Here is a 179,001-nt window from a genome sequence, read left to right as displayed (position 1 = left end):
CCTTTGAAATAACCTCATACTGCTGTTCGTCCGAATTCGAGAAAATAATAAGATCAGGCTGCAGTGTTAATGATTTCTCGACGCTTAGCGGAAAACCTACGTCCTCGACACCAGTGAGCTGCTGCTCAAATACCGTCCCTTTAATCATATCCTGTATGACGCCGATCGGCTTAACGCCTAGCGCAAGTAAATCACCTGTAGTTTCACCATGAAAGATAACACGCTGCGGAGTAACAGGCACTTCTACCTCATGCTTCGACCAATCGGTGAAGGAGCGGGTGGTATCGGCTGCTTGTTCCGTTGCTGCAGGTGCTTTTGTTGCTTCAGCAGCGGGACTCGCTGTATTGCCCGAATTTGCTGAATTGCTGCCACAGGCTAGCAATAGGGTTCCCATTAGTGCGAATGTAGCCAAAAGTGCGGCTGATTTTGTTCCTTGATACATTTTAATTCTCCCCCAATAGATGTTATGAGATAATGATAATCATTATCGATATACATTATCGTAATAGATACACGAGCTGTACTCAATGGACAAAGCAAAGAAGTGTTTTTTAGTTTGTCCAAACATGAAGAAAAGTTAAAAGCCGAACACCACTGTAGGTATTCGGCTTTCATTATATAGAGCTCTTTTTTTATAAAATTTTGGACAATTTCCGATATTCTCGCGGAGATATTCCTTCATGACGGCGGAATATCCGGCTGAAGTAGTGGATATCGGAATAGCCGACGATGCTGCCGACGTTTTCGATTGAAAGCTCGGATTCCCGAAGAAGCCTTCTAGCTTCACGGTGACGTATCGATTGAACATATTCGCTAGGAGGCATACCGGCGATTTGCTTAAACAGCTTCGCGGTATGGTCGATGCTCAAATTCAGCTTTGCGGCGATCGTTGTGTTTGTCCAATTTGCAGCAGGTGATGCCTCTATTTCCTCCATTAACTCGGCAATCCTGCCGCCATGAAGAGAGGTTTGTCCAGCGGATCGAGATGAGGGCAATCGCAGCAAATGGGCCAATATATGTAGCATTAGACCTTTGCAAACCAGCTCATACCCAATAGGACGCATTGTGAATTCATGAACAAGCTGCTCCATTAATTGTACACATACGAGAGGCGGCTTATAGACTGGATGGTCAGATAAGGGAGCCAACCCTTCCACATAAGGCTCATAAATGAATTTATGCGGCAAAACAGCAGCTTCGTTCACAACCATGTCAGCCTCTGTCTGAATATCGAGCTCGTCAAAAAAATCAAAATGAATGCCTAAAAATCGAGCGTTTGGGCTGGAAACGACTTCATTTTGGTGATAAACGCCAGAGGGCAAAAAGATAAGCTGACCAGCTTCAATCTTATAGCGCTGCCCATGCATGGTCGTCGCTGCTTCGCCATGGTACACGTACAGGAGCTCGTAATCATACAATCTACGTCTTGGCAGAGCACCCGTTGGCAAGCGCTGGAACTGCGCATAATGGACGCTGGGCGACCACTCGCGAAATGGAGTTGAACGAATGCGTAGAAAGGGAGATTCAGTCTTTTCCAAGCGGTAGGCTCCTTTCATTAAGAAAATAAAAAAGAGAACGGAATTGTCCAAAAAATCGCTATTCTAGCTAAATAAATTTCAAGAATAATCGTTTATTATAAACGTATTATCACATGTTGTTGCAGCAAATTCAATATAACGTAATTATCTAAAAAGGAGTTTGAACAAATGGAGGTTCCTGCGTTTCAAGAGAGTAAAACCTATCTTTGCAGGCAAGTGCCGATCAGCATCGAAGACGCCGGTTTTGGCGCTATCCATTGGGATAGCTTCGATGCGATTGAACTGGTTGATACGGTCACTGCCATGCAGCCTAAGGAGCGTACGGAAGTAAGAGCATGCTGGAGCCAGAACTATTTGCATATTCGTTATTTATGCAAGGATTCACATGTTGTATCTGATTTTACCATACGCGATGAGCCGCTTTATGAGCAGGATGTCGTTGAGCTGTTTATCGATGAGGATGGAACTGGGCATCGTTATCTAGAGCTAGAAGTTAGTCCGAACAATGTTGTTTTTGATGCTCTGATTGCGAATGATGGTGAAGCTGAGATCACTTCGACGGACTTAGCATGGAGGTTTGAGGGTATCCAGACGACTGTTGAAACGAGTGGCGATGCTGAACGGATTTATTTTGTGCATATTCCGGTTGAGAATTTCAAGAAGCCTCTCGAGCAAGGATTAAGCTGGAGAGTGAATTTTTACCGAATTGATGAGGATAAACACGGCAACCGTGAATTCCAGGCTTGGCAGGCTACCAAAGCGATAAACTTTCATCTTCCCCGTAAATTTGGCAGGCTGTTATTTATTTAAAACATAAATGTAGGAGGGCTTAACATGAAAAAAGGGATTAATATTTGGTCTTTCAAAGGTGATTCAACCATTGCAGAAAACATTCGTACAGCAAAAAAAGCAGGTTTTGACGGAATCGAGCTGTCATTGAACGAGACGGGTGAGCTTAGCCTAGCAGCATCCGACAAAGAGATTCAAGAAATCAAAAACGAACTGCAGCAAAATGAACTGGAAATTGCAGGTTTAGCAACAGGCTTGTACTGGTCCTATCCAATGACGAGTGAAAACGTGGCTACACGCGAGAAAGCAATCGATGTGTGCAAGAAACAGCTGGAGCTTGCTGCGGCACTAGGCGTCGATACCATTTTGGTCATTCCAGGCGCTGTAGGCGTTGACTTTATACCAGGCAGTGAAGTTGCTGACTACGAATATGCATATGACCGGGCGCTGGAAGCGATCGGGAAGCTTGTTCCGTTTGCTGAGAGCGCGGGGGTCTCGATTGGTATTGAGAATGTTTGGAACAAGTTCTTATTATCGCCGCTTGAGATGCGTTCCTTCATTGATGCGCATAACTCGAGTTTTGTAGGCTCGTATTTCGACGTCGGCAATGCGCTTCATAATGGTTATCCTGAGCAATGGATTCGTATTTTGGGTCATCGCATCAAGAAGGTGCACTTCAAGGATTACCGCCGTCAAGCAGGCGGATTGCATGGCTTTGTTGATCTGTTAGCAGGTGATGTTGATTACCCAGCTGTCATGCAGGCGCTTCATGCGATTGGTTATGACAATTATGTAACTGGAGAAATGATTCCGCCATACAATCATCATTCCGAACAAATCATTTTCAACACTTCAAAAGCGATGGATGCCATATTAGGACGTTAGAATTCATCTACTCAAAAACTATTAGGAGGTTTTTAATATGTTAAAGGTTGGTTTAATCGGTTTTGGATTTATGGGTCGGATGCACTTTGACAATTATGTCCGTCTTGCTAAGGAAGGCGCTCCTGTGCAGCTTGTAGCGATTTGCGATTTGCTGATCGAGGAGTTGAAGGAAGGAAAAGCGTCAGGCAACATCGCGACAGAGCAGGACGTCTATGATCTTGCGCCTTACCGTTTGTACGATAATATTGCTGCAATGCTAGAGAACGAGGAACTAGATATCGTCGATATTACGCTGCCTACTAATCTGCATGCTGATTTAACCTGCTCGATGCTTGAGAGAGGGTTGCATGTATTATGCGAGAAACCTGTGGCAGGAAGCTCAGAGGATGGCTGGCGCATGGCACATGCAGCAGAGCGCACAGGAAAAACGTTGATGATCGGCCAATGCCTGCGCTTCTGGCCAGCTTATGAATACTTGAAGGCTTGCGTAGAGGATGGCCGTTATGGAGCTGTTACGGGCGGTTATTTCTTCAGAGGCTCTGCCGCGCCAAAGGGTTGGTTTCTGGATGGCAGCAAAAGCGGAGGCTGTTTACTGGACATGCACATTCATGATGCAGACATGGTTCACTGGTTATTCGGCAAGCCGGAGAAGGTATCAACGATTGCGCGCAATGTCATTCCAGGCAGCGGCTATGATGTCGTGTCTACTCATTATATTTATCCAGATGGCAAGGTGCTGAATGCTCAGGCAGATTGGACGCTGGAAGGCGACTTTGGCTTCGCCATGACGTATCGCGTTAATTTTGAAGGCGGAAATCTCATTTTTGAAAATGGGCAAGTGAAAGTTAATCCAAATGATGCGCCGGGCTTTATTGCTGAATTGTCGGAGGATATGGGTTATTATCGTGAAATCAAATATTTTATTGAATCCATTCATGCGGGGCAGCCAGTTTCGATTTGTGCACCTGAGAGCGCGGTAGGCACGCTTGAAATTATTGAAGCAGAGCTGCGCTCTGCAAATGAAGGCGGGACGCTAGTATCCTTGTAAAAGGTCTAGCATTCACTTAGCAGCCGGATAAGCTCGTTAAAATGAACAGACAAAACAAAAGCAAGACAGCAGCCGCCTTGTTTAGAGGAGGAATTGCTGTCTTGCTTGTTTGTTAAGAAGGAATTTATTGGGCAAGCCGTTCATCGCTTCGTTCCGCTGCAGGGAGCGGAGTACGCTTGACTTTGACTTCCTGAAACATAATTTTGTTAGATAGAATGTATTCCGGCGTTTTCCGGTGGGAATGAGATTCACGGAACGCCTCGCTTTTTGTCCAGTTGTTAAAGTCATCTCTGGATTGCCACCTTGTAACGATGGAAACCTCGTCATAGTCCTTTAGGTTTTGCGTGAGAAGCACCTCAAGCCCAAGAAACCCTTCCATTTCCTCGACTTTGCCTACCCGATCAAAACGTTCAACAAGCTTTTCTCCTTCACCCTTCGTAATTTGCGATACATTCGTCACAATGATCATCGTTTCTTCCTCCTCATCGGTTTTGGGTATAGGAATGATAATGGGATAACGTTCAGCAAAGCTGATTCTCGCATCCAAATCAAATACGGAGCGCATGAAACGAGGCGTAATGATGGTTCGTGGTTCTCCAGCGTCAGCAAGCTCCCCTTCTTTCATGGCAATCATATAATGGCAATAAGCGGCTGCCTGCTGCAGATCGTGCAGAACCATAACGATCGTCGTTCCATATTCCCGATTTATTTTGGCGAGTGTCTCCAGCACCTCGAGCTGATGACACATGTCCAGATAGGTAGTTGGCTCATCTAGTAAAAGAATTTCGGTCTGCTGCGCTAATGCCATGGCGATTCGCGCCTTCTGCTGCTCGCCTCCGGAGAGGGTGTGAAACATTCGGTCTTCGTGCCGCCGAATGCGCAATGCCCGCAATGCCCAATCAATGATACGTCCATCCTCCGTAGTTAGCCGCTGACGGAAGCTTTTTTGGTAAGGAGCACGCCCATAAGCGACCAGTTCGCGAACGGTCAGCGAAGGAAGCATATCTTTGGCTTGCGTCAGCATGGAAAGACTTTTGGCATATTCGGATCTTTTATAATCGCTCGTACTCTTCTCATTAATGAGAATGCTGCCGCTATCTGGAGTCAGCAGACCCGAGATTAATCTAAGCATCGTTGATTTGCCTGAGCCGTTTGGCCCGACTATCGCAGTTATTTTACCTTTAGGGATTTCCATATTAACATCTGACAACTTGAACATGCCTGCTTCAAGCGTTAACGAATGGGTTTGAATCGCCTTCATCGCCAGTTACTCCTCCTCAGCAAATACAAAAAGAACGGTGCGCCGATGCAAGCTAATAATATGCCAACCGGCAGCTCAACAGGGTCAAATAAAGAACGAGCCGCAGCATCGGCAATGACGACTAGAGCAGCACCGGTTATTATCGATACTGGCAGCAAATAACGGTAATCGTCGCCAATTAGAAGGCGGACCATATGGGGCACAACCAGCCCAACGAAGCCAACAAGACCTGCGGCGCTTACTGCAATTCCTGCAAGCAGAGCAGATAAGAGAATAAGCAGAAGCCGCTGCAACTCCACTTTTTGTCCCAGCAAGCGAGCAGAATCATCGCTGAGCAGCAGCAGATTGGCTGATTTGATCGCTGGTATCGTAAGAAGTAGGCCGACGAGCGCGTAAGGCAGCATAAAGCTGAAATGATGCCAGCTTCGTCCATTTAATCCGCCGGAAAGCCAAGGAAGCACAGCTTGAACCCGGTCGCTGTAAACGACCATCACGCCATTCATAACGGCCCCCACGAGCGCGTTTACTGCAACACCGGCTAATACAATCTTAATAGGCGAAGCACCTTTATCCCATGAAAGAAAATAAATAATTAGACTTGCAGAGAGGGCGCCAACAAAAGCAGCAGCTGGCAATAAAAAGCTGAATTGCGGCAGCATCACCATCGTGATGACAGCAGCGAGACCGCCACCTGCCGAAACGCCAATAATACCGGGATCGGCAAGTGGATTGCGCATGACACTTTGCAGAATTGCTCCGGATGCAGCAAGGCATGCGCCTGTCAATAAACCAATTAATACTCTAGGGAGCCTAAGATCAAGCAATATCACGGAGTGAGCTGATGAATCGCCTGTGATAAGAATGCTCCATATCTCGTGCAGTGGAATCGTGATTGATCCAGATATTAACCCGATAAGAACGCTTAAAAGCAGAAATATGGGTGAGATGATGAAGGCCAGCTTACGTCTTTTTGTACGTGTTTCTTTATTCATAATCCTTATTTAGCATCCTTTCAGTTAGGCACTTCTTTCAGCAAGCGGTCCATAAGCTCAAGTGCTTCGATTACACGAGTTCCAGGGTTAGTACCGAACAGGTCCTGCGGCAGCACTTCAATACGCTGCTGCTTGACGGCGGATATGCTGCTCCATGCAGAATTAGTCTCCATTTCACGAATGAAGCTGTTCTTGATTTCCTCGGGATTGCCATGCGTCATGAAAAAAATGATGTCGGGGTCTGCTTCAACAACACGTTCTGCGTTTAGCTGCGCGTATTGCGGGAAGCTCTGCAGCCTCGGATAATCCGAAGCGATATTTACTCCGCCAGCGGTTTCGAGAATGTTGCCGCTCAAGGAATTAGGAAGTGCTGCCATGAATGTACCTGGAGCTCCATATACAAGCAGCGCTCGCGGCTTGTTGGCTTCATCGGTATGTTTATAAACAGCAATCTTATCAACAATGTTGGCGATAATTGCTTGTGCCTGCTCTTCTTTGCGAAGAAGTTGGCCTATCAGCTCAATCTGGCGGTTAATGTCGTCGATGGAGTTGGCACCCGTCAACAGGAGCTGTACACCGATTCCTTGAAGAACGGGAATATCCTTCTCATTCATTGGATAATTGCCAAGCACGACATCAGGGCGAAGCAATGCTATTTTTTCCAAATCAACCTCGTGAGCATTTCCGATTTGTTCAGCTTTGAGGACTGCCCGATTAACGGGCTGAGCGGATGTTGTAGGCCGGCCGACTAGATTTCCTCCTAAAGCTGCCACAATATCAGCTTCGCCGCTGCCCAGTGCAACAATTTTGGCGGGAGGTTCCTTAAAGGCAATTTGGCGTCCTGCAAAGTCTTTTACTATCAGACTTCCATCGCTCATTTCTGAAGAGCTGCCTTTGCCGATACTGCATCCTGTAAAAACGAGTAACAGAAGCACAGCAAATAGGGGGAGACAAGTTCTCATAACAATTGCAGTACCTCCAAGCTAAATGCTATTGATAATCAGTCTCAATGATCTCTTCGAGAGTATAATGCTTAAAAACAGAGGACGTCAATACCTAAAAAGGAATTATATAGAAAATAACTAATTTTCTTTTTTTGTGTTGACAAAATGTGGGCATGCATGATAGTTTCATTCCTGAGAATGGCGTTTCCAGAAATGGGGATGCATTCTGCAGCAGATTGCTTTTTTTTTAATTGTACAATGATAATGATTATCATAATCAAAATAACTTTTTATTGATAATGATTATCATATTCATGATGTGAGAGAGAGCCATTCGGATAATCTGCTGCGAGCTTGGATGTCAGGAGTAAAGGAGGAGAAGAGAATTATTCGCAAGTTTGGAGTGCTGGCTTTCTTCATCATGATTACTTTACTCGTTGTTCCGTTTGCACCTGAAGCACATGCGGCTGAACTGGCTGATGGTACGTACTCGATAGACTATGTTGTCAAGAAAGCCGAAGATGAATCGGTATCGATGGCAAATGACTATTGGGAAAAACCAGCCAAGCTGATTGTGACCAAAGGAGCTTTGCAGGTACAACTGCAAATAAACCATAGCTCATGGGTAACGGAATATAAAGTTCCGAGTGACGGCGGGTACATAGATACGGCTATTGTATCTAGCAACGAAGCTGACAATACGAGAATTGTTAAGTTCGGAATTGCTGATCTTACAACGCCGTTAGAGTCCAAGATCCACGTAACGGTAGAGGATATTGATTACGATCACAGCTACACGATTCGTCTAGTTTTCGATTCTAGCAGTCTGAAGCAGATCAGCAAAGCGGAGGCCCCTGTCAAAGAAGAAAAGAAACCAGCAACAACCACGAAAGAACCAAAAAAAGAGACCGATGCAAAGACAGGTACAACAGCTCCTCAAACCACAAATAAGGTGACAGAAAAACCAAAGGTTGAGGTAGATAAGCCGAGCTCTGAAACGGTCGATTCTAAAAAAGAAGATTCTAAGAAAGAGATACAGGTCGAAGCTTCGCCTGCTCCAACCGTTAGTCCGATAGCGGCTGAAGCTGAAGGGCAATCATTGCCTAAGGAGACTTTAACCCCATCTACACAAGAGTCAAGCTCTTCAGAGGATACCCTAGCAGTGGACTCTGCGGAGACAGCTGTTCACGAAGAGCCGAAGGCCGATGTTCAGCTTATTGGGGCTGATATGGATACACCTGCACCAGGTGAAGCTGCGCAGCAGTTGTCAGATGCGGCTTCTTCTAAGCGCGTGTTGTCACCGCTTGTTATTTCCCTAATCATTATTGTTGTCGGAGTAGCCTTTATCTTATTGCGCAAAACCAAATTCGCTAAAAAATAAGGAGTGTTCTAAATGGTAAAATCGATGAAAAAAACAAGTTTCGTTATGTTAATGCTCGTAATGGCTTTAGCTCTAGTTGTTCCATCTGCTTTCGCAAGTACTGGTGTAAGCTATGTCGTTCGCAACGCGGGAGATACAGCCAATTCTTATGCTGATGCCTATAAAGTAGGCGATGCAGTTGTAGCAAGCAATGGCACAACGACAACGGTTACATTCTCTGGTTCAAGCTTCATTCAATACTTGCAAGTGCAAGACCCTGCTACTGGAACATACAGCTATGCAGCTGCTAATTATACAGGCGGCAACGTTGAATTTACATTTGAAGTGGCTGATTTCACACCGAACCAAGTTGCCAAAATCCACGTTGTCGTTCCGCCATCACCAGGATTTGAAGGCTACAATACGGTTCATACAATCCAATTCAATTGGAGCGTTTAAGCATCAGCGAGCTCTACGGTTAGAATAGCGCTTTAAAAATAACAGGAGAGCAATGCTGCGGCATGTTTCGCTCTCCTGTTCAAAATGCAAGGGTACATAAGCGATAGCAGTTAAATGACGAAGGAGTGTTTTTTGAAATGCAAATGAAATTTCGCCGATTGACGGCGCTGCTCATGGCGCTCGTATTGTTGCTGTCGGCCTTTCCTGTGAGTGCAGCGGCGGGAGTAACGCCAAATGGGGAGTATAGTGTTCCTTATCTTTATGTGAAGGATGGGAGCAATGAACGATCAATCATTAACGATTATCTAAATCCAAGCACAGGCAAATTGATTATTACTAATGGCAGTGCAAAGTTTCAGCATGAGGTTACGCAGTATACTTCCTTTCATCATTTTTCTGCTAAGTTACCAGGTAAAGACAAAGCAGTAATCAATGGGAACACAATCAACGGCATAGAAGGGTATCAAGTCGTTGCTGCTCAGCCAGCAGGGGACGGCTTAGATCCGGATCACGTCGTTGTTAGCTATGATATTGAGAACATGCAAGAGAAACAAGAAATTTTGATTCATATCGTCATTCCTTCAGTAAATTATGACAATTGGTATAATGTTCAGCTTCAGCTGGATATCTCAGGTCTACCCGTTGATGGAGGCGGCAATGGGGGCGGAGGCGAGACGGGTGCTGTAACATTAGAGCAGCTTGAAGCTTTATTTACAACCTCGAATGAGCTGCTGAATACAACGACGGAGGGAACTGGCGATGGCTTCTATTTGCTAGGCTCCAAGGCTACTTTTCAAAATACGATCACTCAGGCAAGAAGCATTGCCGATAGCGCTGGCGTTTCCAATCAAGAGCTGATCAAGGCTGCTTACCTTGTTCTGCAAGAGGGAAAAAAGAAGTACGAGGCTGCTCGGCTTGTCGTGAATAAAGCGAATTTAGTACGTGCGTTAGAAGAGATTTCAGCTTTTGCGACAACGGTAAAAAATATAGGGACAGCAAATGGAGCTTCAGTCGCTCATGGGGTATTAACGGATGGTGAGTATTCGGTTGGAGCGAGCGTAAGGCTTGGGCAATGGATTGTGGACGCTCAGACTGTTGCTGCTGATCCGCAAGCATCTCAAACAGCCGTCAATAATGCTTTAAATGTTTTGACTGCGAATGTGGAGGATTTGAAAAAGCAGCAGTACAAGAAGGAGATATTACCGCTGCTTGTGCTGGACCCTGAAACAGGAGAAATATCCAAACACAATAAAGATTTCAAAACAGAAGTAAGTATGTTTACTCAATCGGCAGCGCCTTATTTTCAAGCGTATGCTCACGTTGTTTTTGCAGAGCCGATGGAAATTGCACCTGAATTAACGTTATATGGACAAAGCGCAAACGGCGAGATTTCCTCTAGTACGCTGACAGGTTATAAAACGCTTATTCAAAAGGGCTATGAAGGACTGATACAGGCCTATCAGTTTGCCGCAAGACATCAAAAGGCAGACGATTCTATTTATCAAGGCTTATCAAAACTAGAGTACACAATTGGAACAGAGAAGAGAACAGTACTATTCAGCTATAATGCCAATCATCTTAATGCCTTAAACGCTTCGATCACTACAGCGCGTCAACTACATGATTCCGCTGTTGTTGGAACGGCTTCTGGGCAATATGAGGAGGCGGCAAAAGAATCATTGCTTTCTGCTATTCAATTAGCTGAACAAACAGGGAAGAAACTCAATTCTACACGTCCAGAAATTGCTAATGCGGCAAAGATTTTAGAGAAATCTGTTCAAGTTTTCAAAGGAAGCCAGATTCGCAATATTTCTTTCGCAGCCCTGCATGCAACAAATGCAGCGTTATCGAGCATGGACAGTTACTTCCTCAAGCCGGCTTCTGTTACGTCCAATAACGGTGAGACTTATGTATCTTTTTCAATAAAGGACAGCAGCGTCGTTACAGAGTTTAAAGTTGCTCAGAACAGCATACTCACAGATGTGACCGTTGTCAGTGAAAACAAGACAGAAAATACGAGGGTTATCAAATTTAAAGTGGATGATTTAACGGCAATTGTGCCAGGGCAAGTTCGAATCATTATGCCAAACGTAATTGACCCGCGTACAGGCAAACCTTATGATGCGACTCATAACATTCGTCTGTTGTTTGACAATGGCGATCCTGCAGTATTGAAGGCAGCTATTGCGGCAGCGAAGGCGGCTCATGATGGAGCAGCCGCAGGTACAGGTGTTGGGCAATATCCGCAATCAGCGAAAGACGCACTGCTTAGTGCAATTACAGCAGCGAACGCTGTCGCAAACAGCATATTGTCTACAAAGCAGCAGCTCATTGATGCAGAAGGCACGCTGGATCAAGCGCTTCGTGCTTTCCAAGCGACAAAAATTGTCGTTGTTGATCCGGTCAAACCGACAGAACCGGGAGCACTTGCGGACGGCAAGTATTTGATTGATATTCAGTTTTTAAAACAAGGTACTACACAAACATCGGTGATGGATGAATATGTAGCACATCCTGCTCGTTTGCTCGTGCAAAATGGTGTGAAGCTTGTACAAGTGAATCTAAAGCAAAGCAAGGAAATTACCGGATTTACGATTGGCGGCTCTACGCCAACAACGATCGAATCCGATGCTTCCGCTAACACAAGACGAGTACAATTTACAGTAGCCGATCTACCGGCTAAGCTGGATGGCTGGGTGAAAATAGATTGGCCAGAAGTGAAGTACCATCATGAATACAGCATTCAAATTCAGCTTTGGGCAATAACGCCAGTAGCAAGCTGGGACTCTGATTCATTTGGCTCTGTGGTGCCAAGAGAGACGCCAGAAGAAATTGAGAAAAAGAAAAAGGAACAAGAGGAAAAAGATAAGCTGGCTGGCAAAGATGCAACGGCTGCATTTAAAGATTTAGCAAACAACTGGGCGAAAGATGCCATTAATCGCGCATTGAAGCTAAACATCGTTCAGGGTTATCCGGATGGAAGCTTTAAACCGAATGCAACGGTCAATCGTGCAGAGTGGACGGTTATTCTCGGCAGAGCTCTGAAGCTGGAAGGCAAGAACGCTTCAACAGCTTTTGCAGATATGAAAAACATTCCTACTTGGGCACAGTCCTTTATCGAGCAAGCGGTAGCAGCAGGCATTATTAATGGCTATGAGGATCAGACATTCCGTCCAACGCAAAATGTAAACCGTACGGAAATTGCAGTCATGATCGTAAGAGCACTTCATTTGCCGCTGGAAGCAGCGGATTCGCTTAATTTTGCGGATGCAGCGGAAATCCCTTCCTACGCTAAGGCTTACATTGCTACGGCAGTGAAGTACGGATTAATTAAGGGACTGGACCAAAATCAGTTCGGCGGAACGAAGTCCGCAACAAGAGCTGAGGCGATTACTCTCGTTTTGCGCGCTGTCGATTATTTGGAAGCGAAAGCAGCAGAACAAGAAAAGGCGAAAACGGCATAAGCAGCAGCAAGGGCGGTAGGTTCCAGCTGTTGCAGAGCTTGAAGCGGGTGATTTAAACAGATGGCATAGGAGGACCCTGATTAGCGGGTGTCCTCTGTGCTGTTTTTAAGGAGGTAAGAAGGAAATGCGCTATCGATTTATGAAGGGGTTATCCCTGCTGTTACTTGCTGCGATGATGGCAGGCTGCGGAACGCTTGGAGCGGGAAGCGGCTCGACAGCAGCGCCAACTGCTGCGCCGTCTGCAAACTCTTCGGCAAAAGTAGCGGCTTCGGGCTCTGTATCCGAGGAGTCTAGCCAACGCATCGTGTCAACAACCGTAGCGATTACACAAATTATGGATGCGCTTGAGCTTGATTTAGTTGGCATACCGAAAAGCGTGAAAACGCTGCCGGAGCGTTACAGCACCGTTACTAAAGTCGGAAATCCAATGAGTCCTGATATGGAGATGGTTAAATCCTTGAAGCCGACGGAGGTGCTGTCTGTCTCGACGCTGCAATATGAGCTGGAGCCTGTATTTGAGAGTGCAGGGTTAAAGGCTGATTTTCTAAATTTAACGAGTATCTCGTGCATGCAAACTGAAATTACAGCGCTCGGAGAACGGTATGGGCGGGAAACTCAGGCTGCTGCAATCGTAAATGAACAGAAGGAAATGCTGGCTGCCATCACTCGGAATACAAAAGGTAAAGAAAAACCGACGGTGCTGATCCTGCTTGGTGTGCCTGGCAGTTATTTGGTGGCGACGGAGCATTCTTACATCGGAGATCTTGTTCGTTTGCTTGGAGGAGTAAATATCGTGCAGGGCGAGCAGGTTGAATTTTTGGCTTCCAACACGGAATATTTGCAGAAGGCGAATCCGGATGTCATTTTGCGAGCAGCGCATGGCATGCCGGCTGAGGTTGTGAAAATGTTTGATGAAGAATTCAAAAAAAATGATATCTGGAAGCATTTTGAAGCGGTAAAGACGGGGCGTGTATATGATTTGGAGGAAACATTATTTGGCACGACGGGTAATTTGGCTGTTGTCCAAGCACTCACCGCGCTCGCTCCAATGCTTTATCAGGATTATAAATAAGGATGTTTTTTCATGCCAAAAACAATATTCAGCTTCATCGCAATTACGCTGCTCCTTCTGGCAACCATCGTATACTCCATGACGACTGGAAGCATCAGCGTAGGATTTGTTGAACTCATGAAAGGGTTGCTTGGCTCGCCAAGTGAACAGGTAGAGGTTGTTCGCGACCTGCGGCTGCCACGTATAATCGTTGCTTTACTGACAGGGGCTGCTCTAGCTGTGTCTGGTGTACTGCTGCAAGCCGTAATGCGCAATCCGCTGGCGGATGCAGGCGTTATCGGCATTTCATCAGGGGCAGGCTTGGTTTCTTTGCTGCTCGTAACGATATTCCCGACATTGTTTTTTTGGATGCCGCTGTTTTCATTTGTTGGAGGAGCAATAGCTTGCCTATTGGTCTATTCGCTTTCGTGGCGCTCTGGACTCAGTCCACTTCGGCTTATTCTGGTCGGTGTGGCGGTTAATGCTACATTTACAGGTCTTGGGCAGTCTTTTAATTATCGCGGCAGCTATGCGGTAACTAGTGTGAATCAAGCGATTTCCTCTATTTTTACAATGAAAACCTGGGATGATGTACATATGTTGGCGCTGTATGGCGGTGTAGGCTTGTTACTCTCGATGCTGCTTGGCTCATGGTGCAATACGCTTGTTTTGCAAGATCGAACCGCTCAAAATCTTGGTTTGTCTGTTATGAAAGTAAGGCTGCTCGTTTCGGTTGTTGCCGTGCTTTTGGCTTCTGTTGCAACAGCTATTGGCGGGTTAATCGTGTTTGTCGGCTTGCTCGTCCCACATATCGCGAGGCTGCTCATTGGCTCAGACCATAAAGTGCTGCTGCCTTTCTCTGCGATTGGCGGAGCATGGCTCATTTTGACTGCGGATACGCTTGGCCGTACTCTTTTAGCTCCGACAGAAATTCCAGCTTCGATTGTCATGACAGTTATCGGCGGTCCTTTTCTCATCTTTTTGCTGCGAAGGAGCGAACGCGTCCATGGACATTAATGAAATAAGGTTTTCATATGACAAAAAAACTTTCCATTTGAACGGAATAACCTGCCATATTGCGGAAGGCCAGATTACGACGATCATTGGTCCAAATGGCTGCGGCAAGTCAACTCTGCTTGGTGTAATGGCGAAAAATCTTCGGCCAAGCGAAGGTGAGGTGCTGTTGAATGGGAAGAAGCTCGCACAATTTAAGCCGAAGGAGCTTGGCAAGAAGCTGGCCGTGGTGCATCAGCAGCAGGAAGCACCTGCAGATTTGACTGTAGAGAAATTGGTTCGCTTTGGTAGATTGCCGCATCGGGGGCGGTGGGGACAAGAGAGCGAATTAGATGATGAAGCCGTGGATTGGGCGCTCAACTGCACGAATCTGCTGAACAAGCGAAAGCAAAGTTTAGCGCATTTATCTGGCGGCGAACGCCAGAGAGCTTGGATCGCAATGGCGCTGGCACAGCAAACCTCGCTGTTATTTTTGGATGAGCCAACGACGTATTTGGATATCTATCATCAAATCGAAATATTAGAGTTAGTAAAGACGCTGAACCGCAAGCATGGAATTACGATAGTAATGGTTCTGCATGATATGAATCAGGCCATTCGATACAGCGACCATATTATTGTGATGAAATTAGGATGCATCGTAGGAGAAGGTGCGCCTGAGACAGTCGTGACAGCGGAAACGATTAAGCAAACGTATGGCGTTGATGTTGTGATGAAAAAAGACGGGAATACCGGACTGTATATGGTTCCATTAGGAATTTAAGCGTGTGTATAGTACTTCTTATTTTCATGAAAGAGAGCATTAAGTGCATATATGTTCTTACAGCGCAAAAAGTAACAATCTTAAGTGTCTGTAAGAACCTATAGGTTCTTACAGAGCATGAGTGCAGCCGGGTTACTCACAAAAGAGTGCATTAAGCGCATATGTGTTCTTACAGAGCAAAAAGTAACATTCATAAGTGTCTGTAAGAACCAATAGGTTCTTACAGAGCCCAATTGAAGGGTGGTTACTCGCGAAAGAGAGCATTAAGCGCATATGTGTTCTTACAGAGCAAAAAGTAACATTCAAAAGTGTCTGTAAGAACCAATAGGTTCTTACAGAGCCCAATTGAAGGGTGGTTACTCGCGAAAGAGAGCATTAAGCGCATATGTGTTCTTATAGGGCAAAAAGAAACAATTTTAAGTGTCTGTAAGAACCAATAGGTTCTTACAGAGCTTGAGTGCAGTCGGGTTACTCACAAAATAGTGCATTAAGCGCATATATGTTCTTACAGAGCAAAGAGTAACATTCATATGTGTCTTTAAGAACCAATTGGTTCTTAAAGAGCCCAAGTGAAGGGTGGTTGCCCGCGAAAGAGAGCATTAAGCGCATATATGTTCTTACAGAGCAAAAAGTAACATTCATAAGTGTCTGTAAGAACCAATAGGTTCTTACAGAGCTAGAGTGCAGCTGGGTTACCCGCGAAAGAGTGCATTAAGCGCATATGTGTTCTTACAGAGCAAAAAGTAACATTCATAAGTGTCTGTAAGAACCAATAGGTTCTTACAGAGCATGAGTGCAGCCGGGTTACTCATAAAAGAGTGCATTAAGCGCATATGTGTTCTTATAGAGCAAAAAGTAACATTCATAAGTGTCTGTAAGAACCAATAGGTTCTTACAGAGCTCGAGTGCAGCCGGGTTACTCACAAAAGAGAGCATTAAGCGCATATATGTTCTTACAGAGCAAAAAGTAACATTCATAAGTGTCTGTAAGAACCAATAGGTTCTTACAGAGCATGAGTGCAGCCGGGTTACTCACAAAAGAGTGCATTAAGCGCATATGTGTTCTTACAGAGCAAAAAGTAACATTCGTATTACACCCCGTAAAGCTGACGATATACCGTAGGTGTCATCCCCTCATGGGCCATAAATCTTTTGTTGAAGTAGCTGACGCTAGGATAGCCGGCATCACTAGCAATTTGTCCGATATTAACATCCTTGCGCTCCAGAAGCCATTGCTTCGCCATTTGAAGCCGGCAGCGTGTAATAAAGTCCATCGGTGTCATCTCCATCACATTTCGGAACAATTTGCAAAAATAGTAGGGGCTAACTCCTGCTTTTTCAGCCCATTGCTCGAGTATGAACGGCTCAGCCGCTTCCTGCTGCATTAAAGGGAGCAGCTTTAAGATGCGGTTGCCGGACGTACTAGCTTTGCTGCCGGATATCGGCACAGCTTGCTCGATGAACACGGCGAGTATGGCATACATGAGAGCAGAAAGCTTGGTCGGATGCAGCATGCGAGACTTTTCTGCCTCGAACAGCAAATCCTCATGCACCTGTTCCCAAGCGGTTGGCTGACGGATTGTCCAGAGCTGGCTTTTGTGAAAACCTCGTTCGATCATATAGTCCTGAAGCCCACTCCCATAAAAATGAACCCATCTTATATCCCACGGATCATCCTTGCTGCTATAGTAATGCTGTCTCTGCAAAGGAAAATACAGAACAGCTTCACCAGCCTCAAGGGTGTGCACCTCGCCATCCCATTCCACATAACCTTTCCCAGAAACGACGTAATGAATATTAAAGTTATTGAGCGCTCCCGCCATACGAAGCGTGTAATGATCAGGCTCATTCCAGTAATTCCCGACAGATTCAGGTAAGCAGAAAAAAGGATTATTTGGCAGCGTAAGCAGATGTATTTGTCTTTGTATGTTGCTCACCTCAATGACAATATTGTTTTAACTTATAACAAAATAATATCATTTTATTTTTTGGTTATCTACTTTAAACTAGAGGCAAGCACAATGAAATCGTTTGATACTAATTTGTACCTCACGATTTAGGTGCAGCGCTCTGAACTGATGGTGTAGCTAGTTTCAGCTTGTAATCGCAATATAATAATAAAATAATGGTTGAGGTGACGATGGAGTGACGACGAAGAAACTAAAATGGGGCATCATGGGCTGCGCTGGAATTGCGAAAGGCGCAGTAATACCTGGCCTTCATCTTTCGGAATTAAATGAGGTAGCGGCTATTGCTAGCCGTGACGTGGACAAGGCAAAGAAGACGGCAGAAGAGCTGAATATCCCGACTGCTTACGGCAGTTATGAAGAATTGCTTGCGGATGCTTCTATTGACGTTATATACATTCCACTCCCAAATCATTTGCATAGAGAGTGGACGATCCGGGCTGCTGAAGCAGGAAAACATATTTTGTGCGAGAAGCCGCTTGCTTTGACTGCACAAGAAGCGGCTGAAATGTCTGAAGCTGCTGCGAAAGCAGGCGTGTTATTGTCCGAAGCTTTTATGTATCGCTATCACCCTCGATACGACATGATCAAGAAAGTGATCGCAGATGGAGAAATTGGCGACATTCGCGGCATTCGCAGCGCGTTTACCTTCAACAATGCAGGACATAAAGAAAACGTGAGATACCGCAAGGAGTGGGGAGGCGGCTCGATTTACGATGTAGGCTGTTATCCAATTAATGCTGCTCGCTTGCTGCTTGGCAAAGAACCTGAAGCCGTTACCGTTCAGGCTTTGTTCTCACCAGAGCATGATCATGTCGATATGATGGCCTCTGGATTAATCGAGTTTGAAGGTGCGGTTTCACTGACGTTTGATTGCGGCATGTGGGCAGCATTCCGCAACCCGCTTGAGGTGCTAGGTACAGAGGGTATTATCGAAGTGCCTTCCGCATTTGTGACTGGCGCGCCGGGCAGCGGTAATTTCTTCGTCGATGCAAAAGGAGAGCGCCGTGAAGTTGAGGTGCCGCATGTAAACGCCTACACTTTGCAGGCCGATCATATGGCAAATGCCATTAACGGTGTATCAGAGCTACAGTTCGGCAGCGCTGATGGGGTTAACAACATGAAAGTAATCGATGCTTGCCTGCTTTCTGCTCATGAGCATACACGAATTAAAATATAACGAACCCATAATTAAGGAGGCAAAACAACGATGGAATATATTCAAATTGAAGGTTCACCCAAGCAGGTATCTCGCTTAATGAAGGGGTCGGATTATTTCTATAACGATTCCTACGAGAAAGCAGCAACTAATCTAGATGCTTTTCTAGCAATTGGAGGCAATTCAATTGACACAGCCCATATTTATTGCGGCGGGGAAAGCGAGGAAGTGATTGGCCGCTACATGCAGGAACGCGGCAATCGGGAGCAATTGGTTATTTTGACCAAGGGCGCACATCATGATCATACGGGTTCGCGTGTGAGCAAAGAGGCCATTGCTCATGATTTGGAGATTAGCTTGAAGCGTCTTCAAACCGACTATATCGACCTTTATGCACTGCATCGGGATGATCCGGCAGTACCAGCAGCAGAGGTTATTGATATTCTTAATGAGCATGTGAAAGCAGGAACTGTTCGAGCGATTGGCGTATCAAACTGGACATGGCAGCGTATTAAGGAAGCGAATGAATACGCAGCTGCAAATGGACTTGTCGGTTTTTCATTCAGCAGTCCGAACCTTAGCCTTGCGAAAGCGAATGAACCGTTCTGGCATGGCTGCGTCTCTGCTGATGAGGAAACCTGCGCATGGCATGAGGAAGAGCAATTCCCGCTGCTTTCGTGGTCATCGCAGGCAAGAGGATTTTTCACAGGTAGATTTACTCCCGAAGTAAGAGATAATGAGGATCTTGTACGTGTGTTCTATAGCGATGAGAATTGGGAGCGTCTGGCACGTGCAAAGCAGCTGGCAGCTGAGAAAAACGTTACTGCTATCCAGATCGCGCTAGCATACGTGCTAAACCAACCGTTTCCGACTTGTGCCTTGATTGGCGCGCAATCAGCGGAAGAGCTTCATTCCTGTGATGCAGGGTCGCTCATTTCGCTCACCAAGGAAGAGATGGATTGGCTTGATTTAGCCGTACAAAAGGTTTAATGATTACTTCCTAATTAAATAGATGGAACCCTAAGGACAAAGCTACTCGTTATGAGCGGTTTTGTCCTTTTTGTATGTTCGTGGGCTTACGCCATAACTTTTGCGAAACAATGCAGCAAAATGATTGTAATTGTTAAAGCCGACATCAAGCGCTGCTTCGGTTGCCGAACGGCCCATATGCTCCATGAGAAGAGCCGCTTGCTGAAGCCGCAGATGATTCAGATGCTCGACCACGCTCGTTCCAGTCTCCTGCTTGAATAGATGGGATAGCCGCGAGAGAGATAAACCAACCGACCGAGCCAACTCTTCAATGCGTATCGGCTGCTCCATATGCTGTGATAAATACTGCAGGGCAAGCTCGATGCGAGGATCCAGTCGTTTATCTAACTGCTGCGCTGTGAGCAATATCACTTGGCGCAGTGCATTCTCGCATAACATTTGCCAGAAGCTTGCCCGCTCTCTCGAATCACTCAATATATGATCGAAGGTGAGTTGTACTCTACTTCTCATATTGCCGTCTGGAATCGTGATGACGATGCTTTCATCCTTTGGCAAATAGTCGATTTCAGGTAGTTTCTGAAAATGTGCCCAATAAAAGTGCCAGCTGCTTCCCGCAATCGTCCCATACTCGTGGGGAATGCCAGCGCGCAGCAGCCCGATTTGTCCCTTGCGGCAGCGCCTCTCACCAGCGGGTGTGCGTAAATAGCCTTCACCCTCTAAGGTATAAAAGATAAGCCAATCACTTATTCCGTTTGGCCTGCGATAACGATAGGAGTCGGATTCATCAAATAGACCACTTAGAAACACACCGCCATGTGCTTCTGTTTCAGCTTCTTTTCTATGATTTGGAAGCATGCCAAACTCCTCCTTCATTTTCAAAATAGCATAATACAAGTAGTTTTCAGCAGTAATCATTCTTCCTTAAAAATAGCGAAACCACTATGATTATGTCAAGAACAATGATTAATTCAGTGAAGGAGCGTTATGCGATGACAGAAGCATTGATTGCACTAACAGAAGAGCAGGTTAATCAATTTCGTACTGAGGGCTACATTGTGATAAAAGGTCTTTTCTCTCAGGAAGACATTCGCATGATAGAGGATACTTTCGAGGAAATGAGTCATAAAGCAGTGCCGGGTTATTTTGAGCCAGATCTGACAGGAGAGACAGATGATCCGTTAAAGCGTTATCCGCGGGTCATGCATCCGCATCGCTTTAATGAGACGTCCAAAAAATATTTGCTCCATAAGCCGGTCATGGACGTATTAGCCGATCTTTATGGAGAAGAAGCGCTAGCAGCCCAAAGCATGTTTTATTACAAGCCGCCGGGCTCACGCGGTCAAGCGCTGCATCAGGATAATTTTTATTTGCAGGTGGAGCCAGGCAATTGTATCGCAGCTTGGACGGCGATCGATGCTGCAAATGAGGAGAACGGCAGCTTGCTTGTCGTTCCGAAGACGAGCGAGCATGAAATTAGCTGTCCTGAAATTGCGGATTCAACGGAATCGTTCACTTCCCATTTCGTTAAGCCGCCTAAGGATCACAAGGCGATGCCGGTAATTATGGATAAAGGCGACGTGCTATTTTTCAACGGGAACTTGATTCATGGATCATATAGAAACAAAACAAAGGATCAATTCCGCAGAGCCTTCATCTGCCATTATGCGAATGCATCAGCAACTCATATTAGCGATCATTATCGCCCTTTGTTTAGACAGGATGGAACTGCCGTTGATTTGGAAATTAATCCGGACGGAGGACCATGCGGAGTTGAATTTGATATGGCCTATCCGCATTAATTAATGATGAAAACAGAAAAAAAATTGTTGGTTGAGATGTCCTGGTGGGGTATGAGTGGATTGCAAGGAACAGCGGGGCATGCGCAAGATATGGAAGGGAAATTCAAGCTAATAGCAGAGAATGGTTTCGACGGCATTAACGCCTTTGTGCCGGCACCTGAGGAAAGCAGCTTATGGAAGGAGATGCTCCATAAATACAACATGTCATTTAGTGTAAATGCATATCCTTCTTCACTAAACGAGATGTCTCAGTTTTTGGAAAAAGCAGCAGCATTCGAAAACATCGGCTATATCAACGCACAGGTGATGACGCCTTTCCTCATTGGCGATTCCGCCATTGAACTGCTATCTGGAATTGATGCACTGTCGAGGCAGGCGGGCATCCCGGTTTATGTAGAGACGCACCGAGGTACGATCACACAGGATCTTATCCGAACACGGCAATATTTGCAGTCGCTGCCGGAACTGAGGCTTACGATTGACTATTCACATTATGTCGTAGCTGGTGAGCTTCATACGATTTCGGATGAGGCGGAGCAGATGCTGCAAAGCTTGCTGCCAAACACGCACAGTATTCATACCCGTATATCAAATGGCGAGCAAATACAGATCGACCCGGGGGAAGCTGGCAATCATCCGATGGTACACCATTTCTCCAGATGGTGGGGCAGTGCAATGAGACACTGGCTTACTGGACAAAGAAAAGAGAATGATTCATTCCCTGTCGTCGTTGAGCTGGGTCCTCCATCGTATGCGATTACGTCAGATGAGGCTGGTTCTCGGCAAACGGAGATTAGTGACCGCTGGTCGCAGTCCCTTTATTTGAAGCAACTTGTGAGGCAGCTTTGGCAAAAGGAGATCCAATAATTGAAACCCCGATTTGAACCATTATGGTTCAAATCGGGGTTTATTTGTTTCTTTGTTTCACTCGTCATCCCCAATCACAGCAACGACTAATGAATTGGATAGAGCCTCGCCAGTGTAGCTTTGCCCGCTTACCTCATAGGAAAATTTCGCTTTGACATAACCTATAATTTCATCAGAAACGATTGCGTCAGTAACGATAGCAGAATAATTGATTTCAAGTGTTGCTCCGGGTAGTACATTCCCAAGCTGCCAAGTTTGATTGCCGTCATAATCAATGGGGTTTAGTCGAGTTCCACCTACACGGAACGTTTTTGGCAATAAATCCACGCCAAATGGAAACTCGCTTGTAAATGAAACGAAAGCTGGCAAGTTTCCATTATTCATAAGCGTTGAAACGATGGTTATTGTATCGCCATACTCCACAATAGGTGGAGTGATCTTTGCTGTAAGCTGAATGATAGGAGCAGCCACTTCTGTTATTGCAGCATTTGAGCTCGCGGAATTGCTAACTACTCTTCCGTCTGAGAGCCGAAAAGTGTAGACAACCGATGCAGTGTTCGTTAATGGTGCAACAGTGGCAAGGTGTAAAGGGATTTGGGCATCAAAGGTTATCATGTTTTGTGATTGCCCGAGCAGCGTACCGAGATTAATGCCATCTTCAATAAACACGCCTGGCATCGAATGGTTATTCAACTTCAGGCTATTTGGTATAAAGACAGCACCAGCAGACAAAACGTCATCCATCACGGCATCAACGGCTACATTACTGGCATTCTCAATGTAGATCGTGTAATGCAAGACATCACCTGGGGCAGCAACAAGCTGATCTACTTGCTTATTAACGCTGATCTCGGGCTGGATAAGGATAACGGCGACCTTATTTGAATGCGTATAATCCGGCGTGCTGGAAACTTGATAACGAACGTTTGCTTTGCTGATAGATATAGAGGCTGCATCCTCCGTCGTTTGCGCGCGATAGGTGATAACGATGGTTGATTGTGGTCTAATAGTGCCGAGCGGGATACCTGCATTCGGATCAGCGCTTGGTGAAATAACAGCATTGATTGTCACGCTGCCGGGCACAAAAAGGATGCCGAGAGGCAGATCGAAGGAAGCGACTGCCTCTCGGAGACTAAGATTGCCGTCATTAACAATCGAAAGTTCATAGGTCACATGTTCTGAGACAAAGGTTTGTTCGGTGCTTGCGCTAAGTCGAGCAGATAGCGATACCTCATTAACAGGTGTAACGAGCGTGTTCGAGTAGGTAATACTCGTGACAATTCGCCCTTCTGCTGTTCGAAATTCGGCATCTGCCTGCGCTTGGTTAACTATCTGAAGGCTGCTTGGAATGGAAACGACAATGAGTTGAAATATGATTTGAGCTTGCGTTTGCGGCATCATATTTCCAATTGTAATACCGTTGTTTGGGTTAGCGCCAGGCATGGGTGTACCATTCAATATTACGCTGTTCGCGACAAATGAAGTTCCTTCCGGCAGCTTGTCGGTAAGTGTGACGCTGCCGGTTGTGTTTCCCGTGTTCGTTGCCGTGATATTGTAGGTTATCGTACTGCCAAGAGTAACCTCGCTTTCATAGGCTTTTTTCTCGAGTAAGATACGAGTCCCTATTAATGCGGTATTGACCGTGTTGGAGTAGGTCACCAGCTCTGCGCTTCCTGAGGCAAACTGAACAAGCGATTGATTTTGAACCATTGGATTACCGCCAGGAAGCGGGCTCATAGTGTAACAACCAGCACTTTGAATGTAACGGTTGAGCTGCCTCCAGCAGCAATGGTGCCAATGGTAATGCCATTATTAGGATTAGCTGTTGGCCGCGGTGAACCATCTACAGTGACACTGCCCGTCGTAAACGTTGTTCCTGCTGGGGTAGGGTCGATGAGTATGACGTTATTGACGGATTCAATGCCATTGTTGGACACCGTTATGGTATAGGTAATGGTATCGCCTACAACAGCATCAATGGATGATGCGCTCTTCACGACAGACACATTTGGAGAAGACACAGGAATGGACAATACATTCGATAAAATAGTTCCGGTCAGCACACGGCCATCCGGCGGTACGTAGGAGAAGTTAGCTGTTGCTTGGTTCACGAGCAGCTGCGGTGAAGGAAGTGCATCTACCGTTACCTGCAGTGAAATCAGGATGCTAATGGATGCGCCAGGCGAAACGGTGCCAACGGGAACACCAGTCGCCGGATTAGCGCCAGGCTGCGGAACACCATTGATTAACACACTATTAGGTACAAAGGCGGCGCCAATTGGAATCGTATCAAATACGGAAGCCTGCACGGCAATATTGCCCGTATTCGTGATGGTTAGTGAATAAGTTACTGTGTCTCCGACAGTCGCATTGGCGGTATCGGCAGATTTGCCAAGTGCAAGAATAGGCTGATAAATCGGTGTAACGAGCGTATTGGAAAATGTATTTCCTGAAAAAGCACCCGAAGTAAAGCTTACGGTAGCTCTATTGCTGAGCGTGCCGGAATCTGAAAGTGACGTTATTAGTACGCTGAAATCAACTAACACGGTTACGCTAGGCGCGATCAACCCGACTAAGATGCCAAGGGACGGGTTAGCTGCTGGTCTAGGAACGCCATCAATTAAGACGCTTCCAGCCTGAAAGGATGATCCAGGGGACAAGGGATCGACCACCAGCACATTATTAATATTCTCAATGCCGTTGTTCGTAACTGCAATTCGATAGGTTATCGTGTCGCCTACGACCGCATCGGTAACAGTGGTGCTCTTCACAACGGCAACATTAGGTGCAGATACAGGAATAGACAATGCGTTTGTACTAAATGAGCCGCCTAAGGTGCGGCCATCAGGCAGCAAGAAGCTGTAGGTAGCGGACGCTTGGTTCACAAGCTGCTGATTTTGCGGAAGCGCATTGATGACTACCGAAAAAGTGACACTTGCCGTAGTTGTGACACTGCCAAGCGATATGCCTGCTGCCGGATCTGCACCTGGCACGAGCTGGCCGTTAACGATGACGCTGTTCTGGACAAGACTTGTGCCAGCTGGAATCGTATCCGTTAAGGTAACGTCACCGGGATAATTGCCGGTATTTTGAATTGCAATCGTATAGACAACGGTGTCGCCAATCGTCGCATTGCTGGTGTTTCCACTTTTGGTTCCCGTTAGTATCGGCTGATAGACAGGAATGATCACTGTGTTCGAGAAAGTGACGCCCGAGAATACACCTGATGTAAAGCTGACAGATGAACGATTGCTAAGCTGTCCAGAAGCAGGTAAAGAAATGACGGATACGTTGAAGGATACTACAACGGTATTGCCTTGCACGATCGTCCCTATAGCTACACCGGTTGCGGGGTTGGCCGTTGGTCTTGGAACTCCGTCTACCAATACGCTGCCTGAAACTAAAGCACTTCCGACCGGCAATGGGTCTGTAAAAATAATATTATTTACCGCTGCGATGCCGCTATTGAGAATGTTTATAGAATAGGTGACGATATCGCCAATTGCTACGGCTGTTGAAGTTGTGCTTTTGACAACACTGACATTAGGTGCAGATACAGAAATTAGGACGGTGTTGGAGCTTGCGCTGCCGCTAAGCGGGCGGCCGCTTGGCAGAACAAATGCAAAGTTCGCAAGAGCTTGGTTTGATAGCTGCTGCGGATTCGGCAGGGAATCAATGATGACAGAGAAGGTAACGGACACTGTTGCATTAGGAGCAACAGCACCAATGTTGATGCCTGTTACAGGGTCAGCACCTGGCTGAGGCTGCCCTCCCACTAGGACACTGTTGGGCTCGAAGATTGCACCGAGCGGGATATTGTCAGTCAATGTTACATTCCCAGCATAATTTCCTGTATTGCTGACGTCGATTCGATAGCTAACGGTGTCCCCAAGTGTGGCGTTAATAGAATTTGCACTTTTAACGAGTGAGATTACGGGCTGATAGACAGGGGTATTAACGACGTTGGACATCGTCATGCCCGAGAATACACCGGATGTAAAGGTAATATTTGCTTGGTTTCCGATTTGACCGGAGACTGGAATAGAAGTAACGCTCAACTTGAACGACACGGTTACCGTATTGGAAGAAGGAATTAATCCAAGGGCAATTCCCGATGCAGGCACACCAGGTGCAGGATTGCCATTTATCGTCAAGCTGCCAGCAACGAATGTTGCTCCGTCCGGCACAGGATCCGTAAGTACAACATTATTGATCGATTCAATGCCGCTGTTTGTTACGGCTACTGAATAAGTAATGATGTCTCCAAGCGCGGCATCGACCGTCGTTGTGCTTTTGACGACCGCAACGTTAGGAGCAGAAACGGGAACAGATAATACGTTTGATTGTGTGGAGCCATTCAGAAGCCTGCCATCTGGCGGTGTAAATGTATAAGCTCCTATGGCTTGATTCACAAGTACCTGCGGGTTTGGAAGTGTTGTAATTACTGTCGAATAGGTAACGGTTATCGGCACACCAGGCAAAACGCTTCCCACACTAATGCCGGTTACAGGCGATTCTCCAGGATGAGGAACTCCGCCAACGACGACGCTGTTTGGCGCAAACGTTGTTCCAGTCGGAAGTGCATCAGTTAACGTGAGTATTCCCTCAAGATTCCCAGTATTGCTTACAAGTACAGTATAAGTAACGGTGTCTCCGAGCGTAGCATTGCTTGTATTCGCGCTTAATTGCAAAGAAATTTGCGGCTGAGTTACAGGTGTTGTTGTCGTATTAGACGAGGATGAAGCTGAGAATGCACCTGATGTAAAACTAACAGTTGATTGATTCGTTATTTGCGTTGGGACTGCCATCGTTACTCTCACCTCAAAAGTTACGGTAGCCGAACCGCCAGGGGCGAGGGTACCGATTGGGATACCGGTGGATGGAGCTGAATCCGCCCGGGGAGTGCCGTTAATGAACACGCTATTGCTAATAAAGGCATTATTATCGGCTAAAGGATCGTTAACTACGACATGGTTAACAGGAGCAATACCGTTGTTGGTTACAATGGAGGTATAGGTAAAGGTATCGCCCACAACGACGGAAGTTGGTGCTGCAGATTTCACTAAAGTTACGTTTGGCAGTGACACAGGTATTGATACGGTATTAGAAGCCGATGCACCATTTAATTGACGGCCGTCCGGCAGTGAGTAATTGTAGGGTGCACTTGCTTGGTTGACGAGAAATTGAGGTGAAGGCAGTGTTGCAACCGTCACGACAAAGCTGATTTCTGTCATGCTCCCGGGCAGTACATTTCCGATGGGTATCCCGGTTACAGGATTTAATCCGGGAAAGGGTACTGAATTTATGAGCACGCTGTTTGTATCGAAAACAGCGCCGGCTGGGATATTATCCGTTACGTTTACTGTAGCGCCAATATTGCCGCTGTTTTGGACTCTTAATGTATAAGTATAAGTGTCGCCTATCGTTGCATTTTGAGTGCTTGCAAACTTAACAATAGAAATGATGGGCTGGTACACCGGAATTTGAATCGTTTCGGATAACGATGATCCTGTAAATGAACCTGATGTATAGCTGATGGCCGCGCGATTAGATATGACAGCGGGATCGGGCAGCGATGTTACCTGTGCCTGAAATACGATAGTAACGCTGGCAGATGGATTAATGGTACCGATAGAAATGCCGACATTCGGGTTTGCAGCTGTTGCGGCCCCGTTAATTGTTGCGCTTCCAGCAATGAAAGCTGCGCTGCTGGTCAACGTGTCGGAGATGTTGACATTTGTAACAGGTACGACACTGTTATTCACAGCGATAATGGTAAACGTCAAAATGTCACCTATAGCAGCTGCGGTAGCGTTGACAGCTTTGGTAATTGTGACATTCGGTGCTTGGGCAGTGAGCGTGATCGTATTGGAGCTGCTGCTTCCACTTAAGTTTCTACCGCTAGGCAACTGATAGGTATATAAGCCTGAGGCTTGATTGACCAAAGTTGGCGGCGACGGAAGCGAGCTTAACAAGATCTGAAATGAAACGCTGGATACGCCGGAAGCAGGCAAAGCGCCAAGTGAAATGCCTGTAACGGGACTGCTGCCGGGAAGTGCTGTTCCATTAACGATGACACTGTTTGGCACAAAGGATGAGCCGGTTGGGATATTATCCGTTAAGGTCACTTGGGCAGCAATATTCCCACTGTTTTTTACGCTGAATGAATAGGTTATTCTTCCTCCAACAGTAGCGTTCGTAGGCGTACCGTTTTTTGTAATGCTGATGATGGGTTGATATACAGGCGTTGTCACACTGCCAGACAGTGAGAGACCTGTGAAAACGCCAGAGCTGTAGGATACCGAAGCCTGATTAACAAATGTACCTGAGCTTGGAATAGCAGTCGCGCGAATTGCAAAAGTAACGGTGACAGAGCTGCTTGGCGCAATGGTTCCTAAACTGATGCCGCTCGCTGGATTTGCTGTTGGTTTGGATACGCCAGCTACAATTACGCTTCCAGAGGTGAATTCCGCTCCAACAGGAATGGTGTCTCCCAATGTGACATTGGTGACGGATTCGATGCCGCTGTTCGTGACGACTAAGGAATAGGTTAATGTTTCACCTACAGCGATGTCGGTTAAGTTAGCGCTCTTCGTGACCACAACATTTGGAAGTCTTACAGGAACTGTAACCGTATTTGAAGCTAATGAGCCGGGAAAGATTCTTCCATCAGGTATTTGATACGTATAGGTGGCTGATGCCTGATTCACAAGCTGAGGTGGAGATGGCAAAACATTTACTTGCACTTGAAACGTGATCGTTGACGATCCCCCAGCTGCAATTGTTCCTATGGCTACTCCCGCTGATGGATTCGCACCTGCTACAACGACTCCATTGACACGGAAGCTATTCGGTATAAAAGATGTTCCCGCAGGTATATTGTCCGTCAGGTTGACAATGGCTGCTGAACTGCCGGTATTCGCAACGAGCAGTGTGTAGACTACTTGATTACCAACCGTTGCGTTCTGTGTGTTCGCACTTTTTACAATAGATAAATTAGGGGCATAAACAGGGATAGTGACAGTATTGGATGGAATAACGCCTGTAATAATGGGACCGCCTGCTATGCTTTGAAACGTAAAGGCCGCATTGGCGGTGCTTGAAAGCTGAGCGGTGCTTGGCAAGGAGGTTACAGTAGCTTGATAGGTAACGGTGATGGAGGTTGCCAGGTTTAATGAGCCTAGCGGAGCTCCGGTTCTTATGTCGAATGTCGGTTTCGAGACGCCGCCTACAACGACGCTGCCTGGTACGAACGTAACGCCAGCAGGCAATGTATCGGTTAAGACGATACTGGCTGCGTTTGCTGTCCCTGAGTTGCTGACCGTGACCGTAAAGGTGATGATGTCGCCGATGGTAGGCCCTGTTGCATTCTCGCTTAGCGTTACATTGATAACGGGCGCATTAATATTGACTTGGATGGCATTTGCGTTTAATACATAAGCATCCCCGGAGGTTGTAAGCGACAAAACGGCTGAGCTCTGGTTGTTCGTCAGCCTAGCGGAAATATCAACATTCGTAATATCCCAGCCCTGTCGACCGCCAATGATGTTCGTGCCGGGTGTGCCATTTATTTGATTGCGGTCCCCGAAAGTTCCGGTTGTGTTTAATGCACCGGAATCATTGTTAATTTGTGAAGCGAAAAAATTGTTAGCGAAATTGTTCGTGCCAGATAGAGCTACTAAGCTAGCTGTCGTCGGGCCGAACAACGCCTGATCACCTGTTCGGTTTGCATCACCTTCCTGAGCGCTAAACAACGCCCTGCCGCCTAAGGCTCCTGAGATCGGCGTGGCAAATCCGGTTATTGTCGTATTGACCGCTGCCGAAGTGCTTTGAACCAAAATAGCCCCAACCCGCAGCGACATGTTGCGAAACGGAAGTGAAGGGTTCTGATAAATGACGGCGAGGGTCCAGCCAGCATGGTTAGCAGTTGAATCGCCGGGAATAACAATCGTTCCGACTACGCCGCCTGTTATATAGGTACCCGCACCTGCCGCCAGCACAAGCGAGGTGACATTGGCTGAACGAGTATAGCCAAGTGCGCCTCCTCCCAAATCGAACGTATTGCTTGTTGCTGCATCAGGAGTGATGCTTGAGGTTCCGAGCGGTGTAATGAACGTAACGGGATTGTTAATGGCTGCGGTTAGATTAACGGTTCCATTGACATAAGTGCCGCCCCAAATAAGCTCTGCATAAAGAACAGTGCTTCCAGTGGGGAGAACGAGAGCGGCGGCAGAACTATTTTCCAAATAGTTGCTCGTCGTTCCAAGCGGGTACGTGCCGTACCGAGCTGCTGTATTCGTTGTGCTGAAAGCGCCTATACTATCGGAAGTACCAGGGGTTCCAGCTACTTCTGAGCGGCTGAGACCCAGCGTATTCCCCGTAAATGTAATGGCGCCGGTTGCGTTTAATGTTGATCGGACGACCAGAGGTATCGTATTCACCCCCTTCAAAAGCTAATTTTCTTGTAAATATGAATGTATTGCTTAGTTTATGAGACTTTAGCCACTATTTTGTTTGTCTTCTTAAAATATAGTTTTTGCGCTTTGTTGCGTTGGTTTAATATCGTCCAAGAATAGAGTCTAATTTCGTCCAATTAAACGCTTTCATTTACAAGATATAATGATAAAAACGCTTTCAAAAAGTGAGGTTTGCGGTGATGAGAGAGAAACAGATACAATGGTTTGCAAGCACGGAAACCAAGCGATGGTTCAATAAAACGATAGAGGAAGCCGGTAATGGAAACACTAATCTGACATTCTCAGGTGAGAGCTTTCAACGGTTAGAAGGGTTTGGAGGCTGCTTTAACGAGCTTGGTTATGCTGCTCTGCAGCATCTGCCGGAGGAAGAACGCAGTCAAGTGATGCATGCGCTCTTTCATCCCGAAGGCGAGCATAAATTCAGTATTTGCAGGCTTCCGATTGGCGCTAGCGATTATGCACTGGAATGGTATAGCTTAAACGAAACAGACGGAGACTTAAGTATGGAGCATTTCTCCATTGCCCGTGATCAACAACATTTGATTCCTTATATTAAGGAAGCGCTAAAACTCAATCCTGAATTGGAACTGTTTGCCTCTCCGTGGAGCCCTCCGACCTGGATGAAATTTCCGAAGGCGTACAATTACGGCACACTGCGCTGGGAGAAAGAAATTTTAGAAGCGTATGCGCTCTATTTCGTAAAATTTGTTGAGGCATACAAGGCAGAAGGCATTACGATTCACCAGGTTCATGTTCAAAATGAGGTGGTTGCGGATCAGAAGTTTCCTTCCTGCGTATGGACGGGCGAGCAGCTTCGTGAATTTATACGTGATTATTTGGGACCTGCCTTCGAGAGGCACGGACTCGATACAGAAATATGGCTGGGCACAATTAATGCGCCGGAGGCATGGGATGAATGGCTGAAGAAGAAGGCAACTGATTTTGATGCGTATGCCAATACGGTGCTAAGCGACCCTGAAGCTTATAAATATGTGAAGGGCGTAGGCTATCAATGGGCAGGCAAGCATGCTTTGCAGCGTACCGTTCAAAGCTATCCTGAGCTTCGTTATATGCAAACGGAAAATGAATGCGGTGACGGTGAAAACAGTTGGTTCTATGCAAGATATGTGTTTAATCTCTATCATCATTATTTTACGAATGGCGTGAACGCTTATATTTACTGGAACATGATGCTGGAACCAAAAGGCCGCAGCACATGGGGCTGGGAGCAAAATGCGATGCTGACCGTAGACAAGGAAAAGCAGCTTGCCATTCGTAATCCCGAGTATTATGTGATGAAGCATTTTGCCCACTTCACTTCGCCTGATGATCGAAGAATAGGGCTGAAAGGTCCATGGTCAGGCAATGCAATTGCTTTCGAGAAGCCGGACGGCACACGCATCATCGTCTTAACGAATCCATTCAATGAAAAAAGGGAGCTGCGTTTGTCCATCGGCTCCAAACACCAGCTGCTTGAGCTGGAACCCGAATCCTTTCATACAATTGTCATTCCATGTGGATGATGAAAGCATATAAACTAACGCCAGCAATCGAGGGGGCGTTAGTTTTTTGCACACAATAGCTAGAAGAGAAGCGGGAGGCGAGAGAGCAAATGTTGGCCAAGCTAATCCGTTTACTGACAGAACCCTTCCGTCGTAGTATTCGGAATAAATTGATTTTTACGATGATTTTTTTATCCGTCATTCCGATTATAGCGGTTACTGCCTTAGCAGCCGAAAACAACCGAAAGTCGATGGAAGCGGAAGTAATCGGAACGAATTTATCCAATATGAAGTGGACTGGCGTCTACTTGGGCGAGCAGTTCTCGCAATTGAACAATCTCGTATATTCCGTACTCATCAGCCCTCATCTTAGTGATTATTTGGCAAGCACAGAGGGTTCACTGCTCATTAACCAATTTGCCGCTCAAAAAAATATTATGGATACACTGAGCAATTTGTTTTATTCCGCAGGAAATCATGTCATCGGCGTCGAGCTGTTTTTGAAAGAGCCGCGAAAATTGTTTACCATAAGCGGAAATCAATATGATTTGGAAACTTCGCCTGCTATCCCTTCTCCTTATAAGCAGCTATTTGAGGAAAATAAAGATTTTCTTATTCAATCCAATAATGGGGATGAAGGTCACTTTCAATTGATTCGGAGCATTAACCGTTTTGAGAATCGGGAGAAGCTAGGCGGTATCTCGCTTAAAATTCGCTGGTCGATGCTTGATCAGACGCTTGATTTGATAGGCCGCGGCAAGGATCATCAGGTTCTGATCGCGAGCGAAGACGGAAATGTGCTTTATCAACGTTTCGGAGAACGCCCCTCGGATAACATTATGCTGCGGATCAAGGAAACAACAGCGGATCAAGGTTAATTCCGCATGTCGAAGGCGTACGTCTTCTATAACACGATTGATCCCGTAGGCTTGAAGCTGATTACGATTATCCCGACCAGCTTTATTAATAAGAGCGCGCAATCGACGATGCGATTTGGCCTTATCGTAGGCGCAATTTCTATCGTGCTGTCGATTGTGATTGCTATTTTGTTAGCTTGGCGAACGGCTACGCCAATTGTTACGCTCGCAAGATCGATGCAGGGCCTTGGCATCATCAAGGAAACGGAGCTGCCTCAAAGCAACCGCGTAGATGAGATCGGCTTGCTTGAAACGAAGCTTTACAACATGTCATACCGCATTAGAGAGCATATTAAAACGGAATACAGCATCAATCTGGAGAAAAAAACCGCGGAGCTTAAAGCGCTCCAAGCGCAAATCAATCCGCATTTTTTGCAAAATACACTTCAAATGATCGGCAGTATGCTCTTTACGAAAAAACCTGCGGAGAGCTACGAAATCATTCGATCGCTTAGCGATATGTTTCGATATGTCATTCGCGATCCGAACGATCTCGCCTACTTAAAAGCAGAAATCGATCATCTAAACAATTATATGCTTATCCAGAAGCAGCGTTTTTACTCCAAGCTTACCTATCACACGGAAATGGACGAGTCTATGATGCTTTCTCCCATTCCGAAGCTGACGCTTCAGCCGATTGTTGAAAATGCTTTTTTCCATGGACTAGAAAATAAATCAGGTCATTGGGAGCTTAGCGTGAGCGTTGTGCGTGAGCATGATAAAGTTCGAATTCGAATCCGTGACAATGGCGTCGGCATACGCGAGGATAAGCTTGCCGACCTGCAAAAGCGGCTTCACCAACATAGCGGACAGGTTTGGACGCACGGCAATCGTATCGGCATTCAAAATGTAGCGTCCCGCATACAAATGCATTTTGGCCCAGACTATGGGATTACGATTGAAAGCGAGTTAGGAGCGGGAACGATGGTCACCGTCTCTATTCCAATAGCAGGGGGAGATCAGCATGCTTAAAGTATTCATTGTGGATGATGAGAGCTGGGCAAGAGACATCATAAAAGCGTTCGGAGAATGGGAAAGCCTCGGCATGGAAATTGTAGGAGAAGCAGAGGACGGTACGGAAGCGCTTCGAATGATGGAGGTTTTGCAGCCTCATATTGTCATTACTGACATGCGGATGCCCGGAACAGATGGCGCTGCGCTGCTGCAGCAGCTTAATGATCAATTTCCAGCAATCAAGACAATTGTCGTCAGTGGGTATGATGATTTTCAATATGCCAAACATGCGCTTCGCTTCAAGGCGATGGATTATCTGCTTAAGCCAGTTGATCCGAAAGAGCTTAATACGGCGCTGCAAAATTGCAAAAGCGGGCTTGAAGCTGCTCAAATGGAGCGTGGAACATTATCACTTGATCTTGATATTTCGTATACATTGGCATCGTATAAGAAGCTTTTAAAGCTGCGTTTCAATGAGCTGAATACAGATGGCGTTAAGACAACACTAGATCAAATGATGAAGGAGCTTGAACAGAGCGGTATTACGAAAGCGGTCATGCTGGAGCAGGTCGTACAAGAGCTGCTACTGCTGCTTAAGGAATTAATGAATGCTAATTCACAAGACAGCGACTCGCTGCATGCGCCGTATGGGCATGAGATCACCCAGTCAGGCGAGAATACAGCTGCTTTTCTTACCCATCATTATGTGACTACACTGGAGCAGCTTATTCAGCAGCGGAAGTTCAAAAACAAATTGAATCTGGATGAAGTCAGGCTGTATATGGAGAAACATTATACGGAGCCGGTTACACTGGAGCAGCTCGCTAGAGCTTTTTTTGTGAGCAAGGAATATTTGAGCAAAGTGTTCAAGCAGGAATATGGACGCAATGTCACGGATTATATGCTGCACCTGCGCATGGTGAAGGCGAAAGAGTGGCTGATGGATGAGAGCATTCCCATTAAAGCGATTGCGGAAATGGCGGGCTACGAGGATATCACCTATTTTTATCGTGTGTTCAAGAAGCATTTTGGCATCGCGCCAGGTGAGATGAGGAAGAGCAGCGAGGTTTAAAAATGTCCAATGAAAGAGTCTAATTCTGTCCAATTAAACGCTTTCATTTTTTAGATACAATGAAAGCGTAAACAAAACAAGCTTCTGGGAGGTCAAATGAGATGAAAAAAATAGTTAAAGGCTTACTCGTTACGATGCTCGCGACAACACTGTTGGCTGGCTGCGGCAGCAATACAAATAATGCTGGCAGCACAGATGGGGGAACAAGCGGAGGCGGTGAAGCTAAGAGCGTAAAGTTGAAAATGTTCATTGCTCAGCCTCGTTTTAAAGAGCATTACGATAAATATATTGCTGACTTCGTAGCCAAGGAAAAAGCAGAGAAAAACATCGACGTGTCGGTACAGCTCGAAATGCCGACAGCCGATAATGCGGCGCAAATTTTGAAGACGCGCCTCGCCTCCAATGATGCACCTGATATTTTCGCGCTTCATGCCATTAACGAAATTCCTTCTTACTACAAAGCAGGTTACTTAGAGGATTTATCCGATCAGCCTTTTGTCGGCAAGCTGCTGGAGAGCGTTAAACCTTCGGTTACAACGACAGATGGTAAAGTCGTAGCCGTTCCGCTGGAAACATTGTCATGGGGCTACTTGTACAACAAAAAGATCTTTACGGATCTCGGCATTACGCCTCCAAAAACGTTGACAGAAATGAAAGCGGTTGTCGAGAAGCTTAAAGCGAATAAGGTAACGCCTTTTGTGCTTTCATATAAGGAAGCTTGGATTCCACAGCTCGTGCTGCCGCTTGCTGCAGGCGCACTTATCAATACGGAGGACGCTGACTTCATCGAACGGATGAATAAGGATGAAGGCTCCTTCACAGAGCTAAAAGCAATGTTCGACATCTTTGATCTTATCAATGCGAACGGAACGGAAAAAGCGACAGAAGTGGGCGGCGATGATGGCGCAGCAGCGTTTGCGGCAGGCAAAGGCGCAATGTGGCTGCAAGGGCCGTGGTATGCAGAAACGATTCTTAAATCCAATCCGGATCTTGATTTTGGTGTAGCACCGCTGCCAATCAATGACAATCCAGATGCGACTCTTATTAACCTAAGCGCTTCGACTTCTCTAGCTGTTTCTAAGAGCACAAAAAACAAGGAAGTCGCGCTGGATTTCATTAACTACATTCTGGATGATACTGCTTCAAATGCTTTCTTCCAAGCGCTTAAATTCAACCCAATCTCCACCGTGCATACGTATGAGAGCTATCCATGGGTAAATGATGCAACAGCTTATGTGAAAGAAGGCAAATCTTATCAAGACCCAGCTATTCCTCAATCCGTGAAGGATGAAGTGGGCAAAGGGCTGCAAGCGTATTATGCCGGTCAATTATCGCAGGATGATGTACTCAAAGCACTTGATAAAGCTTGGAAATCGTACAACAAGGTAAATAAATAAACCACACATGCTCGGGATGAAGGGGAGACAAGGAGATTCTGCTTCGCTTCATCCCGATTTTAAAAAATAAGAAAGTATATCTTTTTCTCATACTTATCTTATATTTCACCGTCAAAGCTACTCAGCGTCTAAAGGACGCCGAAGACATCTTTGCTCAGTAAAGACACATAGGAGAGGGGCGGATACTGTGCCGATCAAGAGCTACAAAAAATACATCTCGTTATTTACGTTTGTCGCGCCCGCTTTTATTTTGTACGCGATCTTCCTGCTGATTCCAACGCTCGGCGGAATGTTTTACAGCTTCACGGATTGGAATGGCTTGAATCGTGACTATGACTTTATTGGAATGGGCAACTTTATTGAAGCGCTCAGAGACGATCCCGATTTTGTCGGTTCGTTATTGTTCACCTTGAAGTATGTGCTGTTCATGGTTGTGCTGCAAAATGTATTTGCGCTGCTGCTGGCTGTATTTATTGAATCACGCCGCAAAAGCAAAGGTTTCTTCCGTACCATTTTCTTCATGCCCAACATGATAAGCACGATTATCAGCGCATTTATGTGGACATTTGTATTCGCGCAGGTGCTTCCTCAGCTGGCAGAAAAGACAGCGCTTACGTTTCTGGACCAAGCTTGGATCGGTGATCCAAAAGTAAGCTTCTTCTCGATTCTGACCGTTTCCCTCTGGAACGGCGTCGGCTATATGATGATCATTTATTTGGCAGGACTGCAAGGTGTGCCTCAAAGCTTGAAGGAAGCAGCTGTTATCGATGGCGCTACCGCTTTCCAAACGTTTCGCAATGTGACGCTGCCGATGATTTCACATGCGATTACAATCTGTTTCTTCCTTACGCTAAACGGCGCGTTTAAAGTGTTCGAGGTTGTATATGGCTTAACAGGCGGAGGACCAGGACGAAGCACACAGGTTATTACGATGAACATTTACGAGGAAGCCTTCTCAAACAACTTCCGATATGGTTATGCCAGCGCAAAATCGGTCATTCTATTCGTGATTATTCTCATCTTCACATTTATCCAAATTCGTGTCATGAAAAAAAGAGAGGTGGAAGCATGAGACAGAATAAATCAACCTCCCTCCTTATTACTATTTTCCTATCGATCGGGGCTGCGATCTCTTTTTTCCCGATTTATTTGGCGGTTATTAACTCGTTTAAGACACAAGGTGAGATGTTCAAGTCTTTCGTCTCGCTGCCATCGAAGATTCAATTCGATAATTATGTAAATGCTTTTCATCAAATCAATCTGCTGGGCAGCACACTCAACTCGATCATTATTTCGGTGCTCGGCATCGGCGGCATCGTCTTTTGCGCTTCGCTTGCGGGCTATAAGCTGTCACGTACGAGCGGAAAGATAAGCAATTTGATTTTTTTTCTGTTTATCGCTTCCATGCTTGTACCGTTTCATTCGATTATGATTCCATTGACTAGAATGGCCAAAGCCTTGTCTGTTCAAGGCAGTACGTATGGGCTTGCAATCATATATATTGGACTCGGCGTCAATATGGCGATCTTTCTGTATCATGGCTTCGTGAAGTCTATACCTAAGGAGCTGGAGGAGGCGGCGCAAATTGATGGCTGCAATGAATATCAAACGTTCTTTAAAATTATTTTCCCGCTGCTTGTGCCGATTACGGTGACGATAGCGATTTTAGATTTCCTCTGGATCTGGAATGATTTCCTGCTGCCGCTGCTCATGCTGACGGACGTAAGCAATTACACGCTTATCTTATCGACAAACACGCTCTTTGGTGAGTATAACAAAGAATGGTCGCTTATTTTGGCGGCGCTCGTACTGACCGCGATTCCAGTCATTATTATTTACTCGTTCTTCCAAAAGTTTATTATGCATGGGATTGCCGAGGGGGCTGTTAAAGGATGAATAAGCTGTTATATGGCGTCGCTTATTATGACGAATATATGCCTTATGAGCGATTAGATGAGGATATTCGGATGATGAAGGAAGCAGGCATTAACGTGGTTCGTATCGCGGAATCGACATGGAGCACACATGAGCCGCAAAACGGTGTATTCGACTTCACTTCCGTAGACAGAGTGCTGGATGCGATGCATAAAGCCGGTATCGCCGTCATTGTTGGCACACCAACCTATGCTGTGCCTGCTTGGATGGTCAAGGAACATCCGGATGTACTTGCCGTAACCCCTCGCGGACCAGGTAAATACGGCGCTCGCCAAATTATGGATATTACAAATGCTGCTTATCGTTTCTATTCAGAGCGAATCATCCGCAAGCTCATTAGCCGCGTAAGCAAACATCCAGCCGTGATTGGCTATCAGACGGATAATGAAACGAAACATTATGACACGGCGGGGCCAAATGTTCAGCTGCAGTTCGTCAAATATATGAGGGATACTTATGAAACGCTTGACATCGTTAATGAGCTGTTTGGGCTTGATTATTGGAGCAATCGCATCAACAGCTGGGAGGAGTTCCCTTCCGTTGTCGGCACAATCAATGGTAGCTTAGGCGCGGAGTTCGCGAAATTCCAGCGGAAGCTGGTAAATGAGTTTTTGGCATGGCAGGTCGCTATCGTGAACGAATATAAGCTGCCGGGACAATTTGTAACTCAAAACTTTGATTTTGAATGGAGAGGCTACTCATTTGGTGTTCAGCCTTCCGTTGATCACTTCGCTGCTTCGGAGCCTTTTGATATTGCGGGCGTCGATATTTATCATCCTTCGCAGGATGATTTAACCGGCATCGAAATCTCGTTTGGCGGGGACATGACACGATCGCTCAAAAACGATAATTACTTAGTGCTCGAAACGCAGGCACAAGCCTTCCCGCATTGGACGCCGTATCCCGGGCAATTGCGCTTGCAGGCGTTTAGCCACCTTGCTTCCGGTGCGAACATGGTAGCGTATTGGCACTGGCATTCGATTCACAATTCGTTCGAAACGTATTGGAAGGGGCTGCTCAGTCATGATTTTCAGCCTAATCCTGTTTATAACGAAGCCAAAACGATCGGTGCGGATTTTGCTAGGCTGAGCGAGGAGCTTGCCAGCCTCCGCAAAAACAATCAAGTGGCTGTAATGGTCAGCAACGAGGCTTTATCTGCAATGGAATGGTTTAAGCTTCCAGATGGAAAAACCTACAATGATGTTGTTCGCGCACTTTATGACGAATTGTACAAGCTTAACGTCGAGGTCGATTTTATTCAGCCAACCTGCACCCATTTGGATAAATACAAGATGATTGTCGTACCAGCGCTTTACGCTGCCCCTTCAGAGACTTTGGAGCGATTAAATGAATTCGTACGAAGCGGGGGACATGTGGTTTATACGTTCAAAAGCGGATTCGCCGACGAGGTCGTTAAGGTACGTACTTCACAGCAGCCCGGTATCATACAAGCAGCTTGCGGCATATCCTATAGCATGTTCGTAACGCCAAATCATGTCGGGTTAAAAGGGGCACTGATCGATCAGAGTAACGAGACGAAAGTGGTTGAAGCGTGGATGGAGCTTATCACGCCAACAACCGCTGAAGTGCTGGCTTATTATGATCATGCGCAGTGGGGTGAATATGCAGCGATTACAAGAAATAACTATGGAAAAGGAACGGCTACCTATATAGGATGCTTGCCTAGCCCTGCTGTTGTAAGACGTGTGCTATGCGGGGCATTGCAGAATGCAGGTCTTTGGGGCGCAGAGCAAGAGCTTGTTTTTCCAATCATCGTGAAATCGGGCTTGAATACTAGCGGAAAGCATATACGATATTATTTCAACTACTCAAATGATGCCGTTACATTTGACTACAAGCATCAGGACGGTACTGAGCTGTTGAATGGTAGTAAAGTTACAAGTGGACAACAGCTGGAGCTCGCACCATGGGGCTTTCTCATCATATCAGCCTAAATAGTAGGAACCTTCCGATCACTTTTACTGTGATTTTGAAGGTTCTTTTGTACTTTGTAAGAGATTTAGGTGGGTCTCATGCTCTTGATCTTGACGCAACTTAATAACTTATGTATCATTACTTACGTAAAGTAACTAGGTCGGCGAACAAAATATGTACTCTTGCCTTGGATATAAATATAGGAAAGCGGTGTTTGACATCAACGAGAAAATACAACAAGTTGCTCAGCCTTCAAAGGAACGGGCAGATGTGTTCGAGTTTGGCATTTACACATTAGGTGATATAAGTACTGATCCTATCAGTAGAGTATCGCCGAATGCGAGAGAGCGTTTGAAGGAAATCGTCGCAGCTGCCAAGCTTGCAGATGAGGCGGGCATTGATGTATTTGGAGTGGGTGAGCATCATCGCTTGGACTTCGCTGTTACATCTCCACCTGTTCTGCTTGCTGCAATCGCGCAAGCGACGAAGCGGATTCGGTTAACGAGCGCAACGACGGTGCTTGGAACCTCAGATCCAGTTCGAGTATTCGAGGATTTCGCCACACTTGATTTGCTCTCGGATGGACGCGCGGAAATTATTGCGGGACGAGGAGCGTATATAGAGTCATTTCCATTGTTTGGGTATGAGCTTGAGAGCTATAAGGAGCTCTTTCAGGAGAAGCTTAATCTGCTGCTTGCATTAAATGAAACCGAGCATATCACTTGGAATGGAAAATATAGAACGCCGCTGCTGAATGCTGAGATTGCACCTCGTCCAGATCAGGCGAAGCTGCCTGTATGGGTCGGTGTCGGCGGTACACCTCAGAGTGCGGAGCTCGCAGGAAGTCATGGCCTAGGAATGGCCCTTGCCATCCTTAGCGGAGATCCAGCTCGTTTTAAACCGCTTGTAGACGTATATCGTGCTGCTGGTGTTCGCGCAGGCTATAAACAAGAAGAGCTAAAAGTAGCGATCACAAGCCATGGTTATATTGCCAACTCGACTGAGCAAGCGAAGGACGAATATTATCCTTATTATGCTCATTATGTAAGCCAGTTCATGGGAGGCAAGCAGAGGGGCGAGTCGATGGCACGCGAGCAATTCGAACAATTGGCAAGTCCAATCAATGCGCTGGCTGTTGGCAGCCCGGAAATGCTTGTTGAGAAAATATTAGCGCAGCATGAGCTCTTTGGTCATCAGCGCTTCATGGCTCAGTTTGATATTGGCGGCATTCCGTTCTCAAAGGTAGCGGCTTCCATTGAGCTGCTGGCGACGAAGGTTGCGCCAGTTGTGCGCAGAGAACTAAGCAAATAAAAGATTGCTAAGTCAGTTTAATAGTGAATATGAAGACTGTTCAATGCCATGAAGTGGCGGCGGCAGTCTTTTTTTATGTTATTGGATGTCCCATTTGGTTCATTATTTTTTCGTGGTACGACTCATTTCGTTATTCAAATTGCTGGCAGCGAATACTATACTCGGTTTTATAGAACGATGTTCAAATACGGGAGGCGCTCACGATGGAGTTTTTAGATCTATTAACCAATCCGGACAATGTTGAAATGGAGTGGGAAGAGGGATGGGTTCGCGCGTCATTCCGTTCACGAGAATGGCATGCAGGCGAAACCGTCATTTCATTTGAAACGATGGCTAATCGTATGGCCGTTCGATTAAGTGCAGGCCAGACGCCAGTTAGGCGGCTTCATCTGAGATGGCAGCGAGAACTGGATAGTGGGGGCATTCGTGTTCTGGGTGACCAATGGGAACGAGGTTACGGTGATTTGGAATGGCGGGGGTTAGTTGCTGAGCGTGAAATGCCTTGGTATTTCCTGTTGTCAAAAGGGGGACGTACGCATGGTTATGGCGTAGAGACCGGTACAAGCTCCTTTTGTTATTGGCAAGCGGATGCAGGCGGAATTAGCCTGACACTTGATGTTCGCTGCGGTGAAGCGGGAGTGCTGCTTGGTGATCGAACGCTCGAGGCTGCGGTCATTGTAACGAGAGAAGGTGCGGAAGGCGAATCGGCATTCGGTGCGGCAACGGCTTTTTGCAGAATGATGTGCAAGCAGCCGATTCTGCCTTCACAGCCTGTGTATGGGGGAAACAACTGGTATTATGCCTATGGGAATAGCTCGACAGCTGAGATAATCGCAGATTCAGAGCGCGTGTCAGATTGGTCTTCTTCGGTCGATAACCGTCCGTTTATGGTCATTGATGACGGTTGGCAGCTCTGCAGCGGCGGGGGCAGCTGCAATGGTGGGCCTTGGGAACCCAATTATCAGTTTTCTGATATGCAGAAGCTGGCCAGCGATATGAAAGGAATCGGGGTTCGTCCTGGCATATGGTGCAGACCGCTATTAGTCGCAAACAGTGTGCCAAATCATTGGAGAAGATATGGTGGCCACAATGTGGGCAGCATCTATTTGGACCCAAGCGTTCCTGATGTGCTTGACTATGTAGGCAATGAAATTCGCAAGCTGCATGATTGGGGTTACGAACTGATTAAGCATGATTTTTCCACTTTCGATATTTTTGCCAAATGGGGCTTTGAAATGGGCGCATCAATGAGTAATCATGGTTTAGCTTTTGCTGATCGCACGAAGACGACGGCGGAAATTATTGTCGCTTTGTATAAGAAGATTGCAGAAGCTTCAGCGGACAGTTTAATTATTGGCTGTAATACAGTAGGGCACTTAGCAGCGGGCTTGGTTGAAATTCAGCGGACAGGTGACGATACGAGCGGTAAGGAATGGGAGCGTACACGTAAAATGGGTGTCAACACGCTTGCTTTCCGCATGCCGCAGCATGACACTTTCTTTGCGGCTGATGCGGATTGTGTTGGCTTGACCGACGATGTCCCTTGGCATTTGAACAAGCAGTGGCTGGAGCTATTGTCCGAAAGCGGAACACCGCTGTTCATTTCCGCAGATCCAAAGGCGGTTGGCGCGGAACAGGAAGCAGCGATTCGCAAAGCGTTCGAACGAGCGTCTAAACCGCTGCCGCCGGCTGAACCGCTGGACTGGCTTGATGATCGCTGTCCGTCCCGTTGGCAGATAGCCGGAGAGGAGCGGCATTTCAATTGGTATGCTGAACGCGGCGTACAATTGAATGAGCGTCCTGAAGTTATTCTGAGGTAGCAGAGGGAACGGAGCTGGATAAATGACCAGCATGAGGCTCCACCTCAAGCGGCGTTAAATAGCTTATCGTTGATTTATGCTGTCTCCGATAGGCGCCAGGGGTTAATCCTGTCCATTTGGCGAACTGCCTAATAAAGCTTTGCACATTCTCGAATCCGATTCGGAATGCGATTTCTTCAAGAGGTATGTTTCGCATGACAAGCATATGCATGGCCTCCTGCTGTCTAATGATCGATAAATATTGACGAGGCGACATGCCGTACGCTTGTTGAAACAAACGGCCGGCATGTCTGCGGCTAATGCCTGTCTTGGCTGCGATGGTTTCAAGCCAGTTGCTCGTTGAGGAATCTGTACCGAGCTCATTGAAGGTGCTGATGAGCGCCTCAATTTCCCTCGCGATCCGATCAGCAAGCGGCTGCTCATTTGGTTCATTGATGGAGAGTAAGGCTTCGCTCTGCACGAACTCCTCCAAATGCACCAGCATTTCATTACAAAGCATAAAGACGCGGTGAGCAGAAGGATTCTGCTGCAAGCAGGAAATAAGTGCTTTTAGCAGCGGATTAAGACGTTCATTGAGCGGATGATCTCTCGCAAATAAATACTCTCCGCAAGCTCGAAAGGCGTAGAGCAGCTTGCTGTCCACATTTTGCAAATGAAGGACAAAACCGTGCATCGTCTGCTGATCGGGAACAATAAAGTCATGCAGCTTCATGGGAGGAATGAGAATAATATCACCTTCATGCTGCGTGAAGCTCTCGTTTCCAATACGAGCGATTTGATCGCCTGTTAGGACAATATTGATCTCCAGCATCCGATGATGCAGATGTAAATCGCATACAGGGCCTTGGCCGGCTTCGAACGTACGCATGCCGTATAGGATAAGCTGTTCTTTATAATTAGGAAATGATTGGTTGAGGGCAGGATTAAGATTGCTCATCATAGCTCCTTTGTAAACGGAATTATTCATACCTTTATTATCTCTCTTACCGCTCAACAATAGCAATCCAAAGACAACCGAGAGGAATGAGACTATCGTGAAAATCGTATTGATAGGCGGAGGAAGCTTCGTATTTGCGCCAACAGTACTCGAAGATATTATCGTAAAAGAGAGGCTTGCAGGCTGTGAGCTTGTCCTTGTTGATCCAAATCTGGATGCCGCTGAAGGGATGGCAGCAGCTGCAAGAGAAATAGCAAGGCAGCTAAAGGTAGACATGCTTGTGACTGCAACGGTAAACAGACGAGAAGCGCTATTAGGTGCGGACTTTGTTATCGTATCCGCCTCGGTTCAAGGTGCACGCCGTTGGCAAATCGATTTTGATATATTACATGCATTAGGGATGGCCGATCAAGCAAGGGAATGTGGAGGTATGGGGGGCTTGATGAATGCTTTCCGGTCCATTACGCTGATCATGGATATTTGCCGTGATATGGAGGAGTTGTGTCCGCAGGCGTGGATTCTGGATGTAACGAATCCAATGCCTCGTGTCGTAACGGCAGCAGCACGTTATTCATCGATTCGCATAGCTGGATTTTGCAATATTGCGTATCGGGGTGTTGAGGGCTACACATTTTTGCCAAAGCTGCTCGGCAAATCGGCCTCTGAGGTATCTATCGTAACTGCTGGACTTAATCACTTTGCATGGGTGATGGAAATAAAAGATAGCCGCACGGGTGAGGACCTTCTGCCTAAGCTTATCCAATATATTGAAGAGGAGAACTGGTCTGATCAAGATGAAGAGACGCAGCGCGAGCTTCGTATCACTAAGCGATGGCTGCGCGAGTATGGGGCAGTCGCGGCTGGCCACGTCGATCATCATGCGGAATATCTTCCTTATCAAGAGGACATTCATTATACGACAGCACCTCCATATCATGGATCGCTCGAAGAACGCAGCAGACGCTTGGAAGAGCTGAAGCAGATTGGTGCAGGCAAAATGCATTATGATCGTTTATTTGACCATGGCAGCTGGGAGCATCCAGTAGCGCTTGCTCACGCGTTATATACAGGCAGCGACCTTCAGATTGATATTTTGAACGTTAAGAATGATGGCGCAATACCGGGTTTTCCTTCGGATCGAATCGTAGAAATACCAGTAACCGTATCAGGCGGCATGATTCATCCGGTAGAGGTTCCAGCTTTCCCAGAGCCGCTGCTTCAATTGTGCCGTGTTATTTCGGATGTTCATGAGCTTGTCGTTGAAGCAGCAGTGACGGGCAATGTCTCTATTGCGAAGAAAGCGATAGACGCTGATCCGGCTATTGAAAATAAAGAGGCTGCATATCGAGCTTTGGAGCAGATGCTCGAAAGCCATGCTGATTTACTGCCACAGTTTCATTCGTAATGTCTTCGCGAAATAAAACGATAGAAATGTTCAAAGGAGAGCTGCTTCTTAGAAAGAAGGCGGCTCTTCTTTTTATTGTTCTGGAACTTACATCCGATAAATGCGAATGCACATAGCCGCTGGGTGATGGAGATGGTACAATTATAGGAAAAAGATTTAAGGGAGAGACGCATGGAAGTTTCTAGACTAGATGAATTAAGACAAGCGATCGATCAAATCGATCACGACATCATTTCCTTGCTTGCAAGGCGGTTTCAATTAACGGAAGAAGTGGGTATGTACAAAGCAGCAAATCATCTCGCTGCACAAGACCTGAGCCGTGAAGCCAAACAATTTGATAAAATAAAGAAACTTGCGAGCAGCCATGATTTAAATCCAGAGACAGCAGCTTCTATTTATAGATGCTTAATGGATGTTGTTATTTCGCGGCATAAGGAAATTGAGCAGGTTTACGCGCTGAACAATCGTGATTAGCTGATATAGAAATACAATAGTAATCAACTACTGTGTGACGAAGAAAGGGATGGAAACGATGATTTTATATGAGAAGGAAGACGCATTCATATTGATTGCACAACATGATCATGCGAGAATATCCGGAGATCTTGTTTCTGCCTGGCAGAGCCAGTTATTCCATAGTGAGAAACGAAAAGATGAATTAGCTTACGCTGCATATGAGCATGACAGCAGCTGGATTGATTTGGACCGTATCCCGCTTTGGAATGATGCAGCAAATATGCCGTTTTCGTTCCGCGATTTTCCAGGCAACATTCGCTTTTTCTTCTATTCTAAAGGTTTGGATCATGTTCAGAAAACGAGCGAATATGCCGCTTTGCTTGGCAGTATTTTGTATACGACGCTTGCTGAACGGTTCAGAAATGAGGATACGATTACGTTTGTAGAACGTGAATTTGCAAGACAAAGCGCGATCATCGAGCGACTGCAGCTGGATGTTAGTTTGCTTCAGCTTCATGCGAAAGCGCTGCTGCTTTGTGATGAGCTGTCGCTGTTTGTATGTATGGAGCAGCCGGGAACGCCTCGAAATCAATATGAATGGTTTGCTAATGGGTTTCCCTATTGGTTCGATCGTACGGGACAAACCTCATTGATAGCGGATTGGAAGGATGAAACGACTATCCAATTGAATCCATTTCCTTTCGAACATGAGGTGGAGACTTCATTATCTTATAAAGAAGTAAGCAAGGCGGACATAGCTGTTTATGGGATCGCAGAAGCTTATCAGCGTGCAGAGCTGCTTGAGCATAAGATTCGTTTTCAGCAAGCGCTATAGGAATAGTCATCGCTAGAAAGAAGGATACCGCATACTTGCCGGTATCCTTCTTTTTTAATCCCTCGATACTTACTTAACAGGCCCCATTGAAGTGATTTCTAAATCTACCTTTACACGCACTTCTGCATTCGCAAATACTTCACCCCAATGATCCTCTACCTTGCAAAATTTCTCGTATTCCTTTGCTCTTGCATACACTCCAAGCCCTATGGGATCGATTTTATGTTTTTGCAGTTTCTCGATAATGCTCGTAAATTGCTCCTGCATGAGAACGGCAACCTGTTTTTCCAGCTTTGTATCATCCTTCTCTACATTGAAAGGGAATAGATGCTCGGAGAGACCGACCCTTGTCTTCACGTGGATATCAAACTTGAATTTATTGTTTTCATAGGTAGTTTTGATTTTTGTTTTTACTTTGGCGCCAGTTAGGCTCAAAATATTCGTTTCGAATGGCCCGTTTACGGGTTCACCGGGAATAGGATAGGACAAGCTGAAGCCCGGTGCCGCTTGTTTCTGCAAAATACTTAGCAGGATCGTTTCTTGGGGGCCCAATGAAAGCTCATATTTGCCTTTCGGATTCAGCAAAGCGGAACCTTTCAGCCTAACCTGATTATTGACGATCTTCACTTCTGCAATGTAAGGCGTTAAGCCTTTATCATAAAACTGCCTGTGAAATTCTTGGGCGGTCGTCGCATACGTTTCCGATTTTATCGATTTGGTGTCCACCATGCCTCTGAGCAGAATAGGAAGCAGCGGCTGATCAGGAGGATTTAGTGAAAATACCTCATCTAAAGAGCCATCAACAGCAATAACTCTGTCGGTTACTGTGTTTCTTGCATCACGAAACAACACATCAAGCATTGGAAACCAATCCTCGTAACTCAGAAAATGTCTGCCAAGGAGAATCACTTGGTAATTTCGACCTTGGATGGAGCCGCTTGATTGCGAGTCTTGAATCGCTTTGGATTGCCGAAGCGAATTAGCGCTTCCTGATGTTTCTTGACTCTTTTTCTTTATATTTTTGCTGAAAACAGGAGCGGAAGAATAAAAATGAAATTTCTCATTTTTATCTAGGTCCATGCCAAGAGCAAGCGGTGTTGCCGCATTTTCTAAATACAGCTGATCCCCGCAGGCGGATGCAGTAAGGCAAATCGTAATGAAAAAGCAACATACAAAAAAGAGGCGCAGCTTCATAGATCAGCCCTCCGGTGTATTCGTTTGTAAATGACCATGTATATCAGCAGTAGACTAGGGAGTATATATTCCATCCCAAAACCAAACCAAGTAAGCCAAAATTCAATTTGATCGCTTTGCTTGAATGAGGGGATGTGAATAAAAGTAGCTATCGCAAGAATAATGCACAAGATACGTAATGGGATACGATGGCTGCTTAGCCCGAAAACCTTGCTTATGCAAAAAGAGACGATATACATAGACGGAATCCAAACGAGTGAGAAGACGAACAAATAAAACGCGATGAAAGGCACCTCAATCCGTTCAATAAAGCGAAATTCAATTGTTTTGAGAATACTGATGATTGGATCATTATAAAGTGTGATTTCATGGGGACTGAAGTAAATGAAGCATATGATTGTAATAAATAGATGTACAGAAAGGGTAATTGTATTGGATATAAAAAGTGAAGAAGCAGCTTTATCCTTCTTAACTAAATAAGGATAAAAGATAAAAACGGCAGCCAGCCCCAGGTTCGGATAAATCGTTGCTTTCACCGCCGACAAGACGGGCAGCCAACCTACTTTTAATATAGGCAGTAAATTGAGCCAATGAGCATATTTCAGTGTAAATAGATAAACAAAGGGCAACCAGCATGATATGACAGCTACTAGCTCTGCATATCGTCCTAAGATGCGAGGACCGTTTATAGCGATTTTATAAGCGGGTATTAACAGCAGAATCATGAGTATGTAGGACTGTGTGTTTGGCAGGAGCCAAATTTTAATAATCAGGATGGTGCGCACAAGACCGTCATACATAAGGGTAAGGAAAAAAAAGGCCAACAATAGGGTAAATCCTTTGGCAAGCCATTTCCCCATCATTGCAGGCAGCGCATCAATTAATGTTTGATCAGAACAATGTCTCATCACCATAATAATGATATACCCGCATAAAAGACTGATGGCATAACCAATTAGAATGGAAATCCAGCCATCCGTTCCTGCTATTTCTGCTAATTTCCTCGGCAAGGAAAGGACGGCAACACTAATCTGAATACCGGAAATAATAAAAATAAATTGCATCGAAGTTATCGTATTACCTTCGGTGTTCGTCAATATGCTCAATCCTCCTTCCGAGTGTTTGTTTGACGTTTTTCTTGAAGCGGGAGCGCGTTTTTTGGTCTCTTTTCCATCAGCCATAATGGTGCTCGAATTAGGGTGTCCTTCAAATCTGAGAAGCGGAGCGGAGCCAGTGGGCTTCCATATGGCATGCCTAGCGATTTAAGCGTTAATAAATGAGCGATCATCGTCATCAAACCAATAATGATCCCAACAAACCCAAACAGTGAAGATAAAATCATGAGCATGAAACGGATTAAACGAACGGCTGCAACCATATCGTAGTTTGGCAAAATAAATGAAGAAATGGCTGTAAATGCTACAACGATAACCATAACATTGCTTATTAAGCCAGCTTGAACGACAGCTTGTCCAATCACAATACCTCCAACGATGCCAACAGTTTGGCCAACGGGGGCAGGCAGCCGGACGCCAGCTTCACGGAGCATTTCCAATGTGATTTCCATTATAATGGCCTCCACAAAAGGTGGAAACGGTACTTGTCCACGTGATTCACCTAGGGTGAGCAGCAGCTTCATTGGAATGATCTCGATATGGAAGGAAACAACTGCGATATAAAAGGCAGGCAAAAATGTAGCTGTAATAAATGCAAACATTCGCAGCAGCCTCAAAAAGGTTGCAATGGACCAACGAGTACTATAATCGTCGATACTTTGGAAATAAGAGTAGAAGCTGACTGGAGCAACGAGTACGCTTGGCGAGCGATCAACGACAACGACACATCTTCCTTGCAAAATTTGCGATGCTGCAGAATCTGGCCGCTCAGTAAGAACGAATTGCGGGAAGAGTGAGTAGGGATTATCCTCGATCAGCTCTGCCAGCTCTCCCGTGTTTAAAATGACATCTACGTCAATCTTTTGAATGCGATCCTTAAGATCGTTTAACAATTGAGGATTCATTACATCCTCCAGGTAAATAATCGTTACGGAGGTCTGGCCGCGCCGGCCGACAATCAGCCGTTTCATTTTTAATTCGCGATTCGGGATATAACGTCTGATCATAGCGATATTTTGGCCGCTGGTTTCGACAAAGCCTTGATGGGCGCCTTTTAAGGAGGCTTCCATTTGTGGATCTTCAATTGCCCGCTGCGGCCAGCCACTTGTGCCAAGCACATAGGCTGCCTCTCTGCCGCTCACGAATAATATGGATTTACCGTGCAGTATTGCTATCTCAATTTGGTACCAATCCGTTTCGGGTACGATTTGTCCAATGGTCATCATTAACTCATCACCGGGTTTTCCCCCGCTCGAATCTAGCTGCAAGGGACGAAGGACGTCACTATTAATTGCTGCTCCATCTGTCAGCCCATCGATGTAGATGAGCGCTGCTTGCTCAGTTGTTTGCTTGATCGTTAGATTCCTTATGACTAAATCGCTTGTATCCGAAAAAATCTCTTTTATACGTTCTATATTTACTTTCAGGTCTGAGCTGATAGGTTCTGTTTGATCCATTGTTTGCGTCCTCCCATCCTCGCTGCCGTCTTGATTGATACACCTATTTTGCCACGGTTTACCATAGCTATACGCATGCAAAATAAATACCCCCTTGCGAAAGAGCAAGGGGGTATAATTGATGTTATATGTTATTTTGCTTTACTGACGGCCTATGAGCCTGATTTAAACAACGTTGCAATCGAGCCGCCTTCGGTAATGATTTTAATGGCGGTTGCAAGGAGCGGGGACATCGGCAGTACGACAAATTTACTCGAATGCTCTTGACCGATACTGATCGTATCTGTAATAACGACCTCACGGATGTTCGGATGATCCAGCTTCTCAAGCGCATTGGCTGAGAACAGTCCATGTGTTGCGCATATGTAGGAATCATGCGCACCTTTTTTCTTAAGCGCCTCTACGACGTTTACAATTGTGCTGCCTGTATCAATTAAGTCTTCAATAATAATTGGTGTCATGTCTTCAACATCACCGATGATATGCGTGATTTCAGACTGATTATGAGCGGGACGATTTTTGATCATGATCGCAAATGGACAGTCAAGCAAGCCGGCAAGTTTCTCGGCTGTTGTAGCACGGCCCGCATCTGGCGATACGACAACAGGATTTTTGATGTTTTTGCTTCGCAAATAATCAATGATCAAATCAAGCGCCGTTAAATGATCGACTGGAATATCGAAGAAGCCTTGAATCGGATCAGCATGCAAATCGACGGTAATGATTCGGTTTGCTCCAACAGTAGTCAATACATCGGCTACCATCTTAGCGGAGATGGGCTCCCGCGGTGCCGATTTTCTTTCCTGACGTGCATAACCATAGTATGGCATAACGATATTAATGGTTTTCGCTGATGCTCGTTTGGCAGCGTCTATCATGACGAGTGTTTCGATTAAATGCTCATTAACCGGATGGGAAAGTGATTGGACGATGAATACGTCACAAGTACGAATAGGTTCTCCGTATGAAACATGAATCTCACCGCTTTGATGCCTTGATATTGCAACATTGCCTAGCGGGAGCTCAAGTTCTTTACATAACTCCTCAGCCAACTTCTGGTTCGAAGTGCCGGAGAAAATTTTAATCTTTTGCATGTGATCCTCCTAAATGGTAGCTACAAGATGCTACGTTAAACGACATTATTAGCTCAATCATAACAAACAAAACAAAAGAGGACAAATATTTGATGAAACGACTTTTCTATTGGAACAAATAATGAAAGGTGATAAAGTGGATCGAGGAAAAAGTACCACAGAAGGAGATGCCTTACTTGCTTGCTCAGAAAAAAATCCAAACTCAAAATCAATCCACTGGAATTAAACGGCTTTGGCTGATCCTCTTGCTTGGATCGCTCTCCGCGTTTGGGCCGTTGTCCCTTGACATGTATTTGCCGGCGCTGCCGCAGCTAACGGATGATTTCGTTACAAGCTCGTCTCTTGTTAGGCATCAGCTGGCGGAATATTGCTTATCATGATATTAATTGACGCGCCGCTCGCTGCGATTCTTGTGCCATTGTTTTTTGTTGTAGCAAGCGTTGGTATTATTTCGACGACCGGCTTCTCCTTAGCGATGCAAAAGCATGGCTATGCTGCAGGCAGCGCATCTGCATTGCTCGGGTTATTATCCTTTACATTTGGGGGCATGATTTCACCGCTCGTAGGTCTTGGAGGCAGCGCAAATGCGCTCCCTATGGGGATTTGGATAGCCATTGCAGAGCTGGGTGCTGTAGCCTGTTATGTTCTTTTGATCAAAAAGCCGTTTCGAAAGAGCTAATCCAAAGAGCCTGCCATCCAGCTTAAGCAGTACAAGCTGCTTTGGATCGGCTCTTTTTTTTGCTGTTCAGGAAGGTGTATAATGTGTGCTTAGAAGGAAGTGGAAGCATGTCCAGAGAAAAAAGAGCTTATGAGCTGGTCGCATTGAAGGAGATAGCAGAGACACTTAACAGCACAAACGACATGGATCAAATGCTGAATGATGTGCTTGCCAAGCTGCTTCAGGTTACAGGTTTTACTACGGGCTGGATATTTATGATTGACAATAAAAGTGAAAATCTTTGCGTGGCTACACATAATTTGCCTCAAGGTTTAGCGGCAAACAATCAGGCGGTCATGTGCGGCGAGGTTTGCTGGTGCATTGAAAGCTTTAAGCAAAACAAGCTGGATCAAGCGGTAAATATTATAGAATGCTCAAGAATTACATATGCGATCACGAACAAGCTTGGTGATAATGAGGGTGTTACTCATCATGCGACGGTTCCGCTAAGAGCAGGAACGGATCAATTCGGCTTGTTAAATGTTGCTGAAGCTGGCAAGGATCGTTTTACTGAGGAGGAGCTTGCACTTCTGCAAGCCGTCGCTTATCAGATCGGAACGGCAATTAAGCGAATCCGCCTGTATCAGGTGCAGGAGCAGCATGCGATTCATTATGCGAAGCTTGGTGATGTTATTCAGAAAATAAACGCCATACAAGATATAAATCATCTGCCGCTGCAAGCGGTGAGCCATATAGGCGATACGTTCAACTGGCAGCATGTATCGTTATTTATGTATGAACAAGAGCAATTATCGCTTCGCGCACATTATACAGACAATCACGTCCGAAAAGAGTGGCTTTCGCTTGCCATCGATCAAGGCGGGATGGTTAGCAAAGCGTTTCATGAGAATCGTCTTGTCAAACAGTCCGAATGCGACAGCAATTCCTGCTCGTCCTTATCATCCATAGGGATACCACCGTTCTCATCAGCAGTCGCAATACCGCTTCGCATTCGCAGCCGCCCGATTGGCGTTCTGTTTGTAAGCAGTCAGTTAGGCAAGCAGTTTGATGATTACTTAGAGGACTTCATGTATTCGCTTGGGGATCATTTCACATTAAGCGTAGAAAATTTGCGGGTATATGAGCAGCGGCGCGAGCTCGCGCGCATGGAAGAGCGAAATCGAATGGCTAGAGATTTGCATGATTCGGTTATTCAAAAGGTTTTCTCTTTATCCTTTCTAGCGAAGGGCGCCGAGACGGTGCTGGCAGGCAAAGAACCTGTCGTGGAACGATCATTACAAGAAATAAGACAGCTGTCACAGGAAGCGCTGAAGGAAATGAGAACGCTGATTTGGCAGCTGCGGCCGGCAGGTCTTGAGCATGGGCTAATTACTGCGCTTAAGCAATATGGCAAGAGCATGGACTTAACCGTGTATGAGAAGGTGGAGGGCGTTCGCGAGCTTCCGCGTGCGATTGAAGAAGCCCTTTGGAGAATCGGGCAAGAGGCGCTTAATAATGTAAGGAAACATGCAGATACGAATACCGTTTATGTGCGGCTCATCAAAACAGAGTCTCGCGCCTGCTTGGAAATTTTGGATCGAGGCCGCGGTTTTTCGCAAGAGAAGCGTAAAGGAAAACTGACCATGGGAATGCTAACGATGCGGGAACGTGCAGAAACGCTTGGCGGAGAGCTAACGATAACGGGCGGAAAAGGGCAACCTACAATGGTAACAGCTGTTATACCGATTGCAACGGAAATGGAAATGTGGGAAGAGGAATGAGGAACTGTTTTGACGATAAAAATATTGCTCGTTGATGATCATCAAATTGTGTTGAAGGGAATTTCTTTTTTTCTAAGCATGCAGCCTGATTTTGAGCTGGTGGGTGAAGCGAATAACGGCAAGGAGGCGGTRGAAAAAGCTGCTGAACTAAAGCCTGATATCATACTGATGGATCTGAACATGCCGATTATGGACGGGATCGAAGCGAGCAATTTAATCGCTAGGCAAAATCCGGATATTAAAGTGCTTGTGCTCACCAGCTTCTCGGATCGCAGTCATATCGTGCCTGCTCTACAATCCGGAGCTGCTGGGTATATGCTGAAGGATGTAGAACCTGATCAGCTTGCAGAAGCGATTCGCAGCGCCTATAAAGGGAATATTCAGCTGCATCCGGATATAGCGAGTGCGTTACTCGCTCAAGTATCGCCGCAGATTAGTTCGGTGAAAGGGCTGCCTATTCGTGAGTTAAGTGAAATATTGACTCCGAGAGAGCTGGAGGTGCTGCAATTGCTTACCAAAGGAATGAGCAACAAAGATATTGCGCACTCGCTCACTGTAGCGGAGAAAACAGTCAAAACGCATGTGAGCAGCATTTTAAGCAAATTGGATTTAACGGACCGAACGCAAGCTGCGTTATACGCGGTGCAGTTAATGCGAGAACCTGAATAACACGCTGACGTAAGACTATAGTCGTAAGACTAGCTCTCCGCCTTTGGCGGTTTTTTTATGTCGATTTTTCGGTCTATTTACCGATGATTGTTGCTCTAAAACTATATACAATTAAGGTACTTACAAAAAGTAAACAAACATCTTGGAGGGAAATATACAATGAGTACAGTATTATTTATTAAAGCAAACGATCGCGGAATCGAACAGGCAGTCAGCGTTAAGCTATATCAATCTTTTCTAGACAGCTATAAAGCTAGCCATCCAGAAGACACAGTGGTTGAGCTTGATTTGTTCAATGAAAACTTGCCTTACATGAACGCTGATATGATTAACGGTAACTTCAAAGCAGCTCGCGGTTATGACCTTACACCTGAAGAACAAGCAGCTGTAGCTGTTTCGGACAAATATATGAATCAATTTCTTGCAGCGGATAAAGTGGTATTTGCATTCCCGCTTTGGAACTTCACTGTTCCTGCAGTATTGCACACTTATATCGACTACCTTTCACAAGCTGGCAAAACGTTCAAATATACAGCTGAAGGCCCAGTTGGTCTGATCACTGATAAAAAAGTCGTATTGCTTACTGCTCGCGGCGGCATTTATTCCGAAGGCCCTGCAGCTTCGGTTGAAATGGCACATAACTTTATCCGCACAGTAATGGGCTTCTACGGTGTGACTAACCTAGAGAGCATCATCATTGAAGGTCACAACCAACTTCCTGACCAAGCAGAAGCTATTGTAGCAAAAGGTCTTGAGGAAGCAGCAGCATCAGCTGCTCGTTTCTAAATTAACCGTTTAAATGCGAAGGCAGCCGGATAATTTCGGCTGCCTTTTTTGTATGTGGATCAATTTAAACCGTTAATAAAAATTTGCGGTGCGATACGTGATCGAGTACGATGGCGATAGGAGAGCATGGACGAAAGGTTGATAAATCAGAGCTGATACAGGAAGAGGTATGATGTCTATGGACTTGAAAAAGCTGCGTTACTTCATCGCAGTAGCAGAAGAGCTGCATTTTAACCGTGCTGCCCAAAAGCTGAATATGACTCAGCCTCCACTAAGCCAACAAATTCAAGTTCTTGAAGAAGAGCTTGGTGTGAAACTTTTGGAACGAACCAAGAGACAGGTTCGACTTACGACTGCTGGTGCGATATTTTTGGAGGAATCGAGAAACATTGTTGCTCATTTGGAACGATCAATAAAGATGACAAAACTTGCAAGTGAAGGGAAAATAGGCAATTTATCCATCGGATTTGTGGATTCAGCAGCAGGCGGTATGATGGTCAATGTTCTAAAGAAATATCGAGAACGTTTCCCAGATGTACAGGTTACATTATCTGAAATGACATCTGCTGATCAACTGAAAGCGCTGCATGATGGGGAAATTGATGTTGGATTCCATCGGTTGCTGGACCCTTCAAAACATATCACATCTAGACTGTTCACGAACGAATCTCTTGTTGCCGTATTACCCAAAACGCATCCGTTAGCCGATCAACCAACCGTTTCACTGCATTCTTTGAGGGAAGAACCCTTTATCTTGTCACCACATCATATGGGGGCTTCATTTCATGACCTGATTGTAGATTTTTGCAGGCAGCATGGATTTCAGCCCCGCATCGTGCAGGAAGCTGTTCAAATGTACACGATTGTAAATCTGGCAGCTGCAGGCATAGGCATCTCAATTGTTCCCTCTTCGGTTTCCGTATTTCAACGCAGTGATGTCGTATTTCGATCATTTGATGAGGATACACCGCGTGTTCCTCTTTATGCAGCCTGGAAAACAGAGAAGAGTGAAACGGTTCTGACTCATTTTCTAAAAGTAGTGGAGGAAACAGCCGCTAACCAGACAAGCTGATTTGTGTGAACGCTCTAACCGGTTTTACTAGCATCAAACTGAGCAACGTCTTTTAATATGTTATTTATTTGCACTACGATCTCAGCATCTAGACTAACTCCTGCTGCTTTTACGTTTTCTAATACCTGCTCCGGCTTTGAGGCGCCAATGATAACGGAGGACACCTGCGGGTTTTGCAAAACCCACGCTACCGCGAGCTGTGGCAGCGTTAAGCTGCATTTTTGTGCAATCGGCCCTAGTTGTTCTATTGCCTGAAGGACTTCTTTATTCAACCATTGTCCTGCCAAACGTTTGAAAAACGGCGAACCAGCGGCCGTAGAAGCGCGCGAGCCTTCTGGTATAGGCTTGTCAGGAGCATACTTACCGGAAAGAATACCTTGCGCAAGTGGTGACCAGACAATCTGACCAATTCCTTCACGCTCGCAAGCGGGAATAACCTCGGCTTCAATAACCCGCCAAAGCATAGAATATTGGGGTTGACTCGCAACAAAAGGAACTTTCAGCTCCCTTGCCAAAGCCGATCCTTGCGTTATCTGATCTGCTGTCCACTCACTTACGCCGATATACAAAACTTTTCCTTGTCGAACCAAATCGGAAAACGCCACAAATGTCTCTTCAAGCGATACGGTCGTATCAAATCGGTGAGCGTAATAAATATCAATATAGTCCGTCTGTAATCTGCGAAGTGAAGCGTGGCAGGATTCCATAATATGCTTGCGTGATAACCCTCTATCGTTATGCCCGTTCCCTGTTGGATGAAAAACCTTCGTGCACAATTCAATACTTTCACGACGTATTCCCTTTAAACAATGACCTAAGACCGATTCCGCCCTCGTCTCCGAATAAGCATCAGCTGTATCGAAAGTTGAAATTCCAGCGTTTAGTGCAGCATTTACGCATGCTTGTGCGGTGTTGTCATCCACTTGTGCACCGTGGGTTATCCAGTTTCCGAGAGCCACTTCGCTTACTAATAAGCCGCTTTTACCTAGTTTCCTATAATTCATGTTTCATTCCTCCTTTCAATGTAAATCTGATTATAGCAACCTATATTTAATATTAAAAATATATAATAAACGCATTATTAAGTTGATTTATATATTAATAGGATCGAAGGACGAATGGTTCTATTGTTACTGGATATAAAAAAAGGTTGACTTGATAAGCGGATCAATGTTTTTATTATATAGACCGATCGTTATAATCGAGGAGTGAATCAATGTCGGAAAAACATAATACAAGGCATGCCATACTTGATACGGCAGCTAGGCTTTTTTTTACGCAGGGCTATCATGCGACGGGACTAAGCCAAATTATTAAAGAAAGTGATTGTCCGAAGGGATCTCTTTATTATTATTTCCCAAACGGCAAAGAAGAGCTTGCGCTGGAATGCATTAACTGCACGAAGGAGCTTGTGATTGAGAAATGGAGAAAGAAATTTGCCGATTATGAGGACCCTGCTGAAGCCGTTCAGGCTTTTGTATTTGATATGGCCGAAGATGCAGAGAAGTTTGATTATGCGGGTTATATGCCGTTTAGCTTCTGGATGGCAGTCGAAACCTCATCGATTAGCGAGAAGCTGAGAGCAGCTGGACAAGGTGTATTTGCAGCATGGCAGAACGTGATTTCTGAGAGGCTGGTTCAGCTTGGAATGGAAGAGACTAGAGCAGTTGAGGTTGGCGTCGTCACCGTTTCCTTATTGGAAGGTGCGCTTATTCTAACGCTGACGAATCGGGACAAGCAGCCGTTGTTATCCGCAGCGAAATGTTTGCCGTATATCATTAATAAATGTCCTTCTCTATGAGAAGTCATGAATAAATGCTAGATAGATAATAGGAGAGTGGAAGGCTTGCAAGCAACAATGACAGAATCGCAACAAAATACGGGGCAAAAATATAAAGTAATCCCCATTATGATTTCATTATTATTAAGCGGCTTTATCGGAATGTTTAGTGAAACGGCATTAAATGTGGCACTAAGCGATTTAATTCGCGTCTTTGATATCACGGCGCCAACGGTACAGTGGTTGACAACGGGATACTTGCTGACGCTGGGCATATTGGTTCCCGTATCGGGGCTGCTGCTTCAATGGTTCTCGACAAGGCAGCTATTCATAGCAGCACTTAGTTTCTCCGTACTAGGAACATTGGTAGCGGCGCTCGCACCAAGCTTTGAAGTTCTTATGGCTGCGCGTGTTATCCAAGCAGTTGGAACGGCGCTTTTGCTGCCGCTTATGTTTAACACAATTCTTATTATTTTCCCGGCTGAGAAGCGGGGAGCGGCAATGGGTGTAATTGGGCTTGTTATTATGGTTGCGCCTGCTGTAGGCCCGACGATTGCAGGACTCTTGATTGAAAACTTAAGCTGGCACTGGATTTTCTGGTTGTCGCTTCCGTTCCTAGTCATTGCACTATTATTCGGGATTATGTATATGCAAAATGTTTCTACCATAACAAAACCGAAAATTGATATTTTTTCTCTCGTATTCTCAACGCTAGGGTTCGGCGGTATTGTGTTTGCCTTTAGCAGTGCGGGTGAAGGTGAAGGCGGCTGGGGCAGTACAAAAGTGATTGCGACCATGATCGTTGGTATATTGTCCCTTGCGATTTTCGCTGTTCGTCAATTGACGATGAAGCAGCCGATGATGAATTTACGGGCGTTTAAGCATCCGATGTTTGTTGTAGGAACGTTAATGGTATTTATTTGTATGATGGTTATATTATCTTCTATGCTCGTTCTGCCTATGTATTTGATCAGTGGACTTGGTCTTAGTGCACTGACAGCTGGCCTTATTATGCTGCCAGGTGGACTTATTAACGGAATTATGTCTCCCATTATGGGCAGCCTGTTCGATAAGTTTGGTCCTAAGTGGCTTGTTATTCCAGGTCTTGTCATCGTTGCCGCTGCGCTATGGTTCTTCTCAGGCATAACGACAGCATCAACCATTACATTAATTATTGTCCTTCATTCATGCTTGATGATCGGTATTTCGATGGTATGGATGCCTGCACAAACAAACGGTCTAAACCAGCTGCCACGCGAGTTGTACCCGGATGGTACGGCGATTATGAATACACTGCAGCAGGTCGCTGGCGCTATCGGTACCGCAGTTGCAGTAAGTATTATGACCGCAGGAATGACAGGCTTTATGAAGGATGTGGCTGATCCTACAGATCCGGCCAATGCTCCGCTTGCGTTGACAGCAGGAATTCAGAACGCATTTATTTTCGCTATGATTGTTGCCATTATCGGTTTGATCGTTGCTTTCTTCATTAAACGGGTTCATGTGAGCAAACAGCATTAATAGATTTGAATACTAGAGACAGTCTATGGGAACATGGACTGTCTCTTTTTTGATAGAACGATTGACTGTGAGAACAATTATCAATTACAATGATTGAAAATATGCTGTAGACAAGCATTTGCAATACTAAAGGCGGGTCAATCCATGAAAAAGATTTTACTTATTGAGGATGAAAGAAATTTAGCGCTTTTTATTGAGCTTGAACTGCGTCATGAGTCGTTTGAGACAGTTGTTTCTTATGATGGCAATAGTGGTCTAGAGCGCGCCTTGCGAGAAGAATGGGATGTTATTTTATTGGATCTAATGCTGCCTGGCATGGACGGACTTGAGGTTTGCAGGCGTATTCGGGAATCAAAAGCAACACCTATTCTTATGCTGACAGCGAGGGACAGCGTTACAGACCGAGTATCTGGCCTTGACAGCGGGGCGGACGATTATATCCCGAAACCGTTTGCGATTGAAGAGCTGCTTGCACGTCTACGCGTTGTATTTAGGCGACAGGATATGATTGCATCTGATCATCGTTCTATTTTGTCTTCTGGTGAGTTAACTGTAGATTTAGACGCTAGAATCGTTAGCAGAGGCGAACAAATCATAGAGTTGACTAAGCGGGAATACGGATTGCTGCTTGCTTTCATGCAAAATCCGAACCGTGTCTTCTCACGGGAAACGCTGCTTGATACCGTATGGGGTTACGATGCGGCTGTCGATACGAATGTTGTTGATGTATATGTGAGATATTTGCGCAATAAGATTGATGTCCCCGGAGGAACGAGCTGCATTCAAACGCTGCGCGGTATTGGGTATGTGATGAAAAAATGAATAATTTGCGCGTAAGTTTCTCACGAATACCGATCAAGTGGAAGCTGACATTATGGTCGGCGCTGCTGTTATTTCTTTTATTTGCTGCATACAATGCCGTTCAATATATGTTTGTAGAGAAGTGGATGAATAAACAAGCAGAGACGAACACACAGGAAGACATGCGGGAAATATTGAACTATTTATTGGAAAAGGAGTTCACTTTCGAGCAATCGGAGTTGAATTCAATACGAAGCTTTCTTGAAAAAGTAAATGGTAAAAATCAGCTAATACGCGTGCTTGATGAAGATGGAGCACCGATTATGATTGTCTCTGATAATCTAACAGAGCAGTGGTTAGATGCTTATCCATCTTCGAGTTTAGCTGCCAAAGGGTCGTGGTTCCTTGACCAAAACCTGCTGCTTATGCGGAGCCCTTTAACGATCTTCTCGTTTAACGGAACAATCGAAATTGTGAAAAACATCGAGGATTTTGAGAAGCTTAGTTCAGCTTTTTTTCGAATTATGTTAATTTGCTGTGTCGGTGCCATTGTTATAAGCGGCATCGGCGGAGGATTGCTGGCGCGTCAGCTGCTTAAGCCGCTTCAAGCGATGAATGTTGCCATGACCGGCGTAAAGCAGAAAGGCTTACAAGAAAGGGTTCAGCTAAACGAAAATAAAAATGATGAAATTGCAACGCTCATGAAGCTGTTTAATGAAATGATGGATCAGCTTGAGCGCTCGTTCGGGCAACAGAAACAATTTGTAGAGGATGCTTCTCATGAGCTAAGAACACCAATTGCCATCATTGAAGGGCATCTCGCACTGCTGCAGCGCTGGGGAAAGGATGACCCTGCAGTTCTGGAAGAGTCTTTGCAAGCTTCGTCGCAGGAAATAGCTCGGCTGAAAGGACTTGTACAGGAGCTGCTCGCATTGTCTCGTGCGGAGAAAGAGCCCGCTTACGGGAATGAGATGAGCAGCCATTCGAAGCAGAACATGGAACAGCTTATTAGAAATATAGAGGTGCTTCATCCGGAGTTCACTTTTCATGCTGATTTGAGTCATTTGTCAGACGTAGATCTATTTGTGTCTGAGCAGCATTTGGAGCAAATTATGCTCATCTTACTTGATAATGCAGTCAACTATTCGGGAGAAAGCCGAAGAATAGAGCTTTGCTGCTTGCTAGGAGAAACGGATGCTGTCATTCAAGTCACAGATTTTGGCGTTGGCATATCTGATCAGGACTTACCGCTCGTTATGAATCGTTTTTACCGCGCAGACCGTTCGAGGAGCGGCACAAGCGGCGGTCATGGACTCGGGCTGGCGATTGCGAACCGTTTGGTGCAACGATATGACGGTAGTTTGCTCATTGAAAGTAAACTTCATCAAGGTACCACCGTTTCAGCTGTTTTTAAACGAGTTACCCGAAAATGAATGTCGGGTAGCTTTTTTTTATTTTCACAGCATTTTCTCATTTTAGTAGGTTACAATAGGAACTGTTGAATTGGTGGTAATGATTTTCATTATCAAATTAAAAGTGGGAACGAGAGGTATGACAAAGATGAAAAAGAATTATATCGTAAGTGTCGTATTGTTAACGATGCTAACAGTGCTCGTATTAGCAGGTTGTGGAGCGAATAATGCAGGAAACGATAAGACGAATGCTTCTTCGCCATCGCCAGAGGCGAGCCCAGTAACGACTGAAGCAGCTGGTGGAAGTAATGATACGAGTAAGAATAACAACAAAGAGCAAGTCGTAAACGTGTTTACAGCAAGACACTATGATGTTGACAGCCAGTTGTTTGATGCCTTTACGAAAGAAACAGGCATTAAAGTCAATGAAATTAAAGGTACAGCAGAAGAGCTCGTTGAACGTTTGAAGCGAGAAGGAGAAAGCTCAGAAGCAGATCTGTTCATTACAGTAGATGGCGGCGTTCTAAATTATGCGAAGCAAAATGAAGTGCTTCAACCGATTCAATCCACAACGGTTGATAGTAATGTACCCGCAGAGCTGCGGGATAACGAAAACAATTGGGTTGGCATTGCAACCCGTGCACGCGTTATCGTTTATGCCAAAGATCGTGTAAAGCCGGAGCAGCTGTCCACCTATGAAGATCTTGCAAATGCCGCATGGAAAGGGAAAGTATTGGCGCGCTCGTCTGCCAGTCTTTATAATCAGTCGCTGCTTGCTTCATTCATCGAACTAAATGGAGAGCAAAAGGCTGAAGAATGGGCGAAGGGGATTGTAGCAAACTTTGCTCGTGATCCTGAAGGCGGAGATCGCGACCAAGCGAAAGCGGTCGTTGCTGGTCTAGGTGATGTTGCGATTATGAACACTTATTACGTTGGGCAAATGTTGAATTCGAAGGATACGGAAGAGGTTAAGGTTGCAGAGAAAATTGGCGTATTCTTCCCGAACCAAGAAACGACAGGCACACATCTTAACATCAGCGGTGTAGGCCTTACTAAGCATGCTAAGAATAAAGATAACGCTGTTAAACTGATCGAATTCATGACAGGCAAGGATGGGCAAACACTGTTAACGCAAGGAAGCTTCGAATTTCCTGTAAATGCTGCTGCAGAAAAGCCTGAGTTGTTAAAGGGCTGGGGTGACTTTAAAACACAGAAGCTGGATTTCTCCAAGCTGGGCGATCATAACAAAAAAGCAGTCGAGCTTCTGGCTAAGGCAGGTTGGAAATAAAAATGATGGCTTCCATCTCTTTGCGAAATTTAAAGAGAATATTGAACGGCTGGGTTATATTGAGCGTAATAGGGGCCATCATGGCCTTTATTCCGTCTCTTTATATTTTTTTCGGTTTGTTTGACAAACCGAATGAAAACTGGCAGCAAATCAAAGAGTATATGCTGTTTGAATCTGTCGTTCAATCTTTATATCTTGTAGTAGGATCGGTGTTTTTCTCCGTTATCATCGGCGTGTCGCTTGCATGGCTTGTTGCAGCCTATGATTTCCCGATGCGGAAGTTCTTTCACTTTGCATTTTTGCTGCCACTGGCTATTCCACCATATATTGCAGCTTATACTTACGGTTCTATGCTGAGCTATACGGGCAGCATACAAGTTTTTATGCGAAATACGCTCGGCGTAACCTCTAACCAAGCTTATTTTGATATATTGTCCATGAAAGGCGCTATTTTCATATTTTCAATGTTTTTATTTCCTTACATTTATTTGATGACCAAAACCTTTATGGAGAAGCAAAGCGCAGCTTTCATAGAAAACGCAAGATTGCTCGGCAAAGGGCAGCTTCATATCTTTTTCCGAATCGTATTGCCTTTGTCGCAGGCTGCAATTATCGGCGGAGCCAGCCTCGTCGCATTTGAGGTATTGAATGATTTTGGAGTAACAAAACATTTTGGCATTGCTTCGTTTACTGCAACGATTTTCAAAACATGGTTTGGTATGTATGACGTTGATTCTGCCCTGAGATTATCTGCACTCCTAATGAGCGCTATTATTGGTTTGTTTATTATGGAGAGACTGCTTCGCAGGCGAAAAATGTATCATTCCGCGACAAGCAAGCTCAATCCGCTTAAACGAAGGAAGTTATCCTATTTAGGGTCAGCTGCTGCTATTTTTGTGAGCACGGTTATATTTGCCTTTTCGTTCGCTATTCCAGTAGTTCAGCTCCTCGTTTGGGCGACATGGACATATCAAGATGTATTGAACAGCAAATTTGCGCAGCTCGTCTCAAACACGCTTTTGGTTTCCCTTGTTGCGATTACCGTGTTAATGCTGCTTGCTGTTATTGTCGCCAATGTAAGCCGGAGCCTGAATCGATCGCTTTTGTCGCTTGCAGCAACAAAGCTAATTTTAATGGGCTACTCTATCCCGGGTGCTGTTTTGTCCATTGGCGTGCTTGCTTTGTTTATTTCCCTAGACCATCAATTAAGCGGCGTCTATTCATGGTTAGGTTTTGGATCGAGCAAGCTCGTGCTCAGCATGTCGCTCGTGATGCTTGTTTTCGCCTATGTAATCCGCTTCCTTGGTGTAGGATTTAATGCGGTGGAAGCGGGATTTGATAAAATAGGCAATCGTTATTCTGAAGCTTCCAGAACGCTCGGCATCGGTATGACTGCTACCTTCTTCAAAGTTGACTTGCCTTTAATAAAAGGCTCCATATTAGCAGGCTTCCTGCTTACCTTTATGGAAATTATGAAGGAGCTGCCGCTGACGCTGCTGCTGCGCCCGTTTAATTTTGAGACGCTAGCGACAAAAGCCTATCAATATGCAAGCGATGAGCAAATTCATCAAGCTTCGGTACCGTCTTTATTCATAATCACGGTGGGAATGGCAACTGTTTTTGTTTATCATTGGTTGGGAGAGAAGAAATCCAGATGAACTTTTTTGAGCTGACTAACGTTTCTTTTAGCTATGATAATGGGAAAAAGAGTGTATTAGAAAACTTTACGATGCAAATGCAGAAGGGTGAAGTTGTTGGAGTGCTTGGTCAAAGCGGTTGCGGGAAAAGCACGCTGCTGCGGATTATTGCCGGGCTTGAGATTCCTGCCTCGGGACGTATTGCCGCTGGCGGCAGGGTTTTAGTAGATGATCAGCAGTTTATTCAGCCTGAGCAGCGCGGCATAGGCATGGTGTTTCAGGATTATGCGTTGTTTCCTCATCTGACTGTCGGTCAAAATATATTATTTGGTTTACATCGATTATCAAGAAAAGATAGATTCAAACGGCTGGATGAAATGCTGGAGCTGATACAGTTAAATGATTTCGTCAAGCGTTATCCGCATGAGCTTAGCGGCGGTCAGCAGCAGCGTGTTGCTTTTGCTCGTGCGCTTGCCCCGTCTCCCTTGATGCTGTTGATGGATGAGCCATTTAGTAGTTTGGATTCACACTTAAAGCAAAGCATTCGGGAAGAGCTGAAGCGATTGCTTCACAAAGCCCAAATTACGTGTATGTTCGTCACCCATGATCAAGAGGATGCAGCTGCTATTTGCGATCGAATCATTCAAATCCCGTATAGACAAACCCCAGCAATCCCGATATGATTGATTAAATAATCGCATAATTGAATAGAGAAGGTGCAAACAAAAGCATGCTTTTGTTTGCTTAATAGGGAAGTCCGGTTCAATGCCGGCGCGGTCCCGCCACTGTATGTGAAGAGTGATTCTCTGCAAATGCCACTGTCCGATTCAAGGATGGGAAGGTGTGAGAATCGCGTTGACGCACGAGCCAGGAAACCTGCCTTTTTTATTTTGTTTCTCATTCTTCGGGGGTAAAGAATGTGGAGGCGTAATCGTTTTGCAGGACGCATCATATATTTTAGTTATATACGGTTGCTATTCTTACATTCGACATGCAGATCCCCTAATAGAAGGGGGTCTTTTTTTTATTGTTAAGGTTTGTGTGAATGAGACAAAAAGGAGTAGAAAAGAGACGATGGCAAAGATCTACAAGAAATGGTTACCAAGCTTAATCATCCTATGGCTGTTTATTGGTTTATTAGCTGGCTGTGCCAGTCCGGCACAAAGCGTTAATTCCAATACCAATCAAGTGCAAACCAGCAACGAAGGACAAGTGGGAAAAGAAGCGGAGAAAGCCGCTGATGAGCAGCCAACGAGTACTTCAGCATCAGAAACGGCAGAGGCAACGCAGTTGCCTAGCGAAGATAAAGATCAAGATAACGCGAAGGCAACCGACAACGCTGGCGGTAAGCAAGCAACGCCTTCCCCGAAGCCGAAGCAGTCAAATGAGCCAAAACTGGATGATCCAAAAACGAAGCCTACTGCTTCTGCGAAACCAACCAAAACAGACAGTGCGGCTACTGCGAAGCCCGTCACACCTGTTGCAACGCCGAATCCTGTGCAGACGGTTACGATTTCAATTGTCGCGGACAAAGATACGGGAACGGTGCTTGCACCAACTGCCGTAGAGTTCAAGAAGGACGATACCGTTCTAGATGTATTGAAGAAAATTACGAGAAAAAACAAAATACAAATGGAATACAGAGGTGTTAAAGGCGGTGCTTATATCGAAGGCATCGATAATATTTACGAATTCGATCTGGGTGCGAAGAGCGGCTGGATGTACCGAGTAAACGGTGAGTTTCCTAACAAGGGCGCCGGGGTTTACAAGGTTAATGAAGGTGATGTTATTGAATGGTTGTACACAACTGATCTTGGCGAGGATATAGGAGCAAAATTCGATGAATAGTGCGTTCGGTTCGGTACATCCGGTTACGAGCTTCAGTTATTATGCAGGAGTCATTACATTCGGCATGCTCTTATTTCATCCTGTTTTCTTATTGACGTCACTTGCTGCGATTACGGTAATTATTGTCATTCATGGCGAAGGGAAGCGGCTGCTTAAGCTGCTTCCTTATTATGTTCTAATGGGCGGTTTAGTTGCTGTTCTTAACCCGCTGTTTTCTCATCGCGGGCGGCATATTTTATTTTATTTTATGGATCAGCCGATCACGTTGGAAGCTATTTTATATGGTGTGACGATGATGCTCTCTTTATTGTGCATTTTACTAGCCTTTGTATCGTTTCAGCAGATTGTTACGACGGAGAAATGGATGTATTTATTTTCACGAGTCGCTCCGCGAACTGCACTGCTAACCTCGATGTCGATTCGGTTCGTACCGCTTTTCTTGCGGAGACTGGATCAAATTACTACGGTTCAACGAATAAAAGGGGTTTCGATTCTCGAAGGCAGCTTGAAAAAACGGAGCAAGGATGGCATGCTGCTCGTTCGTGTGCTGTTGACCTGGTCCTTGGAGGAGGCGCTTCAGACCGCTGATTCTATGAAAGCTAGAGGGTATGGCGCAGCTAAACGAAGCTCTTATGTCATCTATCGTATGGATCGTAGAGATTGGTATGTTCTATTGTTTCTTGGAGCAATGGCACTAGTATGCATTTGGGGCTGGATGCAAGGTTTTGGTGTGCTTACTATTTACCCGCGTCTGGAAACAATGCAGTTTCATAGGGGGGAAGGCATTGCATACGCTTGCTATTGCGCCTTTCTGTTAACACCAGTCGTACTTGAAGAAATGGAGAGAAGGTCATGGAAGTAATTCAGGTTGATCAATTGACGTTCCATTATCCGGAATCAACGGTTGCAGCACTCGATAACATTACTTTAAATATCAAGCCAGGCGATTTTGTCGTCCTTTGTGGGGCATCCGGCTGCGGCAAAACGACGCTGCTTCGGCACTTGAAAAAAGAAACGCAGCCTACGGGGAAACGCTCAGGCACCATTAAGTATAATCGTGTATTGCTAGAGGAACTGCCTGCGGTCGAGGCGGCTGAACAGATCGGCATGGTGTTTCAAAACCCTGAAAATCAAATTGTGATGGATCAGGTATGGCATGAGCTGGCTTTTTCCATGGAAAATGTCGGCTATGGGCAAGCGGTTATGCGTAAACGACTAGCCGAAATGAGCCATTTCTTTGGGCTGGATGAGCTGATTAACAAATCCGTTCATGAAATATCGGGGGGACAGAAGCAGCTGATCAATCTTGCTTCAGTATTGCTGCTGCAGCCAAAGCTGCTTCTATTAGATGAGCCCACCTCTCAGCTTGATCCGGTAGCGGCGCGAGATTTTCTGCAGTTTATTTATCGGCTGAATCAGGAAATGTCGATGACGGTTATTATAAGCGAGCATCGGCTGGAGGATGTTATTCCACTTGCAGATCGAATCATTCTGCTGGAGGAAGGCAAAGTGAAATACGACGCGCCGCCGAGAGAGCTATGCCGGCTCGTTGGTGTTGATGCAGCGCAGAAAGAAATGCCATACCTGCCTTCCGTTACGAAGCTGTTTCTATCTGCCCAGAAGGCTGGCAGCCTACCAGAAGCAAATCAAATTCCGCTTACCGTGCGTGAAGGGAAGAAGTGGCTCTCCAATGTTTTCGGCGTACATACAATAGGCGCAAATCATTCAGTAATCAACGAAAGCAGCGAGCTCGAAAAAAAGGAATGGCTGCTTGCTTGTGATGAAATAACGTTTAAATACGAAAAAGCGAGTGCAGAGGTGTTGAAGAAGCTGTCGCTTAACGTGTACAAGTATGAGTTTTTGGCGGTGCTTGGCGGCAACGGGGCTGGAAAAACAACGATGCTGCAAATGATGGCCGGATTATTAAAGCCGCAGCGAGGCAAGCTGAAGCGGGATAAATCGATTAAAGTTGGTTATTTGGCGCAAAATCCACTGCTTTATTTTAGCTACGATACAGTTGAAGAGGAGCTTCAGCGAATGGCGGATTACGCCAAACTCGATGATCGGGATCGGAAAATAGCTCAGGTTGTCGATTCCCTGCAGATTTCCTCTATTTTGCCGAAGCATCCTTATGATTTGAGCGGAGGAGAGCAGCAGAGAGCGGCGTTAGCCTTAGTGCTGCTTGGTGAGCCGGATGTTCTATGCTTGGATGAGCCGACAAAGGGGCTTGATCCCATAGCCAAGCAGCGAACAGCGGAGCTGCTGCAGCAGTTATGCCATGCAGGCAAAACCATAGTCATGGTCACACATGATATTGAATTTGCTGCCGAGCATGCAACGCGCTGCGCGATGCTGTTTGATGGAGCAATATCTGCTGAGTCGGAGCCGGCGCAATTTTTTGGTACTAATTATTTTTACACAACAGCCATCAATCGAACGGTGCGTGAATGGCTGCCAGAAGCGCTGACGACAGAGGATGTGATTGCAACGTGGGCAAAATAAAGCTCTGGTTCATTGCCAGCATTGGACTGTTCATCGCAGCTATGGCCTTATCCTCTGCCATTTCCGATGATCATTATTTAATGCTAAGTATCGTGCTGCTATTTGTCACGATGATTCCTTTTTTTGCAAGGTTTGAGAGACGGAAGATCGAAGCGCGCGAGATTGTTATCCTTGCTGTGCTGGCGGCCATTGCGGCCATTAGCCGCGTACCGTTTGCGCCGCTGCCGAGCGTTCAGCCCACATCCTTCGTGATCATTATTGCTGCGATTGTGTTTGGAGCTGAATCGGGCTTCATTATCGGCGCAATAGCTGCAGTCGTATCGAATATCTTTCTAGGTCAGGGCCCGTGGACGCCATGGCAAATGTTTTGCTGGGGGATGATCGGGGCTAGCGCGGGGTGGCTGCGAAATACTTGGCTCATCAAAACAAAGACCGGCTTGCTCGTATTTGGTTTTGGATGGGGCTTCTTGTTTGGCTGGATTATGAATATTTGGTTTATCATCGGATTGCCGGACGCGCTGAGCTGGAATTTGATTTTTGTTGCCTACATTCAAAGCTTTTATTTTGATCTTGCGCATGCGCTGTCCAATGTTTTTTTCCTCGCCGTGTTTGGGAGCAGCTGGATTGCCATTTTGCAGCGCTTCAAGAGGAAATACGGTTTATTGGAATCATAGGTTATGTGCTATTTTCCCCTCGAACCTATATTAATGCTACAATAGTATAAAAACACGAGGGGACGAATTCGGCTGCGTAGCTAATCATATGCTCCGGAAAAAATGATGGATGATACAGAACCTCTTGCTACCAAACCATGCGCCATTTGCAAGGAAACGAAACCGCTCTCTGAGTTTCTGCGGCGAACGGGCAAACGAGCCGGCGCTGGTGCAAGGCGCGGTGCATGCCGAGCTTGCAGGCAGGCGAAAGCGGCTTTAGCTCCATTGCCTGATGTTCAACTTAATGATTATAAAGCAATACGAAGAAAAGCTCATCCCAGCAAACCATTCCCGGTTCCACCGATGACATCCATAACGCTGCAGAATGATCCGGCAGCACTAAAACCTACGCGTCAAGGTACGATTTGGATGAGAGGCAAGACGGATAAAGGACGGCGATGGTATCAAGAAATTGAGCCAGAGCTTGCGATAACGCTGGTAAAGGAGCATGCTGCGGTTATCGTCAATCGCTATACGATACGCCGATTGTTCAGCAATAAGGAATTCCGGCGCTACATCTTGGAGCGTGACCATCACATTTGTTATTTTTGCGGGGAGCAGGGTGATACGATCGATCATATGCTGCCGCGCGCTAAGGGCGGGCATACAACGCCGGTTAATTGTGTCTGTGCTTGCAATGCTTGCAACCAATCGAAGGCGGATCAAGACTTGCAAACGTTTATGAACGGTGATGAGCTTATTCCTTAGAAGCATTAATGAATGATTGAGTGATCCGTATGTTGTACTGCTTTCGTTACAACTAACGTTTATACAAAAAAAGACTGCATAGTCCGCCTTGATGAAGGGCGACTACGCAGTCTTTTTTTGTATTAGATGCCTGCACTTGACGCAAATAATTTAGCGAAACGGTTTAAAATCACAGCAGCTTCCTTATTGAGCAGCGGATCTCTCGAACGGAAATCAGTACCTTTATCTGTCGTTTTTATTTCTGGTCCATATAAGCGAGCTCCAACAATGAATTGAACCGCTTCTTCGGCCCAAGCTGAAGTCTTGCCGCTCAGTTTCGCTGGAATGGGAGGGAAACCAAGAAAACGTGATAATCGATAGATAATGACAGCAGCTTCTTCCCTTGTGATCGTTCGGTCTGGTTCAAACCTCTGGGCTGAAGTACCACTTAATACGTGAATCTCTAGCAGTGTTTGAATTTCTGATTCATATGGATGAGCCTTTAGATCCGTGAATTTAGAGGATTGGTGTGATTTGGTAATACCAGCTAGTCGTACAATCTGAGCTGCGAATTGTGCACGAGTCGTGTTTCCTTCTGGTTCGAAAAGGGTAGACGTTTGATTTAAAACCCCGCCCAAATCACGTAAAGTATAAATGTCATCGGCATACGGATGATTGCGCGGTACATCAGAATAGTTAGGTGATGGGGTTATACGTTCACACCAAGCATCAATAAGTAAATAATAAAAGTATGAGATATTGCCAGCTTCATCTCTTTTAAATGCGCCAAGTTTTCCATCTTCATCTTGGAACAGCAGCTCGCCAACGGGTTTTAGTTTCCTGGTGCTATTGGGTCCGGCAACGGATAAATAACCATCTTCCGCCTTTACTTTGTAATAAACGAGCGGGGCGCGCAAATACTGGTAGCTGCCTTCAAAGCGTGCTAATTGTGCCTTGGTTAGTGCAATGGCTGGCCGCTCTTTCTCAGTTTTAGGGTAATAATGATCCATAAACGCGGCGAACAGCTGCTCACGTATATCGCTGGCATCGCTGTTCGTTACAACAAATCCGCCTACCTTTTGTTCAGGCAGCAGCCACATCCACGAATGATAGCCCTCCAAATCTCCGCCCTTTCCAATGACAGTCTCGCCATTGAAATGTTCTTGGAAAAACATCTCAAAACCTAAAGCCATGTTCGGAATTTCTGAATGAATGCCAACCTGTACCCGCTGCATCTCCTTAACTGTATTTTCCTGTAAAATACGATTTTCGCCAAGCTTGCCGCCATTTAATTGAGCGAGCATAAATTTGCTCATATCCGTGCCTGTTGCGAACATGCCCCCGTCTGGCGCTATTGTAGGCGTGAGCTGGTATTGCGGCCAAGGCTCCTTTAATTGGTTATAGCCGGTAGCAAGGTTTTCCAGCACTTTATCCGTCATCCGGAAATCACTGTTTGTCATTTGCAGCGGATGGAATATTTGTTCATCAATGACTTGTTCGAATGGCTTGCCTGTCACATTTTGCACGATTAATCCTTGATAATTGAAAGCTAAATTATCATAGCGATAAGCCGCTCCCGGCTTGCGCACGATGGTAGGTAAATTCTCTTTAATATATTGTTCGAGAGGATAGTCTTTGCGGGTCGCATCTGGAGCAGTCAACACATCTGTTTTGTCGAAACCTGTTGTGTGAGTCAATAAATGTCGCATCGTTAGTTTGCTGCCGGTCTTATTGGGAATCGTCACACCTTTCAAATAGGGGCTCACATCCTGATCCAAGTCTATTTTGCCTTCTTCTACGAGCTGCATGACGGCTGTTGCTGTAAATACTTTGGATATGGAAGCTATTCTGAACATGGTTTTATCAGGATCAACAGGTTTCTTGCTCTCCACATCGGCATAACCATAACCTTTGTTCAGCAGTACTTTATCATTGCCCACCACTACCACTGCACTTCCAGCTAGCGAGCTCGCAACCTCTGGACGTTTAAAGAACTCATCGACAAACGCCTCAACTTCCTTAGCATCCTTGGGGCCAGTTGCACCTGCTGCCTCAACGCTCTTTGCAGGAAATGAGATGGCAGAAAAGGCGATCGTCGCTGCGAGCAGGGCGGGTGCCCAAGCTTTTCTACTTTTCCTTCTTTGTTGAAACATCAACATCATTGATTTCCATCCTTTCAAGTAATATGTAATTTATTTCCTCTTAACTTTAATGGAATCGCCATTTCATCAAATCAGTCATTGGTCTAATTGTTACCTAGACTTTAGTCGAAAGGGTAGGTTTTGTTTGCAAGGTTTATGAAAATTGTTATTCGTTTGAGCTAGCAAATGAGACAAAGTGCAGCATTTATACGGCTAAATTCGACAATAACAAAAATATAAATTGTTATTATAAAGTTATTTATTATTTGTATTGCAAAAATAATGTTATTTATGTTATCTTCTCAATAACGAAACGCTGCTTGTAAATTTACCCATGCAGCAAGATGCTCCTGTTCATGTAACTTAGCTACTTACGTCTACTAAATGTAGAAAGGAGGTGATTCATTTTTGAAAGCGTTTTCCGGCGGGGCTGATTATACTATCGCAAGGCGGCACGTCCCAAAAGCATAGCTTCATCATTATGAATTAGAGGTGACGAATGAAATGGATTTTAATTATCGATGGGGAACACGGAAGGTTTTGTTTTATGCTTTGATCCTAACGTTTGTTATGGGGGCCATTCCTCTCTACCCTTATGTAAACGCGACTGCATCTGATTTTAAATATGAAGCAGCAAGTGCAGAAGTAGAGGGCGCTGCACAATTTTTAACTACAATTGCAGGTGGTGACATTCAATATGTTGGAAACGGTTACATTTCATTTTTCACTGGTGATTCGGGAGCTGCCACCTTTCATGTTCAAGCAGCAGTAACTGGCTTATATAAGCTGAACATTGGTTATTTCTCGCCTTATGGACGGAAGGTAACGTCGCTGCTCGTAAACGGTCAGAGCAACGGTGAGATTGAGCTGCCTGCGATTGCGGAAGCAGGCTCTGTTTCATCAGAAGCTTCCGCGGGGAAAATAATGCTCAAGCAAGGTGACAATACGATTCGCTTTGAAAGAGGCTGGGGTTATTATGGCATCGAATACATTTCGCTTGAATCCGCGGATACCGTTATTGTGCCAGATACTAGCCAATATGAAGCGGAAGCGGGGATTTTGGCGGGTGGAGCAGAAATACGCTCAACTGGAAACGGCTATTCCGGCGACGGTTATGTTTTTATTCCTGGAGGATCTGTTGAGTTAAATGTATCGGCTCCTGCTGAAGGCTTTTATACGCTGGATTTTGGTTACAGAGCTTCTTACGGCTTCAAAAAAACGCTAATAACCGTTAATAAAAATGAAGCCGGGGCTTCAGGGTTTGAAGTTGATCTTAATGAATCAGCTGGATTTGTTGAAATATCGGCAGGTAAGGTTTTTTTGAATGCAGGAAACAACACGATAACCTTTGATGCCAATTGGAGTTGGTATGACATTGATTATATAAAGCTCACTCCAATGCCTATCGAGAATAAAGAGCATCAGGTTCCAAAGTCGTTAATCAACCCAAATGCAACAAGGGAAGCGCGTGCGCTCATGAATTATTTAGTTGATAACTACGGCAAAAACATCATTTCCGGCCAGCAGGAATTATCTGATGCGGAGTGGATTTATGAAAAAACCGGTAAGCATCCAGCGATGGTTTCCTTCGACCTTATCGACTATTCACCTACTCGGGTAGCTCATGGAACGAAGTCAGAGGAAACAGAAAAAATGATGCAGTGGGCGGAAAGAGGCGGGATCGTATCCCTTTGCTGGCATTGGAATTCGCCAAACGGTTTAATCGATGTGCCGGGCAAAGAATGGTGGAGAGCCTTCTACACCGACTCCACAACGTTTGATGTTGAGTATGCGCTTAGTCATCCGGATTCAGAGGAGTATAAGCTGCTGCTCAGTGACATCGATGTGATTGCCATTCAGTTGAAGAGGCTTCAGGATGCGAATATTCCTGTTCTATGGAGACCGCTGCATGAGGCAGAGGGAGGCTGGTTCTGGTGGGGCGCCAAAGGACCAGAGTCCGCCAAGCAGCTATATCGATTGATGTATGAGCGGTTAACAAACGAGCATCAATTGAACAATTTGATTTGGGTGTGGAACTCCGTGTCATCCGACTGGTATCCAGGAGATGATGTGGTTGATATTATTAGCACCGACATTTACAACCAAGCAGGCGATTATAGCCCAAATATTAATAAATATGATCGTCTAGTAGAGGTCGTCAAGGATCGCAAGCTTGTTTCGCTTCCGGAGACCGGAACGATTCCAGATCCTGATTTGCTGCCTTTATATGGTGCAGACTGGAGCTGGTTCAGCACATGGACGGGTGATTTTATTAGAAACGGTATTTATAATACGGCCGAGCATCTTACTCATGTCTTCAACCATGAATATGTCATTACGCTCGATGAGCTGCCGAGCAACTTGTCAACCTATGGCTTGAAAGCGCCAGAGTGGATCAATGCTGAGTTACAAGCAGCAAATGTCAATCAAACGAGCGCCACCTTGTCATGGAGCGGTGCATCAAGCGAGCAGGAAATCATAAATTATTTGATCTATAAAGACGGTATTCAACTGGCTGCGGTGAATGGCTCCAGCAGCAGCTATGAGGTGAGCGGACTAGCAGCTGGTACAAAATATACGTTTAAAGTAGAAGCGGCTACACGAGATGGAGTTTGGAGCGTTGGCGGTCCTCAGATTGAAGTAACCACTTTGTCTGAGCCCATCGTTACGCCGTCTAATCCAGACACAAGCCAGCCGCCTGCAGCGGGATCGAGCGGCAAACAAACGATTCAGCTTAATAGCGCGGAGTTTGAGGCAGCTGTCGCCAAAGCTCAAAAGGGTACAATCCTTGTTATCGGGACTCCAGCAGCAGGAGCTAAGGAGGTAAAGGTCAATATTCCAGCTGAGCAAATAGCTAAGGCTATAGACAAAGGTCTTGAGCGGATAGAAGTGAATATCGGTTATGCTGCGATTACAATTTCACTATCCGAAATATCAAGCCATTTAAGCGGAACATCTGCAACGATTACGTTCACATTCTCTATTGTCGATCCATCCCAAATGAGCGATCTTGCCAAAGCTAAGCTTGGTGGCGCGCAGGTTTATGATTTGAATCTTGACATTGACGGAAAGAGAATAACTACATTCAGAGCAGCATCTGTAAAAGTTGCTTTGGATTATTCACTAGCCTCAGGCGCAAATCCAAACACGATCGTGACATACCACATCAAAGAAAACGGTGAGCTTGAGGTTGTAAAAAACAGCTATTACGATGCAACAACAAAAAAAGTTATTTTTCATCCCACTCATTTCAGTCAATATGCAGCTGCGGCAGTAGATGTTTCATTCAAGGATAAAGGCTCATCCTCAGCAAGACAGGACGCGATCGATTATTTGGCTGCAAGAGGCATCGTACAGGGAAAAGGCAATGGTTTATTTAAGCCTCTTGACCTTGTGACAAGAGCGGAGTTTGTTCAAATCATTATTCAAGCGTTTGATTTGAATGACGATACCGCCAGCAACACATTTAACGACGTTCCGAGTGATGGCTGGTATACCAAGGCTGTTTCAACAGCTCAACAGCTCGGGCTTATTAAAGGAAAAGAAAACGGAAGTTTTGGTCCGCGCGAAGCCATGACTAAGCAGGATGCGGCAGCAGTGTTGGAACGTGTCGCCAAGCTTATTGGAAGTACTGCATTCAAAAGTAATGATTCCATATTAGCAAAGTCAGTTGTGAACCGTGAGCAAGCGGCTGAAATGGTTTCGAATTTGATGCGGTTTCTCGATTAAGGAAAACGAAGAAAGCAGCAGGTGATGAAAGGGGGTGATAGGCTCTCATAAATATGTCAGCCTCTTTAAAGTAACAGGCAGCCAGATCAAACACTAAGAACCGAGACTGCAAAACAAAAAAACAGTTGGAGGGATTTAGTTATTATGATGATCAGGAGATTGAAAATGACGTTTATGCTTGTGCTTATGCTAGCTTTGGTTGTGCCTTTTATTGCAACTGAACAAACCCATGCGGCTAACGGTTTTTATGTAAGCGGCAACAATTTGAAGGATGCAAACGGAAATAACTTTGTCATTCGAGGAGTCAATAACGCTCACGCATGGTTTGATACGCAGGCGTATGATGCTCTGAGCACGATTAGCTCGAAAAAAGTGAACGCTGTTAGAATCGTCTGGACGACAAGCGGTTCGGCATCGCGGTTGCAGCAAATTATCGATCGTTGCAAACAGCTCGGCATGGTTGCCATTGTTGAACTGCATGATGCAACAGGCTCTAACAGCGCAACTGCTTTAAATAATATGGCTAGTTATTTTGCCAGCAGCGCGGTTAAAACGATTTTGACGAACAATGAAAAGTATGTGCTCGTTAATATCGCTAATGAATGGGGCGATGGGAATCTTGCGGATACCGCTTGGCGCGATGCGTACAAGACGGCTATTTCAACCATTCGAAATGCTGGAATTCATAATACGATTATTGTTGACGCCTCAGGCTGGGGACAAAATTCTTCACCAATCAAAGCATACGGCAACGCGCTCCTCACTCATGATCCGGATCATAATGTCATGTTCTCCATTCATATGTACGGCTCATGGAATGATTCTTCTCGGATTGGCACGGAGCTGCAAGCGATTAAAAATTTAGGGTTGGCTGTTATGGTTGGCGAGTTTGGCTATAACTACAACAACGGCAATAATAACTTGGGAAGTCAAGTTAATGCACAAGAGGTGATGAACCAAAGTCAGGCGAAAGGCATTGGTTATATGGCATGGTCATGGACAGGAAATGATTCGGCCAATTCGTGGCTGGATATGACGACAAGTGATTGGCAGACGCTTACTTCATGGGGCAATCTTGTCATTAACGGAACAAATGGCATTTGGGCTACTTCTACAAAAGCTTCTGTGTTTAATAGCAGCAGCAGCTCTACCTTGTACGATTTTGAAGGCGGAAATGCACAAGGCTGGACGGCATCAAACGTTGCTGGCGGACCTTGGTCTGTAACGGAATGGGCGGCAAGCGGCAGCAGCTCGCTCAAAGCAGACATTACGTTAGGCGGCGGTCAATTTTATTTGCAATATGCGGGTGCTAATAATTTCAGCGGAAAATCTTCTGTTTCTGTTAAAGTAAAGCATGCTGCATGGGGAAGCTTTGGCAGYGGCCTGCAGGCGAAGCTGTTTATTAAGACGGGCTCCGCTTACACTTGGTATGACTCAGGAACGGTAAACATCAATTCATCGGGGGCATCTACGATTTCACTGAGCTTATCTGGAGTAGCCAATTTGGGTGATGTGCGTGAAGTAGGCGTTCAGTTCATTTCACCTACTAACTCAAGCGGATCAACTTCGGTTTATGTAGACAGTGTTGTGCTGCAATAACGAAATGGATAGGTACTCATAGGATAGGGGGAGGGCTGGATTCCAGCCCTTTTCCTTGTCTGAAATGATTATTTGCAGCATGCAGAGTAAATAAGTAGAAGGTTGGATGGAAGATGCATAATAAGCAGGCCATACGAAACCGTATCAGCAAGTGGCTCATACTATTGGGTATTATTATCGTTTTTTTAATTGGAGTGATTGTGATGAAGCAAGCAGATACAGAAACAACTAAAAATGAATGGATTGTTCCAACTGAATTGCCAGTGGAGACATTGGCTGCATCTGGGGAGAAACAAAGGATATTGGGAACTACACTTACGTTAGAGGCAGAGGATGGAGAACTGACTGGATTAACCAGCTCAGAGGATGACAGTGCATCAGGCGGTAAATTCGTGGAGGGCTTTGATACGAGCGGCGACAATCTGAGATTTCTGATGGATATTGAAGCTGAAGGCACTTATATGATTTTAATTCGGTATAAAACAGCAGGAGGAGATAAGCCGAATTTTATAGCATTAGATGGAGAACGGCTTGCTGAATATACATTTAAGGATACGGCTGTATGGAAGGATGCTTTGATCGGACAATATGATTTGAACGCAGGGAAGCATACTTTTGATATTTCAAATAGCTGGGGCTGGATTGCTATTGACTATATTCAATTAATTGGAGGCTCTGACGGCAATGTTACCCGTGTTGCACTCCATTTAGAAAGTGAAAGCACAGGTCCGTCTGATGCTGCGGTTACGGTATCGGCTCGTGCTGACCATTCTGCGGAATATCGTTTTTTTGCTCGTGAAAAAAAAGGAGATTGGATGCCGTTAAACGAGTTTAGCAGACATCATCAATATACCTTTCTTCCCCCTGCAGCAGGCGATTATGAGCTCAAGGTACTGGCTCGCGGATTAAATGCCAGAGCAGAAATGGAAGCAGAAGCAGTTATATCCTATAAGGCATTACCTACCTATATAGGCAAGCCCTTAGTGAATCCGATGTTCGGTGATCACATGGTTCTTCAAAGGGATAAGCAGGCAGCCATATGGGGCTGGGCAGAGCCGAATACGAAAATAACCGTCCAAATGAATGATCGTGCAATTTCTGGGTTAGCAGATGTCGATGGCTATTGGAAAATAGAATTGGGTGTTTTTTCAGCAGGAGGACCTCATCAAATAACGGTTAGCAGCAGCAGAGAGAGGATTGAGCTCGTTGATGTTTTGTTTGGTGATGTATGGCTAAGCTCGGGGCAATCCAATATGGAGTTTAAGCTGCCCGCTGTAATGAATGCGGCAGAGGAGATGAAACAAGCAAACCATCCCAACATTCGATTTATGAAAATACCGCAAGCAACAAGTCCTGTTCCGCTATACATGGTAGACAAGGGAAGCAAATGGCAGACGGTGACATCCGATTCAGCTGTGGATTTCAGCGCCGTAGCTTATTTTTTTGCCCGTAAAATAAACAAGGAAACCAATGTACCTATCGGTATTCTCTTCTCAGCTGTTGGCGGTACAAAAGCAGAATCATGGACAAGCTACCCTATGTTGCAAAGCAATCCAGACTTTACAGCAGCAGCTGATGAGATTAGAACAGGCGCAGTGATGATTGAGACAGCTAAATCACCGATCGCTCTTTTTAATGGAATGATTGCGCCCCTTACGCCTTATAAATTAAAAGGTGTGCTCTGGTATCAAGGTGAAAGCAATTGGGGAGAGCGTCGCTATAACAAGCTGCTGCCTGATCTGATGAAGGATTGGCGCCTTGCTTTTTCGGATGAAAGTCTGCCGTTTATAATTATTCAAATTTCAGCATTCGGCACCGTTCAAAGCGAAGCTAATCCGGCGCAAACAAATGAAGGACTGCCGGAAATACGCGAGGCTCAGCTGAAAACGGTACAGAATGATACACACGCATGCCTTGTTGTCACAACAGATGTAGGAGATAGCGCTGATATCCATCCAACGAATAAGCAGGATGTCGGCTGGCGCTCTGCATTGTGTGCTTTAGGCAAATTTGACAACTATACGATTGAATATTCTGGACCCATTTATACGTCGATGGCGAAGGAAGGTGCGGCCATTCGTCTTTCTTTCGAGCATGCAGATTCAGGCTTAATGGCGGGAGTAAAGGCTGGACTTGAACCTGTACAGGAGGAGAAATCAGGCGAGCTGATCGGTTTTGCAATTGCGGGGGAAGATAAGAAATATTATGCTGCTAATGCCAAAATAGATGGCAACTCGGTCATTGTATCATCGGATAAGGTTGCTGAACCAGTATCGGTAAGATATGGCTGGAGCGATTCACCGACGATTAATTTGTATAATAAAGCAGGACTTCCCGCATCGCCATTTCGAACGGATTTTTAAACGAAGCACTACTACGAAAAGAGGATGACCGCGATGGTCATCCTCTTTTTATGTTTAATTTCTGAAAATAATCTCAGCTTGGATAAGGGTCCTCTCGTAGCTCGTTGTTGCGTTGAGTATTCTCCAAAGCATCTGATCAACAGCACGTTTGCCGAGCAGCTCCTTATCTACATTAACAGTAGCCAAAAAAGGAATCTGAGGATGGGTATTGTCGAAGCCGGTGAAAACGAGCGTTTCTGGAATATACATGCCGATATTTTTTAATGTATCTAACGCAAAAGAGGCAAATATATCATTGGCGCAAACAAATACTTCAGGTAAACCATGCTCCTCAATAGCAGCTTTGAATGTATCGTGAAAGTTTTCAATTTCCGGTCCCATTAGGGAAGGAATTTGCTTTAGTTCAATATCATTGTCCTCGAGAGCTGAACGGAAACCAAGGAATCGTTCATAGAAGCTTTGCGCATCTCTAATATTCCCTAAAAATTGATAGTTTTTGTAGCCTTTTGTAATGACGGCATTCATTATTTCTCTCATGCTGGACAAGTTGTCTGTAAAAATCGAGTCGCAGTGAAAGTTTGGATCGTAATGATCGACCATTACGACAGGAATGCCGAGCCGTTTAATATCAAGCAACACAGAGGTAGAAATAGAGCCTACAGTAATAATGCCCATAATAGCTTCAGGGTTTAAAAGTGAGAACATGGAGTCGTTAGTAGGCTCAGTTAATGTAAGGATGTTAATGCCCTTTTGGTTCAGCCTTGTAGATATGCCGTTAAATATTGGACCCCAATATAAGGAATCAGTATTTTGATAACGAACATTTGGGAAAAGCACTAGAATGGTTCCGGACCAGCTTCGTGATTCTGTATCCATCAGTTCGCTTGAAACAGGAGGCGTCTGCGCGTCCTTAAAATAACCAAGCTGTCCTGCAGCTCTTAATATCACTTCTCTTGTTTGTGGACTAACCCCCGATTTCCCGGATAACCCTCGTGAGACTGCGAATTTTGACAACCCTGTGTAATCGGCAATTGATTGAATCGTTACCTTCCGGCGCATAAATTTCATCCTACCTTAATTAGTTAGTTTGCCAAGCCATCTATATGTAAAGAAGTCCATTATTATATGTGAAGAAATGCTAGTCATTATTTTACCGTATTGTTACTAACAATTAAACTTGTTTTTTTATTGCTAAAAAACATTAAACATTATTATTTTATTTAGAGTTTTATTTAGGAAGTTCATTCACCTCAATGCTTTATTATTGTCTTTTTGTTATTTTGTTATGTAGATAAATATAGCTGTTTTTTCAAGGGTATACAAGCAATAAAACGGAATTCAACTTATTTTTTTAGAAATATTAGTGCGTTTAGATAACAAATAAAAAACAATTGACCAGTTTTGTTTTTTATGTTATATTCGTTATGCAAAACGAAATAACAAATTACGGAAATCGAATAACGAAAAGGCGGTGAGGTTAGCTGTTGGGTTTTTCAAAGTTTAGGAATGAAAGCGCTTTTAAATGGGGATTTTTACTTTATACCAACTGATGAATGTAAAAATGGGAGGTTCGGTCATGAGAAAAATACAAGGTTTGTCCATTTTGGTGTTATGTTTCATGCTCATACTTACAGCTTGCAGCGGCGGGAACGGCGGAAATAAAGGAACGAATAACGCTCCAAAAGAAAGCGCTGTCACTGATCCGACTGCAGCACCTGAGGAATCCACAGCAACACCAGAACCTGTCGATATGGGTGGACGCGTTATTAAAGTAGCTGCATGGTGGGATTTGACACCAGCAGGTGCAACGGCTTCCGAGAAAGAGCGTCTCGCTAAAATTGAAGAAGTTGAAAAAAAATATAATGTGAAAATCGAATTCATAAACGTTCCTTTTGAAGAATACATGCCGAAGTTTACGGCTACTGTCCTGACAGGTGAGCCTTTCGCAGACATCGTTCAAATGGAATACAAAGCAGCATTGCCGGCTGTATTGAAAGGCCAGCTGCTTCCGATCAGCGAGTTTACAACTTCAGCTAATAACATCAACAACGATGCAAACTTGATGGCCAAAGCGCCTGCTATAGCTGGCGGCGAATATGCATTTGACAATCCAGGTTCAGGCGGTACAGCCATGCACTACAATCGCGATTTGTTCAAAAAACTTGGCCTTCCGGATCTTCAAGAGCTTTATACAGGCGGCCAATGGAACTGGGAGAAGTTTTTGGAAATTGCAAAGCTAGCAACGAAGGATACAGATAATGACGGAAAAATTGACGTTTATGGCTTCTCAGGCTGGTCCATTGATATTTTCCGCAACTTTACGGCTGCAAATGGCGGCAAAATCGTTGACGAAGGAGCAGGCGTTCAAGGCTTAACTGATCCAAAAACGATTGAAGCGGCAGAGTTTGTTAACCGTCTATACAACGTTGAGAACGTTATGAAAATTAAAACAGGCGACAGAATGAATTATGAAGAATTCAACACGTTTAAAGACGGCGATGTAGCGATGTTCCAAGCACCGGCGTGGAATATTGGTGAATTAACGTTCGATATCGGTGTTGTGCCAATTCCGAACGGGCCACAAGGAAGTCCAGAAGTTACTTATGCGAACCCTGGACAAGCGGCTAAATTTATTCCAAAAGGCGTAAAAGACGCACAATTGGTTTACCAAATTTACGAAGAAACATTTGATATTACTCAAACGGAAGAATTCCCAAGCCAAGAGTGGCTGGAAGGCCTCTACAATCACGAGGAAGATGTAGCTATGCAGCGTGATCATATTACGAACACAGGCCAAATCTTGCTGGATGATGCTTTCCCTGATTTCCCTACTGGGAAGTTCGTTACAGATATTATCGTAAATAATCAATCAGTGACTGCGACTGCTGAGAAGTATAAGCCGGAAGCAGAAGCGTCCATAGCCAAGCTTTCTAAGTAATTGAAGGCAGCGGTTTAATGTACAGGTCGGGGGACGTCTTTCATGACTTCCCCCGATTGTATGAGAACGAGGAAAATAAATGCTAGAAGATATATGGGCTTATATTTCACCATCAAACGTGAGCTTCCCCGCCTATGGACGGAGAAACCGTTTATGCATGTAAGGAGGACCTCTGGTGATAAGCAATTTGCGGCTAACCAATGTGGCAAAGAAGATAGTCCCTTTTGTTTTGGCAGTTTTAATGGTACTTCCGTCAGTGCCTAAGGTGCATGCAGTCGGCAGTTCGGATAATGCGCTGACGGAGGAGTCCGTTCAATCCGGATCGACGAAGATCTCTGCTTATAATGAACAAAAATATCATGAATATGTCTCGCAATATGAGGCGGCTGCCCGTCCAGAGCGGGAAATCGTATTAGAAGCAATCAATTACAGCCATGTAGAGGGTGCTGAGTTCGAGAAGCTTAACAACTACGAGGGCATGGACGGATCTTCCTTGTTAACAGGTGAATCGGGCAAAGTGGAATGGTCATTTGATGTGACTGATGCGGGTCTTTATAATCTTTCTTTGCTCTATTATCCCATTGAAGGAAAAAGCTCAGCGATTGAACGGGATTTATTCATTGACGGAAAACGTCCGTTCAGAGAAGCTGCTTTCCTGCAGTTTGACCGTGTTTGGGATAATCAAGCAGCTCAAGTTGTTCAGGACAATCAAGGCAATGATCTCAGACCAAAGCAAGTGGAGAAGCCGAGATGGAGCGAGAAAACATTTCAAGATTCCGATGGTTACGAGAATGAACCTTTCTTATTTTATTTTTCGCAGGGCAAACATACGATTACGCTTGAATCTACACGGGAACCGATGGTCGTTAAACAATTGAAACTATTTCAACAGCCTGCTCCACTAACCTATGAACAGTTGCTTAAGCAGTATGAAGCAGATGGTATGAAGGAGACGAGCGGCCAATTGATTACGATTGAAGGCGAGGCTTCCACAGCAAAGTCTTCACCAACCTTGTATCCGCTAAGCGAGCGTTCAAGTGCTGCAGTATATCCTTACAGCTCTTCAAAAATAAAAATAAATACGATTGGCGGCTTGAATTGGCGTCTTCCTGGTCAATGGATGGAATGGGAAATTGATGTCCCTGAAACGGGGCTTTACCAAATTGCCTTTAAAACGCAGCAAAACTTCGTTAGAGGCATTTATTCAACTCGTACATTAACCATTGACGGTGAAATTCCTTTTAAGGAAATGGAAAAGGTTGCGTTTCGTTATAAGAGCTCCTATCGGCTTGATGTGATGGGTGGAAAGTCTCCTTATTTATACCGCCTGGAAAAAGGAAAGCATACACTCAGGCTTGAGGTAAGTTTAGGCGAGTTTGCCCCGCTCATTCGTGAGGTTGAAAGCAGTCTTTATAATTTGAATGAAATGTATCGCAAAATATTGATGATTACGGGAACAAAGCCCGATGAATACCGTGATTATCAGATTGAGAAAAAAGTTCCCAACATACTTAACGTTTTTGAAGAAGAAAGTGAACGTCTTAAAACCATTGCCTCACAGCTCGTCAAATTATCAGGACAATCCAGTGACCAAGAGGCTCTTCTAAAGACGATGTCACTGCAATTGGATGAGATGGTTGAGAAGCCGGATACCATTCCGAGAAGGCTTGGAGCCTACAAGACAAACACAGGGGGACTAGGAACTTGGGTTCAGCAAGCAAGGCAGCAGCCGCTTGAGATCGATGCGCTGTATGTCGCTTCACCAGATAAGAAATTCCCTAAAAAAGGGATGGGTTTCGCTGCGAATCTTAAGCATCAATCTGCAACTTTTATTTCTTCTTTCTTTACGGATTACAATCAGATCGGAAATATTTCTGAGGACGCCGACCAAAGGTCGATTACCGTATGGATCGGAAGCGGACGGGATCAAGCCAACACGATGAAGGCGATGATTGACGAAACCTTTACATCCGTTACCGGCATTAATGTCAACTTGAAGCTGGTAAACATGGGAACACTGCTGCCTGCAACGCTGGCGGGCCAAGGTCCCGACATCGCCATGCAGATTGAAAATGATTTGCCTGTTAACTTTGCGATGCGCAACGCTTCAACTGATTTGACACAGTTTGCTGATTTCGAAGAGGTGAGGGAACGTTTCCGTCCAAGCGCAGTTGTTCCATACAGCTATGATGGCGGGGTTTATGCGTTGCCGGAAACACAAACGTTCAACATGCTCTTTTACCGTAAGGATGTGCTTGATCAGCTGGGTCTGGAAATTCCGCAAACTTGGGATGAAGTTTCTAATTTACTAGCCGTTCTAAGTAAAAATCATATGCAATTCGGTTTGCCCGTTGTGGCACAAGCTGCTGTTCAAGGGCAAAACATACCGCCAAACTCGATGTATGCGGCACTATTATTTCAGAATGGTGGACAGCTATACCGCAATGATGGCAAAGAATCCGATCTGGATTCACGCATCGGCATCGAAACATTTAAGCAATGGACGGAGTTTTATACCGACTATAAATTAGAACGGGAATATGATTTCTCCAATCGCTTCCGTACGGGGCAGATGCCAATCGGCATTGCAGATTATACAACCTATAACCAGCTTTCTGTATTTGCGCCAGAAATTCGCGGCATGTGGGGCTTCGCTCCTGTTCCGGGAACCATCCAGAAGGATGGCTCCATTAATCGTGAGGTGCCAAGCGGAGGCAGCGCTGTCGTAATGATGAAGAAGGCGAAGGACAAGGAAGCATCATGGGAGTTCATGAAATGGTGGACCAGCGAAGCGACACAAACGGTGTTTGGTCGTGAAATGGAAGGTTTGATGGGCGCAGCAGCCCGTTATCCGACTGCCAATATCAAGGCACTCGACAGCTTGCCATGGCCGGTTGCCGATTACGAAAACTTGAAGGCGCAATTTGAATGGGTACAAGGGGTGCCGGAAGTGCCAGGCGGATATTTCACAGGCCGACATTTGTTTAATGCTTTCTATAAGACGGTTGTTGGTCAAGTGCAGGCGCGCGAATCGATTATGGACTATGTCCAATATATGCAGGATGAAATTACGACGAAACGAAAAGAGTTCGGGTTGCCGCAATAATGGAGGGAGGGTCAAGCGTGCAAAATTGGTGGAACCTGAAGCTGCGGGAAGTGAAAGCAAACAAACACTCCTACATATTGCTGGCGCCTTACATGGTTTTGTTCGCCGTGTTTACAGTACTGCCGGTTTTGGTTTCGGTGGTGCTTAGCTTTACGTACTTCAATATGCTGGAGTTTCCAAAGTTTGTCGGCTGGCAGAATTATACGCGCTTATTTCTAGATGATGATGTTTTCCTCATTGCCGTAAAGAACACGCTGTTGTTCGCTGTAATAACGGGACCAATTAGTTATATCGCATGTTTTGTTTTTGCATGGATTATTAATGAGCTGTCTCCAAAGCTGAGAGCGATAATGACTCTCGTATTTTATGCGCCATCGATATCCGGAAACGTGTATTTTATATGGCTGATGATTTTCTCTGGCGATCGTTATGGAATCGCCAACGGTTTTTTATTGAAGCTGGGCATCATCTTGGAGCCGCTTCAATGGTTGAAAAAAGAGGAATACATTTTGCCGATCATCATTCTTGTTCAGCTTTGGCTTAGTCTTGGAACGGGTTTTCTTGCTTTTATTGCAGGTTTGCAAACCGTTGACCGAACATTATATGAGGCTGGCGCAGTCGATGGCGTGAAGAATCGCTGGCAGGAGCTTTGGTTCATTACATTGCCTTCGATGCGGCCGCAGCTGATGTTCGGGGCAGTCATTCAGATTACGACGGCATTTGCAGTGGCTGATGTTTCGATCGCTCTCGCAGGATTCCCTAGCGTCAACTATGCAGCTGAGACGATAGTTACTCACTTAATCGATTTCGGTACTACCCGTTTTGAGATGGGTTACGCTTCTGCCATTGCTTCTGTGTTATTCATGATTATGGTGGGATCGAATCTCATCGTTCAAAAACTTCTTCGCAGGGTAGGTGAATAAGTTCATGAACTTCTCCTTTCGAATCCCGAGGAAACGGGTAAATCGATCGTTTTGGGGCAGCTTCTCGCTTTTTGTTTTGCTTACGGCGTTCGGTGCGTTCATGATCGTGCCGCTAATCTATGCGATCAATAATGCCTTTAAACCGTTGGATGAAATATTTATGTTTCCTCCGACATTATTTGTTCGAAACCCGACCATGAACAACTTTATCGATTTATTCGCATTGTTAGGCAATTCATGGGTTCCTTTTTCAAGATATATTTTCAACACGGTTTTCATTACCGGCATGGGAATCATTGGACATGTACTGTTAGCGTCGGCAGCTGCTTATCCGCTAGCCAAGCATAAGTTTCCAGGTAAAAGCTTCATGTTCAGCATTGTCGTTTTATCCTTGATGTTTACGCCAGCCGTAACAGCTATTCCAAACTATATGATCATGTCATGGTTAGGCTTGATCGACACGTATTGGGCAGTCATCATTCCAGCTTTTGCTTATTCGCTTGGTCTCTATCTAATGAAGCAATTTATGGAGCAAATTCCTGATGTGCTGTTAGAGGCGGCAAAAATTGATGGAGCAAGCGAATATCGAATTTTCTGGACCATCGTAATGCCCAATGTAAAACCGGCATGGCTAACGCTAATTATTTTGCTTTTCCAAATTCTTTGGGGCAGCGATGGGAATGGCTTCATTTACAGCGAACAGCTTAAATCGCTGCATTTTGCAGCGAATCAAGTTGTGGCAGGCGGTATTGCTCGCGCAGGAGCAGCGGCAGCAGTAGCACTCATTCTGATGAGCGTTCCGATTACGCTGTTCGTTTTCTCGCAAAGCCGAATTATTGAAACGATGGCGACTTCTGGAATGAAAGATTAAAAGGGGGGAATGCACTTGTCAGCGAAAAAATGGTTTCTCGTCATCGCGGCGGCTTCCCTATTGTTTATTACCGCAGCGCCTGCACCGGCGGCTGCAGCGTCGACGCCATATGAGAGCTACAACTATAACTATTGGGAAGAAGCAGTTCCAGCACCGGCGGCTTATGTACCCAAACTCTCCATATCCGGAGCTGATATCGGCATCGGTGACTTTTTAGAGCCAAAGGATATGGTCGTGTCTGCAAGCGGGCTAATATACATTGTGGACAGCGGCAATGGCCGAATCGTTATTTTAGATGATCAGTGGAAAGTGAAAAACATCATTAACGAGTACGAAAAGGACGGAGAAAAGATCGGGTTTAAAAATCCGTCGGGATTATTCGTTGATGAGGAGGAGCAGCTTTATGTTGCGGATACGGACAACGGGCGAGTTGTCGTGTTATCGAGCGACGGTGAATTGCTTCGAACAATCGAGCAGCCCAAATCTGATGTTTTGGCAAGTGATTTTAAATTTATTCCGTTAAAGGTAACGGTAGATAAAGCCAAACGGGTTTATGTCGTAGCGCAAGGCATCTACGAAGGCATCATGCAGTTTGATGAGAAAGGCCAGTTTATCGGATATGTAGGGACAAACAAAGTGCAGCGGGACTATACGGAAGTCATATGGCGCTTGCTTTCAACCAAAGCACAGAAAGCGCAAATGGTGCTGTTTATTCCAACCGAGTTTTCGAATATCGATATCGATGCCAAAGGATTTGTATATGCAACGAACATCGATCCTGACTCCAAGGAACCAGTAAAAAGACTTAATCCATCAGGTGAGGATGTGCTGAAGCGCTTCGGATACTTCGATGTGTTAGGGGATATTTTGTTCAGGCGCGCTGTGGGTCCTTCCAAGCTGATTGATGTGAAGGTACTCGAAAACGGAATGTACAGCGTGCTCGACGGAAATCAAGGCAAAGTATTTACCTACAATGATGAAGGCGATTTGCTCTATGTGTATGGCGGTAAGGGGAATCAGATCGGTACGTTTAAAATACCGGTTGCCGTCGAGCATTTGGGTGAAAAACAACTAGTGCTTGATCGTGGGAAAAGCAATATCGTCGTATTTGAGCCAACGAAGTTTGGTGCCAGCGTAAACGAGGCTGTGAAGCTGCATTACACCGGTGAGGATAAGCTGGCGGTACCGGTTTGGCAAGAAGTGCTTCGGTTAAACAGCAACTACGATATTGCGTATATAGGCATTGGCAAATCGTTGCTGATGGAGCGGAAGAACGGGGAAGCACTTGAGTATTTTAAGCTGGGCATGGACCGCGATAGTTATTCCGTAGCTTACAAAAGGTACCGCAGGGAAGTAATGAAGGAACATTCAGGAACCTTTCTAACAATGCTGATCGTCCTAGCAGCTGCATGGCTTGCGTTCAAGCTGGTAAGCTCTCGTATGAAAAAGAGGAAGCTTACGATGTCAGACTTTGCATCGCAAACCGCTAAGGAGGGCAGATCGCTATGAAACAGGATTTCATCAAGTTTCCGCTGCATTTAATCGTTCATCCTTTTGACGGCTTCTGGGATATGAAGTATGACGGCAAAGGAAAAGTAAAGGTCGCATTAGCTATTTTGCTGCTTGTCATCGTTTCTGTTATTTTACAAAATCAGTTTGCAGGTTTTCTGGTGAACTATAATGATCCACGTCATTTGAACAGCCTGACTCAGCTCGTTACGATTGTATTTCCTTTCTTCCTTTGGTGTATATCCAATTGGGCGATTACAACCTTAATGGATGGCGAAGGTAAATTCAAAGAAATTGTTATGGCGACAGGTTATGCGCTTGTTCCTATGGTCATTCTTTATGTTCCCATGACCATTGCGAGCCGGTTTATGGTACAGGAAGAAACAGCTTTTTATTATTTAGTCATGTCTATATCCACCATTTGGTTTCTAGCGCTTCTATTTGTCGGTACGATGACGGTGCATCAATATACGGCGTTTAAAACGATTATTACGATGCTGCTGACGGTAATCGTAATGGGCATTATCGTATTTCTTGGGACGCTCGTGCTGAGTATGATGCAGCAAATTATCGATTTTATTATCAATATTTATCGTGAAATCATTTTCCGTACGTAAAGGAGGCCGCACCCGTGAAAAATCGTAAAAAGCTGGTTGCGGTGCTGGCCTGTACCGCAGCAATTTGTATCTTGGTCTGCTCCGTATTGCTATTCACCAGTCGTGGAGCTAAAGCCGTTAAAGCAGCCGCTTATATGAAAATGACAACTGAGCTGGAAGCTGGAGCCGCAATTAAGGCAATGCCTGATTCTTCAAAAGGTGTGCCAGGCATGCAGCTTGTAGCGGACAATTCCGAATTATCGTTATACTACAGCGCCGAAACGACAGAGGTCGCTGTGAGGGATAAACGGCAAGGCCAAATCTGGTACAGCAATCCGCCCAATCGGAGTGAGGATGCTATCGCATCGGGCTTCGAGAAGGAAATATTGTCTTCTCAGTTGACGGTACTGTTCCGGGATTCAATCGGTACGCTGGATACATTCACCAACTTCACGGAAAGTATCGCAAATAAGCAGTTTACAGCTGAGAGCATTGAGAACGGCATTCGTATCACTTATACGATTGGCGATACGTCTATCGGCGTGGATGCCTTGCCAAGGTATATAAGCAAAGTGCGATTGGAAGAGAAGGTGCTCTCCAAGCTGGATGCGCCAACGGCCAAATATGTGGGATTGCGCTATTATCCGAAAGCGGACAATAAGGAAGTATTAGAGAGACTAGATGCGCAGGTTTCCAAGCCGCTTGTATTGAGCAAAATGACGGCGGCATTCGTCAAGGCTGGTTATTCCGATGAGGATCTTGCTTTCGACAATGAGGAAAATGGCGTTGCAGGCGGCGGCGAATCGAGCAAACCAAACTTCGTTATTCCTTTGGAATACCGCATTGATGGCGGTTCACTGGTTGCATCCGTTCCAGTCAATCAGGTCAAAGAAAGCGGAGGCTATCAAATTCGCAGCATCGAGATGCTTAATTTCTTTGGCGCTGCAGATAAGGAAAACGAAGGATATATGTTCGTGCCGGATGGAACCGGAAGCTTGATCCATCTAAACAACGGCAAGGTAAAGGAAGAGCAATACGTACAAAGAGTATATGGCCTTGATCCGAACGATAACAGCTACCGCCGCGGTCAAGTAAGCGAGAGTGCTAGAATGCCGGTATTTGGGATGAAGGCTGGAAGCGCAGCATGGTTTGCGGTGATTGAAGAAGGTGATGCTGTTGCCAGCATCGCTGCTGATATCAGCGGTAAAAAAAATTCCTACAATTATATTCACAGCAGCTACTCATTGCGTGGAGAGGATGAGCTTGAGCTTTACACAGGCTCAAAGATTCAAGAAATCCAGCTGTTGAGTGAAGAGATTTATAAAGGCGACATTCAAATTCGATACAGCTTTCTCTCTGGCGATAAGGCGAGCTATTCAGGAATGGCGGAGCTTTATCGTGACAGGCTTGTAGCTGAAAACAAGCTTCAGCCATTAAAAGATGATGAAAAGCTTCCATTTTATTTGGATATTCTAGGAACGGTCGACAAGCGGAAATCATTCCTTGGTGTACCGTACAGCTCCGTCGTTTCCATGACATCCTTTGAGCAAGCCTCACAAATGGCTGGACAACTGAAGTCGGATGGGATTGATCGATTGCTCATGCGTTACACGGGCTGGTTCGGCAACGGCGTCAATCATCAGACACCAGTAAAGCTGAAAGTGGACAGCGAGCTCGGAAGCAAGTCTAGCTTCATTAAGCTAGCGAATCAGCTGGAGCAATCCGGCGGGATGTTGTTCCCAGATGTAGCCTTTCAGCAAATTTATCATGATGATGGAGGTTTTGTTCCATCCTCTGATGCATCGCGGTTCGTTACACGGGAGGAAGCAGAGCTTTATCCTTATAACCGAGCGCTTAATCGAATGGATATGCTATTAGGCTCGTATTATTTGTTGTCACCGGCAAAGCTTCCCTACTTCGTTGATACGTTTATGAAGAAGTATGATTCGCTTGGCATGAGGGGAATATCGCTGCGGGACCTTGGCAGCGTGCTGAGCTCGGACTTCCGTACGAGCAGAGTCATTCAACGCGAAACGGCTAAAAAAATCGTTGAGGATGAGCTGAGCAAGGTGGATGAGCGCGTCGATCAAACGATGCTTACGGGCGGAAATGCTTATGTATGGCCATTCGCAGATCATCTTATAAATGTGCCAACGTCATCCAGCGGCTTCGTGCTAACGGATGAGGAAGTTCCATTTTATCAAATGGTTATTCATGGATATGTCGATTATGCCGGCGGTGCGATTAACTTAGAGGATGAGCAGGATATTCAGCAGCAGCTGCTTCGTTCGGTAGAGCTTGGCTCAGCGCCGCATTTTTCATGGAGCTATGAACCATCGTCTAAACTGAAATTCACTCATTTTGACAAGCTGTTCTCTACCCATTACAAAGACTGGTATGATCAAGCGCTGTCGATGTATAAGGAAGCAAACGATGTGCTCTCCGGTGTGAGAAACGCTCAAATGGTGAAGCATATTCGCCATCAAGACGGTGTCGTAGAGATGCAATACAGCAATGGGAAATCAATTATTGTCAATTACACAGATAAGCAAGTCAGCATTATCGGAAACAAAGTTGAAGCTCAAAACTATTGGGTAGGAGGTGAGCGTTAATGAATGGATATAAGTTAGCTTTGCGCCACAAGCGCTCACTTCTTGGCGTAGCATTTATTTTCCCATGGCTGCTGGGCTTCATATTTATGTTTGCGACCCCGCTTATCCAATCCATTAAATTCAGCTTCAGCAAGCTAACGGTGGAACCGACTGGGTTTATTTTGGAATCGGTTGGCTGGGCGAATTTTAAAGAAGCGTTGTTCGTGGATGCTACCTTCAATCGGATTTTGACCCAATCCGTTTCTGAAATGGTTTTGAATGTACCGATGATATTATTTTTCAGCCTTTTCTCTGCTACGCTGCTTAATCAGAAGTTTCGTGGCAGAATACTCGCGAGAGCGATATTTTTCCTGCCTGTCATACTCGCTTCCAATGCGATTTCAGCTGCAGAAACAGCGGGGCTTATTAATCTAGTAGGCGATTCATCGGTCGTAAGTGAAATGGGTGAAGCTTCTTCCACCTATAATATTATGTCAATGGTCATGATACTTAGTGAAATAGGATTGCCGCTATCGTTCGTAGACTACATCGTTCAGGCGATTACTAGAATCTATGAGATTATTACAAGCTCTGGCGTGCAAATTCTTATTTTTCTAGCTGCTTTGCAGTCCGTTCCAGGTGCCATGTATGAGGTGGCTAAGATGGAAGGCGCTACAGCCTATGAATCGTTCTGGAAAATCACATTTCCATTAGTTAGCCCGCTCATTTTGACCAATGTCATCTATACGATTATTGATTCATTCTCGGGCAGCGCAGTTACGGATATGATTTTCTCGACGGCATTCACCACGCAAAACTTTGGGCTAAGCGCAGCGATGTCTTGGGTTTACACGTTGATTATAAGCGTTGTTTTGGTCATTATCGGAGTGCTGCTATCGAGAAAAGTACATTACAACTGAGTGATTAACAAAGGAGGAAGCTGCATATGGAGGCTTCACAGGCTGTTCGCAACGAGGACAATAAATATCGGCTGCAGAAAATGAAAAATAAGACGATCGATACGTTGTACGCCATTTTTCGTTACGCGCTTGTTATTGGCATCTCGTACATCATCATTTATCCGCTGCTTATGAAGTTTTCTGTTGCTTTCAAAGACAAAGTCGATATTTACAATCCGACGATTTATATGGTGCCTGTCCACTTTACGCTCGACAACATCAAAATGGCGATGGATATTTTACACTACTTTCCTCTCCTAGGGAATACGCTTGTCTTTGTTATTGTGACTACGCTACTAACGACAGCTTCCTGCGCGCTTGCTGGGTACGGCTTCGCCCGTTTTAACTTCCCAGGCAGCAATGTGCTGTTCGCTCTGGTCATATTAACGATTCTAGTTCCGACAAGCACGTTGATGGTTCCGATGTATCTTCATTTTAGAAGCTTTGACATACTCGGAGTCATTCATCTCGTAACGGGTAAGGAAGGCGTTAATCTGCTCAATACGTATTGGCCTTCTATTATAACGTCTGCGACGGCAATCGGATTAAAAGCGGGCCTGTTCATTTATATTTTCCGCCAGTTTTTTAAAGGAATGCCTAAAGAGATAGAGGAAGCAGCATTGATTGATGGTGCTGGCGGAGTGAAAACATTTTTGAAAATCATGCTGCCGAACGCCATTCCGCCAATCATTACTGTTGTGCTGTTCTGCTTTGTTTGGCAGTATAACGATACCTTTTTCACTTCGCTGTTCATGAGTGAATCCGCACTTATGCCGATTAAGATTTCGACATTGTCAGCTCAAGCCAATGCGTTGCTTCCAGGTTTGCTGGGGGTAGCGGCCGGAGGCGGTAACGTTAAGGCTGATCCGAACCATGTGGCAATGATTATTGATACGGGTATTTTGCTTGCTATCATACCGCTAATCATTTTGTACTTAGTCGTTCAGCGTTATTTCGTTGAAAGTGTGGAGCGGAGCGGTATTATCGGGTAGCAGGCAGTAGGTTAAGTAAGGATATACAAAAAGAAATGTCAAAGAAGGAGAGAAACCATAAATGTTGAATGTGAAGCAGCAATCCCGTTTCATAGTGGAACCTAAGCTCATAAACCCGAATGCAGACGATCAGGCGAAAAGGCTGATGACCTATTTATGCGACATTTATGGAACTCGCATATTGACCGGTCAGCAAATCGGTGTAGTATCAACACCTGAGCTTGAAATATTGCATGAAGTGACTGGGAAATACCCAGCTGTTTATGGCTTTGATTTCATGAATTATTCACCCTCGCGCACAGAGCGCGGGGCCACATGCTCCGATACGGATATTGCGATTGATTGGTGGCAAAGCGGCGGCATCGTAACTTTTTGCTGGCATTGGAATGCGCCTAAGGATTTAATTGATTTGGCCCCTGACCGAACGTGGGGCAGCGGCTTCTATACAAAAGCAACGACGTTTGATGTGCAGAAGGCGTTGAGTGATCAAGAGTCAGAGGATTATAAGCTGCTGATCAGAGATATTGATGCGATTTCCTCCGAGCTGAAACGGCTGCAGGATGCAGGGGTGCCTGTATTATGGAGACCACTGCACGAGGCTTCGGGAGGCTGGTTCTGGTGGGGCAGCAAAGGGGCTGAGCCCTGCGTTCAATTGTGGAAGCTGATGTATGACCGAATGACGAACGTGCATAAGTTGAACCATTTGATTTGGGTATGGAATGGACAGCATGCGGATTGGTATCCGGGCGATGAGTACGTCGATATTATTGGAGAAGATATTTATCCTCCTGAGCAAAATTACGAGTCGCAGCTTGATCGTTTCGAGAAGGCACTCGCTTACACAAGCATGAACAAAATTATAGCTTTGTCTGAAAATGGACCGATCCCTGATCCTGATCTTATGCTTCAGGATCGTGCACTATGGGCATGGAATTGCACGTGGTATGGCAATTTTGTCTACAATACTGTGGATGGACACCGTGTATATGCCGAGAAGTTTACAGATAGGGAACAGCTTATCAAATTTTATAATCACCCTTTCTCGTTAACGAAAGATGAGCTGCCTGATTTGAAAAATTATCAGCTGCGAGAATAGCGGGTGGATGACATTCATCGCAAGGAATAATACTTGTGCAAGGAGCACGCCATTTATGACTTTGTCGATTTGGAATCACCGAAGCAATCTGCATCGAACGCGGCGCGGAATCCAAGAGGGACGCTTGACGGTGGGTTTTATTGGAGGCTCGATTACCGATGCAAGGCCGCGTCATAACTGGCCGGAGCCAGTCATTGCCTGGTTCACGGAGCAATACCCGGAACTGCGTATCACGGTTGAAAATGCAGCGATCGGAGCAACGGGCAGCGATTTAGCTGCATTCCGCGCCAAACGCGATTTAATCGATACGAATTGCGATTTGGTTTTTATTGAATATGTAGTTAATGATGAGGGCGAGCCAACCTTGAAGCGCAATCGCTCGCGCGAAGGATTAATAAGGCAATTGCTCGCTGATGGCCAGCGCGATATCGTCATCGTATACACGTATTCGCAAAATATGTACAGCGCCATTACACAGGGCTTGGTACCGGATACGATTAATGAATTTGAGCGGATAGCAGAGCATTATGAGCTAAGCTCGGTATGGATGGGATTGTATGCATTTGAGGAAGTCAAGAAAGGCAAGCTGCGCTTTGAAGAATGGCTGCCAGATGGTCTTCATCCGACAAGCAGAGGAAGCTTGAGCTATGGGCAAAGTGTAATTACGTATCTTCAAAAGGAATTATCGTACGCGGATCACGCGGTGGAGGCTGATCAGGTTTCATACTTGATACCAAAGCCGCTGGATACACAATGCTGGGATGATGTATTCGACTTATCTTTTCATCACATTCATACGAGAGGTTCTTGGGCCATAAGGAGATGGCCTCACCTGGAGTGGATCGATCAAGTGCTCGAGACATCGGCCATTGGAGCAGAGTTGTCCTTCTCCTTCGAGGGAAGAGGACTCGTTCTTGGCTTTGACTTCGGGAGAAGCTCAGCTGAGTTTCGATACCGAATAGATGATGGGGAGTGGCAAGTGATGGAGCGGGAGAGGCCATCATGGGTCCAGGATGATGGGTGGTATCGCTTAAGCTGTTTCGGAGATGATTGGGTGAGCGGCCGTCACCGCTTCGAGCTTGAAGTCATTCATGGCAATCGACCAGAATGCACAGGCACTAATTTCCGTCTCGCGAAAGTGGGGATTATCAGATGACCGCCCTTAGGAGCAGGCGAGTTGTCATTAGTGCGTTGGCTGTCAGCTTAGCGCTTCTAGGCGCCGCTTTAGTCGTTATATTGGCTGTTCTGCCAAGCTCAAACAAGGAAGAACCATTTTTGAAATACGAAGCGGAGTCCGGGCTGCTTCAAGGTACTATGGTTTCTCAAGAAGCGGAGGGCTTCTCTGGCTCAGGCTTCGTTACTGATTTTACGGATGAGCAGGACCAGTTATCGTTTGAGGTTGTTGCTCCAAAGGCAATATTATACAATGTATGGGTCAGCTACCGGGCGCCAAATGGCAATAAAGTAGCTGGCATTTCATTGAATAATGAGCCCCACGGCGATTTGGTTTTACAGCCAAATGATCAATTTACGGAGCTCAAGGCAGGGAAGCTTCTTTTACAAGAGGGCACGAATACGATTAGCCTGACTCGAGGCTGGGGTTATTACGATATCGACTATATTAAGCTGCAAAAGACGAAGCCTGAAACGAAACATCAGGTTTCTGGTGAATTAGTGAATGGGAATGCTTCTGCAGAAGCCAAAAAACTAATGAATTATTTGGTGGAAAACTATGGCGAGTCGATGTTGTCGGGTCAAACCGGACTGGATAATGTTTCTTGGATTGAGAAGATTACCGGTAAAGAACCAGCGATGGTCGGGTTTGATTTAATCGATTATTCCAAAACAAGAGCAGAGCACGGAGCTATCTCGTATGAAGTGGAAAAAGCAATTGGCTGGCATAAGCAAGGCGGCATTACAACCTTCTTATGGCATTGGAACGCTCCCACCGGCATAATTGACGAGCCGGGAAAAGAATGGTGGCGGGGGTTTTATGCTGATTCGGTAACCTTTGATTTGGAGAAAGCTTTGAGTGACACTGAATCGGAGGAGTACAAGCTGCTGCTAGCTGATATCGATACGATTGCCGTGCAGCTTCAAAGATTAAAGGATGCCCATGTGCCCGTGTTATTTAGACCGCTTCATGAAGCGGAAGGCGGGTGGTTCTGGTGGGGAGCAAAGGGTCCTGAACCGGCAAAGCAGCTTTACCGAATCGTATACGATCGACTGGTCAATAAGCATGAATTAAACAATCTCATATGGATCTGGAATTCGGTCCAGCCCGAATGGTATCCAGGAGATGACGTAGTGGATATCGTTAGTGTAGATAGTTATCCAGCCCCTGGAGATCATTCTCCCGCCATTAATTATTTTGATAATCTCGTCGCTCTAGTAAGCAATAAAAAACTTGTTGCAATGACCGAAAATGGTTCCATTCCTGATCCGGACTTAATGAAAGCGTATGGTGCGAATTGGAGCTGGTTTGTCACCTGGGAAGGCGATTATTTAAACGATGGAAAACATAACAGCCAAGAGATTTTGAAAAAAATCTACAATCATTCAAATGTGACGACACTGGATGAACTTCCAGACTTGTTTAGCATGAAAAAAGCTGTAGATAAAGAAGAATGACAAGCGATAGGAAGACACATATTCTTAGGAGGACAAAATGAGAGAAACACAACTAGTGCTAAGTAATTGGAAATTCAAAGCTTGTCAGGAGCAAGAATGGATGGAAGCCATCGTGCCTGGCTGCGTTCATACGGATTTGCTGCGCAATGGCATCATCAAAGATCCTTTCTATAAAACAAATGAACATGATTTGCAATGGATTGACAAAATAGATTGGGAATACGAGACTCATTTCGACGTAAATGATCAATTGTTTAATGCTTCAACTATTGAACTCGTATTCGATGGGTTAGATACGTATGCAGACGTTTATGTAAATGGCCATCATGTATTGTCAGCAGACAATATGTTCAGAACATGGAAAGCAAATGTAGCGTCTATGGTGAATGCCAAAGATAATGTATTGTTGATTAAATTCCGCTCCCCTGTGCAAGAGGATTTGCCGAAGATCGAGAAGCTTGGCTATAATCTACCAGCTAGTAATGATCAATCAGAGCTTGGCGGACTGGGTGCTCAGAAGATAAGTATTTTTGCAAGAAAAGCGCCTTATCATTATGGCTGGGACTGGGGTCCACGATTCGTTACGAGCGGTATTTGGCGTGAAGCTAGACTAGAGGGCTGGTCCGACAGTAAAATTACGGATGTATATGTGAAGCAGGATCAGGTAAATGCTTCGAAAGCTAGCTTAACGGTAGATGTGGAAATTGAGTCGGAGCATGAATGGAACGGCTTGGTGAAGTTAAGTGCTGGGGGACAAACTTGGGAGCAGGCTGCGCACTTAAAGCAAGGGATCAATGTGATTCAACTGCCTGTTGATATCGAGAATCCGAAGCTTTGGTGGAGCAGAGGACTTGGCGATGCTCATTTATATACATTTACAGCAGAGCTTTGCAAGGATGAAGAGTTGATAGCTGCAAAGTCCGTTCGTACTGGTCTTCGCTCCATTCGATTGGTGCGAGACAAGGATGAGGTAGGAGCCTCGTTTTATTTTGAGCTTAACGGCGTTCCTGTGTTTGCGAAAGGTGCAAACCATATCCCTAATGACAGCTTCATTACAGAAGTAACAGATGATCGATATAGACATGAAATTGTTTCTGCTGCGGAATCGAATATGAACATGCTTCGTGTATGGGGCGGCGGTATATATGAACAGTCGGTGTTCTATGAGCTTTGTGATGAGTACGGCATCTTGGTGTGGCAGGACTTTATGTTCGCATGCAGCATGTATCCTGGCGATGAGGCCTTTCTAGAAAATGTTCGCTTGGAAGCAGAAGAGAATGTGAAGCGGCTGCGCAATCATCCTTCCATCGTGCTGTGGTGCGGCAATAACGAGATTGATTCAGCTTGGGCGCAATTTGATGAGAAGGGCGGCTGGGGCTGGAAAAAAGAATATACATCGGAGCAGCGCGCTGTCATTTGGGCGGACTACGAGGCGGTTTTCCATGACATTTTACCTGATGCGGTTGAAGCCTATGCGCCAGGAACACAATATTGGCCATCCTCACCGCTTATATCGCTGTCGGGGGACATTAACCAGCATGCGCATCCGCTATCTACAGAGGGAGATGTTCATTACTGGGGAGTATGGCACGCAGTTGAGCCATTTGAGAACTACAACCTGAAAATCGGCCGTTTTATGAGTGAATACGGCTTCCAGTCATTCCCTGAGTATGATACGGTGATGAAATTCGCAACGGAGCAGGATTTGGCTCTGGATTCTAAGGTAATGCGCGCGCATCAGAAGAATGGCGACGGCAATCGTCTCATTAAAGAATACATGGATATTTATATGAGCGAGCCTAAGGACTTCCCTGCTTTCCTCTATATGAGTCAGGTGCTGCAAGCAGAAGCGATGAAGATGGCGATTGAGGCGCATCGTCGCAGCATGCCATATTGCATGGGAACGTTATACTGGCAAATGAATGATTGCTGGCCAGTAGCTTCTTGGGCAGGCATGGATTATTACGGAAAATGGAAAGCTATGCAGTATTATGCGAAAAGAAGCTTCGCCGACACAATGCTGTCCTTTGACAAGACAGATGACGGCATTATCAATATTCATGCGGTAACGGATTTGCTGGAAACGTTGAACGGCGAGCTCAGATTAACGCTATACGACTTTGCAGGCGTGTTAATTAAGCAGGAAACGACTCAAGTGTCCATAGCAGGAAATAGTGCAGCAATTGTAAGCTCGATAAACGAGCTGGAATGGCTGACAGGCTGCGAAGCAAAGCGTGTTGTATTGTATGCAGAGCTGACCCAAGGCGGTAAGCTGATAGACAGCAAGGAACATTATTTCGTAAAAGCGAAAGAACAGAAGCTTGCTTCAGCGGTTATTCGAATTTCAGAGGTTCAAGGCAGCAACGGTACGTCGTTCGCGCTGGAGACGGATGTGCTTGCTAAGCAGGTATGGATTACTGCAGAGCACGAGGGCATGTTCACGGACAATTTCTTTGATTTGATACCAGGTGTAGCTAAAATCGTAGAGTTCCGCTTGCGCGAAAGTGGAGAAGCAGCAAGTAAGCCAGCTGCAGCGGGCAAGGTACAAGCTCGTTCAATGATCGATTTTTTGGCTGAGGAAAAATAAAACGAAGTGAAAAAAACAAATAAAAAGGAGGCGCCTATAAGGGGTGCCTCCTTTTCTTAATGTTCAATACGATACTGCTGGAGCGGGAATTTGGTCATTATTTCGACAATCTTATCTCGCATTAACTCTTTACTGCGAGAAAGGATTAATGTATTATCGTAATAAAGGTTTTGACTTTATTTAGTAAGGGTGAAATGTATGAACGAGAAAATTGAAGTTAAACCACGAAAGGCTTTGGAAGTGATGAAGCCCTACTCGCCAGGTAAACCGATTTGGGAGGTTCAGAGCGAATATGGCCTGCAGCATGTAATTAAGCTGGCCTCAAATGAAAATCCATTAGGACCTTCTCCAAAAGCGATTGAAGCCATCCAAACCGCCTTGACTGATCTTCATCGTTATCCTGACAACCAGTCTCAATTATTGAAGAAAACCATTGCCGATTATTACGACCTCCATGCAGATCAAGTCATTGTTACTAACGGCGGAGATGAGCTCATCACGCTTGTAGCAGAAGCTTTTTTGGATGCGGGTGATGAAATTATTGTGCCGGGACCTACATTTAGTGAATATGAGTTTGGTGCTCAGCTGATGGGAGCTAAAACAATCGTTGTCCCGCTCAATGATGCTTTTCAATATGATGCAGAAGCTATTGTTGCTGCAGTGACTGATCGTACCAAAATTATATATCTATGTTCTCCAAATAATCCAACAGGTACTTATGTAGCTCAAAAAGATTTGAAATATATACTCGATTCAATCCCAAAACGTATCATGGTTATGCTCGATACAGCTTACAGCCACTACGTTTCGGAGGAGCTGTATTCGGATGGAATGGCATTTGTAAGAGCAGGCTACCCGCTCATCGTGCTAAAAACCTTTTCGAAAATTTACGGTCTTGCAGGTATTCGAGTAGGTTATGGGGCTGCTCCTCAGCAAATTATTCAGAGCATTCTTCAAGTGAAGGAGCCGTTTAATGTTAATGCACTTGCCCAGACAGCTGCAGCTGCAGCGATCGGTGATGAAGAGCATGTTTTAAGTTCGCAAGCACTGGTTGCCAAGGAACGTGAGCGTATGTACGCTTCATTTGACCAGCTTGGAATCAAATATACGCAAAGTATGACTAACTTTGTACTTGCTGAGCTTGGGCCAGAATCGGAGTCCATCTACATGCGTTTAATGGCTAAAGGGATTATCGTTCGCCACGGAAAAACGTGGGGCTTGCCGCTCCATGTGCGTATCTCAATAGGTATGCCCGAAGAAAATGATCAGTTTATTGCCGCATTAAGCGAAATACTTGGTTCGGTTTAATCTTTAGTAAATAATTATGCTGCGATTTTAGTAAGAGCAGCCAACGAGTGGAAATTCGTCGGCTGCTCTTTTTTTGATCGATGCGATTAACCAGTAAATTCTTGAACCCATGCACCTTGGTAATACCCTACTCCAATTTTAGTGAAACTGGATTTCAAAATATTTGCGCGGTGCCCAGGGCTGTTCATCCAATCCTTCATTACTTGATCAGGAGTAGGCTGACCTTTAGCAATATTTTCACCAGCAGAACTGTACGTAATATTGAATTGTTTCATCATGTCGAAGGGAGAACCATAAGTTGGTGAATTATGATCAAAGTAGTTGTTGTTAATCATATCCTGTGCTTTGACCAAAGCCATTTTGGATAAAGAGCCATCCATGCTGAGTGCAGGCAACCCTGATTTTGATCGTTCAGAATTGACCAGTTGGAGCACCTGTTGTTCATATTGTCCAGAGGAAGAAGGAGCTTTCTCCGCTGGATTTTGAGTCGTTGGATTCTGAGTGGTCGGGTTTTGAGTTGTTGGATTCTGTGTCGTTGGTTGTTGAGCTGGGTTTTGACCAGGGTATTGAGACGGAAATGGATAAGGGTACTTATTAACGAGTCCATTTGCTCCATCGCCCAACAGCCAATCTGGAATGTTGTTATACTGCGAGCCCTTCATTGAAACAGTAGGATTCTTCATCATCGGTGTAGAGATTGAAGAGGCCTGGGTTGTGTGTGGCGTTGACGTAATAATAGGTGTTTTGGTTGATGTGTAACCAAGAGCAGAGTGCTTATTGGTTGACATCCTTGGATTTGACGAACAGCCTACAGCTAAAATAAGTAAAGCTAAAATGAAAAATTTCCGCATGTACATACTCCTCAACGTTAGAATAGTGTGCTTGCTACCCGATATATAATTTCCTGACCAAGCGGTTGTTATCCCGGAGAAAAAAGGGATTTGATCTTTTTTAAAATGAAGACTTGCTTATTACAAATGCCTATGGTATATTATCAATACAAACAACAAATTTAACCTTGAATTCACTCATTGAAAAGGTTGTCATTTGTATGATGATATCTTTTTCAATGTGTGATTTTTAGTTTTTCTGGAAAAAACATGTTAATATACTTTTGGAGGTAATCAATTATGGAACAAGGTACAGTAAAATGGTTTAACGCAGAGAAAGGCTTCGGTTTTATCGAAGTAGAAGGCGGCAATGACGTATTCGTACATTTCTCCGCAATCCAAGGCGACGGTTTCAAATCACTTGACGAAGGTCAACGCGTTGAGTTCAACGTAACTCAAGGCAACCGTGGACCACAAGCAGAAAACGTTGTAAAACTATAGTATTAAATCAAAACCCCTTAACTTCGGTTAAGGGGTTTTTTTTATACATTAATCAAGTTATAAATTTTCGGAGTGGGAGCAGGACTACCACTCTGTTTTTGTTTTTGGTAAGGTATAGGTATGTAGACGAAGGGAGAATCCAAGGAGGCAGCCAATCTATTCAAGCCTTAGCCAGAATGATTGGGCCAATCATTGGAGGTCAAATCTATGTATCATTTGGTCATGCCGCACCCGCTTTTATGGGTATGATCCTTATAGCAGTGGCCATACCAGTAATGTATTTGCACCAGCAAACACAAAAAAACCAACTCGAGTGAATAAACGCTCGAATTGGTTTTATAGTGGAAATATTAGCGAAGATTTGGAATGTTTACTTCTGGATTAACGTCTGCTTCATAATCGATGCCATCTGTCTCGAAACCGAATAGCTGGAAAAATTCAAGACGATAACCTTCAAGATCAGAAAGATCATAAACATTTTCTGTAGAGAGCTTAGCCCAAACATCGGCAACCTCAGCTTGGATTTCTGGTCTCATCTCCCAATCATCAACGCGGATAAGGCCTTTTTCATCAACCAGTGTCTCATTTTTGCCGTATAGACGATCTGAGAATAAACGATACATTTGCTCAATGCAGCCCTCATGAATGCCTTTTTCTTTCATCACTTTATAAAGGGCGGAAATATAAAGCGGCACCACTGGAATCGCGGAGCTTGATTGCGTTACGAGCGCTTTGTTAACGGAAACGAATGCGCGACCGCCATTTGTGCTGAGCTGTTCATTAAGGCGGTGAGCCGTAGCTTCTAGATCATTTTTAGCAGCGCCAATTGTACCTTCACGATAAACTGCATGTGTAATTTCAGGTCCAATGTAAGAGTAAGCAACTGTAGTTGCGCCTTCAGCAAGCGCTCCAGCTTTCTCAAGCTCGTCAATCCACATCTGCCAGTCCTCGCCGCCCATAACAGCAATCGTTTGACGAAGCTCGTCTTCTGTTGCCGGCTCGATTGTAGCTTGCGTTACATCGCCGTTATGGAAGTTAACGGTTTTGTTCGAATACGTGCCGCCAAGCGGCTTGATAACGGAAGAGAACGTTTCGCCTGTTTTTGGATGCGTACGGCGCGGGGAAGCAACGCTGTAGACAACAAGATCAATTTTACCTAGTTCCGTACGGATCAAGTCGATTGTTTTTGCTTTAATTTCATCAGAGAAAGCATCTCCAACGATGCTGAAAGATTTGCGTCCAGCAGCTGCAGCAGCTTCCTCGAAAGCAGCGGAATTGTACCAGCCAGCGGATGCTGTGCGTGCGCCTTCAGCAGCTTTGTCAAAATAAACGCCAATTGTATTAGCGCCAGCAGCGAAAGAAGAAACGATACGTGAAGCAAGACCATAACCTGTTGAAGCTCCAATGACGAGCACGTTGCGCGGGCCTTCAATGCTTGGTTGAGCGTTTACGTAATCGATTTGACGCTGTACTTGTTGTGCGCAGCCCTCAGGATGTGCTGTCGTACAAATAAAGCCACGAGTTTTTGGTTGAATAATCATATTAGAATATTCCTTTCCATAATGGAATTTGTTTGTATGCGTTATGTAACGGGACAACTCTCTCCCATTTTACCGATTTTTATGGAAGAAGGGAAGTTCTCCATTCGTGACAAAAGCATTTATTTGCACAATTTCTTATTTTTTCTCAAATAAATAAGCGCCAAGAAAGCATCTCTGCATTCTTGGCGCTTATTTATGTAGAAATTAACGACGTCCTGACAGCTGCTGTTCAGCCATTTGAACGAGCCGGCGTGTAATTAATCCGCCGATAGAGCCCATATCGCGAGTGGTCATATTGCCATAATATCCGTCTTGCGGAAGTTGAATGCCAAGCTCTTGGGCCACTTCATATTTAAGCTGCTCTAGAGCTGCACGGGCTTGCGGTATAAGAAGTTGATTCGTACGATTTGCCATCTTTTCTCAGCCTCCTTCTTGAACCTATTATGTGGATACGAGTGAGAGTTTATTCATATCTTTCACCTAAATTTACCTCCTATTTTTGAAGTGAAATCATGCTAAAATGGTTAAACGGAAAGGGGGCGCCGTAATGTTTGTGGAACCCATGTTATTAACGGAATATGAAAAACCTTTTGATGATGATGATTTTATATTTGAACCCCTATTGGATGGACACCGCCTACAGCTCTCCTTTATAGGAAGCAAGGCTGCTTTATATACTCGGCATTTCAATGAAGTTACGCGGCAGTATCCCGAATTACATAATGTACCGCTGAGGGAGCCTGCGGATGTTCTGTTAGATGGCGAGGTAACCTATGTAAACCCATTTACAGGAGCGATTGAGTTCGAGTCACTGCAGGAACGCTACAGGCTGAAGAAGGAGCCGAGTATCCGTGAAGCCAAAAGGATGAAGCCGGTCCAGTTTTTTGTATTTGATATTCTTTATTACAACGGGCTTGATTTAAGGCAGAAACCGCTGCTTGAGCGAAAGCGGCTGCTGGAATATATTTTGGAGGATAATGCCTATTTCAAAAAGATGCTGTACGTGGAGCGAGAGGGTGCAGCTATTTTTGATCTTGTAAGAAGATCGGATTTGGAGGGCATTGCCTGCAAGCGCAAGGATAGCATCTACGCTGAGGGTCGTCAGGAGAGCTGGCTAAAGGTGATAAATGATAATTATAAATCGTTATCGATGGCTTCAAATCAGAAAAAAACCTCAATTGCTGAGTAAAGGTGTTATTAATATTTTTATTAATAACAACGAATATGCGTAAATGATTTTATAGTGAGTGAGATGAATGCTGTCGGCAAAAGCTGATGGCATTTTTTTTGCGTTTATTTCTAAAACGAAGGAATGGAATACTGCCGTACTAGAAGGGGAGTGGGAGTGGAACTAACTTATATCTTTTATATATTTTCTATTGACGATTTACAGCGTTTGTCGTTACAATGTAAACGTTAACAAAATTAGTAATCGATTAGTTTAATTGTTATTCGTTGGTTAAAGGTTATGCAGGAATAGGGAATGTGAGGTGAATGGGAGCATATCGTTCGATTTACTGATGTTGCCATCATGATGAATGAAACATGATTTTCAATCGAAAGGGGAGTTATGCGATGCTCAAATATTTTAGCAAACGGATTGCATTGGTTCTTGTTTGTTTATTACTTGTACCTGCACCATTAATTGTGGCTGCTGAAGGTAATACAGTACCCGTTCAGAGTACCTTGGATCGTGCAAACCAAAGCAAAATCAAATCCGATGTGAAAGGCCACTGGGCGGAAAAGGATTTTACAGCCTGGTACGAGAAACAGCTTATCCAGGGTTATGGAGATGGGAATTTTAAGCCAGATCAAGCGATTAGTCGAGTGGAATTTATGACTCTGATGAATCGGGTGTTTCGTTTTGTTGATGAGGAAGAGATTGTTTTCTCTGATGTATCTGCATCGAGTTCTTTTTACAGTGAAATGAAGAAGGCGGATGCGGCAGGATATATTTCCGGTTACAGCGACGGAACGATCCGTCCGGGCGATTCCATTTCACGTCAAGAGGCTGCCGTTATCTTAGTTAGAGTATTTCGATTGAGTAGTGTGGCCAAAAATGAAAGCGCTCTTACGGATCTAGGCTCATTGCCTTCATGGAGTAAGGAAGCCGTGAACGCGCTCGTTATGGAAGGATACGCAACAGGGTATAAAGATCAAACATTTAAACCAACTAACAAGATTACAAGAGCTGAGGCGCTGCGGCTAATAAACAATATTTCTGGAGAGATATTGAATCAAGTGGGCACATATGCGGATGTTACAAGCAAAAACATAATCATTAATACAGCGAATATTACGTTAAAAAATACAACTATTGAAGGAAATTTATATTTAACCGAAGGCATCGCCGAAGGGGATGTCATACTCGACAATGTCAAAGTAAAAGGAGTAGTGAAGGTATTTGGAGGAGGCCAAAACAGCATTAAAATAAAGGATTCGGATATCGCGCAAATTTTTGTTGATAAAAAGAATGGCAAGCTGCGAATGGTAACCCAAGGAACAACAACCGTTGGTCAAGTATTCACCATTTCAGGCGTTAAGCTTGAAGAGGCAGCCGATTTAACAGGTGATGGCTTCAAAAATGTATTGATTGAGAAGGATACAGCAGCGGATGCAACCATTGAGCTGGACGGAAACTTCGATATGGTTGAGATTTCTGCATTATCTTTACCTGCTATTAAATTACTGAAAGGCATCATAAGTAAAATGATAGTGGAGCAAAAAGCAGCCTTGCATGTGAATGAGGYCGCGGAAATTAAAGAGATTATCATTCTGTTTGACGGTAAGCTCAAAGTTACAGGCAAAGGCAAAGTGACAAGCAATAGTGAGAATGAGGCTAAGCTTGAGCGAGAGGCAGCAACGATTTCTGCTGCTGGTGGTAATGGTGGTGGAAATGAAACACCTGTGCCAACAACAACTCCTGCGCCAACAACAACTCCTGCGCCAACAACAACTCCTACTTCGACACCGACGCCGACGCCAACTTTTGAAAATGTATCGGTTCACGATCCATCCGTTATTAAAGTTGACGAAACGTATTACGTATTTGGCTCGCATTTGGCGGCTGCCAAATCGAATGATCTCATGAGCTGGTCGTTAATTGATTCAGGCGTGACGGAAACGAATAAACTGTTCAAGAGTGCTGAAAGCAATGTGAAAAAGGAATTGGCTGAGGCGCTCGGCTGGGCAGAAACGGATACGCTATGGGCTGCTGATGTCATTCAGCTTGCAGATGGCAAGTTTTACATGTATTACAATGCATGCAAAGGAGATCAACCGCTCTCAGCACTCGGGGTTGCAGTTGCGGATAATATCGAAGGGCCATATGTGAATAAAGGCATCTTCCTGAAATCAGGCAAAGGAATAAGCGCTGAAGGTACGGCTTATGACGGTACAAAACATCCGAATGCTGTTGATCCCGATACGTTTTTTGATAAGGATGGCCGATTATGGATGGTTTATGGCTCATACTCAGGCGGAATTTTTATTTTAGAGATGAATGCCGAAACCGGTTTTCCATTAGAAAATCAAGGTTATGGCAAACGATTGATGGGTCAAAATCACAGCCGTATTGAAGCGCCTTACATCCAATATCATCCGAATAGCGGCTACTATTATTTATTTGTGACATTTGGAGGATTAGATTCGGTTGGCGGCTACAATATGAGAATATCTCGTTCCTTAAAGCCGGATGGACCTTATGTGGATTATGAAGGTCAGGATATGATTCAGGCTCACGGTCCAGAGGGTTCATTCTTTAAAGATGCGGCAATTGAACCGTATGGCGTGAAGAGCTTTGGTAATTTTATTTTCAGCAACTTAAATGGACAAGCGAACTTCCCTACCTATGGTTATGTATCTGCAGGCCATAACTCGACTTACTACGATGAATCAAATGGTAAGCTGTTCAACATCTTTCACAGTCGGTTCCCTTACCGCGGGGAAGGCCATGAGGTTCGTGTGCATCAGATGTTTATGAACGAAGATGGCTGGCCAGTGGTCGCTCCACATCGTTACACGGGTGAGACGATTGGCAAAATTTCCGAAAGCGATGTCGTTGGCGCTTATCATTATATTAACCACGGCAAAGAGATTACGAAGGAGATTAAACCTTCTGTTTACATTAAGCTGGAGCAGGACGGCAAAATTACAGGGGCTGTGACCGGAACTTGGGAACTAGATGGCGACTATTATGCGAACCTGAAAGTTGATGAGCTTGTAAATGACGTTCCTGTTCAGACGACATACAAAGGGATATTCATTCGCCAATGGGACCCTACTTCGAATGTATACATCTTGGCTTTTAGCGCTTTGTCAGGCAAAGGCGCTGCTGTTTGGGGAAGTCAATTGGCAGCGTTAACTGATCAAGAACTCGCTGCGAATGCAGTTAATAGGTTAACGCTAGGCGATACAAGCCGCATATATAATGATGTCAGCCTTCCTGTGAAAGCTGCAAACCATTGGCCGATTACATGGGAGTCTTCGAATGTATCAGTCGTAACGGCAAGTGGGGCTGTAACAAGGCCTAGCGCAGGTTCCGGCGATGCAGCGGTGCAATTAACAGCAACGATAACGTTAGGCAGCGCAACCGCATCCAAAACGTTCACACTTATAGTTCAACAGCATAATGAAAGTCCGCTAGCCGATGGATTAGTTGCTCAGTACAATTTTGAGAATAATCTTGAAGAGATGACGGGCATAATGGCGGCAGGAACGATCACGGGCGACCGAATTGATCGTACAGGCGGAGAAATTTCGTTTGTAGATGGAACGACGGGCAAAGGAAAGGCAGCTAGCTTTAACGGCGCGTCAGGTGTTCTTTTGCCGGAGGGCTTAATTTCAACAAATGAATATACCGTATCGATGTGGCTGAACCCTGCCGAGGCAGCAAACATTGCTCCAGCTTTCTTCGGTGCACAAACGCCGCAAAGCTGGATCAGCTTTATGCCAAGAGGGCATGATTTTGCGAAAAATAATACGATGCTGTGGTCAGGTGAAGCTTGGTATGATGCATCTACAGGTATCCAAATCAAGCTGAATGAGTGGACACATATTGCATTTACAGTGAAAAACGGCGAGACACAAATATTCATCAACGGGATTAAGAAATATTCCGGTACAGGAATGCCAAATGTGTTTACAGACAAGCACGGTTTGTTTGCACTAGGGGTCAATTATTGGGACACCCCTTATAAAGGTCTCATCGATGAGGTTCGTATTTACGATGTGGCTTTACATGCAGAGAAAATAGGGTGGTTGGCTTTTGGAGAGCCGGATGCCTCTGTTCTAGTTGCACAAATTCAGCTTGATGCTGCGGAGAAGTCGCTAGCGATTGGCACAACTTATTTGCCTGAAGTCAATGTTTTACCAGTGAATGCAGCTAATAAGTCGATTACTTGGTCTTCAGCCGATTCCAGCATCGCTATCGTGAATGCAGCTACAGGGCAAGTAACAGCAGTTGCACTCGGAACAACTACAATAACTGCAACAGCTGATGACGCCGGACATAAAACAGCGACCTATGTTGTACATGTAACGGATGGTGAAAATGCTTATTATGCTTTTAACTCGAATCTAATGGATTCATTAGGGCGTGTATCTGCGGGTACGATTACAGGAAATAGAGTAGATAATACGGGAGGCAGCATTACGTTTGGTACAGGCATCTTGGGGTCAGCGGCTGTATTGGACGGTGCTTCTGGCATTCGTTTGCCAGACGGAATAATTGAAGGCAACGTTTATTCGGTTTCCATGTGGCTTAATCCTGCGGAGGCGACCAACTTTGCGACTGCATTTTTTGGATCAAGAACGAATGAAAGCTGGATTAGCTTCGTGCCAAGAGGCCCAGTCAACAGCGACACGATGCTTTGGTCTGGCACTGCTTGGTATGATGCGAGTACAGGGCTGAAAATCAGCATTGGACAATGGACGCATATTGCATTTACCGTTAATAACGGCACAGCCAAGGTGTATATTAATGGAAAAGAAAAGTTTACAGGCTCCGGCTTCCCAAATGTGTTTACTAATAATAGCGGTGTATTTGGCGTGGGGGTAAACTATTGGGATACTCCGTTTAAAGGCGCAGTAGATGAGTTGAAAATTTATAGTAAAGCGCTGACGGCAGAGCAAATAGCTGCTGAATTTGCACTCAGCAGCCGTTAAAAAAATAATGAAATAGACATGCAAACCTAATGAAGGTACTGCATGTCTATTTTTTATTCATTTCATCCATAATAGAAAGAATATAATCTTATTGTTTCATATCCCGTATATATGGTTAAGAATGTTATAGAAGCTAGCGATTGATTCACGATAAACAGAAAAAAAGCTGCTATCGCAAAGGGCGATAACAGCCAAGTTCTATATTATAAAATTAATTTGTGACGCGTCTTGCTGTAACATAACTTTTGGACCAGTAGCTGGAGGTCATGTCCGACACGGTAACACCAGTGCTTGTAGCGCTGTGGATAATTTTGTTGTTGCCTGCATAAATAGCGACATGGCTGATCGTCTTGCCATTCGTTTTAAAGAAGACAAGATCGCCCATGCTGAGTGAACCCTTAGGAACCTTCTCGCCAACCGTAGCTTGTGCTACAGATGTGCGTGGAAGAGAAACATCAAGTCCTTTGAACAAAAATTGAGTAAAAGATGAACAGTCAAATGCGTATGTAACGCCTRCCGGTGCACCGAATTTATATGGAGTGCCGATAAATTCTTTTCCTGTAGAAACAAGATTAAGTGTTTCAGGTGTAGCTGCATGTGCCTTTGGAGCAAAAGTTCCGATTGTGAATGCCGATATGACGATAGCGCTGCAAATGCCTGCTTTGGCAATCGATTTCAGTAGGTGTAATTTTCTCATGCTGTCAGGTTGTCCCTCCGCGTTTCGTTTTATGTATTATGACTATAACACATCCGCAAAAGGGCTATTTTCACTCATGAGAACAAAAGGGCAGGTATTATAAGGATTATGAGCGATTATGAGAATTAAATGAAAAAATATTAATAATCCGCGTATTCCCGCGAATTAAGGCATATTTATGCCTCTTGCGCTTACTAGAAGCGTGTACCATTGCTCTCTCGTCATAAGTTCCGATTGCTTCACCGCATCCTTGCAGGCTGCTATCCGCTTAGGATTAACAGTGCCGATTACAGGCTGAATGCGAGCGGGATGCTTCATTAACCAAGCTAGTACGATGGCTTCCGGTGTCGTTTCATTTTCTTCAGCTATTTGTTGTACGAGAGCAGCTGTTTTCAATTCTGACTCCGTTGCGTTCTCGGATACTCTTCCAGAAAATTTCCCCTGTGCCAGAGGCCCCCATGCTTGAATTTGTATATTTTCCATTTGCATCAATTCCATAAGACCTTCAGCAAAGTTGTCTTTTAAACCTGCCTTTTGATTGACATGCACACCTTGATCGATGAAATCATGACGGAGTAGACTCATTTCCAGCTGATTTACGACAATAGGATCAGGCAGCGAGCGCTGCAGGAAACGAATTTGTCCTGGGCTCATATTGGATACGCCAAAGTTGCGAACCTTGCCGGATAATTTCAGCTTCGTAAAAGCTTCTGCAATTTCATCCGGCTCCATAAGCGGATCAGGGCGATGAAGCAGCAAAACATCTAAGTATTCTGTGCCAAGCCTCTCCAATATGCCATCGACAGACGATAAGATATGCTCTTGCGAGAAATTGAAGCGTCCAGGTAAAATGCCATCGGATAGCTGAATGCCTACTTTAGATTGAATAACGAGCTGCTCACGAAGCTTGGGCTGCTTTTTAAGAATTTGACCGAATACGGATTCTGCTTTGCCTCTTGTGTAAATGTCCGCATGATCATACATCGTAATGCCGATTGATAGCGCGGCTTCTATCGCTTCCTCTGCTTGCTTGATATGATCAGGTGTAATCGGGTCTGCAAGATCCCAGCTTCCGCCAAACCCCATACAGCCTAACACGAGACGGCTGTCGGATATTCCACGACGCTCTATTGGCATCATTTTCATTCGTAATCAACCTCCAAAATTTATATTCACTCTGTGACGACTTCTATTATACCTTTCTATTTCTGTACATATAAGCACTGAAAAAAAGTTCACTAACTAACCTTAGGGCGTATAGGACATGGAAGCATCGCCGTTTCATATGATAGATTGCAAGCGCTTCATATAGATGCTACATTACTAGTATTACATATCATTAGAGTAAGTTGATAAACAGAGCATATCTATTAATAGGAGGAATATCGTTTGGCACTCATTACTTGCAACTTTTTTTCTGAGGCACTGGGCCTCAGTACATCGATGACCGTTATTTTGCCGCAGCAGACGACATCGCAAATTGGTATGAATAATCGCAGCAGTCAGAAGCTTCATAAAACGTTATATTTACTGCATGGCTTGTCTGATGATGATACCATTTGGATGCGCAGAACTTCTATTGAACGTTATGTAGCCGAGCAGGGTTTTGCGGTTATCATGCCGAATGTGCATCAAAGCTTTTATACGGATATGGCATATGGCAATAAATATTGGACGTTTCTAACCGAAGAGCTTCCGGCCGTTGCTCGTTCTTTCTTCCCTCTATCTGATGCCCGTGAAGATAATTTTGTCGCGGGCTTATCGATGGGCGGTTATGGAGCATTCAAATGGGCATTAAGGCATCCGGATCGTTTTGCCGCAGCTGGCAGCTTATCCGGTGCGCTGGATATGGCGGATATGGTGAAACGGAGCGAAATGACTGATCTGAAGCGTCTGTTCCATCTCATATATGGTGATAAAGAAATTAAAGGCACGGATGATGATTTGCTGCATCTTGTAGCGGGGAGTGCCAAGCTGGATTCGGCGGCTAAGCCTCTGCTCTATCAATGCTGTGGTACGGAGGATTTTCTATACAATGATAATATCGCCTTCCGTAATGCGAGCGAGCAGGCGAATTATCCTTTAACTTATGTTGAAGGTCCAGGCAATCATGAATGGAGCTATTGGGACACGCATATCCAGCAGTTCTTAGAATGGCTGCCAAAACAAAACGAATAAGAAGGAAGCTATCATGCCGAGAGGCTGGTAGCTTTTTTTTATTCGAAGGGTTGCAAAATGTATCCGCTACCATTATGATTTGGTTAGGATTAATGTATGAGTATATGGATGAATAAATGTATTAATCCAACTATTTATCAAAGTCTATTTATTCTATTATATTGAAGCGAGGTCGATTTATTTGGCAAACCGTATAACCATTAACGCTGATTTGGCTGCAGGTACGATTAATCGCAATATTTATGGACATTTCTCTGAGCATTTGGGACGTTGTATTTATGAAGGGATATGGGTAGGCGAGGATTCTCCTATTCCGAACACAAACGGGATTCGCAATGATGTAGTCGCAGCGCTTAAGCAGCTGAAAATTCCAGTTCTTCGTTGGCCGGGCGGCTGCTTCGCGGACGAATATCATTGGAAGGATGGCATTGGACCACGTGAGTCGCGCAAGCAGATGATCAACACCCACTGGGGCGGTGTTGTTGAGAACAATCATTTTGGCACGCATGAGTTTTTGATGCTGTGTGAAATGCTGGAATGCGAGCCTTATATCTCAGGCAACGTGGGCAGCGGCACCGTTCAGGAAATGTCGGAGTGGGTAGAGTACATGACATTTGACGGCGTATCGCCAATGGCAGAATTGCGTACAGAAAACGGCAGGGAAAAGCCGTGGAACGTGAAATATTTTGGCGTCGGCAACGAGAACTGGGGCTGCGGCGGCAACATGCGTCCTGAATATTATGCAGATCTGTATCGCAGATATCAAACCTATGTGCGCAATTATGGCGATAACAAAATCCATAAGATCGCTTGCGGTCCAAACGTAGATGATTACCGCTGGATGGACGTTGTCATGCGGGAAGCACATGGGATGATGGATGCGATATCGCTGCATTATTACACCATTCCAGGGGAGTTTTGGACACAAAAAGGTCCAGCAACAGGTTTCTCCGAGGATGAATGGTACGGTACATTGAAGAAAACATTTTATATGGACGAGCTGATTACACGTCATTCGGCTATTATGGATCGTTATGATCCGAAGAAGCGAGTTGGCCTTATTGTTGATGAATGGGGTACGTGGTACGATGTGGAGCCGGGTACAAATCCAGGGTTCCTGTATCAGCAAAACACGATTCGTGATGCGTTGGTTGCTGGAATTACGCTTCATATCTTCCACGATCATTGTGACCGGGTACAAATGGCTAACATTGCTCAGGTGATCAATGTGCTGCAATCGGTCATTTTGACTGAGGGAGAGAAAATGGTGCTGACGCCAACGTATCACGTTTTTGATATGTATAAGGTGCATCAGGATGCAACGCTTCTTACCACGTCAATTGACAGTCAGGATTATGCGCACAATGACCAGAAGATTCCGCAAGTATCCGTATCTGCTTCAAAGGACGCGAGTGGCCGCATCCATGTAAGTTTGTGTAATTTGGACAATCAGTCCGGAGCGGATGTGGAGATTGATCTTCGCGGCCTAGCAGGTGCAGGGCTTAAGGTTTCGGGTACAGAGCTTTCAGCTTCCGCTAAGGACGCGCACAACACGTTTGAAAATCCGGAAGCTGTTGCGCCAACCGCATTTCAAGCTTTCACTGTTAATGGGTCAAAAATTAGCGCGAAGCTCTCGCCAATGTCGGTAACGGTGCTAGAGCTGATCTCGGAATAGGGATACCACCAGCAATGAGCAGCAAAAATGCGTGCAAAGGCTGTCGTGATGATTACCTTGTCACTGATGAGCAGATCGATCGGATTTTGGCGGCGCCGATGTTCCAGTCCGAAATTAGTGTGCCGGATGATGTGTACGAGCAGCGCTTGAAGCAATGTAGAAACTGCCCGAAGTTTCAATATGGTACGACATGTATCGTATGCGGGTGTTTCGTACGTATTGCCGCCAAATATAAAGAACGTGCTTGTCCGAATCCTGGGGATAGCCGCTGGTCGAAATATGCATGAAAATATATGAATAAGGATCTTAGAGCTGCTCTCTGTCTATATAGAGAGCAGCTCTATTTATTTTTAAAAAGGAACGGCGGAAATTCATAACTTTTAACCTGATATTGCAAATACATTCCAAATTCATCTTTGTACAATAAAACTATCGATTGGATTGCTAAATGGTTATGCACATCTCTCATTACTATTCTATGTAGATGAAAGGGACGATTTCATTGAAGAAATGTAAGCGTTTTATGTCGGCTGGTTTGATCGTTTTATTGCTTGCTATGGCACTCCCAAGCTTTGCGTTTGCAGCGGATACGCCGGTGTTCGCACTTACCCAGGAGAAATCGGATAAAGATATTAAAATCGTCGTTACTGCGGATAAGCTAACCGATATGTACGCTTATGAGGTAAAGCTGTCATTTGATGCAAAGAAGCTTCGTTTTAAAAGTGCCAGCAGCAGCATTGCAGGATTCTCGATATCGCCGATCGTCGAAGGCAATCAAATTGTGTTTGCTGCGACGAAGATAGGGAACAAAGCAGGCGAGAATGGTAAAAGCGTATTATCCAGCTTTCTATTCGAGCCAATAGGAAATGGAGATACCGAGGTAAAGCTCACGGATGCGAAGCTTGTAAAAAGCACCCTCGATTCCAGTAATCTGAAGCCTAATGTGAAGCTTACCGCTAACCTTGGAAATTCAGCGGCGTCATTCAAAGATATTACGGGACACTGGGCAATCGCATCCATTGAGCGGGCTGTTCAGCTAGGTTTTGTTAATGGTTATACGGACGGAACCTTTAAACCAAATGCACAGGTTACCCGAGCGGAATTTGCAGCGATGCTCGTCCGAGCACTAGATTTGAAGGCTGATCTTGCAGCAGATATATCGTTTAAAGATGCAGGCAGCATACCAAGCTGGGCTTCCGCTTTCGTTGGAACTGCAGTAAAAGCTGGCATTATAACAGGGTACGAGGACAATACATTCCGCCCTAGCAAGCCAATTAATCGTGCGGAGATTGCGGTAATGGTCGTTAGAGCGCTCGAATGGAAGGTTGATCAGGCGAAAAAATCGTCGTTTGCAGATCGGAGCCAAATTCCAGCTTGGGCGGAGCCTTCTGTAACGATGGCTGCTGAAGCGGGCATCATCAAAGGCAGAGGCGAAAATAAGTTTGCACCAAGCGCTAATGCGACTCGGGCTGAAGCCGTTACTCTCTTGCTTGCTTTGATTGACTCAAAGCAATGAAAAAAACGATTCTAGTGATTTCCGTTTTTTTGTCAGCTACGGTATTGGGTTTGTTTTTCATATTAAATTCGGATCAAACGAGCGGCAATGCAGGCGATAAGCTGGATGCATCCGCGCTGGAGAGCGTATTAAGCGTGAATCAGGAAGCTGCTTTGCACCGCAAAGCGACTTCAGGAGTGAAGGCGCCTGCCTTTACGCTCAAGGATCTGAACGGAACAACCCACACCGTAGCGGGTGCAGAAGATAAACCGATTGTATTGCAGTTTTGGGCGAGCTGGTGTGAGGCATGCAGTGTTGAAGCTCCCACCTTAAAGAAGCTGCATGAGAGATATGAAGATAAGGTCGATTTCTACGGCGTGAATCTATCATCAGAAGAAAAACAAGCAAGCGCCATTGAAACGTTCATCGAGGAAAATGAATGGCGGTTTACGAATTTACTGGATGCCAATAAACGTGCCTCTTACTTATACGAGCTGCATGCGCTGCCAACAACATTTATTATCGATACGGACGGCACGGTACTGGATACGTTTCATTTGATAGATCCGATGGAGTTTGAGAGCAAGCTGGAAATGTTAACGGAGGGGAGGTGAGCTTGCATCATCTGCTAGCAGCTGAATTGAAACGCAAGCTTAGCATGAGCTTGCGATTGCAAGAACTATGATTGAGGAGTGAAGCTGGATGCGGTTCAGTGCCAGGCTGAAATCAATGATTGTTTTACCGCTCATTTTTTCAATGTATGTAAGCATTTTTTTGCCAGCAGTTCATGTAGAAGCTGCGACTGGAGCAGAGCCGGTTTTTTTCGAGGATCATTTCAATCGTTCCATCATTAATGAAAATTGGACGGTCATCGATGGAATTTGGTCAACGGCAAATGGCAAAATGACCGGAGAAAGCGGATCGGGATCTAAAGCTTTGGTTAAGCAAACCGAAATACAAGATGGCACCATTGAGGCAGATATAAGCCTTGCCAGTCGAAGTGGTGATGCGGGATTGCTTTTCCGAACGGTTAGCGCAGCGCCAGGGGCGGACAATGTGAAAGGTTATTACGCAGGCATTTCCGCGCAAGGAACGGGCAGCGTATTTCTAGGCCGTATGGACAACAAATGGACTGAGTTGAAGCGGACTTCGATAGCGATTAATCCTAATGTAGTTTATCACTTTAAAGTTAGCGTTGCCGGATCGCAAATTAAGTTTTATGTCGATGATAAGCTGGTATTGGAACAATCGGATACGACCTATACGAAAGGTCAGGTCGGCGTAAGGCTTTACCAATCCCAGCCGACCTATGACAATCTCAAACTTTCAAATGATAAGGGGGAGCTCGCATTTACGGATTCATTTGATGCCCCAGTGGATGGGCTCACATTGCCGAGTTGGCATGCTGCTCAAGGCGAGTGGAAATTGCAATCGGGTGGGATAACCGTAAACGCTGGCGCAAATCAGGCTTTACTCGTAAAAGATACGGTGTTCACCGATTTTACAGTGGAGACCGATATTAAGCTGCCGCTAGCTGCGGGTACGGCAGGACTTTTGTTTCGAACTAAGCTAAGCGGTGAGGGAAAGGTGCCCCAAGGTTATTTTGCAGGACTGCGAAATGATGGAAACTTGGTTCTTCGCCGGCTAACGGATAAGTGGACCGATCTTAAAGTCGTTAAGGCGCTGGATACGGTCACTGCGAACAAGTTTTATCAATTGAAGGTTGTAACCTATGGGAATGGCATCAAAATATATGTGGACGATATGCACAATTCCATTCTGGAATACACCGATGACAGTGAACAAAAGTTTACCTCAGGCGGCATTGGGGTATGGGCGGATGAGTCTGAGCCGCTATTTGACAATTTTATTGCAACAGACTATGCCGTACCGGCGGAGTCGTTCCAAGAGCTGGTCAAAAATAAAGATCCGCTTGTACAAACACCGTTTGTGCCGCTTCCGCTTGGATCGGTCAAAGCTGATGGTTGGCTGCTTAAGCAATTAGAGCTAATGAAGGATGGTGCAACCGGCTACGCAGAAGATTTATACGGAGAGCTCAGCACAAATTCGGAGTGGCTGGGTGGAACAGCGCCAGAATCGAACTGGGAACGCCCTATCTATTATGTGAAGGGATTGGTCGCGCTCGCTTATACGCTTGACGATCCGGAGCTGATTGCAAAATCGCAAAAATGGGTCAATTGGATGTTGAATAGCCAGCGTGATGACGGCTTCTTCGGTCCTGCCAGCGACAATGATTGGTGGCCGCGCATGGTTGCTATTTATGTGCTCAAGGATTATTACGAGGCGACAAATGATAAGCGAGTGATCTCCTTTCTTACGAATTATTTTCATTACCAGCTGAACAATCTAGACCAGCGTCCGCTTAAGGATTGGGGACAAATCCGCAGCGGCGACAATATGAATGTCGTGCTCTGGCTGTACAACCGTACAGGAGATGAGTTTCTGCTGCAGCTCGCTGAGAAGCTGCATAAGCAAGGCGGTGATGAGACTGACATTTTTACGAACGACCATTTTTTAACAGCCGCTAAGATTAATCCTGATAACTTTTACTCGCAGCATACAGTCAACGTCAATCAATCGATTAAAACCCCCTCTATTTATTATCAACTATCGAACAATGAAGCAGATAAGCTTGCATTTCAAGCAGGCGTAGAGCATCTGAATCAATCACACAATCAAATTACCGGCATGAATTCAGGAACAGAGATGCTCGCAGGGTTAGCTTCAACGCAAGGGGTTGAGCTTTGTGCCATTGTGGAGCGGGTACACAGCAACGCGGTTGCCGCCATGATTACCGGTGATCCGGCAATCGGAGATGCGCTGGAGAAAATTACTTTTAATTCGCTTCCGGGTGCTATGAGCAAGGATATTAAAACCCATCAATACTATTCGCTGCCGAATCAAGTACAAAGCGGCGTAACCGATCATGGCTTTAAGCAAAATTACGGAAATGGCACCGTACAGTCGCCTTATTCGGGTTATCCTTGCTGTCGTTTCAATATGCATATGGGCTGGCCTTATTTTGTGAAGGACATGTGGGCGGGTACTTCGGATGGCGGGCTTGGCGTTATTGCCTATGGACCGAGCCGTGTATCAGCCAAAATCAATGGGGCGAATGTAACCGTTAAGGAAACGACGAACTATCCGTTCGAGGATCAAATTCGGTTTACGATTGAGGAAGCGTCCAAGAGTGTGAATTTCCCGCTGAAGCTGCGTATTCCGGAATGGACGGACAAAGCAGTTATCACGGTGAATGGGCAGCCGCAAGAGGCCGTAATATCCGGGCAATATTTTACGATTGATCGGCAATGGACAAAAGGCGATACCGTTGTATTGACGCTGCCAATGGAGCTCAAAACGTCGACTTGGGTCAATAATTCGATTGGCATCGAACGAGGACCACTCGTATTCTCTCTGAAAATCGATGAGAACTGGGTAGAGCAGTCTAATCCAGCGCCACAAGTGAAGGCGCCTGGCTTCAAGGAATTCAGCATCAATGCGCAGTCCCCTTGGAATTATGGTTTGCTGCTTGATCGCGACAACCCAGCAGACTCGATTCAGGTCGTCGTATCCGATATGCCGGAAAATCCGTTCATACAGGAGACTACACCGATTAAGCTAATTGCGAAAGGGAAGAGAATCCCGTCATGGGGCAAAGCAGCTAACGGGGTATCAGCCGCAGAGCCGCCGGTGGGTCCTGTATATTCCGCAGAGCCTACGGAGGAAATTACGCTTGTTCCGTTTGGAGCTGAAAACCTGCGGGTTACTTATTTCCCTGAGGTGACTGAGGAAACGGGCATTCAACCTTATAAATACGAGGCGGAAAACGCCCAGCTGTTCAAGGCGACGGCTCGCAGCAGTAATGTGCATGCATCAGGCTCAAGCTACGTTGGCGGCATCGACTATGCCGACAGCTACGTTAACTTTAATCAGGTTGAGGTTCCAGCAGCAGGGACGTACAAAATGTTTATTTGGTACGCGCAGAATACGGGGAATTACCAGCCAGCTGCTGCAAAAATTATGGTTAATGAAGGCGAAGAGCAGTCCTTGCAGCTCGCAGGGACGATTAATTGGGGTCGATTTATGGCTTCAAGCGTCAACGTTGAGCTGAAGGAAGGGGTTAACTCGATCAAGTTTATGCGGGGTTCTGGACCAAATCCAGGCTTTTATGAGCTAGACTACATCGCATTGTCAGCAGTCAGTAAAGAAGCTGTTGAGCCTTCGGATCAAGGGACAGCTGTACTGACAGGTGCTGCAAACGTACCGAGCGGTGCTGATCTGAATCTTACCTTAGCGGTTCGAAATGTTACGGACAGCGTATATCAGAGTGTTTATGCACAGGACGTTACGGTAACCTTTGATCCAAGCAAGCTCAGCTTCTCGGGTGCGGCACCACTACGGGAAGGGCTGCAAGTGCTTGAGCCTAAAGAGCTTGAGCCGGGCAAAATTCGGATATTAGCCTTTGGAGAGGGGGCAGCCCTTTCGCCAAACGAAGACTGGCTGAAGTTGACTTTCCGAGCTGGCATAGCAGATGAAACGGTAAATACCTCTATAACGGTAACAGGCGTTAAGCTTGCAAACGCAGAAGGGCAGGAGCTGCTTCTGCTTGAAGCTCAGCATCATCTTCAGATACAGGCAGCTCCGGGTGATAAGTCTGCACTGCTGGCGGCATTATCGCAAGCGCAAGCTTTGTATGATGGAGCGGAAACAGGAACAGAACCGGGACAATATCCTCCTGCGATGAAGCAGCAGCTGCAATCGGTTATCAACAAAGCGAAGCTGGTTGCTGATGACGAGAAGGCAACGAAAGCTGAAATTGCAGCCGCGATTACGAAGCTGAATGCTGCAGTAGAAGATTTCCTTGCCGGTGTCATTAAGCCAAGTAACGGTGACGTGAATTATGATAATAAAATTACAGTTGGCGATTTGGCGATTGTAGCTTATTCGTATGGCAAATCCAGCAGCGATCCGAATTGGCAGCAGTTCAAAAAAGCAGATTTGAATCATGATGGCAAAGTGGATATTGAGGATCTTGCATTACTCGCTCGGTTGATTCTTGGCTAAACGGTACAAGGGGGAAGGCGCATCACTTCCTCCACTAGATTTCGGTATCGATACTATGAATCTTTGGAGGTTCCGTTCATGTTGAATATAAGAAAAACAATGAGTACGCTTGTGGCATTATCTATGATATTTAGTATAGTAGCTTCCGCAATCTCCTTTGCACCCCGGGCTGCGGCAGCAGATGCAGGGGGAATGGCAGCTTCGCAGCAGCATGGGCTGATGGCTGAATATTTCACTGCGGGAGGGCCGCCCAATTTTGCTTTTGGAACCTTTAAAGGAGCTGGCTACGATTCGAATTTGGATATTTCCAATTTAGAGCCGGCCATCAAAATGTTTACAGGACAAGAAGATCGCGTCGGCATCAGATGGACGGGTTTCATTCAGCCTAAGCTCTCTGAGGACTATACCTTTTACATTACTGGTGATAATGGCTTCCGCCTTTGGGTTGATAATAAGCTTACGATCGACCACTGGATAGCGGACTGGGACAAAGAGCAAACTTCAAAGCCTGTCACTTTGGTTGCAGGTCAGAAATACAGCATTAAGCTGGAGTTGTTCGAAGACACGGGCGGCTCGAATGTTCACCTGCGCTGGTCTAGCAAGAGCTTAGCGAAGGAGGCAGTTCCAACAGAAGCGTTTTATTTGCCAGACGGTTTCGCGCTTGGAGGTATCGTGTCCGAGGATGGTTTGCAAGTTGAGCTGCCATTCCAAGAATCTTTGAAGCCAATCACTGCTGAATTTGTTAAGCATCTGAAATTGCGTATCGTGACGGGCGATTTGCCTATTCTGTCGGCAGCTTTGAAGGATGGGGACGATAAAGTCGTCACCGTACTGCTGAAAGATCCAATGTACTCTAAGGATGTAGGCAATGTTAAAGTAATCTACGATGGCAAAGGCGGACTGGAAACGGTGGCGGGAGCTGCTGTAGCTAGCTTCGATAAACCTGTCTACAATGGTTCAAAATATCAGATCATGTCCCCTTGGGCGGAGGATGTAGACAAAGAAAACGTACTGCCTGAATACCCAAGACCACAATTAGCGCGTGAAAAATGGATGAATTTGAATGGGGAATGGGAGTTCCAAGCAGCCCAGAAGGGTGAAGCTGTTCCTGTAGGTCAAGTGCTGAAGGAGAAAATTCTTGTTCCGTTTGCAGCAGAAGCAAAGCTTTCGGGCATTAACCGCGTGGAGGATCTCATGTGGTATAAGCGCTCCTTTAACGTTCCTGAGAACTGGGATGGTAAGCGAGTGAAGCTGAATTTTGGAGCGGTTGATTACTTGGCAACGGTGTATGTGAATGGACAATCGGTAGGCAGCCATAAGGGAGGTTATACCTCATTTAGCTTTGATATTACGGATTATCTTGTGCCTGGGGACAATGAGCTTATCGTGCATGTTCTGGATGAGACGGATATGGGAGCAGACCAAGCGGTTGGCAAGCAAACGGTCAAAAAACTCGGCGGCATTTGGTATACCTCCGTATCGGGTATATGGCAAACGGTGTGGCTTGAGCCTGTAGCTGCTGCACATATCGATAAACTCGACATGGCAACAGATATTCAAAACGGCATCTTGAAGCTGAAGGCAGCTGCTATCGGCGTTGAAGGGCAAACGATTGAAGCGGTTGTTTTGGAAAATGGAAAAGTGGTGGGAACCGCAACAGGAGCAGCTGGAGCTGAGATTGCTGTGGCAGTTCCAAATGCACGGCTTTGGTCCCCAGATGATCCTTATCTATATGATTTAAATGTGTATCTGAAGGATGGAGCACAAACGGTAGACGAGGTTTCAAGCTATTTTGGCATGAGAGAGATTACGCTCGGCAAGGTAGACGGTATAACAAGGCCGCTAGTAAATGGGAAATTCGTCTTCCAAATGGGGCCGCTCGATCAAGGTTTTTGGCCGGACGGCATTTACACGGCACCTACGGACGAAGCCTTGAAATTTGATATTGAGGCGGTCAAACGCGTCGGCATGAATACGATCCGCAAGCATATTAAGGTGGAGCCCGCTCGCTGGTATTATTGGGCTGATAAGCTAGGCGTACTGGTATGGCAGGATATGCCGAGCCTTGAGGATCGTCAAGGAAATAAAGGGTCAGATATTACACAAGCAACGAAGACGCAGTGGTTTAAAGAATACAAAGAGATGGTCGATCAATTGCGCAGCGTGACATCGATCATTGTGTGGACGGTGTTTAATGAAGGCTGGGGACAATTTGATCAAGGCGGGCAAATGACGAAGGATGCTACCAGCTATGTAAAAAGCCTTGATTCGACTAGGCTCGTTAACAGCACAAGCGGCTGGTGGGATGCGGGCGTCGGCGATTTGAATGATATTCATCGCTATCCTGATCCCGGCGCTCCGAATTACAGCGATACAAGGGCAGCTGTGCTTGGCGAATATGGCGGTTTAGGCTTGCATGTCCCGGGGCATGAATGGAGTCCGCTCGTATTTTCCTATCAATTAATGAATAGCAAGGAACAGCTGACTTCTACTTATATTGCCTATATCAACAGGTTGAAGCAGCTGAAGGAATCAGGCCTGAGCGCAGCCATATACACACAAATTACAGATGTGGAATATGAAATCAACGGCCTATTGTCTTACGATCGCAAAGTTGAAAAAATGGATTTTGATCGGATTGCGACCGCGCACCGTGAGCTCATCGGCACAGCAACCAAAGGGGATTTGCTCGCTGAAATTGCCAGAGCAGAAGGCATGCTGAATCTCGCGAAAATGGGTGCAGGAGCCGGCGAATATGAGCAATCGACTGCTGATTCCTTTAAGGCTGTCATTGATTCAGCCCGCGAAACAGCTCAGAATGATGCTGCAATGCCTGCACATATTCAAACAGCTCTTAAATCTCTCCAAAGCGCACGTGAGCAATTTTTTGTATCGGTGAACGATCCAATTCCAGCGGGTTCTTCCGTTGATCCGTTTAATGAGGCGTCGCTAGACAGTGCTTGGTCAGTCTTTAAGGCAGACAACTCCAAATGGTCGCTGACGCGTAAACCAGGCTTTTTAAGCTTGGACACTTCACCAGGCGACACGTTCGGAAATTCAAATAACTTGCCGAACATCTTTTTAAAGGATGCGCCAGCAGGCGACTTCGTCATTACAACAAAAGTGGAAGCTCCAGTACGCAAAAACTTCCAGCAAGCAGGCCTGTTCATTTGGCAAAATGAGGACAATTACGTCAAGCTTGGCCATGTTTGGGATACGGAAGCAACAACTGGCAAAAGCCTCGAAACCGCATATGAGAAAAATGCGGTTTATGTTAAAGCGACAAACATGGTCAGCCATCCAGGTTACGATACGTCCTATTTGCAAATCAAAAAGGTAGGCAATGTCGTTTCTACTTTCTATTGGGATGGCAGTGCATGGAAACCTGCGGCAGACCCGATGACCGTTAATTTAAGCAATTTGAAAATCGGTTTCTATGGTCTATCTTCGGGTGATAAAACGTCTGTCCAAGCAAATTTTGATTATTTCTCGGTTGGTCCTGTTCAATTGTCGGATAAAACAGCGCTTCAAGCGGCAGTTGTATCTGCTGAAGCCAAACTTAACTCCGCTGTTGCAGGCACAGAACCCGGTCAATATCCGCAGTCTGCAAAAGATGCATTTGCTGCTTCAATCGCAACAGCTAAAGACGTATTGGCTCTTGCAGCTGCAGACCAAGCGGCAGTAGATGCAGCGTTGGCAGCACTCAGCAAATCGGTTGCTGATTTCGCAGCTTCTGTTGTACCTCCTGCTGTGAAAGACGCGACGGCTACGATTGCCGGAGCGGCACTGGTGAAAGCGGGTCAATCCTTCGATGCAACGGTTGGATTGTCAGCCGTAACGGAGGAGAAATATTCAAAGCTGTATGCGCAAATTTTAACAGTTAGCTTCGATGCTGCGAAATTAACGCTGACTGGCGCAGCCTCCTTGCAGCAGGATTTCAGCATCCTTGAGCAAAAGGTTATCGAGCCAGGCAAGGTGAGGATTGTAGCGGCAGGTCAAGGCAAAGGCATTGATGCCAATTCGGAATGGCTGAAGCTGAGCTTCTTGGCAGCTGTTACGGGGAGCACAGGAAATACAGCCATTCAAATTAGCGACTTTATAGTTGCTAATAGCTTGGGAGAAGAACTTGAAGCAAAATCAACATCCCATACGCTGCAAATTAGTGCCGTTGTTGATATGACGGGCTTAAATCAGGCGATAGCCGCAGCGGAAGCCATTTATGATGGAGCGGTAGTCGGCACACAGCCTGGTCAATATCCGGCAGCAGCAAAAGCAGCGTTCGGTGAAGCCATTGCCGCAGCGAAAGCCGTTGCCGTTAACCCGAATGCAAGCGAAGCGCAAGTGAGCGCAGCTATTGCTCAGCTAAGTGCGGCAGTGACGACGTTCCAAGCTTCTAAATTGTCAGGCGATATTAATAACGACAATAAGGTATCAATTGGCGACCTCGGCATCGTAGCAGCTGCATATGGCAAAACAAGCGCAGATCCGAATTGGTCGCAATATAAGAAATCCGATCTAAATGCGGATGGCAAAATTGATATTGTGGATATCGCGATGCTTGCAAGATGGATTCTGGGGTAACATTTCGTTAGATTTTGCTTACAATAAAGAAGAGGGTGACCCGAAGCAACGCTTGGGTTCCCTCTTTTTTTGTCGGTTTCTGTGGGTTTAAGTTATTAATATGGATGCTGATAATATTGCTGGCCATACATTTGATTGTAATAGCCTTGGTTAGGTTTAGCTTGGTTCGACTGAATAGCTTGATTAGGCTGATATGCTTTATTGGACGGCAACGTTTGGTTTGGCTGCAATACTTGATTGGATTGCAATACTTGATTCGATTGCACTGGAGCTTGCTGCTGCATTGGAGCTTGATTAGGCTTTTGCATATTTTTGCTTTGGCCTTGTACGGGATTATAGCTGCAATTGCTCGGAGGTCCCAGAATAACGGTGTCTTTTAAAGGTGCTAATGCATTTTCTAATTTTTCTTGATCTAAGCAGTAGGTATACGCAAGGATATTGGTTGGAGTTAATCTTAAAATATCGGAGCCAAAAATAACTTCTGGGATTGGCGCATCAAAGATGGCTAGCAGATGAGTATTATCGACGGTCGCCATTTCATAGTGCCACCAGCCTTGCGGAATGTTGACGACTTGAGCAGGCTGTACCAAGTAATGAAGGAACTCGTTCGTAAAAGGGTTCATAAGCGCAATTTCTGCTGATCCTGATATGCAATATACGAGCTCGGAGGCATTCTGATGGTAATGAGGCTCAACGACATTGCTTTTGCTAAGGTATATATCAAGAAGCGACGAATTGCCTAACGTATTCAATTGCTTCACTGAAAGCAAGTTGATGTAGTTGTATGGATCTTTTTTGAAAAAAGTACTATTGTTCAAATCATAAGCAAATTCCGTCTGTGGAGACGTATAGTCCATATAAGAAGTCATTTGTAAATCCTGCCCCTCTTCCATTAGCTGGTAAATGTTTACTGGGATAGGATATGTGTTTGCCCATATGATGGTGAAGGTTACTGGAAAAAAACAAGGCAGACAAGTGCATGAATAACGATGCACTCGTCTGCCTATTCGTTTATTTATAGCTTGGAAGCCAGCTGCCATGCGCTTCGATGAGCTCATCACAAAGCGATACAATGTCATCCATAGACAATTCTGCTGAGGTATGCGGATCAAGCATTGCTGCGTGATAAATATGATCTCGCTTGCCAGTAATTGCCGCTTCAATCGTTAATAGCTGCGTGTTGATGTTCGTACGGTTTAATGCTGCAAGCTGTGGCGGAAGGTCGCCAACATAGGTTGGTGTAACGCCATTCGCATCCACGAGGCATGGTACTTCTACGCAAGCTTCCTTCGGAAGATTCGTAATAAGCCCAGTATTCATCACGTTGCCGCCAATTTTGAACGGGTTGTTCGTTTCAATTGCTTCGAGAATGTACGAAGCATATTCATGGCTGCGGCAGTGCTCCAGCTTGCTGTCATTAATAAGTGAATCGCGCATGGATTTCCAGCCTTCAATTTGACTAACACAGCGGCGCGGATACTCATCGAGAGGAATGTTGAAACGCTCGATCAGCTCTGGATAATTGCGTTTGATGAAGTATGGATGGTATTCCGCGTTATGCTCGGAAGATTCGGTGATGTAGTAGCCGAATTTCAGCATGAGCTCGTAACGAACCATATCATGATGTTTCTCCAATTGCTTCTCGGCTGCACGGCGTTTGATTTCCGGGTAAAGATCAACTCCGTCTTTGCTTGCTTCAAGCAGCCATGCCATATGGTTGATGCCTGCAATTTTGTACTTAACGCCCGTTGTGTCCATACCCAAATGATCAAATAAATGCGGCACACAAACTTGTACACTGTGGCATAAGCCAACCGTTTTCACGCCGCCATAGGTGTTCATGACATTCGTGAGCACGGCCATTGGGTTGGTGTAGTTAAGGAACAGGGCATCAGGACAAACCTCGTTGATATCGCGAGCGAAATCCAGCATCACAGGAATCGTGCGTAGATTACGGAAAATGCCGCCAATGCCTACGGTATCGGCAATCGTTTGGCGCAAGCCGTATTTTTTTGGAATCTCGAAATCGGTAATCGTACACGGATCATAGCCGCCTACTTGAATGGCGTTTACGATGTATTTGGCACCGCGAAGCGCTTCTTTTCGGTCGGTATAAGCTTTAATCTCGCAAGTGCTTTCACTTGTTTTTTTAATATTAAGCAGCATTTGCTCGGAATCGAGAAGACGCTCCGCATCAATGTCAAATAAAGCGATTTCAAAACCTTGCAGTGCAGGTGTCTGCATGACATCTCCAAGAATGTTTTTGGCAAAAACACTGCTTCCTGCGCCGATAAAAGTAATTTTAGACATTAGACAATAGCCTCCTATTGGATGATTGCTGACTCCTTTAGTATAAGGAGAACAACTGCAAATGAATATGGAAGGAACGAAGCATTATATGGAGAAATGTTGCATCATTTAGTATGCTTAGAGAAGTCAGCTTATTGGAGGTGTATGGATGGAAACGCATCATCGTATAACCATGAGTATTAATACAGCTCCGCTGAAAGGCGAAATGTCGGTCTTGTTCAGCGGAATCGGCGAACCGGTCGCGGGCCATTTTATAGGACCTGCTGTTCATGATTATTATTTAATTCACATTGTACTGGATGGGGAAGGCACATTTGAAACGCTGGGGAAGACGTATTCTTGCAGCGCGGGGGATGCCTTCATCATTTTTCCGGATATTTTGGTCAAATACGAGGCAAGCCTGCACAATCCTTGGAAATATACATGGGTAGCCTTCTCGGGAGATATCGTGGAAGCTTCTCTTAGTTCGATTGGGATCACGCCGGACCTTGCTGTTATACGTGGATTTTCGCTGCCGACGATTTATCGGATGTTTCGGAAAATACGCAAAGGTATGGAGAAAACGAATGCCCCAGCGCTTGGCAATATGGAGGCTTCGGGTTGGCTGAGACTAATATTTCATGAGCTTGGACGAATGAACCAAACGAGAATAACCGAAGAGATCGTACCAGAATCTCGTTCTTACCGCCAAATTGATCAGGCAATTCGCCTCATATCGCTCCAATATGGACAGCAGCTCTCTATAGAAGGAATTGCTCAAACACTCGGCTATCATCGCGCGCATTTAACGAGGCTGTTCAAGGATGCGACGGGGCTGCCACCCATGCAATATTTACAAAAGGTACGAATGAAGAAAGCAGAGGAGCTGCTTGAAGGCGAGCTTACGATCGCCCAGATTGCCTCATCTGTTGGATTTAATGACCCGCTCTTTTTTACGAAGCAATTTCACAAATGGAGCGGACAATCGCCTACGGAATTTCGGAAGAACTTGAATAAGCAATAGAACGATATACGAGCGGAAAATAGATAGGTGGGCATTCGAATGCAGTGGATAATTTATCCATAAATGCAACCTAAGTAATCATTAAAGAGTCTATGATTATGAGAATGAAGAGGAGGGATTTTTGGTGAGGTTCAAGCTTTGGTTTGTTTTGCTAGCAGCGGTTTGCATTCTTAGTGCTTGCGAAAAGGAAGAGACTAATAATGGAACAACGAATAGCAGTGGGAAAGTGGTCTCTAGCGAGTCGTTGGAGAGGCAATCCTCCAATCAAGAAACACAATTATCAGATGATATGAACGAAGTTATTTCAAATTATATTATTCAAAAATACGATTCCGTCTCCTCTCAAACGGAAAAACAGTTTGAGGTGCATGAGGTTTACGGCACAAGCGAATCATCGGGCATCATTACGGTGTATATGCATTCCTATTTTGGCGGATTTAATAAATTTTCGGGACTGGAAAATCAAGCGGGACATTCCTTGCCTGCGGTCATTCGTTTGAAGAAAAAAGCAGCGGGATATGTTGTAACCGAATACATTGAACCGAAAGACGGCAGCCTTTATCAATCTTCGTTGAAAAAGATGTTTCCCAAAAAGTATTTGGATATGCTGCATAATAAAAGCGGCAATTTAGAAGATTTACAAAAAGAAATGGACGAAAAAGTGCAGCAATGGTTGGACGAATAGTATTGCCAATCACCCGTCCCGACGGGTTTATTTTAGGATAAAGATCAAGAATCTAGCAGTTACTTTAAGTATAGTATGTATATCTCATATAATATAGTGACCTTTTTTTCACTACTTACATAATGATACAAACTTCTCTAGAATAGAGATGCGAGCGTGCTTAAGGCAGCATTTCGATTGCTATTTTACAATTCATAAGGAGATGAGTAGAGATGCAATTTCGTCATTTAGGGAAAAGTGGATTGAAGGTTAGCGAGATCAGTCTGGGAAGCTGGTTGACATACGGCGGTTATGTAGAACGTGAAAATGCGGTGAAAGCGATTCAAACAGCCTACGGGCTTGGCATTAATTTTTTTGACACAGCGAATGTATATGAGAGAGGGGAAGCAGAGAAGCTGATGGGAGAAGCGCTTCGTGCTTTTCCACGGGAATCCTATGTGCTCGCAACGAAAGTGTTTGGACAGATGGGTGATGGTCCAAATGATCGGGGACTATCCCGCAAACATATTATGGAGCAGTGCAATGCGAGCTTGAAACGGCTTGGAGCAGATTATGTAGATTTATATTACTGCCACCGCCATGATCCAAGTACACCTATGGAAGAGACGCTTCGTGCGCTTGATGATCTGGTGCGCCAAGGCAAAGTGCTGTACGTTGGCGTTAGCGAATGGACAACCGCGCAAATGGTGGAAGCGCATGCAATTGCCGATCGTTACTTGCTCGACCGAATCGTGGTTAACCAACCGATTTATAATATGTTTAACCGTTATATCGAGAAGGAAGTCATTCCTTACGGAGAGCGCGGCGGTATTGGACAAGTCGTGTTCTCGCCTCTCGCTCAAGGTCTGTTAACGGGCAAATACAGTTCCGTGAATGATGTGCCTGCGGACAGCCGTGCAGCGAAGCTTGACGGCATGCGCAAAGGTGTGACGGAAGAGAAAATTAATAAAGTGCGCGAGCTGAGCGTGGTGGCAGCAGAGCTGGAGTTAACGGTTGGCCAGCTGGCGCTTGCATGGATTTTGCGTCAGCCGAATGTATCTAGTGCACTCGTTGGAGCTAGCAATCCTGCACAGGTGGAAGAGAATGTGAAGGCATCGGGCGTCGTGCTAAGCGCTGATATTACGGAGCGGATTGAACAAATATTAGGAGCATAAGAAGGAGTGAATGAAGTGCCGAAAGTAGTTGTTACAGGCGGCAGCGGCATGCTGGGGAAATGGGTAGTTAAGCATTTTGTTGAGCAGGGATACGAGGTTGTGAATGCGGATGTGAAGCATCCAGCCGAACCGCTATGCCGCACCGTAATCGTTGATTTGAACCATTTGGGCGAAGTGTACGGCGTATTGGCTGGGGCGGATGCTGTTGTTCATTTGGCTGCCATCCCAGTTGCGTATTCGCATCCGAATGAGGTTACGTTTCACAACAATGTGATGTCTACCTACAACATATTGGAGGCTGCAGCGGGTCTTGGCATCCGCAAGGCAGTTATTGCTTCGAGCGAATCCTCTTATGGCCTCGTATTTGCCAAAGAGAAGTTCGGGCCTAAGTATGTTCCCGTCGATGAAGAGCATCCGCAGCTTCCTGAGGACAGCTATGGCTTGTCCAAAATCGTAAATGAACAAACAGCGGATATGATAAACCGGAGAACAGGCATGCAGGTTGTTTCATTCCGCCTAGGCAATGTTATTGCACCAGAAGCGTATGAGCGATTCGAGTCATTTATCCATGATCCCGAGCAACGCGAGCGTATTCTATGGAGCTACATTGATACGAGAGATGCGGCGGAAGCTTGTCAGCTCGCTATTGAAGCAGAGGGGCTCGGAAGCGTGGCGCTTAATCTTGCAGCGGATGATAGCAGCATGGCGCTGCCAAGCCGGGCGCTAATGGCCGCTCGTTTTCCGGAGGTCAATGATTACCGCAAGCCGCTTGAGGGGCACGAAACATTGCTTAGCAATGAGAAGGCTAAACGGCTGCTCAACTGGAAGCCAAAACATCAATGGCGCGATTACGTCAACGGGTAAAGGGAAAGTCGAGTCTGAGAAAAAAATTATGCGGTGAACGTTATTTTAGGACTGTTTTGGGGTAAACATGCTTATAAGCGAAAGGAGCTGATGAAGCATGTTAGATAATGAAAACAAGCCGCAGGAGGTTCCTGAGACAAATCCAGGACAGGAGCCGGAAATTGTCCCCCCGGATTCGCCGGTAATTAAGCCCGACCAGCCTATTCCGGAAATTGAGCCGCAGACGATCCCGGAAATTAAACCGGAGGTTGAACCTGAGATTAAGCCGGACATTCCGCCTGAGGTTCCACCAAAGCAATACTAGAGTTAACGTTCATATGCAAACGACAATTAAGACCGGATTTCTCCGTAAAAGGAGGAGCTTCCGGCCTTTTTTTGTTTGTATATTTGTCCAAACACCACAAGTTATGGCTCCATATACTGCTTAGAGAATAGGTTATGGAGGTGTGAAGCAATGATTACGATTAGTTTATGCATGATTGTAAAAAACGAGGAGCAAGTACTGGAAAAATGCTTAAACTCCGTCAAAGACCTAGTTGAAGAGATCATAATTGTAGATACGGGATCGACAGATAAGACAAAGGAAATTGCAGCTAACTACACAAGTCGAATCTTTCATATGGATTGGAATGACGATTTTTCGGCTGTGAGAAATTTTTCTTTCAGCCATGCTGCTCAAGATTATATTTTATGGCTGGATGCAGACGATTGGCTTCAAGAAAATGATAGAACGAAGCTCAGCTTGCTTAAACAAACGCTAGATTCAACTGTGGACTCCGTCAGCATGGATTATTATGTTGGTTTCGATCCTCTTGGACAGCCTACAGCTGTCATTCAAAGAAACCGGCTGGTGAAGCGCTCCAAGCAATTTCAGTGGCATGATCCCGTGCATGAATATTTGGCAGTTGAGGGGCATGTTATCTTCTCTGATATTGCTGTGAGTCACGGGCGCGTGCATACAAACTCAGAACGAAATTTGCGTATTTATGAAAGAATGCTTGCGAAAGGAGCCGTTCTCTCCAATCGGCAATTGCTTCACTATGCAATGGAGTTAACCGCTAATAATTATTTTGCAAAGGCAATTGAGATTTATGAAGCTATTATTTCTAATCGCGCAAGCTACTTTGAAGATCGATTGCTAGCTTGTGATCGAATGGCTCATTGTCATCATGATCTTGGCAATAAAGAGCAGGAGCTGCATTCTCTTATAAAAACATTCAACTATGATATCCCGCGTGCTGATTACGTATGCCGTATCGCATACTATTTTCAGGAAATCCATGATTATGAGAAAGCGGTTAACTGGTACCAATTGGCACTGAAGCTGGAAAAACCAGAAAAACGTCTGCTTGGCATTAACCACATGGCTTGGACATGGTTTCCCCATTTGCAGCTAGTGGCCTGTTACGGCAAGTTAGGGAAACTAGAGCATGCGTATAAGCATAATGAAATTGCTCTTTCGTATGCTCCCACGGATACAAACCTATTAGACAACAAACGATTGCTAGAGCAACGACTGGGCAAAAGAAAGGCTGGAAGCTAGCAGGATTATAACAAATCTACTTTTTATTTTTTATAAAAACAGCCTGTTTCATCTTTGCTAGACAAGTACCGTCTCTATTAATCAATTCGATCCATATAATAATGTATTGCTAGAACAACTAGATTTGTTACCAGCTAAATAATAGGGTTAGAAGGAGGGGAAAGCATGACTGCTACAAGAGCAAGGAAGGTAAAACAAAGCAGCAAAAGATTGATCTGCAAAGAGGTTGTCTGCAAGCGGCCTGTTAGCAAGAAATTGATCTGTAAGCCAGTGAGAAGACGCAAATCCGCGTTCAGAGCTGTTTCTGGAATCGATCAGAATCTTCTTGATGGTACAACTGCCAAAGTTCTTTATCAAGTGGAAGAACTGGATCTCAACAATGAATACAACCCGGCAAACTCAACTTTTCGTCCAAAACAAAAAGGCGTTTACGCTCTTTTTGCAAGTGTTTTCTTTCAAACGGTTACGGTCACAACCTATACGCTTGATTTGGAGATAAGAGTAAACGGCGTGCCAAGAATTTCAGATCAAGAAGATTTTACAAATACAAGCGGCATTATTGAGGCCAGCGGTCTTGTACAATTGCAGGCTCGTGATCGAGTACAGGTTTTTGCCACCGTTTTGAATAAGAATGTTCAAATCCAGAGCGGTTTAGCTACTCGTTTTGAAGGAGCAAGAATAAACTAAAAAAGTGCCTGGAGGTTTCCTCTAGGCACTTTTTTACAATCTTAGCTAGAGTGAAGTGATTTCCTTCACGGATCGACGAATAATCAGCTCCGCCGGCAAAACGATTTTTTTCCATGGCAGCGCGGCTTCACGCTCTTGTATGCGGTCAACTAGCATTTGCATGCCCATGTAGCCGAACTGATAAGCCTGCTGAGCGGCTACGGTAAGGAATGGTTCTACTTCTGAATAAGGTCCCAGATCATCAAAGCAAACGATGGACATATTGTCAGGAACGCTCATTCCGCGTTCACGGAACAGTCGTAAAATTTCTACAGCAAGCACATTGTTGCCCGCAACGATAGCCGTTGGAGGAGGGGAGAGCTGATCGAACCACTGCCCCATTTCGGTCAAATCGTTTAAAGGACCAAAGCTGGTCTCAAATACATATTTCTCTTTATAGTCCAGGTCATTGAGCTTCATGCCATCTTGATAGCCTTGCAGCCTTAATCTCGCACTGGAGATGGAGGAAGAACCATTCACCATCGCTATTGTGCGATGCCCTTGTGAGGCTAGATGCTCAACAAGCCTTCTTGCACCGTCTCTGCTGTCACCAAGCACGATATCACAATCAATGCCCGGCACCTCACGGTCAAGCAGCACAAATGGCACATTATGCTTGCGCAGCGAATTCAAATGAGGAAGAGAGGGATCGCCAGCAGGAGCGACAAGAACGCCGTCAACGCGAGTCGTTAAGATGGTCGTCACATAATCGGCTTCTTTTTCCAGATTTTCGTCGCTGTTTCCAAACAGCAGACGATAACCCGAACGTTTGGCAGCATCTTCCGCGCCGCGTGCGAGTGTCGTATAGAAAGGGTTCATAATATCCGTTATAAGCAGGAATAGCAGCTTCGTTTGCTGGAGTACGAGGCTTCGCGCCGTTTGATTCGGAACATAACCCAGCTCCTCCATAACACGAGTTACCTTCGTTCTCGTTTTTTCGCTTATTTTACCAGTGTTATTGATAACTCTGGAGACGGTCATAGCGGAGACGCCTGCCTTAGCGGCTACATCATATATCGTTACCATTTCGTAATCCCCTTATGGATAAATCGTAGATTCTATCATACAAAAAAGTAGTCATTGACAGCAAGCCTTATTGTTGTTATTTTAATGTTATCGGTAACATTATTATAACATAATGGAGGTTTTAATATGACAGATACTAGCTTTCGTTTTCAATCAGGGTTTCCAAAGATAGGTATTCGACCAACAATTGACGGAAGAAGAAAAGGCGTTCGAGAATCATTGGAAGAACAAACCATGAACATGGCAATCGCGACTGCTAAGCTTTTATCGGACAATTTGCGTTATCCAAACGGCGAACCGGTCGAATGTGTCATCGCTGACAGCTGTATTGGCGGAGTAGCTGAAGCAGCAGCATGTGCGCAAAAATTTGCAACCTCTGGCGTAGGGGTATCGATAACGGTAACGCCTTGCTGGTGCTACGGCACGGAAACGATGGATATGGATGCAAGCATTCCGAAGGCGGTATGGGGCTTTAATGGGACAGAACGCCCAGGCGCGGTGTATCTGGCAGCTGTACTATCGGGTTACGCGCAAAAAGGGCTTCCGGCTTTCGGTATCTATGGTGAGCATGTTCAAGATTCTGGCGATACTTCCGTTCCGTTTGATGTTAAAGATAAACTGATTGGATTTGCAAAAGCAGGCCTGGCGGTTGCTTATATGCGCGGTAAATCGTATTTGTCGATGGGTTCTGTATCTATGGGTATCGCCGGTTCAATCGTAAATGACGCTTTCTTCCAAGAATATCTTGGCATGCGTACCGAGTACATCGATATGACTGAATTTGTACGCCGTATGGAAGAGAACATATATGATACAGCGGAGTTTGAGAAAGCGCTTACCTGGGTGAAGGAGAACTGTATCGAAGGAGCGGATAACAATGCTGCGGATATCCAGACGTCAAGAGAGCGTAAAGATGAGGACTGGGAAACAGTTGTGAAAATGACGCAAATCGCCCGTGATCTGATGATTGGCAACCCTGAGCTTGCCAAACTTGGCTTCGGCGAGGAAGCTGGCGGCCGTAACGCGATCGTAGCTGGATTCCAAGGGCAGCGGCAGTGGACGGATCATTTTCCAAACGGTGATTTCATGGAATCCATACTTAATTCATCCTTCGATTGGAACGGCATAAGGGCGCCTTATATGGTAGCTACGGAAAATGACAGCTTGAATGGCGTGGTTATGCTCTTCGGATATTTGCTTACGAATACCGCTCAAATTTTTGCCGATGTCCGTACGTATTGGAGCCCAGAATCTGTGGAGCGAGTCACGGGACACAAGCTGGCGGGTGCAGCTGAGAACGGTTTGCTCCATCTGATCAACTCCGGTTCAGCAACGCTTGACGGTACAGGAGAGCAGACGAAGGATGGCGAACCGGTCATGAAGCCGTTCTGGGAAATATCGGAGGAAGAAGCGCAAAAATGTTTGGATGCTACGTCATGGCGGCCAGCTTCGGTCGAATATTTCCGCGGAGGCGGTTACTCCTCTGATTTCTTAACGCGCGGGGGCATGCCGATGACAATGTCTCGCATTAATTTGGTGAAGGGCATTGGCCCTGTACTACAAATTGCAGAAGGTTATTCGGTAGAATTGCCGCAGGATGTCCATGACACACTCGACAAACGTACCGATTCGACTTGGCCGACAACATGGTTTGCACCAATTTTGACGGGTGAAGGGGCTTTCGGTTCCGTTTATGAGGTAATGGATAATTGGGGTGCAAATCACGGCTCTATCAGCTATGGACACATCGGCGCTGATTTAATTACGCTCGCTTCGATGCTACGGATTCCGGTTAATATGCATAACGTTTCGAGAGAACGTGTATTCCGCCCAAGAGCATGGGGATTGTTCGGTACGGCGAATCCAGAGAATGCCGATTACCTAGCTTGTCAAAATTTCGGGCCTATCTACAAATAAATCGGAGGTTTTACAATGAGTAGCACGGACATTCGCAACGAGCTATGCAAATATGCTCGCAAAACAGTAACGAACAAGCTGGTTGTAGGGCCAGGCGGCAATATTAGCGCGAAGTTTGAAGGCAAAATGTATCTTTCGCCAAGCGGATTTGCTCTTGATGAGGTTGAGCCGCATCAATGGGTCGAGGTAGATATTGAGACTGGGGAAATAACAGATATCGGTCTTCGTCCATCATCTGAGGTTCTGATGCATCTATATGCCTATCGTGCTAATCCGGATATTGGAGCAATCGTTCATACGCATCCGCCATATTGCATTGCATTCACTTTAGTTGAGCAGGAGCTTCCAATTATGTTTCCAGATCAAGCAGCGCTCGTTGGCAAGACGGTGTACGTTCCCTATGTGCTTCCGACGACGGATAAGCTCGCTGATGCATACGTAGCGAAAGTAAATGAAGCAAGCTCAGTACTGCTTGGCAACCATGGCTTAGTAACGTCTGGTCGCAATTTACGCGAGGCTTACTATCGTACGGAGGTCGTTGAAGAAAGCACAAAAATTTATTTGATTGCCAAGGCGATTCGTGAGCCTAAGGTGTTGACGACAGAAGAGTTCGAAGAGATCGCATCGCTGGAGAGCGAAGCTTACCGCATTGAATTACTGCAAAAGATGAAGTGATTCGATGCCCATTCGTGAAGCGCCAGCTTTAGTTAAAGGAGGCTTTAAGCATGACGAAGCTTGCGACTGTGCTCGCGTTTGATTTGGGCGCAAGCAGCGGCAGGGCGTTAATCGGCGAGCTGCTGCATGATAAGGCAAGCGGTCAGCGCTCGCTGAAGGTGACGGAAATTCATCGTTTTCCGAATCAACCGGTGGCTGTACACGGTCATTTGCACTGGGATATTTTACGCCTGCTGCAGGAGCTGAAGTTTGCCATTCGCAAAGCCTTTCAAGAAGGCTACGCTCCGCAAACGTTCGGCATTGATACATGGGGCGTAGACTTTGGGCTGCTCGATGATAATGGCGAGCTGCTAGGCAATCCATATCATTACCGTGATTCGCAAACAGATGGAATAGTAGAAGAGCTGCTCGAACGGTTTGGCAAAGACCGGTTATATGAGCAGGGCGGCTTGCAATTTATGCCCTTTAATACGATAAACCAGCTGTATGCGATGAAGAAAGCGGCATCGCCGAAGCTTGCGGCAGCTAGAACGCTGCTGCTAACGCCTGATTTGCTTGCTTATTTCTTAACAGGCGTGAAGGTGTGCGAGTTTACGATGGCGACGACTACGCAGCTATACAAGCCTAAAGAACAGCAATGGAATATAGAGTTAATGGATGAGCTGGGCATTCCGAATCGGTTGTTTCTTGATCCGATTCATCCGGGTACGAAGATTGGGCAATTAACGGCAGAGGTTTGCGCCGAGCTGGATGTCCCTCCGATTACAGCCGTTGCTGTTGGAACGCATGATACCGAATCAGCGGTTGCAGCTGTTCCTGCGGATGGTGAATCGGGCTTTGCATATCTAGTTTGCGGAACATGGTCGCTGCTTGGGACCGAGCTTGCAGGTCCAAACGTCTCAAGAGAAGCGCAAGATCTTGATTTCTCTAATGAAGGAGGCGCTCAGGGAACCTATCAGCTGCTCAAAAACATTATGGGACTTTGGATATTACAAGAGTGCAAACGGGAATGGGAGGAGCAGGGGAACGATTGGACGTTTGCAGAAATCGTGACGCAAGCCGAAGCCGCTGAGCCTTTCCGCAGCTTTATCCATCCCGACGATCCGATGTTTTTTGCACCTTCCGGCATGATCGGGCGCATACAAGCTTATTGCGAACAAACGTCCCAGAAGGTTCCGCAGTCTATAGGAGAAATTACACGCTGCATTTTGGAGAGCTTGGCCTTAAGGTATCGGCAGGCGCTGGCTCAAATGGAAGAATTGACGAAGCAGCGTTTTGATGGCTTGCATATGGTTGGCGGTGGCATTCAGAATAGGCTGCTTTGCCGCCTAACGGCTAATGCGATTGCCCGTCCGGTTTGGACGGGACCAGTAGAAGCAAGTGCGATTGGCAATATGCTCATGCAGCTCGTCGCGCTGGGCGAATGCGGCAATCTTCAAGAAGCAAGGAAGCTTGTAGCAGCATCGTTTAAGGTAGAGGAATTTGCTCCTGAGCAGCAGAATGAGTGGGATTATGCGTTCGAAGCTTATGAGCGTGTTGCTAGAGTCATATAACTCATATGGTTATATCGATACCGGGAGGAGGAGGTTAGCATGCTGATTGGGATATCGAAACTGATTTCTCCAGAGCTGCTGAAGGTGCTCAGCGAAATGGGACATAGCGACGAAATCGTGATTGCCGACGGTAACTTTCCGGCGGCAAGTCATGCCAAGCGGCTCATTCGTGCGGATGGGCATGATGTACCGGCGCTGCTTGACGCTATTTTGCAGCTGTTCCCTTTAGATCAATATGTTGAGAAGCCAGCAGCACTTATGCAGGTGGTTCCGGGTGATACGGTTGAAACCCCAATTTGGGAGCAATACCGCTCGATTATCGAGCAGCGTACCGGTCTATTGGAGCCATTTGAGCAGGTCGAACGTTTTGCATTTTATGAGCGTGCGAAGCAGGCTTATGCGGTAATCGCTACAGGCGAGAGTGCGCTTTATGCCAATCTTATTTTGAAAAAGGGCGTTATTTAAGAATAGCTGACTAATTATGCATCATATTATGGCTTTATATTTGGAGGCTGCCTTCACGGTTAAATACCGAGGGCAGCCTCTTTCTATCTCTAGAACTAGACAGCAAGCCAGCCATCTACTATGATTTGTATATGAAACCGCTCTCATAAAAATATCCTATTTTGTCGGCAGGAGGAAAATAGGTTGCGCAAATCGATAATTGTTAGCTTGTTTGCAGTGTGCTTGGTCATCTTGTTTTTTACGTTAACCTCCATGGTTAAAGTGTTCTCCTCCGAATTGATTGAACCGGCATTGACGGCAGAGCAGCATAATAGCTACCGCCTTGTCCTCATAACGAGGGAGCTAGATACCCCTTTTTGGGCGAAGGTGGAACGAGGCGCTAAAGCTGCAGCAGAGCAAAATGGTGCAAGTCTTGAGGTGTGGGGGACATATGGCACAAATCGGGATGATTTTCTGAAAAATATTGAGGTTGCGATTGCTTCTAAAGTAGATGGAATCATCGTGCAGGGGCTTGATACAGACGAATTTAAAAGTTTAACAAAGGTGAAGGCGGCAAGTAGAGGTATCCCCGTCATAACCGTAGCGAACGATGTGCCGATGAACGAGAGTTTGCGCAGAACGTATGTAGGCTCGGATCATTTGGAAGCGGGGAGCATGATCGCGCGGCAGATGGTGTCGGATATGGGCTTTGTGGGCAAAGTGGTTTTGATGGTGTCGGATCGTCAGGAATACTTCCAAAGAACGCGCTTAACGGGCATATTGAATGTACTGAACTCGTACCCAAAGATTATAACCAAGATTGTAGCTGCAGGAGATTCCCGTGAGGATGTGGCGGCGGCAACAAATGAACTGCTTAATGAGGAACCGGATGCGGATGCGTTCATCGCCGTTTCGGCGAATCATGCGGGTTCGATTATTCAGGAGATTAGCAAGCGAATGCGAGTGGACAACTTTTTTATCTATTCGTTCGATGATTCACCAGAGACGCTTACTTTGATGCAGCAAGGAAAGATAGATGCCTTAATTGCGCAATCACCAGAGGCGATGGGCGAGGAAAGCGTCGCTCTCATGATCAAATGGCTGACAGGCGAGCAGGTTCCGCTAAACCCTGACGGTTATTTCACAGATATTCGTGTCATGCGGGCGGAGGATGCCAAATGAACAGCATTCAGCGTAAAATATTGACGATGTCTTTAATTGTGCTGTTTATAATGGTTACGATTTGGATGGTGCTCACCTACTATAATCAGAAGACGCAGGAGCAATACAATGATATTTTGCAGCGTTACTTGCGCATGAATGAGGTGACTGATCGCAGTCATCAGACGATTACGGCATTAAATGATTATTTGCAGAAGCCAACAGCACTTAAGCAGCAGACGCTGAATCAAAGCAAGGAAAACATAATGATGGCAAAGCAGCAAACGATAAGCCTTCGAAATAAGGATAATACGTTTACGCTGACGAGCTTCATCAATATGATTGATAGCTTGGTGGCGTCGGCGGATTTGTCAGTCATGTTTTTGGAGCAAGGCAATGGGGAGCAATCAGCTGAGAAATTTGAGGAAGCGACCCGCATCGACAAATACATAGCAGAAACCACAGTAACGCTCATCGACAAGGAAGTACGGACGTACGATGCTTTTTACCGCGGCATTATCGAACAAAGCGCGGAGCTGAAGCGGCTTGGCATATGGCTGCTTTCACTAATCACGATTATGCTGCTGCTGTTTACTTATTGGTTTTCGCTTAGCATTACAAGACCTATCCAGAAGTTGACGATAGCTGTAAAAGAATTATCGCGCGGCAGATTCGATAAGCCTATAGCAGTACACTCCAACGATGAAATTTCATTCCTCGCCAAAACCTTTGATCGCATGCGGATCAATATTAACAATCTCATCTCCGAGATTCAGCAGAAGGCACAGCTCGAAAGCGAGCTTCAGCAGAATAAGCTGCTCCTGAAGGAAAGCCAGCTTATTAGCCTCCAAAGCCAGATTAACCCTCACTTCTTATTCAACACCTTAGATATTTTATCCAAAAAAGCATACCTAGACGGCTCGGAGGAAACGAGCGATCTGATTGCCAACGTTGCAGGCTTGCTTCGTTATAATTTGCGCCGGCTAGACCGGGCAGTCACACTTGAGGAAGAGCTGTCTGTCATATTGAAATACATCGAAATTCAAAGCGCGCGTTTTACAGATCGGCTTAGATTTGTACTGGAGGTGGATGAGAGCTGCCTGCAGCTGCTGCTGCCTTGCTTGACGCTTCAGCCCATTATCGAAAATGCAGTCATCCATGCAGTTGAGCCGCTTGAGGATGGAGGAACGATTTCACTTCGCATCTATGAGAAGGATAATCTTGTTCTTATTGAAATTGAGGATGACGGCACAGGCATGACGGCGGAGAAGGCCAATCATATTTTGACAGAAGGCGGAAATGCGGATGGTGTAGGCCATTCAACGGGGATCGGCTTCAGCAACGTAGTGAAACGGCTGCGGTTGTTTGTTGGTGACGACGACGTTATTGAAATAAGAAGTGCGCCGCAAGAGGGCACGAAAGTAACGATAAAAATGCCAATCGTAGGGAGTGCAGCTGAGCATGCTGAAATTGTTAATCGTTGACGATGAGCAAGTAGAACGGGAAGGCTTGCAGGCTATTTTGCAAAAAGGTTTTCCTTCTTGTCAATTTATGCAAGCAAGAAATGGGGCTAGAGCCATCGAGACGGCAAGCGAGTGGCAGCCTGATCTTATATTGATGGATATCAAAATGCCCGGCGTTAACGGCATCGAAGCAATCGAGAAAATCTCGGTTTTTCTGCCTTCGGCCAAATTTATTATGGTCACTGCGTATGACACGTTTGACTATGCAAGGCAGGCTATTAAGCTTGGGGTTAAGGATTATTTGCTAAAGCCAAGCAAGGCAAGTGAAATCACAACAACGATTGGCAAGGTCATAGAGGAGATTATGCGTGAAAAAAGCGAGATTGCGATTAGGCAATACGAGGAGGAAGCGCTGAGGAAAGTGATGCCTATTGTCGAATCAGATGTCGTGACACAGCTGCTCTTCGACCATGTGCATGATGTCCATATCGACGATATGCTGAGGCTGCTTGGCAGAGAGCGGACAAGCGAGGCATTTGTTATGCTCGTCATGCTGCCAATCAATGCAACGTCAGAAGTGCTCTATGGCCAGATTAAAGCAAGGGTGAGACAAGCTGGAAGCGGCTGGGTAGGCGCGATGTCTGCGCGGCAAATTCCAATTGTCATTTTTCGAGATGCCGGTAAAACCTATCGTGCTCAAGCAGCCTCGCTTGTCCAGCAGTTTTTACTGCTGCGGCAGCGCGAAGTTGGCGGAGATTTATTTGTTGGAATCGGAGATTCCTATAAGGGGTTAGAAAACGTGAAGTTGTCATATCAAGAGGCTTTGCTTGCAACGGCCAACGCCTCGCTGCCGGCGAAACATCAATTTTATGGTGAAATTGAATCGCGTAGTCCCTTTGCGGGCGGGTATCAAGATAAACAGACTGAGAAACAATTTGTTGATCATATTCGATTAGGGAAATGGGATATTGTACGCAGGATGGTGATGGAGCTAATCGTCGTCCATGATCAGCATCATGCTTCCTTGGAGCAATCTGCCCAATGGGTGCTGGAGCGATTGTGGATTATAGCCCGTGTCGCAGAGGAGATGGGGATCGAAGTGGAGAAGCCGTTATTTTCGTTCCAAGTGACGCAGTATCAGCAGCTGCGTACAGAAACGGAAAGCTTGCTTACTAAGCTGATCGAAGGCATCGTCACTCATCAGAGCAGAGTACAGCCGGATGCGGCTTTGCAAATGAAGCAGTATATCATTGAACATTCAGAGAAGGATATATCGCTGGAGCTGATGGCGCAGCGATTTGGTTTAAGCCCTTTTTATATGAGCAAAATGTTCAAGGATCAGGAAGGCATGAATTATATCGATTTTTTAACCGAATGTAGAATTGAAAAGGGCAAGAAGCTGATGGCTGATCCCGATCGAAGCTTAAAGGAAATTACTTATGAGATTGGCTATAACGATCCTAATTATTTCAGCAAGGTGTTCAAGAAGGTATGCGGAGTATCGCCGACCGATTACCGCAGAGCCATCCTTGGCAAAAGAGCCTAAGCAGGGCTGTTCGCCTTAAAAAAATGCAGACGATAGCAAAAGAGTACTGGAAGATGGCGGCTCTCTGCTTCCAGCGCGATGTTATATTAGAAATGTAAGCATTTACATTTTTTTATAAAAGGGAGCGAAGAAAATGGGGAAACGGTTTACAAGAGGTGGAGTTGTATCGCTTGTACTAGCTCTAATCATCGTAATTTCGGCATGCTCTAGCGGCAATGGAAACAATGGGAACGCGGGGTCCAAGTCAACCGATAAAGAAGCAACAACAAAAACGAACAACGTAAAATCAGGCGATGACAAAATTGTAATTGGCCTTTCACTCGATACGCTGCAAGAGGAACGCTGGCAGCGCGACCGTGATTTGTTCATCGCAGCAGCCGAGGCGCTTGGCGCTAAGGTAGAGGTGCAAGCAGCAAACAGCGATGACGCGAAGCAAATTTCTCAGGCAGAAAACTTAATAAGCCAAGGCGTAGATGTGCTGGTCGTCGTCCCTCATAATGCAGAAGCAACGGCAGCGATTGTAGAAAAGGCTCATGCGGCCGGTATTAAAGTGCTTGCTTATGATCGTTTAATCAAAAACTCTGATTTGGATCTATACATCTCCTTCGATAATGAAAAGGTAGGCGAAATGCAGGCTGAGGCGATTATTAAATTGGCTCCAAAAGGGAAATTCGTATACATCGGCGGTGCCGAGACGGATAATAACGCCCATTTATTTAAAAAAGGCGCATTTAATATTTTGCAGCCGCTCATCGACAGCGGTGACATCCAAATCGTATTCGATCAATGGACGAAGGATTGGAACCCAGCTAACGCGCTGGCTAATATGGAGAATGCGTTAACTGCTAATGATAACAAAATCGATGCTGTAGTCGCAGCGAATGATGGTACAGCAGGCGGTGTTATTCAAGCGCTTGCAGCGCAAGGGCTTGATGGAAAAATTCCTGTTTCTGGTCAAGATGCCGAGCTTGCGGCAGCACAGCGTATCGTTGAAGGAACACAAACGATGACGGTATACAAACCAATTAAGGATTTGGCTGAGAAAGCGGCCGACCTTGCAGTGAAGATGGCCAAAGGCGAGGATGTAGGCGCTGATAAAACAGTTAACAATGGTAAAATCGATGTGCCGTCCGTGCTGCTTAATCCGGTAGCTGTAGACAAAACGAACATGGATGCTACCGTCATTGCAGACGGCTTCCATTCCAAGGACGATGTTTACAAAAACGTGAAGTAGCTGCTTGACCAGGTAAAGGGGAAGAAGCGGGGTGCCAAGACGCTCTTCCCCTCTTTGCCATTTACGGAGGTGAGGAAGGAATGACGGCGGCATTAGAAATGCGTAATATTACGAAGCAATTTCCTGGCGTTAAAGCGCTGAGCGATGTGACCTTTTCGGTGAAAAAAGGAGAGGTGCATGCACTGTGTGGTGAGAACGGAGCAGGAAAGTCGACGCTCATGAAGGTATTGAGCGGTCTATACCCGCATGGCACCTACGATGGGCAAATACTCATTAACGGTGAAGAGAAGCGCTTCGATAAAATAAAGGATGCGGAAGAAGCGGGCATTGCAATCATTTATCAGGAGCTTGCTCTAGTGAAGGATTTATCGATTGGCGAAAATTTATTTCTCGGCAAAGAACCGGCGGTATTCGGAATTATTAACTGGGAGCGCGTATTCAAGGAGAGCGAGCGGTGGCTGAAGGAAGTCGGCCTTCTGGATGTGAATCCAGAGCAATTGATCGGCGGCCTTGGCATCGGCAAGCAGCAGCAAATTGAAATTGCAAAGGCATTGTCCAAGAAGGCGAATATTCTTATTCTCGATGAACCTACAGCTGCTTTAACGGAGCAGGAAGTTGATATATTGCTTAATATATTGCGTGAATTTAAAAAACGCGGCGTTACTTGCATTTACATTTCACATAAGCTTAACGAGGTGTTTGCGATTGCAGATACCGTTACGGTACTGCGGGATGGTCTGGCGGTTGGCACATACGACGTGTCAGATGTGAATGAGGATAAAGTCATTTCACTGATGGTTGGACGCGAGCTCAAGGAGCGATTCCCGCGGGTGGAAGCAAAGCCCGGTGCAGTCATGCTTAAGGTGACGGATTATACGGTTATGAATCCGGAGCGGCAAGGTAAAAAAGTAATCGATCATTTGAGCTTTGAGGTGCGCAAAGGTGAAATATTAGGCATTGCCGGGTTGATGGGAGCGGGGCGAACGGAGCTGGTCATGAGCTTATTCGGTTCTTATCCAGGTCAAAGCAACGGATTGGTTGAGATCGACGGGAAACCTGTAAAGATTAAGCATACGCGGCATGCTATAAAAGCTGGTCTGGCGCTCGTATCGGAGGATCGAAAAAAGTATGGGCTTGTTCTTGGCATGGATATTAAAAGCAATGTCAGTCTAGCAAGCCTTGCAGCTATATCCTCAGGCGGGGTGCTTCGCCCTAATGAGGAAATTGCGGCAGGCAATCAATATTTGAACTCTTTACGAGTGAAAGCGAATTCAGTGGAGACGATTGTAGGAACTTTAAGCGGCGGCAATCAGCAGAAGGTCGTACTCGGCAAATGGCTGATGACGAATCCGAAAATTTTAATTTTGGACGAACCGACGCGGGGCATCGATGTGGGCGCCAAATTTGAAATTTATAATATTATGAACGAATTGCTTATGCAGGGCGTGTCCATCATTATGATATCCTCCGAACTCCCAGAGCTGCTAGGCATGAGCCACAGAATTATCGTCATCGCAGAAGGAAAACAGACAGGTGAGTTTAAGGCAGAGGAAGCAACACAAGAGATGATTATGACGGCTGCTACGGGAGGAAAAGGACGATGAGCATGAATCAAGAAACGGTGATAAGCCAGACAAAAATGAAGCAGCGGCCGCAATGGCTGAAATTTGACGCACGCGCATATACGATGATCGGGGCATTAATATCAATTTGGGTTTTATTCTCGCTGCTGCATGACCGGTTTCTATCGCCGACGAATATATCAAACTTGTTTCTACAAATGTCGGTTACCTCTATACTGGCTATCGGAATGGTGCTCGTCATCGTCGCAGGGCAAATTGACTTGTCGGTAGGCTCCTTAGTTGGCTTAACGGGTGGTATCGCAGCAATTCTAAACGTGTGGTACGAGTGGAATACGATACCGGTTATTTTAGCTACCTTAGGTGTGGGTGCGGCGATCGGTTTTATTCAAGGCTGGATTATTGCTTATCGGGCGGTGCCGGCGTTTATTGTAACACTCGGCGGGATGCTCATTTTTCGGGGTATTTTGTTTGGTACAACCGGCAGCGTTACCATTGCTCCGCTGACGCCATCGGTGAAAGCCATTGGTCAATCTTATGTGGGGGATATTATCGGATGGATATTTGGCATTACTGCTTTAGCCGTTGCGGGATACCTTGTCATGCGAAAGCGAGCAGCAAGAGCTAAATTTGGCTTTGATGTTGAGCCGTTTGCCGTCAGCGTGCTGCGATTAGGCGTCATTGGCGCCATTGTTATTGGATTCGTTTATTTAATGAACAGCTACAAAGGTATTCCTGTTCCATTCGTTATGGTTATTGTGCTGGCGCTTATTTTTACGTTTATATCAAAAAATACGACCTTTGGCCGTCAAGTATATGCGATTGGCGGCAATCCGGAAGCTGCGCGATTATCAGGCATTAATATTAAGCGCCGCATATTGCTCGTGTTTGTTCTCTGCAATACGCTAGCAGCCATAGCTGCACTAGTGCTAACTGCTCGCTTAAATGCAGCAACAATGAGTGCAGGTCAGAACTATGAGCTGGACGCCATTGCGGCTTGCGTAATCGGCGGAACGAGCTTGATGGGCGGTACGGGCACCATCGTTGGCGCGATTATCGGAGCTCTCGTAATGGCCAGCTTGGATAACGGGATGAGCTTAATGAATCTTGAATCCTTCTGGCAATATATCGTAAAGGGCGGCATACTGATTCTTGCGGTGTACGTCGATATTTACACGCGGCAGCGCAAGAAGGTTTAAATGTGAATTCAGGCAATGAGCTAAGCTTGAGCATCAGGGAGTTTTGCTGGGAAACCTTTTCTCCCTGATGTCCTGCTAATCTATCATTTGAAATATTCCTCGCGCAAAAGACTGTAATAAGCGATGTCCTCATATACATCCCACTTTAGAAAATGCTGGCGGAAAGTGCCTTCGTATGTCATGCCGTTTTTTTTCATAACGCTTGATGAGGCAGGATTTTTTGTCATGGCAGCTGCAACAATTTTATTAAGTGCAAGCTTCTCGAACCCAAACTGTAAAACTCGTTTGACGCCTTCCGTAGCATACCCCTGATTCCAGTACCGTTTGCCTAACCAATAACCAAGCTCAGCTCTTTTATGATTATTATTTATTGTCATGCCGATGCTTCCCATAAACGTATGGTTTCCTTTATCGATCAGAGCAAATGTGTAGCCTGTCCCTTCTTGATCAATCTCAGCGCGACGGGCAATAAAGGCAGCAGCTCCGCCTTCCGGATAAGGATAAGGAATATTTAGAGTGGTGCTTGCAACATCAAAATCGTTTATTAGCTGATGTAGTTCCTCGGCATCTCCAGCCTCAAATGGTCTGAGTATTAATCTGTCGGTATGAAATACAGTCATAGCATGCATCTCCAAATTGTAAATTTTAATTAAGTATAAAGAAAAATATGGAAGTTGCAAGGGTTTCTCATTGATTATTTAGAGCGATACAGCATTCGAAAGGCTTTTGGTTTCGTGCTTGTGTGTTTCGTGAAGCAGCGAACAAAATAAGGAAAGGAGCCGAAGCCTATTTCTTCGGCAATTTTGCCTATAGGTTCATTCGTGTGGATAAGCAGCCGCTTCGCTTGCTCAATACGGTGGCGCGTGAGGTACTCAAGGGGAGTACACCCAAAAGTTTTTTTCATGCAAATCGCAATATAATTGGGGTGGAAATGCAGCTCCTCTGCCATTTTCTTATAGCTGAGCGGGTCTTGATAGCTGCGCCGCAGGAACAGAGCGGTTGCTTCGGCAATTTGCAAATAAGGACTATCCACCGCCGATTGATTTTGATCCTGAAGCAGCTGGAGGAGGAGGTGAAAAATTTGCTGCTGGGTCCAGCGCGATTGAGCTGAGGGCTGCTCCTGCAGCTGCAGCAGCTCGCGTATTTTCTCTTCAATGGCATGGGGGACAAGTACACGCTTCTGCTTTGGAAGCTGGAAAGGGAAATACTCGATCGGAGCAAAGGGCTGCCCCTCCTGTGAAATGGAGAAAGGAAGCCGTTCATGTGATTCACTCCAATCACCGACCGTTTGAAAGTGCAGCCAATAAAAATGGGTTTCCTCGCTGCAGGGCATAGTCGTTCGATGAGAACGGTCAGGTCGAAAAATAGCATAATGGCCTGCCGAAATATTAAACTCCTGTCCTTCTTCCTCCATATATAAACTGCCGCGTGTTACGTATATAAGATCGAATACGCCAATGTTTGAACGATCAGCATGTCCGCCAAGTATAGGGTAAGTGTCCTCGCCGCCATGAATGAAATGAGGCATGGGGGGACAAATGAATTGTAACATTCAGGCTTCACTCCTTGCTTAGTCATTACGGGATAATCATATGCGATGATTGCAGTTTGAGTAAAGATGCTATAAAACAAAGATGTTGTGATTGGATAAAAAGTGGTTGAGATCAGCTATCCAATCGGGCAAGTCCCGCATGGTATATTCGGTATGCATTCATCATGGCATGAAGGAGTGGTACAGAAGCATGGGACAATTACATGAAGCATTTGGGGCGCTGCCGCTTGGCAGCATTAAGGCAGAAGGCTGGCTGTATAATCAGCTTCGAATACAAGCCGATGGACTTACGGGTCATCTGGAGGAGCATTGGGCGGATGTTGGTCCGAACAATGGTTGGATAGGAGGGGAAGGCGAGAGCTGGGAGCGCGGCCCCTATTATTTGGACGGGCTGCTGCCGCTTGCGTACAYACTGGGCGATGAGAAGCTGATCGCGAAAGCGAACCGTTGGATAGAATGGTCGCTCGCCAGCCAGCAGGAGAATGGCTTTTTTGGGCCTGCACATATTACGACGGTTAATAATGACCTGGATAAGAAGCAGGACTGGTGGCATTTCATGATTATGCTAAAGGTGATGATGCAATATGAGGAGGCAACGAGCGATGAACGAATCGTTCCATTCCTTAGCAAATTTTTCGCTTATGTAAGCTCGATTATCGAAGAGCAGCCTTTGCGCGGCTGGGCGAAGTCGCGCGGCTCCGAAATGCTGTTATGTATTTTATGGTTATATAAGAAGACGGAAGATGCCGAGCTGCTCAAGCTGGCTGATATTGTTGCCAGTCAAACACTGGATTGGACAGATATTTTCCATGACTTCCCGTTCTGGAGAAAAGTAGAGCAATGGGATTTTCGAACACATGTTGTAAATGTGGCGATGGGTATCAAGATGCCAGGCATCTTATATGAGCTGTATGGTGAGAGTGTTCAGCGTGATGCGGTTCATCGCGGCATAGACAGCTTAATGACTCATCATGGGCAAGCGCATGGCATGTTCTCCGGCGACGAATGGCTGTCGGGTACACATCCGAGCCAAGGGGTTGAGCTTTGCGCAGTCGTTGAGTATATGTATTCGATGGAGCAGCTTACTCGGATTTTTGGCGAAGGGCGATTCGGTGATATTTTGGAGAAGGTGGCGTTCAACGCGCTGCCAGCTACGATTTCCAAGGATTGGAGCGCGCATCAATATGATCAGCAGGTGAATCAAATTGTTTGCAATGTAGCGCCTAGAAATTGGAGCAATGGGCCAGATGCCAACCTATTTGGCTTAGAGCCTAATTTTGGCTGCTGTACATCAAATATGCATCAGGGATGGCCGAAGTTTGCTTCTCATCTGTGGATGACGGATGCAGCCGGAGGTTTGGCAGCGGTATCGTATGCTCCATGCCATGTCCAGACGTCAGTTGCAGACGGCGTTGCAGCTGAGGTGCGAGTAAGAGGACAATATCCGTTCCGTGATGAAGTGACGATAGAGCTAGTGCTTGAACGTTCCGCTACTTTTGCTATTTCGCTGCGTGTGCCGGAATGGTCCGTCAATTCGAGCCTGCTTGTGAACGGTGAAACTATTGTTTTAAACCCAGTAAAAGGTTACGCGCGAATTGAACGTGAATGGCAAGACGGAGATAAGCTACTGCTGAAGCTGCCTATGGAGGTTCGTACCGTTTCGCGCAATTTGTACGCAGTAAGCGTAGAACGTGGACCTCTAGTCTACGCTCTGCCGCTGGTGGAAAACTGGCAGCTGCTTAGGCCGCGTGAACGGTTTCATGACTGGGAAATATACCCGGGTTCTCCATGGAAGTATGGCCTGCTTGCGGACACCAGCTTTGAGGTAATGGTGAGCGAAGAGGCGATTCCCTATCAGCCGTTTGATGCGGCTGCTGCGCCGATCCGCTTGAAAGCAAGCGGCAAGCTTGTTGCAGAATGGCGGATGGAAGGCAACAACGCGGGAACTCCGCCTCTTAATCCGGATACAGAGGGTCAGCCGGTGACTGAGCTGGAGCTAGTGCCATATGGCAGCGCGAAGCTGCGAATCGGTGAATTCCCGCTGCTTGGAGAGCGAAAGCCGGTTATTCGGAGATAAGCAAAGTGAGATCGAGCTTTACAACAAAATGGCGGTGCAGGAGTTGTTTCTGCACCGCCATTTTTCTATTAAGGCTATATTCTATACTTATTTTTACGAAATGAGCTAGTTTAATTGAAATAGATCTATATTTTAGTCTTATTTTTGGCTGAATGACCTATTGGGGGGCCATTTGGCGGGTTGTGAGGCAAATTAAGCCTATTTTCTATACCTATTTTTGATAAAAGGGCTAATGTCTCGAAAAGAGGTATAGATTTTAGCTTTATATTATCCAATCGCCAAATGGACGGAGTTGAGTCCCGCAAGGTTTATATTCATCTTAGACAGCCTTATTTCACCATCATTATTTTTTCTTGAAAAACGCATTGAAAAGTTCAGCTGTTTTTTTCTGGTCAGGCGAGATAGAGAAAAGAACAAAATCTCCGTTGCGCAGGATTTGATAGTTTAAAGCTTGTTCGTATTGATCTTGCACATAGGTTTCGAATACTTTTTGCACAGCCTCGGCACGTTTCTTGAACAGAGCTTCAATGTCGGAAAAGTCTTTCTCTGACTTGAGCTGAACGACGGAAAACTCTCCAGCTTGAATCATTATCATCGGTTGATAGAAAATGCCGTCAATCAGCATCGTTTCCGGGTCTATGCCATAGCTGTCTTTTATTCGTTCGCCCTCAACTTCCGAAAGCGACCCAAGCCCTGCATCGGCTTTTATTTTGGCTGCGATATCAGCAACGGTGACCGCACCAGATGGATTGCCTGGATCTGGTTTCGTCGTCGGCTTCGGTATAGGAGACGGCGTAGCAATCGGCAGGGTGGATGGCTTCGGTGTAACCGTCGGTTTAATGATCGGCTTCTCGGTTGGTGTCTCAGTGTTTGGCTTCTCAGTCGGTACTGGAGAGGCTGGTTTCTTGGTCGGCTTTATGGTTGGCAAAGGTTTAGCTGAGGCTGCAGGTTTCTTCGTTGGTTTCGCAGTCGCAGCAGGTTGATCAGTTTTTGCTGGTTGTTTAGTTGGTGCAGGTGTGGCCGTCTCTACAGCATCCGCTTGAGATGTGGTGGCTGTCGGCGCTTCAGTAGTTATATCCTCAGTCGCAGTAGGGAGTGGTGCCTCGGTAGGCTTGTCCGTTGCGGTATTTCCGCCTGATATTGAAGAACTGCTCTCGTCATTATTTAATGGTTTGCCGGCGCTGCTGCAGGCAGCTGTAATGACCGTTATGAGTATAACCATGGATATGACGGAGAAGTATTTCGTTTTAAGCATAAACATCCAATTATCTCCTTTAATCATCGTTGTAAGTAAGACGCTGGGAAAGGCCAAAAGGTTGCTGTACGCTCATCTGCCGCTATTGCAGCTTACGTGCCTGCGAGGGGGTAATCCCTTTGTACTGCTTGTATAGCTTCGTAAAATAGTTCGGATTCTCACAGCCTACCTTTGCTGCAATTTCAGTAATCGTATCATTGCTTTCGCGCAGCAGCCGCTCGGCTTCGTTCATGCGATTGACATTGACATATTCGACGAAGGTGCGTCCTGTCAGCTTTTTGAACAGCTTGCAAAAATGGTAGGGATTGAGGCTGACTTGCTTGGCGGCCTGCTCAATCGACATTTTTTCGCGAAAATCAGATTCAATACGCTGAATGAGCAGCTTGAAGCGGTCGCGATTGACAAAGTATGGTTCCGCCGGCATGCCTACCAGCTGACGCTCGATGAAAGTACGGGAAAGAAGCGTAAATAGAGCATACAGCTTTGATTTGACGATAAGCTGATAGGCTGGAGGCTTGGCAATCAGCTCGGTTATTGCTTCTTCCAGCAGCGAGTAATGCTGAAGACAGGACTCATCCTGCTCGGCCGGCTTTACGGGATAACGAAGCCTACCCTCCAAGTAAGGCGCAACAAACTGCGCATGCAGCGGATCATGCACCCAATCATTGAAGAGGGAAGCGTTGAAGACGATACAATCATAATAAATATTGTCGTAACCCAGTGCATAGCCGACATGAAGACCGCCGCCTGGGATGAGCAGCACTTCTCCTGGCTTGACGACAAATGGACGGCTGTCGATATGGAAGAGAGCATTGCCTTCTCTCATGATGATAATCTCGAAATGCTCATGCCAGTGTAAATAAAGGAAACATTCATTTGGCGTTACATTATAGGCACGGTTTTGGAAGAGCTGAAATGGATACGCTTTTTGCTCTAGACGCGTATTTTCCCATAGCTCTTTCGGATAGCTCATCTACAGCACCTCCAACACAAGATTCGACTAGTATTGCGCAAGATTGTATAGAGAAATATGCAAAACTCCTAGTTATAATGAAGTTGTTGAGAATACTATAAGCCAATATTGGAGTGATATACAAGGATGAATAACAAATTGAGAATTGGAACGCTTGTCGGCGGAGGGAATGCGGATCAGATCATTCCACAAATCGTAAAGCACGGATTTGAATCATTTAACTTAACTTTCTGGCAAACGACTGGTGAAACAGATCTTGTGGAGATGGCTAAACGGGTAAGAGCGCTCGCAGATGAACATGACTTTGTGGTTCCAGCTGTAAGCGTTTTCGGAAACCCGCTAACGGGAGAAGGAAACAATGCAGATACGCTTGCGAGCTGGGAGCGTCTGATTGATCATGCGCATCTGTTTGGAGCTGATATTGTATCTGGATTCACAGGCCGCTTGACGAATCAACCGATTGACGAGTCCATTCCGAAATTCAAGGAAGTTTTCGGGGAGCTCACACGTAGAGCAGCAGATAAAGGTGTACGGATTGCTTTTGAAAACTGCGATATGGGCGGAACCTGGGCGACAGGCGATTGGAATATTGCCCATAACCCAACAGCTTGGGAACTTATGTTTAATGCGGTGCCGCTGGACAACATCGGATTGGAATGGGAGCCTTGCCACCAAATGGTCAGCTTAATCGATCCGATTCCGCAGCTGCGCAAATGGGCGAATAAGGTGTTCCATGTGCATGGCAAAGATGCAACAATTGCATGGGATATCGTGAAGGAGCACGGGGTACACAGCAAACAGCAGTTTGTATGGCACCGTACACCTGGTTTTGGCGATACCAACTGGAAAGATATTATTACGATTTTGAGACAGAACGATTATAAAGGCACGATTGATATTGAGGGCTGGCATGATCCTGTTTATAAGGACGAGCTGGAAATGACGGGACAAGTACATGCGCTTAATTATTTGAAAAACTGCCGCGGCGGCGATTTTGTACCTAATCCCGTATAGAAAATAATAGAGTTCAAAAAAGGAGAGAATACAATGTCGATTAAGCATCGTGTAGTCGTAGCCGGCTGCGGAGGCATGGCGAACACTTGGGTAGACTACGCCAAAGAACGTGAAGACACTGAAATTGTCGGGCTTGTTGATATTAAGGAAGAGTTTGCGCAAGCGATGGCTGAACGCAAGGGACTTCATTGTCCCACCTTTACCGACATTAAAAAAGCGATCGCGGAGACAGATGCAACGATCGTATTCGATGTGACCATTCCTGCAAGCCATTATACAATCAGCACGACGGCTCTAGAGATGGGCTGCCATGTCTTCGGAGAAAAGCCGCTTGCAGAATCGATGGCTGATTGTAATGCAATCGTACGTATTGCTGCCACGTCGGACAGAACACATGCCGTAATGCAAAATCGCAGATTTGACCCGCGCATTCGTGCATTTCGGCAATTGCTTGAGGATGGCACGATCGGCAAACCAGGTTTTGTAGGCGCAGACTTTTTTCTAGGCGCGCATTTTGGCGGGTTCCGCGATGCGATGGACAGCCCATTACTGCTGGATATGGCGATTCATACCTTCGATCAGGCGAGATTTATTATTGGTGCTGATCCTGTTTCTGTCTATTGTCATGAATTTAATCCTCCAGGCTCTTGGTATGCAGGCAATGCCAACGCGATCTGTATCTTTGAGATGTCCGACGGCTCCGTATTTAATTATCGCGGATCTTGGTGCGCGGAGGGGGCGTCCACAACATGGGAGGCTACTTGGAGAGTAACTGGCGAGCATGGTACAGCGATTTGGGAAGGAGATAACAACCCATATGCCGAGATCGTGGTTAGCGGCGATCAGAGTGGGAAATTCATACGTGACTATAAACGAGTAGAATCCCAGCTTCCTGAAATGGAAAATACGCATCATAAAGGCTGTTTGGACAATATGTTCGCTTCGCTTGAGGCAGGCAGCAAGCCGGAAACGGATTGCAGCGACAATATTTATAGTATGGCGATGGTTCTGGCCTCACTTGAGAGTGCAAAAACCGGTCAAAAGGTACAAATTGCTGGTTTTATGGAAGCAGCCGCAGGCAAATAAATCATAGGTGAACAAAAGAGTGACTCCTAGCTGATGCAGCTGCGGGGTCGCTCTTTTATTTTGCATAAATGTCCGAATTCATTAAAAAAAGACCTATATTTCTAAATACGAACGATAGTCGTTTTTTCTACAATTGGAGGTGAAAACGGAAAGAGGTGAAGGACCATGGGCACCGATTATGTGCTGCATATGAAAGGAATTAGCAAATCGTTTCCTGGCGTCAAGGCGCTTTCAAATGTTGATTTTGGTCTCAGGAAAGGCGAGATCCATGCGCTCATGGGAGAGAACGGCGCAGGAAAATCGACGTTGATTAAAGTAGCGACCGGCGTGCACAAATGGGATGCTGGAGAGGTGTTGCTAGCTGGCAGGACGATAGCTCCAAAATCTCCGCTGGAAGCACAGCGGCTTGGCATAAGTACGGTATATCAAGAGGTCAATTTATGCCCAAATCTTAGCGTGGCTGAGAACATTTATATTGGTCGTCATCCCAGAAAACGCGGATTAATAGACTGGGACAAAATGTACAACGACAGCGAGCGGCTGCTGGAGCGTCTAGACCTTGTGATTGATGTTAAGCAAACATTATCGCATTATTCGGTTGCTATTCAGCAAATGGTAGCCATTGCGAGAGCTGTTGATATTTCGAACGGTATTCTTATATTGGATGAGCCTACGTCAAGCCTTGATGCGAATGAGGTTAAACAGCTGTTCAAAGTTATGCGCATTCTGAAGCAAGAGGGCATGGGCATCGTATTTGTTACTCATTTCCTAGACCAGGTATATGAAGTAACCGACCGGATTACGGTGCTGCGCAATGGGATGCTCGTCGGCGAATACTTAACGAAGGATCTGACCAAAACAGAGCTTGTGTCCCATATGATCGGCAGGGAATGGAGCGTAGAAGAAGCAACAGGGAAAAAAGCAGTAGAGCGAACGGCTGGCGAAAACTTTTTGGAGGCCAGCTCGCTTGGCAAACGAGGCAGCATTAATCCTATCGATCTTCAGATCGGGAAAGGGGAGGTGCTCGGTCTTGCAGGACTTCTTGGCTCTGGCCGAACAGAAATCGCTAAGCTCATCTTTGGCATCGACAAAGCGGATGAAGGCAGCTTGACCATTGACGGCGAGCTTATTTCTTCCATGTATCCGCAGAAAGCTATTCAGAAAGGGCTTGGATTCACGCCAGAGGATCGCAAAGTAGCAGGCATTATAGGAGAGCTTACCATTCGTGAAAATATCGTCTTGGCGCTGCAAGCCCGTAAAGGCCTCTTCTCATTCATACCGCTGCGCAAGCAGAAGGAAATCGCCAATCATTACATTGATTTGCTAAAGATCAAAACGCCAAGCGCGGAGCAGAAGATTGAAAATCTAAGCGGCGGAAATCAGCAAAAGGTTATTTTGGCGAGGTGGCTTGCTACGCAGCCGAAGCTGCTTATTCTGGATGAGCCGACACGCGGAATCGATGTGGGTTCCAAGATGGAAATCCGCAAGCTCATTCTTGATTTGGCGGCTACAGGCATATCGATCCTTATCATATCGGCGGAGCTTGAGGAAATTGTTCAATGCTGCAACCGGATTATCGTTTTACGCGATCGGATCAAGATCGGCGAGGTCGCCGGCGCAAGCATGCGCGAGAACATTATTATGGAAATGATTGCGAAGGGAGCGGAAATGTATGGCGGGTCTGACGGGATTGGCGCGTAGTTTAAGCAAGCAGAAAATCATTTGGCCGATTCTGGCACTCGCTGTATTGTTTCTTTTCAATTTGATCGTCATCCCTGATTTTTTTCGAATGGAATGGAAGGACGGTCATTTATTCGGCAATTTGATTGATATTTTGAAAAATGGATCGCCGCTCATCATCATTGCTATTGGCATGACTCTAGTCATTGCTAAAGAGGGAATTGATATATCCGTAGGATCAGTTCTCGCTATTTCGGGGGCTATCGCGGTATTTATGCTCGATGGTTATCCACTTTGGCTTGTCATTCTAGCGGGGGTATTTGCAGGATTATTATGCGGCTTATGGAATGGGATGCTCGTTGCGATGATTGGCATTCAGCCGATGGTGGCTACCTTAATTTTGCTGACGATTGGCCGAGGAATCGCTCAACTAATTACGAGCGGGCAAGTGCTTACGACTAACGATAAGGCGTATCAGTTTATTGGAAAAGGGCATTTGCTAGGGCTGCCATTTCCGCTGTTCATTGCGATGGCTGTATTTTTACTCGTATATCTATTCAAAACGCGTACCGCGTTCGGACTTTTTCTAGAGGCTGCTGGCGGCAATAAGACAGCGAGCAGCTATGCGGGTATACGTCCTAAAGTAATCTTCATGACCGCATATACGATTACGGGCATTTGCGCCGGTATTGCCGGCATTATTATTAGCGCAAACGTAGCAAGTGCCGATGCGAACAATGCTGGACTGTGGATAGAGCTGGATGCTATTTTAGCTGTCGTAATTGGCGGAACCTCGATGCGTGGCGGACGCTTCTACCTTGGGGGAACGATCTTCGGAGCCTTGTTCATCCAAAGCTTGACGACGACGATTTATTCTTTGGGTGTCGAGCCTTCCAGCATTTTGCTCGTTAAAGCGGTTGTTGTTATTATCGTCTGCTTGATTCAATCCGACTTATTCCGGCAGTCATTCAAATTGGTGAAAAAGAAGGTGGCGGCATAATGAAGCTGATTTCTCTGAAAATTAGCCATAACAATATTATTGTATTGGCTACGCTGCTTCTTTTGTTTATTTTGTATGGATCAGGTGCTGCGCTTTACAAGGGCTTTTTCTCCATGCAAGTATTTTTGAATCTATTTATAGACAACGCCTATCTCATTATTGTGGCTACAGGCATGGCATTCGTCATTATTAAAGGCGGCATCGATTTATCCGTAGCTTCGGTCGTTGCGCTGATCAGCATGGTGTCGGCGTCACTCTTCCAGCATGGGGCAAACGCGCTTGTTGTAACGATCGTTGCTCTCGTCATTGGTACGCTGTTTGGGGCAGGGCAAGGGTATTTAATTCAGCGCTTTCAGCTGCATCCTTGGATTGTCACGCTGGCGGGAATGTTCCTCGCTAGAGGGATTAGCTTCCTCATCAGCACGGAGAGTATCGTTATTAGCAATTCGGTTTATGTGAAGCTCTCCCAATACAAAATTTATTTGTGGGGCGATCATTTTATAACGATTAGTGTCGTCATTGCGATTGCCGTTGTTATCGCTGCTCTCCTGATTGGGCGGTATTCCTCCTTTGGCAGGGCGGTGTATGCGATTGGCGGCAGTGAAAAGTCCGCTGTTTTGATGGGGCTGCCTGTTGCTCGAACGACGATTCTTGTATATACCTTAAGCGGTTTGTTCTCTGCAATTGGGGGCATCGTGTTTACACTCTATATGCTGTCGGGCTATTCGCTGCATTTGATGGGTATGGAAATGGATGCCATTGCGTCGTGCGTTATTGGCGGTATTTTGCTCACTGGCGGATTTGGTTATTTGATCGGGCCAACGCTCGGCGTGCTTTGTACAGGCATTATACAAACGATCATTATGTTTCAAGGGACGCTCAGCTCTTGGTGGACGAAGATTACTATTGGATTTTTATTGTTTCTTTTCATGGCTTTTCAACGAATTATTGTGATGAGAAAAGAAAAAAACGCTTTGCCAGCTTCCAAAAATAAACCGAAATTTGAAAATAAAGTCGTTAATTTGTAAATACAGAACATTTGCAACATTTGTATATTGAGAGTGTAGCCAATACAAGTTCGATAGGGAGGAAATAWGAATGAACAGAAAGAAACCGTTTATCGTCACGATGCTAGCTGCGATTATGCTGGTAGGCTTGATTGCCGGTTGTGGCAACAACAGCAATAATGGGGGCAACAAACCAGCAAGCGGAAATGCAACAAACAAGCCAACAGAGAATGCGGCAACGGAAGCACCACCGGAAGCGAACAAGAAGCTGGTTGTAGGATTCGCGCAAATCGGTGCGGAAAGCGGCTGGCGTGATGCTGAGACCGATTCGGTTAAAGCAACATTTAGCGAAGATCCGAACTTCGAGCTTAAATTCTCTGACGCACAGCAAAAGCAAGAAAACCAAATTAAAGCGATCCGTACGTTTATCGCCCAAAAAGTAGATGCCATTGGACTTGCGCCAGTCGTAGAATCAGGCTGGGAAACGGTATTGAAGGAAGCTAAAGATGCGAATATTCCAGTGTTTTTGCTAGACCGCGGCATTACAAAAGGCAATGAGGACTTGTATGTATCGTTTATCGGTTCCGACTTTATTCTCGAGGGTCAAAACGCAGCGAAATGGATGATCGATGAGTTTGGCGCTGGCGCTCAGGTCAACATCGTTCAATTGGAAGGCACAGTAGGTGCAAGCGCAGCGAATGACCGTAAAAAAGGATTCGAGGATGCGATTGCTGGCGAAGCCGGCTACAAAATCGTTTATTCCCAAACAGGCGATTTCACTCGCGCCAAAGGCAAAGAGGTCATGGAAGCTTATTTGAAAAAGGATAAAAACATCCAAGTTGTCTACGCACATAATGACGATATGGCGCTAGGCGCGATTCAAGCGATTGAAGAAGCGGGCTTGAAGCCAGGTACAGATATTAAAATTATAGGCGTTGACGGCATTAAAGCAGCTTTTGAAGCGATTGCAGAAGGTAAAATGAATGTAACTGTAGAATGTAATCCATTGCTGGGACCACAGCTGAAGCAAGCGATTCTCGATTACAAAGCTGGCACCACTCTCGAAAAATGGATTAAATCGGATGAGGACGTTTATTTCGGCCAAAAAGCAATCGATGCGCTGCCAAATCGCAAATATTAATCGTTATGGCAATTGAAGATAGGTAAATTACGAGACTGCAGAAGAGAAAAATCTCTTATGCAGTTTCGTTTTTCGCATTTCAAAGGAAATGATCACTATTTGATGAGGACGGATTGAATGTTTATGCTAAGCGGTTTATTTGCGAATCGTAGTATCCGTTTCAAGCTTTTATTTTATTTCGTCATCATTATTTTATTTTCAATCGCTGCGCTCAGCATTCTGGGCAGCACCTTATACAAAAATGCTATTGAAGAGGAAACGAACGCACATACGGTGCAAATGATGGATCAGGTAAAAAACCACATTGAAGTATACATAAAAGAAATGGATAACATTATTTATTATTTGTCGCAGGACGCGTCGGTCATCGAATTTATGAGAAGGTCGAATAACGAATCAGGGCAGCTGAAGCTGCTGGATTCTAAGGTGAGGAAACTTCAGAGGGTCTATATAGAGAAGCATGTAGAAATTGCGGGAGCAATGATTGTGAGCCGCAACAACCAATTCGCAAGCAGCGGCTTAGAGCCGATTACGAGAGATTTTATGACGGAAGAGCAGTGGTATAAGAAGGCAGCTCTTCAGCCGGAGCATATTCATTTGTTCAGCCATCCGATTGGGAGAAATATTAGAGCAGAGCAAAATTTAAGCGCCGATCAGGTGCTGTCATTCGTGCGGGCCGTAAAGGACCCATTGACCGGCCAAGTGCTTGGCGTTATTTTGATCGATATGAAATTAGACATTATTCAGGCGATCGTAGAATCGGTATCGCTAGGGAAAAGCGGCTTTATTTTTATTATGGATGAGAATGGCGGTGTCGTGTATTCGCCAGTCAATCCGATTGTGTACCGCATTTCGGGCGATTGGATGGAGGGGCGCTCTGGCAAAGTCATTCGCCAAGTCAATGAGCTTGAATACCAGATGATCTATAATACCTTTCCAGAGTTTGATTGGCGAATCGTCGGCGTGTTTCCGCTTAAGGAGTCGCTTCAAGTCGTTGCGGACATTCAATTTTATACTGTTATTATTGCGCTGGTCACGCTGCTGCTGGCCTTTATGGCATCGTGGTATTTCACGAATGCGATCGTTCGTCCTGTTGGGAAGCTGCGCAGTTTAATGAAGAAGGTAGAAGAAGGCGAGCTTCATCTGCGCTTTCCTAGTAAAACGAAAGATGAGATCGGACAGCTGGGCAATAGCTTTAACCATATGGTGCAGGAAATTGATAATTTGATTCATCTCGTTTATTTGGAGCAAAGGGAGAAACGCGAGGCCGAGCTGAAAATATTGCAAGCGCAAATTAAACCCCATTTCCTCTATAACACGCTGGATACGATTCAGTGGATGGCACAGGACCGGGATGCCGATGATATCGTCGATATCGTTGTTGCCTTAACTCATCTCTTCCGAATCAGCCTTAGCAAAGGACGAGAGGTTATTCCGCTTAGCGACGAGATTCAGCATGTGGAGAGCTATTTGATTATTCAAATGGCCAGATATGAGGATAAGTTATCCTTCGAGATCGACATTCCGCAGGAGCTGCAGACGCTAAGCGTGCTCAAAATCATTTTGCAGCCGCTCGTCGAGAACGCGATTTATCATGGCATCAAAGAAAAGCTGGCTAAAGGCACGATTCGTATACATGGCTTTACAGAAGACAATAAGCTGGTTCTCGTCGTTGAAGATGACGGCGTTGGGTTTGAAGCGGAGCGGCTGATTCTGATGAATGAATCGTTTCATGCTATCCGGCAAAGCGGTGAGGATCGAGGTTATGGATTGTACAATGTGAATGAACGAATCAAGCTGTCATATGGCTCTGGTTATGGTCTTACCATTGAGAGCGAGCGGGGACAAGGCTCCAAAATCGTGGTAAAACTACCGTTAATGGTTGGATAACTTGAAATGGCTGGGGGTATGGAGATGTGGAAGCTGCTTATTGCGGATGATGAGCCGAAGATTCGCAGAGGATTAGCCAAGGTGCTTCCTTGGGAGGAGCTTGGCATAGAACTGGTAGGCGAAGCCGAGAACGGCTTGCAAGCGCTTGAGCTTGCGGAAGAGCGTAAGCCTGATATTTTGTTTGTTGATATTTGCATGCCATTTGTTGACGGGCTGGAGTTCATTGAGCGGCTGAGGCAAACGCTGGAACGCAGCATTGTCATTGTTATTTCAGGACATGATGAGTTTCGTTACGCACAGCAGGCCGTAAAGCTGCATGTATTTGAATATATGCTCAAGCCTGTAATGAAAAGCAAGCTGGAGACTGTTGTACGCAAAGCAATAAGCGAGCTTGAGCAGAAACGAGACAAGGAGCAAAAGCTGGAATGGATGGATCAGCAGCTCAAAACCAATTCCGTCGCGATTCGGGATACGTTTTTGTTGAAATGGCTGGAAGGCATTATTGCGCCTGAGGAAATTCATAATCAGACCGCCTTCCTAAGACTGGGCTGGGTAGATGCTGTCGGCATGATCGCCTTTAAGGTGATTCAAAACGTGGAATCCGGCAAGGCGATGCGCGTGTGGGACCGCGACCTTCTGGAGTTTGCTTTGAAAAACATTACAGAGGACCTGCTTGCTGGCAATGGAGCAGGCAATCATGTTGTGCTTAACGATAAGAAAGGCCAAATCATCGTCATGGGCTGTATAGAAAGCTATAACGAATGGCTCAAGTTAGGACAGAAAATTCAAGATAAAATGGAAGCGCTTCTTGAAAAAACGATTATTTTTGAGCAGCAGGCAGTGGAGAGTATTGAAGAGTTTCCGAAGCTGTACCGTACGTTGTCAAGAGAGCTTGGCAGCAAAGGCAGCTTGTCTCCGATCGTTATTTTGACAAAAAAATTTATTGATCGTAATTTCTACATGCCTTCGCTGACGCTTGGCGATGTCGCTGAAGGTGTGCAGGTGAGTCCTACTTATTTAAGCAAGCAGCTGAAGCGGGAGCTTGGCCTTTCATTTATCGATTATTTGACGGAGGTTCGAATTCGGAAAGCGATTCAATTGATGAGCGATCCCTTGTTCAAAGTGTATGAAATTGCGGAGAAGGTAGGGTATAGCAGCCAGCATTATTTCAGCAGCGCCTTTAAGAAGGTGACTGGAACCTCGCCGATGGTCTATAAGAAAGGGATACGTTCATGATTGGAAGAAAGGCAGCAGGTTTTCTTATCCTTTGCTTGATTTTTGTGGCTTTGGTAGTATGGACGCGGGCATGCGTAATGAACGAGAAGATAGTGAAAAATGACAGCGGATACAATTATTTGATCGGGGTGTCCCAGCCCAATTTGAGCGAGCCTTGGCGCGTGGCCATGAATGAGGAAATTCAGCAGGAGGTCAGCAGGCACTCGGATATGCGGGTCATCTTCACCGATGCCGCGCAAAGCAGCGAGCAGCAGGCGAAGGATGTGAAGAAGCTGGTTGGATATGGCGTCGATCTGCTCATCATATCGCTTGATGATCCAGTAGCTCTCACACAAACGGTAAGCTCCATTTACGAGAATATTCCTGTTATCGTGCTCGGAAGAGGCGTGACAGGGTATGATTATACGCTTTATGTCGGTACGGACGATGAAATGATCGGCAGAAAAGCTGGCGAATTTGCAATGGAAACGCTGGGTGAGTCGGGCAGTAAAATTATTGAAATGCAAGGGCTGGCCGGTTCACCGACCGTTGAAGAACGCAGCAATGGATTTCGAGAAGCGATTCATAATTCCAAGCTTAGCATCGTGCAGACGATGAATGCGGATTGGCAGCGCGATCGAGCGGAGGATCTGCTAACGGATTGGTTAAAGGATCAACCCGAGGTTGACTTAATCTTTGCCCATAATGAAGCCATGGCGTTAGGCGCATATCGTGCAGTACAGAAGCTTGATAGGAATGATATTAATATTATTGGCATCGATGGCGTCAATTCTGAAAACGGCAGCCTGCAGCTCGTCTCGGAGAACAAGCTGACAGGCACTTTTACAAGCCCCCCTGGCGGCAAGGAAGCGATTCGTTATGCGGTCGATATATTGAATAAAGAAAAGGGAATTCCCAAAAAGGTTATTTTGCGCAGTCAGAAAATAACGAATCAACTGGAGGGGAAGGGTGAGCCGCGCGTTACGCATTCACCAGCGCCAACGCTCCAAGAGGCACAATCTCCGATTGTATTAGGGTTTGCACAGGTAGGTACGGAAAGCGGCTGGCGAATCGCAAATACAAAGTCGGTGATTAATGCGGCAAAGGAAGCAGGCGTGGAGCTGCTCTATGAGAATGCGGAGCAGTCGCAGGATAAACAAATTGAACTGATTCGGCAGTTTATAAACAAAAAGGTGGATGTGATCGCCTTCTCACCGAAGACGGAGACCGGCTGGGAAGAAGTATTGAAGGAGGCGAAGGAGGCAGGAATTCCAGTCATACTGTCTGATCGTGAAGTGAACGTAAGCGATGATACGCTGTGGACAGCTTACATCGGTTCAGATTTTCGCGAGGAGGGCAGAAGGGCGGCAAGATGGTTGATTCAAGAGGGAGAGGAAGGACGAAGCTATCAATTCGTCGAGCTGCAAGGAACAGCGCACTCTGCGCCAGCTGTTGGGCGGATGCAAGGGTTCAAGGAGGTTATCCAAACCGATAAAAACTTCACCTTGCTTGAATCATTGCAGGGCGACTTTACGAAGAAGAAGGGCAAAGAGCTGATGGCGGCGGCGCTGAAACGGCATGGCTCTGCGATAAACGTCGTTTATTCCCATAATGATGATATGGCTTTAGGCGCTATTGAGGCCATTGAGGATTTTGGCTTGCGGCCGGGTAAGGACATTACGATCATCTCTGTTGATGCAACAAAGTCAGCTCTTAAAGCTTTAAGTATCGGAAAGCTTAACTTTGCAGTTGAATGCAATGCGCTGCTTGGTCCTCAGCTCATGAAAGCGGTTAAGGATTTGTCGGAGGGCAAGGAGCTTCCGATGAAGATTATTACTGCTGAAGGTGTTTTTACGCAGGAATCTGCCAAAATGGCGCTAGCAAGCCGTGAATATTAATAGAAGGAGAGTGCTGTTAAAGTTGACAAGGTATGCCATCAAGAGCAGAATAAAAATATTACACTACGAAATGAGGCATAGCCCATGTCAAACCTTATTGATAGAGTGAAAAAGCTAGCAGCAGGTTTTGATGAAGAAACGCTGCGAGCGATTGAAATAAACCCTTTGCTTGTCGAAGCGGGTGCACTTCAAGCGGTAGCACCATATATAAAGGAAAAGCAGTATAGTCAGGTTGTTATTGCTGCGGATGCGATTACATACAGCATTGCTGGGAAACAACTTGAGGAAGCCATTGCAGCGCAAGGAATTTCTGTTCATGTGACGATTATAAAAGCGGACCGTCAAGGCGATGTCATTGCGGATGAAGCATCGATCGTGCAGCTCTTATTGGACATTCAACTGCGTAAAGCACAGGTAGTCATTGCAGCAGGTTCAGGAACGATACATGATATTTCTCGTTATGCCGCTTATACAGCGGGCATTCCCTTTGTATCTGTTCCGACTGCGCCATCTGTTGACGGCTTCAATTCCAAAGGAGCGCCGATTATTATTCGCGGCGAGAAGAAGACGATCGCGGCCATTGGCCCCGATGCGATATTTGCTGATTTGGAAATCCTCGCAGCGGCGCCAGCAGTCATGGTAGCTGCTGGTTTTGGCGATATGCTGGGAAAATATACATCGTTATTTGATTGGAGCTTTGGCGCAGCCGAAGGCGGTGAGCCCTATTCAGAAGAGGTTGCTGAAATTACGCGTATTGCACTTAACAAATGTGTAGAGAATGCTTCGTTAATTGCTACCCGTGACCAGCAAGGCATTCGCATACTTATTGAAGCGCTTATTGAGTCCGGCCTTGCCATGCTCTTATTCGGTCAATCGCATTCGGCGTCCGGATCAGAGCATCATTTGTCGCATTTCTGGGAAATGGAATATATTCGCCTTGGCAAAAGACAGCTGCTGCACGGTGCAAAGGTTGGCGTAGCCTGCGCGGAAATTTCCAAGCTATATCACCAGCTTGCTGCTGAAGAAGAAGGTCTAGCTTTTACAGCTAATCCTGAGAAGGTACGGGAGGCCATTGCCGCACTTCCGGATGAAGCCCAAATTAGAGCGTGGCTAAAGCAGGTTGGCGGTCCGACAACGACGGAGGAGCTCGGGGTCGATACGGAGCTGCTCACGGCAAGTTTGCAGAAAGCCCATCTCGTTAGGCCAAACAGATATACGTTACTAAGCGTGTATAATTCCATTTAAGCAAAAAACGGCTCCATCCTTTGAAACAAGGATGGAGCCGTTATTATTTTGGAGTGATTTAATTTAGAAGTTGAAATTATCTGGATCTGGGCCAAAACGGTGATCTTGGTTAAGCGCGCTGATTTGAGCCATTTCCTCAGACGTTAGCGTGAAATCGAAAATATCTCCATTTTCTTTAATGCGTGCCGGAGTAATCGATTTTGGTATCGTAACGACCTCGTTTTGCAGATCCCAACGAAGCACCACTTGAGCAGGCGATTTGCCGTATTTGGCAGCAATATCAGCGAGCACGCTTTGATCCAGGTTTCCTTGCATAAGCGGGCTCCAAGCCATTAGCTGAATGCTGCGGCTCTTGGCAAAAGCGTGAAGCTCCGTTTGTGTAAGAAGCGGGTGGTATTCCACTTGATTGACCATAGGAACAAATTCACCTGCTGTAATGACATCCTGTAGATGATGGATTTGGAAGTTGCTCACGCCAATTGCACGTACATAACCGTCACGGTAAAGCTTTTCAAGCGCGCGCCAAGTTTCCAAGTACTTATCCTTTACAGGCCAGTGGATGAGCAATAGATCAACAACTTCAATGCCAAGTTTCCGTCTGCTGTCTTCAAAGGCAGTCAGCGTGGAATCGTAGCCTTGATGAGCATTCCAAATTTTTGTCGTTACAAAAATTTCGTCGCGCGCGATCCCGCTGTTGCGAATACCAGCGCCAACACCCTCTTCATTATTGTAAGCTGCTGCTGTATCGATGCTTCTATAACCAGCTTCAATCGCAGAGGCGACCGTTCTTTCCGCTTCGCCATCATCTTTCACTTTCCATACGCCAAGACCAAGCCAAGGCATTTTTACACCGTTACTTAATGTGGTATGTGCTGTTAGGGCATGAGTCATTTATCGTAGCCTCCAGTTAAAGTGATAATTCCAAAATAGCTTTAACATCTTGTTTTTCCAAACGCTTGAATGAACCAATCGTGCCATAACGTACAGCTTCCTCAGCCATGCGATCTAGTTTGTCGCTTCCGATCTCGAAGTCGGCAAGACGTGACTCAGCACCAATTTTCGTGAAGAAATCACGAGTGGCTTGAATGCCTTCAAGAGCGATTTCGTTGTCTGATTTGCCTTCTGGATTCACATTCCATACACGAGTTGCATATTGAACGAAACGATCCACCCGCTCTTCATAAACGTACTTCATCCAGTTCGGGAAAATAACAGCCAAGCCTGCGCCGTGCGGAATATCGTAAATGGCGCTCACTTCATGCTCAATGCCGTGCGAAGCCCAGTCATTGCTCATGCCAACGCTGATAAGACCGCCATTCAAAGCCATCGTACCACACCACATAAGGTTCGCGCGAGCAGCCGCATCCTCAGGGTTTTCAAGAGCTAGCTCAACATTCTCAATTACCGTTTGCAAAATGGATTCGCAGAAGCGCTCCTGCAGCGGAGTATTTGGCGTTAAGCTGAAATATTGCTCGAACACATGTGACATGATGTCCACAGCGCCGTTAACGGTATGGTTGCGAGGAACCGTGTACGTAAGCGTAGGATCGAGAATCGAGAATGCAGGATACGTATGCGAGCTGCCAAAAGCACGCTTTAAGTTTTCTTCCCATTCGTAACGACCGAAGAGCCGTTCATTTCCGAACCTGTTGCAGCCAGTGTCAAAATCGTACCAAGCGGAAGCGCTTTTTGAATAACAGCTTTGCCTGTGAAGAAATCCCATACATCGCCTTCATAAGGAACACCTGCAGCGATAGCTTTGGCTGCATCAATAACGCTGCCTCCGCCAACGGCTAGAATGAAATCAACGCCTTCCGCGCGGCAAATGTCGATCCCTTTTTTGACGGTAGTTAAACGCGGGTTTGGTTCAATATTAGGAAGCTCGTGCACTTTGATGCCAGCTTCTTGAAGAAGGCTTACGGTTTGATCGTACAAGCCAGTTTTTTTGACGCTGCCTGATCCGTAAACGAGCAGGACCGTTTTGCCGTATTTGGAGGTTAATTGGCCTACTTGCTTGGCTGTACCTTCACCAAACACRATATGAGTTGGATTAACGAATTGAAATGAGTTCATCTTAATTCCTCCTAAAACTATTTAGATAACTAAAAAGGTAACTAAATATCTTTTGAGTTATGTATACGCCGTTTATTTTAGTGAATTCTACTCCATAAGTCAAGGTGGAGCAGGGAAGTGTTGAAAGGATAACTTTTTAGTTATATAATGATTTGAAATTAGCTAGAGACAGGGGAAGCAGCAATGGAAATTGAAGTGAGCAGCCGCAATATGAAGTTTCTTGAATGCTTCTCATCACACACACGGGTCAAAATGATTGAATTGCTAGGCGTGCAGCCTATGAATATAAAAAGCTTATCCGAGGCGCTAGATATAAAGTCTCCTATCGTTACAAGACATATTCATATGCTGGAGGATGCCGGCATTGTTCGCAGCGAAAGCGTGGCGGGCAAGCGCGGCATGCAAAAGATATGCCATCTCCAGCTGTYGCAGGCGATGTTGGTTTTTAAGAGTGAACCCGTCACGGACGAAACGAAGCGTTACTCGGTTTCACTTCCCGTGGGACATTATTCATCGTACCAAATTAAACCAACCTGTGGACTGGCATCCGATACTCAAATGATCGGGATGTGCGATGATCCACGTTATTTTGCCGATCCAGAGCATGTCCATGCCAAAGTCTTATGGTTCGGTTCAGGATTTGTGGAATACCGTATACCTAATTATATGGTGAATAACGAAATGCCAGAGTCGCTCGAAATTGCGATGGAGATCTGTTCGGACACGCCTTGCAGCGTCAACCACCTGCCATCGGATATTGCTTTTACGATTAACGGTGTCGGTGTTGGAACGTGGACGTATCCAGGCGATTTTGGAAGCTCACGAGGGTTGTATACTCCCGAGTGGTGGCATAAAAATATTCAGTATGGATTTATGAAAACGATTCGCGTCAATCAGCAAGGATCTTACATTGACGGGATAAAAGTATCTGATGTTACGATTGGCGAGCTAATGCTCGCTTATGACAAAGAAATTTTATTCCGCATCTCATCCAGCACAACGACGAGAAATTGCGGCGGCGTTACGCTGTTTGGCAAAGGATTCGGGAATTATAACCAAGATATTGAAGTGACGCTGCGCTGCCAGTAAGGCATGCTGCGTAGTGTATATAATGAAGAGATGCCCCTTTAGGTTTTTTACAACCTTGAGGGGCATCTTTTTTTGTTTATTTACTAAGTACATGCTTGCTGCCCGTAGCTGTGGGAATAGCTTGTTTAGTCAAAAATATAAACAGAAAACGACAAATATATATTTTTGTTTGTGTTTGAAATAATCGTATTCAAACATAAACAAATGTGATATGATCGATTCAAACAAATACAAAACATCATTCGGAGGTATATCCATGGTACAAAGTTTGTGGGAAAACGAAAAAGCATGGCAGTTGGAAGGCGGATTGGCTGAGCTCGTATATCGCTCCAACATCATTGGTGCAGATCGCAGAGTTTGCAATTACGGCGGCGGCAATACGTCTAGCAAAACAATCGTAAAAGATTTCCGCGGTCGCGACGTTGAAGTGATGTATGTGAAGGGCAGCGGTTCGGATCTTGCTTCTATGAAAGCAGGCAATTTTACAGGACTGCGGATGGATGATATCCGTCCATTATTTGAACGTGCTGAAATGCCGGACGAAGAGATGGTTGCTTACCTTGTCAACTGCATGATCGATTCGAAGCACCCGCGTGCGTCAATTGAAACGCTATTGCATGCTTTTCTTCCATTCAAACATGTGGATCATACACATCCCGATTCTATTATTAGCTTGTGCTGTGCGGATAACGGCAAAGCGCTTGCGAAGGAAATTTTCGGCGACCGTTTCGTCTGGGTTCCTTATGTACGTCCAGGCTTCAACCTCTCCAAAATGATTGCCGAAGGTGTTCTTGCCAATCCAAATGCCGAGCTAGTGCTGATGGAAAAGCACGGCCTTGTTACTTGGGGCGAGACAAGCGAGGAATGTTACGCGCAAACGATCAAAATCATTTCCGAGGCAGAGGCATTCATTGAATCTCGTTTTGACGAGGCTTCGTTGTTTGGCGGCGTGAAATATGAGGTGCTCGAAGCCGATGTTCGCAAAAGTGTAGCTGCACAGGTTATGCCAACAATTCGCGGCGCAGTGAGCGATGCGAAGAAGATGATTTTGACATTTGACGATGAAGCGGATGTGCTTGCATTCGTAAGCGGGAATAATTCTCCGACATTATCGCAGGTCGGCGCTGCATGCCCGGATCATTTGGTGCATACGAAGGTTGTTCCATTGTTTATTGACTGGACGCCAAATGCAGAGGATATCGATGGTTTGAAGGTGAAACTATCAGAAGGAATCGCTGCATATAAAGAGCAATATAAAGCTTATTTTGAACGCAACAAAAATGAAGGCGACGTCATGTTTGAAGCAGCGCCTCGCGTAATTCTAATTCCGGGTATCGGTATGATCAACACTGGCAAGAGCTGGGCGATGGCACAAGTGAGCGGAGCGCTATACCACCGTGCGATTGCCGTGATGCGCGGCGCAACAGCATTAGGTGATTTCGTATCGCTTAGCGAGAACGAGTCATACAACGTGGAATACTGGCCATTAGAACTTTACAAATTGTCGCTTGCTCCAGCTGAAACGGAATTTTCGCGCAAGGTTGCTTTCATTACGGGCGGCGCTGGCGGTATCGGAAGTGAAACAGCTCGCCGTTTAGTATCAGAGGGTGCGCATGTTGTACTTGCAGATCTTAATCTTGAAGGCGCACAAAAGGTTGCCTCTGAAATTAATGAGAAATTTGGCGAATGCCGGGCAACAGCAGTGAAAATGGATGTAACGAGCGAAGAGCAGGTCAAAGCTGCTTATGCAGAGACAGCACTTGCTTATGGCGGCGTGGACATTATCGTGAACAACGCTGGTCTTGCGACTTCAAGCCCATTCGATGAGACATCGCTTAAGGAATGGAATTTGAATATGAATGTGCTTGGAACAGGTTATTTCCTGGTCGCTCGCGAAGCGTTTAAATTAATGAAGCAGCAAAGCATTGGCGGCAACATGGTGTTCATCGGATCGAAAAACTCTGTGTACGCGGGTAAAAATGCATCTGCTTATAGCTCGGCAAAAGCGCTTGAAGCTCATTTGGCACGCTGTATCGCAGCTGAGGGCGGCGAATTCGGCATTCGTGTAAATACGATTTTGCCGGATGCGATTTTGCAGGGGTCGGCAATTTGGAACGGCAGCTGGCGCAATGAACGTGCAGCGGCTTATGGCATTGAGCCGGATCAGCTGGAAGAATACTACCGCAAGCGCACGACGCTGCTCGTCAACATTTATCCGCGCGACATCGCAGAGGGCATTGCATTTTTTGCCTCCTCCAAAGCAGATAAAACGACAGGCTGTATGTTAACTATTGACGGCGGCGTACCCGCTGCATTCACCCGTTAGGAGGTTAGGCGATATGATCCAAGGGAGAGGCGAGAAATCTTGGTATATACCGGATGGTTATATACCGCCAGACAGCACGGGAACGCTTACCAGCCATGAATCGATATGCGTGTTGAATTGCTCCACCGAAGAAGCCATTATTCATATTACGATTTATTTTGAGGAGCGCGAGCCGATGGAAGATATTCAAGTTGTTGTTCCTGGCAGACGAACTAACCATATACGCACCAGCTCATTAATGAAGGAAGGGGCGTCGATTCCAATCGGCGTTCCTTACGCCATTGAGGTGCTGAGCAATATTCCAATCATTGTACAATACAGCAGATTAGATTCGACGCAGGCAGAGAATACGTTGATGTCTACGATAGCTTTTCCAATCAAATAGGTTGAAAATATAAATGAGAGGGTGTTCCATAATGACTGATCGCGCTTATACGTTTTTTGAGGAGCAGCAGAAAGAAAGAGGCATTAACATTGAAGAGGTAAAAGCAAAATTGAAAGCGCTCAAAATCGAAACACCTTCATGGGGCTATGGTGATTCCGGTACTCGTTTTAAGGTATTTCAGAAGGAAGGCGTGCCTCGCAATCCGTTTGAGAAATTTGAGGATGCTGCACAGGTGCATCGTTTGACAGGAATCGCTCCGTCTATCGCTATCCATATTCCTTGGGATAAGGTAGAGGATTACGGCAAGCTTAGAAGTCATGCGGAAGATCTTGGACTCTCGATTGGAGCGGTAAATCCGAATCTATTCCAAGATGAAGACTATATGCTTGGAAGCGTAACGAATTCTGATGCTGCAGTGCGCCGGAAAGCGACTGATCACTTGCTTGAATGCGTAGATATTGCCAAGGAAACGGGCTCGCGTGAATTTAGCTTATGGTTCGCCGACGGTACAAACTATCCAGGTCAAGGACATATCCGCAAGCGTAAAGCTTGGATGCAGGAAGCTTTGGCTGAGATGTACAGTGCAATGACGCCGGACATGCGTATGCTCATTGAATACAAATGTTTCGAGCCGGCGTTCTATCATACGGATCTTGCCGACTGGGGCATGGCTTACAACTTGGCGCAAAAGTTAGGGCCGCAAGCGGAAGTGCTTGTTGATACTGGCCACCATCTGCCAGGCGCAAACATCGAGCATATCGTTGCTTATTTGCTGGACGAGAAACGTCTGGGAGGTTTCCACTTCAACAGCCGCAAATATGCGGATGATGATCTCATTGTAGGTTCTGTGAATCCTTATGAGCTGTTCTTGATTTTCTATCAAATCTTGAGCGCAGCAGGCGATGCGGATGCTGCTGTTCGCGGCAATGCAGAGAGCATTACTTATATGATTGACCAGTCGCATAATATCGAGCAAAAAATCCCTGCCATGCTCCGCTCCGTCCTGAATGTGCAAACCCAGCTGGCAAAGGCGCTGCTCATTAACCATGATGAAGTGAATGATGCTGCTGAACGCAATGATGTTCTTGGCGCTGAGGATGCTGTGCGCCGCGCATTCGAATTCGATGTTACACCGCTTTTGCACACGATTCGCGAAGAGCAGGGCTTGCCGCATGATCCAATGAAAGCATACCTAAGCAGCAGCTATGGCAAAGACATATTGGCGAGAGGCAAGGGCGGTGCCAGCTGGTGACCATCCTTGCTTACGATCTCGGAGCAAGCAGCGGAAGAGCGCTGCTTGGCAGGCTGAATAATGGCAAGATCGAGGTAGAGGAGCTGCACCGGTTCTCTAATGATCCGGTGCAGGTCGGCGATCGACTGCACTGGGATATTTTGCGACTGTTTCATGAGTTAAAGCAAGCGCTGCTGCTAGTTAAACATCGCGACATTACGCTGGACAGCCTTGCGATTGATTCTTGGGCCGTTGATTTTGGTTTGATTGGAAGCAATGGGGAGCTGCTTGGCAATCCTTATCATTATCGCGATCATCATACGGATGGCGTAATGGAGCAGGTAGTAGAGGAATTGACGGCAACGGGGATATTTGCGAAGACGGGTATTCAGTTTCTGCCGTTTAATACGATTTACCAGCTGGCTGCTTTGAAGAAGGCAGATTCACCGCTGCTGCGGGATGCCAAACATTTTCTAATGATTCCGGATTTGCTCCGTTATTTTTTGACGGGTGAGAAATATAATGAATTTTCCAACGTAACGACAACGCAGCTGTATAACCCTGTTGCCGGCAGCTGGGACGTGGAACTGATTCGCTCGATTGGCATTTCGCCGGAACTGTTCGGTGAGGTTGTACAGCCAGGGGCGAAGGTTGGCAGCTTGCAAGCTTCCCTTTGCGAGGAGCTTGGCATAGAGTCCGTTCCTGTTTATGCAGCAGCGGAGCATGATACGGGCTCAGCGGTTGCCGCAGTGCCTGCACTTGAAAAATTATTTGCTTACTTAAGCTGCGGCACTTGGTCGCTTATGGGTACAGAAGTCGACGAGCCAGTCATTAATGAATTGTCGCAGCAGCTGAACTTTACGAACGAAGGCGGCGTTTATGGCACGTATCGTTTGCTGAAGAACATTATGGGGCTGTGGATTTTGCAGGAATGCAGACGTTCATGGGAGCGGGCAGGAATTTCTTATACGTTCCCCGAATTAGTAAAGCTTGCCGAAGAAGCTAAACCATTCGCTGCGTTTATTGATCCGGATGATCCGTTGTTTTTGCACCCGGGTGATATGCCTGCTAGAATAACGGAGTATTGTTTGCGCACAAGGCAGACGGCACCTGCTGATACAGGGGCGTTTGTTCGGTGTATTTTGGAGAGCTTAGCCTTGAAGTACCGAAATGTGCTAGAGTTAACAGAGCAATTGTCTGGTCAAGCGTTCAGCGGTTTGCATATGGTTGGCGGCGGCATTCAAAATACGCTGCTCTGCCAATGGACTGCAAATGCGATTGGCAAGCCGGTGTGGGCAGGACCCGTGGAAGGCAGCGCAATTGGCAACATGATTGTGCAGTGGATTGCCAGTGGTCAGCTTGCTGACATTTGGGAAGCGCGCAAAGTGATACGCGAGTCATTCCCAGTTGATGTGTATGAGACAGAGCAGCATGAGGCTTGGGAGAGAGCATATCGTGCTTTTAAAGAAACAACAGGAATCGCTTAAGCAGCGAATACAAATATAAGTAAGAAAGAGGTACGTTATGCTGGTCCATGAACGATACGATAAAATTGTACAGCTGGTAAATGAGAGAGGCAGCATCCGGGTTACGGAGCTGAGCGAGCTATGTCAGGTGACCGAGGAAACGATTCGGCGTGACCTTGACCGCTTGGAGCAAGCCGGACGTTTGCGCCGCTCCCATGGCGGTGCGGTTAGCGTAAAGGATCAGCAGCCGGAAATTCCGTATTTCGAGCGGGAGATTACGCATGCGGAGGAGAAAAAACGAATTGCTGTGGAAGCGATTAAGTTGATTCAGCCGAATGAGCGTATTTTGCTTGATGCGAGCTCGACGGCTTGGTATATGGCGGCAAGCATGCCGGATATTCCTTTAACGGTGCTAACCAACTCCATCAAAGTTGCGATGGAGCTGAGCAGCAAAGAGAAGATTGAAGTCATCTCGACGGGCGGCATTTTGGCTTCGCGTTCATTGTCCTATGTTGGACCGTTAGCCGAGCGTTCTCTTGATGCATATCATGTGGATAAAGCATTTCTCTCCTGCAAAGGTGTCCATTTGGAGCGCGGCGTAAGCGAGTCGAACGAGCTGCAAGCACGCATCAAGCACAAAATGGTAGGTATGGCGGATCAAGTCATTCTGGTCGCCGACTCCAGCAAGTTCGGCGTTCAAGCGTTTACCCATGTGGCTGATTTAGACGATGTAGATGCAATCATTACGGATGAGCGGCTGCCAGCAGCGATCTTATCGCAGCTTAAGGAAAAACAAATTTCGGTTACAACGGTGTAGAGCATAGATGGCGCTGGCTTCAGTAGAAGCGCAGCGCCATTATTGTTGTATAGTATAGGGTTACTGGCGAAAGTGAGCTGTAAGAGTTTATATGTTCTTACAGCGGTAAAAGAGGCGTTTCTGAGTGCTTGTAAGCACAAATAGGTGCTTATTGTGCAGTTTAACAGGCAGGTTACCTTCGAAAGAATGCTGTAAGCGCATATGTGTTCTTACAGCGGTAAAAGTGGCGTTTCTGAGTGCTTGTAAGCACAAATAGGTGCTTATTGAGCAAAGGTTACCTACGAAAGAATGCTGTAAGCGCATATGAGTTCTTACAGGGGTAAAAGTGGCGTTTCAGAGTGCTTGTAAGCACAAATAGGTGCTTATTGAGCAACTTAACAGGCTGGTTACCKACGAAAGAATGCTGTAAGCGCATATGAGTTCTTACAGGGGTAAAAGTGGCGTTTCAGAGTGCTTGTAAGCACAAATAGGTGCTTATTGAGCAACTTAACAG

General features: G+C 45.7%; 133 protein-coding genes, 4 pseudogenes and 1 riboswitch. Of the genes and pseudogenes, 106 read left to right on the top strand and 31 right to left on the bottom strand.

The genetic code is table 11. The features are described from left to right. Window positions 1-442 (bottom strand): annotated as a pseudogene (locus tag AB4Z50_RS21230) (ABC transporter substrate-binding protein); the annotation flags it as partial. A 190-nt stretch (window positions 443-632) separates the two neighbouring features. Further along, entirely contained in the window at window positions 633-1,538 is a 906-nt protein-coding gene (locus AB4Z50_RS21225) for a helix-turn-helix domain-containing protein (RefSeq protein WP_441881784.1), read from the bottom strand. Window positions 1,539-1,706: 168 nt separating this feature from the next. Between AB4Z50_RS21225 and AB4Z50_RS21220 the strand changes: the two genes are divergently transcribed. The 3 genes from AB4Z50_RS21220 to AB4Z50_RS21210 are packed head-to-tail and all read left to right on the top strand — an operon-like array spanning window position 1,707 to window position 4,260. Continuing rightward, entirely contained in the window at window positions 1,707-2,348 is a 642-nt protein-coding gene (locus tag AB4Z50_RS21220) for a carbohydrate-binding family 9-like protein (RefSeq protein WP_076270892.1), read from the top strand. A 24-nt stretch (window positions 2,349-2,372) separates the two neighbouring features. After that, window positions 2,373-3,212, top strand: a complete 840-nt coding sequence (locus AB4Z50_RS21215; RefSeq protein WP_441881781.1) for a sugar phosphate isomerase/epimerase family protein — start codon at window positions 2,373-2,375, stop codon at window positions 3,210-3,212. A 37-nt stretch (window positions 3,213-3,249) separates the two neighbouring features. Beyond that, window positions 3,250-4,260, top strand: a complete 1,011-nt coding sequence (locus AB4Z50_RS21210; RefSeq protein ID WP_339203770.1) for a Gfo/Idh/MocA family protein — start codon at window positions 3,250-3,252, stop codon at window positions 4,258-4,260. 124 nt (window positions 4,261-4,384) lie between these two features. Here the strand turns inward: AB4Z50_RS21210 and isdG are convergent, their stop codons facing one another. The 3 genes from isdG to AB4Z50_RS21195 are packed head-to-tail and all read right to left on the bottom strand — an operon-like array spanning window position 4,385 to window position 7,475. After that, window positions 4,385-5,521 (bottom strand): heme oxygenase, encoded by a 1,137-nt coding sequence (gene isdG, locus AB4Z50_RS21205; protein ID WP_441881778.1) that lies wholly within the window; start codon window positions 5,519-5,521, stop codon window positions 4,385-4,387. After that, the gene (locus tag AB4Z50_RS21200; RefSeq protein ID WP_441881775.1) at window positions 5,518-6,513 is read right to left on the bottom strand and encodes a FecCD family ABC transporter permease; all 996 of its coding nucleotides are present in this window, start codon (window positions 6,511-6,513) and stop codon (window positions 5,518-5,520) included. The genes isdG and AB4Z50_RS21200 overlap by 4 nt, the downstream gene beginning before the upstream one ends. Window positions 6,514-6,533: 20 nt before the next feature. Further along, entirely contained in the window at window positions 6,534-7,475 is a 942-nt protein-coding gene (locus AB4Z50_RS21195; protein WP_441881772.1) for an ABC transporter substrate-binding protein, read from the bottom strand. Between the two features lie 340 nt (window positions 7,476-7,815). Here AB4Z50_RS21195 and isdC point away from each other — a divergent pair, with 340 nt between their 5' ends. The 6 genes from isdC (at window position 7,816) to AB4Z50_RS21165 (ending at window position 15,568) form a co-directional block, all read left to right on the top strand. Continuing rightward, entirely contained in the window at window positions 7,816-8,838 is a 1,023-nt protein-coding gene (gene isdC / locus AB4Z50_RS21190; RefSeq protein ID WP_441881769.1) for a heme uptake protein IsdC, read from the top strand. Window positions 8,839-8,850: 12 nt separating this feature from the next. After that, complete coding sequence (locus AB4Z50_RS21185) at window positions 8,851-9,276, top strand: NEAT domain-containing protein (RefSeq protein WP_076270885.1); 426 nt, start codon at window positions 8,851-8,853, stop codon at window positions 9,274-9,276. 137 nt (window positions 9,277-9,413) lie between these two features. Next, window positions 9,414-12,740 carry an NEAT domain-containing protein gene (locus AB4Z50_RS21180; RefSeq protein WP_441881764.1) on the top strand — a complete coding sequence of 1,109 codons (3,327 nt, stop codon included), beginning with the start codon at window positions 9,414-9,416 and terminating at the stop codon, window positions 12,738-12,740. Window positions 12,741-12,864: 124 nt separating this feature from the next. Continuing rightward, window positions 12,865-13,812, top strand: coding sequence for a heme ABC transporter substrate-binding protein IsdE (gene isdE, locus AB4Z50_RS21175; protein ID WP_441881761.1), 948 nt, complete (start codon window positions 12,865-12,867; stop codon window positions 13,810-13,812). A gap of 12 nt (window positions 13,813-13,824) precedes the next feature. Next, window positions 13,825-14,808, top strand: coding sequence for a FecCD family ABC transporter permease (locus AB4Z50_RS21170; RefSeq protein WP_430054374.1), 984 nt, complete (start codon window positions 13,825-13,827; stop codon window positions 14,806-14,808). Then, window positions 14,798-15,568, top strand: a complete 771-nt coding sequence (locus AB4Z50_RS21165) for an ABC transporter ATP-binding protein (protein WP_441881757.1) — start codon at window positions 14,798-14,800, stop codon at window positions 15,566-15,568. The genes AB4Z50_RS21170 and AB4Z50_RS21165 overlap by 11 nt, the downstream gene beginning before the upstream one ends. Before the next feature lie 1,091 nt (window positions 15,569-16,659). Here the strand turns inward: AB4Z50_RS21165 and AB4Z50_RS21160 are convergent. Next, window positions 16,660-17,496 carry an AraC family transcriptional regulator gene (locus tag AB4Z50_RS21160; RefSeq protein ID WP_441881808.1) on the bottom strand — a complete coding sequence of 279 codons (837 nt, stop codon included), beginning with the start codon at window positions 17,494-17,496 and terminating at the stop codon, window positions 16,660-16,662. Window positions 17,497-17,743: 247 nt separating this feature from the next. Here AB4Z50_RS21160 and AB4Z50_RS21155 point away from each other — a divergent pair, with 247 nt between their 5' ends. Both AB4Z50_RS21155 and AB4Z50_RS21150 read left to right on the top strand, forming a co-directional pair. Then, on the top strand, window positions 17,744-18,715 hold the full coding sequence (locus tag AB4Z50_RS21155) for a Gfo/Idh/MocA family protein (protein ID WP_179089919.1): 972 nt from the start codon (window positions 17,744-17,746) through the stop codon (window positions 18,713-18,715). A gap of 30 nt (window positions 18,716-18,745) precedes the next feature. Then, on the top strand, window positions 18,746-19,684 hold the full coding sequence (locus tag AB4Z50_RS21150) for an aldo/keto reductase (protein WP_441881754.1): 939 nt from the start codon (window positions 18,746-18,748) through the stop codon (window positions 19,682-19,684). A gap of 42 nt (window positions 19,685-19,726) precedes the next feature. Here AB4Z50_RS21150 and AB4Z50_RS21145 read toward each other — a convergent pair whose 3' ends face one another. Beyond that, on the bottom strand, window positions 19,727-20,539 hold the full coding sequence (locus tag AB4Z50_RS21145; protein ID WP_441881751.1) for a helix-turn-helix domain-containing protein: 813 nt from the start codon (window positions 20,537-20,539) through the stop codon (window positions 19,727-19,729). 134 nt (window positions 20,540-20,673) lie between these two features. On the opposite strand from AB4Z50_RS21145, the gene AB4Z50_RS21140 reads away from it, so the two are divergent. Together AB4Z50_RS21140 and AB4Z50_RS21135 are read left to right on the top strand one after the other, a co-directional pair. After that, window positions 20,674-21,483, top strand: a complete 810-nt coding sequence (locus tag AB4Z50_RS21140; RefSeq protein ID WP_441881748.1) for a phytanoyl-CoA dioxygenase family protein — start codon at window positions 20,674-20,676, stop codon at window positions 21,481-21,483. Between the two features lie 3 nt (window positions 21,484-21,486). After that, window positions 21,487-22,350: a sugar phosphate isomerase/epimerase family protein gene (locus AB4Z50_RS21135; RefSeq protein WP_441881745.1), complete on the top strand. Its 864-nt coding sequence runs from the start codon at window positions 21,487-21,489 to the stop codon at window positions 22,348-22,350. A gap of 57 nt (window positions 22,351-22,407) precedes the next feature. On the opposite strand, the gene AB4Z50_RS21130 is transcribed toward AB4Z50_RS21135, so the two are convergent. Both AB4Z50_RS21130 and AB4Z50_RS21125 read right to left on the bottom strand, forming a co-directional pair. Then, a complete protein-coding gene (locus AB4Z50_RS21130; RefSeq protein WP_441881742.1) occupies window positions 22,408-24,060 on the bottom strand; it encodes a hypothetical protein in 1,653 nt (550 codons plus the stop codon). Window positions 24,061-24,083: 23 nt separating this feature from the next. After that, on the bottom strand, window positions 24,084-30,791 hold the full coding sequence (locus AB4Z50_RS21125; protein WP_441881739.1) for a DUF7507 domain-containing protein: 6,708 nt from the start codon (window positions 30,789-30,791) through the stop codon (window positions 24,084-24,086). Window positions 30,792-31,006: 215 nt separating this feature from the next. Here AB4Z50_RS21125 and AB4Z50_RS21120 point away from each other — a divergent pair, with 215 nt between their 5' ends. From AB4Z50_RS21120 to AB4Z50_RS21075, 10 genes are all read left to right on the top strand, one after another. Further along, the gene (locus tag AB4Z50_RS21120; RefSeq protein ID WP_441881736.1) at window positions 31,007-32,350 is read left to right on the top strand and encodes a glycoside hydrolase family 30 protein; all 1,344 of its coding nucleotides are present in this window, start codon (window positions 31,007-31,009) and stop codon (window positions 32,348-32,350) included. 89 nt (window positions 32,351-32,439) lie between these two features. Beyond that, entirely contained in the window at window positions 32,440-33,207 is a 768-nt protein-coding gene (locus AB4Z50_RS21115; RefSeq protein ID WP_441881733.1) for a hypothetical protein, read from the top strand. A 6-nt stretch (window positions 33,208-33,213) separates the two neighbouring features. Continuing rightward, window positions 33,214-34,218 carry a sensor histidine kinase gene (locus tag AB4Z50_RS21110; protein ID WP_441881730.1) on the top strand — a complete coding sequence of 335 codons (1,005 nt, stop codon included), beginning with the start codon at window positions 33,214-33,216 and terminating at the stop codon, window positions 34,216-34,218. After that, window positions 34,211-35,272, top strand: coding sequence for a response regulator transcription factor (locus AB4Z50_RS21105; protein ID WP_441881727.1), 1,062 nt, complete (start codon window positions 34,211-34,213; stop codon window positions 35,270-35,272). The genes AB4Z50_RS21110 and AB4Z50_RS21105 overlap by 8 nt, the downstream gene beginning before the upstream one ends. Window positions 35,273-35,373: 101 nt before the next feature. Further along, window positions 35,374-36,669: an ABC transporter substrate-binding protein gene (locus tag AB4Z50_RS21100; RefSeq protein WP_441881724.1), complete on the top strand. Its 1,296-nt coding sequence runs from the start codon at window positions 35,374-35,376 to the stop codon at window positions 36,667-36,669. A gap of 187 nt (window positions 36,670-36,856) precedes the next feature. Continuing rightward, a complete protein-coding gene (locus AB4Z50_RS21095; protein ID WP_339203747.1) occupies window positions 36,857-37,741 on the top strand; it encodes a carbohydrate ABC transporter permease in 885 nt (294 codons plus the stop codon). After that, on the top strand, window positions 37,738-38,565 hold the full coding sequence (locus AB4Z50_RS21090; protein WP_076266656.1) for a carbohydrate ABC transporter permease: 828 nt from the start codon (window positions 37,738-37,740) through the stop codon (window positions 38,563-38,565). The genes AB4Z50_RS21095 and AB4Z50_RS21090 overlap by 4 nt, the downstream gene beginning before the upstream one ends. After that, a complete protein-coding gene (locus AB4Z50_RS21085; protein WP_441881720.1) occupies window positions 38,562-40,559 on the top strand; it encodes a beta-galactosidase in 1,998 nt (665 codons plus the stop codon). The genes AB4Z50_RS21090 and AB4Z50_RS21085 overlap by 4 nt, the downstream gene beginning before the upstream one ends. Window positions 40,560-40,758: 199 nt before the next feature. After that, a complete protein-coding gene (locus tag AB4Z50_RS21080) occupies window positions 40,759-41,850 on the top strand; it encodes an LLM class flavin-dependent oxidoreductase (protein WP_441881804.1) in 1,092 nt (363 codons plus the stop codon). A 203-nt stretch (window positions 41,851-42,053) separates the two neighbouring features. Further along, window positions 42,054-43,670, top strand: coding sequence for a hypothetical protein (locus AB4Z50_RS21075; RefSeq protein ID WP_441881717.1), 1,617 nt, complete (start codon window positions 42,054-42,056; stop codon window positions 43,668-43,670). Here the strand turns inward: AB4Z50_RS21075 and AB4Z50_RS21070 are convergent. After that, complete coding sequence (locus tag AB4Z50_RS21070; protein ID WP_441881714.1) at window positions 43,657-44,637, bottom strand: helix-turn-helix domain-containing protein; 981 nt, start codon at window positions 44,635-44,637, stop codon at window positions 43,657-43,659. The genes AB4Z50_RS21075 and AB4Z50_RS21070 overlap by 14 nt on opposite strands. Before the next feature lie 67 nt (window positions 44,638-44,704). On the opposite strand from AB4Z50_RS21070, the gene AB4Z50_RS21065 reads away from it, so the two are divergent. From AB4Z50_RS21065 to AB4Z50_RS21055, 3 genes are all read left to right on the top strand, one after another. Beyond that, window positions 44,705-46,012 carry a family 4 glycosyl hydrolase gene (locus tag AB4Z50_RS21065; protein WP_441881711.1) on the top strand — a complete coding sequence of 436 codons (1,308 nt, stop codon included), beginning with the start codon at window positions 44,705-44,707 and terminating at the stop codon, window positions 46,010-46,012. Window positions 46,013-46,183: 171 nt separating this feature from the next. Then, window positions 46,184-46,486 (top strand): chorismate mutase, encoded by a 303-nt coding sequence (locus AB4Z50_RS21060; protein ID WP_441881708.1) that lies wholly within the window; start codon window positions 46,184-46,186, stop codon window positions 46,484-46,486. 34 nt (window positions 46,487-46,520) lie between these two features. Next, window positions 46,521-47,303: a DUF3891 family protein gene (locus tag AB4Z50_RS21055; RefSeq protein ID WP_441881705.1), complete on the top strand. Its 783-nt coding sequence runs from the start codon at window positions 46,521-46,523 to the stop codon at window positions 47,301-47,303. A 69-nt stretch (window positions 47,304-47,372) separates the two neighbouring features. On the opposite strand, the gene AB4Z50_RS21050 is transcribed toward AB4Z50_RS21055, so the two are convergent. From AB4Z50_RS21050 to AB4Z50_RS21035, 4 genes are all read right to left on the bottom strand, one after another. Continuing rightward, window positions 47,373-48,497 carry a Ger(x)C family spore germination protein gene (locus AB4Z50_RS21050; RefSeq protein ID WP_441881702.1) on the bottom strand — a complete coding sequence of 375 codons (1,125 nt, stop codon included), beginning with the start codon at window positions 48,495-48,497 and terminating at the stop codon, window positions 47,373-47,375. Beyond that, entirely contained in the window at window positions 48,494-49,594 is a 1,101-nt protein-coding gene (locus tag AB4Z50_RS21045) for a GerAB/ArcD/ProY family transporter (protein ID WP_441881699.1), read from the bottom strand. The genes AB4Z50_RS21050 and AB4Z50_RS21045 overlap by 4 nt, the downstream gene beginning before the upstream one ends. A gap of 5 nt (window positions 49,595-49,599) precedes the next feature. After that, window positions 49,600-51,069: a spore germination protein gene (locus tag AB4Z50_RS21040; protein ID WP_441881696.1), complete on the bottom strand. Its 1,470-nt coding sequence runs from the start codon at window positions 51,067-51,069 to the stop codon at window positions 49,600-49,602. Between the two features lie 152 nt (window positions 51,070-51,221). Beyond that, a complete protein-coding gene (locus AB4Z50_RS21035) occupies window positions 51,222-52,163 on the bottom strand; it encodes a ribose-phosphate diphosphokinase (protein ID WP_076266664.1) in 942 nt (313 codons plus the stop codon). A gap of 128 nt (window positions 52,164-52,291) precedes the next feature. Between AB4Z50_RS21035 and AB4Z50_RS21030 the strand changes: the two genes are divergently transcribed. From AB4Z50_RS21030 to AB4Z50_RS21005, 6 genes and pseudogenes are all read left to right on the top strand, one after another. Continuing rightward, window positions 52,292-52,543: a hypothetical protein gene (locus AB4Z50_RS21030; protein ID WP_441881693.1), complete on the top strand. Its 252-nt coding sequence runs from the start codon at window positions 52,292-52,294 to the stop codon at window positions 52,541-52,543. Continuing rightward, window positions 52,513-52,842: pseudogene (locus AB4Z50_RS21025) on the top strand (MFS transporter); the annotation flags it as partial. The gene AB4Z50_RS21030 and the pseudogene AB4Z50_RS21025, both read left to right, overlap by 31 nt. A 107-nt stretch (window positions 52,843-52,949) precedes the next feature. After that, window positions 52,950-54,602, top strand: a complete 1,653-nt coding sequence (locus tag AB4Z50_RS21020) for a GAF domain-containing protein (RefSeq protein WP_441881690.1) — start codon at window positions 52,950-52,952, stop codon at window positions 54,600-54,602. 9 nt (window positions 54,603-54,611) lie between these two features. Beyond that, a complete protein-coding gene (locus tag AB4Z50_RS21015) occupies window positions 54,612-55,271 on the top strand; it encodes a response regulator (RefSeq protein ID WP_441881687.1) in 660 nt (219 codons plus the stop codon). Between the two features lie 159 nt (window positions 55,272-55,430). Continuing rightward, window positions 55,431-56,057, top strand: coding sequence for an FMN-dependent NADH-azoreductase (locus AB4Z50_RS21010; protein WP_441881684.1), 627 nt, complete (start codon window positions 55,431-55,433; stop codon window positions 56,055-56,057). Between the two features lie 178 nt (window positions 56,058-56,235). Next, window positions 56,236-57,129 carry a LysR family transcriptional regulator gene (locus tag AB4Z50_RS21005; protein WP_441881801.1) on the top strand — a complete coding sequence of 298 codons (894 nt, stop codon included), beginning with the start codon at window positions 56,236-56,238 and terminating at the stop codon, window positions 57,127-57,129. Between the two features lie 14 nt (window positions 57,130-57,143). Here the strand turns inward: AB4Z50_RS21005 and AB4Z50_RS21000 are convergent, their stop codons facing one another. After that, window positions 57,144-58,133, bottom strand: a complete 990-nt coding sequence (locus tag AB4Z50_RS21000; protein WP_441881681.1) for an aldo/keto reductase family protein — start codon at window positions 58,131-58,133, stop codon at window positions 57,144-57,146. A gap of 212 nt (window positions 58,134-58,345) precedes the next feature. Here AB4Z50_RS21000 and AB4Z50_RS20995 point away from each other — a divergent pair, with 212 nt between their 5' ends. From AB4Z50_RS20995 to AB4Z50_RS20940, 12 genes are all read left to right on the top strand, one after another. Further along, entirely contained in the window at window positions 58,346-58,930 is a 585-nt protein-coding gene (locus tag AB4Z50_RS20995) for a TetR/AcrR family transcriptional regulator (protein WP_441881678.1), read from the top strand. A 57-nt stretch (window positions 58,931-58,987) separates the two neighbouring features. After that, entirely contained in the window at window positions 58,988-60,430 is a 1,443-nt protein-coding gene (locus tag AB4Z50_RS20990) for a DHA2 family efflux MFS transporter permease subunit (RefSeq protein ID WP_441881798.1), read from the top strand. Window positions 60,431-60,574: 144 nt separating this feature from the next. Next, window positions 60,575-61,252 (top strand): response regulator transcription factor, encoded by a 678-nt coding sequence (locus tag AB4Z50_RS20985; RefSeq protein WP_441881675.1) that lies wholly within the window; start codon window positions 60,575-60,577, stop codon window positions 61,250-61,252. Then, on the top strand, window positions 61,249-62,664 hold the full coding sequence (locus AB4Z50_RS20980; protein WP_441881672.1) for an ATP-binding protein: 1,416 nt from the start codon (window positions 61,249-61,251) through the stop codon (window positions 62,662-62,664). Before AB4Z50_RS20985 ends, AB4Z50_RS20980 begins: the two co-directional genes overlap by 4 nt. A gap of 127 nt (window positions 62,665-62,791) precedes the next feature. Then, the gene (locus tag AB4Z50_RS20975) at window positions 62,792-63,931 is read left to right on the top strand and encodes a Fe(3+) ABC transporter substrate-binding protein (RefSeq protein ID WP_441881669.1); all 1,140 of its coding nucleotides are present in this window, start codon (window positions 62,792-62,794) and stop codon (window positions 63,929-63,931) included. A gap of 2 nt (window positions 63,932-63,933) precedes the next feature. Beyond that, window positions 63,934-65,589 (top strand): ABC transporter permease, encoded by a 1,656-nt coding sequence (locus AB4Z50_RS20970; RefSeq protein WP_441881666.1) that lies wholly within the window; start codon window positions 63,934-63,936, stop codon window positions 65,587-65,589. Beyond that, window positions 65,586-66,251, top strand: a complete 666-nt coding sequence (locus AB4Z50_RS20965; RefSeq protein ID WP_441881663.1) for an ABC transporter ATP-binding protein — start codon at window positions 65,586-65,588, stop codon at window positions 66,249-66,251. The genes AB4Z50_RS20970 and AB4Z50_RS20965 overlap by 4 nt, the downstream gene beginning before the upstream one ends. A gap of 14 nt (window positions 66,252-66,265) precedes the next feature. Next, window positions 66,266-66,466: riboswitch (cobalamin riboswitch) on the top strand. Between the two features lie 176 nt (window positions 66,467-66,642). Further along, window positions 66,643-67,416 (top strand): DUF4430 domain-containing protein, encoded by a 774-nt coding sequence (locus AB4Z50_RS20960; RefSeq protein WP_441881660.1) that lies wholly within the window; start codon window positions 66,643-66,645, stop codon window positions 67,414-67,416. Continuing rightward, complete coding sequence (locus tag AB4Z50_RS20955; protein ID WP_430054306.1) at window positions 67,409-68,278, top strand: energy-coupling factor transporter transmembrane component T; 870 nt, start codon at window positions 67,409-67,411, stop codon at window positions 68,276-68,278. Before AB4Z50_RS20960 ends, AB4Z50_RS20955 begins: the two co-directional genes overlap by 8 nt. Next, the gene (locus AB4Z50_RS20950) at window positions 68,269-69,918 is read left to right on the top strand and encodes an ABC transporter ATP-binding protein (RefSeq protein WP_441881657.1); all 1,650 of its coding nucleotides are present in this window, start codon (window positions 68,269-68,271) and stop codon (window positions 69,916-69,918) included. Before AB4Z50_RS20955 ends, AB4Z50_RS20950 begins: the two co-directional genes overlap by 10 nt. Then, entirely contained in the window at window positions 69,906-70,592 is a 687-nt protein-coding gene (locus tag AB4Z50_RS20945; RefSeq protein ID WP_441881654.1) for an ECF transporter S component, read from the top strand. The genes AB4Z50_RS20950 and AB4Z50_RS20945 overlap by 13 nt, the downstream gene beginning before the upstream one ends. Before the next feature lie 105 nt (window positions 70,593-70,697). Beyond that, window positions 70,698-71,339, top strand: a complete 642-nt coding sequence (locus AB4Z50_RS20940; RefSeq protein WP_441881651.1) for an HNH endonuclease — start codon at window positions 70,698-70,700, stop codon at window positions 71,337-71,339. A 122-nt stretch (window positions 71,340-71,461) separates the two neighbouring features. Here the strand turns inward: AB4Z50_RS20940 and AB4Z50_RS20935 are convergent, their stop codons facing one another. After that, window positions 71,462-73,480: a serine hydrolase gene (locus AB4Z50_RS20935; RefSeq protein ID WP_441881648.1), complete on the bottom strand. Its 2,019-nt coding sequence runs from the start codon at window positions 73,478-73,480 to the stop codon at window positions 71,462-71,464. A gap of 483 nt (window positions 73,481-73,963) precedes the next feature. On the opposite strand from AB4Z50_RS20935, the gene AB4Z50_RS20930 reads away from it, so the two are divergent. From AB4Z50_RS20930 to AB4Z50_RS20920, 3 genes are all read left to right on the top strand, one after another. Next, the gene (locus tag AB4Z50_RS20930; RefSeq protein ID WP_441881645.1) at window positions 73,964-77,188 is read left to right on the top strand and encodes a glycosyl hydrolase; all 3,225 of its coding nucleotides are present in this window, start codon (window positions 73,964-73,966) and stop codon (window positions 77,186-77,188) included. Window positions 77,189-77,353: 165 nt separating this feature from the next. Next, a complete protein-coding gene (locus tag AB4Z50_RS20925; RefSeq protein WP_441881642.1) occupies window positions 77,354-78,787 on the top strand; it encodes a cellulase family glycosylhydrolase in 1,434 nt (477 codons plus the stop codon). Window positions 78,788-78,900: 113 nt separating this feature from the next. Continuing rightward, the gene (locus AB4Z50_RS20920; RefSeq protein ID WP_441881639.1) at window positions 78,901-81,150 is read left to right on the top strand and encodes a CBM35 domain-containing protein; all 2,250 of its coding nucleotides are present in this window, start codon (window positions 78,901-78,903) and stop codon (window positions 81,148-81,150) included. A gap of 54 nt (window positions 81,151-81,204) precedes the next feature. On the opposite strand, the gene AB4Z50_RS20915 is transcribed toward AB4Z50_RS20920, so the two are convergent. Then, the gene (locus tag AB4Z50_RS20915; protein ID WP_339203713.1) at window positions 81,205-82,209 is read right to left on the bottom strand and encodes a LacI family DNA-binding transcriptional regulator; all 1,005 of its coding nucleotides are present in this window, start codon (window positions 82,207-82,209) and stop codon (window positions 81,205-81,207) included. 517 nt (window positions 82,210-82,726) lie between these two features. On the opposite strand from AB4Z50_RS20915, the gene AB4Z50_RS20910 reads away from it, so the two are divergent. The 14 genes from AB4Z50_RS20910 to hisC all read left to right on the top strand — a co-directional run bounded on the left by AB4Z50_RS20910 (window position 82,727) and on the right by hisC (window position 103,257). Continuing rightward, entirely contained in the window at window positions 82,727-84,088 is a 1,362-nt protein-coding gene (locus AB4Z50_RS20910) for an ABC transporter substrate-binding protein (RefSeq protein WP_441881635.1), read from the top strand. 241 nt (window positions 84,089-84,329) lie between these two features. Next, window positions 84,330-87,194, top strand: coding sequence for an extracellular solute-binding protein (locus AB4Z50_RS20905; protein ID WP_441881795.1), 2,865 nt, complete (start codon window positions 84,330-84,332; stop codon window positions 87,192-87,194). Then, window positions 87,194-88,117, top strand: coding sequence for a carbohydrate ABC transporter permease (locus tag AB4Z50_RS20900; RefSeq protein WP_441881632.1), 924 nt, complete (start codon window positions 87,194-87,196; stop codon window positions 88,115-88,117). The genes AB4Z50_RS20905 and AB4Z50_RS20900 overlap by 1 nt, the downstream gene beginning before the upstream one ends. Before the next feature lie 4 nt (window positions 88,118-88,121). Then, the gene (locus tag AB4Z50_RS20895) at window positions 88,122-88,988 is read left to right on the top strand and encodes a carbohydrate ABC transporter permease (RefSeq protein WP_076266688.1); all 867 of its coding nucleotides are present in this window, start codon (window positions 88,122-88,124) and stop codon (window positions 88,986-88,988) included. 9 nt (window positions 88,989-88,997) lie between these two features. Continuing rightward, window positions 88,998-90,497 carry an NHL repeat-containing protein gene (locus AB4Z50_RS20890; protein ID WP_441881629.1) on the top strand — a complete coding sequence of 500 codons (1,500 nt, stop codon included), beginning with the start codon at window positions 88,998-89,000 and terminating at the stop codon, window positions 90,495-90,497. Next, window positions 90,494-91,114 carry a Yip1 family protein gene (locus tag AB4Z50_RS20885; RefSeq protein ID WP_076266690.1) on the top strand — a complete coding sequence of 207 codons (621 nt, stop codon included), beginning with the start codon at window positions 90,494-90,496 and terminating at the stop codon, window positions 91,112-91,114. The genes AB4Z50_RS20890 and AB4Z50_RS20885 overlap by 4 nt, the downstream gene beginning before the upstream one ends. 14 nt (window positions 91,115-91,128) lie before the next feature. Beyond that, on the top strand, window positions 91,129-93,705 hold the full coding sequence (locus AB4Z50_RS20880) for a DUF5696 domain-containing protein (RefSeq protein WP_441881626.1): 2,577 nt from the start codon (window positions 91,129-91,131) through the stop codon (window positions 93,703-93,705). Further along, window positions 93,705-94,604: a carbohydrate ABC transporter permease gene (locus tag AB4Z50_RS20875; protein ID WP_441881623.1), complete on the top strand. Its 900-nt coding sequence runs from the start codon at window positions 93,705-93,707 to the stop codon at window positions 94,602-94,604. The genes AB4Z50_RS20880 and AB4Z50_RS20875 overlap by 1 nt, the downstream gene beginning before the upstream one ends. A 26-nt stretch (window positions 94,605-94,630) precedes the next feature. Then, window positions 94,631-95,635: a carbohydrate ABC transporter permease gene (locus tag AB4Z50_RS20870; RefSeq protein ID WP_441881620.1), complete on the top strand. Its 1,005-nt coding sequence runs from the start codon at window positions 94,631-94,633 to the stop codon at window positions 95,633-95,635. A gap of 61 nt (window positions 95,636-95,696) precedes the next feature. After that, window positions 95,697-96,731, top strand: a complete 1,035-nt coding sequence (locus tag AB4Z50_RS20865) for a glycosyl hydrolase (protein ID WP_441881618.1) — start codon at window positions 95,697-95,699, stop codon at window positions 96,729-96,731. Window positions 96,732-96,786: 55 nt separating this feature from the next. Then, on the top strand, window positions 96,787-97,887 hold the full coding sequence (locus tag AB4Z50_RS20860) for an SGNH/GDSL hydrolase family protein (protein WP_441881615.1): 1,101 nt from the start codon (window positions 96,787-96,789) through the stop codon (window positions 97,885-97,887). Then, entirely contained in the window at window positions 97,884-99,362 is a 1,479-nt protein-coding gene (locus tag AB4Z50_RS20855) for a glycosyl hydrolase (protein ID WP_441881612.1), read from the top strand. The genes AB4Z50_RS20860 and AB4Z50_RS20855 overlap by 4 nt, the downstream gene beginning before the upstream one ends. A gap of 37 nt (window positions 99,363-99,399) precedes the next feature. Continuing rightward, window positions 99,400-101,949: a beta-mannosidase gene (locus AB4Z50_RS20850; protein WP_441881609.1), complete on the top strand. Its 2,550-nt coding sequence runs from the start codon at window positions 99,400-99,402 to the stop codon at window positions 101,947-101,949. Window positions 101,950-102,147: 198 nt separating this feature from the next. Continuing rightward, entirely contained in the window at window positions 102,148-103,257 is a 1,110-nt protein-coding gene (gene hisC / locus AB4Z50_RS20845) for a histidinol-phosphate transaminase (protein WP_441881606.1), read from the top strand. Window positions 103,258-103,343: 86 nt separating this feature from the next. Here the strand turns inward: hisC and AB4Z50_RS20840 are convergent, their stop codons facing one another. Next, window positions 103,344-104,108 (bottom strand): CAP domain-containing protein, encoded by a 765-nt coding sequence (locus tag AB4Z50_RS20840; RefSeq protein WP_441881603.1) that lies wholly within the window; start codon window positions 104,106-104,108, stop codon window positions 103,344-103,346. 279 nt (window positions 104,109-104,387) lie between these two features. On the opposite strand from AB4Z50_RS20840, the gene AB4Z50_RS20835 reads away from it, so the two are divergent. After that, a complete protein-coding gene (locus tag AB4Z50_RS20835; protein ID WP_054024035.1) occupies window positions 104,388-104,588 on the top strand; it encodes a cold-shock protein in 201 nt (66 codons plus the stop codon). Between the two features lie 125 nt (window positions 104,589-104,713). Next, window positions 104,714-104,905, top strand: a pseudogene (locus tag AB4Z50_RS20830) (hypothetical protein); the annotation flags it as partial. A gap of 33 nt (window positions 104,906-104,938) precedes the next feature. Here AB4Z50_RS20830 and fabV read toward each other — a convergent pair. Together fabV and AB4Z50_RS20820 are read right to left on the bottom strand one after the other, a co-directional pair. Further along, on the bottom strand, window positions 104,939-106,129 hold the full coding sequence (gene fabV, locus AB4Z50_RS20825; protein WP_441881599.1) for an enoyl-ACP reductase FabV: 1,191 nt from the start codon (window positions 106,127-106,129) through the stop codon (window positions 104,939-104,941). Window positions 106,130-106,333: 204 nt separating this feature from the next. Continuing rightward, window positions 106,334-106,543, bottom strand: coding sequence for an alpha/beta-type small acid-soluble spore protein (locus AB4Z50_RS20820; protein WP_076266703.1), 210 nt, complete (start codon window positions 106,541-106,543; stop codon window positions 106,334-106,336). 133 nt (window positions 106,544-106,676) lie between these two features. Here AB4Z50_RS20820 and AB4Z50_RS20815 point away from each other — a divergent pair, with 133 nt between their 5' ends. Further along, window positions 106,677-107,318, top strand: coding sequence for an ATP-dependent DNA ligase (locus tag AB4Z50_RS20815; protein WP_441881595.1), 642 nt, complete (start codon window positions 106,677-106,679; stop codon window positions 107,316-107,318). A gap of 386 nt (window positions 107,319-107,704) precedes the next feature. Beyond that, entirely contained in the window at window positions 107,705-112,294 is a 4,590-nt protein-coding gene (locus AB4Z50_RS20810; protein WP_441881592.1) for a LamG-like jellyroll fold domain-containing protein, read from the top strand. Window positions 112,295-112,505: 211 nt separating this feature from the next. Here AB4Z50_RS20810 and AB4Z50_RS20805 read toward each other — a convergent pair whose 3' ends face one another. Together AB4Z50_RS20805 and AB4Z50_RS20800 are read right to left on the bottom strand one after the other, a co-directional pair. Beyond that, complete coding sequence (locus AB4Z50_RS20805; RefSeq protein ID WP_441881589.1) at window positions 112,506-112,991, bottom strand: C40 family peptidase; 486 nt, start codon at window positions 112,989-112,991, stop codon at window positions 112,506-112,508. A gap of 165 nt (window positions 112,992-113,156) precedes the next feature. Then, window positions 113,157-114,137, bottom strand: coding sequence for an aldo/keto reductase (locus AB4Z50_RS20800; RefSeq protein WP_441881586.1), 981 nt, complete (start codon window positions 114,135-114,137; stop codon window positions 113,157-113,159). Between the two features lie 243 nt (window positions 114,138-114,380). Between AB4Z50_RS20800 and AB4Z50_RS20795 the strand changes: the two genes are divergently transcribed. The 7 genes from AB4Z50_RS20795 (at window position 114,381) to AB4Z50_RS20765 (ending at window position 128,005) form a co-directional block, all read left to right on the top strand. Next, the gene (locus tag AB4Z50_RS20795) at window positions 114,381-115,169 is read left to right on the top strand and encodes an alpha/beta hydrolase (RefSeq protein ID WP_441881583.1); all 789 of its coding nucleotides are present in this window, start codon (window positions 114,381-114,383) and stop codon (window positions 115,167-115,169) included. 181 nt (window positions 115,170-115,350) lie between these two features. Then, complete coding sequence (locus AB4Z50_RS20790) at window positions 115,351-116,844, top strand: alpha-N-arabinofuranosidase (RefSeq protein ID WP_441881580.1); 1,494 nt, start codon at window positions 115,351-115,353, stop codon at window positions 116,842-116,844. A gap of 14 nt (window positions 116,845-116,858) precedes the next feature. Then, complete coding sequence (locus AB4Z50_RS20785; protein WP_441881577.1) at window positions 116,859-117,131, top strand: DUF6171 family protein; 273 nt, start codon at window positions 116,859-116,861, stop codon at window positions 117,129-117,131. Between the two features lie 236 nt (window positions 117,132-117,367). Then, window positions 117,368-118,360, top strand: coding sequence for an S-layer homology domain-containing protein (locus AB4Z50_RS20780; protein WP_441881574.1), 993 nt, complete (start codon window positions 117,368-117,370; stop codon window positions 118,358-118,360). Continuing rightward, the gene (locus tag AB4Z50_RS20775) at window positions 118,357-118,953 is read left to right on the top strand and encodes a TlpA family protein disulfide reductase (RefSeq protein ID WP_441881571.1); all 597 of its coding nucleotides are present in this window, start codon (window positions 118,357-118,359) and stop codon (window positions 118,951-118,953) included. Before AB4Z50_RS20780 ends, AB4Z50_RS20775 begins: the two co-directional genes overlap by 4 nt. Window positions 118,954-119,041: 88 nt before the next feature. Next, complete coding sequence (locus AB4Z50_RS20770) at window positions 119,042-123,424, top strand: beta-L-arabinofuranosidase domain-containing protein (RefSeq protein WP_441881568.1); 4,383 nt, start codon at window positions 119,042-119,044, stop codon at window positions 123,422-123,424. Between the two features lie 78 nt (window positions 123,425-123,502). Continuing rightward, window positions 123,503-128,005: a sugar-binding domain-containing protein gene (locus AB4Z50_RS20765; RefSeq protein WP_441881566.1), complete on the top strand. Its 4,503-nt coding sequence runs from the start codon at window positions 123,503-123,505 to the stop codon at window positions 128,003-128,005. 95 nt (window positions 128,006-128,100) lie between these two features. Here the strand turns inward: AB4Z50_RS20765 and AB4Z50_RS20760 are convergent, their stop codons facing one another. Both AB4Z50_RS20760 and AB4Z50_RS20755 read right to left on the bottom strand, forming a co-directional pair. Next, window positions 128,101-128,874 (bottom strand): cupin domain-containing protein, encoded by a 774-nt coding sequence (locus AB4Z50_RS20760; protein ID WP_441881790.1) that lies wholly within the window; start codon window positions 128,872-128,874, stop codon window positions 128,101-128,103. A 142-nt stretch (window positions 128,875-129,016) separates the two neighbouring features. Then, window positions 129,017-130,315, bottom strand: coding sequence for an alpha-glucosidase/alpha-galactosidase (locus tag AB4Z50_RS20755; protein ID WP_441881563.1), 1,299 nt, complete (start codon window positions 130,313-130,315; stop codon window positions 129,017-129,019). Window positions 130,316-130,463: 148 nt separating this feature from the next. Between AB4Z50_RS20755 and AB4Z50_RS20750 the strand changes: the two genes are divergently transcribed. From AB4Z50_RS20750 to AB4Z50_RS20720, 7 genes are all read left to right on the top strand, one after another. Then, the gene (locus tag AB4Z50_RS20750) at window positions 130,464-131,318 is read left to right on the top strand and encodes an AraC family transcriptional regulator (protein ID WP_441881560.1); all 855 of its coding nucleotides are present in this window, start codon (window positions 130,464-130,466) and stop codon (window positions 131,316-131,318) included. 124 nt (window positions 131,319-131,442) lie between these two features. Further along, entirely contained in the window at window positions 131,443-132,003 is a 561-nt protein-coding gene (locus AB4Z50_RS20745; protein ID WP_441881557.1) for a hypothetical protein, read from the top strand. Between the two features lie 212 nt (window positions 132,004-132,215). After that, window positions 132,216-133,157, top strand: coding sequence for an aldo/keto reductase family protein (locus AB4Z50_RS20740; protein WP_339203683.1), 942 nt, complete (start codon window positions 132,216-132,218; stop codon window positions 133,155-133,157). 15 nt (window positions 133,158-133,172) lie between these two features. Continuing rightward, a complete protein-coding gene (locus AB4Z50_RS20735; protein ID WP_441881554.1) occupies window positions 133,173-134,021 on the top strand; it encodes an NAD-dependent epimerase/dehydratase family protein in 849 nt (282 codons plus the stop codon). Window positions 134,022-134,118: 97 nt separating this feature from the next. Beyond that, complete coding sequence (locus AB4Z50_RS20730) at window positions 134,119-134,325, top strand: hypothetical protein (RefSeq protein ID WP_441881551.1); 207 nt, start codon at window positions 134,119-134,121, stop codon at window positions 134,323-134,325. Between the two features lie 150 nt (window positions 134,326-134,475). After that, window positions 134,476-135,564, top strand: a complete 1,089-nt coding sequence (locus AB4Z50_RS20725) for a tetratricopeptide repeat-containing glycosyltransferase family 2 protein (protein ID WP_441881548.1) — start codon at window positions 134,476-134,478, stop codon at window positions 135,562-135,564. A 165-nt stretch (window positions 135,565-135,729) separates the two neighbouring features. Continuing rightward, on the top strand, window positions 135,730-136,251 hold the full coding sequence (locus AB4Z50_RS20720; RefSeq protein ID WP_441881545.1) for an ABC transporter permease: 522 nt from the start codon (window positions 135,730-135,732) through the stop codon (window positions 136,249-136,251). Between the two features lie 45 nt (window positions 136,252-136,296). Here AB4Z50_RS20720 and AB4Z50_RS20715 read toward each other — a convergent pair whose 3' ends face one another. Next, window positions 136,297-137,316 carry a LacI family DNA-binding transcriptional regulator gene (locus tag AB4Z50_RS20715; RefSeq protein ID WP_441881542.1) on the bottom strand — a complete coding sequence of 340 codons (1,020 nt, stop codon included), beginning with the start codon at window positions 137,314-137,316 and terminating at the stop codon, window positions 136,297-136,299. Between the two features lie 126 nt (window positions 137,317-137,442). On the opposite strand from AB4Z50_RS20715, the gene AB4Z50_RS20710 reads away from it, so the two are divergent. From AB4Z50_RS20710 to AB4Z50_RS20665, 10 genes are all read left to right on the top strand, one after another. After that, on the top strand, window positions 137,443-139,233 hold the full coding sequence (locus AB4Z50_RS20710; protein WP_441881539.1) for an L-fucose isomerase: 1,791 nt from the start codon (window positions 137,443-137,445) through the stop codon (window positions 139,231-139,233). Window positions 139,234-139,248: 15 nt separating this feature from the next. After that, a complete protein-coding gene (locus AB4Z50_RS20705; protein ID WP_339203676.1) occupies window positions 139,249-139,908 on the top strand; it encodes a class II aldolase/adducin family protein in 660 nt (219 codons plus the stop codon). A gap of 50 nt (window positions 139,909-139,958) precedes the next feature. Beyond that, window positions 139,959-141,461, top strand: coding sequence for a rhamnulokinase (locus AB4Z50_RS20700; protein ID WP_441881536.1), 1,503 nt, complete (start codon window positions 139,959-139,961; stop codon window positions 141,459-141,461). Window positions 141,462-141,500: 39 nt separating this feature from the next. Continuing rightward, window positions 141,501-141,926 carry an L-fucose mutarotase gene (gene fucU / locus AB4Z50_RS20695; protein WP_441881533.1) on the top strand — a complete coding sequence of 142 codons (426 nt, stop codon included), beginning with the start codon at window positions 141,501-141,503 and terminating at the stop codon, window positions 141,924-141,926. 183 nt (window positions 141,927-142,109) lie between these two features. Then, window positions 142,110-143,087, top strand: a complete 978-nt coding sequence (locus AB4Z50_RS20690) for a substrate-binding domain-containing protein (RefSeq protein WP_441881530.1) — start codon at window positions 142,110-142,112, stop codon at window positions 143,085-143,087. Continuing rightward, window positions 143,084-144,550: a sensor histidine kinase gene (locus AB4Z50_RS20685; RefSeq protein WP_441881527.1), complete on the top strand. Its 1,467-nt coding sequence runs from the start codon at window positions 143,084-143,086 to the stop codon at window positions 144,548-144,550. The genes AB4Z50_RS20690 and AB4Z50_RS20685 overlap by 4 nt, the downstream gene beginning before the upstream one ends. Then, window positions 144,528-146,075 carry a response regulator gene (locus tag AB4Z50_RS20680; protein WP_441881524.1) on the top strand — a complete coding sequence of 516 codons (1,548 nt, stop codon included), beginning with the start codon at window positions 144,528-144,530 and terminating at the stop codon, window positions 146,073-146,075. The genes AB4Z50_RS20685 and AB4Z50_RS20680 overlap by 23 nt, the downstream gene beginning before the upstream one ends. A gap of 133 nt (window positions 146,076-146,208) precedes the next feature. Next, a complete protein-coding gene (xylF, locus tag AB4Z50_RS20675; RefSeq protein WP_441881521.1) occupies window positions 146,209-147,309 on the top strand; it encodes a D-xylose ABC transporter substrate-binding protein in 1,101 nt (366 codons plus the stop codon). Between the two features lie 80 nt (window positions 147,310-147,389). Further along, window positions 147,390-148,913: a xylose ABC transporter ATP-binding protein gene (locus AB4Z50_RS20670; protein ID WP_441881518.1), complete on the top strand. Its 1,524-nt coding sequence runs from the start codon at window positions 147,390-147,392 to the stop codon at window positions 148,911-148,913. Window positions 148,914-148,915: 2 nt separating this feature from the next. Then, window positions 148,916-150,088, top strand: a complete 1,173-nt coding sequence (locus AB4Z50_RS20665) for a sugar ABC transporter permease (protein WP_441881787.1) — start codon at window positions 148,916-148,918, stop codon at window positions 150,086-150,088. 83 nt (window positions 150,089-150,171) lie between these two features. Here AB4Z50_RS20665 and AB4Z50_RS20660 read toward each other — a convergent pair whose 3' ends face one another. Both AB4Z50_RS20660 and AB4Z50_RS20655 read right to left on the bottom strand, forming a co-directional pair. Continuing rightward, on the bottom strand, window positions 150,172-150,708 hold the full coding sequence (locus tag AB4Z50_RS20660) for a GNAT family N-acetyltransferase (protein WP_441881515.1): 537 nt from the start codon (window positions 150,706-150,708) through the stop codon (window positions 150,172-150,174). 74 nt (window positions 150,709-150,782) lie between these two features. Continuing rightward, a complete protein-coding gene (locus AB4Z50_RS20655; protein ID WP_441881512.1) occupies window positions 150,783-151,640 on the bottom strand; it encodes a helix-turn-helix transcriptional regulator in 858 nt (285 codons plus the stop codon). Window positions 151,641-151,830: 190 nt separating this feature from the next. Here AB4Z50_RS20655 and AB4Z50_RS20650 point away from each other — a divergent pair, with 190 nt between their 5' ends. Continuing rightward, window positions 151,831-153,717 (top strand): beta-L-arabinofuranosidase domain-containing protein, encoded by a 1,887-nt coding sequence (locus AB4Z50_RS20650; RefSeq protein WP_441881509.1) that lies wholly within the window; start codon window positions 151,831-151,833, stop codon window positions 153,715-153,717. A 343-nt stretch (window positions 153,718-154,060) separates the two neighbouring features. Here AB4Z50_RS20650 and AB4Z50_RS20645 read toward each other — a convergent pair whose 3' ends face one another. Both AB4Z50_RS20645 and AB4Z50_RS20640 read right to left on the bottom strand, forming a co-directional pair. Further along, the gene (locus tag AB4Z50_RS20645; RefSeq protein WP_441881506.1) at window positions 154,061-154,978 is read right to left on the bottom strand and encodes a DUF4358 domain-containing protein; all 918 of its coding nucleotides are present in this window, start codon (window positions 154,976-154,978) and stop codon (window positions 154,061-154,063) included. A 76-nt stretch (window positions 154,979-155,054) separates the two neighbouring features. After that, window positions 155,055-155,945 carry a helix-turn-helix transcriptional regulator gene (locus AB4Z50_RS20640; protein WP_076266735.1) on the bottom strand — a complete coding sequence of 297 codons (891 nt, stop codon included), beginning with the start codon at window positions 155,943-155,945 and terminating at the stop codon, window positions 155,055-155,057. 126 nt (window positions 155,946-156,071) lie between these two features. Here AB4Z50_RS20640 and AB4Z50_RS20635 point away from each other — a divergent pair, with 126 nt between their 5' ends. The 10 genes from AB4Z50_RS20635 to AB4Z50_RS20590 all read left to right on the top strand — a co-directional run bounded on the left by AB4Z50_RS20635 (window position 156,072) and on the right by AB4Z50_RS20590 (window position 169,121). Then, entirely contained in the window at window positions 156,072-156,959 is an 888-nt protein-coding gene (locus tag AB4Z50_RS20635; protein WP_441881503.1) for a sugar phosphate isomerase/epimerase family protein, read from the top strand. A gap of 33 nt (window positions 156,960-156,992) precedes the next feature. Continuing rightward, complete coding sequence (locus tag AB4Z50_RS20630) at window positions 156,993-158,045, top strand: Gfo/Idh/MocA family protein (RefSeq protein ID WP_441881500.1); 1,053 nt, start codon at window positions 156,993-156,995, stop codon at window positions 158,043-158,045. Window positions 158,046-158,210: 165 nt separating this feature from the next. Then, complete coding sequence (locus AB4Z50_RS20625) at window positions 158,211-159,746, top strand: sugar ABC transporter ATP-binding protein (RefSeq protein ID WP_441881497.1); 1,536 nt, start codon at window positions 158,211-158,213, stop codon at window positions 159,744-159,746. After that, the gene (locus tag AB4Z50_RS20620; RefSeq protein ID WP_441881494.1) at window positions 159,718-160,725 is read left to right on the top strand and encodes an ABC transporter permease; all 1,008 of its coding nucleotides are present in this window, start codon (window positions 159,718-159,720) and stop codon (window positions 160,723-160,725) included. The genes AB4Z50_RS20625 and AB4Z50_RS20620 overlap by 29 nt, the downstream gene beginning before the upstream one ends. Further along, window positions 160,725-161,753, top strand: coding sequence for a galactofuranose ABC transporter, permease protein YjfF (yjfF, locus tag AB4Z50_RS20615; RefSeq protein ID WP_076266740.1), 1,029 nt, complete (start codon window positions 160,725-160,727; stop codon window positions 161,751-161,753). Before AB4Z50_RS20620 ends, yjfF begins: the two co-directional genes overlap by 1 nt. A gap of 70 nt (window positions 161,754-161,823) precedes the next feature. After that, window positions 161,824-162,873 carry an ABC transporter substrate-binding protein gene (locus AB4Z50_RS20610; RefSeq protein ID WP_441881490.1) on the top strand — a complete coding sequence of 350 codons (1,050 nt, stop codon included), beginning with the start codon at window positions 161,824-161,826 and terminating at the stop codon, window positions 162,871-162,873. A 117-nt stretch (window positions 162,874-162,990) separates the two neighbouring features. Then, window positions 162,991-164,763 carry a cache domain-containing sensor histidine kinase gene (locus tag AB4Z50_RS20605; protein WP_441881488.1) on the top strand — a complete coding sequence of 591 codons (1,773 nt, stop codon included), beginning with the start codon at window positions 162,991-162,993 and terminating at the stop codon, window positions 164,761-164,763. 24 nt (window positions 164,764-164,787) lie between these two features. Continuing rightward, window positions 164,788-165,999 (top strand): response regulator transcription factor, encoded by a 1,212-nt coding sequence (locus AB4Z50_RS20600; RefSeq protein WP_441881485.1) that lies wholly within the window; start codon window positions 164,788-164,790, stop codon window positions 165,997-165,999. Further along, on the top strand, window positions 165,996-167,876 hold the full coding sequence (locus AB4Z50_RS20595; protein WP_441881482.1) for a substrate-binding domain-containing protein: 1,881 nt from the start codon (window positions 165,996-165,998) through the stop codon (window positions 167,874-167,876). Before AB4Z50_RS20600 ends, AB4Z50_RS20595 begins: the two co-directional genes overlap by 4 nt. A gap of 84 nt (window positions 167,877-167,960) precedes the next feature. After that, entirely contained in the window at window positions 167,961-169,121 is a 1,161-nt protein-coding gene (locus tag AB4Z50_RS20590) for a sn-glycerol-1-phosphate dehydrogenase (protein ID WP_441881479.1), read from the top strand. Window positions 169,122-169,184: 63 nt separating this feature from the next. On the opposite strand, the gene AB4Z50_RS20585 is transcribed toward AB4Z50_RS20590, so the two are convergent. Together AB4Z50_RS20585 and AB4Z50_RS20580 are read right to left on the bottom strand one after the other, a co-directional pair. Then, a complete protein-coding gene (locus tag AB4Z50_RS20585; RefSeq protein ID WP_441881476.1) occupies window positions 169,185-170,012 on the bottom strand; it encodes an aldo/keto reductase in 828 nt (275 codons plus the stop codon). Between the two features lie 16 nt (window positions 170,013-170,028). After that, window positions 170,029-171,194, bottom strand: a pseudogene (locus tag AB4Z50_RS20580) (iron-containing alcohol dehydrogenase). Between the two features lie 183 nt (window positions 171,195-171,377). Between AB4Z50_RS20580 and AB4Z50_RS20575 the strand changes: the two are divergent. The 6 genes from AB4Z50_RS20575 (at window position 171,378) to AB4Z50_RS20550 (ending at window position 178,508) form a co-directional block, all read left to right on the top strand. Continuing rightward, window positions 171,378-172,283 carry an ArsR/SmtB family transcription factor gene (locus AB4Z50_RS20575; protein ID WP_441881473.1) on the top strand — a complete coding sequence of 302 codons (906 nt, stop codon included), beginning with the start codon at window positions 171,378-171,380 and terminating at the stop codon, window positions 172,281-172,283. Window positions 172,284-172,539: 256 nt separating this feature from the next. Then, window positions 172,540-174,609 (top strand): bifunctional aldolase/short-chain dehydrogenase, encoded by a 2,070-nt coding sequence (locus AB4Z50_RS20570; protein WP_441881470.1) that lies wholly within the window; start codon window positions 172,540-172,542, stop codon window positions 174,607-174,609. A 13-nt stretch (window positions 174,610-174,622) separates the two neighbouring features. Further along, entirely contained in the window at window positions 174,623-174,994 is a 372-nt protein-coding gene (locus AB4Z50_RS20565) for a sensory rhodopsin transducer (RefSeq protein ID WP_441881467.1), read from the top strand. A 31-nt stretch (window positions 174,995-175,025) separates the two neighbouring features. Continuing rightward, window positions 175,026-176,246, top strand: coding sequence for an L-rhamnose isomerase (gene rhaI, locus AB4Z50_RS20560; RefSeq protein WP_441881464.1), 1,221 nt, complete (start codon window positions 175,026-175,028; stop codon window positions 176,244-176,246). Then, window positions 176,243-177,712 carry a rhamnulokinase gene (locus AB4Z50_RS20555; protein WP_441881461.1) on the top strand — a complete coding sequence of 490 codons (1,470 nt, stop codon included), beginning with the start codon at window positions 176,243-176,245 and terminating at the stop codon, window positions 177,710-177,712. Before rhaI ends, AB4Z50_RS20555 begins: the two co-directional genes overlap by 4 nt. 37 nt (window positions 177,713-177,749) lie before the next feature. Then, complete coding sequence (locus tag AB4Z50_RS20550) at window positions 177,750-178,508, top strand: DeoR/GlpR family DNA-binding transcription regulator (RefSeq protein ID WP_430054191.1); 759 nt, start codon at window positions 177,750-177,752, stop codon at window positions 178,506-178,508. Window positions 178,509-179,001 lie beyond the last annotated feature (493 nt).

The organism is Paenibacillus sp. 2TAB26 (genome assembly GCF_052115145.1).
GTDB lineage: Bacteria > Bacillota > Bacilli > Paenibacillales > Paenibacillaceae > Pristimantibacillus.
This window is presented reverse-complemented; position numbering and strand designations above follow the sequence as displayed.

Bases quoted from the DNA above. Each gene is read 5' to 3' on its own strand.
- AB4Z50_RS21220 (WP_076270892.1), top strand. From the start codon at position 1,707: ATGGAGGTTCCTGCGTTTCAAGAGAGTAAAACCTATCTTTGCAGGCAA.
- AB4Z50_RS21215 (WP_441881781.1), top strand. From the start codon at position 2,373: ATGAAAAAAGGGATTAATATTTGGTCTTTCAAAGGTGATTCAACCATT.
- AB4Z50_RS21210 (WP_339203770.1), top strand. From the start codon at position 3,250: ATGTTAAAGGTTGGTTTAATCGGTTTTGGATTTATGGGTCGGATGCAC.
- isdG (WP_441881778.1), bottom strand. From the start codon at position 5,521: ATGAAGGCGATTCAAACCCATTCGTTAACGCTTGAAGCAGGCATGTTC.
- AB4Z50_RS21200 (WP_441881775.1), bottom strand. From the start codon at position 6,513: ATGAATAAAGAAACACGTACAAAAAGACGTAAGCTGGCCTTCATCATC.
- AB4Z50_RS21195 (WP_441881772.1), bottom strand. From the start codon at position 7,475: ATGAGAACTTGTCTCCCCCTATTTGCTGTGCTTCTGTTACTCGTTTTT.
- isdC (WP_441881769.1), top strand. From the start codon at position 7,816: ATGTCAGGAGTAAAGGAGGAGAAGAGAATTATTCGCAAGTTTGGAGTG.
- AB4Z50_RS21185 (WP_076270885.1), top strand. From the start codon at position 8,851: ATGGTAAAATCGATGAAAAAAACAAGTTTCGTTATGTTAATGCTCGTA.
- AB4Z50_RS21180 (WP_441881764.1), top strand. From the start codon at position 9,414: ATGCAAATGAAATTTCGCCGATTGACGGCGCTGCTCATGGCGCTCGTA.
- isdE (WP_441881761.1), top strand. From the start codon at position 12,865: ATGCGCTATCGATTTATGAAGGGGTTATCCCTGCTGTTACTTGCTGCG.
- AB4Z50_RS21170 (WP_430054374.1), top strand. From the start codon at position 13,825: ATGCCAAAAACAATATTCAGCTTCATCGCAATTACGCTGCTCCTTCTG.
- AB4Z50_RS21165 (WP_441881757.1), top strand. From the start codon at position 14,798: ATGGACATTAATGAAATAAGGTTTTCATATGACAAAAAAACTTTCCAT.
- AB4Z50_RS21155 (WP_179089919.1), top strand. From the start codon at position 17,744: ATGGGCTGCGCTGGAATTGCGAAAGGCGCAGTAATACCTGGCCTTCAT.
- AB4Z50_RS21150 (WP_441881754.1), top strand. From the start codon at position 18,746: ATGGAATATATTCAAATTGAAGGTTCACCCAAGCAGGTATCTCGCTTA.
- AB4Z50_RS21145 (WP_441881751.1), bottom strand. From the start codon at position 20,539: ATGCTTCCAAATCATAGAAAAGAAGCTGAAACAGAAGCACATGGCGGT.
- AB4Z50_RS21140 (WP_441881748.1), top strand. From the start codon at position 20,674: ATGACAGAAGCATTGATTGCACTAACAGAAGAGCAGGTTAATCAATTT.
- AB4Z50_RS21135 (WP_441881745.1), top strand. From the start codon at position 21,487: ATGATGAAAACAGAAAAAAAATTGTTGGTTGAGATGTCCTGGTGGGGT.
- AB4Z50_RS21130 (WP_441881742.1), bottom strand. From the start codon at position 24,060: ATGGTTCAAAATCAATCGCTTGTTCAGTTTGCCTCAGGAAGCGCAGAG.
- AB4Z50_RS21120 (WP_441881736.1), top strand. From the start codon at position 31,007: ATGAGAGAGAAACAGATACAATGGTTTGCAAGCACGGAAACCAAGCGA.
- AB4Z50_RS21115 (WP_441881733.1), top strand. From the start codon at position 32,440: ATGTTGGCCAAGCTAATCCGTTTACTGACAGAACCCTTCCGTCGTAGT.
- AB4Z50_RS21110 (WP_441881730.1), top strand. From the start codon at position 33,214: ATGTCGAAGGCGTACGTCTTCTATAACACGATTGATCCCGTAGGCTTG.
- AB4Z50_RS21105 (WP_441881727.1), top strand. From the start codon at position 34,211: ATGCTTAAAGTATTCATTGTGGATGATGAGAGCTGGGCAAGAGACATC.
- AB4Z50_RS21100 (WP_441881724.1), top strand. From the start codon at position 35,374: ATGAAAAAAATAGTTAAAGGCTTACTCGTTACGATGCTCGCGACAACA.
- AB4Z50_RS21090 (WP_076266656.1), top strand. From the start codon at position 37,738: ATGAGACAGAATAAATCAACCTCCCTCCTTATTACTATTTTCCTATCG.
- AB4Z50_RS21085 (WP_441881720.1), top strand. From the start codon at position 38,562: ATGAATAAGCTGTTATATGGCGTCGCTTATTATGACGAATATATGCCT.
- AB4Z50_RS21075 (WP_441881717.1), top strand. From the start codon at position 42,054: ATGGAGTTTTTAGATCTATTAACCAATCCGGACAATGTTGAAATGGAG.
- AB4Z50_RS21070 (WP_441881714.1), bottom strand. From the start codon at position 44,637: ATGAATAATTCCGTTTACAAAGGAGCTATGATGAGCAATCTTAATCCT.
- AB4Z50_RS21060 (WP_441881708.1), top strand. From the start codon at position 46,184: ATGGAAGTTTCTAGACTAGATGAATTAAGACAAGCGATCGATCAAATC.
- AB4Z50_RS21050 (WP_441881702.1), bottom strand. From the start codon at position 48,497: ATGAAGCTGCGCCTCTTTTTTGTATGTTGCTTTTTCATTACGATTTGC.
- AB4Z50_RS21040 (WP_441881696.1), bottom strand. From the start codon at position 51,069: ATGGATCAAACAGAACCTATCAGCTCAGACCTGAAAGTAAATATAGAA.
- AB4Z50_RS21035 (WP_076266664.1), bottom strand. From the start codon at position 52,163: ATGCAAAAGATTAAAATTTTCTCCGGCACTTCGAACCAGAAGTTGGCT.
- AB4Z50_RS21020 (WP_441881690.1), top strand. From the start codon at position 52,950: ATGTCCAGAGAAAAAAGAGCTTATGAGCTGGTCGCATTGAAGGAGATA.
- AB4Z50_RS21010 (WP_441881684.1), top strand. From the start codon at position 55,431: ATGAGTACAGTATTATTTATTAAAGCAAACGATCGCGGAATCGAACAG.
- AB4Z50_RS21005 (WP_441881801.1), top strand. From the start codon at position 56,236: ATGGACTTGAAAAAGCTGCGTTACTTCATCGCAGTAGCAGAAGAGCTG.
- AB4Z50_RS21000 (WP_441881681.1), bottom strand. From the start codon at position 58,133: ATGAATTATAGGAAACTAGGTAAAAGCGGCTTATTAGTAAGCGAAGTG.
- AB4Z50_RS20995 (WP_441881678.1), top strand. From the start codon at position 58,346: ATGTCGGAAAAACATAATACAAGGCATGCCATACTTGATACGGCAGCT.
- AB4Z50_RS20990 (WP_441881798.1), top strand. From the start codon at position 58,988: ATGACAGAATCGCAACAAAATACGGGGCAAAAATATAAAGTAATCCCC.
- AB4Z50_RS20985 (WP_441881675.1), top strand. From the start codon at position 60,575: ATGAAAAAGATTTTACTTATTGAGGATGAAAGAAATTTAGCGCTTTTT.
- AB4Z50_RS20980 (WP_441881672.1), top strand. From the start codon at position 61,249: ATGAATAATTTGCGCGTAAGTTTCTCACGAATACCGATCAAGTGGAAG.
- AB4Z50_RS20975 (WP_441881669.1), top strand. From the start codon at position 62,792: ATGAAAAAGAATTATATCGTAAGTGTCGTATTGTTAACGATGCTAACA.
- AB4Z50_RS20970 (WP_441881666.1), top strand. From the start codon at position 63,934: ATGATGGCTTCCATCTCTTTGCGAAATTTAAAGAGAATATTGAACGGC.
- AB4Z50_RS20965 (WP_441881663.1), top strand. From the start codon at position 65,586: ATGAACTTTTTTGAGCTGACTAACGTTTCTTTTAGCTATGATAATGGG.
- AB4Z50_RS20960 (WP_441881660.1), top strand. From the start codon at position 66,643: ATGGCAAAGATCTACAAGAAATGGTTACCAAGCTTAATCATCCTATGG.
- AB4Z50_RS20955 (WP_430054306.1), top strand. From the start codon at position 67,409: ATGAATAGTGCGTTCGGTTCGGTACATCCGGTTACGAGCTTCAGTTAT.
- AB4Z50_RS20950 (WP_441881657.1), top strand. From the start codon at position 68,269: ATGGAAGTAATTCAGGTTGATCAATTGACGTTCCATTATCCGGAATCA.
- AB4Z50_RS20940 (WP_441881651.1), top strand. From the start codon at position 70,698: ATGGATGATACAGAACCTCTTGCTACCAAACCATGCGCCATTTGCAAG.
- AB4Z50_RS20935 (WP_441881648.1), bottom strand. From the start codon at position 73,480: ATGATGTTGATGTTTCAACAAAGAAGGAAAAGTAGAAAAGCTTGGGCA.
- AB4Z50_RS20930 (WP_441881645.1), top strand. From the start codon at position 73,964: ATGGATTTTAATTATCGATGGGGAACACGGAAGGTTTTGTTTTATGCT.
- AB4Z50_RS20920 (WP_441881639.1), top strand. From the start codon at position 78,901: ATGCATAATAAGCAGGCCATACGAAACCGTATCAGCAAGTGGCTCATA.
- AB4Z50_RS20915 (WP_339203713.1), bottom strand. From the start codon at position 82,209: ATGCGCCGGAAGGTAACGATTCAATCAATTGCCGATTACACAGGGTTG.
- AB4Z50_RS20910 (WP_441881635.1), top strand. From the start codon at position 82,727: ATGAGAAAAATACAAGGTTTGTCCATTTTGGTGTTATGTTTCATGCTC.
- AB4Z50_RS20905 (WP_441881795.1), top strand. From the start codon at position 84,330: ATGGTACTTCCGTCAGTGCCTAAGGTGCATGCAGTCGGCAGTTCGGAT.
- AB4Z50_RS20900 (WP_441881632.1), top strand. From the start codon at position 87,194: ATGGAGGGAGGGTCAAGCGTGCAAAATTGGTGGAACCTGAAGCTGCGG.
- AB4Z50_RS20895 (WP_076266688.1), top strand. From the start codon at position 88,122: ATGAACTTCTCCTTTCGAATCCCGAGGAAACGGGTAAATCGATCGTTT.
- AB4Z50_RS20890 (WP_441881629.1), top strand. From the start codon at position 88,998: ATGCACTTGTCAGCGAAAAAATGGTTTCTCGTCATCGCGGCGGCTTCC.
- AB4Z50_RS20885 (WP_076266690.1), top strand. From the start codon at position 90,494: ATGAAACAGGATTTCATCAAGTTTCCGCTGCATTTAATCGTTCATCCT.
- AB4Z50_RS20875 (WP_441881623.1), top strand. From the start codon at position 93,705: ATGAATGGATATAAGTTAGCTTTGCGCCACAAGCGCTCACTTCTTGGC.
- AB4Z50_RS20870 (WP_441881620.1), top strand. From the start codon at position 94,631: ATGGAGGCTTCACAGGCTGTTCGCAACGAGGACAATAAATATCGGCTG.
- AB4Z50_RS20865 (WP_441881618.1), top strand. From the start codon at position 95,697: ATGTTGAATGTGAAGCAGCAATCCCGTTTCATAGTGGAACCTAAGCTC.
- AB4Z50_RS20860 (WP_441881615.1), top strand. From the start codon at position 96,787: ATGACTTTGTCGATTTGGAATCACCGAAGCAATCTGCATCGAACGCGG.
- AB4Z50_RS20855 (WP_441881612.1), top strand. From the start codon at position 97,884: ATGACCGCCCTTAGGAGCAGGCGAGTTGTCATTAGTGCGTTGGCTGTC.
- AB4Z50_RS20850 (WP_441881609.1), top strand. From the start codon at position 99,400: ATGAGAGAAACACAACTAGTGCTAAGTAATTGGAAATTCAAAGCTTGT.
- hisC (WP_441881606.1), top strand. From the start codon at position 102,148: ATGAACGAGAAAATTGAAGTTAAACCACGAAAGGCTTTGGAAGTGATG.
- AB4Z50_RS20840 (WP_441881603.1), bottom strand. From the start codon at position 104,108: ATGCGGAAATTTTTCATTTTAGCTTTACTTATTTTAGCTGTAGGCTGT.
- AB4Z50_RS20835 (WP_054024035.1), top strand. From the start codon at position 104,388: ATGGAACAAGGTACAGTAAAATGGTTTAACGCAGAGAAAGGCTTCGGT.
- fabV (WP_441881599.1), bottom strand. From the start codon at position 106,129: ATGATTATTCAACCAAAAACTCGTGGCTTTATTTGTACGACAGCACAT.
- AB4Z50_RS20820 (WP_076266703.1), bottom strand. From the start codon at position 106,543: ATGGCAAATCGTACGAATCAACTTCTTATACCGCAAGCCCGTGCAGCT.
- AB4Z50_RS20815 (WP_441881595.1), top strand. From the start codon at position 106,677: ATGTTTGTGGAACCCATGTTATTAACGGAATATGAAAAACCTTTTGAT.
- AB4Z50_RS20800 (WP_441881586.1), bottom strand. From the start codon at position 114,137: ATGAAAATGATGCCAATAGAGCGTCGTGGAATATCCGACAGCCGTCTC.
- AB4Z50_RS20785 (WP_441881577.1), top strand. From the start codon at position 116,859: ATGAGCAGCAAAAATGCGTGCAAAGGCTGTCGTGATGATTACCTTGTC.
- AB4Z50_RS20780 (WP_441881574.1), top strand. From the start codon at position 117,368: ATGTCGGCTGGTTTGATCGTTTTATTGCTTGCTATGGCACTCCCAAGC.
- AB4Z50_RS20775 (WP_441881571.1), top strand. From the start codon at position 118,357: ATGAAAAAAACGATTCTAGTGATTTCCGTTTTTTTGTCAGCTACGGTA.
- AB4Z50_RS20770 (WP_441881568.1), top strand. From the start codon at position 119,042: ATGCGGTTCAGTGCCAGGCTGAAATCAATGATTGTTTTACCGCTCATT.
- AB4Z50_RS20765 (WP_441881566.1), top strand. From the start codon at position 123,503: ATGTTGAATATAAGAAAAACAATGAGTACGCTTGTGGCATTATCTATG.
- AB4Z50_RS20760 (WP_441881790.1), bottom strand. From the start codon at position 128,874: ATGACTTCTTATATGGACTATACGTCTCCACAGACGGAATTTGCTTAT.
- AB4Z50_RS20755 (WP_441881563.1), bottom strand. From the start codon at position 130,315: ATGTCTAAAATTACTTTTATCGGCGCAGGAAGCAGTGTTTTTGCCAAA.
- AB4Z50_RS20750 (WP_441881560.1), top strand. From the start codon at position 130,464: ATGGAAACGCATCATCGTATAACCATGAGTATTAATACAGCTCCGCTG.
- AB4Z50_RS20740 (WP_339203683.1), top strand. From the start codon at position 132,216: ATGCAATTTCGTCATTTAGGGAAAAGTGGATTGAAGGTTAGCGAGATC.
- AB4Z50_RS20730 (WP_441881551.1), top strand. From the start codon at position 134,119: ATGTTAGATAATGAAAACAAGCCGCAGGAGGTTCCTGAGACAAATCCA.
- AB4Z50_RS20725 (WP_441881548.1), top strand. From the start codon at position 134,476: ATGATTACGATTAGTTTATGCATGATTGTAAAAAACGAGGAGCAAGTA.
- AB4Z50_RS20720 (WP_441881545.1), top strand. From the start codon at position 135,730: ATGACTGCTACAAGAGCAAGGAAGGTAAAACAAAGCAGCAAAAGATTG.
- AB4Z50_RS20715 (WP_441881542.1), bottom strand. From the start codon at position 137,316: ATGGTAACGATATATGATGTAGCCGCTAAGGCAGGCGTCTCCGCTATG.
- AB4Z50_RS20710 (WP_441881539.1), top strand. From the start codon at position 137,443: ATGACAGATACTAGCTTTCGTTTTCAATCAGGGTTTCCAAAGATAGGT.
- AB4Z50_RS20705 (WP_339203676.1), top strand. From the start codon at position 139,249: ATGAGTAGCACGGACATTCGCAACGAGCTATGCAAATATGCTCGCAAA.
- AB4Z50_RS20700 (WP_441881536.1), top strand. From the start codon at position 139,959: ATGACGAAGCTTGCGACTGTGCTCGCGTTTGATTTGGGCGCAAGCAGC.
- fucU (WP_441881533.1), top strand. From the start codon at position 141,501: ATGCTGATTGGGATATCGAAACTGATTTCTCCAGAGCTGCTGAAGGTG.
- AB4Z50_RS20685 (WP_441881527.1), top strand. From the start codon at position 143,084: ATGAACAGCATTCAGCGTAAAATATTGACGATGTCTTTAATTGTGCTG.
- AB4Z50_RS20680 (WP_441881524.1), top strand. From the start codon at position 144,528: ATGCTGAAATTGTTAATCGTTGACGATGAGCAAGTAGAACGGGAAGGC.
- xylF (WP_441881521.1), top strand. From the start codon at position 146,209: ATGGGGAAACGGTTTACAAGAGGTGGAGTTGTATCGCTTGTACTAGCT.
- AB4Z50_RS20670 (WP_441881518.1), top strand. From the start codon at position 147,390: ATGACGGCGGCATTAGAAATGCGTAATATTACGAAGCAATTTCCTGGC.
- AB4Z50_RS20665 (WP_441881787.1), top strand. From the start codon at position 148,916: ATGAATCAAGAAACGGTGATAAGCCAGACAAAAATGAAGCAGCGGCCG.
- AB4Z50_RS20660 (WP_441881515.1), bottom strand. From the start codon at position 150,708: ATGACTGTATTTCATACCGACAGATTAATACTCAGACCATTTGAGGCT.
- AB4Z50_RS20655 (WP_441881512.1), bottom strand. From the start codon at position 151,640: ATGTTACAATTCATTTGTCCCCCCATGCCTCATTTCATTCATGGCGGC.
- AB4Z50_RS20645 (WP_441881506.1), bottom strand. From the start codon at position 154,978: ATGTTTATGCTTAAAACGAAATACTTCTCCGTCATATCCATGGTTATA.
- AB4Z50_RS20640 (WP_076266735.1), bottom strand. From the start codon at position 155,945: ATGAGCTATCCGAAAGAGCTATGGGAAAATACGCGTCTAGAGCAAAAA.
- AB4Z50_RS20635 (WP_441881503.1), top strand. From the start codon at position 156,072: ATGAATAACAAATTGAGAATTGGAACGCTTGTCGGCGGAGGGAATGCG.
- AB4Z50_RS20630 (WP_441881500.1), top strand. From the start codon at position 156,993: ATGTCGATTAAGCATCGTGTAGTCGTAGCCGGCTGCGGAGGCATGGCG.
- AB4Z50_RS20625 (WP_441881497.1), top strand. From the start codon at position 158,211: ATGGGCACCGATTATGTGCTGCATATGAAAGGAATTAGCAAATCGTTT.
- AB4Z50_RS20620 (WP_441881494.1), top strand. From the start codon at position 159,718: ATGGCGGGTCTGACGGGATTGGCGCGTAGTTTAAGCAAGCAGAAAATC.
- yjfF (WP_076266740.1), top strand. From the start codon at position 160,725: ATGAAGCTGATTTCTCTGAAAATTAGCCATAACAATATTATTGTATTG.
- AB4Z50_RS20610 (WP_441881490.1), top strand. From the start codon at position 161,824: ATGAACAGAAAGAAACCGTTTATCGTCACGATGCTAGCTGCGATTATG.
- AB4Z50_RS20605 (WP_441881488.1), top strand. From the start codon at position 162,991: ATGTTTATGCTAAGCGGTTTATTTGCGAATCGTAGTATCCGTTTCAAG.
- AB4Z50_RS20600 (WP_441881485.1), top strand. From the start codon at position 164,788: ATGTGGAAGCTGCTTATTGCGGATGATGAGCCGAAGATTCGCAGAGGA.
- AB4Z50_RS20595 (WP_441881482.1), top strand. From the start codon at position 165,996: ATGATTGGAAGAAAGGCAGCAGGTTTTCTTATCCTTTGCTTGATTTTT.
- AB4Z50_RS20590 (WP_441881479.1), top strand. From the start codon at position 167,961: ATGTCAAACCTTATTGATAGAGTGAAAAAGCTAGCAGCAGGTTTTGAT.
- AB4Z50_RS20585 (WP_441881476.1), bottom strand. From the start codon at position 170,012: ATGACTCATGCCCTAACAGCACATACCACATTAAGTAACGGTGTAAAA.
- AB4Z50_RS20570 (WP_441881470.1), top strand. From the start codon at position 172,540: ATGGTACAAAGTTTGTGGGAAAACGAAAAAGCATGGCAGTTGGAAGGC.
- AB4Z50_RS20565 (WP_441881467.1), top strand. From the start codon at position 174,623: ATGATCCAAGGGAGAGGCGAGAAATCTTGGTATATACCGGATGGTTAT.
- rhaI (WP_441881464.1), top strand. From the start codon at position 175,026: ATGACTGATCGCGCTTATACGTTTTTTGAGGAGCAGCAGAAAGAAAGA.
- AB4Z50_RS20550 (WP_430054191.1), top strand. From the start codon at position 177,750: ATGCTGGTCCATGAACGATACGATAAAATTGTACAGCTGGTAAATGAG.